The organism is Hydrogenovibrio thermophilus (assembly GCF_004028275.1).
GTDB classification, from domain to species: Bacteria; Pseudomonadota; Gammaproteobacteria; order Thiomicrospirales; family Thiomicrospiraceae; genus Hydrogenovibrio; species Hydrogenovibrio thermophilus.
The window spans coordinates 1,439,047-1,669,732 of sequence record NZ_CP035033.1; the positions used below are offsets into that span (position 1 = coordinate 1,439,047).

Consider the following 230,686-nt stretch of genomic DNA (forward strand, 5'->3'; position numbering starts at 1 on the left):
AATCCAGCAATACTTCGTTGAAAGCGACACCAACGGCAAACCGGTGCCGCGAGAGTTCCGTTCACTGATTTACCAACGCGCCAAAGGCGTGATCGACACCCGCCCCTTCGGCACCATTTTCGACACCTATCGTGTCGGCTATGAATGGATTAAACACTCCCTCAAACCGCAAAGCGTTCCGGAAGAGCAAAAACGCGAGCTGGTCGGCGAAAAGAACTGCGCCAAACCCTACGCCGCTTCGCACCTCAATATTTCCGCCATGAGTTTTGGTGCCTTGAGCAAACACGCCATTATCGCACTGAACCGAGCCGCTAAAATGGGCAACTTCTACCACAACACCGGTGAAGGCGGCTTGACCGAATACCACCAGCAGGAAGGCGGTGATTTGGTCTGGCAGATCGGCACCGGTTATTTTTCCTGCCGAACGCCTGATGGACAGTTTGATCGCGACATCTTCGCCGAAAAATCCAAAATCGACCAAGTCAAAATGATTGAAATCAAACTGTCGCAAGGGGCTAAGCCTGCGCACGGCGGCGTGCTTCCCGCCGATAAAGTCACGGCGGAGATTGCCAAAATCCGAATCGTCGAACCCGGAAAAGACGTGATTTCACCACCGACACATAGCGCATTCACCACGCCGGTCGGGTTATTGCAGTTCGTCACGGAGCTGCGTCAACTGTCCGGCGGCAAGCCGGTGGGCTTCAAGCTGTGTATCGGGGAACCTTGCGAGTTCATCGCCATCTGCAAGGCCATGATTGAAACCGGCCTGACACCGGATTTTATTACCGTGGACGGCGCCGAAGGCGGCACCGGTGCGGCGCCTATCGAATTCACCAACTCGGTGGGCACGCCGCTGCGCGAAGCCCTGCATTTCGTAAACACCACGCTGGTCGGTTTCGGTTTGCGCGACGACATCAAAATCATCGCTTCGGGCAAGTCCTTTTCCGCCGCGCATTTGTTAGGCTTGTTAGCCTTGGGCGCCGATATGGTCAATTCGGCACGCGGCATGATGTTCTCGATCGGTTGCGTGCAGTCGAGAAGCTGTCACAACAATACCTGCCCGACCGGTGTTGCGACCCAAGACCCTACGCGCTACAAGCATTTGGACATCGACGATAAAAGCCAGCGTGCGGCGCGTTATCATGAATCGGTGATTCACAACCTGATGCACTTGTCCGCGGCGGCGGGCCTGAAACGTCCCAATGACATTTCGCCCAGCCAAATCATGCGCCGCGTGAGTGAAACACAGGTCAAAAGCTATCAGGAGATTTTCCCGCCTTTGGAAAAAGGCTGTTTGTTGAGCGAAGACACGGTGCCCGCCAATCTTTTGCCGGAATGGCAAGCGGCGAACCCACATCAGTGGTAAAGCCTTCTCCATAACGCAGTATATCAATCCAACACAAAGTGTTTTAAAAGGGCCTTAAAAGCCCTTTTTTACTTTTAACACCCCCGCTCAGCGGCCAAGACTCGGCCCAAGCCCTTTTTCTTTATGGTTTTTGTAATACAATGGTGTCATCTAAAAACACCGTTTAGAGAGCTTTGCATGAGTGGGGCGCGATAGAAAAATGAGATAAAATTTTTCTGAATTAGGCGGAAAACGCAGCGAATAGCTGGCTATTCGCCAGTTTTTCAACGACATTCAGGGAAATTTTAGCCATTTTTATCCGTGCATCCATCTCCTGCAAAGCTCTCATTAAAAACAAACCAAGGAAAATCGTCTCTATGCCGGACATACGTTATCGAATCGCTCCCGCCAACCCCAATGCCCATTTATTCCACGTCGAACTGGAAATCGAGCAACCGGATGCCAGCGGGCAATCTCTCAGCTTGCCGAACTGGATTCCCGGCAGTTATTTGATTCGAGACTTTTCCAAACACCTGATCGACCTGCAAGCTGAAACGGCAAGCGGCGAACCTTTGCCCATCACGCCGGTGGAGAAATCCCACTGGCAAGTCGCGCCACATAACGGGCCAATCAAAGTGCAATACGATGTGTACGCCTGGGATTTATCCGTTCGTGGCGCGCATTTCGACCAAACCCACGCTTTTTTCAACGGCACTTCGGTGTTTTTGGCGGTGGATGGCCAACGTGACCAGGCCTGCTCGGTGGAAATCGTTCCGTCGCCTTATTCGGAAGCCGAAAACTGGCGTGTCGCCACCACCTTGCCACCGGAAAACGTCAACGAACATGGTTTCGGTTTGTACCACGCCGACGATTATTTAACACTGATCGATTATCCGGTGGAAATGGGGTGTTTCCATTTGCTGGAATTTGAAGCCTGCGGCATTCCGCACCAAATCGCCTTCACCGGCAAAATCGAATTCCATTGCATCGACAAAAAACAACTGCTGGACGATTTAACCCGCATTTGCGAAACCGAGCTGGAACTCTTCGGCCAACCCTACCCGATTGAACGCTACCTTTTCCTGGTCACCGTCACCGAAAAAGACTACGGCGGCTTGGAACACCGTGATTCCACCGCACTCATCTGTGCGCGCAGCGACCTGCCGTACTTGAACGACGAAAAACGCAGCGACGGTTACATTCAGTTTCTGGAACTCTGCTCGCACGAATATTTCCACACCTGGAATGTCAAACGCATCCAGCCGGAAATCTATCAAACCGCGTCATTGAACGAACCGGTTTACACCAACCAGCTCTGGTGGTTTGAAGGCATCACCTCTTTCTACGACGCCCAGATTCTGCACCGCGCGGGCATTCTCGAACGCGACAATTACTTGAACCAACTCGCCAAAGAGATGACCCGCGTGTATCGCATGCCGGGCCGTTTCAAACAATCTGTGGCCGAGTCCAGCTTTTTGACCTGGACCAAGTTCTACCAGCAGGACGAAAACGCCCCCAATGCGATTGTCAGTTATTACACCAAAGGCAGTTTGATTGCGCTCGGGCTGGATTTGACCATCCGCGCCGAAACCCAAAACGCCAAATCGCTGGACGACGTGTTACTGACCTTGTGGCGAGAATACGGCGCCACCGGAAAAGGCTTACAGGAAGGCGAAATCGAATCCATTTGTGAGCGTGCTTCCGGTTTGGATTTAAAAGACTTTTTCCAACGGTATCTGTTCGGCACCGAAGACCTAGCGTTTGAAAGCCTGTTCGCCAAATTCGGCATCGACTTCACCTTGCGCCCGGCCACCAATGCCAAAGACACCGGCGGCAAAACCGAGCAAAAAAGCTTCCCGCCGCAGTTGGGCGCGAACCTAGTTAATACCGAACATCAAACCGTCAAACTCACCCATGTCTGGAACGAACAGTCCGCCGGGCAAGCCGGTTTGGCCGCAGGTGATGAAATCATCGCCCTGAGCGGTTTCAAAATGGCCTCCGTTCAAGCACTGGAAAGTTATCTGGCACGTCAGGACATCGGAGACGACATCCCCTGCCACTATTTCCGCCGCGACGAACTGCATGAAACCGTCATACATCTGTACGAACCACCCTGCGACAGGGTATTATTGGAACCGGCGTTGAAAAAACCGGATGAGGCCTTAGAATGGATGAGCAAATAAATCAACAACTGATTGATTTAACCGATAAAATACATCACCTGGAAGTCAGCTCGGCTTACCAGGAAGATGTCATCGAGCATCTCAATAAAACACTGGGGAAACAACATCAGGAAATACAGCTTCTGCAAACGCAGGTAAAAGTATTGTCCGACTATATCAAGCAACTCAAATACGAAATCGGCAGCGACATCAAATTACCCAGCGAAGAAGTCCCGCCACCGCACTACTGAAACAGGAAAAAACAAGATGAAAACAAAATCCCTACTCTTCAGCGCCCTACTGACCTTAACCGCCAGTGCTCAAGTTTACGCCGTCGATTACGGCAAACTGGCCGAGTCGGTCGATAAACAAAAAGCCGTGGAATCGGTGGATCAGGAAAAGGCCAAGGAAGCCCTGTCGGCCAAAGACGGCGTGGATTATCAAAAAGCCTACGAATCCGTCGATAAAGGCAAAGCCAAAGATTCCGTGGACATGGAAAAAGCCAAATCCGCTTTCGGGTTTTAATCCCAGCCCCCACTCAAATCATAAAAACCACCAGGCCTGGTGAATTTCGGAATATGGCCAGGCCTGGGTATTTCCCTAGTTTTCCTCTAAGTCAGTTGCAGTGTTAGGACGACTTTGAAGCCTCGTCTTTTTTCTGCCAATAGGCCGCCAGCATCGACCCGGAAATATTGTGCCACACACTGAACAACGCACCCGGCAACGCACTCACCGCGCCGAAATACTTCAACGCCAGCGCCACACTCAAGCCCGAATTCTGCATCCCCACTTCAATCGCCACCGTTTTCGCCACCCGCTTATCGAATCCGAATAAACGCGACAAACCATAGCCCGACACCAGCCCAATCGCATTATGCAATACAATCACCAAAGCCAAACTCCACGCCAAGGAATGTAGTTGCGTGGTATTCAACGCCACCACAATCGCGACAATAATCACAATCGCAAACATCGAAAAAACCGGCAACACCGGTTGAATCAATTCCAGCGGCTTCGGAAAGAACTGGTTCAACACCACGCCCAACAGCACCGGCAACAAAATCAACTGCAACAAACTTACCAGCATGCCCCACACCGGCACGGAAACGGTTTCATTCAGATAAAACCACGTCAACAACGGCAACAAGACAATGGCGCACAGTGTCGAAACCAATGTCATGCTCACCGACAAGGCCACATCCCCTTTCGCCAAATACGCCATTACATTCGACGCCGTGCCGCCCGCCGTCGCACCGACCAGCATCAAGCCGACCGTCAGCTCCGGCGACAAATGAAACAGCTTGGCCAAGCCCAAGGCCGCCAGCGGCATCACAATAAACTGCACGCTCACGCCCAATAATACCGCCGCTTTATTCTGCATCACCTGGCGGAAATCCTGCCAACGTAACGTCATCCCCATGCCGAACATCACCAGCATCAACAACGGCACAATCGCGTTTTTCAACTCCACGAAAAACGTCGGCGAAAAAAACGCATACACCGAAAAAATCAGCACCCAGACCGGGAAAAGATGAATCGAAAACACCGCCATATCGTTTAATCCTGCATTGAATCAAGTGAGCTCATTTAAACAGGTTCATGCCTGAAATACCAATTGAATACCGACAAAACCACCAGGCCTGGCGGTTTCAGTCACAACGCATCAAACGGACTCGCAACCCCTTGTCCGCCCTGTTTCAACACATGCGTGTAAATCATCGTGGTTTGTAAATTAGCATGGCCAAGTAAAGATTGAATGGTGCGAATATCCGTCCCCGTCTGCAACAAGTGCGTTGCAAAGGAATGCCGAAACGTATGCGCACTCACCTTCTTTAAAATGCCACACTGCTTGACCGAACGCTTTATCGCCTTGTTCACCAACGACTGATCTACATGGTGACGGCGAGTAATGCCAGAACGCGGGTCTTCCGCCAAATTGCTGCTGGGAAAAACATATTGCCAAGCCAGCTCAAATTCCGCATTTGGATACTTCTTCGCCAGCGCATAGGGTAAATAAACGGAGCCAAACCCCTGTTCCAAATCCTGCTGATGCAGCGTTTGCACCTTTTGCAATTGCGCTTCCAACAACGGCATTAAATTATTAGCCAAAGGCGTCACCCGGTCTTTTTTGCCCTTGCCATCTCGCACCGTAATTTGCTTAAAACCAAAATCAATATCCTGCACCCGCAAACGCACCGCCTCGGTAATCCGCAAACCGCTTGCATACAATAATTTCACAATCAAGCCTGGTGCGCCATCCATCAAGGATAAAACTTGACCAACCTCCTCTTTAGTCAACACCACAGGAATGCGCGGCTCCTTACGCGAACGGCTCGCCTTAACATCTGAAAACGGCGCATTTAAAACTCGGTTATAACAATAAACCAACGCATTTAACGCCTGATTCTGCGTTGAAGGCGCTACGTTTTGTACCACTGCCAAGTCCGTCAAAAACGACTCCACCTTCTGAGACGAATCAACCAACATCGCCTCACGACTCTCAAATGCATGAAATTTCACAAACCGCCGCACCCAATCGCAATAACTGTTTTCAGTCGAATACGCATACCCCTCTCTGCGTAATTTTGCCCGCATTTCATCTAGCAACAATGTTTTCTTTGGTGTATTATTCATAAAAGTGCTTTTTCACTATGACAGGAATATCAATACAATATCGCATAACCTGTCACAATAACAGGTTTAACTCAATATAAGAGCATAAACACCTGAAAAGCACACCAATATAAAATAACAAGGCAAAAGTGCCTTATACTAAATGTTATACCCCATTAACCCTCAAGAAGGATCGAATATAAAAAGTTAAAATCAGCGGCTATCGTTGGAACCTTTGGAATTGGGGTGGTTCTTACAAACACGGCGAGCGCATTCGAGGATTTAGGCAAAGACTGTAAAGCCTATGCAAGAGCTGTTTTTGCAGTTGCGGAAGTGTCCATGCACCGGGGTGAGGCACAAGCCACGATGAATCAATGCACTGGATTTCCAGATCAAGAGAATAATCAACCAAACAGGTGGTTAAAGAAAGATGACATACTCATCAGGTAGTTTAATTAATCAAAAAAATGGATCTTACTTTTTCATTTTATTATTGGTGCAATAATAGGCGTGCTTCTATTACATCCGTTGACGACAATGGTATTCTGGTACGAATACAAGGGCTTAATCGAATTTCCGGGTAACAGCCCGATAGAGTTTTTGATTCAGCGTTTAATTACTGAATTCAAGTTTGAATTAATGCCTATGAGCTTTGTGTTTGCACTGCTTGGCGGTATTGTTGGTCTATTGTTCGGTCTGTACCATATAAGACTGTCTGGCCAAAAAAATCTTGTCCGCTCTCTGGAACACGAGCTTGCTGAAGAATTACCCTTATTGATTGCCAGAGGCGAAAGTGAGCATCTTGAATTCAAATCCACGTATCGTTGGGATGTAAGACAACAGCGAACGAATCGCGCACTTGAGTCGATTGTCATCAAAACCATCGCCGGTTTTTTAAATCGCGAAGGCGGTACACTGCTAATCGGTGTTGAGGACAACGGCAATATCATTGGAATCGACTCTGACTTCCAGACATTGAAACACAAAAATAGAGACGGCTTCGAACGCGCACTGATGGATACGGTTAAAACCAGTCTAGGAGGAAACGCTTGCGCATTACTTCATTGCCGGTTCCACGATATTGAAAATAAAACCATCTGCCGCGTCATTGTCGAGAGCGCTGTTGAACCTGTTTATTATCATGAGGACAGCGTAGCACGGCTTATGGTACGCACAGGTAATAGTACACGAGAGCTGGATGCGCGGGAAGCACATGCCTATCTTTCCAGTCGAACAACAAAATCTTTTTCTTTATAGGTACACAATGAATACGCATTCGCATAACCACGACACTGAATCAATAGGTGATCGCCGCCTGGGGTTCGCCATCGCTATCAATATGCTCTTGACATTAGCACAGGTCGTCGGTGGTATTCTATCGGGCAGCCTTTCACTTATTGCTGATGCGCTGCATAATTTCAGTGATGCCGCCTCACTGCTCATTGCCTGGGTCGCCAGAAAGATCGGGCGTCAACCGGCGGATCATTTCAGAACCTTTGGTTATAAACGCGCTGAAGTTATCGCCACATTGATTAATTTAGTCACGCTTGTCCTGGTTGGGCTGTACCTGGCCTATGAAGCGCTATGGCGAATCTATGAACCACAGATTATTGAAGGCTGGATGGTTGTGATTGTGGCGGCGATAGCACTTGTGATTGATCTGGCAACCGCGTTTCTTACCTTCACCATGTCTAAGCACAGTATGAATATCCGTGCCGCTTTTTTGCACAATGTATCGGATGCACTGGCTTCACTGGGTGTTATTGTTGCCGGCACACTGATCCTTCTTTATGAGTGGTACTGGAGTGACACCTTAATAACATTATTGATAGCCGCGTATGTTTTGTACCAGGCAGCCACGATGTTACCAAAAACCATTCATATCCTGATGCAGGGAACACCGGAGGGCATTGTTATTGATGATGTCATCACAGCCATGCAGCAGGTAACAAATGTTATCAATGTTCATCACGTACATATCTGGCAACTTGACGAGCATCAGAATGCATTAGAAGCTCATGTTCTACTTTCTGATTATTCACAACTGGATAAAGTGAAGGGTGAATTAAAAACAGCGCTTGCACAAAAATTCTCCATCGGGCATTCAACACTCGAGTTTGAGATTAAAGAATGCAAATATGATCAGTGTTAACTTTTTTATATCGAAGCAAGTTTTAAATGAGTAATTGTGGAAGTGAAGAGTCTGTAATCATTCTTCATGACAGATTGCGTTATGTTCTAGGCATCGTATTTTAATGGCCAATTGTTATCTGATTATAAGAAACAAAAACGTCAGCAGCTCTTAAGGCTGTGATTGCAAAGAAGGACAAGGCATAACAAGGCGCTGCACTCGGACAAAATAAAGCTGCGCCGCTTCGCTTTGCATCTTTATTTTTCCGGTGAGCTTGGTCGTTAGAGGATAAAAAATGGAACTACCAATAAATCTCGTCATAGCCTATGCAGTTTTTAGCCTCTTTGCGTTCTACCAAAAATTGCATTTGAAAAATTTTCAAGGTGCAAGTCAAGGGTTTGGCGCCACACTTAGTGTCTTTGCGATGGCTACTACAATATTCGGACTTGGTTTTTTGTTTTATTGGGGAATTGAAGTAAGCTGGGTGCAGGCAGTCATTCTTTTTGTTATTGCTTTTGCAATTCAAATTTTGTGGTTTCCAATCGAAGCAATGCTTAAGCTTCAAAAACTATATCCAATAATTAGTATATTAGGGTTTGTAGCCATTCCAATTTCTGGGTATTTCATGTGGCTCTCTTTGCCATGAATCCTCTAACAAAGCACTCAAGCGGACTGCGCTAACGCGCAGCTCGCTTAGTTTTATCGTTGGGCTACATACGAAATTGCATCGGAGATGATCCATGAAGCGCATTAAGGTTTCACTTTTGGCAGTACTGCTATTGCTGACTGCGTTATGGCTGGCCGCCGATACGCTGTTGCCCGAGCCGTTCACGTACTTCTCGTTTCGCACCGTGTTCATGCAGTACAGCGGGGTGATCGGCATCGGCTTGATGAGCGTGGCCATGCTGCTGGCGCTGCGCCCGAAATGGCTGGAGCCGCATCTGGACGGGCTGGACAAGATGTATCGCCTGCACAAGTGGTTGGGCATCGCCGCCCTGGTGGTCGCCATCGTTCACTGGTGGTGGGGAAAAGGCACCAAATGGATGGTGGGTTGGGGCTGGCTGGAAAAGCCCGTGCGCAAACCGGTGGCCGGAGAAACCCTCGGCAACATCGAAGGCTGGCTGCGCAGCCAGCGGGGGTTTGCCGAATCCGTCGGCGAATGGGCGTTCTACGCGGCCGCCGTGCTGATCGTTCTGGCTTTGGTCAAGCGCTTCCCCTACCACTGGTTCGTCAAAACCCACAAATGGATCGCAGTCGCCTACCTTGCCCTGGCCTATCACTCCGCCGTGCTCACTAAGGTGGAGTATTGGACGCAGCCGGTCGGCTGGCTAATGGCGGCCTTGCTGCTGGGCGGCACCGTGACCGCGCTGCTGACCCTGACGGGGCGGATCGGCACCGGCCGCAAGGTTACGGGAACCATCGCGGGTCTGATCGATTATCCCGCGCTGCGCGTGCTCGAGACCGCCGTCGTGCTAGAGGACGGCTGGCGCGGCCATGCCGCCGGGCAGTTCGCCTTCATCACCTCGGACAGGAGCGAAGGCGCACATCCCTATACCATCGCCTCGGCCTGGAATCCCGCCGACCGTCGGCTCGTCTTCATCACCAAGGCGCTGGGCGACCACACCAGCCGCTTGCGGGAAAGATTGAAGATCGGCATGCCGGTGACAGTGGAAGGTCCTTACGGCTGCTTCAACTTCGAGGATGCGCAGCCACGTCAGATTTGGGTGGGTGCGGGGATCGGCATCACGCCGTTCATCGCCCGCATGAAGCAGCGCGCCACGACGCCGGACGCAAAGACGATCGATCTCTTTCATCCGACTGCCGAGTTCGAACAGGCCGCCATCGACCGCCTCACGGCAGATGCCAAGGCCGCGGGCGTGCGGCTGCACCTGCTGGTCGATGGCAAGGATGGGCGCTTGAATGGCGAACGTATCCGTGCCGTCATTCCGGAATGGCAGTCCGCCAGCATCTGGTTCTGCGGCCCGCCGAGGTTTGGTCAGGCGCTGCGCGAGGACTTCCTCGCCCACGGCCTGCCACCAGAGCGTTTCCATCAAGAACTGTTTCAGATGCGTTGATGGCAGCCCTAATGCAGCTTATCCGATGAGGTTTATCCACTGAATGCCCAACCCATCATTCCACCGGACGCTGCGCGATAAAGCCGCGCAGCACCGGTGAATTCAAACGTTAAGTGCTCAATGAGGGCCGGAACTCAACGTGCAAGGAGTAATTGATATGTCAAAGGAAAGTCAGGTAACCCTGTGGCTTACAGAGAATACAAATTTATCATGGACGCGCACTAGTGGGGACACTCCTGCAGTTAAGCGAGATCGGCTTTTCATCAACCGGAGTGAAGGTTATGAAGTTAGAGACTTCATCCTCCAGTACTATGACGAGTGTGATCTTGCTCATAACTCGAAGAATTACTCGATTACCCTAAAAAAGATTATGGCATATCGAAAGGGCGAGAAGGTCAAAACCAAAGATTTGCTGAACCATCTGAAAAGCACACTGAAGTAGTGGAGCAGTAGCACTTAACCAATGCAGGCACGGCGACGCCCACTACATTGCGCCTTCGGCTCCATTGCGTGGGCGCGCATGCTGCAAGCGTTAAAGCACTCAAGTGTGTATTAGGGGCTAAAGTAACAGGGCATTGCAGTTGCAAAGTTGCCGCAATATTCAAAAGCTAATGAACCAACAGTTTTAACTAATAACCTAGTTTTGGTGGTGTTAAAGTAAATAAGTCACATTTTTGACCAGAGTCTAAATCTACTCTTAAGCGTGCCTGGATTCAACTATTAACTGCAACACCCAGCTTTAATTTCTCAGCTTCAAGCATCTCCAGTGGAGTCTGAAAACCGTATCTCTTTCTGGGCCGATGGTTGAGCTTGTCCTCAACCCTTTGTATTTCTTCGTCTGTCACATCTTCAAAGGCCGTGCCTTTGGGGAAGTACTGGCGAATCAGACCGTTGGTATTCTCGTTCGTGCCACGCTCCCAGCTATGATATGGGCGTGCAAAAAAGAATGAACAGCCCATGGCTTGGCTGACCTTGTGGTGATGCGAGAACTCTTTGCCGTTATCTGACGTCGTGCTCTTGACTACCATGCCCGAGAACGCATCAATCATCGCACTGGCCGTCAGCTCTGCCGTGGAGCGCATGACTTTTCGAATGCGACTCAATCCAGTTTTTCGCTCAACTAACGTGACGAGCGTGGCCAGGCGTTTTCCCTGCACTGAGTCGGCCTCCCAGTCGCCCAGACGTTGGCGAGTATCAACAACGTCAGGCCGCTGCTCAATGCCGACCCGACCGATGATCCGGCCACGCCGATCCTGACTGCCATAGCGCCGCCGGGTTTTACGAACCTTGTGGCGAAGGTGCTTGTAAAGTTCGCCACCCTGAGCCTTGTCACGCAGCAGATACTGGTAAATCCATTCATGGCTGACTGTGACCGAATGCATTCTTGCCAGGTACCCCGATATCTGCTCAGGCGACCACTGATACTGCGTCAGATAATAATGCACCTGCTCAATGAGCCAGGCGTCTGTTATTCGTTGTTTATCAGCGTTCTTGCGCCGATCGTCTGCCTTATCCTGTGCCATCGGTGCCCAGTATTTACAGGGCGATTGCCGATTGCGTCTGAGCTCTCGGCTAATGGTTGAGGCGGCTCTGTTTAAGGCTTTGGCAATCTGCCTTAAGCTCAATCCCAGTTCAAAATGAAACTGAATATGGTATCGTTCTTCAATGGTCAACTGTCTGAACCGTGTCATCTTTGGCACCTGAATGTTTTGTGTGGGAACAACCATTCTAGGGCAGTTGGCCTCCACATCATTATTTTTCAGGTGTTGCGGTTATTATCTGAATTCAGGGTGTAATTACTTCAGCTTCACGCCAGATTTTATTTGCACTGAGATTTAAAGTAATTTCCCCTGTTGAGGCTTTAAAACGAAGACTGTTTTTTTCGTTAAAATAGGGGTCTCCTTCTTTATGCCAAAATAATTGAATATTCACTTCTTGTAGTTCATTTGCACACTCTAAGTTGAATCCCACTTTTGTATAGTCTTTGGTTTTGACGGCATCCTCTAAACTGAAAACAACAAAAGGATCCCTTTTATCTGTGACAGAATAATGCCCATCTTTTTCTTCCAGATGGTTTAGCCCTGAAAATGAAGATGCTACCGAGTTAGTCATATGGTGACTTTTCAAAAAGCTAAATTGAGGAGGTTGATCTCTTAATCCAATATTCAAGGTTGCTAGTTGACGTTCAACTGCTGTAATGAATACATAATCTGGTTCAAATTTCTCAACTAGCTCTAGCATCACTTGTGTATTAACGTGGCCATAATGAATTTGCAGAACATTTGTGAATGTAGCTGACATATATGGTGAAGCCGCAGTACCAAATGAATCACGTAACCAAAGAACTTTCTTGTCATTTAAGGCTTTATCATTTATTACAAGCAATGGAGTTGTTGGTGAACCAATGCGAGGGTTCCCGCCACTACTCTTTTTCTCCCCAGTTTTGAATTCAACCTGCTCGACATTGATATCTACACCTATATCAATCTTTAAAATTGGCTCCTCATCAGCCAAATGATTTCGTAGCCTTAAAAAATTCGATAAATCTCCACCCGCACGATTATTTGTCTGAACTAATTGCACTTGAGCATCGTTTAACCATAGCCCTTCAATCATATTTTTTTCAACCAGGGAGGAAATGAATGCCTGAAAAGCAATCCAAGCACCTAAGTCATTCCAGTGTGTATCCGTTTTATAATAAACACGTTTGTCAAAATCGTGCTTTGTCAGTAGTAGAGGTATACGAGTATCAAAAATCAACCCAGAGTCACCTTTGTAAAATAACGCATCAGTTCTTGTAAGTTGAGTTGCATTAGCCCAGTTTGGCAAGTGTTCAGGATAAATCGTTGCCTTATCGGGCCCCATCATAATAAAAAAAGCTTTCACGCCTTTAGATTTTAGAAATTGATCCCACAAAACCAAACCTTCATTTAATTGTATTGCTCGTTTTTTTTCACTTTCTGTTAAGCCAGTTCTTCGAGTTGAGACTGTGGATGCGTACTGGTCACCTAAATAAATCCAACCATCTTGGCCAATATATACTTGTTTTGCATTAAGGCTTATACCTAGTGAGTAAACCATTCTCTGAAACGGCGTAATTAGCTTATCAATATTGAATAGTGTTGCTCTATCAAACTTAAAGTCTTCAGATGAATAAGACTGAGAAAGGTTATATATCGGTAATATTGCAAGCATAACCAACGCCAACACTAACCCAATTTTTACTTTAAACTTAATACTCACACGTTAACCTAAAAATTAAAGTATAAAAATACTGTGCTTGAGCTAATAAACATGGTGTAACTAGCAATCACAAACAAAAACACAGCATAAGCCAAATAGACTGCTAAACGCTTATTGATTGATTGAGACCCATCCTTCGAATTGCTTACTTTTATAAATCCTGTTAACTGCGCTGTATTCTTTAGTGCAACAATACAAAAAGCGAATACTATCGCTGCATACGCTAATAGATTCATAAATAATCCAGCCGGAACAAACTGGGATAAGAAATCAATTAAAGTTCCACCCCATGCGATGGAGCTTGTCGGCGCATGACCCAAAGTGATTTTCATTGCACCTTGAATGTCTACCATACCGCCGAGAACTTTTAATGCAGAATCCATATCTGTCGCCCTAAAGAATACCCAAGTAACGTTAATAAAATTAAACGTAATCAACCATGCCAACCATGTCCACATTTTATAGCCCAGCTGTTGCCATAAACGGTGAATAATTAAAGCTACACCATGTAATGAGCCCCAAATAACAAACATCCAGCTTGTAACCAAAGGGGTCAGACTCGATTGCTTTTTGATCTCTAAGCGTTACAATACACCGCACCACTTTAAAAGAGGGGCATTTATGGCTCGCCTTCCCCGATTTTCCATTCCGGGTCAACCACAGCATGTGATTGTTCGTGGCAATAACCGTGAACCGATTTTTTATTCGGATGCAGATTACCTTTTCTATCTTGAAAAGCTTCAACAAGCTTGTGAGAAGCATAATTGCGATTTGCATGCTTATGTTCTGATGACGAACCATGTTCACCTTATGATTACACCAAATACGGATAATGGCATATCAAAAGCAATGCAAATGATTGGGCGTTATTATGTTCAGTATTTCAATCACTCTTACAAACGCACAGGAACTTTGTGGGAAGGACGCTATAAGGCGACTTTGATTGATAGTGAGGCTTATGCGTTGAGCTGTTATCGCTATATTGAACTTAATCCTGTCCGAGCCGATATGGTGAGCCATCCCGCTGAATATCCTTGGTCGAGTTATCGTTGCAATGCACTTGGTAAAGCGTGTGACTTTATTAAGCCACATCTTCTCTATCAGCAACTTGGCCGCAATAATGTGGATAGAGCGAAAGCATATCAAGCTTTGTTTGAAGACCGAATTCCAGATAAAACATTAGATGAAATTCGGGAGGCGACGAATAAGGCTTGGGTTCTGGGAAGTGATTATTTTAAGGAAAAGATACAGGCGCAATTAAAGCGACCGGTTGCTCCAAGAAAAAGAGGCGGCGATCATAGCTCTGCTGATTTTAAAAAGAAAAGCAATCGAGTCTGACCCCATTTTGGGACAGCAGTGAGTCTGACCCCATTTTGGTAACCCCCATTGATAAACGTTAAAAACCGCCAGGCCTGGCGGTTTTTAGGAAAGCGTTCGATGAGGATTAGAGTTGCAGCAAGGCATTGGAAGCCAACCCGATCAGGCCACCGAATACACCACCCCAAACAACCAGCCAACCTAAGTGCTCTTCAATCATCTGTTGCACCATGGTTTTGACCATTTTCGGTGTGAGTTCGGCCAAACGGGCTTCGATAATGGCTTCCACTTTATGCCGAATTTCCGCCATCACATCCGGTTGATCGATTTCATTTTGCAGCAATTCCACGAACTGCTCTTTTTCGGTCATTTCAATCAACGCGCTTTTCATATTGGTGACAAAGGGTTCTTTCAGCGGATTCAACGCCTCCTTGCCACCAAACATGCCGAGCATGCTGCCGAAACTGGACGCCATAATCACATCCGCCAAACGGTCGAAGGCCGGGGTTAAATCGACTTTTTCAATCACCGGAGCTAGATGCAAACTTGGCTGGGCGCTTTGGTTAACAAAACGGTCGATGTTTTCCTGTGAGAAAAACTGCTGCATCATCAAGTCCCGAATGGCTGTCTTGAAGGCTTCAAAACGTGCTGGAATGACCCCGGAACCCACCAGGCCTGGCACTTTTTCAAATAACATATAAATGGCCAACCAGTTGGTCAATGCGCCCGACAAAGCAAACAAACCGACCATTAACAGCCAATTGTTCGGCAAGAGCAACCCGGCCATTAACAATAACAAACTAATGAGGTTGGTAATAAAACTCTTATTCATTTTGAAACAAGATTCCTATCAAATGCATTTAAATCTTTGAATTACTTGCGTTTACCTTTGTATGGGCTTTTACCGCCCGATACCGACTTATTGGCATTTGTGGGGCGAGTGCGGATATCCGGCCGGGCCTCTTCCGGCAAACCAACCGATTTCAACAGTTGATTGATTTGCTTCCAGGTTAACGCTTCCGTTTTGCCTCGGCGCAAAGTACGGGGTAAATCGAAAATGCCGTAGCGAGTGCGCACCAAGCGGCTGACTTGCACGCCTTGCGCTTCCCAAATACGGCGTACTTCGCGGTTACGACCTTCCTTGATGATGACTCGATACCACTGGTTGATGGAATCGTCTTCTTGTTGCGGAATTTTGTCAACGCGTTCAAATTTGGCCCAGCCGTCTTCCAGCTTGACGCCTTTTTTAAGCTGCTTGATGATGTCATCCGACACCTCGCCAAACACGCGCACCGAATATTCCCGCTCCATTTCATAGGACGGATGCATCATGCGGTTGGCCAGTTCGCCATTATTGGTCAAAACCAACAAGCCGGAGGTATTGATATCCAGGCGACCGACACTGACCCAGCGACTGTTGATAATACGCGGCAAATGCTCGAAGATGGTCTCTCGGCCTTTTTCGTCTTTTCGGCTACACACCTGCCCTTCCGGTTTATTGTATAAAATGACCTGAGTCGGTTGGGTGGCGAGACGCGTTTCGCGGACTTGCTGATCGCGGACTTTAATCGTATCCGTGGTAAACGCACGGTCGCCGAGTGTGGCGACTTTACCGTTGACCTTCACCAGACCTTCGGCAATCAGTTTTTCCACTTCGCGCCGCGACCCGAAGCCGCCGCGCGCCAAAATTTTCTGAAGCTTTTCACCCTGCGGCTTGGCAACGTTTGTTGTGTGTTTTGTATTCGTCATATCAGTGTAATCCCACCAGTTGCAGCAAATAGCCCTGAAGCGCTTGATAAGGCCCGGAAATAATCGGCCCCAATACGCCTAAAAACATCATGCCTAATAGAATAAATAGGCCATAAGGTTCCAGGCGGTTGTAAGTGTAAGATAAGCCGGATGGCAAAAACGCCGATACAACGCGGCTGCCGTCCAACGGTGGGATCGGAATCATGTTCAGCACGAGCAACACCAGGTTAATGGCGATGCCCGCCATACCGGAATAGGCCAGAAACTGACCGATATTGTCCGGAGAGGTGCCGCCGGCCGACAGGTCGTAACCGATTTTGGCGACAATCGCCCAACCGATGGCCATCAGCAAATTCGATAATGGCCCGGCCACCGCGACCCAAGCCATGTCTCTGGCCGGATTTTTAAAGTTACGGGCATTCACCGGAACGGCTTTGGCCCAGCCAAATACAAACCCGCCCAGCACCAATAACGCAATCGGAACAATGACGGTACCGACCAAGTCGATATGCTTTAATGGGTTTAAGGTAACGCGACCGAGCATTTCCGCGGTTTTATCGCCCAGTTTGGACGCCACCCAGCCGTGTGCCGCCTCATGCAAGGTAATGGCCAGCAACACCGGAATGGTCCAAATGGCGATTTTCTGCATTATCGAAAGTTCAATCATGATTTCCTCTCATCAGCCGAATGCGTTCGACTATTCGTTAAACTCGCCCTGCCCCTGGCGAATCAAGACCGGCACGTCTTCGGTAAAGTCGATAACGGTGGTGGGTTCATAACCGCAAAAACCACCATCCACAACCGCATCCAAAGCATGGCCGATGGTTTCCTGAATGGTCCAACCATCCGTCATCGGCAATTCTTCGCCCGGTAAAATTAACGATACCGAAATCAACGGCTTGTCAAAATAAGACAGCAGCGCATTCGTAACGGTATTGGGGGTGACGCGTAAGCCGATATATTTACGCTTCGGCGTTTGCAAACGGCGCGGAACTTCACGGCTGGCCGGTAGAATAAACGTATAAGGGCCCGGTAAATGCGATTTCAAATAACGAAATTGTACATTTCCAACTTTTGCGTAGGCCGACAAGTGGCTTAAATCGGGGCAGACCAGTGTGAAGTAATGCTTGTCGTCCAACCGGCGAATGGCACGAATGCGGTCGGCGCCCTCTTTATTATCCAGCAGACAGCCCAAGGCGTAACCCGATTCCGTCGGGTAGGCAATAACCCCGCCCGCGTTCAAAATATCCACCGCCTGCTTTAAAATTCGTTCTTGAGGATTGTCGGGGTGTACCGACAGATACTGGCACTCTCTTCGCACAATGATTTCCGTTTGATTGGTTCGCTGGCCATCGCTTAAGATGAAGGCCGGGATTTACAACGCGAAAATTATACTGCAAAACCCTTAAAAAAGCGCTAGGAATCCAATGATTACATTCGTTTAATTCAATGGTCCGAGTGTTAGCTCTCTAGGAAGACTGAGCGCCTTTCTCGATTGCCGTGCCGGAAAAGCATTCTTCAAACAATTGCCAAACCGGTTGGCAAGCCTTCGGCATGGGCGCAAGCCATCCCAAATCCCGCCAGCTCTGCTCCGGACGGTGAAAATCGGATCCCAACGACGCGTAAAGCTCATAGCGTTCGGCCCGTTGCGCCATGCCAATTTGTTCGGCACAAGGACGAGGTTGATTCACCACTTCAAGCGCCTGACCACCGGCCGCTTTAAAGTCTTCAATCATTTTGTTGAGTTTATTGGAGCTGATTTTATAGATATGCGGGTGCGCAATAACCGCTATGCCGCGGGCATCGAGAATCCAATCCACAACTTCCGTCAACTCCGGCCACTCGACCGGCGCATACATCGGCTTGCCCTTTTTCAAAAATTTATCAAAGGCTTGTTGATGGTTCTTGATATGTCCTTCTTCAATCAGCGCTTGGGCGAAGTGGTTACGGCCGATCATGCCTTCGCCCACCGCCGGCAGGATTTTTTCCAGCAAGCCATGAAAGCGACGACTTTGAAACTTGGCGTCAATTTCAAATGCACGTGTCCAGCGTTTGATACGGTTCGCTTTCAACCCGGCTTGCAGGCGCTCGTTATCGACATCAATATTCAGCCCGACCACATGAATGGTATGGCCCTGCCATTGACAGGAAATCTCCGACGCCGGAATCAAATCCAAACCGTTTTCTTGGGCATAATCTTGGATTTGTTCGTAACCGGCGGTGGTATCGTGGTCGGTAATCGCCAAGGCGGAAAGCTCCTTTTCCAGGGCTCGGTCAATCAATTCTTTGGGGGACAAAGAACCGTCCGATGCGGAGGTGTGGCAGTGAAAATCGGCTTTCATGATATTTCCTAATTGCGTTGGTTCGAAGATGTCGAGATGGCATCAATCCTGACGAAAACGGTAAAAAAACCGCTTGCGGGTTTCTTTACAGCGGAATCCCATATAAAATTGCGGTTCCAGAGTCATTCAGCGAAAACCATTGGTGTTCCCATAAATGGTTTTATTTAACGGTAAAAAGAAACGGCTCTTTTTATTCTACCAAACACAGCCAAAAGTATTGCAATGAAACTATTATTCGATTTATTCCCCGTCATTCTCTTTTTCATCGCCTTCAAACTCTACGGCATCTACGTCGCCACTGCCGTCGCCATCGTCGCCTCCATCCTGCAAGTGGCTTATGTCTACGCCAAAAACAAGCGCGTCGAAAAAATGCACATCATTACTTTAGCGCTAATTATCATTCTTGGGGGCGCCACGCTGATTTTCCAAGACGAAGCCTTCATTAAATGGAAACCGACGGTCGTTAACTGGGGCTTCGCCCTGATTTTCCTGGGCAGCCACTTCATCGGCCAGAAGCCGATTATCCGCCGCATGATGGATCAGGCCATCAGCTTGCCGGATCGTGTCTGGCTGAACTTAAGCTATATGTGGATTGTGTTTTTCATTTTCTCCGGCATCGCCAACATTTACGTGGCCTACCAATACGACACCGACACTTGGGTGAACTTCAAACTTTTCGGTTTGATGGGCTTGACGCTGGTGTTCATCATCGTACAGGGCATTTACATCAGTCGCTACATCAAAGAAACCGGTAAACAGTTCGATGAAACCGAACAACGTGTGATGGATGCGTCCATCGAAACCCTGGCCGATGCGGAACTGGATTCGGTTTCACCGGCCAAGTCGCGCAACAAGCCGTCCGACGACAGCCAATAACTTATTCGTTTTATCCGCCCGGAGGATTCCATGCTTTATTCCATCTTTGCCTATGATGTTGAAAACAGTTTGCCCTTGCGCGCCGAGGCCCGTCCGGGTCACATCGCGCGTTTGAAAGAAATGGCGGAACAAGGCCGCCTGATTCTGGCGGGCCCGAACCCGGCCGTCGATTCCGAAGAACCCGGCGACGCCGGTTTCAGCGGCAGCTTGATTGTGGCTCAGTTCGATTCACTGGAAGACGCCCAGGCCTGGGCGAATGCCGACCCTTATCTGGCCGCCGGTGTCTATGAAAAAGTCGAAGTCAAACCGTTCAAAAAGGTACTTCCATAAGTCGCCGTTTCACGTTAATATTGGACGTATCCGAAACTGACAGCGAGATGCAATCATGTCGAATGTGGCCTATCTGATTCCAAAACGTAATCAAAAACTGCAACTGGCGGAAGCCGACTCGGTCGAACTCGTCGACATCGATTTCGTACAAGTGCCGTTACTCGGTTGGACCTCAGCCGGTGAGCCCATTCAAATGGAAATGGACTACGACACCGTGGCCGTGCCGCAATCCATGGTGCGCAAGGAAACCTTTGCCCTACGCGTCAAAGGGAGTTCCATGATTGAGGAGAACATCGAAGACGGCGACATCGTCATCATCGAGCGCCGCTCCACGGCTGAAAACGGTGAATCCGTGGTGGTTCGCATCAATAACGAAGAAGTTACCATGAAAAAGTTCTACATCGAGAAAAACGGCATTCGCTTGCAACCGGCCAACTCGGAAATGGAACCGATTTACATCACCAATGAAAACATCGAAATTCTGGGCATTGTCACCGGTATTCTACGGCAGCCCGGATAACGCAGATAACGGCAAACGGAATGCACCCTAAAGACCCGAAACTCACGTTGCTTGTCACCGGCGGGACGCTGGATAAAGACTACCAAACCACCACCGGTGCTTTGGTCTTTTCCGAAACCCATTTGCCAGCCATGCTGCGCCAGGCCAACACCACTCTGGCGGTTGAGACTCGGGTATTGATGCTGAAAGACAGCCTGGAAATGACCGATTTGGATCGGGACGAAATCGCCCAGGCCTGCCAGGACGCCGACACCGAATCCATCGTCATTACCCATGGTACCGACACCATGGTCGACACCGCCTTGGCGCTATCCGAAAACGCCAACCTGTGTAATAAAACCATTGTGCTCACCGGCGCGATGCGACCTTTCCGACTGGGCGAATCCGACGCCTGTTTTAACCTCGGCGCCGCCCTCACGGCCGCCCAACTGGCTCAGAACGGTGTTTACATCGCCATGAACGGCGAACTGTTCGAAGCCTGTCGAGTGATGAAAAACCGACAAAAGGGTGTTTTCGAATTGACGGTCTAGTGGATGTAACGCAACACAACACCTTGGTTTGAAACACCCGCCCCGAAGCCTTCACTTCCATATTTTTTCGGTTTTTACACTTTGAGGATTTCTTATTTATGAACGTTTTATTGGCTTATCTGGCCGTGGTCGCCATTTGGGCAACCACGCCACTGGCAATTCAGTGGAGTGGCCAGGTTGACTGGTTTGTTGGGGTCGCCGGGCGGATTCTGATCAGCGCCACTTTGATTATTCCGATTTTGATTTGGTGGACCCGGCAGCCTTTTTCGTTGCAATGGCGGGACATCAAAATCTATTTATCCGCCAGCCTGGGCATGTTGGGCGGTATGACGCCCATGTATTACGCCGCTCAAACCATGCCCTCGGGCTGGATTTCGTTGATTTTCGGGCTGACGCCGATTGTCACCGGCGTGATGGCGTTTTTGATTTTAAAAAACCTACAGCTGACCTTCAGTAAATACCTCGGCATCGTCGTCAGCTTCAGCGGTTTGGCGGTGATTCTCGGCCCGAATCTGGATTGGACGCACGGCCAAAACCTACTGATTGGCATTGGTTTGGCGGTGATTGCCGTCACCTTTCACTCCCTGAGCACGGTTCTGGTCAAAAAGTACAACCATGGCTTGCCGAACACCCATATTGTGGCCGGGGCCGTCTGGATTACCAGTACGGTGTATCTACTCGCCCACCCGCAATTCTTGACTCAACTGCCAACCTTGCCGCCGAAAGCCCTGAACGCCATCGTGTATCTGGGCGTATTCGGCTCCTTAGTCGGGTTCATCCTCTATTATTACGTTCTGAAACGGTTGGATGCGATTCGGTTGGGGTTGATAACTTTGATTACGCCGGTCATGGCGTTATTGCTAGGGCATTTTCTGAATGACGAACCCTTGAACAGCCAAATCTGGCTGGGGGCAGGCCTGGTAATTTTAGGATTGATTTCGTTTGAGTTCGGACACCGCATCTCCAAAGAAAACTTCCGCTTGCTGACGTCTAGAATGCCTTAACGATTTAACTGCACAAAACGGGAAAGGAGCGATCTATTCCATTTATTAAAAGGGATTACCACTCCAATCCTTTCAAATACTGAAAAATCGCTCGATACGCTTTCGGCGGCTTGTTTTGCTCGGCTTCTTTTTGGGCATTGCGAATCCATTGGCGTAACTGACTGCGATCGGCATGAGTGTATTCCGCCATAAATTCATTCAGGGCGTCGTCCCCTTCTTCCACCAAGCGGTCGCGCCACTTTTCCAAACGATGAAAATGCGCCGTTTGCTGTTTGGCTTTTTGTTCGATTTCAAACAATCGTTGTTTGATGTGTACAATCAGCGGCTCGTTCTTACGCAATAATTTTCCGAGGAACAACTTCTGACGCTTTATCGCCGGGCCGTTTTTCATTTCTTTCAGTTGCATGATGGCTTTGATGACATCATCCGGCAATTCAAAGGATTTTAAGGCGGAATCGGACAGTTCGGTCAATTGCACGCCCAAATCGGTGACGGCCTGAGCGGCTTTCTTAATGTCCGTGCGGCTTTCGAACTCTTCCTGTTCCCAATCCGGGATTTCTTTTTTGGCTTTGGTTCGGTTGACATTACGTGGTCTGACCATAATCATTTCCCATATCAGATGTTAAACGCTTTTTTAAACGCGCGGCGGCATCATTGCCAGCCATTCGGACTCGTCCAGCACCGCCACGCCCAGCGATTCGGCTTTGGTCAATTTCGAGCCGGCCTTCTCGCCGGCCACGACATAATCAGTTTTGGCGGACACGCTGCCGGTGACTTTAGCACCCAGCGATTCCAGCCAGTCTTTGGCTTCCGGGCGGCTCATTTCGGTCAAAGTGCCGGTCAACACCACCACCTTTCCATCAAACGGCGAATCAACCGGTACGTCGGCGGCTTTCGGTGCCGGCCAATGCATGCCGGCATCCAGCAAACCTTGAATCACTTCTTCATTATGCGGTTCCTTGAAAAAGTTCACCAGGTGTTCGGCGACAACTTCACCGACGTCATCCACCTCAATAAATTCTTCAAGCGTGGCCTGCTGAATACTGGGCAAGTCTTTGAAATAATTCGCCAAATTCCGCGCCGTGACTTCACCGACTTCCGGAATCCCCAAGCTGTAAATGAACTTGGCCAAGGTGGTTTCGCGAGACGCTTGAATGCCGTCCACCACATTCTGTGCCGATTTTTCCGCCATGCGTTCCAACGTCGCCAATTGCTCGACCGTCAGATGATAAAAATCGTCCGGATGTTTGACCCAACCGATATCGACCAGCTGGTCAATCAGTTTATCACCCAAGCCCTGAATATCCATGGCTTTACGCGACACAAAATGATACAGCGAACGTTTGCGTTGTGCCGGGCAAACCAATCCACCCGTGCAACGGTAAACCGCTTTATCGATTTCCTTGACCACATCGGAACCGCATTCCGGACAATGGCTCGGCATTTCAAACAAACGGGTGTCGTCCGGACGTTGTGCCAACACCGGTCCCACCACTTCGGGAATCACATCACCGGCACGGCGCACGATGACGGTATCACCGATGCGGACATCCTTACGGCGAATTTCATCCATATTATGCAATGTGGCATTGGAAACGGTCACACCGCCGACGGAAACCGGTTCCAGACGCGCTACCGGCGTAATGGCGCCTGTACGCCCAACCTGCACTTCAATACCCAGGAGCTTGGTCCAGACTTCCTGCGCCGGGAATTTGCGCGCGATGGCCCAACGAGGCGCGCGAGCGGTGAACCCAAGGTGTGCTTGCAAGGCAATACGGTTGACTTTATAGACAATGCCATCGATTTCATAAGGCAATTCGTCGCGCAAGCCCAATATTTTTTCATAGTAACCCAACATTCCGTCCAGGTTGCGAACCACTTCGGAATTCGGGTTGGATGGCAAGCCCCACGCCACCAGTTGCTCAATCATGTCCGAATAACGTTCCGGTACCGGCCAGTCATCGCTGATTTCACCCCAGCCATAGAGGTAGAAACTCAACTGACGTTTGGCGACGATTTTGGCATCCAGTTGTCGTAAGGAGCCCGCGGCGGCGTTTCGAGGGTTGGCAAACACTTTGCCGTCAATGGATTGCTGATAGGCGTTCAGTTTCTCAAACGCCGGTTTGGACATGAACACTTCGCCGCGCACTTCCACCACTTCCGGCCAGGCTTGGCCGAAAAGTTTCAACGGAATGGCTTGAATGGTGCGCACATTATGGGTGACGTCCTCCCCGACCTGGCCGTCGCCACGGGTGGTGGCTTGCACCAGTTCACCGTTTTCATAACGAATATTGATGGCGAGACCGTCCATTTTCGGCTCGGCGGAAAAGTCGATTTCCGCCAGGCCTGGCTCTTTTTCCTGAATGCGTTTCAAAAACGCCGCCAGGTCTTCATCGTTAAAGGCATTGTCCAGGGAATACATGGCCAACGCGTGGCGGACGGTTTTGAATTCGGTGAGCGGCTGATCACCCACCCGCTGACTGGGCGACTCCTTGACCACCCAATCCGGATGTTCCGCTTCGAGCGTCAAGAGTTCTTGATACATCACATCGTATTGCGGGTCGCTGATCAACGGATCATCGAGAACGTAATACTGATAGCTATGCTTATTGAGGGTTTCAACCAGGTCGAGGTAGTGTTGGCGTTCGGACATAAAAGGGGTTCGGGCTTAGATGGCCGCCGATTCATAGGCCACCGCTGCATCGCGCATGGCTTGCAGGTCAGACTCTTTCAAAAGATGGCGCTCGCCGTCATACAGTCGGCCGTTCAGACGCTGGGAGATTTTGCGCGACATCATAATCATGTCATGCATGACCGCCGGTGCTTTAACGGTGGTCGGCAATTCCAGAATCAACACCACGCCGGCGGTTTTCAATTCGCTGTTGGTCGGTTGGTCCAACGGGAAAGTGCCCGGCTCCATCAAATTGGCGACACGAATGATTTCATTGCCCATCGAATCCTTCTTGACAAAAATGCCTTGCTCGGAAGGCACCAAGCCGACACCTTGCAAGGTTTGGTTGACTTTAGGCCATAGGAAATCATCGGTCCCCATCACGATGATGGCGAAAATTTGAGGGTCTTTCAGTTCGGTTTCCACTTCGGTCTCCGGCGTATTCACGCCGCCTTCCGGAATGCCAAAGCTCGGCTTGTAGTCATCGTCATCAGCGGATGCGCCGCCTTCTTCCACGCCGCCGACCGGATGAATGTCTTCCGCTTCCAAAACGATGTGGCGCGGTTTACGCTCTTCGGTTTCCGAAGGTGTTTCTTCTTCCTGCGTCGGCGCTTCCGTTTTGGGTTTTTCAAACTCTTGTCCAAACGACAAGCCCAACTGGGAGTCCGGAATCACTTCTTCTTCCTCGCCGTCCATATGCAGACGATGCTGAGTTTGTTGCGATAAGGGAATGTGCGCTTCGCCCAGTTCGTTCAAGGCCTTGTCGGCCGACGTGCGGGTGTTTTCAACAGGCGGTTCAGGCTGGGAGTCTGGTGCTGATTGATTGCGTTTTGCCTTGATTTTTTGAAGGATGTAAAGCCCGGCAATGACAATAATTGCAAATATCAGTAACACTTGTTGCAATTCGTTCATTCAGCACTTCCCTTAAATTTGTTTGAGTTGATAGAATATTGACCAATGAATGCGCAAAATTTTACTTTAATTTGGGTACAAAGAAAAGCGTATGCGCATGTTTTAATCCGTCATAAACGACGCCTTCCCCTTTAAATCAAGAAGATTGCATGTCACAAACAAAACCGGCTCCGACATTATCCTCCGAATTATTATTGGGCATCGACATTGGCACCTCCGGCATCCGGGGCGTCATTGTCGAAAAAGCGCCGAACACCAATCCTGCGCCAGCCCCGTTAGCATCGGCCTCGGTGTCAATGCCGTTCCCCCATCGTCAAGGCCCGAACAGTGAGCAAACAGCCGACCTCTGGGTTCAAACCTTAAACCAACTGTTTGACGCTCTATCCGAAACCGGTTATTTTCCCCATGTCACACGAATGGCACTGGATGCCACCTCCTCGACCGTCTTGCTTGGCAGCCGCCAACGACAGGCTTGGACACAAGCGCTGATGTACGATGATAAGCGCGCCACCGAGGCAGCCGAACGGATTCGTCAATTGGCGCCCAGCGACACAGCCGCTCACGGTGCCTCCAGCACACTGGCAAAAGTCATGTGGCTGGAAAAACATGCCTTAAACGGGCGTCAGCCGCATGAAGCCGTTATTTTTCATCAACTGGATTGGGTGAATGCCTATTTGACTGGTCGTTGTGGGATCACCGACGAAAACAACGCCTTGAAACTCGGTTATGACCCGATTCACCAGGCCTGGCCGAATTGGCTAAACGACCTGACCGGACTGCCTTTACCGGAGGTGGTTCCGCCCGGCACACCGATTGGAGGTATCTTGCCGGATGTGGCAAGTCGTTACGGTTTCAACCCGGAATTAACTGTTTACAGCGGCACGACGGACAGCATCGCCGCCTTTCTCGCGTCCGGAGCCAGTGAAATCGGCGATGCCGTGACCTCTCTCGGTTCCACCATCGCCTTGAAACTGCTGTCGGACAAACCGGTATTCGCACCCGAATACGGCATTTACAGCCACCGTTTATGGAATCAATGGCTGGTCGGCGGCGCCTCCAACGCCGGCGGGGCCGTCTTGTTAAAGCATTTTCCACTGGAAACACTGAAAACCCTGATTCCCCGTTTGCAAACCGACAAACCGACCGGGCTGGATTATTATCCGTTAGCGAGTCCTGGCGAACGTTTTCCCATCAACGACCCGACGCTCGCCCCTCAAATTGACCCACGACCGGATTCCGACGAACGGTTTTTACAAGGGTTATTGGAAGGATTGGTTGAAATTGAAGCTTTAGGCTATGCACGTTTACACGAATTGGGCGGACCGGAAGCGAAGCGCATCTTTACCACCGGCGGCGGAATCCAAAATGACGCATGGATGACATTGCGACAGCAACGTTTTGACGGGGAAATCATCCCCATGAAAAACGCCGATGCGGCCCTCGGCGTCACCCACCTATTGCAGGCGGACGACAACAAGCCGCACGGCGACTGAGTCTTGAAATCAAGACCGTAGAATCAATCAAGCGTTGGCGACTGCTTTCACCAAATCCAAATTCAAATGATTGTGGCCTTGGGCATTACCGGACAAAACCGTGAAAGCCTCTTCCGGTTCTCCCATGTGATCCAACACCAAATGCGCCGCCGAAAAATCATCGTCTTTGGTGTATTCGTTGATGGTGACGATGGTGCGGACATTTGCGGCCGAAGACGACAGAATGCCGTTAGACGAATCCTCAAAGGCAATCGCCTCTTCCGGTGTCAATGACATCTGCTCTAACGCCCAGTGGTAAATATCCGGCGCCGGTTTTTTGGCTGGCACTATGTCGCCGGCGGCAATGACTTCGAACCAGGATTCCGAATCGTCACCCAGGGTATTGGTCAACAGCGCCGTGACATTAGCCGGCGTGGTGGTGGTCACAACCGCCATGCGCATGCCCGCATCTCGAGCTTCCTGAATCAAACGTTCCACGCCGGTACGCAACGGAATCTTGCCTTCGGACAACAACTGGGTATAAAACTTGGTTTTCGCCGCATGCAGTCCCTTGACGAAATCGTCAAAATTTTCCGGCTTTTCGAATTCAGTATTGAATTTATCCAAGTAGTAACGAATACGCTCCTTACCACCGGTCACGGCCAACAAGTCGCCGTAAAGCGCTTCATCCCAATCCCAGTCCAGACCGGCTTCGTCGAAAGCCATATTGAAGGCCACTCGGTGCCCGTCGCGTTCGGTGTCCGCCAGGGTACCGTCCACATCGAACAGCAATGCTTGTAACTCTGCCATAATGTTTAATTTCCTTATTTTTTTAAGACTTTTATTTTTGAAAACTGCGCCTATTAAAGCGTATTTCGCGAAATATGCAACTCTCAAGACCTTCAAATACCGAAAAATTTTGTTGTCACCCTTTTTAAAACTTGGTATAAAACGCAGTTAGATTTTTTAAGTCTGGATCTTTTCACAAGTCAGGGACGAGAGATAAGGTCTTTCATAATAAAACGACAAAAAAGGGAAAGTGATGGAACTTTCACATGATTTTATCGAAAACTACCCTCTGTACGAGCCAAAACCCGGCGAAGAGTACATGAGTCCGGAAATGCTAGAGCATTTCAAAAACAAACTGTTGGCATGGAAAAAGCAGTTGATTTGGGAAGCCAGTAACACGGTAAACCATTTGAAATCCGATTCCTCCACTCCGGCCGATCCGAACGATCGTGCTTCGCAAGAAGAAGAATTCGCTTTGGAACTGAGAACCCGTGATCGTGAACGCAAACTGATTTCCAAAATCGATAAATCGCTGAGAGACATCGAAGACGGCGAATATGGATTCTGTCAAATGAGCGGTGAACCCATCGGCCTTGCGAGAATGGAAGCTCGACCAACCGCTACGCTGACCGTTGAAATGAAGACCAAACAGGAAATGCGCGAAAAACAAGGCATCGCCTAATTTCCATATGACTCAGATCGTTTAAAGCGCCACTCAGGCGCTTTTGACTGACTCGCTCCGCCGTCTCACGACGATGGACCAACCAACTCACGCCGCGGATTTTGTGAATTTACCCTTTTTCATCGATGAATTGTCCCGTGCCGATGTCTACCCGCATCCCACCGAAGTCATCACCACGATTGAAACCCATATTTCCGTTGTCTTCCTGACCGGCGATTACGCCTACAAACTCAAAAAGCCTGTGGATTTCGGTTTTTTGGACTTCTCACAACTGGCCGACCGTAAACGCTATTGCGAGTTGGAAATTCAGCTGAACCAACGCAGCGCGCCAGAACTGTATATCGACATCTGCCCGCTGTATTTCCACGACGGCCAAGTACAATTTGAACCGAACGGCGACCCGGTCGAATACCTCATCAAGATGAAACAGTTCGACCCCAATCGCGTGCTGGGCCGTTATCTCAAAGAGCACACGCTGGATGACCGACAAATCCAGGAGCTGTCGGAACGCATCGCTCAGTTTCACGCCTCTGCCGAAGCCACCATCGAACAGGATGATTTCGGTCACCCGGATAATCTCATCCACCCTATGCTGGAAAACTTTCCACCTTTGCTGAAAAGCTTTCCACACCCGGAACAACAATATCGTCTCAAGCAGTTGGCCGAATGGACGCACTTCACACAGAAAACGCTTTACGACGACTTATTGGCGCGTAAAGCCGATGGCTTCGTCCGTGCTTGCCACGGCGACATGCATCTCGATAACATCACCTTATTGAACGATGTTCCGACCTTGTTTGACGGCATTGAGTTCAACGAACAATTTCGTTGGATCGACGTGATGAACGACCTGGCCTTTTTGATGATCGACCTCGACAACCGGCAACAAGTGGTCCTGAAACGCAAGATTCTCAGCCAATATCTGAGTTTAACCGGTGATTATAACGGCTTGAAATTTCTTCGTTTTTACCAGATCTACCGTTCCATGGTGCGCTCCAAAATTACCGCCCTTCGTTATCATCAGTTGCCCAAAGGTTCATTTGAAGCCGAACAACATTTTGACCTGGCTCTACAGTACCTAAAGCAAGCCGAAGATGACGCCTACGCCCTGCCTGAGCCGAAATTGATTTTAATGGTCGGTGTATCCGGTTCCGGCAAATCCCATTATGCGCAAGCCTTGCTCAACCACCTGGATGCCATCGTCATCAGCTCCGACATTGAACGCAAACGCCTTTACGGTATCGACCCGACACACCGGGTACCCGAGTTGGAAAAAACACGCCTCTATGCACCGGAAATGAGTCGACAAACTTATCAACGCCTGCATCACTTGGCCAAAACGCTTTTAGCCGAAGGCTACAGCGTCATCGTCGACGCCACTTTTTTGAAAAGCGAACACCGCCAACCGTTTTTGGCCTTGGCGGCGCAAGCTAAATGCCGCGCACATCAACTCTACATCACCCCAAACAATCACCTTGAGGTGGTTCGTCGTAATCTGCATGAACGTCAAACCGCCGACACCAATCCGTCGGATGCCGACGTTGCCGTCATGCACCGGCAGCTTGAATCGCTTGAACCGCCATCGGAAACCGACATCACTCTGACCTTGACACCCGGTGCCGAAATTGACGAAGAAATGCTCAAGAATTGGCTGAACCCGCCGCTATAATTCATAACGAATTCGGTTAAACTGATGATTATGATGCGTGATTTTTTCAAACTGTCCATTTTGACGGCCTTTGCCCTTTCTCCCAGCCTTGGGTGGGCGGCGGACGAACGCCCCAAACCGATAGACCAAATCACCTTGCTGGGACTCACTGTGACCGACAGCGACTTGGACAGCGTGCGCAAACAGCTTTGGGACATCGGCGGTTTCAAACAAGCCGACTCCACCAAACGCCAGCGCAACCTGGATAAATTCTTCACCTGGTCACGAATGCGTGACAGTTACTATGTGGAATTCCGCTACGACAATGCTGGTAAAACCACTTCCGCTTACCGGCTGTTTCGCCCGCAATCGATTGAATTCGACAATCGCCTGACGCCGATCAGCACCAAAGCGGTGGCACGAACCATCGTTGAACAAATCGGTCAACCAACGCGCATTATTCGTAAAGGCTGGGGCGGCTCACCGGATTACACCGCCTACATTTGGCAAAACGATCAAATGAAAGTGGAAGTCGACCGTGAAGGCAGTGAACGCTACGGCAATGTCTTTATCCGTTATACCGTGATGAACCGCGATCCCTATTTTGTTGCGGAAAAAGGTAAATAGGATTAAGATGAAACCGGTTCGCTGATTTTTTGCGACGCTTTTTTCAGGAGTTTCTCATGGACATTTCCACTTCCGCCAATGCATACGCCTACCAAGGCATTCAAAACGGTTTCAACCAACTGGACAATACCAGCGCGAAACTGGCGGATATGAACAATCCCAGTAAAAACGAATCGTTGGTGGATTTAAAGCAATCCGAGACACAAGTCCAAAGTTCGGCCAAAGCCTTGAAAACCGGCAACGACATGCTGGGCACCATTATCGATATTATGGCTTAATCGCCCGGAACCGCCTAAAACCCAACCACCTAGAAGCGGTTCACTCACCCCTTTCGAGTCACATACTGTTCCACAAACTGTTTCATTTTCGGCCAGGCCTGGTCGAGATGCTGAAAGGCATGATTCCCGCCGTCGAACACACACACCTCGCCCGTACCATGATAAGCTTCATACGCCCATTGATACGGAATCACCTCATCGTCTTTATCCAATAGCAACAGCGACGGTTGATTGGCATCAACATGGGTATGGTAAGGTTCCAGAGCCGTGAGATACCCCTCATCCAAACAAAAACGCTCGCCCGTGGCCGGGTTATCGTGTTCTCCCAAGTAAGCACTTAAAATCGGTTTGGGGGTCAACGCCGGGTTAATCATGCCAACCGGCACACCGTAACGCTGAGCGATGTAACGGCCGTAGAAACCACCCATCGACGATCCGAAAACACACCAGGCCTGGCCGTTTTTCACATTCGGACTGTTCAAAATCGAATGCTGCACCACGGAATCAATCGCCGCCACCGACGCTTGCGGCGACACGATCGGATAAGTTGGCGTCAACACCTTGATGCCTTCGGCTTCAAATGCCCGTTTGACCCATTGGCCTTTATGACTGTTCCCCGAGCTTAAAAAACCATGTAAATACAGAATCATGCTAAAATCTCTTTATGTCAGAAACGAATCAAACGCACCCGAAACAACCGCAAATCATTGAGCGCTCACCACATCCGGATGTCCTTCAAGCCGCCCTTTCGCTGGGCTTGACGCCACTGCAATCCAAACTGGTCGCCAACCGCTTGGCTCCGTCCGATTTGACCGATGATAACATGACGGACGCGGTGCAGAAGATCGTTTTCCCAAAACTGCAACACCTGCAACACCCTAATGAACTGAAAAACGCCGACCGGGCCGCGCGTTTGATTGCCGACGCCATCGAATCCGACGGCAAAATCGTTCTCGCCACCGATTACGACACGGACGGCGTGACTTCGGCTTGGGTCGCGACGCGCGCGCTCATCGATTTTTTCGGTGTGGCACCGCAGCGCATCGAACACATCATTGGTGAACGCACCGAAGGCTATGGCATTACCGATGACGTCGTCCAACGGATTCTCGCCATTCAAGACCCCATCGATTTGGTCATTTCCGCCGACCAAGGTTCCAGCGACGAACCGCGTATCCGACAATTGGCCGATGCCGGTATTCCGGTCTGCGTCACCGACCACCACCAGATGACCGTGGCCGGCGCCCCTGCCAGTGCTGTCTGCACGGTGAACCCGCAACAAGACGGTTGCGGTTACGACAAAACCGTGGCCGGTTGTTTCGTGATTTTTCTGGTGATGGGACAAACCCGAAGCGAGTTGATCCGGCGCGGACGCTTACCTAAAGACAGCCCCAGCTTAAAGGCCTTGGCGCCGAATATCGCATTGGGCACCGTAGCCGACAGCGTCAGTTTGAAAAGCCTGAACAACCGGGCCATTGTCCAGTCCGGCCTGAGTGTCATCAATCAATTGCAACACCCGACTTGGCAAGCCCTGCATCAAATGAACGACAATCAAGGCCAGCCACTGAATGCCGAATACCTCGGCTTTCAGGTCGCAACCCGAATCAATGCCGCCAGCCGGGTCAGTGATGTGACCACCGCGTTCAAGTTTTTAAATGCCGCGAATTTACCGGAAGCCGCCCGTCATCTGGAACAACTCGACCAAGACAACCTGGACCGACGTCAGCAACAGGAAGCCATGTTGGCTCAAGCACGTGAACAGGCCAAACAACTGTACCACGATCGTAAGTTCACCCTGTGTATCCAAATGCAAGGCAATGCCGGCATTCAAGGAATTATCGCCTCCCGAATCGGTGAGGAATACGGTGTACCGACCATTGCGATGACCGACCTGCAAGACGGCAACCTTGCAGGCAGTGGCCGTGGCATCGTGTCCAATATCGATTTGCGCGAAGCCTTTCAATGGATGGCGGATACCCATGACGGGCTTTTCCAGTCAATGGGGGGCCACAAAGGCGCGGCAGGTTGCATGATTCCGATTGAAAAATTCGACGTGTTTGCCGACCTGTTTGAAGAAGCCGTCCGCCAACAACTCAACGACGAAGTGCCCGTACCCATCATTGAAACCGACGGAGGCCTGGAAGACTGGCAACTCACGCCCGCCTTGATTCAGGAATTAAATCAGCTCGAACCTTATGGCAGAGAATGGCCCAAGCCATTGTTTTACGGTGAATTTCGATTATTGGAAGCGCGCCATGTCGGCCAGACCAAAACCCATTTATCGGTCAAACTGCAAACACAAAACGGTCAGGTATTATCCGGCATTCAGTTCAATGCCAAGCCCTCGGCCGACGCGCCGGATCGTTTTTTCGGCAATGAACCTGTCCGTTGCGTTTATCAGCCGAGCTTAAATACCTTCTACGGTCGTACCAACTTACAGTTGAAAATCGTCACCCTACAACCAGCCTAAATCTTGGTGACATAAAAAAACCGACCAGGCCTGGTCGGTTTTATCATAAAGTCGCCGGACTTTGGAATGCCGTCGATTCAACGCACTCTACCCCAAGAAACTGAGAATTTCCTGTTCGATCTGCTCTTTGTCGATAACGGTCTTCTGGGCAACCTCTTTATCGAATAACGCCGCAATCTGTTCTGGGATTTTGACCTTGGCTTTCTGGGAAATCATCTCTAAAGCGTCCTTATCATGCTCGAACGATTCGCCCGTCAACGCATCCGCAATCACCGGCGAGAATTTGGTCCATTCCGCAGTCGAATAAGCGATAGTTTTGATGGACGTATCGTCACGGCAGGTGTCGTAAGCCTTGAAACAGGTTGCGGTATGCGGACACATCAAATACCCGGCTTCAAACGCCACTCGAATGTAGTCCTTCCCTTCCTGATCGGAGCAGAAGTCGGCGGCGAAAATCGCTTGAACCTGCTTCAACTCGTCGGCGGTCAACGCATAGTATTTGTCGTTATCCAACTTCAACATCAGTTCTTTAGTGCGTTCCGCGCCGAACAAGTCGAAGAGGATGCGCTCGATGTTGGACGACTTGAGAATATCCATCGCCGGAGAAGTCGTTGGAATCACCGAAGCGTCGCGTAAGTCGTACTCACCGGTTTTAATGAATTTGGTCAACACATTGTTTTGGTTAGAAGCGATGTGAATCTGTTTGACCGGCAAGCCCATCTTATAAGCGTAATAACCGCCCAACGCATTCCCGAAATTACCGCTCGGCACATTCAGATACACCAAATCACCTAATTCGATGGCGTTTTGACGCACCAATTCCAAATAACTATGGATGTGGTAAATGGTCTGGAAAATAATGCGCCCGAAGTTCACCGAGTTGGCCGCAGACAAGGAAATGTGGTTTTCGTTCAGCTTATCGCGGAACGTATCCGATACCAGCAGAGTTTTCAAAGCCGTCTGAGCATCGTCAAAATCACCGTGAATACCGATGACTTTCAAGTTCACCGCATCTTCGGTCACCATTTGTAAGCGTTGCACGTCCGAGGTACCGCCGTCCGGATACAAACACGCCACTTGCACATTGTCACGGTTCTTGAAGGTTTCCAGGGCCGCCGGGCCGGTATCGCCGCTGGTGGCAGCCAGAATCAGATATTTATCGCCATTGGCTTGCGCGACCGACGACAGCACTTTACCGAACGGTTGCAGCGCCATGTCCTTAAAGGCACGCGTTGGCCCGTGATACAGCTCACTGACATACAGATCGTCATACACCTTCACCACCGGAACCGGGTTTTTTGGGTCATCGAACGCATCGTACAACGACAGCGCTTCGTCAATCACGCTTTCAGCGATATCCACTTCAAACATCGCCAAAACCGCTTTGGCCAGGGTTTTATAATCGGAGTTCGCATGTTGCTGCAAAAAATCCAAACCAAAGTGCGGCAGACTTTCCGGCGAATAAATGCCGCCGAAGGAAGACATCGGGCTTAAGATCGCTTGAGAGAACGTGATCGATTCGGGTCTTTGACCGTCGTTACCGCGGGTTTCGATAAATTTCATACAGATTCCAATTGAATATCAGTTCGTAAATAACGGCAGATTATACAAAAAATCGGGGGCAAAATCCCGATTATGCGACGCTTATAGCCGTGCAAGCGATTTCTTACGGCGCCAGAACCGGCGCAGGTGTTTTGGTTTCAAATGATAGCGTTTCGGCAACCCGACATCGATAAACAGTGAATCGATGTCTTGATTTTTTACAGCCAGCAATAACGGTTCAAACCAGGCCTTTTCCAGCGTTTGCAAGCCGGCCAACCATTCGCTTTGGGTCTGTTGCCCTGCCGTCGGCATCGTCAAATGCAGCAGATGATGGGCGAAGCCCCCTTTCGTCGACAATGCGGATTCCGACCAGTCCTGGTAGCTTTTCGGTTGGGTGCTGTAGTCCGCTTGCGCCAAGTTTGCCAAGCCTTGCAGATACGCATCTTGGGACCAGATTTTCGCCTGTGGCCGGAACTCGACCTGATCGGCTGCCAAACGGCCTTCCCCCCAAAACCATAAGCTGTTGATTTCCGGCCAGCCACGCTCGCGACGGGCTTCGTTCACCGGATGAGTGAAAAACAGCATTTGCGTCTCATTCATCAACTGGTGCCAGTAACCGGCGGCATTGCCTTTCGGATAATGCGGATTGATGTTTTGATACGCCGCGCGAGACAAAGGCGTCGACTGTAAATCGACCGGTTGCGCGATGCGTAAATACCAGTCGGTCGCACCGGCATACTCCAACTGTACGCCATCTTCTGCAAAGTGGGCATTAAACGCTTCCAGCAGGGCTTTGGATTCGGTTTCCGTCACGGCCAAATCGCCCGGAGGAATCATCACCAGGGTATCGCGGTCGGGAATCACCTGACAGGGTTCGGCACGCAACCAGAAAGCATCCGCATCGTAGTCCGGCAATTGCACCGACGCCATAACCGAGGCCACCGGTAAGGTTTGCGTTTGATGGAACAAATAGCTGGCGGTTTCATGAAAGGTTTGCGTCTTGGCGGGAAAGGCATCCGCGCGCGACAAGAGCGTACGCAGAGCCGGCACATGCAAGGCCTTAACATCGGTTTCCGGAAGGTCCGACGACGATAACGGCACCAGCAACTCCGGCAGCCAAAGCGTCACCGATTTTGCTTGAGAGGCCATAACGGACATCCTTTACGATGAGACAGAAGTTCGAAAACCCAAACCGGCCATCTTGGCCGGTTCAAAGAATTTAATCCAGTGCGCCGACTCGAATGCGCATGATTTTGCCATCAATGGCATCCATGGCTTCCAAAGTTTGAATCGCCTGATCGACATCGGATTCTTTGACTTGGTTGGTGATAATGACCACAGTGGCATCGTCCGGATTTTGAGACGATGGTTCCTGGTGCAATAATTCGATATTGATGTGATGTTCGGCCAGCGTCGCGCTTAATTCGGCTAACACGCCTGCATTATCTTTCGCGAAACATCGCAAGTAATACGCTGAATTGATCTCGCTGATTGGCAATACCGGCGCCGACTCCAGTTGATTCAACGCGAAGCCCAAGCCTGGAACGCGATCCGCCTGTGGCTGATGCTCGGCACGAATCAAATCGATAATGTCGGCCACCACCGCGCTAGCGGTTGGTCCGGCACCGGCACCCGGCCCATAATACATGGTCGGCCCGACGTGGTCGCCGTTGACCATCACCGCATTCATCACCCCGTTCACCTGCGCCAACAAAACGGACTTTGGCACTAAGGTTGGGTGAACGCGCAGCGAAAAGCCGTCCTCGGCGCGGTTGGCAATGCCCAAGTGTTTAATTTCATACCCTAGTTGGTCGGCAAAACGGATATCTTCCGCGGTGATTTGGCTGATGCCCTCGGTATAAACGCGCTCGAACTGCAACTCGATACCGAACGCAATAGAGGCTAGAATAGTCAATTTGTGCGCCGCATCAATGCCTTCCACGTCAAACGTCGGGTCGGCTTCGGCATAACCTAACTCCTGAGCCGTTTTCAAAACCTTGGCAAAGTCCGCACCGGGCTTTTTCATTTCGGTCAAAATGTAATTGCCAGTGCCGTTAATGATGCCGGCGACCCATTCAATTTGGTTCCCGGCTAAGCCTTCACGCAAGGCCTTGATAATCGGGATACCGCCGGCCACAGCCGCCTCATAAGCGATGGAAACACCTTTTTGCGCAGCCAACTCAAACAATTCGTTGCCGTGTTCGGCAATCAACGCCTTATTGGCGGTCACAACGGATTTGCCGTTTTCGATTGCGGTTTCAATGCAAGTTTTCGCCAGGGTCGTTCCACCCATCAGTTCGACGACCATATCGACATCCGGATTATTGACCACATCCAGCGGCTGGTCGGTCATAATGGCTCCGTCGACCTCGACGGCACGTTTTCGGTTCAAATCACGCACGGCAATGTGAATGATTTGAATGGAAACATCCCCGCCCAATCGGCGTTCGATTTCAGACAAGGTGTTTTTCAAAATGGTGGCCGTACCACCGCCGACGGTACCGAATCCCAACAAACCTAACTTAACTTGCTTCACGCTCACTCCACACTTATTTTACGTTGATCAATCCGTCTTTTCGGAACATGTCCCGAATGCCACGAATCGCCTGACGGGTACGATGTTCATTCTCAATCAAGCCGAAACGGACATGATCGTCACCATAATCGCCGAAGCCAATCCCCGGCGAGACCGCCACTTTCGCGTCGGTCAACAATTTTTTGGAAAACTCCAACGAGCCCATTTCACGGTAAGCTTCCGGAATCGGGGCCCAGACGAACATGGTCGCTTTCGGTGGTTCCACTTCCCAGCCGATGCTGTTCAAGCCCTGACACAACACATCACGGCGCGAACGATACATGTCGCAGATTTCCTGCACGCAATCCTGCGGCCCTTCCAAGGCCGCGATAGCCGCAACCTGAATCGGCGTAAAGGTACCATAGTCCAAATAGGATTTCATGCGCTTGAGTGCGTGCACCAAGGTTGGGTTACCGACCATAAAGCCGACACGCCAGCCCGGCATGTTATAACTTTTCGATAAGGTATAGAATTCGACCGCAATGTCCTTCGCCCCTTCCACTTGCAGAATGGACGGTGATTGATAGCCATCGAATACGATGTCGGCATACGCCAAATCGTGAATGACCCAAATATCGTGTTCTTTGGCGATGGCCACGACTTTTTCAAAGAATTCCAAGTCCACCGTTTGCGTAGTCGGATTCCCCGGGAAGTTCAGCACCAGCATTTTCGGTGTCGGCCAGGATTCCTTAATGGCTTTTTCCAACTCTTCGAAGAAATCGACATCCGGCGTCATGCGCACATGACGAATATCGGCACCGGCAATCACAAAGCCGTAAGGGTGGATTGGATAAGCCGGATTCGGCACCAGTACCGTATCTCCTTTATCGACCGTCGCCAACGCCAAGTGCGCCAAGCCCTCTTTGGAACCGATGGTAACGACCGCTTCGGTGTCCATATCCAAATCGACATCGAACTTGGTCTTATACCAGTTACAGATGGCTTTACGTAAACGGGGAATGCCTTGAGAAACGGAATAGCGATGGGTGCCTTCGCGTTGCACCACCTCAATCAGTTTGTCGACGATGTGTTTCGGGGTGTCCTGGTCCGGATTCCCCATCCCGAAATCGATGATGTCTTCACCGCGGCGTCGGGCTTCGGCCTTTAGCTCTCCGACGATATTGAATACATAAGGAGGAAGTCGTTTGATTCTTTGAAAGTCGCCAGTCACGGAGTGTTTAACCTTTAAATTGGTTCTGCCAAACGGGGCCTTGCCTTCGGTTTTTTCAGAAACGAGATTCTCCTTGTCTAGAACAACGACAATCGTTGCTTGTATCCGTGTTTTCAGGATGTATCAGACAAAACAGACGGTTTTGAAACCTCGAAACATCAAAGCGCGCACTCACAATTTCACTGTGCGGACTTTGCGGCTCCTATAAGCAGAAAGTGTAATGAGATTTAGTCTGTTTATGATACAGAAACATTTTTTTTCGTCAATTGAAATGTGGGTATAATTCGTGGTAAAAACCGACTGAAGGAGCCTGACTATGAAATTTACCGAACACCGAGATTCCAACATTCTTTCAGTCAAAAAATATCAACCAGGCCTGGTCAAAATCAATGAAACCGATGTCCACGGCAGCTGTTTCTTGAATCAGCATGAATTGGTGACCGACTGGTCCTGCCGCACGCTGGATGAACTCAACGAAGACCACCTGCAAGAAGTCTTTTCATTGCGGCCGGAAGTCATTATCTTGGGCACCGGCGAACGTCAGACATTTCCGGCGCCGAAACTGTTCGCGTTCTGTACCCAAAATGGTATTGGCCTGGAAGTGATGGATAACGCCGCGGCCTGCCGAACCTATAATGTCTTAACAACCGAAGACCGTGAAGTGGCACTGGCGCTGATTATGGAACCTGCAGCCGATTAATGGCCGTCGCACCCGTGCAAAAAACGCTTACAAATTCTGCGCTTAAAAGAGTTTTTTAATGTCGATTTTCCGGCCACGATAACGGGCTTCGACGTACAACTCCGGCTTTTTCACACTACCGGTTTGCCCTAAGGTCGCGATAAGCTGGCCTTTCTTCACCCGCTGCCCTTCCTTAACCTGCAAGGAATCATTATGGGCGTAAACGGTTAAATGCTCGGTATCGTGTTTAATAACCACCATATTGCCGTACTGACGAATTCCGTTACCGGCATACACGACCTTACCGGCCGCCACCGCATACACTCCATCGCCGATACCACCATAAATACGCAAGCTGTTCAAACCGGATGCATCCTTCACGTATTCGTATTTGAGTTTCTTTTTGACCGGCCAACTGAAATTCGCTTTCTTATAGGCACTGGAGGAAGGTTGTGTTTTTGCAGAACGGTGGGAAACCGTGCTCCGGCTTGATGAACCGCTTGGAATGGTCAATTCCTGTTTGACATACAAGGTATAAGGCGGCACCAAATGATTTTTATCCGCCAGCGCCATCATATCAACATCGCAACGAGCGGCGATTTCACTTAAGGTATCCCCGCTCCGCACCACATACACCGAACCGCAACCGGACAGGTCATCGAAATAGGCCCTACTCCCGGCTTCACCACGGTATCTTGCCGGTGCACAGCCTGTAATCAGCCATACCACTTCTATCAGCAATAATCCGATGAGTGCCTGCTTCATGACGGGATAAAAACCTTACAACTGTTTGATTAAAAGATAAACGACCACCAATAGGATTAAACCATAACCGATCCAATCGATGTATTGACGAATCTTGGATTCATATCGCTCACCGCCGACCTTCATCAGCGCAGCTACTAAAAAGAACCGTGCGCCGCGGCCGATGAACGAGGCCAGAATAAACGGCAATAATGCCATATTAGTCGCTCCGGCGGAAATGGTAAAGAGCTTATAGGGAATCGGACTGAACCCGGCCAAGAAAACAATCCACACACCGTATTCATCGAAAAAACCTTCGATGGTTCGATATTTATCAACGTAGTTCACCGATTCTAACAGCGGCCAAATCGCTTCCAGCATCCAATAACCGATGGCGTAACCCAGCAGTCCGCCCAACAGCGAGGTAACGGTCGTGATCCAAGCAAAAAAATAGGCGCGATTCGGCTGAGACAAGCTCATCGGCATCAACATCACGTCCGGCGGAATCGGGAAAAAAGAGGCTTCGGCAAAACTCATCCCGCCTAGATACCACGGGGCTTTAGGGTGTTTCGACCACTGAAGGGTCTTATCGTACAATCGGCGGAACAATTTTTTTCCTTTTCATGACATATTATGTTTCGATGCCTGACAGCATCGGAACGAACATTACCGGCCCCAAATAGTCTTCGGTGTAACCGGTTTCGGTTTTGACAAAGCCGAACAATCCCTGCTCAGTCCCGCCGATTGGCATCACCAAACGGCCACCGACTCTCAGCTGATCCAACAGCTCCTGCGGTACCGACTCCGGTGACGCCGCGCACACAATACCGTCAAACGGCGCTTCAGAAGGAATCCCCCAAAAACCATCTGCCACATTGGCATGGACATTGTTTAACCTTAACTGCTTCAATACCTGTTGCGCGCGGAGCAATAACGGCTCAATCCGCTCCACACTGTACACTTCGTCCACCAGCAAAGCCAATATCGCGGCCTGATAGCCTGAACCGGTCCCGACATCCAACACCTTATGCAAAGGTCCGTCCGCCAGCAACCAGGACGTCATTTTCGCCACCACCCAAGGCTGGGAAATGGTCTGACCGTGACCAATCGGCAAGGCCGTGTCTTCATAGGCCCGCGAAGCCATGGCTTCATCGATGAATAAATGTCTGGGCGTCACTCGAATGGCGTTCAAAACCGCTTCATCTGTAATACCTAAAGCCATCAGGCGTTCTACCAAACGGTTACGAGTGCGTTGTGATGTCATGCCAACCCCCTGAGCGTCAGAATAGGCTTCATTTGGGTATTCAATCGGCTGGTTTAACAGACTTTTCATGGATTCTCTTCAAACCAGCCTTTTAGCAGTGCTTGCATTTCATAATGGGTTAAGTCGATTTTCAACGGCGTGACCGACGCATAACCATTTTCGACCGCATGGAAATCCGTTCCCTCGGAAGCATCCTCCGCCTCACCGGCCGGGCCGACCCAGTAAATGGGCTTACCACGCGGGTCTTTGGTACGCACCACCTGCTCCGAACAATGGCGCTTACCCTGTCGTGTAATTTGAATGCCGTTCAATTCTTCAACCGGGATATCCGGGACATTGATATTGAGAATAGTGGATTTATCCAACGGCAATTTTTGAAAATCTTTGAACAGGCGTGTCACCACCTCAGCGGCGGTCTCAAAATGGCGATCCCCACACAAAGACACCGCAATGGACGGTTTACCTAAAAAACGTCCTTCCGTGGCCGCAGCGACCGTACCGGAATAAAGGACATCGTCCCCCATATTGGCGCCGGCATTAATACCGGAAATCACCATTTCGGGTTGAAAGTCCAGAGCACCATTGATGCCCAAATGCACACAATCGGTCGGCGTGCCGTTCACACTGTAAATGGCATCTTCATGCCGGGTAATTCGAAGCGGTTCCATCAAAGTCAGAGAGTTACTGGCCGCACTGCGGTTTCGGTCCGGCGCAATAAGCCGAATATCGGAGTGTACATTCAGACGATGCATACACTGCCACAACGCCCGAATGCCTGGAGCGTCATAGCCGTCATCGTTGGATAACAAGATTTTCATAACCTGCCTTGACTAGGGTAAAATAACAGCTGTCCTTTAGACCATGTCATTATAGTATGTCTCACATTTCAGATGAAGATAAATCCCTGTTTGCGGAAGCCGTTCAAGGCACGCAAAAACTGAATCCGCGTAAAACCGTCGCAACGGTTACGCCGAAATCGCAGCCGCCCCTACGTCACAAACGCCGTTCGACTTCACCTGAACCCGGTCAATTATTTCAAGGAAACGACCAGGCCTGGCCGTCTCGCGTATCCGCGTTTGAATACATCGAGTACCAGCATCCAAACTGCTCGGCTCAGGATTTCAAGCGACTACGAAAAGGCGACTTCAAAACACGGTTCTGTCTGGACTTACACGGCCATACCGAGTTGGAAGCCGAAAAGGCCCTGGAGCACTTCATTCACGAAGCACTGCAAAGCCAAGCCCGCTATCTGATTATCGTGCACGGTAAAGGCTATCACTCGGAATCCGATTACCCCGTCCTCAAAAACTTGGTGAACTACCGTTTACCGCAAATTCCCGACTTGCTCGGTTTTTGCAGCGCGCAACCCAAAGACGGTGGCACTGGGGCCGTTTACGTGTTTTTGAAAAACCAGCGTTAGCCTTACGGCAAAGAATTCGAAGGCGTTTCAGTAGCCTCGTTACTTTCCATATCGGTTTGTTTTTCAACCGCTTTTGGTTGTGATTTCGGTAACTCGATAATCTTAATGAAAGCCTCATCCTCACCAATCATGCCCAGTTTTTGTCGGGCAATGGTTTCAATCGCTTGCGTACTGGATTGCAAATCCTTCACCTCTTTACGAAGCAAGGCGTTGTTTTGTTCCAACACATCGATTTTAGAATGCAGTTCATCGAGATTTTTTTGAAGGGATAGCAGTTCGCCCACGCCACCGTCCGATGACAGTAAGCGAACCTGTAGAATCAAAATAACAATTGCGAGTGCAATGTAGATAATTTTCAAGATTAACCCGGATTATTTCAGGTTATAAAACGCGTCTTTTCCAGGGTAAACGGCCGCGTCGCCCAATTCTTCCTCAATACGAATCAATTGATTGTACTTGGCGATACGATCCGTTCTGGACATGGAACCGGTTTTGATTTGCCCCGAACCGGTCGCCACAGCGATATCGGCAATGACTGTATCTTCGGTTTCACCGGAACGGTGAGACACCACGGCCGTGTAACCGGCATCTTTGGCCATTTGAATCGCTTGGAAAGTTTCCGTTAGCGTACCGATTTGGTTGATCTTGATCAAAATCGAGTTGGCGATGCCTTTTTCGATTCCTTCTTTCAAAATCTTAGGATTGGTCACGAACAAGTCGTCGCCCACGATCTGCAAACGCTGACCGTCTTTTTCCGTTTGATATTTGAAACCGTCCCAGTCGGACTCGTCCAAACCGTCTTCAATCGAAATAATCGGATACTTGCTGACCCAACCGGACAGCAAATCAACCATTTCATTGGAAGACAGGGTTTTGTTTTCCGAAGCCAGGTAATATTGGCCGTCTTTGTACAATTCGGAAGAGGCCGCGTCCATCGCGATCATAATGTCTTCACCCGCTTTGTAACCGGCTTTTTCGATCGCTTCCAAAATCACCTGAATCGCTTCTTCGTTGGATTTCAGATCCGGTGCAAAACCACCTTCATCACCGACGGCGGTGTTGTAACCTTTGTCATGCAATACTTTTTTCAACGCATGGAAAATCTCCGCACCGTAACGAATGGCTTCGGACATGGATGGCGCACCAACCGGCATAATCATGAATTCCTGGAAATCCACCGAGTTATCGGCATGCTCCCCACCGTTGATGATGTTCATCATCGGAACCGGCATTTTGTAATCGTCGGTTTTCAAGTAAGCATACAATGGCAAGCCCTTGGATTTTGCCGCCGCTTGCGCCACCGCAATCGAAACCGCCAAAATCGCATTAGCCCCCAAACGGGCCTTATTGTCGGTTCCGTCCAACTCGATCATTGCATTGTCAATCGCCGCTTGGTCGGTTGCGTCTTTGCCTAGCAGGCAGGCTTTGATTTCGGTGTTAATATTATTAACCGCTTTTAAAACGCCTTTACCGCCGAATTTTGACGCATCACCGTCACGCAATTCAATGGCTTCACGAGAACCCGTTGACGCACCAGACGGAGAAATACCACGACCTTTTGAGCCGTCTTCCAAGATGACATCGGCTTCCACCGTAGGGTTACCACGTGAGTCGATGACTTGACGAGCTTTGATATCTTTAATCAATGACATATGCATTTTCCTATTTTCTTTTTTTACTCAGTTTCTTCGTTTCATCCGCCCCATTCTAAAGTCAGAATATGGCAAACGAATGACAAATTCGGTTTTATCGGCTCTTAAAGCCGTCTTTATGACAGGTTTTCAATAAAGCCTTTGTCCTTGACCACATCGTCAACCGCTTTCAAGGTTTCCAATAAAGGCTTCAAGTTCCCCAGCGGCCACATATTCGGGCCGTCCGACAAGGCATTAGCGGGATCCGGATGGGTTTCCATAAAGACGCCGGACACGCCAGCCGCCACCGCGGCACGTGCCAAAACCGGAACCATTTCGCGCTGTCCACCGGAAGTGGTGCCTTGCCCACCCGGTTGTTGTACGGAATGCGTCGCATCAAACACCACCGGGCAACCGGTTTGGCGCATGGATGCCAAGCCGCGCATATCGGAAATCAAAGTGTTGTAACCAAATGAAGTGCCGCGATCACAGACCATGATCTGATCGTTTCCGACTTCACGGGCTTTCAATACCACTTGATCCATATCCCACGGCGCCTGGAACTGGCCTTTTTTGATATTGACCGGCAGGCCTTGGCGACAGACGTTTTGAATAAAATTGGTCTGGCGCACCAAGAAGGCCGGCGTTTGCATCACATCCACCACCGACGCCACTTCATCCAAAGGGGTGTCTTCATGAACATCCGTCAAAACCGGCACACCGACTTCGTCTTTCACTTTTTGCAAGATGCGCAATCCTTCTTCAATCCCCAAGCCACGGAAGCTTTTGGTGGACGAACGATTCGCTTTATCATAAGACGATTTGAAAATAAACGGAATGCCCAACGAATCGGTCAAGTCTTTCAGTTGCCCCGCCGTATCAATCGCCAATTGTTCAGATTCGATCACACACGGACCGGCAATTAAAAATAAAGGTTGGTCGATACCAACGTTAAAACCGCATAAATTCATTTCAATGCCTTCTTAATTAAGAATTTTCTTTGTATTCGTTCGCCGCTTCCACAAATGCTTTAAACAGCGGATGACCGTTTCGTGGCGTGGAGGTAAATTCAGGGTGGAACTGACATGCCACAAACCAAGGGTGATCTTCGATTTCAATGGTTTCGACCAGGTTTCCATCTTCGGAACGCCCGGAAATTTTCAAGCCGGCCGCTTCCAATCTGGCGATGTAACCGTCATTCACTTCGTAACGGTGGCGATGACGCTCGCGAATCAATTCCTGACCGTAAATCTGTTGCATTTTACTGCCTTTCGCCAGCAGACAGCCTTGGCCGCCCAAACGCATGGTGCCACCCAAATCAACGGTTTCATCACGCTCAATGACTTTACCGTCTTCATCGGTCCATTCGGTGATCAAAGCCACCACCGGTGTCGGTGTTTTCGGGTCCAGTTCGGTACTGTGTGCATTGGTCAAACCGGCAACGTGGCGAGCATATTCAACCACCGCCATTTGCATGCCCAGGCAAATCCCCAAATACGGCACTTTGTTTTCACGTGCATAGCGGATGGCTTGGATTTTCCCTTCCACACCGCGCTCGCCGAAACCGCCCGGCACCAGAATCGCGTCCATTTCTTCAATCACGCCTGTACCGGATTTTTCGATGTCTTCTGAGTCTATGTAGTGAATATTCACTTGCGTCAACGTCTGAATGCCACCGTGCACTAACGCTTCAATCAACGACTTGTAGGCTTCGGTTAAATCGACGTATTTTCCGACCATGGCAATGTCCACCGATTTTTTCGGGTTCAATTGCGCGTCAACCACTTTATCCCAGTCGGACAAATCCGCGACCGGAACATTCAAACGGAAGCGGTTGGTGACCAGCTCATCCAAGCCTTGCTCATGCAACATTCTTGGTACTTCATAAATGGTACGCGCATCCAGCGAATTGATAACCGCTTGTTCTTCCACATTGGTGAACAGCGCGATTTTGCGTTTTTCCGATTCTTCCAACGGACGCTCGGAACGACAGATCAAAATATCCGGTTGAATCCCGATGGAACGTAATTCTTTGACCGAGTGTTGGGTGGGTTTGGTTTTCACTTCACCGGCCACCGCGATGTATGGCAACAAGGTCAGATGCATGAACATGGCGCGTTCACGACCGACTTCCACGCCCAACTGACGGATGGCTTCCAAGAACGGTAAGGATTCGATGTCACCAACGGTGCCGCCGACTTCCACCAAGGCGACATCCGCACCGGCGGCGGCCAACTTGATGCGATGTTTGATTTCATCGGTAATGTGCGGAATCACCTGAACGGTGCCACCCAAATAATCACCGCGACGTTCATTGCGAATCACCTTTTCATACACCTGACCGGTGGAGAAGCTGTTTCGCTTGGTGAAGTTACGTTGTACAAAGCGCTCGTAATGCCCCAAATCCAAGTCGGTTTCCGCGCCATCGTCGGTAACGAACACTTCGCCATGTTGGAACGGACTCATGGTGCCTGGATCGACGTTGATATACGGATCCATCTTTAACATACTGACTTTGAGGCCTCTGGCTTCCAGAAGCGACCCGAGGGAGGCAGCGGCAATCCCTTTTCCTAAGGAAGAAACAACACCGCCAGTAACGAATATAAACTTTGTCATGAAATCACTTTAGTTTAGACTTTAATTCAGCAAATTGAGAGCTTTGTTTGGAATAAAGCACCCACCGGAATTGGGTAATCAGAATGGAAGCTAATTATACCGTAACCCCAAGGCTTGAGCAATCTTTGATTGCATCAATCCCGGCCGGAAAAATTCGTATAACCGCCTAGAATCGCCACCGCTTTGCCGTCGATTTCCAAAACCGGCCAACGGTTACGATCCCACGAGGGGACACCACGCGTTTGAAACCACTTTCTTAATTGTGTTTTCGGGCCAAGCGCTTCAGCTTCCAAATCGGTCATGGCTCGCACCACCCAGTCCGAGAATTCCGGTTTCGGCCAGGCCTGGTCGATTTCCAACCGCTTATCGAACGGCTCAGAAAAATACCATTGCGCCGGTTCAAACGCCGACCAAGCGACACGATAATCGACCGGCAACGTTTCCGGCAACGCATACAGGGTTTGTCGGTAAACATAAAAGTCGCATTGCGCCTGTTTCAGCTTGGGGTGCGCCTGCGGGTTAGTATTTTGCAAACTGGTTTCCAGCCAATCGTATACTTTGGCATTAAGCGTTACCTGCGATGCCTGCGTTTTGGCCCAATAACGCAAGGCGTTTTTCACGCGCGACATCCCCAAGCTGACGAGGGGCCCTAACGCCAACTGATAGTGATTCGCGGTACAATTTTGCAAATCCATTTCCGCTAAATCATCCAACAACCCCAAACTTTCCGACACTCGCTCCGCACTCTGCGACAACGATTGTTCCGGATTCGGCCAGGCCTGGTGGATTTTCGGCAATAACGCATGACGGATGAAATTGCGCTTTAAAGCCACATCTTGGTTGGATGGGTCTTCCACCCAGTTCAATTGATAATGCGCGGCATAGGCTTTTAAAGCCTGGTACGGCACCTGCAATAGCGGTCGACAATGTGAAAGGGGTTTGCGGTCATAAGAAACCGTCTTTTCAAACGGCATGGCCGCCAAACCGGCGACTCCGGCACCGCGCAAAGCGCCTAATAAAAAAGTTTCTGCCTGATCACGTTGATGATGCGCGGTTAACAAAACCGTTTTATCATCCAGCTGTGCGTAAAGCGCTTCATAGCGCACTTGCCGAGCCACAGACTCCACGCCTTGGCGCGCAGCATCCGGTACCGTCACCGAAACGGATTGATATGAAATATGCCGAGCGCTACAAAAAGCCCGGGTAAAGGCTTCCCAATGATCCGCTTCGGACTGCAATCCATGATGAACATAAACCGCCCGTAAACGCTCGGCCGGAAAACGTTTCGATAGCGCATCCAGCAAAACCGTGGAGTCAAGCCCGCCACTGAAGGCCACCAGAAAAGAATATTCGGAGGGATAAAGGTCAGCCAGCGCCGAAACCGCCGACTCAACCTTTGAAAAAGACATGCTATTCCTATTCGAAACGGCGATTACGCCACGTCGAAGTTACCGTATTGCATATAGCGCTGGTAACGGTTTTCCAACAAAGCATCCACCGGCTGTTTCGACAAGGTTTCCATTTGACTCAACAGAGCCTGCTTCAGCGCTGAGGCTGCCGCTTTCGGGTTACGGTGCGCGCCACCCAATGGCTCATCGATAATGATGTCAATCAAACCTAGCTCTTTCAGTCTTGGCGCAGTAATGCCGAGTGCCGACGCGGCATCGGCGGCATTGGCAGCGTCTTTCCACAAAATAGACGCACAACCCTCCGGCGAAATCACCGAGTAGGTGCTGTATTGCATCATCATGGTCACATCACCAACACCGATGGCCAAGGCGCCGCCGGAGCCGCCTTCACCGATGACCGTACAAATCACCGGCACCGTCAACTCGGACATTTCAATCAAGTTACGGGCAATGGCTTCGGATTGACCGCGTTCTTCGGCGTTGATGCCCGGATAAGCACCCGGCGTGTCGATAAAGGTTAAAATCGGCAAATTGAAACGCTCGGCCGTTTTCATCAGACGCAGCGCTTTACGATACCCTTCCGGACGTGGCATGCCAAAATTACGGCGGATTTTTTCTTTGGTGTCACGCCCCTTTTCCTGGCCAATCACCATGACCGGCTGACCGTCAATACGCGCCAGACCACCTACAATCGCCGCATCATCGGCAAACGCACGGTCGCCGTGCATTTCTTTAAAGTCGGTAAAGATTTCTTTCAGGTAATCCAACATATACGGACGCTGCGGGTGACGCGCCACTTGAGCGACCTGAACATCCGACAAACGACTGAAGATGGATTGCGTCAGGTTTTTACTCTTCTCTTCCAACGCCGACACTTCTTTCAACAAATCCATGTCCTGCCCGTCCAAATGACGCAACTCGTCGATCTTGGCTTCCAATTCCGCAATCGGTTGTTCAAAATCTAAAAAATCCAGTTTCATTGAGGCTTCCTATTTCAATCTCAAGCAAGCACAGGTCCCATTTGGCTTCGGGCCTTTGCGTATTCTGCGTATAAATTCGGTTCATAAAATCTGGTCGACATTTTACCAAATTCCGACTTTTTGTGTTGATTTAAAACCCCGACAAGGGTTGAAAAAACTTCAACGCCATTAATCGGCTAGCTTCCAGGCTTCGGCCTTAACCGCTCGAACGCGTTGGTACACCGACAGTAAATTTTGATGACTGCGACTGCATTCAAAGGCCGCCATTCCCATCGGCAACCCACCAAAAAATTCTTCCCCGTTAATGTTTCGCCAAACACGTTCCACCACGGCTTTGCCAAACAACTGTTGCTGAACCGGCAAAGGATAGGCCGCCAAGTCGCCCTGCATCAAGATTTCCAATGCAAACCCAAGCGCTTTGTAAAAAGTAAACATGTCGGCCTCATCGACAAAGTACAGACTGGCCTGCAGTAAATCGTAGGCGGTTTCGTACTCGCGATTGGCCAACGCCAACCACATCTGCAATTCAACGATTTTCAGTTTTTTCCAATACGAATCCGCGTCCGGTAATAATCCAATCAAATTGGCCACGCCCTGATGCTCGGAAAAACCGAGTGATTCGATGGCATCAAAAGCGGTTTCAAACCGATCCGGTGCGTCGGATTGCGCCAACGCCTCCAGCTCGTCCCGCAAAGCGCGGCCGCGGTTTTGGTTATTGTCCAACAACTCATGCAATGGAAATACTTCCGACATGCCCGGCACCACAATACGACAGGCCGGCACACCAAAGTGCGAATATTCGGCATAATAGACTTCCGCGCCCTGTTGATGGACTTTAGCCACCAAGTCGTCGAATTGAGATTGCGTGTCGCCTTCAAAATCCCAGGCAACGAATTCGAAATCGTATTGATGGGAAATAAAACGTGCGTGAATCAAGCCACTGGAGTCAATAAAGTGGTTTTCAATGTTTTCATCGTCCGCCACCAGGGCTTCATCAAACACCGGCAATTGGAAGCCGTCGAGCAAATCCAGGCTGCGGCCTTGAAGCGATTCGGTCAAGGTGCGTTCCAGCGCCACTTCAAAGATGGGGTGCGCACCAAAAGAAGCAAAACAACGCCCGGTTTTCTGTTCAAACAAAGTCACGTTCATCACCGGGAAGTGCCCACCCAATGACGCATCGCGAATCGACACCTCAATGCCTTGCTCCCGCAATGCGTCACGCGCCCGAATCACATTCGGATATTGCATCACCACCGACTCCGGCACTTCCGGCAAACAGAGGTTTTCAGTCAAAATACGACGCTTCACCCAACGTTCAAACACTTCCGACAACCCTTGCACCAACGCCTCTTTCGGCGTATTCCCCGCACTCAACCCGTTGCTTGCATACAGATTACTGAACAGGTTCATCGGAAAATAAGCCGTCTCACCGGAACCGGCGGCGACCATCGGCAAGCAACGAATGCCATCCGTCGCGTCGTTCAAGCTCAATAAATCCTCGCCTTCCATATCTCCGTCAGCGTCGTAAACGGCCCACAGCGCGTCAGGCAGTAACGATTTAAACGCCTCGCAAGGCACCACCTTTTCGTCCGGGAAGTACAGCCAATCGGGCGTTTCATCCAGGTAAAAATCGGAAAAAAAATAGTTGGTCTCCAGACGCTCGAAAAACTCACCCAAGGCACTGGCCAAAGTCGCTTTTCGGCTGGCGCCCTTGCCGTTAGTGAACAAGGCCGGGCACTGCTTATCGCGGATGTGAACGGAATAGACATTCGGCACCGGGTTCAACCAAGAAGCTTCTTCAATGTCGAACCCGGCCGATGCCAACAGCCCCTGCATCCGGGTAATGGAATCTTCCAAACAGGCATCCTTGCCTTTGATAAACGTTTGTTCAACCATGCATCATTCCTTTGTCAGGTTATTGAATCTGTCATTGCACGGCTCCTTATTTGATGCCGCGGTTCTTTGGCGCGCATTTTAATCGATGTCGCTGAAAAAAGCCCTTTTCTTTTCAGTTATTTAATACTCACCAGGCCTGGCCGAATTCAGCGTAAATCCCCCATAAAAGAATAAGCATTCTCTAATATAAATTTCATCTAATATCGAAGCAAAAACATTTATGTGGAATTGAGGCGGTTTTCAGTAGAATGAAAAGTGTGTTACGTATTTCATACCCTTTTTAACCACCCATCGTTAATGTTGGAGGCAGTACTTATGAAACAAGCGCGCAATACTCTTTTAGCCGGGATTTTGGTATCCCCGATGTTGGCCTATGCGGATGTGCATCCGGGCAAAACATTACACGACGATGCCAACTGCATGAAGTGCCATGCCGATTTGGGCTACAACCAACCCACCTTGACCAAAATGAAACCGGAAAATTATGTGGATTTACAAAAAGCCGTCGCTTACTGTGACAGCAATTTGAACGTCGGGTGGTTCGATGATGAACGGGAAGAAGTCGTCGATTACCTGAATCAAACCTACTACCACTTCCCGAAATAATGGAAAAAAATCAATAAACGTTTAAACGTCCTGCCCGAGGTAACGAAGTTGTTTCTTCAGCTTTTTCACTGCCTCGGGATCCGCTTTTTTCACATCGTCTTCCGCCAGTAGATTATCGGCGTCTTTTACCGATTTATCGATGGCATCAACCAGAAAATACGTTTTCATATTCGATTCAATTGCTGGCCAATCACGCTGTTTCGCACGCCAAAGTTGGTTGAGTTTCGGGTTCTGATCCAACACTTCGATGATGTGGTCCAGTAACTTCGTCAAGTGCGGTACCGACTCGTGTGGCCAATAAGGGCGGCCGTTTTTCGGGTCGAAATAACTGGCCCGGTCCAACTCGGCCACTTTAAACGCCGGAATAATGCCCGGAATATCGGCATAAGCCGCTTCCGCCTCGGCACTCTGCAAGCGATCGATGGACATCACCGGCACATTGGATTTCCAGCGGGAATAGGTAATGTAGACATTGTAGCGATCAATGAAGTTCAGCTTGCCTTTGGCCAGCTTCACCACCTTATCCGCCGGCACAATGTATTCGAGACCTTGGCTGGTCAATTGTTTGGTGTTGTCCCAAAGCTCCCAGCCGGACTGTCCGGTTTCGTTCCCGGCCGAATCCACGGCAATCGGCACACAGGACAAACCGTAATCATGGCCCTCGACGAAATCCCGCACCGCAATCTGATAATCCCCTTTCAGCGTGATTTTACGGACGATTCCGATAATGTAAGCATCATCTTTGATGTTATTAGACGGAAAGCCCACCAGAACTGTTTCACCGACCTTGAATTTATGCGATAGCATATCGGCGGCCATCGCCCAGGAAGATAACAACAGTGCTAAAGTCACCACTAAGGCGGATAAACGTATTTTCAAAATCGATCTCCAATCATGTTTTCGGGAAGCCCTGACATTCAATCTGTTCACTTCCATCCATCAGCCATTCTATCAAGCTTCAACCCGGTTAACTATACACAGAAATTGTGGATAATTGTGTGAGCAAACCCTCAAGAAATCGAAAAAACCGAATAATCTCTTACCGGTTACCTGCGATGATTAAAAAATAGGCACCCCGATAACAACCACACACATTACGAGGGTTCAAGCGGCCGGCGTCGGTTTTTTATCGGCTACATCGTTCCGTAAATACACCGGCTGAGGAAGCACTTCTTCGACATCAAAAGCCTGCTCGGGACGCTGTGCGGCAATTGCAGCCACCGCTTCAGCCGACGGCAGAGCCAACTCCCAATGCCCAAAAGCGGCCTGAATCGCTGGAAAAACCTGATCGATATCGCCCACACCCTGCGAGATGCCGGAATCGTTTATCATGGCCAACGCTTGAACTTCAGACACCAGCTGCGCCGAGTCGGAAGCGAGAACGCCTGACTCGATGCGACAAGACTGCACATAGAGTTCCTGCATGCGTGCATCCAGGCAGGCCCACCACTGAGCTTGCCCCGAGGCCTGATACCCCTGCCAGGCCAACGCTTCCAAAGTGGATACAGACACCACCGGTTTTTGCCAGGCAAAGGCCAAACCTTGAATCACACCGGCCGCGATTCGAATACCGGTAAAAGCCCCCGGCCCTTCACCATAGGCCAAGGCGTCGATTTCACCAGGTCTGATACCAGCCTGTTTCAGCACCGAATCCACCATCGGCAACAAACGGTCCGCGTGTTTCTGAGGCGCCAGCTCATATTCCAAATAGACATCTTCGCCGCGCTTCAAGCACGCCGAACACGCTTGTGTCGAGGTTTCCACCGCTAAAATCGTCTGCATCGTCATTCGTCTCGCTTTAATTTTTGTTTGGCTTCATCGGCATTAAACACCCACCGGAAATTGGGGAAACTGTTGGTGATAATGCGACCATAGGATTTTTGCGTCAACCGTGGATCGCACAACATCAGCACCCCATAATCCGAGGTGTCGCGAATCAGGCGCCCAATTCCCTGCTTCAAGGCAATAGTGGCTTCCGGAATTTGAAAATGGAAAAATCCACTGAGCCCTTTCTGTTTCAGTGCGTTTTCACGCGCTTGTACCACCGGATCATCCGGCGGGATAAACGGAATCCGATCAATCATTACCAACTTCAGTGCATCACCTTTTACATCCACACCTTCCCAAAAACTGCTCGTTCCCAGTAATAACGCTTTATCACTTTCCTTAAACCGCTGCAATAAAGCTGTCTTGGGGCCGTCTCCTTGAATCAGCAAGGTACCGTCCCAGTGTTCGGACAAAATCACTTTGGCTTCCTGCAAGGCCCGGTGACTGGTAAACAATAAAAACGCGCACCCCTGGCTTTCCTGCAACAAGGGCCAAGCCGCTCGAAGGCACACTTTAATGTAATCCGGTGCTTTAGGATCCGGCAACCCGATCGGGTGATAAATCACCGCTTGCTTATCGTAATCGAATGGGCTGTCCCATTGTCGGGTTTCGGCATCCCCCAACCCCAAACGGTGAGCAAAATAATCGAAACTGTGGTTCACGCTGAGCGTGGCGGACGTAAAAATCCAAGCGCCACCCAAGGCATCCCGCTGCCGACTGAACGGATCAGCAACACTTAACGGCGTCAAGTTCAACTTAAACCGCGCTTGAGAGGATTCGACCCAGCGAATTTGATTTTCCGACGAAGCCGTCAACCAACTGCCAATCTGCTTTTCAAACTCTTGAGTGCGTTTATAAAGCGCCGACAGCAGCTTCCCTTTGTCCGTCAGCGGTTTTAACACCTCAATCAGCTGGGTCAATTGATTTCGAAGCAATTCCAATGTCTTATGCGATGCTTTGGAAGCTTCAAACGCCTCCCAGGTCCAACGTTTTTCCCACTTGCCGAGTGCTTCATTAAACACCCGCACCTTATCCTCAACCGCCGAAGCCTGATCAGCCAGCTCAGACGCCTCTGGCGCCTCTTTCTTATAAGCGATACGAACATCGCGAACCAATTCGTCCAACTGATAACGACTCACACTGAACCCGAGAAATTGCGCCGCGATATCCGGCAGTTGATGCGCCTCATCAAATACATAAATATCGGCTTCCGGCAGCACTTCACCAAACCCTTGTTCCCGCAAGGCCAAGTCAGCACAGAACAAGTGGTGGTTTACAATCAGAATTTGAGCATCCTGAGCTTGCTGCTTGACCCCGGGATAAAAACAGCCATCATCGCCACTGCACTCATTGGCCTGGCAAAACTCCATACGCGCACACACTTTGCTCCAGATTGGGTCGTTTTCATCCAACGCCTGCAATTCCGACTTATCGCCATTTCGCGTTTTCAATTGCCAATCATGAATCAGGTTCAGTTTTTTCCAAACCTCTTTAGTGTTTTGCTCAGCCGTTTCGGCGATTTCCAAACGCTGAGGGCACAAATAGTTTTCACGCCCTTTCAAGACTCTGGCCGTACCGCTGATGCCGCATACGTCCATCAATAACGGAATGTCTTTGGTTAATAGCTGGTCTTGCAGGGTTTTGGTCGCCGTGGAAACGATGACTTTTTGACCGGACAACAAGGCTGGAATCAGATACGAGAAGGTCTTTCCGGTGCCAGTACCCGCCTCGGCCAATAAACTGCCGTCTTGCTCGATGATATCGGCAACGGTTTCCGCCATCTCCACTTGCGCCTGACGCACCTGATAACCGTCCACGGCTTGGGCAATACGTCCGTCGGCACCGAGATATGCATCGATTTGGGATTTTAAAGACATCAAAAACGCGCTTCTTGCTGGAAAAACCCAGGCATTTTAACAAAAAACTGGACAGGGCTTTCGAAAATACGTACAATGCGTTCTTTCAAATTTGAACGATAGGCTTCGGCCTAAAAACATATTGGATATCTAAAATGAAAATTTTATCTTCTTTGAAATCAGCTAAGACACGTCACAAGGACTGTCAAGTTGTAAGACGTCGCGGAAAAGTTTACGTTATCAACAAAACGAATCCTAGATTCAAAGCGCGTCAACGTTAATCTCTTAACCGAGATTTCAAACTAAAAAAGGCACCTGATCAGTGCCTTTTTTATTGTCTGTCGTTTACCAACTTCACAACTTAAGCGACATTTTCTTTCCGATAAAACTTCGCTTCGATTTTCTTAATGGTGTCGACAATCAACTGGGTATCGACTTTACCAACAAAGTGATCCGCACCCATCTCAATCACTTCCCGGCTGTTATTATCACTGGTCATGGACGTGTGCACGACAATCGGTACATCACGCGTTTTCGGGTTGCCGCGCAATTCTTTAATCACCGTATGGCCGGAAGCCTCCGGCATCTCCAGGTCGGTAAAAATCATGGAAATACCACTCATATCCTCCAATCCTTTCACATAATCCAGTAACAAGCGGCCATTATCAAAGCCTCGATGTTTCAAGCCCAGTTGTTCGAACACCATACCCATGTATTTCTGGATGGCTTTGCTGTCTTCAGCAAACAGAATTTCACGCGACATAACCGCATCGCAAAAGTCATATTCGGCCTTGCCGACGTCTTTCGCGGATGAAAAAATCTTTTCCGCCATGGACGGCATGGCTTCAATCAAGAGTTTCTCGATATCCAGAATAAAACACAGTGTTTCCGTGCCTTCCAAATAGGTGTGGTTCACCACCTGATTGGTATTGACGTTGACATTGTAGTTACTGGCCGGTTTGATATCGGCCCAGTCCTTCTCTTCGACACCGTGAATATGAGCGACGCGCATGCCGATGAAATTATGACTGAAGTCCGCAACGATAATAATCGACTTCTCGCGCTCTTCTTCAGTCATTTCGAACCCCATCCATTTCGGCAAGTTAATCACCGGTAAATAGACCCCTCGCAACTCAATCATGCCTTCGATCAACGGATTGGTATCCGGCATTTCCGACAGCTCGAAAGCCCGCCCCTCCAATACTTCTCGCACTTTGAATACATTCATGCCGTAGTAAGGTGGCGCATAATCTTCTCGTGGAAATTGAACCTGAAAAATCATCAGACTCATCTGGTTGTTTTTACTGAGTTGAGCGGTTTTTTCAACCTGTTCCAGCGTCGTTGTCATGGTTCTTTCCAATGTCTTCAGAGTTTTAAATAACGATTTAATCGTTTATTGACACCATTATTGCAATGGTTTTTTTAAACTTTAATCCAATTAAACGGTTTTCTCAAATTAAAATTCATTATGAATCTTTGCCAAAAACCTAATCGACCCTTAATCAAATTATTTCGGCAAGTGCACTATGAAATTGCGGACAGGTTTAAAAGAATGGCGATACCCCGGGATCAAACCATGCTCGGCTAATTTTTCCAAATGAAGCTTGGTCGGGTAGCCTTTGTGGCTGTCAAAACCATATTGCGGGTAACGTTCATGCAAGGCCAACATCTGTTCGTCACGATGCACTTTCGCCAAAATCGAAGCGGCGCTGATTTCCGCCACTTTGCCGTCCCCTTTGACAATCGCTTCACATGGATGTGGGATATCCGGGCAGCGATTACCATCCACCAAGACTTTTTCGATGGGTAGTTTTAAACCGTCCACTGCACGCTGCATCGCGAGCATGGTTGCATGTAAAATATTCAATTCATCAATTTCTTGTGGCGTCGCGCGTGCAATACAAAAATCTAAGGCTTCCGCTTTAATTTGCTTTGTCAGCCGATTACGCTTGGTGTCCGACAGTGCCTTGGAATCCTTCAGAGGCAAGGCACAGTTTTCAGGCAAAATGACGGCGGCCGCCACCACGTCGCCAACCAATGGCCCGCGCCCGACTTCATCAACCCCCACCACATAGCCTTTGCCAGCGGCAACGTCTGATGCGAAAAAATTCAACTCACCTTGCTGAACACTCATGACGGGCGTAACTCGGCCCATTCAAGAATGGCATCCGCCGCCAACTCAGAGGCATTTTGTTTTAATTGATGATATTGTGCATCAAATTCAGTCAACTGGGCATCGCGTAGTGTTTGATCGGAAATCAACTTCGCCAACCCCAACGCAATTTGCTGCGGCGAAGCATCTTCCTGAATAAATTCCGGGACAATGGTTTTTCGCGCCAAAACATTGGGCAAGCCTATCCACTTTGTGGTGGCCAGGCGACGCATAATCCAATGGGTAATCGGATGCAGCTTAATCGCCAACACCAGCGGACGTTTCATCAAAGCGGCTTCCAAGGTTGCCGTACCGGAAGTGACAATCAATTGATCCGAGGCTTCCATCGCCAATTGCGCCTGCTGATCCAGTAATCGCACCTTCAGCCCCTGACCATACGTCTCCAATGATTGCTGAATGCACTGTTTCGCTTTGTCATTCACACAAGGAATGACAAATTGCATCGTAGGATACATTTGGTGCAGAATTTTGGCCGCTTGAATGTAGACATCAATCAATAAATTGATTTCACTGCTACGAGAACCGGGAAGCAGCCCGGTAATCAAAGCATTTTCCGGTAATTTTAAGGCTTGGCGTGCAGCCTTTCGGTTAGGGGGCTCAGGCACCTGATTCGCCAACGGGTGGCCGACGAATTTGGCTGGAATCCCGTATTTTTCGTAAAACGGCAGTTCGAACGGAAACAAGACCAGCACCCCATCCACCCAACGTTTGATTTTCAACAACCGCTTTTCCCGCCAAGCCCAAACGGATGGCCCGACATAATGAATGGCTGGAATCTGAGCGGCCTTCATCGCCGCTTCAACTCGAAAATTGAAATCCGGTGCATCCACGCCAATAAAGACATCCGGTTTCAAATCCAATAAACGCTGAATCAACTCTTTGCGCAATTTGACCAGGCCTGGTAGAACCTTGAGAACTTCAAAAAGCCCCATCACCGACAAACGTTCCATCGGATACCAGCTTTCCATACCCTGCGCCAACATTTTAGGACCGCCAATGCCAACAAAACGCGCGTGGGGAAACCGTTTTTTAAGGGAGATAATCAGTTCTGAGCCCAAGGTATCGCCGGAAGCTTCGCCGGCGACCAGGGCAAAAACAGGCGGGTTGGACATCGCATCCATTACAATTGAGTTATCGGACAATGCCACGATTGGACTGTTTAAGGAAGCTGACAAGCGGTCCCAAGGTATCACGCTCATCGTTCATCGCATCGATTTCATAAATCGCTTCTTCAAGGCGATAACCCGTGCGATAGAGTGCGCGGTAAGCTTTTTTCACTAAGTTGATTTGCTCGCGGTCAAACCCTCGACGCTTCAAGCCTTCGACATTCAAGCCACGCGGACCAGCCAGATTTCCGGACACCGTGACGAAATTCGGGACATCTTGGTTGATGACGCTACCCATGCCACAAAAGGAATGTTCTCCGATGTTACAGAACTGATGCACCAATGTGTAGCCACCCAGAATCGCCCAATCATTCACAATAACATGACCGGCTAAGGCGGACGCATTCGCGAAAATAGCATGGTTTCCGACGACACAATCATGGGCGATATGCACTCCGGCCATGACCCAATTATCGTTGCCAATCGTGGTTTCGCCACGATCTTGAACCGTTCCTCGATTCACTGTCACATTTTCACGGAACGTATTGTTATCGCCAATGACCAAGGTCGTGGGTTCACCCGCATATTTCTTGTCCTGTGGCGCGGCACCGATGGAACAAAACTGATAAAAACGGTTATTTTTTCCGATGGTGGTCGGGCCCGAAATCACAACATGCGGTCCAACAACCGTGCCCTCTCCAATCGTGACCGGCCCCTCAATAATGGAATAAGGGCCAATTTCGACATCCGCCGCGACTTTCGCCTGAGAATCAACAATTGCCGTTGAATGTATCACTCAATATCCTTTTTTCTGAAGCGATTAAACACTGCGTTCCGCGCACATCATGTCACAGGAAGCAATCATTTTCCCGTCGACACTGGTCGTGCACTGAAATTTCCAGATACCTTTCTTATTATTGACCGTTTTGACTTCGAACTCCAAGCGATCACCGGGAACAGCGGGCTTTCTGAAACGGCAGTTATCCACGGCGGCCAAGTAATACATTGAAGAACCATCCGGCTTCACTTCTTGGGTTTTAAACGCTAAAATACCGGTACATTGCGCCATGGCTTCGATAATCATCACACCTGGCATAATCGGGTTATCCGGAAAGTGCCCTGTGAATTGTGGTTCGTTGTAAGTGACATTTTTATAAGCTTTTAGAGACTCACCCGCGTTGAATTCGGTTACGCGATCTACCAGCAAAAAAGGGTAACGATGCGGTAGATATTCAAAAATTTCTTTTATATCGATTAGCATTTTAATTATTTTCCAATTGTGATTTTATTTCTTCTAATTCGCTTTCCAACCGTTTCACTTTTTGAGCCATTTTCGTGAGCCCTTTCATGCGAACCATGGTTCTTTGCCATTCGGCCGTCGGCACTGCCGGAAAGCCGGAATAGCTTCCCGCCTCTCTAATATGCCCAGTCACACCGGATTTGGCGCCGAAATGACTTTGATCGGCAATCGTCACATGCCCTGTCACACCAGCTTGTCCAGCCAAAACACAGTATTGACCAATTTCCGTACTGCCTGCGATACCAGCCTGACTGGCAATGGCCGTCCCATAACCAAGCTTAACGTTGTGCCCAATCTGGACCAGACAATCAATTATACAGTTAGATTCAATCACTGTATCATTTATTGCGCCACGGTTAATCGTACTGTTATTACCGATATAGACGCGATCACCAATCACCACTCGTCCAATTTGAGGAATATGGTGCCATTCCCCCTTTTCATTGGCGAAGCCAAAGCCTTCCCCACCAATCACACAGCCTGATTCCATACGGACATCATCGCCGATTACACAATCGTGCATGACGGTCACATTCGGTGCTAAATAAGAACGGTGGCCAATCTGCGCTCCGGATTCAATGACCGTTCCGGCACCAATTGAAACCCCATCACCAATAGAAACATTCGCACCAATAACAGCATTGGGACCAATCGATACGGATTCACCAATAGTTGCACTCGGATCGATGACCGCCTTGCGGTGAATGCCCGGTTCGAGATTCAAGGGATTCAGTAATTGCGCGGTTAACGCATAAACATAATAGGGGTTTGAGACGAGTAAACGGTTGGTTGATGTGATGTCTCGATGCTCAGGTTTGAGAATGACAGCTCCAGCTTGGCTGGCTTCCAATTCACCCATACGCTTGGTATCGGATAAAAAGCTAATATGCTCAGGAGAAGCCTCAGACAATCCCGAGACTTGACTCACTTGATGGGATGAGTCACCTAGAAATTCAACGTCAATTCCTTGTTTTTCCAGGTGCTCTAAAATCGTTTGCAGCTTCAATCTTGCGCTCTAAAAAATGTTACTTATTAAAATTGGCTCGTTTTTTCTGGTACTCTTTTTCCAAGTACTCCAGAACACTTTGCGTAATATCCAAACGGTTATTGGTGTATGCAATCCCTTCATAGAGAATCAAATCGAACTTTTGCTGTTTTCCAATCTCTTTAATCGCTTGATTAACCAAACTTTGCAAAGACGCCAACTCTTCATTACGACGGATATTGACCAGTTCTTGAATATCATTACGCTTACGCTGAATATCGCGTGTCATCATGCTGATCTCACGTTCAGCCGTAACTTTTTGCGATTCGGACATCACCAACTGGTTTTTTTGGTAATCTTGTTGCTTTTGTTCCAGCTTTTTCGCCAGTTTTTTCAGCTCCGCCTGTTGCGGACCAAATTCCTTTTCCAGGTTTTGCCCTGCTGCCTGCGCTTGAGGAGCTTTTTCCAGCAGCAAAGCGACATTCACCACACCCAATTTTGCCGGTTGTGCCAAGGTCTGACCAGACAAGAAAACGAAGACGCTTCCTACTAAAATCGCGAGCCACTTTCGCATAAAAACTTCCCTTAACGCTAAAAATATTTTAAATATTGTATCCGATTTGATTCGGATTTTTAACCATATTTACACAGAGTGACAATAACCATTTTTCACGGTCAGTGCCTACATCGCAACACCTAAGTTAAACTGGAACACTTGGGTTTTATCCGTATCGGTATAGTTCAGGGCTTTCGCAAAACTGAACGATAACGGTCCAACCGGTGTAATCCATGAAACGCCTAAACCAACCGACGAACGAAATTCCGGTAGCTTCACCTCATTCCAATCGGTAAAGACATTCCCCGCATCCGCAAACAGACTCAAACGCAAATTTCCTGAATCCTCGATAAACGGCATCGGAAAAATCACCTCCGCATTGGAAATGATTCGAATCCGCCCACCCGTTGGATCATCGGAACCGTCGGTTGCTTCATCATATCGAGGACCCAGCGAGTTGGGTTCATAACCCCGTACCGTTCCGATACCGCCCGCATAAAAGTTTTCATAAAACGGAATGCCCTTGGAGCCATTATAGCCATCCCCATAAGCGAGATCGCCTTTCAAACGCAAGGTAAAAATATCCGATAACGGCTGATAGAAAGTTTCATTAAAAAAGAGCTTATAAAAAGACACATCCGAATTGGTCGGAATAACAAGTTCCCCGCTGACACTGGTGCTCTGACCGTCCGTCGGGAAATAAAAAGCGTTTTTGGTATCGTGACTCCAGCCCATGGTGTAGCGCACTGAATTAAAGTGCTTACCATATTCCGCAGTATAATTTTTACAGTAAAGGAAGTCATCCACACACTGAAGTGTTTGGTCATCGAATTTCAATCCATAATTCAGACTGCTCCATTCACTGGTCGGATATCCCAAGTTAAAACGAATACCGTAGTTATTGGTGGTGTAACTGGACACATCCAATTCGGCCGCATCGATTTCACGGTAATAAAGTCCACCGCCTAAGGAAACGCCATCGACTGTGAAATAAGGGTTGGTCACACCCACATCGGCAGATTTTGTCGATGCGCTGTAGGTTCCATTGATATTCGCACGATAGCCGGAACCGATGACATTACGCTCGGTCACACCCAGGGTGAAACTCACGCCATCCACCTGCGAATAACCCACCCCGGCGTTAAAAGAACCGGTTGATTGTTCTTCGACCTTAACCACTAAATCAACCTGATCCTTGGAAATACGGTCGGTATCGATTTTGGCCGTTTTAAAATACCCCAATCGATTCAAGCGTGTATTGGAACGACGCACCGCTTTCAAAGAATAAGGCGCGCTCTCAAACTGACGCAACTCCCGGCGAATAACGTAATCCTTGGTACGCGTATTACCTTCAATTCGGATGCGGCGAACGTACACGCGGCTTTTCGGCTCGATACGGAAATCCAATGACACCAATCGATTATCTTTATCCAGATTAGTAATCGGCTCAATTTCTGCAAAAGCATAGCCTTCTTCACTCAAGCGATCACGAATGGCATTGACCGTGGCCACGATTTTACTGCGCGAGAAATACTCACCTTCTCGGATTCTCAATAGACCACGCAATTCATCCTGAGTGATAATGGTTTCACCGGTGAACTTAATCGTGGAAATCGTATACTGCGGCCCTTCTTTCATATTAATGGTCAAGAATACCTGAGTCTTATCCAACGACAAACTTACTTGAGAAGAGATCACCTTGAACTCGGCAAACCCACGGTCCATATAATAAGAACGCAAGGTTTCGATATCCGATTGCAACTTCGGCTTGGCGTATTTGTCCGAATCGCCGATCATGGCCGACTCCGACAGGAGCATGGCGCTTTTCAGCCGATCATCTTCATAGGTTTGGTTCCCCACCAGCGTAATACGTCCGATACTGGCCGGCTTACCCTCTTCGACCTTAATCAATAAACCAACTCGATTACGCGGCAGTTCGGTCACTTCAATATCCACTTCCGCGGCATAATACCCCTGGTTTTGATAACGACGACGCAAATCAAGGATGATACGGTCCATCTGAGTATCATTGAAAATGCGCCCTTTTTTGACCCCCAGGGAATCCAAAGCCATATTCATGTCTTCGGTTTTGATCAGCTCGTTTCCTTCAATGGTGATATCCGCAATCGACGGACGCTCCAGCACACGAATCACCAGTACACCATCGCCTTGTTCAAAAAAGGCCACATCACGGAAGAAACCGGTTTTGTACAGTTTTTCGATCCCTTCCTGCACTTTGGATGGTGTCAATTCATCTCCGATATCCACCGGCAGGTAACTGCGAATGGTTTCAAAGCTGATGCGCTTATTACCTTCAACCTCAATTTTTTGAATCTTAAAATCGGCGGCCTGTGCGGTGCTCAGCACGGTAAAGACAACAACCAGTACCAAAAGAATCCGCTGAGAAAACTGTTTAACCATTCGAAATTCGTACCACATCATTAAATAAAGCAAAAAACGTCAGTCCTAAAATCAACATCAGGCCAACTTTTTGTGCACCGGCTTCAATCGATTCCTTAACCGGCGCCCCTTTAATCATTTCAATTACATAAAAGAACAAGTGCCCACCATCCAGAACCGGAATCGGCAGCAAGTTCAAAATGCCCAAACTCAAACTGAGCAGCCCCAGCAAACTTAAAAAAGCCACCCAACCGGACTGCATGGCTTTACCGGAAAACTCGGCAATGCTCACGGGGCCGGACAGGTTCGTGACCGATACACTACCGATCAACATACCTTTAATCATGTCCAGCGTCATTTCCACCAAATCAACGGTATGACGCCAACCTTTTTCCAAAGACGCCAAGGGACCGTAAGACACCGTCACACGATAAGCACTCAGAGCTTCAGCATCCATTTTTACGGCTGCGCCCAGTGTTCCGATTGGACCATTAGCCGCCTCTCTTTGCGCCAATACCCCCCGAGCAAATTCAGCCCGGCCATTCCGGTCGACCAGCAATTCTACTTCTTTACCCGGATGTTTGCGCACATATTCCACTAATTGCGACCAAGTTTCAATCGGCTGACCATCAATTCGGCGAACCCAATCACCACTCTGCAAGCCCATTTTCTCGGCCGGAGAACCCTCCACCACGCGACTGATGACCGGGCGTATTTCCGGGTATTTCGGCGCAAAACCCAGCGCCGAGAGCCAATCCTGTTTCGGCTGATTGATATCCAGTTCAGCCATCGTCAAAACCACCGTCTTGGATTCCGCACCATCCATGGATTGCAGACCGACAACAATATCCGGTTTACCTTTAACCAGTGCCTGTAACACCTGTTGATACACCGCACGCCAATCCAGCACTTCTTGGTCATCAACCGACAAAACCTGCCAGGCCTGGTCGTTTTTCGGCAAGCTTTTCGCCAACGGCGTTTGAGGCGGCACCGTTTCAAACACCGGCTTCAAACCGGTAATACCGGAAAAATAAATCAATGAAAACACCAACCAGGCAAACACCAAATTTACCAACGGGCCGGCAGCCACCACTGCAAAGCGGCGATAAACGCTTTGGCGATTAAAGGCTCTCGGCAAGTCCTCTTCCGCCACAGGACCTTCTCGTTCGTCCACAAATCGAACGTAACCACCCAGTGGCAACACGCTCAATTGAAACTGGGTTTCGCCCATTTGACGACGGTAAAAAACCTTACCGAACCCCAGCGAAAAATGGGTCACTTTGATATTGAAGGCCCGTGCGACAATATAGTGGCCCCACTCATGGATCGCGACCAGCAACCCCATCGCCACGATAAACCCCGCAATTGACCACAGTATCGTCATGCCAAAATCCACTGCCAAACGAAAAAGAACATCGGAACCGCCACCAACAAACTGTCAACCCGATCCAGTAAACCGCCATGACCAGGCAGTAATTGACTGCTGTCTTTTAAATCAGCCTGCCGTTTCAGCAGACTTTCAAATAAATCACCGAAAATCGAAAACAACGCCAACCCTGAAAAAATCAACGCCACGCTACCATAAGACAACTGCAATACCGGTTGTAGCCAATTCAAACCGATCACAGCAATGACAAAGGCAAGCAAGGCTCCGCCGTACACGCCTTCCCAGGTTTTGCCAGGACTGACATGCACCGCCAGCTTGCGTCGTCCAAAACGCCGGCCGGCAAAATAGGCCCCGGTATCAATGGCCCAGACCACAAATAGGCTCAACAACAAAATCGCAGACGACAGCACCGATAAAAATTCGATTAAGATACTGGCAAAGTTGGCCAGCACCAGCACACCCAATACCAAAATCGCCGCTTTCGATTTAACCAGATATTGCCCGGCGCTCCATTGATAAATCATGACCATGGTCGCCATCACCGCCATAATCACCAGCGTCAGCCACAACCACAGCAACGGACTGTTGATGCTAAACACCAACCCTGCGGCTGACGCCACCAATGCGCCATAAACGACTCGCGTCGCCTGAGATTGAATGCGAGCTAAACCGGCCCATTCCCAACCGCATAAAAAAGTCGCCAATAAGACAAAAAACGCCCAGGCCTGGTCGTTTCCGTAAAATAACAGGCCGCCCACCAGAAAGAACAGTAAACTGGCTGTAATCACGCGTTGCATCAACATAAAGAGGCCACCTGCTCGCTGGTTTTACCGAAACGGCGTTCACGGCTTTGAAAAGATGCGACCGCTTGATCGATGGAAGCTTCATTGAAGTCCGGCCAAAGCTCATCGGAAAAATACAGCTCGGCATATGCCATTTGCCAAATCAGGAAATTACTGACGCGCTGCTCACCGCCAGTTCGAATCAATAAATCAGGAACCGCCTGATCGGCGAGACACACATATTGCGACAGCTCGGCCTCGGTTAAATCGGCCGCCGACTGGTCAGGGTGCGCAGCCTGCCAAGCCTTTACAGCCTGAACAATATCCCAACGCCCGCCGTAATTGGCGGCGATATTCAGTGTCAGCGCCGTATTTTTGGCCGTCAATGTCTCCGCTTTTTCGATATGCGCTTGAATTTCCTCACTGAACGCTGAACGGTCGCCAATGACCCGTAACCGAACATTGTTATCGTTTAACTTCGACACTTCTTTCTGCAACGCCATCAGGAACAAGCCCATCAACTTATTCACTTCTTCTTCCGGGCGTTTCCAGTTTTCGGTACTGAAAGCAAACAGTGTCAACGACTCCACGCCAATTTCACCGCAACGCTTCACAACCCGCTTAACGGCATTGACGCCTTTTTGATGACCAACAAAACGCGGCAGAAAGCGCTGCTTCGCCCAGCGTCCATTTCCATCCATGATAATGGCGATGTGTTTCGGGATATTGGGATTCGTTTGGCGTTGACTCAAAAGCATTCCTAGCGGATTGGTTGTTTAAACAAAAACGGCCTCTCAAGGCAAATGCCAAGACAGGCCGCTGTTGACAATTAACGAGTAATTATGCCGCAAATGCGAAAGAATTTCAGCTTAAATTTCCATCAAGCTGGCTTCTTTTTCCGCCAGCATTGCATCGATTTCCGTCACATGCGCGTCCGTTGCTTTTTGGATTTGATCTTCCGCTTGACGCAACTCGTCGTCGGTGATTTCTTTATCCTTGTTCAAGGATTTGAAATCGGCATTGGCATCACGACGAATGTTACGCACCGCCACTTTAGCCTGCTCGGCTTCGGCACGCGCCATTTTGATGAATTCTTTCCGTCTCTCTTCGGTCAATGGCGGCATCGGAATACGCATCATATTACCGTTCGTCACCGGGTTAATCCCCAGGTCAGATGTCATGATCGCTTTTTCAACCACGGCCACCATCGCCTGCTCCCAAGGCTGAACCGTCAGGGTACGTGCATCTTCAACATTCACGTTCGCGACTTGACTGACAGGCACTTCCGAACCGTAATAATCAACCTTAATCGAATCCAAAATGCTCGGATGAGCACGCCCGGTGCGAATCTTGGCAAAATTGCTCTCCAGATTCTCAACCGACTTTTTCATCCTTTCATTTGCATCATCAAAAATTTCATCCAACATCTTTTATTTTCTCCTTTGAACTCAAATCTGAAGTCAGTGCACCAAAGTGCCTTCATCTTCACCTTTGACAATTCGAATCACCGCATCTTTTTTGAACATATCAAACACCCGGATCGGCATTTTATGGTCACGACACAACACAAATGCCGTCATATCCATGACTTGAAGGTTTTTTTGAATCACATCATCGTAACTCAATTCGGCCAAACGCTCAGCTGTGGGGTCTTTTGCCGGATCCGCCGTATAAATCCCGTCCACTTTCGTGGCTTTCAAAACGATGTCGGCATCAATCTCAATGCCGCGTAACGCGGCCGCCGTATCGGTCGTAAAGAAAGGACTCCCGGTCCCCGCCGCAAAAATGGCCACCTGCCCCTCGGCCAGGCCTTTTTTCACATGGTTTGCATTAAAGCCATGCGAGACCCCTTCAATGCCCATTGCGGAATAAATCACCGCCGGCATCTCCATGTCTTCAATCACGTCACGCAATGCCAAAGCATTAATGACGGTTGCCATCATGCCCATTTGGTCACCTGTGGTCCGTTGAATACCGGAACCCATAATCTGAGCACCACGAAAAATATTACCGCCACCGACCACCAGACCGACTTCCACCCCTAGCTCTCGCAAGGCTTTGACTTCCGAAACCACTTGACGCAATGTCTGTGCATCCAGACCAAACTGACCGTCGCCCATCAGAGCTTCACCGCTGAATTTCAGCAACACTCGTTCATATTTCAATGACATGACTCACCTTAAATCTTCTTGAATTTTTGCTTGCAAATCGTTTTGAAACGCATTTTGGAATGGAAGGCATTATAAAATGACTTTCAAAACAAATCGCGAAAAAAAGTTAAAAAAAAACCATGATAAACAATTTGCTTATCATGGCTTTTCTTCAAAAGGCCCTGCCGATTGGCTATCGACAGAACTTTTTCAGCTCCATGAAATCGGAAACCGAATTAGCCCTTCACCGCAGCCGCGGCCGCAGCCACTTCATCCGCGAAGTTGGTTTCTTCAATCTCGATCCCTTCACCGACTTCCAAACGCACGAAGTTGGTAACAGAAGCGTCAGAGGCTTTCAATAGCTTCTCAACAGTTTGATCTGGGTCTTTAACAAACGCCTGACCCAACAAAGTGATCTCTTGAAGATACTTACGCATACGACCTTCGATCATTTTTTCAATAATGTCGGCTGGCTTACCGGAGTCCTGAGCTTGTTCGATTTGGAACTTACGCTCTTTTTCCAATACTTCCGCATCCACGTCGTCGGCTGAAATCGCCGCTGGCTTTGCAGCCGCGATGTGCATCGCCACGTCACGCGTCAAGGCGTCATCACCACCGTTCATCGCAACCACTACACCGATTTTCTCGCCGTGCTGGTATTGACCGATGGTACCGTTTGATTCAACCAACTCGATACGACGAACCGCCATGTTTTCACCGATTTTACCGATCATTTCACGACGTTTTTCGTCGATGGTTTGACCATTGGCCATTTTTTCACCCATCAACGCATCAATATCAACCTGACCAGTTGCCAAAACGATGGCCGCAATTTCATCCGCAAAGGTTTTAAACTCATCACCTTTCGCCACGAAGTCGGTTTCACAGTTCACTTCAACGATCGCTGCTTTTTTCTGATCATCGGAAACGGCAATCGCGATAACGCCTTCCGCCGCTGTACGACCGGCTTTCTTATCCGCGCCAGCCATCCCTTTTTTACGAAGAAACTCAACCGCTTCTTCCATATTGCCGTCGGTTTCACCCAACGCTTTTTTACAATCCATCATGCCTGCGCCAGTCATTTCACGCAGTTCTTTTACCATAGATGCAGTAACAGCCATTTTTTAGACCCCTAAAAATAAGTTGTAATCAATTTAAAAGGCCTGGAAAGAATGACCAGGCCTGGTAGTTTCTTGAACGCGAAGCGTCGGTTCGGTTCGATTAAGCTTCCGCTTGCTCTTCGACGAACTCGTCGCTTTCAGAAGCGGTTGTGATAGAGCCTTTTCCTTCAATAATGGCATCCGCCACTGAAGAAAGGTACAAAGATACGGCACGAACCGCATCATCATTACCCGGAATCACATAATCCAGACCGTTTGGATCGTTATTGGTATCAACAACACCGACAACTGGAATCCCTAGGTTTTTCGCTTCTTGGATAGCGATTTTTTCATTTCCGGTATCGATCACGAAAATCGCATCCGGCATGGCACGCATATCTTTGATACCACCCAAGGACAATTCCAGCTTGTCTTTTTGACGGGAGCGCATCAACGCTTCTTTTTTAGTGATTTTTTCAAAAGTACCGTCTTGTTCCTGGGTCTCAAGGTCTTTCAGGTTTTTGATGGATTGTTTGATGGTTTTAAAGTTGGTCAACATACCACCCAACCAACGGTGGTTCACGTAAGGCATTCCGCAACGCTTCGCTTCTTCCGCAACCAAATCGCCTGCCGCACGCTTCGTACCAACGAACAATACCGTTCCTTTGTTCGCTGCGATACCGCCTAGGAAGTTCAAAGCATCGTTGAACATCGGCAAGGTTTTTTCCAGGTTGATGATGTGAATCTTGTTGCGAGCACCGAAAATGTACTCACCCATTTTAGGGTTCCAATAACGTGTTTGGTGTCCGAAGTGAACACCCGCTTCCAACATTTGGCGCATAGTGACTTTAGCCATGATTTTTCTCCATTTTGGGTTAAGCCTCCGCCAGCCCAACAAACGAACTGTTTCGATTCGGCGTCATTTACGATAAAATCGCTCAAAACTCGGAAACAGCACCCCGTTTGATGTATCGGCAGGCGTGTGGATTTTCTGTTAAAATGCCTTTATTCGAAAAGGCGGCGCATTTATACCATGTGGCCGTTTTTTTTTCAAGATTTTTCAATCAAAAACAACTTAACTCTGGAAGCTCAATGGCCATCAAAATCAAAACCGAACAGGAACTCGAAAAACTGCGCGTCGCCGGAAAACTGGCCGCCGATGTACTTGTGATGATTGAACCCTATGTCAAACCCGGTGTTTCCACCGGCGAACTCAATGACATCATGGCCAAGTACATGACCGATGTTCAAGGAACGGTTTCCGCCACTCTGGGCTACCACGGCTTCCCGTCGGAAAGCTGCATCTCCGTCAACGACGTAGTTTGCCACGGCATTCCCGACCACGACAAAAAGCTGAAAAACGGCGACATCGTCAATATCGACGTCACCGTCATCAAAGACGGTTATTACGGTGACAACAGCATGATGTACGAAGTCGGCGAGGTCAAACCGTTCGCACACCGTTTGTGTCGCGTGGCCCATGAATGCATGTGGCTCGGCATTGAAGCCGTCAAACCGGGCGCCACTCTATACGATGTGGCCGAGGCCATTGAAACCCATGCCCACAACAATCATTTTTCCGTGGTCAAAGAATACTGCGGCCACGGCATCGGTTCCGAATTCCACGAAGAGCCTCAGGTCGTGCACTATACGCAGCCCGAACTGAAAGACATTGTCTTACAACCGGGCATGGTGTTCACCATCGAACCGATGATCAACCAAGGTAAAGCCAACGTTAAAACACTGGGGCCGAACAAAAAACACCCGGGCAATACCATTTTTCCGGTCAAAACGGCCGACCGAAAACTTTCCGCACAGTGGGAACACATGCTAGCCGTCACCGACGATGGTTACGAAATTATGACATTACGTCCCGGCGAAGAACCTGTCTTGCCTTAAAACGCCAGACATCTCGCCGACTTTTCGAACCAAATTGAACGACCAGAAGGATTCCGCATGCCGAGTGACACGCCTGCCACCACGCCCGACAACAACGAAAGCTCGATTCCCAGCTTCATTTACCAGCTGACGCATGCGGAACGCAACCAATCCCTGAGTGCGGGAAAAGACTTGCTGAAAGAATTCAACGAACAGCAATTCACTAAATTTGATCAGGGCCGCTCCATCGAAGCACTGATCAAAGAACGCACGTCCTTCATCGACCAGTTACTGAAAAAAATCTGGCAGCATTTTTTTCCGAAGGACGGCGACCACCGGCTGACCTTGATTGCCGTCGGCGGCTACGGCCGTGGTGAGCTGCAACCCTACTCCGATATCGACCTGTTGATTCTCGGCGAATCTTACGAAGCCCACCAACAAACCATCATCGAATTCATCACCTATTTATGGGACTTGGGATTCGAAGTCGGCCACGCAGTACGCAACCTGGAAGAATGCATCGAATCCGGGAAGGAAAACGTCTCCACCGCCACCAATCTACTCGAAGCGCGCTGGTTATCAGGGGATTACGAACAGTTCTCAGCCCTGCAAAACCTCTTCAACCTCAAAACCTTCTGGCCCAGCCAAGAGTTTTTCGAAGCCAAACTGGAAGAGCAAGCACGCCGCCATAAACGCTATCACAACACCCTGTACCAGCTGGAACCCAACATCAAAGAAAGTCCCGGCGGCTTGCGCGACATCCAGACCATTCTCTGGGTGGCTAAACGTCACTTCGGCGCCAGCTCCCTGCAGGAACTGATGCAACACAATTTCATCACCCTGCACGAATTTCAAGAAATTCAAGCGGCTTACCTCTACCTCAACCGCATTCGCTTTGCCCTGCACCGTTTGAAAAAACGTCATGAAGACCGTTTACTGTTCGACAACCAGCAACAACTCGCGGAAAAACTGTACCCCAACCTGTCCAGCGACGACAGTGTCAAGGCGGTCGAAGCTTTCATGAAACCCTATTATCAGAACGTGCATATTGTGGCACGTCTGAATGAAATCCTGTTACAGCATTTTAAAGAAGAAATTTTCCGCACCAGCGAAGACCACATCGAACAGATCAACCCACGTTTCCGTATCGTCAACAACTACCTTGATGTCACCAAAACCAATTTGTTCGAAAAAAACCCAACGGCACTGCTGGAAATTTTCATCATCATCGAAAACTACCAACATCTGATTCAGGGAATTCGTTCGCGCACCATCCGCTTGATTCGCAACAACCTGCACTTGATCGACGACCAGTTCCGCTCCGACCCGATCAACAAGGCGTTATTCATTGAAATTTTCCGCCAACCGAAAGGCGTCAATGCCGCACTCAAACGCATGTATGCTTATGGCATTTTGAGCGCTTACTTGCCGAGTTTCAAAAAAATTTCCGGTTTAATGCAGTTTAATATCTTTCACGCCTACACTGTTGATGAACATACCATTTTAGTTATCCGAAACCTGCGGCGTTTCTTCATCAACCAGTACGCTTACGAGTTCCCGACTGCGCACCAAATCGCCAAACAATTGTGCAAACCGGAGATTCTCTTACTGGCCGGTTTATTCCACGACATTGCCAAAGGCCGTAACGGCGCACACGAAAAACTCGGTGCCATTGATGCCAAGGAATTCAGCTTCAAACACAACCTGAACAAAAACGATACCGAACTCCTCAGCTGGCTGGTATTGCGCCACTTGGATTTCTCCTACGTTGCCCAGAAAAAAGATTTGTCCGACCCGGAAGTCATCGCTCAGTTCGCCGAAAAGGTCGGCACACAGGAACGCCTGGACTATCTCTACCTGCTGACGTTGGCGGATGTGCGCTCCACCTCGGATGATGTTTGGAACGACTGGAAAAACCAACTTTTCCTACAGCTTTACCACAACACCACCCAGGCATTGGACGCCACGTCGACCTTGCCGAGAGACCGTGCCAAACAAGCGATTTTCAATAAAGAAAAAGCCAGCGAATTTTTGAAGAGCAAAGGCCTGACACCACCGGAATTCCAAACCTTCTGGCAGTCGTTTGAACAAACCGATTTTTTCAACCGCCAAAGCCCCGGCGAAATCGCGCGCATCACCGAAGCGTTGCACGATGAAAGCGAAGATGAAATCAACGTACACCTGCAACCGACGACCTCTCGCGGCGCCACCGAATTGATTATTTACATGCACGACCGTGATTACCTCTTCGCGCAATTCACCCAGATTCTTGACAAACTCGGCCTGAACATCGTGGAAGCGAAAATCTACTCCGGCTCCGACAACATGACGCTGGTGATTATCTATCTGCTTAACCACGAAAGCCTGTCGATTACCGACGACATGATTCTGGCGGAAATCGAGGACACGCTGAAATACCAATTATTCCTGAAAGCGGACAGCACCCCGCAGCCGCAGCCGGAGCCCAGACGGACGCGAGCTTTCCACACGCCGACCGAAATTCAATTCCAAGAGTTGAATGAAGAGCTCACGGAACTGAGCATCACCACTAAAGACATCCCCGGCCTGCTGGCCCGCATCGGCCAAGCCTTCAAAAGCTGCCAGATTCGCGTACACGACGCCAAAATCAATACGGTAGGTGAAAAGGCGGAAGACGTCTTTATGATCAGTTCAACCAGCAACCACTCGATTCATTCCCATCATACGCAGGAAGCGTTAAAGGCCGCCCTGCTGGATAATATCGAACCTTAGAATATTCGGCATCCTTATTTCCGGCCAGGCCTGGCGAATTTCCATATTGACCAGGCCTGGTGCCTTTACACACTCGAACTGACTTCAAACAATTCAAACGCGTTATCATCCAAATCTTTGATAAACAAGGCTTTTCGACCGGAACGACTCCGTGTATAGGTCAAACCATGTTGTTGCAAGTGCGTTTCATAATCGACAATCGAATCCACTCGGAGTGCAAAGTGAAAATCCCGCCCACCATGTTCAGGCCGTTCAGACCCACTACTCGGGTTCGGTAATTGCATAATATGCAGACTTTGGCCATTGAATAAATCCAACCAGTAGCCCGGAAAGCCCAAATCCGGCCTTTCCAGAACCGACAAACCCAACAACCCCTGGTAAAAATGTAAACTGGCCTCCGCATCCGAAACCAGGATACTGACGTGATCCAACCCAATGACTCTGGCCATCTTTTTCTCCTATCTTTTTTTCAAAGGCCCATAAAAAACCCAGCGCAAAGGCTGGGTTCATTGTATTCAAACAACTGAAGGCGTTGTTATGAATTTGTCATCAGTCGTTACTGTGAAGCGCTTCGTTCAAACCGCCCCAAACCGTACCGTCCGTCATAATTGCCTGCACCTGACCGGTTTGACTATGACGACGGAACAACAGCTTGGATTGACCGGACAAATCACGGGCCGATACAATCGAACCGTCCGGCATCTTAACCTTGGTGCCAGCCGTCAAGTACAAACCGGATTCAATAATGCAATCATCGCCCAAAGAAATCCCCAAACCGGCATTCGCACCCAGCAGGTTACGTTGGCCCATGGAAATGACTTGTTTACCACCTCCGGACAAGGTACCCATAATTGAAGCGCCACCACCGATATCGGTGTTTTCACCCACAATCACTCCGGCACTGATACGGCCTTCCACCATGGAGTTACCCAGAGTGCCGGCATTAAAGTTACAGAAGCCTTCATGCATAATGGTGGTACCCGGTGCCAAATGCGCACCCAAACGAACACGGTCCGCATCCCCGATACGTACCCCTTCCGGAATCACGTAATCCACCATACGCGGGAACTTGTCAATCGAAGTGATCGTCAATTGAATCGGCTCGTCGGCAATCGCTTCACGTAGATTCTCCACCTCAGAAGGCAACACCGGCCCGGCACTGGTCCAAGCCACATTGGTCAACAGGCCGAAGACGCCGTCCAAATTGATGTCATGCGGCTTATAAGCGCATTCCGACAACAAATGCAGACGCAAATACGCGTCTTCCGCTGACGTCGGTGCATCGTCCACCGAAGCGATCTCGACCGTCACAAAATCGCTTTTAATGATGCCGGCCTTCAACGCCAGACAATTACGCGCGATTTCTTTGTTTGAACGTGGAAACCATACATCTAAAGTTGCACCCGTTTTCGCATCGCTATAACGATGGCCGATTCGTTTGATAGTCATAACACTCTTCTCTTAACATTCAAAATCAAAAACGCAAAGTATACCTTTTCTGACCAAAACAGAGAAGCCGTTCTGTCCGAGAAAGGCATCATCTTCCCCTTCAAACCTCCTTAAAATGCTTTAAAATAACGGATTGACTCAAATCGAACCTTGGAAAGAGCAGAATGAACCCCATCACGTTATACGGCATTCCCAATTGCGACACGGTACGAAAAGCCCGTAAATTTCTCGACACGCAACAGGTGGATTATCAATTTCACGACTTCCGTAAGAACCCTCTCACGCTGGAGACCCTTCAACATTGGCTGGCACAACAACCGATTGATGTTATCGTCAATAAACGCAGCACCGGTTGGAAACAGCTGAGCGACCAACAAAAACAACAGTTGATGGCCGGCGACAACCTGGAATTGCTCGCCGAGATTCCAACACTGATCAAACGCCCGGTGCTGCAAACCGAAACCGCTCTGTTGTTTGGTTTTAAAGAAGCCGACTATCAACAAGCGCTGTAAGCGTTGATTGTCAGAACAATCAACGCTTCTAAAACCACTGCCGAACACCTAAAATGAACGGTAAAAAAACCGATAATAACCAAACTTGCGACCGATAATATGACCGAAACCATTCAACTCGCCCGACAATTGATTCAAATCGAATCCGTCACCCCGGACGATAACGGCTGCCAACACGTGATTGCCGATTACCTTCGTCCTCTGGGATTCCAGATCGAACCCATGCCGTTTGGCGACGTGAGTAATTTGTGGGCCAGACGCGGTGAAACCGGCCCTTTCATCGTATTTGCCGGCCACACCGATGTCGTCCCCACCGGCCCAGCCGACCAATGGCAATATCCGCCATTTTCTGCGCACATCGATGACAAAGGTCAGTTATACGGGCGTGGTTCGGCCGACATGAAAAGCAGCATCGCCTGCTTTATGGTCGCCACCAAGCGTTTTGTGGCAAAACATCCCGATCCCAAGGGCTCCATTGGTTTCCTGATTACCAGTGATGAAGAAGGTCCGGCGGTGGACGGCACCGTTAAAGTTGTGGAAGCACTGGAAGCACGTGGCGAAAAATACGATTACTGCCTGGTGGGCGAGCCATCCAGTAGCCAGCAACTGGGCGATTCCATCAAAAACGGCCGTCGGGGATCGCTCAGCGGTCGCTTGACGGTGAAAGGCATTCAAGGTCACATTGCCTATCCTGAATTGGCTGAAAACCCGATTCATACGCTGGCCCCTGCGCTGAAAACCCTCACCGAAACGGTTTGGGACACCGGTAACGAATATTTTCCGCCGACCTCTTTTCAAGTCTCCAACATCCATGCCGGTACCGGTGCCACTAATGTCATTCCCGGCGACTGCGTGGTGGATTTCAACTTCCGCTTCTCCACCGAACAGACACCGAACAGCTTAAAACAAGCCGTGCACGCAATTTTGGATGGCTGCGAATTTCATTATGATTTACAATGGAATTTATCCGGACTGCCGTTTATTACACCGGCGGAAGGTAAGTTGATTCAAGCCGTTTCCAAGGCCATCAAGCAGAAAACCGGTTTGCAAACCCAACTTTCCACTGGCGGCGGAACATCGGATGGTCGGTTCATTGCCCAAACCGGCGCACAAGTCATCGAACTGGGCCCATTGAACGCCACCATCCACAAAATTGATGAACACGTGAGTGTGGACGACTTGAATCAATTGACGGATATTTACGAACAAACCTTGATTAACCTATTGGTGGACTGATGTTATCGATACTGCTGCAAATCCTGGCTCTGGTCATTTTCATCGCACTGATCTGGCCCTATGCCAAGCAGGAAAACTGGAAAGAAAAATTCATCGACAACAAACAAGCCCGTTCGATTCTCATCGTCTTTGTACTGATACTCTTGTTCACATTCGGACTGTCACTACTCTTCGAGAACTTTTACCCGATTGAACGACTTGACCGATAATGTTAAAAAGTAAAACAACAACAAGAAAAACGTTTAGGAGCCAAACCATGCCGAAACCAGCCGAAACCCAATTGATTGCCGAATCTGTACTCGGTGCCGACTTGACCCAAGCGGACTGCGAAGCCTTGTCCGAAATCGTGAAGCAACGCGTCCTGTCCAAAGGCGAAATCCTGTTTGAACCGGAGACACTGGACGGCAATCTATATATTCTGGTGGACGGTAAGCTGGAAATCCAAAAAGTCATCAGCCCGGAAAAGACCATTCACATCAATACCTTGAAAAAAGGAGCCTTGATTGGCGAGCTAAGCTTCTTGGATGGCATTGCCCACACCATGCGTCTGCAAGCTCAGAACGACGTTACGGTATTGATTCTACACCGTGATGAATTTGAAGCATTGGTCGAAAAAAATCCAAAGCTGATGTTCAATGTCATGCGCTCCATTCTGCGCTTTTCCCATCACCTGCAACGCCGGATGCTACAGGAAAATCTGGAAATGCAAAAACACATTCAAAGCAGTTACATGGCGCAATACTGAACCGCATTCCAACGGTTTTAAATAGCATCCACAAAAAAGCGGGCTTTTGCCCGCTTTTTTATATTCATTTTTATATTCAATAGTCGTCCATCACGAACAAATTACGTCACACTCTCAACGAATACAACAAACACCAGAACCGGTGCCACGAATTTCACCAGAACACCGTAAAGATTCGACCATTTCGGCGGCATCCCGGACTCCCCGTCACGCTGTTGCTGTGTCCAGACCCAGCCGACAAACAAGGCCGTGAACATTCCGCCCAACGGCAGCATGACATTCGACGTCAGGAAATCCATGGTGCCGAAGAAGGTCTTGTCCTGCAAAAAGTGGACGTTTTTCCAAAGGTTGAACGACAACACACTGCCCAATCCTAACGTCCAGGAAAATAACCCCAGCGTCCAGGCCGCTTTTCGACGCGTAAAGCCCCAGTTCTGTTCCAACCAACTGATGGCCGGTTCAATCATGGAAATCGCCGAACTCAAGGCGGCAAAAACCACCATACCGAAAAATAAAGTCCCGAAAAACCAGCCACCGGTCATTTGCCCGAACGCAATCGGCAAGGTCTGAAACAACAACCCCGGGCCGGAACCCGCTTCCAGGCCATTTCCGAATACAATTGAAAAAATCACCAGGCCTGCAATCAAGGCAATAATCGTATCCGCCGCCACGATCCACAAACTGGCGCGCACAATGGAGTAATCTTTCGGCATATAGGAGCCATAAACCATCATGGTTCCGAAGCCTAGACTCAGCGTGAAAAACGCATGCCCCAAGGCAATCAACACCGAATCGGTCGTCAAAGCGGAAAAGTTGGGTTTGAACAGGAATTCAAAACTCTGCCCCAAAGCACCGGTGGTGGTGGCATAGCCGAGCAAGACCAGCAAAATAATCAACAGCCCCGGCATCATGATATTGATAGCGCGTTCAATCCCGCTGCGCACCCCTTTCACCACGATGAGAATCGTCAGCAGCATCACCACCGAATGCCAAAAGGTCAAGCCGGATGGGCTGGCGACAAAATCATCAAAGTGCTGCTGAGCCTGATCCGCGTTCATGCCGCTGAAGACACCGAACAGACTGTCCACGAAATAAGCGATGCCCCAACCGGCAATGACCGAATAAAACGTCAGAATCAATAAACCGCCCATCACCGCATTGAACCCCAGCAGCACCCACAGTTTGCTGGAACCGGTTTCACGTACGATATTGGCGATGGCTTGCGGCGGACTGGCCTTACCGGCACGCCCCAGTGTGATTTCAGCGATGAGAATCGGCAGACCGATGAGCAGAATACAGAGCAGATAAACAATGACAAACGCGCCACCACCGTTTTCGCCGGTGATGTAAGGAAACTTCCAAAGATTCCCGAGGCCAACTGCCGAACCGATTGCCGCTAAAATGAAAATCGTTTGGGACGTCCAAGCCTGAGTTGAAAGTTTCAACTGCGCCATAAATATTCCTTTATAATAACCACACTCTTTGTTACAAAATTATAGCAGATATGCATATTCACGCGAATTATTCCCTAAAAAACCGGAATACGTTCAAAATCGACATCAAAACGCAGTATTTTGTCGAAATAAGCAAACAGTCTGACATCCCGATTTTGCGCTCCGACATGAAACTGTCGGCCATTCCGTGGGTGATCATGGGCGGTGGCAGCAATATCCTGTTTACGCAGGATTTGGAGAAGGTCATCGTCACCTGTCAGTACGATAAAATTCGCGTCATGAAAGAAGACGAAGACAGCATTTGGCTGTCGGTCGGTGCCGGCATGCCTTGGCACGATTTTGTAAAATACACGGTCGAACACGGTTATTGGGGCTTGGAGAACCTCGCCTTGATTCCGGGAACCGTCGGGGCCGCACCGGTTCAGAACATCGGCGCTTACGGTGCCGAAGCGCGCGATACCATCACCCGAGTGCAAACCCTCAACCTCTTCACCGGCGAACGTCGCGAATTCCGTAACAGTGATTGCCGCTTCGGTTACCGCACCAGCATTTTCAAGGAAGAACACGAAAACCGTTTGCTGGTCCACCGCGTGACGTTCCGTTTGAAAAAGCTCGAATCCGGCCAACCCAACCTGGTGTACGAACCGCTCAAGGAAGCCATCTTGTCGCATTATCCCGGTAAAGAAGGCTTAACCCCGCAGGATATTTTCGATGCCGTCGTCACCATCCGCCAGCAAAAGATTCCCGACCCACGCATTTACGGCAATGCCGGCAGCTTTTTCAAGAACCCCTTGATCACCGAAGAATACTACAACGAACTCACCGCCACCCATGGCGACATTCCACACCACAAAACCATTACCAATGAATATAAAATCCCGGCGGCTTGGCTGATTGAGCAATCCGGCTGGAAAGGTCGTAAACTGCGAAATGCAGCGGTTTCGGAAAAACATGCTTTGGTTCTGGTAAACCTGGGCGATGCCAGAGGTTGCGACATCGTCCGCTTGGCGGAATGCATTCAAGAAGACATTGACCACAAATTCGGTATCCACCTGGAAAAAGAAGTCATTGTCATGAAATAAGGGCGCTGTTGCGCCCTTATTTTGTCTAGCCCGTCGGCCTGAAACCAAACGTTATTTGTTTGTCGGGATTTCCGCCAGGCCTGGCGGTTCCAGCTTCACGCTGTCTTCCACATACAAAGTACGGGTCGGGAAGGCCATTTCCGCGCCATGACTGGCCACCACATCGGCAACCTTCAATAATACATCTTCCTGGATCTCTTGATAACGCACCCATACAGTCGTTTTCGTAAAGGTGTAAATCATAATATCCAGAGTGGAATTGTTGTAGGCCACAAAGTTCACAAAAGTGGTCTGATTCTGATCAATTTCCGGGTGATTTTTCAGCATTTCTTTAATACCTGACGTCACCGCGGCCATTTTGTCAATATCGCAATACCGCAACCCAATGACCTGTTTGATTCGGCGATTCGTCATACGCGACGGATTTTCGATGGAAATAGTCGAAAAAATACCATTGGGAATGTACAGCGGGCGCTTGTCGAACGTTCGCACCACAGTCAAACGCCAGCCGATGCTTTCCACCGTACCTTCGATTTCTTTATCCGGTGAACGAATCCAATCTCCGGTACTGAAAGGTTTATCCCAATACAGCATCAAGCCACCCAATACATTACCAATGACGTCTTTGGCGGCAAAACCGACCGCCATGGCACCCACACCACCGAAGGCGATCAAACCGGCCAGGTTCACACCCATCTCACTCAACACAAACAGCCCCGTCACCACGAACACCGTGAGTTTGAACACCTTGGCACCCGCTTCGACCGTCACCGAATCCCAGCGTGAGTCCTTCCGCTCCAAGCGTTTGAGGTGAATTTCAATGTGCCGCACCCAGCGCACCGAGAACCAAGCCACGGCAATCACACCGAGGGTGGACTTAAATTCTGTAATATAAGGCTTGAGTTCGAGCAACACCCTGAAATGGTTCATCATGGTGATGATGGCCAGCGTCAAACCGGACAACCAGATATAAAATGAAACCGGTGCTTTCAAAGACTTGGTAATGCTGCCCACAAAACGTTTTTTGTGCTTGTCTAAATAATAATCCACCCCACCGATGGCAATTCTAAACACCACATCCACCACCAAGGTGATGGCAAAGACAATCAGTAACAACAGCAACCAGATTTGCCCGCCGAACAATTCGGCCAGATAACGCCAAGCTTCCGGAAAAACGTCGATTGTACTGGTGAAAGTGTTTTTCGCGAAGTCCTCGAACAGCGTCTCTTCATCTTGATTCAGCGCTTTTTCGATTCCCGAATTCACAAAAGGGCCGCCAAGCGACAGCAACGTTTCGTTCAAAAAACCGATAATGGACATGAGGATATTCATACTGTAAAGGCCTGCTGATTTTCTTCATTCATAAAATGCTCGATACGTGCCGACGCCGATTGCCATAACGGATTTGTCAGCAACTGATGCTGCTGCAGTTTACCTTTGCCGTGCAAACGAATCAAACGGGCATGGGAAACCGGACCGGTATCCCAAGCCACCTCCGTCAAAACCTGATCGGCCGAGACCGGGTCATTACACACCAACACCAAATCACAGCCCGCTTCCAAAGCCGCTCGCACTCGGGTAGGCGCATCACCGAATTCGGTGGCGGCATGCATCGACATGTCATCACTGATAATGGCGCCTTCAAAGTGGCACTGGCGTCGCAGCACATCTTGTAACCAGGTTTTGGAAAACCCGGCCGGTAAATCATCGACTTTCGGGTAACGCACATGCGCCGGCATCACTGCATCCACACCATATTCAATCAGTTTTAAGAACGGCTGAATATCGGTTTGCAGAATGGTATTGAAATCGCGTTCGTCGACTGCGACTTCCAAATGGGTATCGGCTTGAATGTAACCGTGCCCGGGGAAATGTTTGGCCACCGAGGCCATCCCGGCTTTTTTCATACCGGAAACCAGATGCTGCGCCAGCTTCCCCACCACCAAAGGATCGGCATCAAAGGCTCGGTCACCGATGACGCGACTGTCACCGTAATCCAAATCCACCACCGGCGCAAAACTGAAATCGATACCCACGGCCAGTAATTCCGCTGCCATCAGCCAACCGACACTCTCGGCCAACTCCTGTGCCTGCTTTGGATGTTGATGATACAAGTCTCCAATCAATCCCATCGGTGGCAACCGTGTAAAACCATCTCGAAAGCGCTGAACGCGTCCACCTTCATGATCGACACCAATCAACAGTTTCGGGTGACGTAACTGATGAATCTCCCGAGTCAGAGCCATCAATTGTTCCACCGATTCAAAGTTTCGGCTGAACAGAATCACCCCACCGACCAACGGGTCCATCAAGCGTTCACGCTCGTGCGGCTGCATCTGCGTGCCTTCCAAGTCGACCATTACACAGCCCAACGGCATGGACTCACCAAACAATTTTTCCATATGCTTCCGTGTTTACCTTAAATACCTGCCACGATTATAACCGTTTCACGTCAAAATGCAGTCTCCCAGCCATTGAAAATCCTGGACGAAACTTGAACGCCGGTACCGAACCATAAATTTTGGTTATTCTTGATTTAAAACAGCCTTTGTGACATTCGCTTCACATTTCCATATAAAGTTTATGCAAACTTCGTTATAATTTTCTGAAAAGCACTGCGAGCCGGTCACGTCAAATGCATAAGAAAAAAGTAAAGACGTTATAACAACAAAAACGACCAGGCCTGGACAATTTTCCTGATGTATCGACCCGGAACAGTCGAAAACCCTGCAAGGTGTTTGAAAGGATTCAAACCGAACGTTTATGCCCCAGAAGAACCTGATTATCCCCACCCTGTTTTCCTTACTGATTCTATCGCTTTTGCTGGTGAGCATTCACTTCTATACCGAAAAGCGCACAGAAGAAGTCACCCGAGAAAAATACGAAAACAAAGCCCTGGAAGTCCAAAACCTAGTGGATACGCTGATTCAAGGCCAAAAGGACAAGATGACGTTCATCGCACTTTCCTTAGCGCAGGACTCCCAACTCAAAGACGCCTTATTGAATCAAAACACGCAGCTTTCTTATCAAGATTACTTGAAAACACTTTCGCAACACTCTGATTTAAAAAACCTTTGGCTGCATATCGTCGACAATACCGGCCACAGTTTCTACCGTAGCTGGACGGATAAACGCGGCGATAACATTCTGGAAAAGCGCCGTGATTTGCAAAAAATGCTACAGGAACCGACGGTTATTGAAACCATCAGCACCGGCATTTTCGATATGACCTTCAAATCCAGCGTACCGATTTACGACAATGACCGTTTTATCGGTGTTTTCGAAGTCATCGGCAAATTCAATTCCATTGTCGAAAAGCTCAAAAGCCGTCACATCGAAAGCGTTTTGCTGGCCGATAAACACTACCGGGACCAAATCAAATTTCCGTTTTCCAAACGCTTCCTCAATGACTACTACTTGGTTAACGGCCAAGCACAGACGGCTCACCTTCAAGAAATCCTCGACCATAATCTACTGACGTACAGCCAATCCCACCATTACTACATCGACACCGCCGACCAGCAGCTAATCAGTTTCTTTAAGTTGCCTAATATCGACGGCGAACCAATGGGACATTTCTTCTTTTTCTACCCGCTGGATTTGATTGATGTCAGCTCACAGCAGCTGAAGCCGTTCAACCTTTATATCTATACGATTCTGGTTTACCTGTTCCTGCTCGGCGGCTATTTCTACTGGGCCAATAAAAACCGTACCCGTGAAATATTCGAATTCAACCGCCACCTGTCGAAAACGGTAGACCAAAAAACGCAACAACTGTCCACCCAGAAATACTTCCTGCAAAACGTTATCGATGGTGTGTCCGACGCCGTCACAGTGTACGATAGAACCCTTTCGACCTCCCTGATGAACCATGCGGCTCGTGCCCTCCCCGAACTGAAACTCAGTCAACATCTGCTGAATAACCGTGACACCGTTACCATTCAAGACAACGAGCCGCCCGCTTTAAAACTGGCGGCCCAAAGCTTTGAATCCGGCCGCTCGCAAAAAACGGTTTTGCATTATCTTGACCCTCAACTGAAAAAACATTATGTCGAACTGACCACCACGCCCATTAAAAACAGTCGACACGAGGTGACCTCCGTCATTCAATTGGGGCACGAAATCACCAACTACCTGGACATTCAGGAGCAATTACAGCAACAGAAAAACGACCTGGATTTCATCGCCTACCACGACCCTTTGACCGACTTGCCGAACCGCATTTTGTTCTTGGACCGATTGAATCAAGCCATCAACCAGGCACAGCGCAATAACGAAAAAATCGCCTTGTTGTTCATTGACCTGGACCGTTTCAAGGAAATCAATGATTCGTTCGGCCACAACAGCGGTGATGAAGTATTGATTGTCTGCGCCGAACGCCTGCAAAGCTGTATTCGCAAAATCGATACCGTGGCCCGCCTCGGTGGCGACGAATTCACCATCCTGCTCGATGCTCTAAAGAGCAATAACGTCATCATTAACATCGTCGAGAAAATCATCAACCACTTGTCGGCCCCGATTTACCTTGGTGACGACGTCTTCCACGTCACCGCCAGTATCGGTATCAGCCTCTTCCCGAACGATGGTCAAAACGCCGAACAGTTGCTCAAAAATGCCGACGCCGCCATGTATAAAGCCAAAGACGATGGAAAGAACACCTATCACTTCTACACCAAAGAAATGACCGAACAGGCTTTCGAACGTATCTTCATGGAAAACAATCTTCGTGAAGCCCTCAACCGTAACGAATTCGAAATGTATTATCAGCCGCAATACGACTCCAACACCAACGAAATCGTCGGATTCGAAGCCCTGGTACGCTGGAACCACCCGGAACGAGGCCTGATTCCGCCGCAACAATTCATTCCTGTGGCCGAAGAAACCGGCCTGATTGTGCCACTCGGCCGTCAAATCATCGACATGGCCACAACGGCCATTGCCGAATGGCAACGCAGCGGCTTGACGAAAGCCAGAATGGCCATCAACGTGTCCGCCAAACAATTGCGAGACGCCAGCTTTACCCAAACGCTCAGCGCCATTTTGGATAAGAACCAATGTCTGCCCGAATGGCTGGAATTGGAAATCACCGAAAGTTCGGTCATGAAGAACACGGAACACACCATCAAGCTGTTGCATCAAATCCGCCGCCGCGGCATCACCATTTCCATCGATGATTTCGGCACCGGCTATTCCTCCTTGGCCTACCTGAAAAAGCTACCGATCAATAAGGTGAAAATCGACCGTTCTTTCATCTGCAACCTGCCGGAAGACAAGGATGATGCGGAAATCACCAAGGCCATCATCTCCATGAGCCAGAGCTTGAATTTGGATATTATTGCGGAAGGAATTGAAACCGACGAACAGCGAGCATTCGTCAATTCGGAAGGCTGCTATATGATTCAGGGCTACTTATACAGCAAACCCGTCACTTACGATGACATGACCGCCAAATTGAAAGGCGAGGCTTAAGGAACACTTTCGGCTCCCAGAGCCAGATAAAATATTTAAACGGTGCGCGGGCGGGCTTTGACGTCCAGACGATCCCGCCACTGATCCCCCAGCAGATTCACGCCCAGTACCACCAACATCAACGCAATGCCCGGCGCCCACACCAAGTGCGGCGCCACCAGTAAATAACGCGTGCCTTCCCGTATCATACTGCCCCAGGAAGCATCCGGTGCCTGAACCCCCAACCCTAGGAAAGACAACCCGGCTTCGGAAATGACCGCTCCGGCAATGCCAAAGGTCGCTTCCACCCCAAGCGGTGCCAGCATCAAGGGAATCAAGTGCCGAAACAAAATACGATGCGTCGGCACGGCCATCGCCTTGGCGGCCAGAATATGCTCGCGCTGCCGCAAACTCAACGTTTGAGCGCGTGCCAAACGCGCATAACCGACCCAACCGACCGTCACCAGCGCGAATACGACATTTTCAATGCCCGGCCCTAAAATCGCCGCCAATGCAATCGCCAACAACAACCCCGGAAACGCCAAAAACACATCAATGATTTTCAAGACCACTTTATCGGTCCAACCGCCGACATAAGCGCTGTAGACACCGATGGTCGTGCCGATTAATGCGGAGAATACCACCACCGACACCGCAACCAATAACGACGTCTGCGCGCCCATCAGCAGCCTGTCCCACACGGGGCGTCCCAACTCATCATAGCCCAGCCAGCTTCCCGCATCGCTCAAGGCCAATAATTTGTCGAGTTGAACCTCGATGGCGGCATGACCGACGGCATAACCACCCAACGCCATCAATAACCAGGCGAGGACAATGCCATAAGGTAACCATTTGAATGTCGGAAACGTCATGTGATTTTAATTTGCCTCATCGCTACTTCGCCAAACGGATTCGGGGGTCCAGCCAGGCATAGACCACTTCAGTCAGCCCGTTCACCGTAATATAGGCCACACTGATAATCAAAATACACGCTTGCACCACCGGATAATCGCGACGTTGAATCGAGTCCACCAACAATTGTCCCAGGCCTGGCCAATCGAAGACCACTTCGGTAATCACCGCGCCACCCAATAATGTACCAAGCTGCAACCCCAGAATCGTCACCACCGGCAACAACGCATTGCGCAAGGCGTGTTTTCCGAAAACCGTCCGGGGCGGCAAGCCTTTCGCCTGCGCGGTTCGAATAAAGTCTTCATGAAAGACTTCCAATAAAGAAGCCCGGAGCATTCGGGCCAAAATCGCCGCCAAGGCCGTGCCCAAAGTCACCGCCGGCAACACCCAAGACCAAGGCTGCTCCGCCCCGCTGACCGGTAACCAAGCCAAACCGATGGCGAAAATCAAAATCAACATCGGTCCCAACCAAAAATTAGGAATGGACACACCCAGCAACGACACGGTCATCGACACATAATCCGGCCAGTGGCCCGCACGACGTGCCGCCCAAAACCCTAAAGGGAAGGCAATCAACACGGCAATCAACAGCGCCATCACGGTCAGTTTCAGCGTATAGGGAAATCGTTCGGCAATGAGATTGGAAACCGGCTGCTGGTAAAACAACGACTGTCCGAGGTCGCCGTGCAATAACCCGCCCATATAATGCAGATACTGCTGCCAAATCGGCAAATCCAGTCCCAGCTGTTTGCGCAACAACGCTTCGTCCGCCGGACTGGCCCAATCGCCCAACATGACCGCGACCGGGTCGCCAGGCACCAAGTGAATCAATAAGAACACCAGCGAACTGACCACCCAGGTAATCAACACCACCGACCCGACCAGCCGTATCAAATACTGAATCATGCCTCAATCACCATTTCCGTTCCTGCCGGAATGCGGTCAAACAAATCCAGAATATCGGTGTTGCGCATACGGACACAGCCATGAGAAAAAGGTTGGCCCATTGGTTCGGAATCCGGCGTGCCATGCAAGTAAATATAACGTTGCATGGTGTCCACCTGACCGAGACGATTCACGCCCTTCTCCAAGCCGGACAGCCATAAAATCCGTGTCAAAATCCAATCACGCTGCGGATGCGCTTCCGCCAGTGCTGCATCATAGACTTCCCCGGTGGGTCGTCGCCCCACGAATACCGTATTGATGGGTTGACCTTCGCCGATTTTGGCACGAATGATGTGACGCCCCAGCGGGGTTTTTCCGGAGCCTTTATCCGCACCGATACCGTTTAAAGCCGTGCTTATGGAATAGGTTTTCATCGGTTTGGAATCACCTTCCTCCGAATATAACGCCAACTGCTGTTTGGAAATCGACAAATGCAAAAACAAACGGAACGCTCTGCTGTTCTAAAAAACACTTATTTTAACGTGTCCGTGCAGGCTTTGCTTGGAAAGAAACAAAATGACCAGGCCTGGTCGAAAATGCGAGTAGAAGATGGACTTTAACCGAACAAACGTCAGGGAGTAGATTAGCTGGCCGCGCGGGCGTCCTGCAAGGCTTGCGGTTCGAAAATAGCTGATTGATAGGCATCCCACAACAGGTTCTCCAGATTCGAATCGCTTTCCCAACCACGTTGTCGCATACGAAAAGCCGATTTCATCATGCCTTCCAGCAAGGCATTCGCCCATTTGGCATTGACACCGGGCTTCACAACCCCCTGGGCAATCAAGTTATCGAAGAAGGCCGCAAACTTTTCTTCAAAGAAAGTAAATCGCTCCACCAAGTCGTCCGGGCGTCCTTTTTGCTCGAACAAATCGAATAGAAAATTATAATCTTCACCCAGCAGGTGGGTATTCTTGACCAAATACTCCATCTGCTGAACCGGCTGTTGTGCTTCATTCATGGCGTCGTCCAACACCTTGACGATTCGCTCGACAAACTCATCGGTAATCGCCAGCAAGATCGCGTCGCGACCACAGAAATGGCGATGCAATGTCATGCGACTGATGCCGGCGTCACGCGCGATGTACTTCAACGGGGCGCCGTAGTCTTCATTCCAGACAGAAACGGCCGCACTGATGATTTTTTCACGCGTATTTTTCAAAACAACATCCTTATTTTTTACTTAATTCTTACTGACGGTCTGGATTAGAATCGAAAAGAATGCGCTAATAATGAACTCAGCGCCCTTCCGAAGCCTAATATGATACACCATCTGTCAAGTCCACGGGGATTCAAAGCGCTTATCTCAGGGCTCGAATCTGCTTATCCTGCCAGCCCGACAGGAGACTGACCGCGACAAAGGCTCCCAACAAAGCAAAGCCCATATCGGACTGAGTATCCCAAACATATCCTTGCGTTCCCAGGAATGCTTCAGCGGCCTGTTCACTCAACAACGCCACCCACCATTCGATCAATTCGTAAAACGCGCTCAACGCCAACGCAAAACACACTACCAGGAAATTCAACCAGGCCTGGCCGTTCACAATCGCTTTTCGCAGCAAAATTTCACGTGCAATCAACGCCGGCACCAGGCCTTGCATAAAATGCCCCAACTTGTCGAAATTATTGCGTTCTTGCCCTAACGCCTGCGCCACCCAATCGAATAACGGCACCTCCGCATAAGTGTAATGGGCACCGACAAACAACACCACCATATGCGCCAAAATCAATGCATACAGCATTGGCGTCAAACGGAACACCTGGTAAGTGACTGCCAGCACCAAGGCGCCGACCAACGACGGCAGCGCTTCCAACCACCAGATGACGGTATCCTTTGCACCGATGGCCGACCACAGCATCACGCCAATAAAAATCAGCCCCCATAAGGTTTTCCACATGGTCGAACTCCTCTTTAGAAAACCGCCGCAGGCACCTAGCCGCGGGGCGCTTTCGTCACATTCAATAAGCCGTCGAAACGACCGTCGGCGTACATTTTATAACCACGAATCGTCTCCGCGGTCACCGCATACTGATCTTCATACCACAACGGAATCACCGCCAGCGTTTCCTGCAAATGCACTTGCAAAGCACGATACAGTTCGGCCTGCTTGGCCAACGACTGTGTCTCACCCGCTTCACGAATCAAACGGTCCGCTTCGGCATCACGGTAACGACCGCGGTTCGCCCCTTTCGGCGGAATCGCATCGCTGTCAAACACATACTGGAAAATATCCGGACTTTTCACGCCAACCCAGGCCAGGCTGTACAGCTGAAAACGGCCCTGTTTGATATCATTGTAAAAGGTACCCCAATCATAGCTTTGCACTTTCAAGTGAATGCCGACTTCCCGCAACTGTGATTGGTAAATGGTCGCCAGACGAATGCGCGTCGGATCCGACGAGGTTTTATAACTGAACTCCAACAGGCCATCTGAATTGACCAGGCCTGGGTGTTTTTGTTTCACCGCCGCAACCAAGGCCCGTGCTTTCTCCGGACGATAGTCGAAGCCATGCAACCCGGGCACGCCGCACCAATGTTCCGGCACCAACAAACCACCCGCCAAACGAGCGTGTCCACTGAAAACACTGTCGATAATCGCCTGACGGTCAATACCGTAAGCCAACGCTTGGCGCACCTCCAATTGGGACAACAATGGGTCTTCAAAGTTGAAGCCGATATAACCAAAACTGGTGCCACTGTGCCATAACGCCTTCAAATCCTGACGTTCATCACAATAATGCACCAACTCCGGCGACAAGTCGTTCTGAATGATGTCCAACTCGCCTTTCCGAAGCTTCAGCACCCGCACGGTGGCGTCTTTCACCGGCATAAAAACGAGCTGCGTTTCGTCCGGACGTTGTAACACCAGTTTCTGTTCGGTCATGGATACAAAGCGGCAAGGCCCGCAACCGACCGGAGAGAGCTGAAACGGATGATCGGCGTCCACCAGCGATTTCGGCAGAATACCGATGACCAATCGCCCGACAAACAGCGCATCCGGTCGGGACAACTTGAAATCAACTTGCGATTCGCTCACCACCTCAATGGCCGTGATGTGTTTCAGGGACCCACGATGCGGCGAACCGAAACTTTCCTTCAAAACGGAACCATAGGTCGCGGCCACATCTTCCGATGTCAGTTTTTCGCCATTGTGAAATGGTGGAAACTCATTCAAAGTAAAACGGTAATGGGTTGGCGAAATGACCTGCCAGGAAGCCAATTCCGGTACAGGTTCAAAAGATTGGTTGAAATCGATTAATTGGCGGTAAATCAATCGATTCACACGGCTTGATAAGGCATCGGTCGCCTTACGGGGGTCCAGCATGCGCGGTCGGCTGGTGACGCCGACACGAATGGTATCCGACTTCGTCTCAGACGACGAACAGGCTGTCAAAAACGGTGCGCTCGCCGATACGGCGGCCCATTGAAACAGTTGGCGACGGCTAAGCATTCCGTTGCTCGCCCATCGCACCAAAGAAGTCGGACGTCATGTTCACCTTTTATGGATCAAGTGGATCCAGTTTCGGCATTTTCTCATCGGTCGGATCGGACAACACCTGGTCGTATTTTTCAAGCTTATCCGGGGTCAAAGTGCCTGCCGCCGCTTCCAGCTTCAAGCGGCTCAACACCACATTATGTAAAGATTCCGCCAGGTTGCGTCGCGCCTGGAACATATTGGTCCGTGCGGTCAAGACTTCCAGCAGGTTTCTCAAACCAACTTTATAACCTTCTTCCGCCGCCTCCAGGAAGGCGTCGTTCGACTGTACGGCGGCGCGGTTGGCGGTCACCAGCTCTTGACCACGTTGTACATTTCGAACCTGGATACGGGCATCCAGGCGAGCGGTTTCGCGGGCATCACGCAAACCGGCATTCGCGGCTTTGTAATTGGAACGCGCTTGCGCCACTTGGGCACTGGTGCCACCGCCGGAATACAGCGGCATGCTAGCATAGACGCCGACCGTCAGGTTATTACGGTCCGAGTATTGGGAAGCGTACCCGGAAGCCGTATCGGTATAACTCATATCGTTATAACCGGCTTGTAAGTTCACATTGAACCAGTAACCGGACTTCTGCACTTCGATTTCTTCAGATGCCACATTGGCGGCTTCTTCTTGTTGCAGTACCGTCAGATTCTGATCCTGAGCTTTCATTTCCCAATCATCGATGTTCAGAGTCTGCGCCGGTAACTTCGTGTTCAATGAAATGACTTTCAATTCATGGACTTCTTTACCGGTCAATTTCATCAATTCATCATAGGCCACATCCAGATTATTCTGGGCGGTGATTCGGTCGGATTTCGACAAGTCGTAACTCGACTTGGCCTGCAACACATCGGTCTTACTCGCCAAACCAACTTCCGCCGAGGCTTTGGCTCTTTCCCACTGGGTTTTATCGGCTTCTTCTTTCGCTTCGGCCAGCGTCAAATCTTCCTGCGCCAACACCACCTTAAAGTAGGAATCGGCCACACGAACAATGATGTCCTGCTCGGCGAATTTCATTTGATATTCGGATTGTTGCAATTGGTACTTGGCCTGCGAGTACTTGGCCCAGTTATCGTGCTGATACAACGATTGCGTCAGATTCACGCCCAGTTCCTGCGTGGTGACGTCATAGGCTTTTTTGTTACTGTCGTTCTTGACGTAGCTGCCGTCGGCCGTCAATTGAGGCAACAAAGGCGCACGCGCGATGTCGACCACTTTCTGATTGGCTTCATAGGTAGCACGTGCCTGCGCCAATTGCGCATCGTGCAACACCGCCATCTGGTAAATATCCACCAGGCCTGGTGCGGACCAAGCTGTGGAAGACGCCATCAACAAGGCCGCCGCCAAAGGCTTTAATAATACGTTTTTTTGCATTTTCCGAGCATGCGGTTCAGATGTTCTTTTCATTATCACTCCAGTTGCAATAAGGCCGTTGGCTTAAACTAATATTGTAATATCGGGGGATTTCGGTGACTTCCCGTCCGACCCATTCCGGCAATTCAAGTGCCTCATCTTCCGACGACAACTCGACTTCTGCCACAATCAAACCGTTATTATCGCCTAAAAAGCGATCGATTTCCCAAATATGTGACTTAAATGTAACATAATATCGAATTTTTTCAATCACCGGACCGACACATAGTGTTTTCAACATCTTTTTCGCGTCGTCCACATCAATGGGATACTCGTATTCATCACGACTGAGGCCGATTTCCAAACTTTTGATGTTGATATTGGCTTCCTGCCCTTCCAAACGGATACGCACCGAACTTTTACTGCCCGTCTGCTGAATATCGTTCAAATACCCTTGTGCAAAATGCACTTCCTTATCGGCTTGCGCCATCCAGGCTTCGCCCTTGACCAAAAACTTACGTTCTATCTCTCTTGCCATGCTGTTTTATTCTGATTCTTTTTTTAAGCGCTCGGCGCGTCATGATACGTGACTTTCCCTTCGGAAAACACATTGGTGGATAAATAACGATCACCGCGATCACACACAATCGTCACGATGGTGGCATTCTCGGTTTCGCGGGCAATTTGCAACGCCGCCGCCATAGCCCCCCCCGAAGACACGCCGGCAAAAATCCCTTCCTGCACCGCCATGGCACGCATGGTCTCTTCCGCCAATGTCTGCGACATATCGATCACCCGGTCGATGCGACGGTCGTCGTAAATGTCCGGCAAATATTCTTTCGGCCAACGACGAATCCCCGGAATGGATGAACCTTCGGTAGGTTGAACACCAACAATCTGCACCGCTTCGGACTGCTCTTTCAAATACATGGACGTCCCCATAATGGTCCCGGTGGTGCCCATTGCACTGACGAAATGAGTGATTTCACCACTGGTGCCATGCCAGATTTCCGGACCGGTGGACTGGTAATGCGCCATTGGGTTGTCCGGATTTGCAAACTGGTCCAGCACAAACCCTTCGCCCGACGCTTGCATACTCTGAGCCAAATCCCGCGCGCCTTCCATGCCGGTCTCTTTCGACACCAGAATCAACTCCGCCCCGTAAGCCGCCATCGAAGCGCGGCGTTCCATCGACATATTATCCGGCATAATCAATTTCAAGCGGTAGCCCATCAAGGCGGAGGCCATGGCCAGCGCAATACCAGTATTGCCACTGGTGGCTTCAATCAACGTATCGCCGGGCCGAATCTCACCACGTTTTTCCGCTTGGCGAATCATATTGACGGCCGGACGATCCTTGACCGACCCCGCCGGATTGTTCCCTTCCAGCTTCGCCAAAACCACACTGTTGGTGTCCGGATGCACCATGCGCTGCACTCGAACCAAAGGCGTATTGCCCACTGTATCCATTAAGGTCTTATACATTGTTTTTTCCTTAAGACAAGCCTTGATAAAGGCCAACCGCAATCAAAACCGGCATCGTCAACACCACCGCCACATTGATTCCCAATGCAGGCATCAATTGTATTAAATCCGGAGCGGGTGTGCGCAATTTCTGCCACAAAGGCACCACCAAAAGCAGCGACAAAAAGCCGAAGGCGGCTTGATACGGCAACCAACCGTCAATAATCAGATATGCCAGCGCCAGATAACTCAGCACCAGAAAGCTTTTAAAGACCCGTAAACCGCCTTCCCGCCCCAGTCGCATGATGATATTGAAACGCCCAAGGCGCCGGTCCGCCGCTTCATCCGGAAATTGGTTCAACAATAACAGATTATTGACCAACAAAAATGGAATCCACGACACCCAAAACGCCAGCCAACTGAATTCACCGGTCAGCACCATAAAACCGCCCACCACCATAAACGGGCCAAACGCCAGGCCTGGCGCAATCAAACACAACCAGGGATACCGCGTGATATGCGATGTATAGGTTACAATCAAGACCACGCCCAGCAGCCCCAGCGGCAAAATCGACCAATCACGCAAATACACAAAAAAACCGCCGAGACTGATGACCATTCCCAGAAAAAAGTACCCAGCCGCCGCCACCGATTCCGCGACGGCGGGGTTCGCCGGAAGCCCGCCGCTGCCGCCGCTGAACGGCGTTTTATCGGTCTGAAAATCCAAACCGGACTCAAAATCCTCAAATTCGTTGAGCAGGTTGACGCTCAAATGTGCGGCCAGCGCCGCCACACAAATCAAGAAAAACAACGGCAAAGACCACTCGAACCCTTCGTAGGTCGCAATGGCCGACACCAACAGCATCATCGCCAGAGTCAACAGCAAAAACGGCAGGCGCATGGCTTGCAAAACGGTCCCCGCCTGCTTGAACATTGATGTCACGGAACAGTTGGCCTCATATTGTTTAAGAGAGAGTCAGATAACGATTCAAACGTTTTTCCCAACCGGGCAGCCAGCGCTTTTCACTTTTGTCCAGCGGCGACAATTTCACCCGCAGTTGCAATCGCGCTTTGGCCGATGCCACAAAGTCCGGTAACGCCGTGGTTTCGGTGGTTTCCGGCATGGCGAGCAACACATCCACCAGCCCCCAGCCTTCGCCCAGATAACGTTCTTTGGCATTATGACCGATGCCTTTGAAGTTAGCGTAATCAATCATCGCAAAAACGCCCTGCGGCGTTTGCGTTAATTGATTCACATTATACGACAAATGCTGCTGCTGGGCGGGTGTTAAGGTTGGCCACAGCCTGTCCAATTCGGCCACCAGCCGCTGGAAAATAAACTCGGCTTGCTCGGATTTGGTGGCCGCCAGCCATTGGCGCAGTTCGGTCAGTTTCGGTTTTGACCAGGCCTGGTCAAAAGCGGCACGATTCGGCCAGGGCGGCTCGAACGGTGTCAGGCTTTGCAACCATTCCGGCGCCGGCCGGCGAGCGGAAACAAACGCCACCATTTGCGGAAAGGTTTGCTCAAACGGAACCGAAACGTTTTTCGGAATCCAAATAAAATGGCCGATGCCGAACGAGGGAAACGGCTCGTTTCGGCTCCAGTAAGCCAGATACTTGGCATGACCGCCGGTTTCGTTTTGCTCAATGTGCTTGGCGACCCATTGATAGTCGATGCTTTGATTAGACAGCGGCAAACCGGCGGCCTGCGCGGCCGCCAACCAAAACAATGCAACGCCCGCACTCAACAACGGAATGATGTTTTTCATAAATCGTTTCACGGCATTACGGCCATCGGCTTTGGCATCTCATTTGTGGGCGTTCGACACTGGATTTTATGCGATTGACGCCAAATAACCGTCTTCAACATTGCGAATCATATTCTGGTACATGCTCGACAACTCCGGCACCACCGATTCGGTCACACAATCCTGCGATAACAACGCTTTCGACCAGGCCTGCATCTTTGGAAAACCGTCTAGAAAATCAATGGAACAGACATTTTTCATCAACGATAATCGCATAAAGAAAGGCGCATAAGCGGCATCAATCAAACAGAAATCTTCACCATTAAAAAACGACTGGCCACTGTGAACACTTTCCAGACGCGCCAACTTTCCATTGATTTCATCCCGGAAAGACTCAAACGCCGCTTGGTCGGTGGCATGCGCCATTTTGAATTGCAGAATATTCAGGTCGTCGCCAAATGTCATCCAGGCCCGGTTCATGGCTTTTTTCAGCGGATCTTTCGGGTGCAAGGACGGCGGCGTGACTTCGTCGACATATTCCTGAATCACCATGGATTCGAACAAGACTTCCTTACCGACCTTGAGCACCGGCACCTTCCCGAGCGGTGACAGACTTTCAAACCACTCCGGCGGGTTGCTCAGATCGATAAACGTCAAATCGAAATCGACCTGTTTTTTCTTCAAAACAATCACCGCTCTTTGTACGAAAGGACACAATTTGAAACTGATTAATTCCATCTTTTCCGTTGTCGTGCTCGCCATGTTGCCTCCTTTGAAGAAAATAATGATTTCCCATCATACAATTTCATCGCCGCAGGTCAAGCCAGGGAATCGGAATCGAAACGGGATTCGACCGCGAGCAGCCGAAAAAGAGCGCTCAAGTATCACCTTAAGCGCCTATCCTAAATGGAGGAGGATAAAAATCGGTACGTGCTCATGGCCTGAGCGCGTTATGGTTGAATGAATTTTTCCGGCGTGTCGAACAAAGCTTTGCGATCCGAATCGGACAATTGCCGGATGATGACCACTTGATAGCCAAGCGCCTTGTAATCATTGAGTTGTGCCATGCCGGATTCGGAATAGCTGACGAAATCCGGGAAATCTTCCCGTGAAAGTCCTTTCAAACCGCCGACAGCACCACAGACATGGATGGAAACGCCATCGGATTGGGAGAGTTGGCTGAAGGTATCATGCAAAGCCGCATTGTCGGATTGCGCTTGTTTTTGTAAGGCAAATTCTTCCGCGCCGTGGCTCACCACCGCAATATCGACATCCGGGAACCGCTCACGAATCAAATGGATTTGCTTACGAACATAAGGGGCCAAGGTGTTCAAGGCATTGGCATCCAAGGTTTCAATATCAAACACCACACCGTCGGGAGCGGCCGCTTCAGATAGGATAACGTCAACCTGCGGATGTACATCGGGCAGCGTCTCGGCTTTTGCCGACATTGAACACAGAGCAAAAATCAGGAGCAAAAATCGATTTCGGAGCCGGGTGACGGTTGGATTCAGCATTGAATAACCTACCTTTAGAGTCAAGTTTTACTCGCATTCTACTCCGGTACCCAATCAAACACCAGCCTTATTAAACTCTACTAATATAGAAGCTTTTTTATCTGTTATTTCATAAGCTTATAACGACCAGGCCTGACTGTTTTTTAGGCAATAGAGACATGCGTAGAAACCGCACATCAAAGACTAGATTTTGTCGGCCAATACCAACTCTTCGAACTTTTTCAGTAAGGTATCCTGATCTTCCACTCGCTCGGGATCGGTAATGATGCAATCCACCGGGCAGACGCTGACGCAGGTCGGGGTATCGTAATACCCGACACACTCCGTACACAAGTCAGGATTGATTTCGTAGATTTTTTCGCCGTAATAAATCGCTTGGTTCGGACACTCCGGCTCGCACATATCGCAATTGGTGCACCCTTCCAGTATTTTCAAGGCCATAATCGTTCCTTCAATACCCTGACCAGCACGCCTTTAAACCGAAGCGTCGGCCGCATCTTTTGCCGCCTTCGCTTCACGTGCCGCCGCATCCCGCTTCAAGTCGCCGCCCCAGGCTTCGTTCCGCATAATCAAACCGAAGCGCAAGGTTTCCACGTCCAGATTTTTAAACGGATTCGGAATGCGTACGCGCCAGCCGGAGCCCAACGCACATTCAACCGGTTTATCGTGATGGTCCTGCATGTCCGCCAGGTTCAATGTCACGTTGCCGGCCGGCGTCATGATTTCCAGCGAATCGCCCAGACAGAATTTGTTCTTCACGTCAATTTCCAGCAAGCTCTTACCGTCACGCTCAACGACATCGACCACTTCCCCGACAAAACGCTGACGGTCGGATTTGGACACCCCGTATTCGTAGTTTTGATATTCGGAGTGCACATGACGGCGTAAGAAACCTTCGGTATACCCACGGCTTGCCAGGCTTTCCAGGTCGCTCAACAAATTTTGGTCAAAGGGTTTACCGGCCGCCGCATCGTCGATGGCTTTACGATAAACCTGCGCGGTGCGCGCCACATAATAATGCGACTTAGTACGCCCTTCAATTTTCAAGGAATCCACGCCCATATCGACCAACTCCGGAATCAATTCCACCGCACGCAGGTCCTTGGAATTCATGATATAAGTGCCGTGTTCGTCCTCGTACGCCGGCATGTATTCGCCCGGGCGCCCTTCCTCTTCCAACAACATCATTTGGTCAGTCGGCTTCCCGGCCCCAATGGTCACATCCGGCATCTTTATCTCCGCTCCGGTCAGATCGGTGATATTCGCCACCTGTTCAACGGGAACCCCCACCACATCGCCTGTTTCATCTTCCTGACCTTCGTAGGTATTGTAGTTCCAACGGCAGGCGTTGGTGCAAGTGCCCTGGTTGGCATCACGCTTGTTGATATAACCGGACAGCAAACAACGCCCGGAATAAGCGATGCACAAAGCGCCATGCACGAACACTTCCAACTCCATGCCCGGCACCGCTTCGCCGATTTCACGGATTTCCTGAATCGACAATTCACGCGACAAGACCACTCGGCTGATGCCTTGGTCGTGCCAAAACTTCACCGTGGCCCAGTTAACCGCATTGGACTGCACCGACAAATGGATTTCCTGTTCCGGATATTCCGCCCGCACCATCGCAATCAAACCTGGATCGGACATAATCAAGGCGTCCGGCTTCATGGCGATGATCGGAGCGATGTCGCGCATATAGGTTTTGATTTTGGCGTTATGCGCCGCGATATTACTGACCACATAGAATTTTTTACCCAATTCGTGTGCGCGTTTGATGCCCTTATCCAGGGTCTCTTCGTCGAATTCGTTATTGCGCACGCGCAGGCTGTAACGCGGCTGACCGGCGTAAACCGCGTCCGCGCCATAAGCAAAGGCGTATTCCATGTTTTTAAAGGTCCCGGCGGGCGAGAGTAATTCCGGTTTAAAGTTGTCTGCTTTCAAGGCAAATCCTTTATCGTTCATTTCCGAGTTGTGAACCGGGTATTTTACTCTATTTCACTCCGGTTTGTTCAAGTGTTTGATGCCATAAAACCCTTTTGTTTTCAAAGGATAATTGCGCATTGGCCGGACTGGTGGAGGGAAGCGAATGAAACACCAGATCGTCCGGTAAGGTTTGCGTTTTCATCACCTGCTTTTCAAACAGATTCTGGGCGGCTTTGCCGTTAAACAACACCGTTTTCAAATCGGGAAAGCGCTTAAAAAGCGATTCGAAATCATTGGCTTCCGGTTGCTTGATGGCCGAATCCAAACTGCCGGACCGCTCGCAAAACGCCAACACATCCCAAAGCAAAATCGCGTGCTGTCGACACAAAGCGATTTTCTGCTCAACCGTTTCAATCGGTTGCTGAAAGGCTTTCGCCAGAATCGGCCAGAAGGTATTGCGCGGATGGGCGTAATAAAACGCTTCTTCCAAGGACGCCACACTGGGCATGGTGCCGAGAATCATGATTGTCGGGTTTTCAGGCAGAATGGGCGCAAAGCCGGAACAACTGGACATAAATGCGAGTAACCGTTTACAAAGGTAGGGACGTTTATATTAAACGTATGAGCGTATGAATACCAAAAAACCGCCAGGCCTGGCGGTTTTGTCATGTGTTAACGCCGCATCAAACTTCATTGAATCGACTTTAAGAAGGCTTGCAAATCGGCTTGATTTGAAAAGTATTCCACGTCTTTAATCACCAGATTATACAGCTTATAAACCGAAACCGTTTCCGGCTGTTGCGGCCAGGTCGCCGTCATTTGCTCGTCATAAGACAGCGCAATCGGAAAAGCATAATCTTTCATTTTTGGGATCGCAAACAAACTGGTAATCAGGCTCGGCATTTGCGACACATCCGCGACATATAACCACTGATGCGCTTTCGGGTCAGTGATTTTCAAATTATCGAAACTCTCTTTCACCCATTGACCGCCGTCTTTGTGGTGCGAAAAAATCACCCATTCAGTCCCCGCCGTCAAACGAATCGGCTTATCCCATTGGTCTTTGAATTCATGTGCGGGCAATGCCTGCAATTTGGCCGGGGCCTGTGCATACGCGGCGAACTGAACACCAACCAACAACATCATGGTCATCATGATTTTCTTTAACATTTTTGAGCTCCAAAATCGTTGTTAAAACAGAGAGCTTGGCACGAGTAGGACGCGAAGAAAAAATGAGAGAAAATTTGGCTGATTAAGGCGGAAAACGCAGCTAATAGCCCGCTATTAGCCAGTTTTTCAACAAAAATCAGACGGATTTTAGCCATTTTTACTCGTGCATCTATCTCATGCCGAGCTCTCAACAAACCTTCAGATACAAAAACTGCCTGTAAAAACAGGCAGTTCTCGCTTTTTATTCTACGTTTTTGTATCTAAATCCAATTAGATGGATTTTTTACAGAAGTAGAAATCGACACACTCGTACTCACCAGAGGCCATGCGCTCTTTCGCTTCTTCCGTTGTGGAAGGCGGTGGAACGATGACTTTATCGCCTGGCTGCCAAGCTTCCGGCGTCGCACAAGCATTCGCGTCAGAGGTTTGCATGGCTTTCACGATGCGCACGAATTCGTCCATAGAACGACCGTTGCTCATCGGATAATACATCATAGCACGCAAAACTCCTTCCGGATCGATGATGAAGGTAGCACGTACAGCAGACGTATCAGCCGCACCCGGGTGAATCATCCCGTAAGATGTCGCGACTTTCATATCCAGGTCAGCGATGATCGGGAATTCGATGTCCACACCGAATTTTTCTTTGATGTTCAACACCCAAGCGTTATGCGAATGGTGTGAGTCAATGGAAAGACCCAAAAGTTCGCAGTTCAATTCGTCAAACTGTGGCTTACGCGCTTGGAACGCCATAAACTCAGTGGTACAAACCGGCGTGAAATCCGCTGGGTGAGAGAAAAGGATCAACCACTTCCCTTTGTAATCTTCAAGCGTCTTACGGCCAGCCGTTGTCACCGCATCAAAAGCCGGAGCCGGTTCATTCAAACGAGGTAGAGAAATAACTTGTGCTTCTTGGTTTTCCATTTTGGAATCTCCTATAGTTGTTATTTATACCTAGGTATAAAATATATTTTTACATCCACAAGCATATTTAATGCTTGGAACAAACTATAGCAATGCGATCCCGTTCAATCCAATTAATTATTCATTAAATTTTAATAGCAAAAAACTATTAACTTGTTTTTCTCATTAAAAATCAATAAACAGGACGCTTTTATCCCAACTCGACGTAAGAGGTTTCCTGAGGCGTAAACTCACCCACCGGGTTGCCCCACAAGTCATATTCATCCGCTGCAAAAATCTCCACCTCGACAAAATCACCGGGATTCAAGTGATGCCCTTCCGGAATAAACACCAGACCGTCGATTTCCGGCGCATCCGCTTGCGAACGTGCAATCGCACCCTCTTCGTCTACCTCGTCCACCAACACCTGCATAGTCCGGCCGATTTTGGCTTGCATCTTCTCGGCACTGATTTGTTGCTGCAACTGCATGAAACGATCGAATCGCTCCTGCTTGATGTCGTCCGACACCGGCTCGGCCAGGTCATTGGCCACGGCGCCTTCCACCGGCGAATACTGGAAACAGCCGACTCGATCCAGGCGAGCTTCAGTAATGAAGTCCAGTAGATTCTGGAACTGCTCCTCGGTTTCCCCTGGAAATCCGACAATAAAGGTCGAACGAATGGTCAGGTCCGGCACCTGTTCGCGCCATTTCTGAATACGCTCCAAGGTTTTATCGACATTCCCAGGACGCTTCATGGCTTTCAGGATATCCGGATCGGCATGCTGCAACGGCATATCCAGATACGGTAAGATTTTGCCCTGAGCCATCAGCGGAATCACCTCTTCGACATTCGGGTAGGGATAAACATAATGCAAACGCACCCAGAAGTCGTCCTGATTCCCCAACTCACCCAGTGCTTCGGCCAAACCAAGCATGGAGGTTTTGGTCGGGCGGCCGTCGGCGAAATCGGTTTTATATTTGACGTCCACGCCATAAGCGGCCGTGTCTTGCGACACTACCAACAATTCCTTGACGCCGGCTTCTTTCAAACGTTTGGCTTCCGCCACCACATCCGACGCGGGACGGCTGACCAAATCACCGCGCATTGACGGGATAATGCAAAAGGTACAACGGTGATTACAGCCTTCGGAAATCTTCAGGTAAGCAAAATGTTTCGGCGTCAACTTGATGCCCTGCGGCGGCACCAAATCCACAAACGGATCGTGTACTGGTGGCGCAATCACGTCATGCACCGCCGTCAAAACTTCTTCATAAGCTGCCGGGCCGGAAACCGCCAAAACTTTCGGGTGAATCTCCTTGATTTGGTTATCGTCTTTCCCACCCAAACAGCCGGTAACGATGACTTTACCGTTTTCCTCCAAGGCTTCCCCAATGGTATCCAACGATTCCTGCACCGCGCTGTCGATAAATCCGCAAGTGTTGACAATAACCGTATCCGCCTCTTCATAGGAATTGGTTAAATGATAGCCCTCGGCTTTGAGCTGGGTGAGAATCCGCTCCGAATCGACGGTAGCTTTCGGACACCCCAAACTCACGATTCCAACGGTCGGGTTCTGTTGCGACATAATAATTTCCTTTGCGTTCCTGGCCCGCATGCCTTGCTTTAAACTGCGGGTATTTTATTCGATTCCACCGTAAAGAAACACACAAAGAGGACATTCTTATTCAAAGAATTGAGAGAATAGAAACGTTTAAACGAGGGTTAAAGCAGGTCTTTTTCCAAAAACGATATTTTCAAATGACTTTGCATGGTCGTCAGCCAAATCTCGCCAGGCCTGGCTTCAAACAGATAACAATAAGACAGCCAGGCGCCATCGCACTGCGCAAGCACTTTCGGTTTTGACCAGGTCAGGCCGTCATCGTCCGACCAAATCAAACACAATTCGGCTCGGTACCAGGAAGCCGCGACTTCGGAATACAAGCCATTCACTCGCGGGGCCGAGCCATCTTTCGTATTAGTCAGGGGATTATAGGCCAACAACAGCCGACCACTTTGCAAACGGCACAACATACCCGGCGAACTGCTGGCTTCCATACCGGGCGACAGCTGCGTCCAGGTGCGGCCTTTATCCTCGGAATAGGCATTCCAAAACCAGTCGAGATTGGTGCGAATCAAGAACCAAATTCGTCCGTCTTGCAACTCCGTTAAGGTGCCTTCGAAACAACCACCGTGATGACCTCGGCCGCCAATATCCAGCTTATTGCTCGCTTGCCAACTTTGCCCTTCATCGGTTGATTGAAAAGTCAGGCTGTAGTGACGTGCCGCATCATAATCAAGATTTTGCGCCGACATTAAAAGCTCACCGCTTTTCAGTTGAATCAAGGTAGTGGTGACCGCCGCGTAACCGCCCTGAACCCAAACGGGCTCTTCCCACGAATAACCGCCGTCAAAGCTACGCATACTCCATAAGGAGACGCCTGTGTTTTTAGTGGGTTTGTTGGCTTTACGATGCCAATTAAAATGACGTTTGGCTACATTTAAAAAACCGAGCACCAACACGCCGGATTCGGTCACGCACAAGCTGTGCGAGTCGTGCGCTTCAAAGCCATCCACGGAAAACAACGAAACCGACTGCCAGCTTCGCCCTTCGTCGCTGGAAATCAAGGCCTGCTTTCCTTGAACACAAACAATTTCGCCTTGTTCATTACGAACGAATGGACCCGTTTGCTCAATCTCCAGCGGTTGCACACAATCATTCAAATAAACGTCCGCTTCGGTTTTCGGGGCCAGTTTGAAGTCTAGCTGAATGTCTGGATAAGCTTTCATCGCATCAATCCGATTCGGTGATTAAAACGGTTTGACCACAACAAGAATCAAAATCACGATGGTCAGTACCAGCGGGATTTCATTCGCCCAACGGTAATAAACCCCGCTATGGTCCAAATGGCCTTGTTGCATTTCATCGGTACGCTTTTTCGTCCAGTAGTGATACGCCAGCATCAAAACCACAAAGACGATTTTGGCGTGTAGCCATCCCATGCCCTGCGCCAGCGGCCAATACGCCAACCACAACCAGATGCCCGTCCCGATTGCCAACACCATCATAATGGTCATAAAACGATAGAGTTTTTTCGCCATGATGGCCAAACGATCCACCTGCTGCCCGGCCGCCTGACCTTCGACAAAATGCACGAAAATACGGGGTAAATAAAAGATTCCCGCCATCCAGGACATCACAAACAGAATATGAAAAGTTTTTAACCACAACACGTCTATTTTCTCCAATACGGCTTTTAGAATCTGTATGATACAGGTTCTAATGATTCAAAACACGAACAAACAGGATTTAAGATGAAAATTGAACAAAATAAAGTTGGCATGATCAACTACTCTTTGACGGATTCCGAAGGCAACTTAATCGATTCTTCAAACGGTCAGGCGCTGGCTTATTTACACGGTCATTCCAATCTTATTCCTGGTTTGGAAAAAGAGCTTGAAGGCAAAGGCACCGGCGATAAATTCAATGCGAATATCCCGGCCAGCGAAGCCTATGGTGAAGTGGAACCGAACCTAATTCAGGAAGGCGTTCCGAAAAGCATGTTCCAAGGTGTCGATAACCTGGAAGTTGGCATGCGTTTCGAAGCCCAATCGGAACAAGGCGTTCACTCGGTTGAAATCACCGACATTCAAGACGAAACGGTCACCGTGGACGGTAACCACCCGTTGGCGGGCAAAGATTTGAACTTCGACATCGAAGTCATGGGCGTGCGTGATGCCACCGAAGAAGAGCTAGAGCACGGCCACGCACACGGAGACGGCGGTCACCAGCACTAAGCGATAAACGACTTCAATAAAAAGGCGCTGCGAATCACGCGATTCCAGCGCCTTTTTTGTATCCGTTCAACGGCTTTTCCATCCATCACAGCTTTAAGTCTTAAGGCTTTTCCATTAAATACTCTTCATAATCCAGTCCCGGTCTGTCCACCACGACCGGAATCGCCAACAACCCGACCCCTGCCTTTTGAACCGAGTCTTTATGACCCGACACCAAAGGATGCCAGTCTGGTAAAGGATCGCCACGCAATAACACTCGATAACCGCAGGTGTCCGGCAACCAATCGAACTCCGCCACCCGTTCCACCGTCAAGTTCACACAGGTCGGTACATTCACCGAACGATTGGCATAATCGGAACACGCCGCCGTTTGGGTATCCGAGTACGGACAGACCACGCGAGTGTAGACAATTTCGTCAGTCTCATCGTCCTGTAATTTGGTCAAACAGCACAAACCACAGCCATCGCAAACCGCCTCCCACTCGTCCGGCGTCATTTCCGCCAAAGTTTTGATTTCCCAAAAAGGTTTTTCAGGGGTTTTATCGGTCATCTTGCTTCTCTTTCATCTTAAAAAATCGCCAAGGCGCTTGCCATTCAATCAGGCAAGCGTCGGCGGCGTCACTTAAAAAGCGCTCGCCCTGCTCCGGTTTCAGAACAAACTCATAGTCTTCACCCTCGTACTCAAAGCGCAGCGCATAGGCATGTAAATAACCTCGGTCCTCATGTTGCGCTTTTTCCACCGCATCATAGCGACGGTCACCCGCAATCGGTGCGCCAAGGCTTTTCAAGGCCACCCGTAGCTGATGGGTTTTGCCGGTATGCGGCTTCAATAAAAACCAACGTTCATTGGGCCGACAACTTTGGGAAATAAATTGCGTCACGGCCGGGTTGGTTTGTGTGGTGGCCAATTTCCAACTGCCCCGCCGCGCCGGAAGCATATCGCCTTTCACCCAGCCTTGCTTTTTCTTCGGCTTGTGCGTGGAAATCGCCAGATAATATTTCTCCACGTCGCGCTGTTCAAACAGCATTTGAAAACGCTGAGCCGCCAACAAGTTAAGGGCAAAAACCACCAGGCCTGACGTCATCTTATCCAAACGGTGCACTGGATACAGTTCGGGCAATTCATACTGCTGTTGTAGCAAAACGGCCAGGCCTGGCTGTTTTTCGCCCGCCTCATCCGCTTCGCTGTGAAAGTCCAAACCGGACGGCTTATTCACCACCCAGAAGTCCTGCCCCTGAAATACCGCTGAAATCCGTTGTGCCATTTGCAATCGTCATGGTCTAAAAAAGCGAAAGTTTACCGAATTCAAGGCCTTAAATGTCATTTAATTCAACACATCATTTCAAAAAACAACAATTAAATGACACTGAAAACTTAATAAAAAAATTTTAATTTCAACAACTTAACTAACTTTTAATTCTGGCACGCTTCTTGTAATAGTTCTGTTTGAATAAAACCAACAGGCGTTAAAACGTCAACAAATTGACAATCAAACACTGGGGAACATCATTATGGCGAGTAAAATGAATACATCACAAAAAGTCAGCACCTGTTTGGATTACATTGATCGACGCTTGGAAACCACGTCCGAACAGACCATCCAGATTGCAGAAATGATTATTAACGACATCAAAGAATTGACCGCCGCTTATCCAGAAGCCTTGAAGAACAATCGTTTAAGAGAGCACGCCGAGCGCGTCCGCACCACGCAGATGAAATGGGTTAATCAATTGCACGACATTATTTTGGAACAAACCAATCGAGATTTGAACGGTCAAGTGATTCAGGCGTTACAAAACTTCATCAACACCATGAATAAAAAACAGTTGAAGCACCTGGATTTCGACATGCCCAGCGCCGTCAAGCGTGAACAGCCTGAACACGAACATGAATATCTAACACAAGAACAGATCGAAGCCTTAATGGCCTCCGACATCAAACAACTGCCGGTGTCGTCCACGCACCATTAAGCTCAATCGGTTCCATGTCGTTCGCTGAACGGCAGATATAAAAAAAGACCAGGCCTGGTCTTTTTTTATATTTCCAATTTGCTGTTTTGAAATTGGATTATTTTTTGCGCTTGCTCTGCTTGGCCGCATCGCGTGCTTCACGTTCCGCTTCCTGCTCCAGGAAAATACGGTTCAACTCTTCTTCCTGTGCCGTGGCATCCGCACCTTCTTTTACCGGCTTCATCAAATCTTCCTTTGATACGCCCAATGCCAAGGCAATGGAGCTGGCAACGAAGGTGGATGAATAGGTCCCGACCACGACGCCAACAATCAAGGCCAATGCGAAGTTGTGAATGATTTCCCCACCTAAAACAAACAAGGCAATCAGCACCAGCAAGGTGGTCAAGGAGGTCATCAGGGTTCGCGCCAGCATCTGGTTCACGGCCAAATTCGTGACCTCCTCCGGCGTGCCGTCTCGCACGGTTCGGAAGTTTTCCCGCACCCGGTCGAAGACCACGATGGTATCGTTCAGGGAATAACCGATGACCGCCAGTAACGCCGCCAGCACCGTTAAATCGAACTGGGCCTGCGTCCAGGCAAACACGCCCAGCGTGATGACCACATCATGCACCAAGGCCGCCACGGAACCGATGGAGAAGCGGAACTCGAAACGTAACGCTACGTAAATCAAAATCCCGATCAAGGCATAAATCACCGACAAAGCACCGTCTTCAGTCAATTCATCCCCAACCTGCGGACCGACGAATTCGACACGACGCAACTCAAAGCCGTCGGAATGGTTATCCCGCAATCCGTCCATCGCCATATTGCTGATTTGCGCGGAATTCACGCCGTCGCGCGGCGCAATGCGAATCAAAACGTCTTCCGCCGAACCGAAGTTCTGAACCACCGCTTCGTCAAAGCCGCTGACCTGTAAGGCGTCACGAATGTTATCGACATCGGCCGGTTCTTGATACGACAATTCGATAATCGTCCCGCCGGTGAAGTCAATCCCCAGGTTCAGCCCTTTCACAAACAAACCGACGACAGACAAAATGACGAAAGCCAATGAAACCCCCATCGCCAAGCGGCGATGGCCCATAAAGTTATACTGTTTTTCTACTTGTGCGCTCATTGTGTTTCCTCTGACTAAACCGATAATTTTTCTACCGGCTTATTGCCGTATAGCGCGTTCACCAACGCTCTTGTACCCAAGATGGCGGTAAACATGGAGGTAATGATCCCGATGGACAGTGTAATCGCAAAGCCTTTAATCGGCCCGGTACCGAAACTGAACAGGACAACCGCCGCCAACAAGGTGGTGATATTGGCATCGGCAATGGTCACGAAGGCTTTTTCATAACCGGCGTGAATGGCCGACTGCACCGACGAATTACGCAACTCTTCGCGAATCCGCTCGAAAATCAACACATTGGCATCCACCGCCATCCCGACGGTCAAGACGATGCCCGCAATCCCCGGCAACGTCAAAGTCGCCTGCAACAACGATAGCACCGCGACAATCAGAACCAAATTCAAGGTCAGAGCCACATTGGCGATCATGCCGAACACTTTATAACGCCAGACCATCACCACCAATACCAGCAAGAAGCCGACAACCACGGACATCATGCCCTGATCGATATTGTCTTGCCCCAGGCTCGGTCCGACAGTACGTTCTTCAACGATTTCCATCGGTGCCGCCAAAGCCCCGGCACGCAACAGCAACGCCAAATCCTGCGCTTCTTGCGGACTGTCCAAACCGGTGATTTGGAAACGATTGGCGAACTGGCCGCGAATCACTGCGGCGTTGATGACATCTTTGGTCGTCACACGTTTTTTAATGGTTTCATCGCCTTTTTCGATGGTGTCGATACGGTTTTCAATGAACACCACCGCCATGCGGTTACCGATATTCTCTTTGGTGGTCGCCAGCATCTTACGTCCGCCGACCCCATCCAAGGTCACCGTCACTTCCGGCGAACCGGATTCCGGATCGATACCGGACTGCGCATTGATAACATTGTCACCGGTCACAATCACACTGCGTTTCAGCAAAATCGGGCGACCGTTTCGGAAATGGTACAAACGCGAACCGTTCGGCGCATAACCGGTTTTTTCAGCACGTGCCGCATCGCCTTTTTCTTCCACTAGACGGAACTCCAACGTAGCTGTCGCGCCTAGGATTTCCTTCGCTTTAGCCGTGTCTTGAACGCCCGGCAATTGCACAACGATACGGCGATCACCTTGCTGCTGAATGACCGGCTCAGCGACCCCCAGCTCGTTGATACGGTTACGCAAGGTGGTGATGTTTTGTTTCAAGGCATAGGTGCGCGCCTCTTCCAACGTTTTCGGGAGCAAACGGATTTCCAACGCATGCTCATCCGGTTTTTGAATCAAATTGAACTGAGCCGGATAAGCTTCCTGAAGCGCCTTGTCGGCCGCTTCCACACTGGCGGCATCGCGGAATTTTGCCATCAAATGGTCTTGCTGGTATTCCACGCCTAGGTAACGAATGCGTTCTTTTCGGAAGGTGGCTTTAATTTCATCCACATAACGGTTGTAGTTTTTCTCGATGGCCGCTTCCATGTCGACGTCCATCAAGAAATGCACCCCGCCACGCAAATCCAAACCGAGATACATCGGCTGCGCGCCCATGGCTCTCAAAAACTCCGGCGTAGCCGGTGCCAAATTCAAGGCCACGACAGCTTGACGGCCCAAAACGTCTTTCAGCACACTTTTGGCTTTCAGCTGGTCGTCCGCATTATGAAAACGAATCAGGAACTGACCGTTTTGATATTTTAAGGATTTCGGGTCCAGGTCGGCTTTTGCCAAAGTGGACTCAATGGTTTTTTCGGTGCTGGCATCAAACTGCACCGACTTGGCCGGCGATACCTGTACCGCCGGATCGTCGCCAAACAGGTTCGGAGCTGCATAAATCAGCCCGAGCACAATGACAACGAGTAATAACAGATATTTCCAGGCAGGATACTGGTTACTGATGACTTTTTGTCTTGATTCAAACATGGTCGTATTTTTCCAAAAAACGGCTAAGGTGCTAGCCTAGAGAACACGCACCGTGGATTTCGATACGTGCAAGTGCTTCCCTTAAAACAACAAAAGGGGCCAATCAGCCCCTTGTCGTTTTGGTGCCTGCTTATTCAGCAGTCCCTTTCAATGTTCCTTTCGGCAACTCACGTGCAACGTTTTGACGCTCAACTTTCACGGTCACGTTGTCGGCGATTTCCAAATCGACGAAGTTTTCATCCAATTCGCGGATTTTACCGGCCAAACCGCCGTAAGTGACGACTTCCGCGCCTTTCCCCAGAGCTTGAACCAACTTCTTATGCTCTTTGACTTTCTTTTGCTGTGGACGAATCAACAAGAAGTAAAACACCACAAACAATAGAACCAACGGAAGCAACGCTTCAAAACCACTTCCTTGTGCGGCCGCGCCGCCTTCTGCCATGGCATCCGAAATCAAAATCATATTTTTCTCCTTAAAATTAACTGCGTTATTGTTGCATAAAAAATTTGAAAATTCTATTAACAAAATCTGACATCATCGGATTGTCACAACGGCGGTACCGCCTCGTCTCGTTCAGCATAAAAATCCGCTACAAAAGCGTCCAATGAATTCGATGCGATGGCGTTCCGCAACCCTTTCATCAATAGCTGGTAATAATGCAGATTATGAATGGTGTTCAGGCGTGCCCCCTGGATTTCACCACACTTATCTAAATGATGCAGATAAGCTCGAGTGTAATTGCGACAGGTATAGCAGTCACACTTGACATCCAACGGTTCCAAACTGGTCTTGTGCACCGCGTTCCGAATCTTGACGACACCGGTGTGCGTAAACAGGAAGCCATTTCGAGCATTGCGGGTCGGAATCACACAGTCGAACATATCAATGCCGCGACGGACCGCTTCGACAATGTCCTCCGGCTTACCGACGCCCATCATATAACGCGGCTTGTCGGTCGGCATATGCGGTTCGGTGAAATCCAATGTCGCCATCATTTCTTCTTTCGGCTCGCCCACCGACAAGCCACCGATGGCGTAGCCGTCGAAACCGATTTCCATCAACGCCTGAATGGACTCTTCACGCAAATCTTCATACATACCGCCCTGCACAATACCAAACAAAGCCGAAGGGTTCCCTTCGTGGGCTTTTTTGGAACGCTCCGCCCAACGCAATGACAAACGCATCGACTCGGCCGCCACCTCGTGCGACGCCGGATACGGCGTGCATTCGTCGAAAATCATCACGATGTCGGAACCCAATTTGCGCTGGATTTCCATCGATTCTTCCGGCCCCATAAACAAACGCGATCCATTGACCGGGTTACGGAAATGCACCCCCTCTTCCACAATCTTGCGCATTTTGCCGAGACTGAACACCTGAAACCCGCCGGAGTCGGTCAGAATCGGACCCGGCCAGTTAATGAAATCGTGCAGATCGCCATGCTGCTCGATAATATCGGTCCCCGGACGAATCGCCAAATGGAAAGTATTGCCCAAAATAATCTGGGCACCGGTGTCGGCCACTTCTTCCGGCATCATCCCTTTGACCGAACCGTAGGTGCCGACCGGCATAAAGGCCGGCGTTTCCACCACGCCGCGGTCAAAAATCAATCGGCCGCGACGCGCGCGCCCATCTTGTTTATCCAATTCAAATTTCATTCAATTGTGTCCATTCGTTATGTGTTTGGCGTCATTCAGCCTTCGCAGCCGTTTTCTGAGCCGGATGCACCAGCATGGCATCGCCGTAACTGAAAAAGCGGTAACCTTGCGCCACGGCGTGAGCATAGGCTTGCATGGTGCGTTTATACCCCGCCAGCGCCGACACCAGCATGATCAAGGTGGATTCCGGCAGGTGAAAATTGGTCAAAAGCACATCCACCACTTGGAATTCGTACCCCGGGGTGATGAAAATATCGGTTTCACCCTGATAGGGTTGCAATGGCCCGTCACCGGAAAAACGCGCGGCGCTTTCCAAACAACGAACCGATGTGGTGCCCACGGCAATCACCCGCCCGCCTTTGCGTTTGGTTTCTTCAATCAACGCCACAGTTTCCGGCAAGACTTCAATGACTTCAGAATGCATAACGTGCTCGGCAATGTCATCCACCTGCACCGGCTTAAAGGTCCCGGCGCCAACGTGCAGCGTTACAAACCCGGTCGATACGCCTTTGGCACGAATGCGTTCCAACAGGGCCTCATCAAAATGCAGTCCCGCCGTCGGTGCGGCAACCGCCCCCGGTTTGGCGGAGTACACCGTTTGATAGCGTTCTTTATCTTCCAGTTCGTCTTCGCGCTCGATATACGGCGGCAACGGCATATGACCATGCGCTTCAATCAATTCCAACGCCGACAAATCCGACTCTTTTTGTGAAAGCTTCAATTCGAACAAGGCGCCTTCACGCCCCAATACTTCGGCCTCGAACGCATCGGCGATGTGCAGAACGGCACCGGCCTTCGGGGCGCGACTGGAACGCACATGCGATAAGACCCGTTCATTATCCAGCACCCGTTCAATCAACAGTTCCACCTGACCACCAGTCGATTTTTGCCCGAACAGTCTGGCCGGAATCACTTTAGTGTCGTTGAAAATCAAACAATCGTTTTCATTCAGATACGACAGTAAGTCCGGAAAATGTTGATCGGATACGCCACCGTCCGCTTCCATCACCAGCAGTCGGCTTTGGGTACGCTCTTCCGTCGGTTGCTGCGCAATCAGTTCTTCAGGCAGGTCAAAGTAAAAATCTTGTCGTCGCATAGTTTCGCTGACCGGACGCTGAGCGCCGGTTCGGTTTTGGACTCTGTTCTTGAGTAATGTTTTTCGGTAACGGCTTAAAAACGCAAGATTATACCGTGATTTCATTCCCCCGTCAGATGGAAAATCAAAATTCGCCAGGCCTGGTCATTTCCGAAAAATCGATGGGTTTAACTCGCAACCCTGTAACGGTCATGCTAAGATTTTGCCATTATCAGAATCGCGCCCGACTTATCGGGAATCTCACTGAGGAATTGGTTATGTTCGAAATCAAAGACATCGACCCGGCGTTTTATCGCAAGCAAACCCGTAATGCGACCTTGAAAATCATGGCGATTTTCATTGTCATCGGCATGATTACCGCCACCAGTTTCGTGGAATACCTCGGCCCCTACAGCTCGAACCACATCGTCTTAAATTTGTTGGGGGCGTTTGTCGGGCTGGTGATTACCGGCTTGATTGTGCGCTTTTTCTTTAAGGACAGTGCCTGGATGAACGAAGCCATGTACGGCTGGCGCCTGAAACGCAGCCTCATGCACATCACCAATGTCATCGACAAGGTTAAAGCCAAAGCCAATCATGACGACGAAAAGGCGTTGAAAATCTTGCGTTTTTATCATTTAGGGCTCACCCAAATGTATCAGTTGGAAGAAAACAGCCACGAACTGATTGAGATCAAGTCCGAAAAAGAACAACTGGTACAGCGTCTGGTCAATCTTGGCATCGACATCAACCAAACCCGTTTCGACCCCAGTATGGTCGAAGAATACAAGGACCATGAGGCGTCATAACCCTAAAACGAAAAACCACCAGGCCTGGTGGTTTTTGATATTAGAGATAACGTTAACGATTACGGCTCTTGTAACCAATCCAACGCCGCTTGCTCGTCTTCAAAGTATTGGATATCACCGGATACAAACCATTTACCCACTTTCGCCGAATACTCCTGCCACTTTTTATTGCCTAAAATGGCGATTTTTTCAAACTGATTGCGGTGCTTCATGCCCAGCCGAAAATCGTCCCAGGCAGCACGCATTTCCCAGCCTTCCATTTCGGTTAAATCGGCTAAGGCATGAATCTTCGCTTCCTTAACCCCTTCCAGAGCCGAATCAATCATAGGGGTCATCATTCCATAATCTTCGTGCGTCAGTTTTCCTACTGCGGTCAACGCCAGAAAAAACTGCGCGCCGACCCGTTGGATGCCCAACGAAATACCGTGTTTTTGAACTGCCATCTTTGCCTCCTAAACACTGCTTTGAAATGCCTCCGAAGAGACGTCTGAACAACCCTTCAAATCATACGCTTAATCACGCAAAATGGAAATCCCGTTTCACACCAAATTTGCCATCCCGGAAACGGTTTGTTAGGATGAATGGCAATTTAAATACCCTGGAAAAGGCCTTATTATCGACAGCTTAATGGCTTCGCACGATCGGACGGCGACTCTCGCCCAGTCCTATTCGTTCCGCTCAACTCTCTTCACCGGCCCCCTGGTCGATCAGCCTTTTTCCAACAACACTCCTTTTTACTTTTGCCACCCCTTCGGATGTCTATGATTTTATATACCTTTCTGTTTTTTCTGTCCCTATTCTTTTTCATCGGTGTCGCCAGTTACTTCTTCTCGCGAAAAACCACCGAAGACTACCTTGTAGCCGGCAAGAGCGTCCACCCGGCTTTAGTGGGGCTGTCCGCGGTGGCCACCAATAACAGCGGTTTCATGTTCATCGGTATGATCGGCGCCACCTACTTTATGGGATTATCATCCATCTGGCTGATGGTCGGCTGGATTTTCGGTGACTGGCTGGTGCAGCGCCAAGCCGTCAAAGCCATTCAAACCCAGGCGCAAAACGATGAAGTCCATTCGTTCGGCGGGCTGATTCTGCATTGGATGAAAGCCCCCAGCGCACACCGGCTTCGTCAATTGATTGGCCTATTGACCATTCTGTTCCTCACCATCTACGCGGCAGCGCAATTAAAAGCCGGCACCAAAGCCACCGAAGCCTTATTGGACTGGCCAAGGGAAACCGGCATCTTGTTGGCGGCGGTCATTATCTTTGTCTACAGTCTGGTTGGCGGCTTGCGCGCCTCAATTTTGGACCGACGTGGCGCAATCCATTGTGATGCTGGGCGGGATGCTGATGATGGTGTATTTCGGCGTGGTGTCACTGGGCAGTTTTGGCGACATTAATCATTTATTGCATGAGGTATCCAGCGACTATATGTTCTGGTTTCCATCCGATTTGAACGCCTTTTCCGCTATCTTGTTCATTATCGGCTGGGTGTTCGGCGGCATGGGCGTCATCGGTCAACCGCATGTGGTCATCCGCTTTATGACGCTGCACCCGGATCGCACGCCCAGAGAAATGCAGTTTTATTACTACGGCTGGTTTACGGTGTTTTATGGCCTAACCATCATTGTCGGCTTGCTGAGCCGACTGCTGATTCCTTCCACCGATAACTTCGATGCCGAGATGGCCCTGCCGTTATTGGCGGATCAATTGATGCCGGACATGTTCGCCGGCCTGATGTTGGCCGCGCTGTTTGCCGCGACGATGTCAACGGTGGACTCCCTGATTCTATCCTGCTCTGCCTCTTTGACACGGGATTTGCGTAACACCCCGACCAACAGTCTGATGTTGACCAAGCTCGCCACCTTCACCATCCTGGTTGTCGCCGTTTCCATCGCTTTATCCAACAACCAAACCGTATTCAGCTTGGTCTTGGATGCTTGGGGGCTACTCGGCTCAGCGTTCGGTCCATTGATTATCTGGCTGGCGTTAAAACAGCGAATCAACCAGGCCTGGGCGATTTTAACCATTCTGGTCGGTATGCTGAGCTTTACGCTCATCAGTTATTTCGGCTGGTTGTCGTTTGTATACACCATCACCTTCGGCTTCCTGTTCGGGCTTGGAACCGCCTTCTTGGGATCACGTTTTATTCCGGTGGCCGCAAACAAAAACCCCGGCTAAAGCCGGGATTTAATCAGGTCAATAAGAGCGTCACCCTTTAGAAGGTGGACCACTCACCTTCATTTTCCAACCCTTTTTCCGAGTTAGAGGCCGGTTTGGTGAGAGCCGGCTTCTCGGAATTATTCGCCGGTTTACTTTCCAAAGCGGCCGGGTTAGAAGCTTTGGATGCATTCAATGCCGTTTCCGCTTCAAGAGCCTTAGGCGTATAGCCCCCGACCACTTTAAAGAAGGCCACCGCTTCGCGCATTTCATTCGCCTGCTCGTTCAACTCTTCCGAAGCCGAAGCCGACTCTTCCACCAACGCCGCATTCTGCTGCGTCATTTGGTCGATATCCGTCACCACACGGTTCACTTGTTCGACACCGGTGGTTTGTTCCTGTGACGCTTTGGAGATTTCATTAATCATGCCATTCACTTGGCGAATCACTTCGGTAATCGATTCCAGGGATTGCCCGGAATCTTCCGCCAGACGGCTACCGTTTTCGACACGGCTAACGCTTTCTTCGATCAAGTCTTTAATTTCCTTAGCCGCTTCCGCCGACTTTTGCGCCAAGGCACGCACTTCACCGGCGACTACCGCAAAACCACGCCCGTGGTCACCGGCACGCGCCGCTTCCACCGCCGCATTCAAGGCCAGCAAGTTGGTCTGGAAAGCGATACCGTCAATCAAGGTCACGATGTCGGCAATACGATGACTGGAATCCTTAATGCCATTCATGGCTTCAATGGTTTGCTTCATCACCGTCATGCCTTGCCCCGCTTCTTCACTGGCTTGCTGCGACATGTCCGCGACCTGAATGGCATTGTCGGTGTTTTGTTTCACGGTCGAAGCCATTTGGTCCATGGTGGCCGAAGTTTCTTCCAACGCGGCGGCTTGCTGCTGAACACGCGACGACAAATCACTCGAACCTTGTGCCAACTCATTCGCGGCCGACGCCACCACTTCATTACTGTGACTGATTTGGGCAATGACTTCGCTGATTTTGGTTGAGGAGAAATGAATGGCGTCTTTCAATTCCTTCAACTGACCGTGGCATTCCGTGGTGATTTCTTTGGTGAAATCGCCCTGTGCCTGCGCTTGCAGTACTTCACCGATATTGCGCATCACACTTTCCAGGTTATTCAGTGTTTCATTAATGGACGTTTTCAACTTAGCCAAATCCCCTTCCGCATCGGCCTTAACACGCCCCGAGAACTGTCCATCGACCACTTGCGCCATCACGCCGTTGATTTCGGAAATCACACGATCCAGTCCCTTCACCGTGGCCATTGCACTGCTGGCGATTTCAGCAAATTCGCCTTTTACATCGACATCGAAACTGGCTTTAAAATCACCACCCGCCATGGCTTGCATCAATTGATTCAGTTCCGCCATTGTGCTCGAAACCTGCTCCACCGAAGTATTAACGCCCTGCTTGACGTCATTCAAGCTGCCGACAAATTCGCCGGTAATGCGCTTGGAGAAATCCCCTTGCGACAGCGCCATCACGACCACACCGGTTTGTTCGATGGCTTCATCCAAGTTTTTCAACAACTGGTTAAACGCTACCAACGCCAAGCCGATTTCATCTTCGTTATTGACCGGCACCTGACGTTTGAAATTACCGTCCTGCGCAACGGCTTGCATCACGTTTTGCATTTCCTTAATCGGCTTGACCGCACTTCTTAGAATGTACATCACCATCAAGACACCGAAAATCAACCCGGCGACCAAAATCGCCGTCACTACAATTCGGGTTTCATTGGCAATTCGCATGCCTTCATCACCGCTTTGACGCGCTTGCGCATCCTGATGCTCTGCAATGGCCCGCAACGCCTCTCTCAAAGCAACTCGTTTTTCGCGAGAGGATGAATCCAGCAATGTCTGTTTAGCTTGCTCTTCATAACCGTTTTTCACCCATTCGACCACCAGATTATTGACGTCAATCATATCCGTGTTTTTCGCTTCCAAATCCGCCAGCAAACGCTTCCCTTTCTCGGAATGTGTATTTTGTTTCAAATACTCGAACTGCTTAGCAACATCTTGACGGTAATTCGAAATACGCTTCATTAAAACATCACGAGACGCTTCGTCCGTAACCAATAAATACTCCCGAAAGTCCCGCTGTATACGAGGGTTAAGTGCTTGAATAGTATTCACCGCAGCCAGTTTCGGCAATCGGTCACTGACGATTAAGTCTTGAGAAGTGGAAAGCCGTTGCGTTTCCCATAAGGTTGTCAGCCCGAGAATGGCTGTGAGAAGCAGCATGGCTGCGAAAGACAAAATTAATTTTGTTCGAATGGTCATAGTATCCTCAGCCTCAAAACGAGGTCAAAACATTGAAAACAAGACATTCAGAGTGACGTTGGCACAGTGTGACACCACTGTTGCATTATGTTTGGCCAAGGATTATATAAGAAATTAATAATAAATTAATGGCGATTCATAAAAAATATAAATAAAAATGCTTAAAAACTTGCTTTGTTCTCAAAGGTCAACAAAGACCGACGCAAAAACCTTTAAAACAGGGGCTTTCAGGTAGATTTCGACCTGAAAAACATCCATTAAAAAAGCGCCGATAACAGCGCTTTTTTAAACGAATTTCGATTAAGTGTTTCAGTAACCGATATTTTTATGATGCGATTGCGGAATCGCTTCGGCACCCGGCAACAAATACCACATGAGATAATCCACCACCATCGGCACAACCACACTGTGTTGATTACCGCTATCGACCAGCTTCTGACGAATTGCCTGCTTCAGTTCGGGCCGGTTCGAGGTATCCATAATAATATCGATTCCCTCACCGAAACGCTCAATGGCTTCTTCAAACTGCGGATAATTGGGAATCCCTCTTTTTTCGGCATCGTCCACCAAAGGGTTTTCAAAATTCGGCTCGCTAATCGCAATGATTTCCACTTGCTCCGGATTCATCTCGCTGAATTGCTCATAAAACTTACCACCGATACGGCCAAGACCGATCATTAATATCGTGATTTTTCTCACTGAATACGCTCCTCCATGCTTTATTAAAACAGGCAACGACACATTCCATTATTCCTTACAAAAAGAAAGGTTAGTTACCATCCATAAAGTATACGACATCCTACTTATCCAATCTATGCCATAACAAGGGTTTCTGGATATGGATTTTTTATAACAAAACCTTTAGGACTTATCAGAAAAGTAAAAACAGAAGCTTAACGAGAATAAATAATTTAATCTGCAGAATTAAAATCAAGAAATTTGGTACGACCGAGTGGATTCGAACCACCGACCCCCACCATGTCAAGGTGGTGCTCTAACCAGCTGAGCTACGGTCGTATATAGAGAATATACGAAAAGTAAATGGTACCAGTGGGCGGACTCGAACCGCCACGGTGTTGCCACCAACGGATTTTGAATCCGTCATGTCTACCAATTTCATCACACTGGCGCTGTGAAAAGATGTGCGAATTATAGAGAGATTCCCTGGGCAAGTCAAACGTTTTTCCACGAAAAATCGCTTAAAAAGCGCCTTTTTTCGCGCATCAATCGAGTTTGTTGCTTAAGTCTTTGATTTTACGTACCCAAGGCGAAATGCCGAAATTTTGCTTGTAACGCTTAGCAGCTTTATCGGCTTCCGTGCGGGAGGCATAACTGCCGGTCAACAAAACGTAATAGGCTTCGCCTTTTCGTTCCAATGGAATGATTTTGGCCCCGTCCAGACCTTTTTCACGAATCATTTTTTCAACCGAGCTGCGCTCTTGCATACTGGCCAACTGCAAGGTGTAATTAAAAGCGGGTTCTTCCAACAACCATTTCACGTCAGCGGTGTAGTTTTTCACTGGGGTTTCAATGGTTGGTTCCGTTGGCTTTTCAACCTTTTTCACCAAACGCACCACCGGTTGATCCAACGGTTTCACTTTCGGTTGAGCCGGTTCCGCTACGGAAGGTTCATCAACGGTTTCTTCCTTAATAGACACATTCGCGGCTCCCTGCTCCTGAGCCCCCGCTTCCATCTCAGCCGGATTAATATGTAAGTGCTTCAGAATCACTTCAAGCTTTTTATCAATCCCTTGGGTGTACTCTTGAAGCTTCTGTTCCAAAATATCGGTGGTCACCACATTCGGCGCCAAGGTATCGGCAGATTGAACCGTTTCGGTAACGGTTTGGCTTTCTACTGTTTCAGCTGCGGCTACCGGTTGTTTTTTCAAGGCCGCCAACTCGTTTTCCAAGGCAGTGACACGTTTTTGAAGCTGGTCGAACAACTCGCTTTTACCACCGGTTGCCACGGATTTCTGCAACTCCGCCACCGATTCTTTCAACAAAGTGACTTCGCGCATCGAATCCTCTTTGACCGCCAAGACTTTTTGCAGCTCATTATGAATACTGGTGTAAGCGATGTACACCACCCCGAGAATCGTCAATAGCAGTGACAACATAATCACTACGCCGAAAAAAGAGGCTTTGTTTTTGGATTTAGGTGCTTGGGTACTATTGGATGACGTCGGTCTTTTCGGGGTACTGGGCATAACTTCCTCTGCGGCATTGAGCCAATCATTCAAAGTATGTTCGGAGGTGTGGGTATCGCGGCTTTGGCGCGATGAAGACATTTGCTGAGCCTGGCTTTCGATTGCTTTCAGCAACTCGGCTCTTTCTTTTTCCAATTCTGAGATGGTTTGGGCCATTCGACAAACACTTCGTAACGGATTAATGGGAGCGATTTAAATTTCACTATCAATCGCTTCTGTATTGTAGAATGTTACATGACCTTTGCAAAGGGAAATTTTACGGATTCCTGCTGACGCTGGCGGGAACGAACGAGGATAGAAAAAAGTCTATGCACAGTATCGGTTTGGATGATGTCGGTTCCGCTCTTTTGATTACCCTGATAATGCTGATTGTCAGCCTGACCGTGGTCGGTTTGGCCATGTGGTGGCTGTACCGAGTCTTCAAAAACAAGGATGACAAAACCGCTCAGACCGACCAAAATACGGGTTCGAAGGGGCAGACCTCCGATCACTGAATTAAAAAGCCTTAGGACACATCGCCACTGACATACACCCAGTGTCCCTCATCGTCACGCCGGAATTGGCTTTTTTCGGTCATCACGCCTTTTTCAACACCGGATTCGGTATCTAATTCATATTCGGCACGAAACGCAACCATGCCCTTCCCGTCTTGCGCACCGCCTTGCTTGGTTTTCACGATTCGCAACTTACGCCATTTAAGGCCGGATTCAAATGAAAAATCACCAGGCCTGGTCGTTTTATCCCAAGTTTGCAATAAATAATCTTTCAGGTGTAATGCATAAGCACTATAACGCGAGCGCATCAATTGCTCAGCGGTAGCCGGAAACGCTTCGCCTTGGTGAAACGGTTGGCAGCACTCGGCATAAGGTTTTTTCGAACCACATGGACAAAGCGACTCACTCATTGCAACTCCCCGGTTGTCACCAAATAACGAACCCGCTGACGCAGATTAAGCGATAACAGCACTGCGGCCAACATCAAGCCCAGCAAAATACCAATCCAGAAACCCATTACCCCTTGCGGCGCCCAAAACCAATCGCTGAATGCTAGCGCATAGCCTAACCCGAGGCCGATAACCCAATAACTGATGAAAGTAACCACCATGATGATTCGGGTACTGTGTAACCCGCGTAAGGCACCGGCGCACCCGACCTGAATCGCATCAAAAAGCTGATACATCGCCGCCAGCCATAATAAACTGCCGGCCAGTGCAATCACGTCCGCATCCGGCGAATAAAGCGCGGCAATCGGATAAGCCAACCAATACGTCAGCCCGGCCGTCACCAAACTGACCAGGCCTGAAAAGCCGATTCCCGTTGCCAACGATTGTTTCACAGCCTGTAAACGCCCTTGCCCGTAGGCCAACCCCGTGCGGACGGTAATCGCCATCGCCATGCTCAACGGAATCATAAAGACCATGGAGGTATAACTGATGGCAACCTGGTGCGCGGCAATCACCACCGCTCCGAGCTGGGCGATGAACAGCGCGATAAAGCTGAATAGACTGACCTCAAACAGCAACGCCAGCGTATTGGGTACTCCCAGCACCAACAGGTCACGAATGCCGTTTCGCCAACTGGGCAAGCCGAACCGGCTCCAATGTAAGGAGACCAAATGCGAAGTATGACGCGATGCCAGTACATACAGCACTGCCATCAATAACATCGTCCACATCACAATGGCAGAGGCGATGCCGCACCCCGCAGCGCCATAAGCTTCGATTGGCCCCCAGCCATAAATAAACACCGCATTCAACGGAATATTCATCACCAACGCCAATCCGCTGATAATCATGGTTGGAACGGTCAGCCCCAGCCCTTCCCAGAAAAAACGAAACGCCTGATAGAGCGCAATGCCGGGCAAGCCAAAAGCAATGTAAAACAGATAATCGTCGGTCAGACGGTACACCGCTTGCGGTAAAGCGAGCCAGTCCAAGACCCATTGCAGATGCATTAGAACGAATAAAGACACCAGCCCCAGCGGCAGAGCCAACCAAATCGCCTGATGAAGGAATTGCGTGACATCGCCCCAAGCTTCACGCCCTTTTTGGCGAGCCACAATCGGCGTCAACGCCAAGAGAACACCAGTGGAAATCATGAACACCGGCAATAACAAACTTGAACCCAAACCGATGGCCGCCAAATCATCGGTGCCGACTTGGCCGGACATCACCGTATCCACTACACCCAGCCCGGTCAACGCCAACTGTGCCAGCAAAATCGGAATCGCCAATCGAACCAGCTGCTTCAGTTCCAACCAATAATCGGCTCCGGCCGGAGCGTTGGCGTTACTTGTCATGCGACGTCGGTTTGTCGGAATCGGATGCCGATTTTAGCTCATCGGAAGCCACATCGGCAGGAGCATTTTTTTGAGGACCATTCGACTCGGACGCTTCCTGTTCCCAATAACCGTCTTCCAAAGCCGGATCCAACTCATCACTCAATTCGGAGGCATCACTTGGCAACTGAATGATTTTATCCGACCAGAACAAAATGATTAAAACCTTCAGCCCCCAGAAAATCATGGCATACACCACCAGTGCAAACACCAGCACCACCGGTAGACCCAGCAACAAATCGACAAACAAAGCCTGTCCGGCAAAGACTTTCTGCAAAAAAGCTTTTTCAATGAAGGCGAAGTACAGCCAATAAAGAGTTCCGCCCAAACTGGCCAACCACACCAGCCAGTTCAGAGGATAAGCGATACGGGAATTTTTAAATAAACAAAACATCAGACAACGTTATCCTCAGAGCGTTTAGAGCTTTTGAAAAAACAGCCATTGTAAGGCAATAATAGTGCTGGCAACATTGAATTCCGCGTGCATCAATTTGCCTTTTGCGGTTTCGAAATCCATTTTCACCAAACGGATATCCTCCACCTCATGAGCTTGCCCGGCATGATCGGGCAAGGCCACGGAATCAACTTCTGCGGCATACAAATGCAAAATCTCATCACTGCCGCCGGGACTGGGGTAAAACTCGCAGATAAACTCAAATTCGGCGTCGGCAACACCGGCTTCTTCATAGGCTTCCCGCGCACAAGCCTCAAGTTTGGTTTCGCCTTCATCGATCATACCCGCGACCGGCTCAATCAGCCAGGCCTGGTGGTTTTGTACCATCGCATGCGTCAAAGCGCCCGCTCGACATTGTTCGACCAGCACCACTTTTTCCGCCGCCAAATCGTACAACAGCACCACCACCGCTTGGCCACGGCCAAACAATTCCCGATCAATCCAAGGTGTCCAGCCACCCCGAAACAGGGTATGGCGAAAAGTCAGACGGTCGATTTTGAAAAAGCCATCGTACCCTCGCTGTTTCTGCTTAAGTTCAATGCGCTTATCGTCGGCCATCAGTCCTTCACCTCAACTCTCGGTACGCGTTGAGTCACATCACACAACAATTCATAACCAATGGTGCCGCACGCCTGAGCAATCACGTCCACCGGTAAACCTTGCCCCCAGAGGATCACTTCATCGCCCAGCGCGACATGGTCGGCCATATCGGTCACATCCACCGTCAGCATATCCATCGACACCCGCCCCGCCATCGGTAAACGCTGCCCATGAATCAGTACGGGGGTGCCGGCCGGGGCACATCGCGGATAACCATCGCCATAACCGGCCGCCACCACCGCAACCAGACTGCGACGTTCCGCCCGCCAGGTTTGACCGTATCCGACGGTTTCGCCCGCTTCAATCCATTTTAAACTGGTGATTTCCGATGCCAACGTCATGGCCGGTTGTAAGCCCGGCACCATTTCGTCGGTTGCGCAAGCGCCATACAGCATAATGCCGGGACGCACCCAGTCGAAATGGCTTTGTGGGTAACGCTGAACACCGGCCGAATTGGCCAGGCTTTTCGGACAGTTCAGTGTTTGGGCCACGCGATTGAAAATACTCAATTGCTTTTGGGTAAAGTCGTCGGACGTATCCGCGGAGGCGAAATGCGACATCAGATTCAAATGAATCGACATCGGCAAACGATCGATGGCAGTCAACACCCGTTCCATATCTCGCTCGTCAAAACCCAAACGATGCATGCCGGTATCCAGCTTCAACCAGATCGTTAACGGAGTGGTTACATGGCTGGTTTTCAGCCAATTCAATTGCTCCCAATTGTGCACGGCGAATTCCAACCGATGCTGAATCGCTAAGTCCAGTTCCGCTTCGGAAAACAGCCCTTCCAAAATCACAATCGGGTGTAAAAAACCTTTTTGGCGCAAAAAAATCGCTTCATCAATCGAGGCCACGCCATAACCATCTGCCTCGGCCAACTCGCGTGCTACACGTTCGGCGCCATGTCCATAACCGTTGGATTTGATGATGGCCAGCACCTTGGATTTCGGTGCAAAGGTTTTTACCACTTTCAGATTATTGCGAAGCGCATTTAAGTGAATTCGGGCTTGAATCGGACGGTACGCGGTCATGGCATCGTCACCCGGCGTATCGAGAAAGGTTGTTGAGACATCCTGTGATTACCTTTTTGCAGGCGATTTACGGTTACGTTAATAAGGGTCGTCGGGCACATCGAAGCCGGCATGATTTTCGAATTTGGTGTATTGTCCCATAAAGGTCAGGCGAATATTGGCCAAGGCACCGTTACGGTGTTTGCCGAGAATGATTTCCGCCGTACCTTTGTCATCGGTATCCGGATTATACACTTCGTCACGATAGATGAAGATAATCAAATCGGCATCCTGCTCAATCGCCCCGGATTCACGCAAATCCGCCATTTTCGGACGCTTATCCGGACGTTGTTCCAGGTTACGACTCAACTGAGACAACGCAATGACCGGCACATTCAATTCCTTGGCAATCGCTTTCAAGCCACGGGAAATTTCCGAGATTTCATTGACCCGGTTATCGGTATTGGTGGAACCCCGCATCAACTGCAGATAATCGATCACAATCAACCCGAGCCCCGTGACCTTTTCTTCGGGACTTTCTTCTCCGGCTTCCACTGCTTTTTTGTATTGGGCGTCACGAATGTCTTTGTCGATACGGCGTGCCCTGGCACGCAGATCCGTAATCATCAATGCCGGTGTATCATCAATGAAAAACTGGGTTTGTGACAGCATACTGACGGCTTTGTTCAGGCTTGGCCAGTCTTCCTGTTGCAGTTTACCGGTTCGAATGCGCTCGGCATCGATTTTGCCGATGGAACTGATCATTCTCAAGACCAGCTGCTCACCTGGCATTTCCATACTGAAAACCGCCACCGGACTGCCTTGCATGGCGACATTCTCCGCCAGGTTCATCGAAAAGGTAGTTTTCCCCATCGACGGTCGCCCGGCCACGATAATCAGGTCGCCGTTCTGCAACCCGGATGTCACCTCATCGAATTCCGTCAGCTTGGTCGCCAAACCGGTAATGGAACCATCGGAATTAAAACGCTCGTCGATGGTGCTAACCGCACGGTTCAACAAGGTTTCCATGGTTTCGTATTCGCGTTGTTTACCGGAGCCGTGTTCGGCAATGCCCATGACACGCGATTCCGCCAAATCCAATACTTCGCGAATGTCTTTGCCCTGCGGGAAATAGCTCGCTTCGGAAATTTCATTGGACACCGCTATCAGCGATCGTAAAATCGACTTTTCACGAACGGTTTCGGCGTAGAACTCGATATTCACCGAACCCGGTGTATTGGAGACCAGGTCAATCAAATACTGTTTGTCACCGACATCTTCCAACTTTCCGGTGGATTCCAACATTTCAATGACTGTGACCAGATCGAACGGCTTATTGCGTTCACTGAGCTGGCTGATCGCCCCGTAAATCAATTGATGTTGATGGGTATAGAAATCCTCTACTTTCAGCACCACGGAAATGTCGGAAAATTTTTCATTGTCCAACAGCAAGCCACCGATAACGGACTGTTCGGATTCGATTGAGTGCGGCGGAGTTTTGAATAAGGCTTCTTGAGTCATTCGGCGGTCAAACCATTCCATCATTATCGTGTCGGAAGAAGGTTACTATTATACGGGGAATTACCCGATTTTGGACTCAATTTCATATTGGATTCGAAGCCGGACAAACAGTGCGGCTTGCAGCGCGTTTTCATGAAAAAACACAAAAAAAAGCGAGGATAAACCTCGCTTTCAAGCTGACAAAACGTCAGAAATTTCAGGACAATTTATTATTGCTCTGTTGGTTTAACATCCACCGTAATGGATGCAACGACATCAGAGTGCAACTCAACGTCGAATTCAAATGTACCAACGAAACGGATTGCCCCTTCTGGCATGCGAACGTTTTTACGCTCGACTTCAAAACCGGCATTTGACAAAGCGTCTGCAATGTCCGCCGTACCGATGGAACCGAACAGTTTCCCTTCGTCACCGGCAACGGATTCAATCGTGACAACAACGCCGTTCATTTGTTCATAAACCGCTTGAGCCGCTGCCAATGCTTCGGCCGCTTGTTTTTCCAACTCGGCACGACGTGCTTCAAACTCAGCGATGTTTTCTTTGGTCGCTGGCTTGGCTTTTCCTTGCGGAATCAAGAAATTACGTGCAAAACCTGATTTAACAGTAACCTGATCACCCAAGGATCCTAGGTTCTGTACTTTTTCAAGTAAAATAACATTCATGGCTAAAACCTCTAAAGTTAAATTCTTTAAGACCTTACTCGGTCTCTGTCCATCGGTTTCGGATATCCACCCAAATGTCTATCAAACCGATGGTTGCTAAAATTAAAACTGCCTGCGGAAACAGAAACAAAAGCACATACAAGCCACCCAACCACATTGAGCTCATCTGCCGCTTGTTGACAGTGTGATGCGCCACGGCCAAGCCTTGGAACATCAACCCCGCCATCAATACGCCGGACAAATCCTGAATCAAACCGTTTTGGGTAAACAACCCGACCAGCGCCACAAAGACGGCCAGCGCGGCGATTCCTTTCGGCAACCGAATTTCATAAAAATCGGTGCGGAATTGTCCCGGCACATACAAGGCACTTTGCCACCAACGCCCCAACAACACGATTGAGAACCACAGTACCACCACAAACATGGCGAGCAACATGGTTGCGACCTGAGTCAGGTCTTCAAACATTGCTTGTGGGAACGGTGTTCCGGTTTGCTCAAAAACCGGTTGCACAAATTCCTTGAACACTTGCTGCCACCAAGCCGCGGTATCCCCGACGGCCAGGTGAAAGGCGATAACACCCGCTCCGACAATCAACATGTTCAGGCTCAAACTCAACGCCATGGAACTGGTGTTGCGTAAGACCCAGCTTAACAGCCAAATCGGGAGCATATACTCGATGACGCCGACTACGCCCGGCCAAATCGAACCGGACATAAACAGCGTCAGCCCCAGTGTCGTCGCCACCGCAGCGGCTAAAACTTTCAATCCTTCAATTTCACCGATTCTGAGCGTCACCAGTGAAATAATCGCGCCCACCAGAATTCCCAGCGGTGCGATCCAGACAGTCAGTGCGGATAACAACAGTATTGCGATAAAGGCCTGCATCGGTCCTTTCATCACATAGTTGGCAACACCTAGCATTGTCTGTCCTTTGCTTGCTTCCTAATACAAATACGAATTACTTATGCTGATCCGTATAAGGCAATAGCGCCAAGTAACGAGCGCGCTTGATAGCCGTAGCTAGCTGACGCTGGTATTTAGCACTGGTTCCAGTGATACGACTCGGAACGATTTTACCTGTTTCAGTAATGTAGCTTTTCAAGGTATCCAGATCTTTGTAATCGATCTCTTTAACACCCTCTACCGTGAAACGACAGAATTTTTTTCTTCCAAAACCTCTAGCCATGATTACTCTCCTCTACGCTTATCTTCTTTCTGAGAAGCCATAACGGACGGCTCAGTAACAGCTTCTTTACGCTTGATGAACATGTTGCGCAAAACCGCGTCGTTGTAGTAGAACAAATTATCCAACTCGTCCAGTGTTTCCTGGTCGCATTCGATGTTCATCAAAACATAGTGTGCTTTGTGGACTTTGTTGATTAGATAAGCCAGTTGACGACGACCCCAGTCTTCAAGACGGTGAACGGCTCCACCTTTCTCTTCGATCAGACCACGGTAACGTTCAATCATTGCAGGAACCTGTTCGCTTTGATCAGGGTGCACTAAAAATACGACTTCATAATGACGCATTTATTGATCTCCTTATGGATTAAAACTAAGCTTCCCAAGCCCGATTCGGACCGGTGAAGCAAGGAAATTCAGAATTTAAACAAACTGAAAGCGCAGTATTATAAACACTTTTCTGCCGTTTTCAAACAGAAAATCATTCACTTATGTGAAAAAACAACGGCTTTTTGAAAGTTTGATGGCAGGCTAAATGCAAAAAACCACCAGGCCTGGTGGTTTTGATGGAAAACTCAAATTCGGAAACCCCGTTCAAACCGGGGTTTCCTCTCAAAAAAATGGCTTACAGCCCCATTTCTTCTTTGACTTGATCAACCCACTGATCAACGCGTTCGGCCGTCATTTCCGGTTGTTGATCTTCGTCGATAGCCAAACCGACGAAGAAGTCACCGTCTTCGGTCACGGCTTTGGATTCGTCGAATTCATAACCGTCCGTGGACCAATAACCAGCCGGTGTCGCACCGTTTTCCAAGGCGATGTCATGCATCATGCCCATCGCATCCAAAAAATACTCCGCATAATCCGCCTGGTCACCCAAGCCAAAACACGCCACGGTTTTGCCGGTGAAATCAATGGCTTTGAAGTCTTCCCAGAAATCATCCCAACTGCTTTGCAGCTCGCCGTAATACCAAGTCGGTTGCCCCAGAATGATCTTATCGTATTTGGCAAAATCTTCCGGACTGGCCGTGGCGACATCATGAACATCCACCAGATCGCTTCCGATCTTGTCTTTAATCATATCCGCAACACGCTCGGTGTTTCCTGTATCCGTTCCATAGAATAGGCCGACTTGACTCATGTTTAAACCCTTTTTAAAAGTTATCCATTTCTTGTAAAATGCGTGATTAGGCGTTGAATCCCGCGCCTCACAAGACCGACGATGTGAATTTAAGTATACGAAAAACCACCCGGGGAAACCACCCGTCACGCGAGTTATTTCGTGTCGGGCATCATAGCATAAATTTTAACTATCGCATTTCAAAAAAAACTTATTGCCAACAATGAAGAAAACTAATTCCGACAACCCGCACATCGACTGCTTTCAATGCGAACATTTCTTTGTGACCTGGGATGCCAACCAACCGCGCGGTTGCAAAGCCTTTGGCTTCAAAACCAAACAGTTGCCGAGTGTCGTCGTTTTCGAATCGTCCGGTCAGCCCTGTATGAAATTCAAGCCCAAACGCCGCCCGCCGCCATCCGGTTCCGGAGGCAACGGTTGGATTGCATAATCCGATTCCCTAACCCGACTTCAGCGACTCGATAAATTCCCACATAAAATAAGGTCCCGGATCGGTCTTGCGACCTGGTGCAATATCACTGTGGCCGCGAATGCGATCCAACGAAAGAGACGGATAGGTTTCCGTCATCGCTTGAATCACCTGTTTCAAAGTTTCATATTGCGATGCGGTATAAGGCGTTTCATCCGTGCCTTCCAACTCGATACCGATGGAAAAGTCGTTACACGCCGTGCGACCTTCAAACTGCGACACCCCGGCGTGCCACGCCCGCTTGTTGAGCGGCACGAATTGAAACAACTCGCCTGCGCGGTTGATAAACAAATGCGACGACACTTTAAGTGATTGAATTTGCTTATAGTAATCATCTTCGTCAGGATTCAGTGAATTGGTAAATAACTGTTCCACGCCCTTCCCCCCGAAACGACCGGGCGGTAAGCTGATGCCGTGAATCACAATCAATTGCAAATCGGACTCTTCCGGACGGTCGTCGGCATTCGGGCTTGGGATGTAGCGTGCGCCTTGAAAAAGATGGCTATTCGGGTCAAGTGTTAATGGGCTTTTCATATGCCAGATAGTATAATCCAAAAGAATCGGCCATGAGAACTCACATGGATAAGAATCGAACCGTTTAGACTAAATACACCGAACATCAGGCCTATGTCAGAAATAAACTATTTTAATGATTTGCACACCAACGTCGAAAACGCGCTGAACGAAGACATCGGCGACGGCGACCTCAGCGCCAGCTTCCTGCCCGAACACCAAATGGCGAAAGCCAGCGTCATTGCGAAAGAAGACGCAATCGTCTGCGGGCGCCCCTGGTTTGACGAGGTCATGCGACAGGTTGATGAACGCATTAAAATCCACTGGCATTGCAATGAAGGCCAAGCCGCCACCAACGGCACGCTTGTGTGTGAGCTCACAGGTCCGGCCGCGGCTATTTTATCCGGTGAACGCAGTGCTTTGAATTTTCTGCAAACCTTATCGGCCACCGCCACCATCACCCGTCAATACGTCGAACAACTCCAGGGCACTCAAACGCGCTTGCTGGACACCCGAAAAACTCTACCGGGCTTACGCTTAGCGCAAAAATACGCGGTTCACTGCGGCGGTGGCACCAATCATCGCATCGGCCTGTACGACGCTATTTTACTGAAAGAAAACCACATCATGGCCGCAGGCGGCATTGACGCCGCTGTTCAGCAAGCGCGCCAGCATCACCCAGGAAAAACCGTTGAAGTGGAAACCGAAAACCTCAACGAGGTCAAGCAAGCACTCGAAGCCGGCGCGGACATTATTATGCTGGATAATTTTTCGCTGACGGACATGCATGAAGCGGTTAGAATGGTAAATCATCAGGCAAAGCTGGAAGTCTCCGGCAATGTCGAACTGCCCCATTTGGCGGAGTTGGCAACAACGGGCGTTGACTTTATCTCCACAGGCGCGATCACCAAACACATTCGAGCGATTGATTACTCCATGCGCTTTAATTTAGAGACAGGTTAACCCGGACACTATGTTTGATCACATCCTTTTAAATATCGTCTTACTGCTCATCATCACTGTCGGCCTGGTTTCGATTTCCCGACGGCTGCATTTGCCGGCCATCCTGAACTACATTCTGGTCGGGGTCATTGTCGGGCCTTTCGGTTTTGGCCTCATCCAAAGCGAAAAGAGCATCAGTTTCCTCGCCGAATTCGGCATCGTGTTTCTGCTGTTCTCAATCGGTTTGGAGTTCTCGCTGACGCAAATGATGTCCATGCGCCGGATGGTATTCGGCTTCGGCGGGTTACAGGTTCTCATGACAGGCCTGGTCGTTTTCGGCGTCTCTTATCTGTTGGGCTTTGGCGTGGAAACCAGCGTCGTGATCGCCAGTGCTTTCGCTTTGTCCTCAACCGCCATCGTCATCAAACAATTGACGGAACAGTCCGAAATCCAAACCCGGCATGGCCGCGCCACCGTCGGCATCCTGATTTTCCAGGATATCATGGCCATTCCATTATTGATTTTGATCCCCGCACTCGGCACGGCCGCCGGTCAATCGCTGCCGACCGAACTGGGCATGGCCTTTTTAAAAGGGGCCATCGTGGTTGTGGTCATGTTGTTTGCCGGGCGCTATATCCTGCGACCTTTATTCCATGAAGTCGCCTCATCAAAATCCCAAGAGCTGTTCACCTTAACGGTTCTCACCGTCGTACTGAGCGCGGCCGCCTTTACCGAAGAAATGGAAATTTCCATGACATTGGGTGCCTTCCTGGCCGGGATGATGCTCGGCGAAACCGAATACCGTCATCAGATCGAAGCCGACATCCGCCCCTTCCAGGACATTTTGCTGGGGCTGTTTTTCATCACCGTCGGAATGATGATTTCACCGGAGCTGATTCAAACCCACTTTTTAACCATTATGGCCATTACCCTTAGCATTATGCTGGTCAAAACCGTTGTTATTTTCGGTATTATGCGCCTGTTTCAAAAACCGGATGGCGTCAGCCTGCGCACGGCCGTTTCCCTGTCTCAAGTCGGCGAATTCGGTTTGGTCTTAATCACCCTGGCGCTCACTTACGAATTGCTGCCACACCAACTCGGCCAAATCTTGTTAACATCCGCCGTCTTCAGCATGGTCGCCACGCCTTTCCTCATTAAATACAACGGCCGCATCGCCAACCGTTTTTGCCGTAAAAGTTATCAAAACGACTTTGCCGAAATGGAAAGTGTCATCAAAGAAGACACCAAATTCCTGTCCGACCACGTGGTTCTGCTCGGCTTCGGTCGTGTCGGACAAATCACCGCCAAATTCCTCGAACAAGCGCATGTACCGTTTGTGGCATTGGACATGGACATCAAGCGGGTTCACGAAGCACAACAAAGTGGTGAACCGGTTTATTTCGGTGATTCCGCCAAACACAGCATCATTCACGCTACCAATATCAGCAAGGCGAAGGTCGCCATCATTACGTTCCACGACTACCACGCGGCCATCAAGACATTGAAAACCTTGCAGGATGTGGCACCGGAATTGCCGGTTTTGGTCCGTTCCCTTGACGACAGCCACATCAACGAGCTCACCCAAGCCGGTGCGACGGAAGTCATCCCGGACACCTTCGAGTCCAGCATCATGCTGGCGTCGCACCTGTTGTTGATGATTGGTCACCCGCCTAGCCAGGTTTTAAAACAAACCCGTGCCGCCCGTCGCGGTCGCTACAATCTGCTGAACGGTCTTTACCCGGGTGAATCCGATCATGTGCCGTTTGATCATGCGCAAATGGGGCAAATCATCCAACCGATTACCATCAACGAATCCGCATTTGCCGTTGGAAAGCGCCTGGAAGCCTTCCCGATGGAAACATTGGATCTTTACATCAAGTCGGTACGCCGTGGCTCGGTGCGTGGCGACAACCCGGATTTGAAGACCCGAATCCGCGTCAATGACATTTTGATTGTGCAAGGGCTGCCGGAAAACATCGACAAATTCGAACACTATTTAAATACCGGAAAAACTTAACCGGCGGTGGGGTTCCGGAACGGTTGGCCGCGTTTAAAAGGATCGCCGGATTACGGCGCCAACCAGATCATCGTCGCCATCCGACCGGTTTGCCCGTCGCGACGGTAAGAATAGAACAAGTCTTCGTCCTGGTAACTGCACAGTCCGCTTTGCGTTACTTCCGCCACGCCCAAACGCCGTAACTCAAATTCCGCCAGGCCTGGTAAATCGGCATACCACTTTCCATGCGACGCCGCTGCGATAAAATACGGCGCATGATCGACATTTTGCTCGACAAACCCGTCATATACATCCGCCCCGACTTCAAAGTAAGCCGAACTGATGGCTGGCCCAATCCAAGCCAGTAGATTTTTCGGATCATCGGGCAATTGTTGTATGGCATTCGCCACCACTCCGTTCAACAGCCCCCGCCAACCGGCGTGAACCGCTGCCGCCACTGAACCGCTTCGATTGGTGACCAACACCGGCAAACAGTCTGCCGTCATCACACAACACACCTGCCCCGATTGATTTGTCCAACTGGCATCGGCCACGGGCGGCCGAGGATACGTTTGACCCTGCCAATGAATCGCATCCACCGTGTGTTCCTGTGCCAACCAAAGCGGTTCGTTCGGCAAATTTAAAGCCGTTCCCAGCGCTTGTCGATTGGCCGCCACTTGGTTCGGATTGTCACCGACATGCCCTGCCAAATTGAATGCATCATAAGGCGGTTGACTGCCCCCACCCATCCGCGTGGTGACAAAAGCCCGAACCTTCTCAGGTGCCGGCCATTGCGGTCGGACAAACTGCAAATTATTCTTGAGGAATATCTGCATCGGTGACCCATTCCACTTCGACGCCGTCATCATAATCGTAGTCGTCGTAACCCAAATCGTCCTGCATGGCGTGGAAATCATCCATATCGTCACGCAATACATCAATCAACGCCAACATGTCGTCCGGCATCGGTGCCTTCCATTTCATGACTTTTCCGCTGACAGGGTGCGTCAGACTCAATTGACCGGCATGCAACGCCTGACGTTTAAAACCGCGCAAGAAGTCGGCAAATTCCGGCAACATCTGCTGTGGAATCCGTAAACGCCCGCCATAGACCGGGTCGCCAACCAGCGGGAACCCAAGGTACGACATATGCACCCGAATCTGATGCGTCCGACCGGTTTCAAGTTGCACCCGCACATGCGTATGCTCCCGGAACCGCTCCAAAACCCGATAATGCGATACGGCCGGTTTACCACCGCCGGTGGCAATCACCGCCATACGCTTACGGTCGGTCGGGTGACGCCCAATCGGTTTATTAATGGTGCCGCCGGAAATCATGCGTCCGACCACAATGGCATCGTAGACACGCTCCACCGCATGACGCTGCAACTGTTCGACCAAATGGGTCTGTGCCGGCACCGTTTTCGCCACCACCATCAAACCGGTGGTTTCTTTGTCCAAGCGGTGCACAATCCCCGCGCGGGGTACTTCACGCAAACGCTCGTCGTGGTACAGCAACGCATTCAGCAAGGTTCCGTCCGGGTTCCCGGCCCCCGGATGCACAACCAAACCGGCCGGTTTGTTGATGACCAGAATGTCCGCATCCTCATAGACAATGTCCAGTGGAATGTCTTGCGCCTGATACTCGATTTCTTCTTCGATTTCCGCCTGAAGAACAACCTTTTCGCCGCCCAGCACCTTCATATTGGGCTTGCTTTGGAGCTGACCGTCCAGTGCGACCTTCCCCGCCTTGATCCAGTCCTGAATGCGACTGCGTGAATAATCCGAAAACAACTCGGCCAAAACCGCATCGAGGCGTTGCCCCAACTTGTCGGCCGGAATGCGTGCTTCCAATTGTTGACTGCTCAAAACCGCTCCTAATAACCTGATGGCCGACGGATTTTAAGTATCCATTTCTTATACTCACGTCGGCACATATGGTATGATTAATTTTTTATACGAAACGCTATTTTACCAAAATATGAAGCACTCGCTGTTATCCCTGATTGTTTTATTGACCCTCGCGCTCCAAGCCTGCTCACTGGTCGAAAAAGACGAGTCCGAGTGGACGGTCAAAGATTTTTACGAACACGCAAAAGACGCCTACAACAGCGAACAATGGGAATCCGCCATCGAGTATTACGAAAAACTCAAGGCCTATTACCCTTACGGCAAATACGCTGAACAATCCTACCTGGAGCTGGCTTACTCTTATTATCGCTATGACGAGCCCGAATCGGCCCAGCGTGAACTGGAAGAGTTCATCCGCCTTTACCCGAAACACAGCGCTTTGCCTTATGCCTATTACCTGCGGGCCTTATCGGCGGATTCCATCAACAAAAGCTGGTTCGACAGCTGGTTGACCGACCCGGCCTCGCGGGACATGGACTCCACCCAGGAAGCTTACAACGCCTATTTAGAGCTCTTGAGCCGCTTTCCGACTTCAAAATATTCGGCCAAAGCGCGTGAACGCTTGATTGTATTGCGCAACCGTATGGCGCGTCACGAATACCAGGTGGCCGAATACTATTTCAAACGTAAAGCCTACCTGGCGTCGGCCAACCGCGCCAAGTTCATTGTCGAAACTTACCCGCGTTCCATGGTCAATATTTACGCATTGCAGTTAATGCGCGATGCCTATCAAAAACTGGGCATGACACAAAATGCCGAAGATGCACAAGCGGTCATCGACCTCAACCTGGCGCGTATTGAGGCGCAAGAAAAAGAAGACGAAAACTGATTGATCGAAGACGGTTAATAAAAAAAGCAGATATAAAAAAACCGCCAGGCCTGGCGGTTTTTTATTTGGAGCGCGGTACAACTCAAAACATCGGCTTCACTCGCTGTAACGGCTGGTAATCGGATAACGTCGGTCTCGACCAAAGGCGCGCGGTGAAATCTTCACTCCCGGTGCGGCCTGACGGCGCTTGTATTCGTTGCGGGTAATCATCCCCACCACACGCCGGACTTCCGCCTCGTCATAACCAAACGCTTCGACAATCTGTGCGGGGCTTTTGTCTTCTTCCACAAACGCCTGAATCACATTATCCAACACCTCGTAATCCGGTAACGAATCCTGATCCTTCTGATCCGGTCGCAGTTCGGCCGATGGCGCACGCGTAATGACGCGTTCCGGGATGACTTCGCCATCACGATTACGGTAAACCGCCAAACGATACACCCAGGTTTTCGGCACATCTTTCAACGGCGAGAAGCCACCGACCATGTCGCCATACAAGGTGGAATAGCCCACGGCCACTTCGGATTTATTACTCGTCGCCAACACCAGTTTATGGGTCTTATTGGAAATCGACATCAATAACATCCCGCGAATGCGCGCCTGCATATTCTCTTCGGTCACGTCTTCTTCATAACCTTGAAAACGATCTGCCAGAGCGGACTCACTCGCCGCATACACCGATTCAATCGGAATGGAATGGTATTTTACGCCAAGGGTATTGGCCTCTTTTTCGGCGTCTTCGATGCTGATATCCGCCGTGTAGCGGAACGGCATCATCACCGCTTCGACTTTATCCGCGCCCAGAGCATCCACTGCCAAAGCCAGCGTCAAGGCCGAGTCGATCCCGCCGGACAGCCCCAGCACCACACCACCGAAACCGTTTTTTTCAACGTAGTCCTTCACACCGGTCACGAGGGCCTGATAAATACGCGCTTCGTCCTGATACAACGGCTGTTTTTCTCCCGGTAGAATCACCACCGAATCGGCTTGTTTCAATACCTGAACCGGAATCAACTCCGAACCGAATTCGCCGCCTTGTACCTGAACATCCCCTTCGGCGCAGGTCGCAAACGAACCGCCGTCAAACACCAGTTCATCCTGGCCACCGACCTGGTTAACATAAATCACCGGCCGCTTCACTTCGCTGACACGACGATTGACCACCTGAATGCGATCCTGATGTTTTTCCTGCGAAAACGGCGAGGCATTCAGGCTCAACAGAATGTCGGCCCCGGCTTTCACCGATTGGCTGGCCGGTGACGGTTTCCAGATGTCTTCACAAATCAACAAACCGAAACGCACACCTTTGTATTCGACCACACACGGCTGCTCACTGGCGGCAAAATAACGCTTCTCGTCAAACACACTGTAATTCGGAAGGTTCTGCTTGATGTAACTGGCTTGAATCTGACCGTTTTCGATCCAGGCCGCCATATTGAAGCGTTCACCCAGCTCGTCCATCATCGGATAACCCAACACCAGCACCACGTCTTGAACCTGTTCGCAAATACTCGATAAGGCTTTTTTAACCTGCTCGTATAAGGCTTCGCGAAACAACAGATCTTCCGGCGGATAACCGGTCAGTGTCATCTCCGGAAACACCACGATATCGGCTTGCTGCTCGCTTTTCGCCCGTCGGGCCGAATCGATGATCAGATCGACGTTACCGTCGATATCCCCGACCACCGGATTGATTTGCGCCATGACGACCGTGAGTTGTTCTGACATAGTTCGATTCCGTTAGACTTTATCCGATGAGCTTGAACATGGCGTCGCCCAGCTCCGCCGGGGAACGTACTACCGTGACGCCCGCCGCTTCCAGGGCTTCAAATTTGGCTTCCGCCGTCCCCTTGCCGCCGCTGACAATCGCGCCGGCATGGCCCATGCGCTTACCGGCCGGTGCCGTGACACCGGCAATGTAGGCCACCACCGGTTTAGAGACGTTTTCCTGAATGTACTGCGCGGCGTCTTCTTCGGCTTGACCGCCGATTTCGCCGACCAGAATAATCCCTTCCGTTTGCGGATCTTGTTCAAACAACGCCAAACAATCAATGAAATTCATGCCTTGAATCGGGTCGCCGCCGATGCCGACGCACGTCGACTGCCCCAAACCGTTTTGTGTGGTTTGGTGAACCGCTTCATAGGTCAGGGTGCCGGAACGCGAGACGATGCCGATTTTGCCGGGCAAATGAATGTGCCCCGGCATAATACCGATTTTACAACCTTGCTTGTCATCGCCCGGCGTAATCAGGCCTGGGCAATTCGGCCCAATCAGGTATGCATCGGATTTATCCAATACGGCGCGAACTTTCAACATATCATTGACCGGAATGCCTTCGGTAATACAGGTAATCACCTTAATGCCCGCATCGATGGCTTCGATAATCGAATCGGCAGCAAAGGCCGGCGGCACATAAATCATCGAAGCATCCGCGCCGGTTTCGGCCACAGCTTCTTTTACGGTATTGAACACCGGCAATCCCAAGTGTTCGCTACCACCTTTGCCCGGCGTGACACCGCCGACCATTTGTGTGCCATACGCCATGGCTTGCTCGGAATGGAATGTCCCTTGTTTGCCAGTGAAGCCCTGACAAATCACTTTGGTCTGATGATTGATTAAAATGCTCATGCCTGCCCCTCCATCGCCGCTTTCACCGCTTTTTGGGCCGCATCGGCCAAGCCGTCCGCCGTAATGATACTCAAGCCACTGCTGGCGAGTTTTTCTTTCCCTAACGTCACATTGGTTCCTTCTAAACGCACCACCACCGGAATCTGTAAGCCCACTTCCTGAACCGCTTGGATAATCCCGTCGGCAATCAGGTCACAGCGCACAATTCCGCCGAAGATATTGACCAGAATCGATTTCACTTCGGAAGACGACAGAATCAATTTAAAGGCTTCTGCCACACGCTCCGGCGTGGCACCGCCGCCGACATCCAAAAAGTTAGCCGGTTCCCCACCGTTCAGTTTGATTAAATCCATGGTCGCCATCGCCAAACCGGCGCCATTGACCATACAGCCGATATTGCCGTCCAACGCGATGTAATTCAGCTGGTGATCCGCCGCTTTGGCTTCACGTTCATCTTCCTGGGTGGCATCACGCATTTCCACCAGGCCTGGCTGACGGTACAACGCATTGGAATCGATGTTCAATTTGGCATCCAACGCCACCAACTCATTTTCGGTCGTCAACACCAGTGGGTTGATTTCCAGCAGGGAAACGTCTTTGTCCAGCGCCATCTGATACAGGCCTTGCATAATGGCCGTCATTTGTTTGAAAGCCGTCCCGGTCAAGCCCAATGCAAAACCGATTTCACGGCATTGATACGGCATCAAGCCCACGGCGCCATCGACATGCACCGACAGGATTTTTTCCGGCGACGCTTCCGCCACCAGTTCGATGTCCATGCCACCGGCTTCGGAAATCACAAAAGTGTGGGTTCTGGTGACACGATCCACCAGCAAACTCAGGTAAAACTCCAGCTGAATGTCCAGCGTTTGCTCAATCAACAGCGCATTGATCGGTAACGCTTTGCCCGCGGTTTGAATCGTCGCCAAAGACCCGCCCAACAAACTACTGGCCGCCTCTTTCGCCTCATCGGAGGTTTTCACCAACTTGACCCCGCCTGCCTTGCCGCGCGCACCGGCATGGATTTGTGCTTTAACAACCCAGCCATCGGAATCGATTTGTGCCAAGGCGTCGGGTAACTGATTCAAATCATCAATCATAACGCCGCTCGGCGTCGGGATACCATACTGCTGGAACAGTGATTTTGCTTGATACTCGTGTAAGTTCATGAATTGCCTTTTAACGGATTTGCCGCACCAACCTTGATACGATGTTCGGCGGTAAATTAAATTGCAATTATTTTATGTTTTTTAGACAATAAATGCATTAAAACAACCGCTGAAATCACTGAATTCCTATGAGAGCCCTGCTTTTTTTCGTATTTATCCTAGTCGTTTACCTGGCAATCCGCTTTACGTTAAAACGTGTGCGAGAATTGCGCGCCGCTTCAGCAGAGGCTGAAACCCTTAAAAACAAACCCGAACCGGAAGAAATGGTGGCCTGCGCGACCTGCGGATTACACCTGCCAAAACACGAAGCGATTTGCGAAGTTTCCGAAGCCGGCGAACGCTGCTTTTGTTCGGACACCCACCAACAACAGGCACATAAAGAAAATTAAGCTGAAACGAAATCAGGACAGAATGTTTTCGATCTTCGCTTCAAACACAACGACCTGACCGGTCAACGGGTGATTAAAATCCACCACCACGTCATCCCCGTTCACTTCATAAATCGTGCCGGGAATTTCATCGCCGGACGGCGTATCAAAGCCGATCACATAGCCCTCTTCCAACACCATCGTATCGGGGAATTCATTGCGCGACATGGTTTTGAAGTTCTCCGGGTCCGGCAAACCGAACGCCTGTTCCGGCATTAAGGTGAATTTTCCGGTCGTTCCGACTTCAAGCCCAATCAACAACTCATCCAACCGGTTTAACAGCTGGCCGTCGCCGATTTGAAAAGCAAAGACTTCCCCGTCTTCGGTTTGGTCCACCACCGTACCATCCAAAAGGGAAAGCTTGAAGGAAATTTCAATATCGCTGTTTTCTTGTACGGTTTTAACAGTATCTTGACTCATATTTTTCGTCTTCTCATTCATCTTGTTTGTTTAAAGCGACTTTAAAGCGGTTCACACGTCATGACCGTCACGCCTTACGTTTACGACCGGCGGTTTGGCGCTTTTGGCCAGGCCTGGCGGTTTTAGATTTTGTATTGGTTCTTGTGTTCGATTTCGTTTTAGGCTTGGTCGCTTTAACCGATTCCCCGGCAATGACGATACGGTTTCGCCCGGCTTCTTTCGCCTGATACAAAGCATCGTCGGCGTATTTCATGACCTCGTGCGGCTTCTTGTGCTGGGCATCGCGTGCGGCCAAGCCGAAACTGACGGTGACGTGCGTTTCCACCTCTTGGCCATTCAGCGGCACATTCAACACTCGCGACTCAATCGCCTTGCGCACCGTTTCCAACGCCGGCATCACCTGCTCAGGCGTCTTCCCTTTAAACACTACGGTAAATTCTTCACCGCCATAACGGTACACCTGACCGGTGACAATCATGTCCAGTTCCTGTGCGACGGTTCGTAACACCAGGTCACCGACGTCATGACCGTACGTATCGTTAAAGGATTTGAAGTGGTCGATGTCCATCATGGCGATGCTGTACTTCCGTCCCAGCCCCAGGAAAGACTCCAACAAGGCGCGTCGCCCTTTCAATCCGGTCAATTGATCGGTGTAAGCGATGTGATGGGCATCGAAAATCAGCGACAACAGAATCATCACCGCGGCAAACGCGCTGGTCCACGCCAAAGCGCCGTACTGATAAAAGGCATTCAAGCCGAACGCCATTAAAATCAACACAAAGACCACCGTCTGGTCCAACACTTTGGCATGACTGAGAAGCGCATTGCGGAACATCATCAGGAACCAGACCGCCACCATCGTCAACATCGCCACAAACGGTAATCGCACCGAATCGTAACCGCTCGGCGAGGCAATCCAGCGCCAGTATTCCAGCGGTAGATTCACCATCACCCAATAGACGAAATAGGCTTGTGCCGCCAACAACACCAATTGAAACAGAACATAAAGCTTATCCTGAACCCCTCTTTCCGGAAACAGCAACCAGAACAACAGGTTCAGCGGCAGCAGCAAGGCCAGCACCGGATAAAGCGTAATGGCCGACAAACTGACGTCGGCTTGCGGCACGAAGTACTGCATGCCGGCATTGAACAATACCAGACTGGCAAGAATCAGAATCGGTTGCAGGCGGTTCAGAAAAACACTGACGAAAATCCCCAGCCCGGCAATCAGATACGGTAACCAAGGCAATAACTTTTGCAGCGCCAGCGGCCAATTCGGGATGTTCGGCATTTGCCAAATGGCGAATACCGTTAATCCCAGTAACCAAATGATGTGTTTCAATGGCCCCATTTAACGCGCCTCAAACCGCCGATCAGGTTTTACCGAAAACAGAGAAGTCCGGCTTGGCTCTTTCTTCGCAATGAATACGCCATTCAAGCACGTAATCACAGTTTTGCCCGGCGGCACAACTGAAATCGTTATATCCGAATTCGGCCGCTTTGCCGGCATTTTTGGTCAACACCAAATAGCCCAGCGGGCAGAGTTCGTCCGCTTCACTTTCAATGGTAAAACTGTCGAAATCGCGTGGCGGTTCACTGTAAAAATTCACCAGCTGATAAGTATCATCGCCGATTTCTTTGGTTTGAACACCGGAACAGCCCACCAACAAAATCGCCAGGCCTGACAATAAAAAGAGTTTGAAAGGAAATTGTTTGAACACGTAGATGTTTCTCATAACAAGGGTTCTAAAAGGGTCGGTTAAGCTTAACCGACCGGGTTTGAAAAAGATAAAAATATGGCAAACGCTTAAGGCGCTGACTCGACCGACGACTCTTCTTTAATACCGATTTCAGTCACCACATAACACATATTGGTGTGCAGTTTCTTACCGTCAACCAAAAACGAGGTGGCACCGCCGATTTTATCGTCCGGGTTCAGGCGCACACTGCCTTTATAGGTCTTCAACACCTTACCGGTGTAACAACTGTAAATCTCGATTTTCCGATCCAACCCAATCCAATCGGACTGGATATTTTTCGCCGTGTTCGAGACCTTTTCACAGGCCGTCACCGCAAACAAAACCGGCAAAATCAACAGCAATTTCAAATAAGGTTTCATAGCTTTCATCGACTCTTCCATCACGCGCCGTTTTGGCACACGTCTTATCTTGAATTGAGGGTTATTTTACACGTTTTGCCCGCCCAAAAAACAAGAAAGCCGACAATTGTCGGCTTTCCAAATCAAAACACAATGCCTCAATGGATATCAGTCCACCGGAATACCGGCTTCATCCTCTTTCGGCTTGACCGGCATGGCGCCCTGCTCTTTGATTTCTTCCTTGATTTCCTTAAGCGAAGTATCCTTACCTTCATCATAGGCTTCCTCACCGTCATCGGCCACTTTGGAGGCGTTTTCTTTCGTGCCATCCCAAGCCTTGGCGGCGTCTTCCTTGACATTGCCCCACAGCCCCGCTTGTGCACTCATGCTGGCGCCCAACAAAACGGCCAATCCAAATAATTTCACTAACTGCTTCATAAAACACTCTCCGTTTAAACGTTAATGGATTTGTTATATTTTTTTAATTATCGCCTGAGCGTTCCATTCCAGCCGGCTATTGCCGCTATTCCGTAAGGTGGATTCAAGTATACGTCAATACCCATAAGGTTGACTAGGTTAAATAAGTGTACTTTAATGAAACCTGAATTCAGATAATAACCGCAACACCTGAAAAATAATGATGTGGAGGCCAACTGCCCTAGAATGGTTGTTCCCACACAAAACATTCAGGTGCCAAAGATGACACGGTTCAGACAGTTGACCATTGAAGAACGATACCATATTCAGTTTCATTTTGAACTGGGATTGAGCTTAAGGCAGATTGCCAAAGCCTTAAACAGAGCCGCCTCAACCATTAGCCGAGAGCTCAGACGCAATCGGCAATCGCCCTGTAAATACTGGGCACCGATGGCACAGGATAAGGCAGACGATCGGCGCAAGAACGCTGATAAACAACGAATAACAGACGCCTGGCTCATTGAGCAGGTGCATTATTATCTGACGCAGTATCAGTGGTCGCCTGAGCAGATATCGGGGTACCTGGCAAGAATGCATTCGGTCACAGTCAGCCATGAATGGATTTACCAGTATCTGCTGCGTGACAAGGCTCAGGGTGGCGAACTTTACAAGCACCTTCGCCACAAGGTTCGTAAAACCCGGCGGCGCTATGGCAGTCAGGATCGGCGTGGCCGGATCATCGGTCGGGTCGGCATTGAGCAGCGGCCTGACGTTGTTGATACTCGCCAACGTCTGGGCGACTGGGAGGCCGACTCAGTGCAGGGAAAACGCCTGGCCACGCTCGTCACGTTAGTTGAGCGAAAAACTGGATTGAGTCGCATTCGAAAAGTCATGCGCTCCACGGCAGAGCTGACGGCCAGTGCGATGATTGATGCGTTCTCGGGCATGGTAGTCAAGAGCACGACGTCAGATAACGGCAAAGAGTTCTCGCATCACCACAAGGTCAGCCAAGCCATGGGCTGTTCATTCTTTTTTGCACGCCCATATCATAGCTGGGAGCGTGGCACGAACGAGAATACCAACGGTCTGATTCGCCAGTACTTCCCCAAAGGCACGGCCTTTGAAGATGTGACAGACGAAGAAATACAAAGGGTTGAGGACAAGCTCAACCATCGGCCCAGAAAGAGATACGGTTTTCAGACTCCACTGGAGATGCTTGAAGCTGAGAAATTAAAGCTGGGTGTTGCAGTTAATAGTTGAATCCAGGAAATCTTAAAACTTCAAAACTCATAACGTCACGCATTTCGCGTGCTGAAATCTGCAACACTCGGAAACATAATTATTTTTTATCACAACAGTAGATAAAATTTTATTTTACCCATATAGATTTTTTCTATACCATTTTTGTCCAACCTTAAACAAAAGGATTAAACCAAGATGAACATTACCATTCTCGGCACAGGATTTGCCGCCCTTACCGCCATCAAGAAAACACGCAAGCTGGCTCCAGACGCACGAATCACGGTGATCGCGCCGTCCAAAGAATTGGTTTATCTTCCAAGTTTAATCTGGATTCCGTCCAACCTTCGAAAAGGCGACGACCTACGCATCAACCTGACCAACTACTTCAATCGCCAAACGGTGGAATATATTCAGGCCAGCGTCACCGACGTTTCCAACAATGGTCGCACCGTACACACCGACCAAGGCGATTTTGAAAACGACGGTCTGATCATTGCCTCCGGCGGGCGCTTTATTAAAAAACTGCCGGGCATCGAACACGCCATCACCCCCTGCGAAGGCATTCCAGCGGCCGAGAAAATCAAAGAACGTTTGGATAATATGTCCGGCGGCACCATCGCCATTGGTTTCGGCGGCAATCCGAAAGAACCGTCCGCGATGCGCGGCGGCCCAATGTTCGAATTCCTGTTCGGCATCGACACCTTGCTACGCAAACAAGGCCGCCGAGACCAATTTGAGCTGATTTTCTTCAACCCGGCACCGAAGCCTGGCAAACGCTTGGGTGACAAGGTACCGGATGCCGTCATGAAGATGATGGCCAAAAAAGGCATTCAAACCCGCCTCGGCCACAAAATGAAAGCCTTCGAACCCAATAAAGTCATCACCGAAGGCGACGAATTCGAAGCGGATTTGATTTTGTTCATGCCAGGCATGACCGGACCGGCTTGGTCGCAGAATTCCGAGATTGCCAAATCCGAAGGTGGTTTGATTAAAGCCAATGAGTTCTGTCAGGTAGACGGCTTGGAAAAAACCTATGTCGCCGGAGACTCCGGCAGCTACCCTGGCCCGGACTGGCAAGCCAAACAAGCGCACATGGCCGATTTACAAGCCGAAGCGGCGGCCCACAACCTGGTGGCGGAACTGCAAGGCCAAACGAACTTCAAAACCTTTAAGCACGAACTGTTGTGCATTATCGACACCTTATCCCACGGCGTTCTCATCAAACGAACCGAAAAAGGCACCTTGATGCTGCCACCGTGTCGATTGATGCACTTGGCGAAACGCTTTTTCGAACACTTGTACCTCAGACAGTACAAGTAATTTTTCAACATGACACATTAGGAACCCACATGGAACAATCGCTTTTTCATGACAAATACCCGGTTTTCTCGAAAACCATTGCCAAGTCCGACACCCAATATCAAAGTGTCGATGCCATTTTGAATTATTTGGAAGACTGCATTAACAGCAATGAAAAAGCAGTGTACATCGCTCGTTTCGACCATGCCGCCCACACTAAAAATATCAACGGTGAAGTGGCACCGGATATTTTGGAAGCCAAGCACATCATTTTTTGCTTTGGGATGAAATTGCCGGTGCCTCAGGCCATGGCGGTTCGCCCTCGCTCCATCGGGGTGACCGACATGGGTGAGAATTTCGTGGTGAGTTTCATGGAAGCGCCGAACCCACAAGCGCAAGAATGGATGACCGAATGGGTGGAAGCGATTTAACGCTGCCTACCATTCATCACAACAAAAAAAAGGGGCTTTTATTAGCCCCTTTTTTATGTCGAATGCTTTAACTGCAATCAGTGGATTTCGTTCAATCCGACTTTCAGCAAACCGATGTGACTGGCATAGTTCACCAGTTCCGCCGAAGCCGTCATGCCGAGTTTCGTCATGATGTTCTCGCGGTGTTTGGATACCGTTCGGTCACTGATCTCCAACATTTCGGCAATGTCTTTGGTCTTATAACCTTCGGCTACCAGTTTAATGACCTGTTTTTCACGCACCGACAACTTTTTCGGGCGCTTGGGCTTATCGTCCAGCTCCACGTCGTCGGTTTGTTGTGCAGCCAATTCCGCTTTATATTCTTCCAGGCCTGGCTGAATATCGGAATGTACAAAACCCTCACCGGCAATCACATTTTTGATACCGCCAATCAGCTCTTCTTTCGACACCGATTTTAGCGCAATCCCTTCTACCCCCAAATCCAGTACTTCTTTCCAGACATTCGGCGCTTCGGCCGCCGTCAAGACGATGACTTTGGTATCGTATTTTTTCTTTTTCAGGTGCGTGATCACCGCCATGCCGCTCAACTTAGGCATCGACAGGTCAATAATCAAAATATCCGGCTGTTTTTCGTCAATCAAAGCAAGTGTGGATTCACCATCTTGAGCTTCGGCTACCACCTTGACCGTACCGTCGGAATCCAAGATGGACTTAAAACCGGCACGAACCAAATCATGATCTTCTGCCAAGAGAACTTTAGGTTTTGCTTTTGCCATGCGAAAATCCTTCTGTAGTTTTGGGAGTAAAAGTTCGTAGTAAAATTTCTTTATTTGGGGTCATTATAGACCGTTTCAAAAAAATTTCATTGAAAAATTACCCCAGTTGCCGTAATTGATTTTCCAATTGAACCAGCCGTGCTTCGACATCTTCACGGTTTTGATAGGAGGCCATCCGTTCCATCTCTCGCACCGCCTCCAGCAGTTCGCCCACATTAAACAGCATCAGATTCCCTTTCATCCGATGCAATACCTTGCGAATCGCCGCCTCATCCACTTCATATAACAGTTTACGGACCTCGGCGATTTCCTGATGTGTGCTTTCCAGTAACTGCGGTACCAAATGCTGCAAATGCTCCGGTATTTGCGAAGCCAAAGACTCCGTCTCCTGCAACCCATTTGTCGAAGCCATTTCTTTCGGCTCCGGCTCGGCCGCCGGATGCTCCTTGCAATGCAACAAATGGATGATCTTATCCTGTGAAATGGGTTTTTCCACCCATTCGTCAAACATGCTTTGGTCGATTTCAATTCCCATTTGTTCGACTTCATTGACGGTATGGGCCGCGGTCAACGCAAAAACCCCCTGCAAACCGGTTTTCGCCTCGGCCGGCAGTTCACGAATCTTCTGACAAACTTCCGCCCCGCTCATGCCCGGCATCTGGATATCCAGAAACACGAAATCATAAGGCTTTTGTTGGAATTTCGTCCAGGCCTGGTTGCCGTCATGGGCTTGGTCGACCCGGCAGCCTAGCTGCTCCAAAAAGGTTTCCAGCACTTTTTGATTGATTTTGGAATCATCGGCAATCAACACATCGAAATCACACTGAAAATTGTCGCTCAGCGCCAGCTCGGAACAGGTGTCACATTCATCGCCTCTTGCCAATTCCGTCGTCGGGCAGGATTTGACTTCCATCGGCAAGTTCACGGTAAACAAGCTGCCAACCCCTTTGGTGGATTCGACATACGTCCGACCGCCCATCAAGTCCACCAGCGTCTTCACAATCGCCAACCCCAACCCGGAACCGACATAACGCGGCCCGGCATCGGAATCCAACTGTTTAAACGGTTTGAAAATATTTTTCAGGTCCTTCTCATCCATCCCCACACCGGAATCGGATACCTGAATTTCCAACTCATTGTCCAGTTCGCGAATTTCGACAAACACCCCGCCGATGTCGGTGAACTTGATGGCATTAACAATCAGGTTCACCAGAATCTGAGACACCCGCACCAAATCCCCGTAAAAACAATTGTTACGACTGCTGATGGCGAACGAAACGAAAATGCCTTTCTCCGACGCGATGGACTTGGTCAAGTGACTGACGTACTCCCCGAGTTGGTCCAGCTCGAAAACCGTCGGCTTCAATTGAATCGAGCCGAATTCGGTCTGGGCGAACGTCAAAATATCATTGATGAGAAAATTGAGCTGCTCGATGGTCAAACGCATGGTTTTCAAGTCGTCGGAGGCGTCTTCATTGGCAAGTTGCTTTTTCTTGACCACCGACACCAAGCTGTTCATACCCATCAGCGGCGAGCGCAACTCATGGCTGAGCATCGCCAAAAACTGGGTTTGATCGTCGTATTGCTGCTGCAAAATCTGGGCTTCTTTTTTCGCCATCTCTTCTTTGGCGCGAAGCTGCTCAATCATCAGGCGACTGTGGGATTCAATCAACTGCTCTTCCAGCGCATACATTTCCGAGACTTCGACACAGGTCGAATACAGTACGCGGCAGTCACCCGGCCCTTGGTTTGCCAAATGAAGTTTATTAATCAACCAGGTGATTTTTTCACCCACTTTAAAGCCGACCAAAAAACGCTCATCCACTTCCGGCCGCGCCATAAACTCACGGGACTTATACTCCAACAAATGAGCACTTTCCGGCATCAGGTAAGATAGAAACGTGGCGTAATCCAGAATCTCCGCCCCGACCATTTCCTGCAAGGCGGGCGAGGCTTTAAATTGAACCCCGTCTCCTTCCTGGGTCAGACACCACCAAAGGGTTTTATTGAGCAGCATTTCGCCCAGAAAATTTTTATCCAAATCCATTCACGACACTTTCTATAATTTTTGAGATGAATACGATAGAATAGCAACAAATTTAACCAGATACCAGCAAAGGGCGCCAAAGCGCCCCAGCCCCCGAAAATAGGCCAAAGACGCTTCCTATGACACAAAACTATCGCATTGAAAAAGACAGTATGGGAATCTTGGAAGTTCCCGAATCCGCCCTTTACGGCGCCCAAACCCAAAGAGCCATCGACAACTTCCCGATCAGCGGCCAACCGATGCCCGCCAGCTTCATTCAAGCCCTGGCTTACGTCAAGTTCGCCTGCTCGGAAAGCAACCTCGAACTGGGCTTGATTTCAGACGAAAAAGCCAGCGCCATCCAAACCGCCGCTAAAGAAATCATTCAAGGCAAACATCTGGAACACTTCCCGATCGATGTGTTCCAGACCGGCTCCGGCACCAGCACCAACATGAACATGAACGAAGTCATCGCCACACTGGCGAAACAGCTGACCGGAGTGGACATTCACCCGAATGATGACGTCAACATGAGCCAAAGCTCCAACGACGTCATTCCGACCAGCATTCATGTCGCCGCCGCCATTGCCGTCGAAGAGCAATTATTACCAGGCCTGGAAGCATTGGTTCAAACCCTGGAAGCCAAAGAACACGAGCTGGCCGGAACCGTTAAAACCGGCCGCACCCATTTAATGGATGCCACGCCGATTCGATTCGACCAGGAAATTTCCGCCTGGCGCCACCTGATTTTGGACAACATCGAACGTTTGAAGCACACTCAAAGCCGCCTGCACCGTTTACCGCAAGGCGGCACGGCGGTCGGCACCGGCATTAACGCCGACCCGGAATTCAGCCGTTTGGTGAGCGCCAACCTGTCCACCATCACCGCCGTGCATTTCGAACCGATGGAAAATCTGTTCGTCGGCCTCAGCTCGCAAGACACCGCCGTGGAACTCAGCGGACAACTGAACGTGCTGGCCACCAGTCTGATGAAAATCGCCAATGACTTACGCTGGATGAACTCCGGCCCCTTGGCAGGCCTGGGCGAAATTCAACTGCCGGCCCTGCAACCGGGCAGCTCCATCATGCCCGGCAAGGTCAATCCGGTTATTCCGGAAGCCGTTTGCATGGTCGCGGCGCAAATCATGGGCAACCACAACGCCATCACCGTGGGCGGACAAGCCGGCAATTTCCAACTGAACGTCATGTTGCCGATGATTGCCCGCAACCTGTTGGAAAGTATTGAAATCGCCGCCAATGCCGGCAAAGTTCTGGCGGAAAAAGCCATTGCCGGCTTTACCGTCAATCCGCAAAACATTCAAGAAGCCTTGAAAGTCAATCCGATCCTGGTCACCGCTTTGAACCGCGTTGTCGGTTACGAAACCGGGGCCGCCATCGCGAAAAAAGCCTACGAAACAGGGCAACCTGTTTTGGACGTGGCCAAATCCATGACGGAGCTCGACGAAGAGACTCTGCGCAAGTACCTGAACCCCGCCCTGCTCACGCAAGGTGGCAATCCCAACCCGGATGCTTAATCCGTTCAATCAACCAGCTCAAGGAGACTAGAATGGCTGTAACCAACCTGAAAATCGAAGACTTTGAATCCACTATCGAAAACAATGACATCGTCATTCTGGACTTCTGGGCGGAATGGTGTGGCCCATGCAAGCAGTTTTCACCGATTTTCGAAGCCGTATCCGAAAAACACCCTGACATCGTTTTTGCCAAGGTCAACGTGGAAGAACAACAAGAACTGGCCGGGATGTTCCAAGTGCGTTCCATTCCAACGCTGGTGTTCATGCGTGAAAAAATCGTCGTTTTCTCCAACCCGGGCATGATTCCGGAAAGCAACCTGGAAGAAGGCATCCAACAATTGTGCGATTTGGACATGGAAAAAGTCCGTCAGGATTTGGAAAAAGCCCAGCAGGAAAATTCTTAAATTTCCATCCGCGCAATTTGTGCTAAATTAAACGAAATGTTCTGAACAACCCAAACACCTTATAAGACAAGGAGGCCTTCATGGCGGATAAGACATTTCGTTTGGTTACACGCAGTGATTTCGACGGTTTGGTGTGTGCCGTCCTACTCAAAGAACTCGATTTGATTGATGATATTTTGTTCGTCCATCCAAAGGACATGCAGGATGGTAAGATTGAAATCACCGAGAACGACATCACCACCAACCTCCCTTATGTCAAAGGCTGTCATCTGGCTTTCGATCACCATTTAAGCGAAAGCGTCCGCAACGCCCAGACCGACAATCATATCATCGACGCCAGTGCGCCTTCCGCAGCACGCGTAGTGTACGATTATTACGGTGGTAAAAAGGCCTTTCCGCGTGTCTCCGACGACATTATGGAGGCCGTCGACAAAAGCGATGCCGCGCAATTCAGCCGCGAAGAAGTTCTCAACCCGACCGGCTGGCCGCTTTTGAACTATTTAATGGATGCCCGTACCGGGCTGGGCCGTTTCCGAGATTTCCGCATTTCCAACTATCAGTTGATGATGGAATTGATCGACTACTGTCGTGACCATACCATCGAGGAAATTCTGAATTTGCCGGATGTCAAAGAGCGCGTTGACCTCTACTTTGAGCACGAATCGCAAGCCAAGGAACAGATCCAGCGTTGTTCAACCGTTCATGACAACTTGGTGGTCTTGGATTTACGCAATGAAGACATTATTCATCCCACCAACCGTTTTATGATTTACGCTCTCTATCCACAGTGTAATATTTCCATTCACATACTTTGGGGCTTTCAAAAACAAAATACGGTGTTTGCCATCGGCAAATCGATTCTGGACCGCAGTTCCAAAACCAATGTGGGAGAATTGTGTCTGAAATACAATGGCGGCGGTCACCGGGCAGCCGGCACCTGTCAGGTCGACAGCGATCAGGCCGGAATCGTATTGGATGAATTGATCAGCGCCATCAACCAGGACGGTTAAACATAAATTTCCAGCGGCGGGGATTCCGACAACCGCCGCACAATATCCGACAGTGTGACAATCCCGCGAATCGACTCGGCGTCGGACATAATGACAATACACCCTAGATTGTATTCGCTCATCACTTGTGCCACGCGTCGAATATCCGTCTCGGCCTTGGTGGTCACCACCTGCTCGGTCATGACTTCCGTCACCAATCCCTCGCCGCCAATATCCAACTGGCCATTATCGCCCACCACGGCACGCATCAAAATATCATGACTGGAGACCAGCCCGACCAATTCGCCGACTTCATCCACCACCGGCAAATGATGCACGTGCGACTCGACCATTTTTTGCCAGGCCTGCCCCAAAGAAGTCTCTTCACCAATCGTAATCACCGGTTGTGTCATGATTTCATAGACCTTCACCACCAGTTTTCGTTCGTGCTTGCTTTGAATCGACTGGTATTCCTTGACCGCCGGTTGGGTCTTTTCATGCACCTGAGCCATCGCCTCTTCGAAGTGCATCTGATCCATTTCCGATTGGCCGACCGGATTGACACGTTTGGTCTGCGCCACTTTCAACTGCGGCGCTAATTCTCCGGGTTGAATGCGGTTGCGTCCTTCGGGTGTATAGACGATAAACATAGCCGGATTTCCTTTTAAAAGACTTTAATACAGTAGTTATCGACCTTGTTTTTAAAAGGATTAAACAAATCTTACCCAAACGATTCAAAACAAGCCGAATGCCAAAACAAACGTTTCGATTGTAAAGCAGTTTTCAAGCCGTCACAAATTGACTATACTATTTGCACTTCAAAATTGAAACTTTAAAAAGGACACTCAAACATGTCAGTACTCGTTACAAAACAAGCGCCCGATTTCACAGCTGCTGCGGTTTTGGCCGACGGCACCATCGTTGACGACTTCAATCTGAAAAGTCACATCGAAGGCAAATACGCCGTGGTTTTCTTCTACCCGCTGGATTTCACTTTTGTTTGTCCATCCGAAATCCTGGCTTTCGACCACCGTGTTGAGAAGTTCAAAGAACTGGGCACGGAAGTCATCGGTGTTTCCATCGACTCGCAATTCACGCACAACGCCTGGCGTAATACGCCGGTGAACGAAGGTGGCCTAGGGCCGGTGAAATTCCCATTGGTTGCCGATGTAGGCGGTTCCATCATGGACGCTTACGGTATCGTTCACCCAGGCAATGTCGCCCTTCGCGGTGCTTTCCTGATCGACAAAGACGGCGTCGTGCGTCACCAAGTGGTCAACGACCTGCCATTGGGCCGTAACGTTGACGAAATGGTTCGTATGGTTGAAGCCCTGCAATTCCACGAAGAACACGGTGAAGTTTGCCCAGCCGGTTGGAACAAAGGTGACGATGGCATGAAAGATTCACCGGAAGGTGTGGCGGATTACCTGTCCAAGCACGGTGAAGAACTGTAATCGATTTCAATACGGAATCTGAAAAGGCTGCTTCGAGCAGCCTTTTTTCTTTCTGCCGACTGATATTCAATATTGACCAGGCCTGGGAGATCATTTGAAAACCACGCTGTTTGCCTACCAAGAACGCATCCATCAAAAACTGTCCGTTTTTCTAGAGCGGCCACGTCAGACACCACCGCGTCTGCTGGAAGCCATCCAATACGCTACCTTAAACCAAGGTAAACGTATTCGTCCGGCGTTGCTGTATGCCGTCGGCGAAAGCCTCGACACACCGATTGAACGGCTGGATGCCTGTGCCTGTGCTTTGGAACTGATTCATTGCTACTCATTGGTACACGACGACTTGCCCGCTATGGACGACGATGACCTCCGCCGTGGGAAACCGACTTGCCACATCCAGTACGATGAAGCCACCGCCATCCTGGTTGGCGATGCACAACAATCCCTCGCCTACGAAGCCATCTTGACCGACAATCACCTGCCGGCGACGGCACAAGTGGAAGCCTTACGTCTTCTCGCGCATGCCGCGGGGCCGGAAGGCATGATCGGCGGCCAGGTACTGGATATTGAATCCACCGGACACGCCATTCCACTGGAGACGTTACAGCGCCTTCACGAAATGAAAACCGGCGCGTTGATTCAAGCGGCTTTGTTGATGGGCGCCGTGGCCTCTCCACGCTATAAAGCCATTCGACCAGGCCTGGCCGATTTAGGTCAAAAGATCGGTTTGGCCTTCCAGGTACAGGATGACATTCTCGACATCGAAAGCACCACCGAACAGCTCGGAAAACCGCAAGGCAGCGACGAAGCGCAAGCCAAATCGACCTATCCCAAATTAATGGGATTGAACGAAGCCAAAGCTTTCCGGGACAGCTTGATCCAAGAAGCCCAAAACCGACTGGTGCAACTGCAAATCGACAGTCCGTTTCTGGAAAACCTGATTCGATACATCGCCGACCGCGATCATTGAATCGACTCGGAACCGGTTGCAAATTTCCTTATCTCAAACGGAAATTTGCTATAATTGTCCGCAACTTACAACACTGGATCCAATTCCCGATATGGCACAACAATTCGTACTCAAAACCCTTCTTGACTTCGCTGCGGCCCATAGTCTGAAAAACTATCCGGGGGATTGCGCGAAGCTGCACGGCCATAACTGGAAAATCGAAGTGCAGGTACAGGGGTCGAAATTGAACGAAATCGGCATGCTGGTGGATTTCAAGGAAATCAAAAAGCATGCAAAACAAGTCGTCGCCGAACTGGATCATACGTTTTTGAACGACCACCCTTACTTCAAGGAATTGAACCCGACGGCCGAAAACATCGCCGTGTTTCTATACCGCGAAATCGAATCCCGCATTCAATCCGACACGGTGACCATGCACAGCTTGACGGTCTGGGAAAACGACCGCAACTGCGTCATCTACAGCGAAAACGACTAAGCCCCCTTTTTTTGACGAAGGTCAATTCGGAAAGCTTTCAATTAAAAAATTTTTACCCTATACTGACTCTTAAAGAGAACTGAAAACTGGATACGTAAAGATGATTAACAGTAAATTGAAAGGCGATACGCTTTGGGTCTATGTCGGCGACAAGTTCACCATCGACTCTTTTGCGGAATTTCAGGCGGCTTATTGCGAAAACGAATTCAAAGACATCGTCATCGACTTCAGCCAAACGTCGCAAATCGACAGCGGTGGTCTCGGCATGTTGTTGCAGCTTCGCACCCACTTGGGAGAAGAGGCCAACCGCATCACCCTTTCCGGTTTATCAGACCATATTTTGAAAGTCTTTGAAGTTGTCAACTTCGAAAAACTTTTCAAAATGGCTTAATCCCAACGAATGCTGGCAATCCACCCGGTAGAATCTGTTGTATTTGCCACCGTCCTCGGGTTGATTGTCGGAAGCTTTCTTTCCATGCTCACGTGGCGCTGGCCGCGCATCTTGCATTTAACGGTTTCAGAACAACTCAGGCGACTTTCATTCAGCCGCTCGGCCTGCCCCAAATGCAATACCCCTTTACCCTGGTATCGCTTAATTCCCCTTTTCAGTTGGCTGTGGGGCCGCGGCAAGTGCCATCATTGTAATGCGCCCATTGCCTGGCGCTATCCCGCCATAGAACTGGTCACTGCGCTGCTTTCCGCTGTATGGGTCTATCACACCGGCGTGAGCTGGCTAGCACTTTACGGCCTAATTTTCCTATGGATGCTCTTGGCCATCGCCATTATCGACATCGAGCACCAACTGATTCTCGACGCCCTCAGCTTACCGCTTTTATGGCTGGGATTGATACTCAACACCCAACAGCTGTTCACAACACCCGAACAAGCAATTCTGGGCGCCGCCACTGGCTATCTGGTTTTATGGACGATTTTCCAAACCTTCAAATGGTTGACTGGAAAAGAAGGCATGGGCTACGGAGATTTCAAGTTATTGGCGGCGCTTGGTGCTTGGTTCGGCGTTTTGGCGATTCCGCAAATCATTCTGATTGCCTCCATCAGCAGCCTGATCGTAGGACTGTTATTGGTGGCACTGAAACAACGTCGGTTTGATAGCCCACTCCCGTTCGGGCCATTTCTGGCACTGGGCGGCTGGGTCAGCTTAATGTTTGGAAACGAGTTGATTCAACAACTCTAAACAGACGGGCAAAACAAGGAAACGGGGATTAGGACCCCAATTCGGACTCCATTGAATCACAGACTTCGGACATTTTCAGGTCGTTCGACTTCACGAAGTTCATCACATAATCGAACATCGCCGGATCTTTGGTCTGCAACTCGGTATCGATAATCAGACACTTTTGCCCTTTATACAATTCCGGATGAAGTAGCTCAGAAAATACCAGGCGATGCGAAGAACCATAGGATGCCATCATCGATGCGATGCGATCGATCCAATCACTGGGACGAAATTTTCGGCCTTCGTTGGTATAGCCTTCAATAATGTATTTACAATGCACTGCTGTCTCTTCCAAAAAGTTCCGAATATCAGGACTTGAGATGTTCAATTTATTAACGGGGAATTCTAGCATAACTCACCCGAATAACCACCCTTAAACCCATTAAATCCTGCAGAAATTCATAAAAAATAACTATCGAATCCATTGCCGTTTCCGAAGACCGATTTTTAGCCAACTTTTTCATCCCAAAAATGGCATAATATGCAGTTTTTACGGTTAATGAATTTGACACCCAGAGAAGCACGATGACACAGTATCAGACCGACGATTTACGCATAAAAACGATCACTGAAGTTCGACCACCGCAAGTTCTACACGAACTGTTTCCCCTTTCGGAAACGGCGTCGAAAACAGTGTACGAAACCCGTCAGCAGATTCACAACATTCTGACCGGTGAAGACGATCGTCTGTTGGTCATCATCGGGCCTTGTTCCATTCATGACACCAAAGCCGCGCGCGAATACGCTGAGCGTCTGAAAACACAGATTGCTCACTACGAGAAAGATTTGTTGATTGTCATGCGTGTTTACTTCGAAAAGCCGCGCACGACGGTTGGCTGGAAAGGGCTGATCAATGACCCGCATCTCAATGAATCGTTTGAGATCAACAAAGGATTGGAAGAAGCCCGATCCCTGCTAGTGGACATCAACGACATGGGCGTGCCTTGCGCGACTGAATTCCTGGACTTGATTTCACCGCAATACGTTGCCGATTTGGTGTCCTGGGGCGCCATCGGTGCTCGCACCACTGAAAGTCAGGGGCACCGTGAATTGGCTTCAGGGCTTTCCTGCCCAATCGGTTTCAAGAACGGCACCGACGGTGGCTTTAAAATTGCCGTGGACGCCATTCGCGCGGCCAACAACCCGCACATTTTCTTGTCCTTGACGAAAATGGGCCATTCCGCCATTTTCTCCACCACCGGTAACCCGGATTGTCACGTCATCCTGCGCGGCGGGAACGACGGCCCGAACTACGATGAAGACAGCGTCAACCAAGCCGTATCCGAATTGGAAAAAGCGGGTGTTCAGAAAAAGTTGATGATTGACTGCAGCCATGCCAACAGCAGCAAACAACATGAAAAACAGCTTATCGTTGCGCAATCGATTCGAGACCAGCTCAGTAAAGGAGCCGACCACATCATGGGCGCCATGGTGGAAAGTCATTTGATTGAAGGTCGCCAGGACGTGGTTTCCGGTCAACCTCTAACCTACGGTCAAAGCATCACCGATGCCTGCATCAGCTGGGAATCCAGTTTGACCCTGCTCGAAGACCTGGCCACCGGAGTACGCGCCCGCCGCGCTTCAAAATAACCCCCTTTCTCTTCTTTGCCTTCCTGCACTCAGTAAATGAGCGCAGGCATTGGCTTTTAGATTTCATCCCGCTGTCACATTCCCTTTATATACTGAAACCGTTATTTCCATAGCAGGTATTCAAGGCGATATGAAGTTTTTCAATTACATTTCCATCAATCTACGACTGTTCATCAACACGCTGTTATCCATCGGATTCATGTCCGCTATCGCCTATATCGGCTGGCAATCGCTCTCGGACGTGCAAACCAAAGCCGACGCGCTCTCCGGGTTGCAGAAAGAACAAACCAGTCGCATCGCCAATTTACAGCAATCGCTGATTCTGACCACGCAATTGTCGAACGAATACATTTTGACGCGCAGCCAAGCCTCCAACCAGAAGTTCAACCAAGCCATCGATGAACTCAAGGTGCAAACCGAACAGATGCTAAACGTACTGACGTCTCCCGAAAACCAGGAAGTGATTCATACCATTGAAACGGTGCTGCGACAATATAAGAAAGTCACCAATTCCAACGTCTTCCTGAAAAACGAAATCAACAATACCTTGGAATATGGCATTGCACCAACCGCCGAAACCATGGAAAACACACTCAAAACCCTCAGCGACAGTTCTGAGATTCAAGAGTCGGAGGCCTTGCTCTCCGCCGTCAAGAACCTGCAAAAACGCCTGGCCGACTCGCAATTGATGCTCGGCAAACTTATCTCGACCAAAGACACTAGCCTGAACCAACTGTTTGACCAAAAAGGCCTGGGAGACGACGCCGATAACGACTTGAGCGTATTAAACGATGAATTGGGTTCCAATTTTGCCTGGATGGACACCCTATCCGAATTAAGTAATGCACGAGACGGCTTTCAGGAATCCTTCGGAGACATTAAAGATTACCTGAACACGGAGACTGAAAACAACAACTCCCTGATTGCCCTGATCAACCAGGCCAATCAGCAAATTAATTTCCTTTCCACCGAATCTCAGCAAACCACTTCCGGCCTGATTCAGGAACTGAACCAACTGTCCAATGAACAAATCTACCGCTTAGGGCTGCTCAGTCTGGTTGGTTTGATTTTGATTCTCTTATTGAACCTGCTGGTCGTCAGCTCGATCACCGGCCCGTTGCATCGCATGAAGAAAACCATCGCCCGCATTGCTCAGAGCGGTGAACTGGCGCAATGGAAAACCCTCAAAGGCAAAAACGAACTGGTGGATATGAGCAACAGCATCAACGACCTGATCGGTTCTTTCCGCCACATTACCGGTGAGCTGCAACAGGTCGGCACTGCCTTGTCCCACGGCCAATTCAATCGACACGTCGAAAAAGAATACGCCGGCGACCTACTCAGTCTGAAAGAAAACTTCAACGATTCCGTCAGCCAAATTTCCCACACCATGTCCTCCATTCAAAACATGAGTGAAGCCATCCAACAAGGCAACTTGACCTTCAGCGAATCGGCCGATCAATATCAGGGCGCGTATCGTAAAGTGGTCGAAAGCCTGAACGACGCCATGACCACTCAACGCCAAGCCATCGAATCGGTCAAGGACGTCATGCTGATGATGAACAAAGGCGATTTCTCAAAACGCATCGAACTGGATATGCCGGGCGATTTAACGCAACTGAAAACCTATTTGAACAACTCCCTCGACAAGCTGGATGAGGCCATCACCCAAAAATCCCACACATTGGATCATTTCCGTCAAGGCAACTTCGCTTTTGAAATCCAAGGGGAGTTTGAAGGCAAATTGAAAGAACTGAAAAACAACATGCAAGACATGGCCGCCAACATCAGCGACATGCTGGCCGACGTGCAAAATGCCTCCTCCGATGCGGTGAGCGGCGTGCAGGAAATCAGCTTAGGCAATCAGGACCTCAACCAGCGCGTCAACCAACAAGCACAGGCGATTCAAAACACCATGAACCACATGCAACAGATGATCAATCAGGTCAATGAGTCCCTGTCCAATGCGTCGACGGTCAATAACCGAAGCTCCCAAGCCAAAGAGAACACCTTATCCGGTGTCAATATCGTCAACAGCATGGTTGAAGCCATTAGCGAAATCGAAGCGGCTAGCGAAGAAATCGCCAGCTTCACCCAAGTAATCGACGACATCGCTTTCCAAACCAACCTTTTGGCGTTGAATGCCGCGGTTGAAGCGGCCCGTGCCGGAGAACAAGGTCGTGGATTTGCCGTAGTGGCAACCGAAGTTCGTAATCTGGCGTCCAAGTCCGGTGACGCGGCACACAGCATTCAGGATGTGACCCAAAAAAGTTTGAAAAAGGTCAAGCAAGGCATCGAGCTCAGCGAACTTACCAAGAAAGCTTTTGAAGAAAACGCTCAGGCCATTGATGAAATTTCTTCAATGATGTCGGCCATGCACGATTCGCTAAATCACCAGTCTCACGGCATCGAGCAAGTGAACCACTCATTGTTGGAAATCAACGAAATCACACAACAAAACGCCTCGCTGGTGGAGGAAGTGACGCACACTTCGACCAGCATCATCGACAGCGTGAAAGGCGTGGAAGAACGTTTATTGAACTTCCGGCTCAAAGCCAGCGATTCGGTCACCAGTTTGCCACCTGCCAACGAAGTGGATGAACATGAAGTCTTTGCCGAAGAACCCGTGGCGACAGATGAAGGCGTTGACGACGAAACGTTGCTGACCGACAAGACTGCTTAAGCGTCAACGATCTAAGAATTCAAACCGGATTAAAAGTGCTGAAAGCCCAAGTGTTCCAAGGTTTGGACACCTTTCGGCGCGTTTTTCAATACCGCACCCGTTCCAGCGGTAATACGACCGATTTCCGTTATCGACAGATTTAAATGCCGGGTGCGCTCTTTCAGTAGCGCTTCTTTTTCCGCAGGCACCGTAAAGCATAATTCATAATCATCCCCGCCCGTCAGCGGTAATGCCCAGGCCTGGGCATTTTCTGCCAAATAACTTTGCATGGCTTGTGAATATGGAACCGCTGACACATCCACCTCACACCCACATTGCGACGCCTCCAATAGATGGGCAATGTCGGCCAATAAACCATCGGAAACATCGATGGCGCTGCTGGCCAGGCCGACCAATAAACCGCCCAATGCCACTCGCGGCTCAGGCCGGTTCAATTTTTGCAAAGCACCGGCATAGGCTCCGGCATCCAGAGCTTCGTTGACGGCCATCAAGCCCAAAGCGCCATCGCCGATATAGCCGGAAACGTAAAGACCGTCTCCCGGGCGCGCGCCGGAACGCCGCAAGGCCTGACCGGCAGACACCCAACCGTGCGCCGTGACCGTCACCGTTAGACGGTCCGACCGAGTGGTGTCCCCACCGATTAACGGAACCCGATGTGCTTCCGCCAAATGGCGCAACCCGCTTGAAAAGGCTTTTAACCAGGCCTGGTGGTTTTTCGATTCCGGCAAACTCAATGCCAATGAGAAAAAAGCCGGGCGGGCACCCATCGCGGCTAAGTCACTGAGGTTAACCGCCAAGGCCTTCCAGCCGATGTCTTCCGGCAAGGTATCCAATGGAAAATGCACCCCTTCCACCATGGTATCGGTCACTACCACCAGTTGCTGCCCGGACGGGCAGGACAAAACCGCTCCGTCATCGCCAATGCCAATATCCTGCGTCGCAACCTGCGACAACGGCTGGAAAAAGGTGCGGATCAAATCAAACTCATGCGTCATGCATACTCTCTCTTTAGCGTCAGACCAAACAAAAAAGCCAGAGCAAGCTCTGGCTTTTCCATTCCATTGGAACCCGTTCAGTCCATCTGCGTTTTTTCCAAGCTGCGCAATTGCAACGCCACTTTATCCAAAACACCGTTAATGTACTTGTGACTTTCCTCGGCACCAAAGCGCTTGGCCAGTTCCACCGATTCGTTAATGACGACTCGATAAGGAATCTCCGGCTTGGCTTGCAGTTCGTAAACGCCCATTCTCAGAATGTTTTTCTCCACCGGATCAATCATCGCGACCGCACGATCCAAAAACGGTGCGAAAATCGCATCCAATTCCGTTACTTGGCCGGTCACACTGTTGACCAAGTCACGAAATAAAGAGGCATCCACATCGCCCAGCAAACCGTCTTCCGAAAACTGCTTGATGATGTCAAACGGTTCGGTGTGATTCATCTGCCATTGGTACAACGCCTGCAATGCAACGCGCCGCGATTGGGTACGAGGACTCACCGGCCCTTCTTCTTCCATTACCTCGACACCGTCGCCGGGCTTAAAATCCGATCGATTCATAGTGTTCCGCAACCAATTAAAGCTGTTTCAACACATTAGCAGTTTCAATCGCCGCCAAGGTGCACTCTTCGCCTTTGTTACCGGCTTTGGTGCCGGCACGTTCAATGGCTTGCTCGATGGTATCCACGGTCAAAACGCCGAATGAAACCGGGGTGCCGCTTTTCAGCGCGACTTGTCCAATCCCTTTCACGCATTCACCCGCCACATAATCGAAATGCGGCGTACCGCCACGGATTACCGCGCCCAAAGCCACGATGGCATCGTATTTTCCGGAGTCGGCCATTTTTTGCGCCACAATCGGAATCTCAAACGCGCCCGGCACAAACACCTGTTCAATATTGTCTTCCGAACCGCCGTGACGCACGATGGTATCCACCGCCCCTTTTACCAAACTGTCGACAATGAAGCTGTTAAAACGCCCGACCAGCAGACCGATTTTCAACCCTTCCGCCGTCAAATTTCCTTCGATGATTTTCATTCTTATACCCTACTTTTCAACTCATTAAGACGCTCGATCGCCTCAATCTTTTATTTTCTCAATATTTTCGACGATTTCCAAGCCAAAGCCACCCAACGCGCTCATGCGCCAAGCCGAACCGATGACCTTCAACTGTTTCAAACCAAGGTCGGACAAAATTTGCGCACCCAAACCATAAGTTTTAGCATCGTCTTCCGATTGGGTTTCCGGTTGACTGATGCCGCGGTCTTTCATCTGGAACTGCTGAATTTTATCCAACAACTCAGCGCCTTCCTCGTGCTTACGCAAAATGACAATCACGCCCGAACCTTCCTGGGCGATTTGCTTCATGGCGAGCCGCAAAGACCAGCCGCATTCGCTCCGGTTGGAGTCAAACAGGTCGCACAGGGTATCCAACATATGCACACGAACCGCCGTCGGCTGACTGCCGTCCAACTGCCCGTAAACCAAGGCCATGTGCGCGCGATGTTCCAGAATATCTTCGTAACCTATCAACCGGAAGTCGCCGTATTCTGTTGGCATGTGACATTCTGAAACCCGCTCGATGGTCTTTTCATTCTTCAGGCGATATTGAATCAGGTCTGCCACCGTGCCCAATTTAATGCCGTGCTCTTGAGCAAACAATTCCAGATCGTCGCGACGCGCCATGGTACCGTCTTCATTCATGACTTCTACAATAACCGAAGCGGGTTCCATACCAGCCAATCGCGCCAAATCGCAGCCAGCTTCAGTGTGCCCGGCGCGTTCCAATACGCCACCCGGTTTCGCCATAATCGGAAACACGTGCCCCGGCGTAACGATGTCGGCCGGTGTGGCATCGGATTTAATCGCCGCTTGAATTGTTGCGGCACGATCTGCGGCGGAAATCCCGGTAGTCACGCCTTCGGCGGCTTCGATGGAAACCGTAAAACTGGTGCCGTGCGTATCCTGATTCGTTCGCGACATCAACGGCAAATGTAGCTGTTGGCAACGTTCCTTGGTCAGAGTCAGGCAAATCAAGCCGCGACCGTAACGCGCCATAAAATTGATGTGCTCCGCGGTAATCGCATTGGCGGCAATCATCACATCGCCTTCATTTTCCCGGTCTTCGTCATCCATCAGAATGACCATTTTACCTTGTCGATAATCTTCAATGATTTCTTCAATCGTATTTAACTGCATGTCTCTTTCCAGAATTCGTTAGATAAAACCGCGGTCGGCCAACAGCGTTTCGGTCACGCCACCGGGTGCGGTTTGTTCATCGTCTTGCGGCGCGGTCAGCATCCGTTCCAAATAGCGCGCCAGCAAATCAACTTCCAGGTTGACTTCGGTGCCGACCTGAAAATCCTTAATTGTAGTTTCCTGCCGTGTATGCGGCACAATATTAACATCAAAGCTATTACCGTCCACCTGATTCACGGTCAAACTGATGCCGTTGATACAGATGGACCCTTTCGCGGCAATATACTTGCTCAACGCCACCGGCGATTCGATCTGGTAACGCCAGGAACGTGCTTCCTGGCGAATCGAAGCCACTTTGCCGACACCATCCACGTGCCCGCTGACCAAATGGCCGCCCAATCGATCCTGCAAACGCAATGCCTTTTCCAGGTTCACCTGCGAACCAACTTTCAAGTGTCCCAGCGTTGAGACCGTCAGCGTTTCCGCCGACACATCAGCGACGTAAAAATCATGCCCGAGTTCTACAGCCGTCAAACACACACCGTTGCATGCGATACTGTCACCGATTTTGACATCGCTCATGTCCAGCTTTCCAGTGGCGATGGTCATTTTCGCATCCCCATTGACCGGCTGAATTTTTCGGATGGTGCCTTCTGCTTCGATAATGCCTGTAAACATGTCCGCTCCTAAAAAGATGTCGCCAGAGTGGCCGCGCCGGAAACCGGCTTTAAAACCAGGTGCAAGTCGTCCCCGACGGTTTGAACCGACTGATATTGAAACGGCATTTTATCACTCATTTCGACCAGGCCTGGCAAAAAGAACATCGGTTTAGCCTCATGCCCCATCAGGCAAGGCGCCATAAACACATGCAACTCGTTCACGTAACCGGACTGCAAAAAAGCACCCGCCACGATAGCGCCCGCTTCCACCAACACGTCAAAGACCTGCTCTTCCTGATAAAGGTACTCCAGCACCGACAGAATGTCCAACTTATCGCCATCGGCTTCCACCGCAACAATTTCCGCGCCGGCATTTGCCAACAATTCGACCAATTCCGGGTGATCTTCGGCGGTTTCTCGCGACGTCATCAAAATGGTTCGCCCGGGCTGAGACAGCATTTTTGCGTCGACCGGCATACTCAGGTGCGCATCCAGCACCACGCGAATCGGGTGACTTTCCGCTTCCGACAGGTTCATTGTTTGCAATTCGGCTTCCGGCAAACGCACCGTCATACTTGGATCGTCGGCCAACACCGTACCGATACCGGTGACCAAGGCACCGCTTTTGGCACGCATTCGATGCACTTCATGCCGCGCAGCGGCGCCGGTAATCCACTGACTTTCGCCATTGGCCATCGCTGTATGACCATCGAGACTATTGGCCATTTTCAAACGCACATAAGGCAAGTTACAACGCATGGCATGGGCAAATCCAGCGTTCAAAGCTTCCGCTTCCGCTTCTAACAAACCGCTTTGTACGTCAATACCCGCCGCGCCTAATCTGGCCAGACCTTGTCCAGCGACCAATGGGTTTGGATCTTCCATCGCCACCACCACGCGCCCGACCTTGGCCTCAACCAAAGCATCGGCACACGGCGGTGTTTTGCCATGATGCGAACAGGGCTCCAGCGTGACGTAAACCGTCGCGCCTTCCACCGATTCTTGAGCCGCCGCCAACGCCACTCTTTCCGCATGCGGTTCACCGGCTCGTTGATGCCAGCCTTCGGCGATAATACGATTGTCTTTTGTAATGACACACCCGACCGCCGGATTCGGCTTAGTCGAAAACTCGCCTTGACGGGCAAGCGACATCGCCCGGGTCATCATCTGGATATCGAAATCGGAAAAGGTATTGGAAGGAGAATCCATCATTACTGGGAGGTAGTGGCTTTCACCAGTTTTTCAATTTCTTCACGGAAGGCATTGACGTCTTGGAAGGAACGGTAAACGGAAGCAAAGCGAACATACGCCACTTGATCCAACTCCCGAAGCGCGTCCATCAACAATTCTCCGATTTGAGAGGAAGGAATTTCCTTCACCCCTTCGGCGGTCAATTGTTTATGAATGCGATTCACGACCTGATCGATGACTTCACTTTCCACCGGCCGTTTTTCCAAGGCCTTAATCAAACCGCGACGGATTTTATCGTCATCGAACTTTTCACGATTGCCATCGGATTTGACGACCCTCGGCAAGGTCAACTCCGCCGTTTCGTAGGTCGTGAAGCGCTCACCGCAACGCATGCATTCACGCCGACGACGCACCTGACTCCCTTCCGTCGCCAATCGGGAGTCGATTACTTTCGTATCCGGCGCATTACAAAAAGGACAATGCATAACTCGCGGTCACCGTTATTTGTTATCTGAAGGGCTTATTTGTAAACCGGTCTCGCCGCACACAAGGCTTTGACTTTCTCGCGAACGTCAGCAATGACCTGCTCGTCCCAAGACTCGCTTTCTTGCTTACAGGAATCAATGACATCACACATCCAGTTCGCCAAATTCACCGAATCTTCTTCGCTGAAGCCACGCGTTGTTGACGCCGCCGTTCCCACACGAATCCCGCTGGTCACAAATGGCGACATGGGGTCGTTTGGAACCGAGTTTTTATTGATGGTAATATGCGCTTCACCCAACGCCGCGTCGACCAATTTACCGGTCAAGCCTTGCTCAATGAAACTAACCAGGAACAGGTGATTTTCGGTGCCTTTTGAAACCACGTCATAACCACGATCCATAAACACTTTTGCCATGGCTTGAGCGTTGGTTTTAACACGCTTAGCGTAATCTTTGAATTCCGGCTCCATCGCTTCCTTAAAGGCCACCGCTTTCGCCGCGATGACGTGCATCAAAGGCCCACCTTGCGCGCCCGGGAAAATCGCCGAATTCAATTTTTTCTCGATTTCCGGATTCGCCTTAGCCAAAATCAAACCACTTCTCGGGCCACGCAAAGTCTTGTGCGTGGTGGTGGTGGTGACGTCGGCAATTTGCACCGGGTTCGGATATTCACCCGCCGCAACCAAACCGGCCACGTGCGCCATATCCACCATCAAATACGCGCCAACGGCATCGGCGATGTCACGGAAACGTTGCCAGTCAACCACTTGGGAATACGCGGAGAAACCGGCGATAATCATCTTAGGCTTATGTTCCTTAGCCAAACGCTCGACTTCTTCGTAATCGATGACACCGGTTTCCGGGTTCAAGCCATACTGAACGGCATTGTACATTTTTCCGGAGAAGCTGACGTGCGAACCGTGTGTCAAGTGCCCACCGTGCGCCAAGCTCATGCCCAGCACGGTATCGCCCGGTTCCAACAGCGCCATGTAAACCGGTGCATTGGCTTGTGAACCGGAGTGCGGTTGCACGTTGGCGTAATCGGCACCGAACAGTTCTTTGGCACGATCAATCGCCAATTGCTCGACGATGTCGACATACTCACAACCGCCATAATAACGTTTGTGCGGATAACCTTCAGCATATTTATTCGTCAACACAGAGCCTTGCGCTTCCATTACACGTGGACTGGTGTAATTCTCGGAAGCGATCAATTCGATATGATCTTCCTGGCGTTGCGCTTCCGCATTCATCGCATCCGCAAGTGCATCATCATAACCGGCAATGGTCATATTCTTATCAAACATGCTAAAGGTCTCCAAACAGAAAATAAGTATTACTGAATCAAAAAGAAAATTTTACCAAATTATTCAGGGTTTAGACGACAAAACCGGTGGTTTAACTTGAATTATTTTCACAAGCGGATGATCAAGTTTGTAAAATAGGCATTTTTATGGATTTTCCAAAAGAATCTCCTGAGAAAGCCCTGAACTTTTCGTCCACAAAAGTCAGACACTTTTGAACCAAACAACCTGAGGTAATATCGTGGCACAATTTGTTTACACCATGAATCGCGTTGGAAAAATCGTTCCGCCAAACAAGCACATCCTGAAAGACATCTCCCTATCCTTTTTTCCGGGAGCCAAAATCGGTGTATTGGGTTTGAACGGTGCCGGTAAATCCACACTGCTGAAAATCATGGCGGGCATCGACACGGATATTGTCGGCGAAGCGCGACCACAACCGGGCATTAAAATCGGTTATTTGCCTCAGGAGCCACAACTCGATCCGGAACTCGACGTTCGCGGCAATGTGGAACAAGCCGTCAAGGAAGTCAAAGACGCTCTGGCGGATCTGGATGCCATCTACGCCGCTTATGCCGAACCGGATGCCGACTTCGATGCCCTGGCCAAGAAACAGGCCGAAATCGAAGACCTGATTCAAGCCAAAGACGGGCACAATCTGGACCGCACGCTGGAAATCGCAGCCGATGCTCTTCGCCTACCGCCTTGGGAAGCCGACGTCACCAAACTCTCCGGCGGGGAACGCCGTCGTGTGGCACTGTGCAAGCTGTTACTGGAAAGACCGGACATGTTGTTACTGGATGAACCGACCAACCACTTGGACGCGGAATCCATTGCTTGGTTGGAACGCTTCCTGTTGGAATTCAGCGGCACCGTGGTCGCCATCACGCATGATCGCTACTTCCTCGACAACGCCGCCGAATGGATTTTGGAACTGGATCGCGGCGAAGGCATCCCTTACCACGGCAACTACTCTTCCTGGCTGGAACAAAAGGAAAAACGTCTGGAAATGGAAGCCAAACAGGAAGCCGCCCGCATGAAAACCATCCAACACGAACTGGAATGGGTGCGCTCTAATGCCAAGGGCCGCCACGCCAAATCCAAAGCGCGTTTGGCCCGCTTTGACGAATTGAGCAGCCAGGAAAGCCAAAAACGTAACGAAACCAAGGAAATCTTCATTCCGGTTTCCGAACGCCTGGGCGAAAAAGTCATCGAGGTGAACCACATTTCCAAAAGTTTTGGCGACCGCTTATTGATTGAAGACCTGAATTTCAAACTACCACAAGGCGGCATTGTCGGTATTATCGGGCCAAACGGCGCCGGTAAATCCACGCTATTCAAAATGCTCACCGGGCAGGAACAACCCGATTCCGGCAGCATTGAATACGGTGAAACCGTCAAACTCTCCTATGTTGACCAATCCCGCGATGCTTTGGATGACAGCAAAACCGTCTACGAAGAAATCTCCGAGGGCGATGACGTCTTCATGGTCGGCAACATCGAAATAAATGCTCGCGCCTACTGCGGTCGCTTCAACTTCAAAGGCACCGACCAACAAAAACGCATCGGCGAATTGTCGGGCGGTGAGCGTAACCGGGTACACCTGGCCAAAACGCTGCGAAGCGGCGGCAACCTGTTACTACTGGATGAACCGACCAACGACCTCGACGTTGAAACCCTGCGTGCTTTGGAAGAAGCCCTGCTCGACTTTGCCGGCTGCGCGGTGGTCATCTCGCATGACCGCTGGTTCTTGGACAGAATCGCCACACACATGCTCGCTTTTGAAGGCGAGTCTCATGTAGAATGGTTCGAGGGTAATTTCTCGGATTACGAGGAAGACCTCAAGCGCCGTAAAGGTGCGGACGCGGCCCAGCCACACCGAATCAAATACAAACCTGTTATCAAAGATTAACTTCTGCCTATTACAAACCCACTACAGAGGAAACACAGTATGGCCGAACAGTTTGAAAAAATGCACTCGCACATTGAAGCCATCGCGAATGCGATGCCCGATCCGATTTTCGTGATGGGCCAGGATGGTACCTATCTGGATGTCATCGGCGGGCAGGAACGCACGCTGTATGCGGACGGTCACAGTTTGATCGGTAAAAAATACGCCGACGTTTTGCCGGAAAAAATGGCGGAACGTTTTCTCAAGGTGGTCAATAAAGCGATTCGCTCCGGCTACCTTCAGGAAATCGAATACCAGCTGGCCGACACCGAAGTGCAAGGCATCGAGCCCTTGAGCACCACGGAAGGTCAATGGTATGAAGCGCGTGTGTATCCTCTGGAGGACGACACTTATGAGCAACCGGCCGCGATTTGGCTCGCCATCAATATTACTCATCGCAAACACATGGAAGAACAGATTGAACGTCTATCCTCCAACGATCCTCTGACGGATTTGTATAACCGGGATTACTTCCTGGGCATTGTCGATGAAGAATTGAATAAAGCACGACTCAACAAGCGCCCTTTATCCTTGGCGAAAATCAACCTGGATTGCTTTAAGCGCATCACCGATGCCTTTGGGCATGAAATGGGCGACAAGGCCATCTTGACGGCGGCACATGCCATCCGTAACGTGGTGGGTGACTTGGGGTATATTGGCCGCCTGAGCTGCGACCAATTCATGATTGTCCTGCCGGAAGTCAAAGCCGTGGACGCCTTCCGCATCACCAAACTGGCTCAGGAGACCATTTCCGCCCAAACCATCCCGCTGGATGAAAACGAGTCCACTTGCCTGACCAGCCATGCCGGCGTCACCGAATTACGGGAGCCGACCGAAGACAGCCAAGTGCTTTTCAAACGCGTCAATAAAGCCATTAAATCTCTGGAAGGCACGCGCGAAAAGACTAAAATTCTTTAAGATAATACGTTTGATACAATTCAGATAACTCAAACGTCAGACATAAAAAAACCGCCAGGCCTGGCGGTTTTTTTATTTAGTCGCTTCTAGCTTCTAAAAACGAGTTGACGCAATCTTATTCTTCGTCTTTCAAGGTACCGTAGATCACCAAGCTGTGCGCCGACAGGTTATAACCTTTGTCCTTGGCAATCTCTTGAATACGCTCTTCGATGACCGGGTCCACGAACTCTTTGACTTTACCAGTCTTTAAACAAACCAAGTGATCGTGATTATCACCGGTATCCAATTCGAATACGGAGATATTGTTTTCAAAATTCAAACGTCTGACGATACCGGCTTGCTCAAATTGAGTCAAAACACGATAAACGGTCGCCAAACCAACTTCTTCACCCTGGTCAATCAACATCTTATAGACGTCTTCCGCCGTCAAATGATGCTCGTCTCCTTCCTGCTCCAGAATTTCTAAAACTTTTAAGCGAGGCAAAGTCACTTTAAGACCTACTTTTTTCAAATCAGCGCTGCTCATCGAACTCAAGATTCCTTATTAAAAATTCAGTAGTGTGTATAATAAACCAAAAATTGATCTAAGTTAAAATTAATCTATGAATAAAGGCATTAAAAAAATATTGACAATCGCGCTGACCAGCGCCTTGATCACCCTATCCGGATGTTCGTTTTTTACGCCTTACAAGGCTACAATCACCCAGGGTACCGTCATTAATCAGGATGCTCTGGACACATTACAGCCCGGTTTAGTGATGGCACAGGTCAAAGACATTTTGGGACCGCCACTTGGGCAAGATCCTTACAACCCGTTTCATTGGGAATACGTTTTCTACACCACCGATCCGACCTTCCATCCGGATGCCGTACGACACATGTACGTCAATTTCGACCGCGAAGGCTTTTTGACGGATTGGAAGATTCTACAGCGCGAACCGCACCCAGGCGATTGAGCGCGGACCTTAAAGGCTTTTAAACCCCTCTTTTAGATCCTTTAAGCGTCCTTCCCACGCTCCGCCGCCACCTGCTTGCGGCGTCGATCGCGCGGATCCACTTTCAACGGGCGATACACCTCGATTCGATCTCCTTCTCGCAACACCTGATCCAACTTGACCACTTGCGACCAGACGCCCACCTTACTGATGTCCAGCTCCGGAAATTTTTTCAATAACATCGAGGTCTTCAAAGCCGTTTCAACCGTCGTGCCTTCCGGTACTTCCTGCTCGAACAGAAACTGTTCTTCTTCCAACGCATACGCCACTTCTATCTTCATCCGTACACCTGTTTGGCTCGATCGCAAAAAGACTGTACTAAGGTGGACGCAATCTGCTCGAAAATAGCACCAATGGCTGCGTTCAACAGACTGTTGCTGATTTCAAACTCAATGTCCAAGCTGATTTTACACGCATTTTCATCCAAGACTTTGAACAACCAGGTTCCGGTCAGAGCTTTAAAAGGCCCGTCCACCAAAGTCATATCAATTCGTTCCGGCTCGGTCAGCGTATTTCGTGTGGTGAAGGCCTGCTTGATACCGGCTTTGGAAATCAATACACTCGCCACCATTTCGTTTTCGGAAGATTCTTTGATTTCCGCCCCACCACACCAGGGCAAAAACTCAGGGTAAGCTTCGACATCATTCACCAAATCGAACACGGCTTGCGACGAATAAGGCAGCAACGCGGAGCGTGATATTTTTTTCATATTTTCCCGGTAAATTCGCTATAATCCGCCTATTATGGCAAAGAAAAAAAAGCAAAACAATCCAAACACCATCGCACAGAATAAAAAGGCGCGCTTCGACTATTTCATCGAAGACACCTTTGAAGCGGGTCTGGCGCTGGAAGGCTGGGAAGTGAAAAGCTTGCGCCAAGGAAAGATTCAACTCAACGAAAGTTATATCCTGCTGAAAAACAACGAAGCCTGGCTATTCGGCGCTCTGATTACACCACTGATCACCGCTTCATCCCACACGGCCCACGACCCGTTACGGCTGCGCAAATTACTGATGCATCGTCGCGAGATCGATCGTTTGTTGGGCTTGGTCGACCAAAAAGGCTACACCATCGTCCCGTTGGACTTGCATTGGCATCAAGGTAAGGTCAAGCTTAACATTGGCTTGGCGAAAGGGAAAAAACAGCACGATAAACGCGCCACGGAAAAAGAACGCGACTGGAACCGTGATAAACAGCGCATCATGAAATATCACGCGTAATTTCAAATTCGGGCCTTGAAAAATTCAACAAGGCCCCCATATAACTCGTATAATAAGCAACCTGATTAAATTTTGCCGAAAAATGGCCAGACCTGGCAATTTTTCGATTTCCGACAAAATCATCATACCGTTTTGGGGATGCACTGGTTTCGACGGGGAGTACAAAGTTTAGGATGCATGCCGTGCCTGAATGATGCACGTTAATCTTTATTTCAATTTGTTATAGTTGCAAACGACGATAACTACGCTCTAGCGGCTTAATCCCGCTAGCGCAGACTGGGGCCGTTGTTCGTGGCGCCCAGTTCTGTGTCGACTTACACGGAATCGTCAGCTTCATGTGTTTGGATGAAGTCTGATTAAACGTTACAAACTCGCCGAATATGATCCCTGTTGATCGGGCAGTATTCTGGTTAAAGCAATAGATCAAATAAGCATGTAGAGTTTTAAATGGAGGCTTCTCGGACGGCGGTTCGACTCCGCCCATCTCCACCAAATTCCTTATCCGTTTGCGTTGACGACTTCAAACGCACCCGGAAAAATCCACACGGCGATCAACACAATGACGCCGACAATCAGCGCGCCTTTCAGTAGCATACCGGACAATCTGACCACTAGGTACAACCCGGCCAGAATCACAACCAAGCCGGCAATCGCAGTAGCATCACCTTGCAAAATCAATGCGCTGAACTCGTTCACACAACACTCACTTGTATTAAAAAATGCTATAAAAAAAGGGCTTTCAAGCCCTTCTTTTAATAAACGCTATCCCAGTCAAAAGCTTATTTCAGCTTCTTGATACGCTCTTGCGGACTGATAACATCGGTCAAACGCACACCGAATTTATCGTTGATCACCACCACTTCACCATGCGCGATGAGTGTGCCGTTCACCAACAAATCCAACGGTTCCCCCGCGAGTCGGTCCATTTCAATCACCGACCCCTGTGTATAGGAAAGCAGGTTACGAATCGATACTTTGGCACGGCCGATTTCCAATTGCAGGGTAACCGGAATATCGAGCAATACATCCAAGTCGACTTTTTCACCGCCTTCACCACGCCCTTTTTCCAAGGCTGAGAAGGACGCGGCGTCGATTTCATCGGCGTTATTGGAGGCTTCTGCCTGCTCGGACAGCGCCGCTCCCCATGGATCGTCTTCCGCCGCCGATGGTGAAGCCTCCTGCTCCGCTTCCGCTTGTTCGTTCAGAGCATCACCCCATGCGCTCAAATCATCTTCTTCACTCATCGTACCATTCCTTTACGTTTTCGATCACTCTTTCCTGATAAGCAGGATGGTGTAAGATCTGTTCAATACGCACCGCTTTACGGTCGTTACTTTCACCGACTTTCCCTCTCACAAGACTGATTCCTTCCGCTTTCACCGTTACCAGTTCCGGCATTTCGATTGGGATAATGTCGCCTTTTTCCATCTTCATCAAATCGTCCATCTGCATCTGCAACTCGGCCAGATTGACGGACAAATCGATTTCAATATTTTTCGCTTCTTCTTTGAGCGTACGCGACCAACGGTTATCCGATTCGCCTTGCAGGTTGGACATGCCTTCTTCAAGCTTGTCGCGCACCGGCTCAAGCATGGCGTAAGGCATGACGATGTCGACGCGCCCTTCCACGCCTTCGAATCGAACATTGATCGGGCTGACCACAATCATATCGGTCGCATCGACGATACTGGCAAACTTCGGATTCATCTCCGAATGCATATAATCGATTTCAATGTCCATCACCGGCGCCCAGGCTTTTCGCAGATTTTCCGACGACATGTCAAGAATACTGCGTACCATGCTCATTTCCACCGGGGTGTATTCACGACCTTCGATCTTGAACGGCAACAAGCCGGTGCCACCAAAATACATATCCACGGCGGTGAAAATCAATTTGGAGTCCAGCGTAAACAAGGCCACCCCATTCAACGGATTAATCCGGTAAATATTCAGGCTGGTCGGGACGAACAGATTGCGGAGGTAGTCAATCATTTTAATGATTTTCACTTCCCCGGCCGTCACTTCGACACTCGACATGATCATCTCGTTGAAATGACGCTGGAATCCGCGCGCAAAACGTTCGTTGATGATATCCAAAGCCGGCAGACGCCCACGAACAATTCTTTCCTGGTTCGTGAAATCGTAAACCTTGGCAGACGTCCCTTCCGCAGAATCGTCCCCTTCGGTTTCAACGTCGCCACCGCCCATGCCTTTTAACAGGGCGTCGACTTCATCTTGGCTTAGAATATCATCCATTGACTGATTACCCGATCACAACTTATTGCATTACAAAGCGTTCGAAATACACATCTTCCAGCAGGTCTGGATAAATATTGTGCTTCTCCAGCACTTTACGCGCCTTGGCCAATACCTTTTCTCTCAGCACATCCGGCCCGTTGTCTTGGTTCAAATCCGTATAGGTTTGAATACGCAACAAACTGGTGATGTCGTTTCTCAGAATCGGACGATAATTTTCCATATCGGCAATCAACTGAGGATAATGCGACATAAACTTCATATTGACCGCTAAAAACTTCGCCTGCCCTTCGCCCTTAAAGTTCACCACAAACGGTTCCATGGCAAAGTACTGTGGCGCAGACCCTGGCTCTGGTGGATCATATTGCTTGAATTTCGGTGAATAATCTCGAACCACACCGTCATCATGTGCTGTGGCTTCATCACCATGCTCGGCTGAAGCGTGTTGTTCGGTTTCCGAAGAGTTTGCGTTATTGTCACTGCCACCACTGCTCAACAATAAAAAGGTCATCACCCCAATCCCGACGATCAATAGAATCACGACCACCAGTAAGGCAATAATCAAACCTTTTCCACCACCACTTTTTTTCTCTTCTTGAACTTCTTCAGCCATTGTTTATCCTTTATTTCTGCAACTTTTAACCATCCAAACCTAGTTCGACGTCCCGAGAGGTGAATTCACCATTTTTTGGGACAAATCTTCAATACCAGGCGCTTCACTCAAGCTTCGCAACCGTTGATCCGCTTCTTTATTCAAGACGATGATGCTAATCCGTCTATTACGTGGATTATACGGGTTTTCCTTATCAAATGGCACCGTATCCGACAGCCCAACCACCTGAGCGACTTTGTTCGATTCCACACCGCCATCCAGCAATAATCGCCGGGCGGCATTTGCACGATCCGCCGACAGTTCCCAGTTGGTATACTCGGCATTCGAGTGATACCCTGAGGAATCGGTATGACCGGCAATACTGATTCGGTTATTCGTTTGGGCCAGAACACTGCCGACCTCTTTCAAAATCTTGGCCGCATAGTCCTTCGGCAAATCCACACCACTGCCGAACATCGGCCGCTTACGATCATCCAATATCTGCACCTGCAAACCATTCGGCGTGACTTCAATCTTCAACTGATTTTTAAACTGCTCCAATACCGGGTTCTCGGAGATTTTTTTCTCGATCTGCAGTTTTAACATTTCCATCTCAGCCTTTTCCTTGGCCTTATTGGCGGCGTCATCATCACCTTGATCGCCTTTCGGTGTGTCTTTAAAACCGCCCATATCAATCATCGAATCGGAACTTTGGCCGGCTTCTTTTGATTGCACTAAATTCGCCGGAGCCGACTCGATGACCGTCGGATCACGGAAATATTCCGCCATGGCACGCATTTCTTCATCGTTTACGCCACTCAATACCCACAACATCAGGAAGAAAGCCATCGCCGCCGTCATAAAGTCGGCAAAAGCTACTTTCCAAGCGCCGCCGTGGGCGCAATGCGGACATTTTTTCAGCCGCTTGATGATTATGGACTGTTCATCGCTCATGGCGCTTCTCTATCGCTTTGGTTATTTTTGAGTTTGCAAAAACTCATCCACTTCCTGGAAGGAAGGTCTTTCCGCTCCAGGAATCGATTTACGTCCGAACTCCACCGCTATTTGCGGAGCATAGCCATTCAAGTTGGCCATCAAACAGGTTTTGATGGTACCGAAAAAGGCCCCTTCGTCATGCGCACGGTTCGCCATATCGGATGCAATCGGCCCCACAATCCCGTAGGCCACCAAGATCCCGAGGAAGGTACCAACCAAGGCCACGGACATGTGATGAGCAATTTCCAACGGCCCGGCATCCAAATAGCTCATGGTGACGATAATCCCCAATACCGCCGCGACGATACCGAAACCCGGTAAGGCCTCCGCCACTTTACCAACCGCTTCCGCCGGTGCTGCGGCTTCATGGTGGTGAATATCCATTTCTAAAATCATCAAATCTTCAATTTGATATGGATTACTCGCACCGCTGATCATCAATCTCAAATAGTCGCAAATAAAATCCACTGCATGATGGTCATTGGCAATTTTAGGTGACGCATTAAACAACTCACTGGAATGCGGTTCTTCGACATCGGCCTCTATCGCCATCAAGCCTTCACGGCGTGCTTTATTAAAGATGCGGAACATCAGCCCCAACAGTTCCATATACACTTCTTTGTTGTAAGGCGCGGGTTTTGCCAAGCCTAAGGCACCGGCAAAACTGGCTTTAACCACCCATCCCGGGTTGGCGATAATGAAGGCCCCCAAGGCGCTCCCACAGATGATGACCACTTCGAGTGGCTGAATCAAAATGCCAAAGCTACCGTGCGGGAGATACCCGCCCAGCAAACAGCCAATGACCACCAATGTTCCGACAATTGCTTTCATATTTAAACCTTATTTTCTTATTTGCACCACACTAAGCAATTAGGCTTATTAAAGGTTTTTCACGGCATTCGACAAGGCTTCTTGAGCCGTTTTAAGTTGCGTCAGATTATCTTCGATTTCATGTAAAAAATCATTCACTTTTCCAGCTTGCATCTGAGTTGTTTCCACACGCTCTTGACCATTGCCCATGACTTCCACCGCATTACGAGCACGCTGTTGCAATTCTTCGATAATGGTTTGAATCTCGGTCGTGGCTTGTTGCGTTTTCCCCGCCAAGATTCGTACTTCGTCAGCCACCACAGCAAACCCACGACCATGTTCACCGGCACGTGCCGCTTCAATCGCCGCATTCAAGGCCAACAAGTTGGTCTGCTCGGCAATATCTCGAATCAATACCAGCACCGTTCCGATATTGCTACTGTCTTCTTCCAATTTTTTGATGACCGAAGACGCATGCGTGACTTCATCGGTCAATCCGGTTACCTCAGAGATGACACTGGCAGCCGAAGTCATCCCTTCCTTCGTTCCGGAGTTCATTTGCTCAACGACATTCGACAGCTGCTCGGACACACCAATCAGCTCGGAAGAGTCGAAGACTGCCGGCAAAGCGGCATCTTCACCACCCGAAGCGTTCACTTGCTCGTACGCGGCGGCCAAAGTCGCATTCAACTCTTCGATTTGTTCTTCCAGCTCGGTCACGCGCTGTACAGCCGTATTGGCCGCAATGTCTTTTTCGTCAAGAGAATCAGAGACCTTGGCCAACAACTGATTCAACGCTTTCATGAGCTTTGGATCCACCGACTCATCTTTTAAAGGACTGGAGAAATCACCGCTTTCACTCAACTTATCCAACGCCGTGATTAACGAGGATTGCTCACACACACCTGGCTTATTACACCAAACCAGATACACGAGCGCTCCAGCGACGACCGCACCGACGGCAATGGCAATCAACGCAACACCTGTCGTTGGAATACCTTGTATTTCGGAACTGGCATTCACCCAAGGAGAAACCAACCCCGCCATCATTGCCATTGAAATTTTATGATGTAATTTCATGTCCATTCCTTTCTATTCTTTATGCTTATATTTATGCGTAGAAATCTACCAAATTGTCGGACGAAACCGTTTGAACAGCGCCTTCGGCTATGTCAGCATCATCGGCATCCGTCAACAAACCGCCGGCATGGCCGCCCGAAGATGATTGATCGCCTTGATTGGCAAAGCTTTGCTCAGAGGACGAACTCTCATCACGGACATCCAAAGAGCCGAAACCAACGCCCGCCGCTTCCAACATCTCTTTCAATCGCGGCATGGCATTTTCAATCGCGTCACGCGTTGTACCGTGCTGCGTCACCATCGAAACATGGGCATGCTGATCTTTATCCAAACTCAATTTCACCTGAATCGGCCCTAGTTTTTCTGGGTTCAAGGTAATCTTGGCTTCCTGAATTTTGTTATTGGCCATATAGGTGACTTTTTGCCCTAACGCTTGTCCCCATTGTGGAGAACGCACCGGGTGACCAATCGAAAAAGACTGTCCAGCGGTTTTCTTGGCATCCATCCCCAGTCCCAGGTTACCCAGAACTTTTTCCGCTTTCTCGGCTTTCTCCGCTTCCGCAACAGACGCTTCATTCGCGTTCTTCACCGCTTCCTGCTGAGTTTGCACCACTTGCTTTTGCACTTGGTTCATAAACTGCTGCTGTGCTTGTTGCTGTTGCCCGGAAAAGGATTGCTGCCCTTGTTGGTTGGACTGGGACGAAGCTGTATTCGACTGACCTGCGTTAGTATTGCCTGAATCCGGTTTATGGGATTTGGCCTCGGTCATTTCTTTACTGGCATTGCCATCAGTTTTCGGTTGCGCGGCATGCGTCTGCGATGTCATCGCAGCTCGGTCTTTATCTTGTGCGGCTTCTTTTACCAGTTCTTTTGAATTCGTATCAACAGCCGATTGAGAAGCCATAGGGTTGTTGGACGCCGTTTCAGACATAGTTTTTTGCGCTTGAAGGTCATTATCCCCCATGCGTGGCTGCGATGCTGTCAATCCCTCAGCTCGGGCCGACTCTTTGGTCAAACCTTCCGCCGCATCGTCCAGCTCTGTCGTAGCGGTATCCGTATCGGTTCGAAGACTGTTCAAAACCTCTGGCGCCTTGGCATTATCCGCTGCGACTTCCGTTACTTTCTCTTGCGCTTGTGTCAGGCCTGAAGCCATCTTGTCGGACGAGCGGTTTTGCCCCATAACATCATCCACAGCCTCTTTCATGTTTGGCGCATCATCGACATTCAATGAGGCGGCTTGTTTTTCATTCAGGCTAATGTTCACCAAATCCATTTCATTTTCCGACACTGTCACTGGAGTACCATCGGTCGCATCCCCCGAGGATTCACCTGCCTTTTCCAATGGGTTCATGGACGCCAAAACCGAATCGCCAGCCGTTTGCGTACCCGCTGAAGCCAGATTAACAACCTCTTCTTTGGCATCGGTTTTAGTCACCGTGGAAACATGCACCTTTTCCGCAATTCTTTCCATAGATTCATCAGCGGTCTCTACGACTTCAGAATCCATAATTTCCGCCAGGCCTGGGGCTTTTTCAGTGTTCGCATGGGTTCTGGAAGCATCCATCATGGCTTGTGCTGAGGCAATGGCTTTTGTGGCATTGGATGGCAACGTCGGCAACTTGGCATCTTGCGGCAAGTGAATCTGCTGCATGACCATGTCCAAATCGGTGCTGGCTTCCTCCGACAAAACCGCTTGAGGCAATCCCGCTTCATCGGTCGCCAATGAAGCGACCATCACACCGGCATGCTTGGCTAAATTTTCCGTATCGACCTGAATATCCGACGCAAACGCCGCACCAAGATGGGAGCGATTTTCTGAATCGACCATAGCGGTTCCTGCCGCATGGTTCAAGACTTCCGCAAAGGAACCATTCAGCTTCGGCAATAATTGCCGTTCATCCGCACTTTCAGTCGTGCCTTGAGACTGACCACCGAGGTTAAGCGCTTTTAAAACCGGATTTTGTTCAATCATAATTCTGTCCGCCAATAAGATAATTTCAACGTCAGTTTGAGTTAAGCAACTTGCAAGCCAACTTTTAACTCTTCAGCTCACGAGTCCTGTATGCCGCGTACAAAGCGCTGGGACGCCAGTTCATCCAGCAGTTTTTGCTCCTGCTTTTCCAACCTGGCATGATGGTCTTTTTCGATTTTTTGGCACAGTTTTTCCAACGATTTATGCCGGACACGTTTTTCCAACCATTCAGCATGGGCTTTTTCAACCACCTCATCAAGCTGCCGTACCTGTATGGTTTGCGAATGGATGGCGTTGGTGACTTTATCCAGAAACGCTTGCATGGTTTGAAGTTGCGTCACAGAAGTGTCGCGCGATTTGGTCAACTGCCCGACATAATCGGCATGGTATTCCAACAAGGAGTCAAGCTGCGCTTGGTGACCATCACGTTGCCCGCGAACCGCCACGAAAACATCCTGCGCCTTATCGAGCTCGTCTTTTGCCAAATCGGCTAGAACACGAAGCCTTTCAAGTTTTGACATTGCCATATCGTGACCCTAGACTCTTTGGTGTATTAAAAGAGCGCTTCCAGTTTATCGAGGCTTTCCTGTACCGAAAACGATTCATCAATTCCCTGAGACAAGAAACCGTTCAACTTCGGGAACTTGTCGATGGCTTCGTCAATGGATGCATCGGTCCCCTTACGGTAAGCCCCGATACTGATTAAATCCTGGTTCTGCTGGTAAACGGAATAGACCTGTTTGAAGCGCCGAGCCAGTCGAATCTGCTGCGGCGAAACAATATCAATCATCACCCGGCTGATAGACGACTCTATATCAATCGCCGGATAGCGACCCGAATCCGCAATTTGACGTGACAACAGAATATGGCCGTCCAGTACGCCCCGCGCCGAATCCACTACCGGATCGTTTTGGTCATCTCCCTCAGCCAATACCGTATAAATCGCGGTAATCGAACCGGAATGCGTGGCGCCATTACCGGCTCGTTCAACCAGTTGCGGCAACTTGGCAAACACCGATGGCGGATAACCTTTACTGGCCGGCGGTTCGCCGACGGCCAGCGCAATTTCACGCTGTGCCTGCGCAAAACGCGTCAGGGAATCCATCAACAACAAGACGTCCTTACCTTGATCACGGAAGTATTCGGCAATGGAAGTGGCCAACATCGCACCATGCAGTCGCATCAGAGGCGGATCGTCGGCGGGGGTCGCCACTACGACGGAGCGTTTCAACCCTTCTTCTCCCAAATTGTTTCGTACAAAGTCATTCACTTCTCGGCCACGCTCGCCGACCAGCCCCACCACGACCACTTCCGCATTGGTAAAACGGGTCATCATCCCCAGCAACACACTTTTACCGACCCCGGTGCCGGCCAACAAACCGACACGCTGACCTTTACCCAACGTCAACAACCCATTGATGGTTTTAATCCCGACATCCAACGGTTCTTCAATCGGAGCCCGGTGCAACGGGTTGATTTTTTCGCCGTTCAAAGACACGCGTTCCTCAGCATGAATCGGCCCCTCTCCATCTAAAGGGTTACCGGCGCCATCAATGACACGCCCCAGCATAGCGGGGCTGACGCCAACCTTAATCCCGCCGGACACGGGAATGACTTTGGCATTCGGCTCCAAGCCATGCACCTTACCGATTGGCATTAAGTACAACCGGTCGTTGTTAAAACCGACCACTTCCGCCTCCACGGGATCACCGTACTTGGAAATCACTTGGCAGCGCGAGCCAATCGGGGCATAGGTACCGACCACTTCTAAGGTCATCCCCACCATACGCACCAGTTTACCTTCCACTTTCAAGTCGGGTCTATCAGGTAAGTGCTCGGAAAATTCTGAAAATTTATGGTTAAGGTATTGATTGAAGAGTTGTTTCATCATAAGTACAAACCCTGTACTCAGGAAGAGGTGTGTTCACTGCCGCTTGCTGAAGCTAGCGGCTGGCTGGGTTCTTTTGCGACCTTTTCGGCTGTCGCCAAGGCGTTTTCCAACAATTCATCCAGGCGTGTTCGCCAATCGTTGATGATCAACGAAGATCCCTGTTTGATTTTACAGGTCCCCACTTCCAGACTGTCATCCGTTTGCAAACGCCATTTTTTCTGGTGAGCCTGCTGGTATTTTTGAACGATGTCGGCATCGTCCGGATTCAAAATAACTTCGAGCTGCACACTGTCATCCGGCAGTTTGCCAATGGCTTCTTGAACAACCGTCAATATCCAGTCATGTCGGGATTGAATCTCGGAAGCCACCAGCTTTTCGGCCAAATCGACGGACAATTTCGCCAGGGATTCGAACACATTCTGTGCAATTTGTTGATAAGGATCGCTCATGGCTTCCACAAGCTTTTGCAGTGACTTCACCTGCACGGACAAAGCCGCATCGGCTTCTTTTTCGGCTTTATCAAAGGCCTCTTTGCGCCCTTTTTCCAGCCCTTCTTGATAACCGGCATCATAACCTTCTTTTTGGGCGGTTTCATAGGCTTCCTTTTTCAAGACGGAAGCACGGCGAAGAATTTCAGGGCGAATCTCTTCCCGCAATTTTTCTTCGACATCGGAACGCAGCTTACGCGCTTTTTCAGCTTCTTCCTGCGCCAAATCTTGGTACTGCCAAGGCTTGATCTCCGGGGTTTTGACTTCATCGGCTCGCAGCAAAGTAGCCACCGGCAAAGCTTCCTCTTCCCCCGGCGCACTTTTGGTCAAAGGGGTATCGTCGGTGGCCATTTAGACGAACTCCTCGCCACCACCCGGCATCATGACCTTCTCTTCGTCGGCCAGACGGCGGACCGTTTGAATAATGGTTCTCTGCGCTTCTTCGACATCGCTGAGTTTGACCGGACCGGTCATTTCCAACTCTTCTCTCAACATCTCGGCCTGACGTTTGGACATGTTCTCCAAGAACAACTCCACCATTGTTTGATCGGCACCTTTAAGGGCGATTTTAAGCACATCGGTCGGAACTTCGCCCAAAATGGTTTGAATCCCTCTCGGTTCAATACCACTGATGTCTTCAAAGACAAACATTTTGTCCTGAATCGCTTTACTGATGTCTTCATGTTCAACGGCAATGTCATCCAGCACCCTCGAATCGACACCACCGCCGACCAGGTTCAAAATTTCGGCCGCGCGTTTTTCGCCGCCGATCGTGGCTAGCTTGCCGCCCTCACCATCACTGGAAGCGTGCTCCAATACTTCGTTCAAATCGAACAGGGCACGTGGCTGAATGGTCGTCAAGGTCGCAATACGGTAAATGACTTCCGACTGGAAACGTTCCGGAATGCCGGCCAGAATCTCTGCAGATAAATCCGGTTCAAAATAAGACAACACAATCGCGACCACCTGCGGATGCTCGTTACGCAGCATATTGGAAATGGTCGACGGATGCATCCACTTCAGGGCTTCCAGTCCTTTGACCTGATCCCCCAGCATCGCCGCGTCCATTAAGCCGCCGCCGCCTTCTCCCAAGGCATCGACCATCAAAGATTGAGCATACTCGGTTGGATTGATACCCAAGGCATCTTCGCCCAACTCATCCAAAAAGCTTTTCATCACCACATGGATGTCGGAATGCGACACATCGGATACGTCGGTCATGGCGGTACCGATTTGCTGCACTTCACGCGGGTTGAGGTGTGACAATACTTTGGAAGCCGTTTCCTTTCCCAAAGCCAGCAACAGAATCGAGGTTTTTTCCAAACCGGTTAAATTGTCATCCGCCACTTCTTCGATTTCTGAATTCGCCATACTACTTTTCCTTCGTCATCCATTGCTTGATGATATGCGCGGCCAGTTTCGGATCGGCAGACACAATGGCTTTGACTTTTTCCAGCATCTCTTTGTCTTTTTCAGAGGTTTCGTCATCCTCTTCGGCTTTCTGCTCGACTTCTTCATTCATCTGCTCAAGGGCACGAGAAATCTCGTCGGCGTTTTCAAGCTCTTCCTCTTCTTCCGGCACATCCTCTGGATAGTCCACGGTCATTTCTTCACGTTTCGACAAGTCTTTCAGCATTGGTCGAATCACGCCAAAGATAATGATCAAAACCGCCAGACCTGCCAAAATTTGCTTGACCAGCGTCCAGAACCAAGGTTCTTCCCAGATCTCCGGTGCCGCGAAATCCTCCTGTTTTTCCTGTACAAAAGAGGCATTCACAATACTCAAAGTATCGCCACGCGCTTCATCCAAACCAACCGCATCACTGACCAACTGACGGTAACGCGCCAGTTCGTCTTCGGTCAAGGGGGTACGCTGAGTATCACCGTTTTCATCCAAGGTCAGTTTGTCATCCAATACAACCGCCACCGACAAACGTCGGATGGTGCCAACCGAATTTTTAATGTGGCTGACGGTACGGTCCAACTCATAGTTTTTGGTGGTTTTTTCTTTGGAGTTTTTCAGGTTCGGGTCTCTTTCCGGATCATAGCCTTCTTCCGGCGCAATCCCCGCACGTGGCGGCTGATTTGTCAAAGCGCCGGGAATTCCCATTGGCCCTTCGTTTCGATTGATTTCCTTGATTTCCTGTTCGGAACGAATTGCTTCCGGATCCGGTTCATAATTCTCACGGGTTTGTTCTTGCTGGGTAAAGTCCAGTTCGGCCGTGACTTGAGCACGCACTTTATGATCGCCACCGGCGACCGGCGTCAGTAAGCGTACAATACGTCGAGACAAGGTATCTTCGACCTGACGAGTATAGCCCAGCTGCTTGAGGCTGACGTTCATAATGCCGGAATGCGAGTCACTGGTCAGCAAATTGCCTTGCTGGTCGACAACCGTTACCCCTTTCGGTTTCATATTCGGAATACTGGACGACACCAGATAAACAATGGCATTGACTTGTTCTTCACTTAAGGAACGCCCCGGATAGAGTTTGACCGTGACCGATGCGGTGGGTTCCTGCTGCTTGCGGACAAACACCGAACGTTTCGGCATGCCTAACAGCACGCGAGCCGATTTCACCGAATTGATGGTCGACACCGATTTCGCCAATTCGCCTTCCAACGCCCGTTGATATTGCGCGGTTTCCTTGAATTGCGAAATCCCAAAGCCTTGGTCAATGTCCAGTAGCTGATAACCCGTCGGCGCCTGTTTCGGATAGCCTTGTGCCGCCAGTTTCAGGCGGAGTGAATGCACCATTTCATTCGGCACCAAAATCGCGCCGGAACCTTCTTCAATCTTGTAGGGAACGTTTTCCTGATCCAGTGTTTGGATGACTTCGCTCATGTCCTTGGCATCCATACTGCCAAACAGAAGCGTGTAATTAGTCGATTGCGACCAGAGAATAATGCCGACCGCCAGAGCAACACTGGCGGCCAGAGCGATGACTAAGCTGACTTGCTTCGCAACGGATAGCGAAGTGAGATTTTTAAGGAGAGGAGAACCTTCCGACGCCTTTTGCGAACTTAAACTGGGATCAAGAGTAGGTTGTTCAGCCATCGAAAAAATAGTCTCTTGTTACAAATAGGCTTAAATCGGCATGTTTTTAATATCTTTGTAAGCTTCAACCAGTTTGTTTCGAACCTGTGTCATTGCTTGAAAAGATAAACTTGCCTTCTGCGCTTGAACCATTACTTCGGTCAAATCCACGTCTTCCCCTTTCTCGAAAGCGGTTTTCATCGCGGATGATTTATTTTGTTCTTCCGCAACCGAATTGACGGATTGCGACAGTAACTCGGCAAAATTCCCCGCCGTCTCGGCACCTTTTTCCGGTTGTTTGACCGGTTGCGACTGAGACGCGGCTTCCGCCGCCAGGGAACGCATTTGCAACATTAAACTCTGAGTGTCTACCGAATTAGTCATGATTTCGTTAAAACTCCATTAAATCGCGGACTTTCGAAGAAAATCCAACCGATATTTTCATGATTCAATTATGACACAATGAGCAATTGATATGCCAAAAATGTGTCAAATAAATAACACCGCGATGAAGGCCGGATTTTCAGTGGTTTCCACCCGATACCGTGCCCCGGTCCTAGACAGGCAAGCTTCCAGCCTGCCCCGCCAATGTAACATGTTTGGGCAGGCTATAAAACATCCAAGCCTTGTTCTTTGAACCGAGCCAATTTATAACGCAAGGTACGAGGACTGATATTCAAGGCTTCCGCGGTTTTCTGACGGTGACCATTATTAGCCTTCAACGTTTCCAAAATAATTTGGACTTCGCGCTCCTTCAAGTCCGTCGTATTGGCTTGAGCGTCAAAGCCATTCGAGACGACGGCCTCCGAAGATTCTCCAACGCCATTCGTCGTGACTTCCGACACGGTTTGCGCATCGGTTTCAAAGGTCTCATCAAAGAAGATATCTTGCTTCTGAATCGTTTCCCCTGACATCATCACCAAAGCACGTTGAATCACATTGTCCAACTCACGAATATTGCCCGGCCAGCGGAACTCGATCAAGGCTTTGAGCGCCGGAGCCGACAACATCGGTTCCACCCGACTGCCACCGCAATGGCGTTGCAAGAGGCGCTCTGCAATGGCGGCGATGTCTTTCGGGCGATTGCGCAAAGGCGGGATTCGCATTGGAAATACGTTCAAACGATAAAACAGGTCTTCCCGGAAATCGCCATTGGCAATGGCTTGTTTCATATCGATATTGGAAGCACTCAATATTCGAACATCGAGTTTAATCATTTTCGAGCTACCAATACGCTCCACTTCACGTTCCTGCAACACACGCAACAATTTTGCTTGCAAATCCGGCTTCATTTCTCCGATTTCATCCAGAAAAATAGTGCCGCCCTGCGCCAATTCGAATTTTCCCGGCATGGATTTCAAAGCCCCTGTAAACGCGCCCTTTTCATAACCGAACAAGGTGGCTTCCAGCATGTTTTCCGGAATCGCCGCACAGTTAATGGCGACAAACGGTTGTTTGCTGCGATTGGAGTGATTATGGATAAAACGGGCCAAAACTTCTTTACCGGTTCCGCTTTCACCGGTAATCAACACCGAAGCATCACTTTCCGCGACTTTTTTGGCCATGGCTTTCAGTTGAATCGTCGTCGAATCCGCGACCACAAAATCTTCTTCTGCCGACGCATCCCGATAAAAATACGCCCGGGCCTTTTCCACCAGAATATCGGCTTCAAACGGTTTGAGAATGTAGTCGACTGCACCGGACTTCATGGCGTCCACGGCCTGTTCGACCGTGCCATACGCCGTCATCAACACAATCGGCAGATAAGGCTTAATCGCGCGAATACGCTTCATTAAATCATAGCCGTCCATGCTACCGTCCATGCGAATGTCGCTGAACACCATAGCGATTTCATCATCCAGCGCGACCAGCGCTTCTTCCGCAGAACTGACAGCCACGACTTCAAAATCATTCAACTCAAGCGTATCAACCAAAGCTTCCTGTAATTTCAGGTCATCTTCCACCACAAGTATTTTCGCTAGAGTCATGCATCCTCTCCATTCTCTAATAACGGCAGTCTCAACCCGAAGACGGCTCCGCGCCCTTTAATCGATTTGACCCAGGCTTCGCCACCATGTGCTTCGGCCACAGCTCGTACCACGGCCAACCCCAGTCCTGTGCCTTGTGCCCGGCTAGTGAAAAAGGGTTCAAAAATTTTTTCATTCATTTCTTCGCTCAAGCCCGGACCATTGTCCGCTACCGTAATATCGACTTGATTGCGTTTTCCGTCCAACTCGACCGAAACATCAATTTCCGCATGCTCCGAGACGATATCAATGGCATTACTCACCAGGTTTTCCAGCGCGGTCAACAGCGCATCCTGATCGCCCAAAACCACCAGGCCTGGTGTCTTTTCATCAAATCGAATCAAACTGTGTGATTGCTGAACTTTTGGTTCCACGGAATGCTTCAAACCATCCAGCAAGGCCCCAACCTGGACCTTTTGATCCTTGGCTTTGCCACCCTTGGCGTACTGTAGCATGTCTTTCACCAACGCTTCCAGGTGTCGCAAACTGGTCAGCGTTTTGGCCACAAACTTATCGCGCTTGTCTTCCGCCAATTGAGGGGATGACATTTGCGACACATATAAAAGCGCCGAGGCTAAAGGCGTACGCACTTGATGCGCCAATGAAGCCGCCATTTCACCCATTGAGCTCAAACGTTGGTGACGACTCATATGTTGCTGCAAATCTCGCGCCGCCGTCACATCCTGAATCAGCAAAATCTTGCCATTCAAGTGTTCGCCGTGATTTTGCGACAAACTCAACGGCGATTCCGACAACTGATAATAATTTTGGTTGTGGGTAATCAGCTCACCGGCATCATTGGCGATTAAAAATACATTGCGAACCACCACTTCCCAGTTACGACCAATGGCGTCAATGCCCAAAATCGTTTCTGCCGCCGGATTCATTTCGACAATACGATCATGTTCGTCCAGTACAATCACCCCGGCCGGCAGCAAATTCAACAGCTGTTCAAGCCGTTCACCCACCCGGTGTTTTTCGCGGTTGCTCTCATCAAGCTTGTGTTGAAGGTCTTCAACCTCATGCTGCAAGGACTCGTAAGCCAGCGTCAATTGAGACGACGTCTGATTGAACAGCTCAAACGCTTCTTCCAACTCGGCTAAACGTTTTTGTTCAACCGCGTCTGCTCTGGCTTCATCCACAATCGGCCCTTTATCAGTTCAAATTGAATTTACGAATTTTTTCAACCAACGTCGTTCGGTTGGTTTGCAGCAACTTGGCCGCTTGGGAAACATTCCCGTCGGTCTGGACCAAAGCCTTCTGAATCAGCTGTACTTCCATTTCCACCAAATACGACTTCAAGTCCAGGCCTTCTTCAAGGTTCGGCGTCGGGTTTGAGGCCATAAATTCGTCCGCTTGACCTGCGGCATCAAGGGTTTCAGCTTCCATCACGATATCGGTTGACGAAGGAGGTTCACTTTGAGGTGTCGTTTCCACCGACTGCTGGGCCAATTGAGAGGCGTCGACACGAATCAAACTGGCATCTTCCGGTAGCTCAACTTGATACTTCACCGGTAAATCGCCATATTCAACAACCAAGTCAGGAAACAGAATGGATAAACGTTCAGCCAGATTGCCGAGTTCACGGACATTGCCCGGCCAGGCATATTGTTGCAAGGCAATCATGGCTTTTTCAGACAGCTTGGGAATCGCTCGACCGGAGGATTGGATTTTATCGAACATGAAATCGAACAAATCGGGAATGTCTTCCGGGCGTTCTCTTAAGGACGGCATCTCAATCGGAAAAACATTCAACCGATAGAACAAGTCTTCGCGAAAGGTTCCGTCGGAAATATTGTCTTCCAAATTGCGGTGCGTGGCGGCAATAACGCGGACATCACATTCAAAGCTTTTATTACCGCCAACACGCTCGTAAATCCGTTCCTGCAGCACTCGCAGCAATTTGACCTGCATCGGCAATGGCATGTCGCCAATTTCATCCAGAAAAATCGTCCCCCGTTCCGCCATTTCAAAACGGCCTTTACGAGCGGTGATCGCGCCGGTAAAAGCCCCTTTTTCATGCCCGAATAATTCAGACTCCAGCAGCTCGCCCGGAATAGCACCACAATTGATTGGAATAAAGGCTTGATTGGAACGACTTGAAACGGAGTGAAGGCTTTGGGCGACGACTTCTTTCCCGGTGCCCGATTCTCCGAGAATGAGGACGGTTGCATCGGTCTGGGCAACCTGTTGGATTAGTTTCTTGACTTGTTGCATGGCTGGTCCATTACCAACCAAGGAGGATAAAAGTTCTTCTTTCATCTAGCCGCCATTTTATTTGGTCATCTAGGTGCCTTTATATAAGTTTTTACCTAGGATGTCAAAATTTTGGCATTCTTTTTGTGGAAAAAGCGCTTTTACAGGTGATTCGGCTTATCGCAAGTATTGTTTGACGGCTTTTTGCTGTTGACGCCCGGAAGATACCGCGGCTTCAATTTCAACCATTCTGCGCTGAATCAAAGCACGGATTTTATCGACGTCTTCCAACAACTCAGCCAATGAAGCTTCCATGTCCGGAGAAGGGTTTTCAAGCAGTTGATTGACTTGAACCGTCCACACAGGATGACGCTCAATAAAAGCATCCCAATCGCCGTCTTCAGCACACCGTAACAGCATTTTGGACTCGTGCAGACAATTCAATAAATCATTCGTCATATGAATCACTTAATGTTTTTGACCGACTCAAGTTGCGATTGAGTCGCCATCTTAAAATTATCGGGCATCTGGCTCCAAGCATCTTTCAACTCGCGAACCAAATTAGCCACTTCGTCGATAAGAGTCTCATCATTTTGTGAACTGGCCTGTAGCAAACGACGGTTCATATAGGAATACAGAGCTTCGTAGTTGGTCGCAACATCACCACCATGCTCCATATCCAGGTTACTGCGCAAAGAACCAATGATCAAGACGGCTTTATTCAGCTTATTGGCTTTTTGCTCATAATCTTTGCGTTGCATAGCCCCTTTTGTCAACGCCAGGTTGTCTAAAATGCCATCATACAACATGGATACCAGTTTATGCGGTGTGGCATTTTCCAACCCGGTTTGCACGGATGTTTGTTGGTATTGGTCCAAGAATTTTTGTTTCATCATTGAATTCATCATTAGACGTCGCCTTTCCTTGTGTTGTTCCGATACTAAATTGATCAGTTATCGTTATTATTGTTGTTTGTTAACATTGCCGCCAACGATTGACGAGTGCTTTCCATCTCCGACAATAATGTCTGAAGTGAACCGAACTGGATGCGATATTTCAGTTCTAGGGCTTCATAACGCTCATCCACTTTTGCCTTTTCTTCTTCAATATCATCTAAACGATCCTGGAAGTTAGACATCCGGTTACCGATAATACCGGTTTCTTCATCCATCATATTGTCAAACAACATGCCCAGACGATCGGCATAACCACGGTTGAACTCAATCGTGCCTCGTGCCCCGGTTGCCGTGCCATCCACCTTGAACTCCAAACCTCTTGGCGATCCGTCCAAAATTGAATTAATGGTGACATCCTGTCCTTGACCCACAAAGGTATAAATTGTGCCATCTTCATTTTCAAGATAGCCTTGCACATCCGTACCGGTTGTTTGCGCCGTTACGCCCAGACCAGAGACACCAGATGTCAAAAAGCTACCCGACATCAACTCCAAAGAGGATGCCGAGCCGTATTTATTCGACGTCATCGTATAGGTTTGAGTGGCATCATCATATTCCACAGCCACTTTGCTTCCGGCTCCGGCAACGGTGCTATCGTTATTAATGACGCGTGAAATTTCTTTTGCTAAATCATCACGGGTATAAGTGCCTTGGGTTAATTGCAAATCCAGTGTTTGATTGCCGTCAACCGCCACTTTCAATACATTATTGGTGCCATCAATAGTAATGTCACCACCAGCGCCAATTGATGCACCGGCAACTTGAGCTTGAGATGCGACCGTATTAATATTGAGAGCGTAAGACCCTTCAATCGTCTGGTCAGTTGACCCCATGTACGTCACTTGATTGTCGGTAGCCGTCGCACTGGCGGCAAACAACTTACCAACCGCTTCCGGATTATTCGCAATCGCAGAATTCAACATACCGGTATCCAAAGAAAGTGTGCCATCCAACTCAGATCGAATACCGATATCGGCCAATGACTGAACGGAACCGGTCAAACCAGGGATCGATTCAATCATGGCTTCACGAATACGATACTTAACTTCTCTGAGAGCGGAATCCCCACTCAAAGAACCCATGGTTTCGTCTTCTTCATCCGTCTCAGAGGAACCTAAGTTCGTAAAAATCTCATCCAAAGCATTATATAAATCGACAAAATCTTGAACCGCCTGAGACAGGTCCGCCGTATCATTTTGAATTTCAAGCGTTTTTGTACTACCAATATCCGAAGATTTCAAATTCAGGGACACGCCTTCAATAACACCATCAATCGTGTTGCCAGAATTGGTAATGGTCAAACCATTTACCACAACCGTGGCATCCTGAGCGGCTACCGTTTCATCCATATTCGCGGTTGCCAAGCGGGAAAGCCCCGCCGCATCGGCATTATTTCCATCTGTATCACCGGTAATCGACACATCAATCGTATTACCGGCGCCGGATTGCGCGGATGAAAACATAAGTTTATAACCGGTTCCGACATTGACAACCGTTGCATTGACGCCAATACCGGCGTCATTCACGGCTTGCTGGATGCCGGACAGGGTATTATTGGTCGCATCAATGGTAATGTTTGAAACCGCACCGCCCACATTGAACGTCAAGGTACCTTCACCGACGACACTGTTGGTCGACGCGAATTCGGCTTGAGACGCCAGAGTATGCGAGGTGGCAAGAGACTGAACTTCTATCTGATAGGAACCATTATTCGGGCTGCCCGTCACGGTCGCATCCAACACAGACGGATCGGAGGACACAACGGTTTTTTGCTGGAAATTGGAGATATCCATCAAGGTGCTGATTTGCGACATGAAGCCGTCAAAAGCCATTCCCAGGGTATCGTACCCCGTTAATTTACTGTTGTATTTGGTTTCATTGTTTTCGATGATGGAACGGCGAGCCGAGACATCCGCTTCCGCCAAGGTTTTGGAAATCGTGCTCACATCAAAAGTATTCGCACCCATCGAATTCAGAATACTGACACCGATATCGTTTGCCATGATTTTTCTCCAGCCTGAAAAGCTAATACAAACTTATATTAACTGTATTGTTATATTTTTAGATACCTATGTTTAATAAATCGGCCACCAAAAACGTAACTTTAGCATTTTATGAAAAAAAGGTTTCGATTGGCAAAAGGAACATATCTAAAAACACTTTGTTGACCATAACAAATTTCAGGCCAACAAAGTGTTTAGATTAAAGAGATTAGTGCTGAAGGCTTACTGAAGGAGCCCCAGAACATTCTGAGTGGACTGATTTGCTTGAGAAAGCATGCTTTGCCCGGCTTGTTGTAACACTTGCGTTCTGGCAAGATTTGCACTCTCAGCGGCATAATCTGCATCTTCGATACGACTACGGGCCGCCATAATATTCTCGTTCACATTCTGCAAGTTGGAAATGGTGTATTCCATACGGTTTTGCATTGCACCGAAACCGGCTCGAGCTTTCGCAATGGATTCCAGAGCCGCGTCAACTTGTGACATCATTCCCAAAGCAGACGCTTGAGTTTGAATGGTTCCGGTCACGCCCAAAGCTGAAGCGGTCAAGCGTTTCAAAGACACTTTCAGCGTGTTCGCGATGCCTGTTTCCCAACCGGCGTGAATCGAAATAATCGTTGCACTCGCCATCAATTTAACACCGTTAAATTTTGTGGTCGAAGCGATACGGTTAATCTCACGTCTTAGCTGAGACACTTCGATGTTCATTTGTGAACGTTGAACCGAGTTGTAGGTTTCGTTCGCCGACTGAACCGCCAGCTCACGAATACGGTACAACATGTTAACGGTTTCTTCCGCCGCACCATCAACGGTTTGTACCAAACCAATCCCGTCATTGGTGTTACGCAAAGCCATGTCGGTTCCGCGAATTTGTGAAGTCATTTGCGTGACAACCGCTTTACCGGCGGCGTCATCCGCTGTTTTATTGATACGCAGACCAGAAGTCAAACGTTCCATTGAAGTCGACATTTCGCGACTGCTTTGATCCAACAAACGGACCGCATTTTCAGACGCAATATTTGTATTGATGACTAGTGCCATGACAGTTCTCCCTGTGTGTACTTGTGTGTGTTTTTAATATCTTTATTTTTATGTTTGAGGCATTCTTTGCTGCCTTCAATTTCTTTATCGGGACGCTTTCAAATTCCTTTAGAAATTTTTAACGTTTAAAACGAAAAAAACATTAAAAACAACCAATAAACCGCTTTTCACCAGGCCTGGTCATTTTTCATATCACTTAAAAAACACAAAAAAAAACGGCGAATCCGAAACCTCGGACCGCCGTTAACACACAAGGGAACTGTAAATTATCACTACGATAATCCAGCACACTTAATTTTACCCGAAAAGCCGAAATGTAACCAGCGTTTCCGAATCTTAAAGTCGATGCCTATCGAAGCAAAGACAAGACGTTAGACGTCATTTGATTCGCCTGAGACAACATGGACATTCCCGCTTGTTGCAAAACCTGTGTTCTTGCCAGGTTCGCACTTTCCGCAGCATAATCCGCATCCATGATACGGCTACGTGCGGCCATAATATTCTCATTCACATTCTGTAAATTGGAAATGGTGTATTCCATACGATTTTGCATCGCACCAAATCCCGCTCGGGTTTTCGCCACCGATTTCAACGCCGCATCCACTTGCGACATCACACCTAAAGCAGAGGCTTGGGTTTGAATGGTTCCCACCACCCCTAAAGCGCTCGCATTCATCGCTTTTAAAGACACTTTCAAGGTATTGGCAGCGGCCGTTTCCCAACCGGCATGAATCGAAATAATGTTCGTGCTCGCCATCAACTTCACACCATTAAACTTCGTGGTCGACGCAATACGGTTGATTTCTCGTCTTAACTGAGACACTTCTATGTTCATTTGTGAACGTTGCGCAGAATTGTAGGTTTCGTTCGCCGACTGAACCGCCAGCTCACGAATACGGTACAGCATATTGACAGTTTCTTCCGCCGCACCATCAACGGTTTGCACCAATGAAATACCATCATTGACGTTACGAATTGCCATGTCCGTACCGCGAATTTGCGCGGTCATCGCCGTCACAACGGCTTTACCGGCCGCATCATCCGCTGTTCGATTGATGCGCAACCCGGAGGTCAAACGCTCCATCGAAACCGCCATTTCCCGACTCGACTGATCCAACAACCGAACGGCATTCACCGACGCTATATTTGTATTGATAAACATGCCCATAATCGTTTTCCCGGCAAGTTATGAAATAAAAAAAACGGCATGCCAAAATGACGATGCCGTTAACACACAAGGGAAACCCTTTAACTGTTTCGTTGCTTAAAAACAACGTTTATTACTATTCATTTTTTAAATAAAACATGAACTTAATTTCGGCACGACACCTTACCGTAACAACCCTAAAAGGCTTTGTCGTTTCGGATTGGCTTGCAATCCCAACAACTCCACCCCATTTAAAGCCGCCTGTAGTCTAAAACGCGATGCTAAACACCGCATGGCTTGTAAATCCTGCTCAGCCTGCTTCGATACCTCATCAGTCCCTCTTTCACCACATAAAAAACGCTTAGATAAAACCAGCTCATTTTTCACCGCTTTGGCATAAACGGTTCCGTACGAGTTCAGTAAACGTTTTTCAATTACCTGTGACATGAGAAACCACTCCTTTGCAACCTGTATCAAACCAGGACATTAAATTTTGATTTATAGAGTGGTGGTGTTCGAACAACACTCCACAAATCAAAACATAATGAAGAAAAAGCCAGGGAGAAAGCTCTCCCCGGCATTATTTAGATTACTGAAGTAATCCAAGCACGTTTTGAGTTGACTGATTCGCTTGAGAAAGCATGCTTTGCCCAGCTTGTTGTAGAACCTGAGTTCTCGCCAAGTTAGCACTTTCAGAAGCATAATCCGCATCTTCAATACGGCTACGAGCTGCCATGATGTTTTCGTTTACGTTCTGCAAGTTGGAAATGGTGTATTCCATACGGTTTTGCATCGCACCGAAACCAGCACGGGTTTTTGCAACCGATTCCAACGCCGCGTCCACCTGAGACATGACTGTCAAAGCGTTCGCTTGTGTATCGATGGTACCTGTTACACCCAAAGTTGCCGCATCCATTGCTTTCAGAGACACTTTCAATGTGTTGGCCACACCTGTTTCCCAACCCGCGTGGATGGAAATAATGTTTTGACTCGCCATCAACTTCACACCATTAAATTTTGTGGTAGAAGCGATACGGTTGATCTCCTGTCTCAATTGAGACACTTCGATGTTCATTTGTGAACGTTGTGCAGAGTTGTAAGTTTCGTTAGCCGACTGAACCGCTAGCTCACGAATACGGTACAACATGTTTACAGTTTCCTCAGCGGCACCATCAACAGTCTGTACCAGACCAATCCCGTCATTCGCATTACGAATCGCCATATCCGTACCACGGACCTGAGACGTCATTTGTGTCACAACCGCTTTACCAGCCGCGTCATCCGCGGTTTTATTGATACGCAAACCAGAAGTCAAACGTTCCATTGAGGTTGTCATTTCGCGACTGCTTTGATCCAACAAACGGACCGCATTTTCAGAAGCGATATTTGTATTAATTACCATAGCCATAATATTTACTCCCAAGTGTAAAGAAGCTAATTTTAAGGCTTCACCCCTATTCCATTTTGGTCTAAGTCATGAAACCTCTCGCCTTTCAATTACGTTATCGGGACACCGCTAGAAAACTTGATAACTTTTTACTTAAAAAACTTAAAAATACTTTATTTTCAATAGGTTAAATTGTTTTTAAAAATCTAAAGCTCAATAAAAAAATGGCTATAAAAGGAGGGCAGAAAAACTTTTGAAACGTCGATCAAGGAAGGCCAGAAAATAAAAAAAGCGAGTGCCAGGTAAACCCAACACTCGCTTTCAGATAACCATAAAATCAAACAATATTACTGACAATATTCCCAATTTTATCGTCACTGCTTACCTCTTTAGAAAGCTCTGCTTCTAAATACTCGACCAGACGTCGGGAGACGCTTAAAAACTCATCCGAAGGAAATTGCTTAATGACCTCTTTAGAGTCTTTATCTATTAAAGAATAGATGTTTCTCCCCGTTACATCGTCTTTTTCAAACATCATATAGTTGTCCAAATTGTCCAACATGGCATTAATGTTTTCCATCATACGATCCGTTTCCGCTTCGGAAACTGTAACGCTGCTCGAATTTTGAGGAGCATCAATCGAAGGCTTCTTGTTCAGAGCATCTATGCTGGAAGAAGCCTTCTGCTTGTCTAAAGGAGGCGTGGAACCCACTGTTGTTGATTCATTCGCTACTTTTGACGTTGATGCCGTGGCAGGCACGTACACTTTGGTCTCCAGTAACTCATCACCAAGAGTATTCATAATAATACCCCCCTCCTTTCAAGCTCAGCTTTAGTATCTAATTTATACTAAATTAACTCAGTAATGCCAATACATTTTGCTGAGACTGGTTTGCTTGAGACAGCATGCTCATACCAGCTTGTTGAAGAACTTGTGTTCTCGCCAAGTTAGCACTTTCAGAAGCATAATCCGCATCTTCGATACGGCTACGAGCTGCCATGATGTTTTCGTTTACGTTCTGCAAGTTGGAAATGGTGTATTCCATACGGTTTTGCATCGCACCGAAACCAGCACGGGTTTTTGCAACCGATTCCAACGCCGCGTCCACCTGAGACATGACTGTCAAAGCGTTCGCTTGCGTGTCGATGGTACCAGTCACACCCAAATCCGCCGCGCCCATCGCTTTCAAAGACACTTTCAACGTATTGGCACCGGCCGTTTCCCAACCCGCGTGGATGGAGATGATATTGGCACTTGCCATCAACTGCACACCGTTAAATTTTGTGGTGGAAGCGATACGGTTAATTTCTTGTCTCAACTGAGACACTTCTATGTTCATTTGCGAACGTTGTGCAGAGTTGTAAGTTTCGTTAGCCGACTGAACCGCTAGCTCACGAATACGGTACAACATGTTAACGGTTTCTTCCGCCGCACCATCAACGGTCTGTACCAATGAAATACCGTCATTGGCATTACGAATCGCCATGTCCGTACCACGAACCTGAGCGGTCATGGAAGAAACAACGGCTTTACCTGCAGCATCATCTGCTGTTTTGTTAATACGTAGACCAGAAGTCAAACGTTCCATTGAAGTTGCCATTTCACGGTTAGAACCGTCCAATAGGCGTACTGCGTTTTCGGAAGCAATATTTGTATTGATTACCATTGCCATGATCTTATCTCCTTTTTAAAAAAAATACGCGATTGTTATTATGTTTTTTACTATTCAATCAATCGTCTAATCTTTCCCTTCACTGTTGGTAACGGCTGACTTTTATAAAGCTTTAGGAAAAAAATCGATTTTTTTTAAAATTTTTTTTGGCATACTTTCTGTTAGTCTGTAAAAAGCTTTAAAAACAAGCCTTTTCAACGGGTTTAAAAAACACAAAAACAGGTCTTATGAAAACAATTAATATCGAAAATCTCTACACCAACTCCTTCGGTGACCAATATTTTCAAGAAATCAACCACACGGCTTTTGATAACGTCGGCGCGACCGCAACGTTCAATAAAGTCTTCAATGATGTTTTGAATCAGGAAAACAGGCTGTTTATCATTGTCGGTTCCGATTCCGGACTGCTGATTCCCTACCTGCAGAAATATCATGCCGATCAAGGGCGCCATTACATCATCATTGAAAAGCCGGAACTGATTTCGCATATCGATAAGACCTTCGAACGCAATGAAGACCTCATAGACCTGGAACCAGAGGACCTCAACTTCGGCGACCTACCGGAACGCTATTCCGATTACATCGCGCACGGACGCTACACTCTGTTACGTTCGCTGGCAGTCATCGACTCCAAAAATGACGTCTACCGTCACTTATGGGATCAAATTCTGGATAAATACAATATCTTTTCCGCTTCTGAAAGTGGCTATGCCATCAACAATGTGTTTATCGACAGCCAATTGAACAACCTCGCCGCCAATAGCTTGCCGGTTGCCAAAGTGGAAAATGCATTGGCCGGTAAGACCGCCATCATTATGGGGGGCGGCCCGTCACTCGATAAATCCATCAACTGGATCAAAGCCAACCAACACAAACTGGTCATTTTTGCCGCGGCACGTATCGCCAACCGCTTGAAAAAAGAACAGATTCAGCCCGATTTCTTTGTCACTGTCGATCCGCATGATGTCAGTTACGACAACAGTAAATCCATGCTGCAGTTCGGTGATACCGCCGTCCTCGTGCATTCCAATAACGCCAACAATAAACTGGTCGCGGAATGGTCCGGCATTCATGCTTACCTAGGACTTATGTACCCATGGGTGGATGACCATCACCCGCAACCGGAGAACCTCGGCATCGTCGGCCCAACCGTCACCAATACCATGACTTCCGTCGCCGCGTTTCTTGGCGCAGAACAGGTTTTGTTTTCAGGTGTCGACTTCTGCTATGGTGAAAATGGCCAAAGTTATGAATCGGAAAGTGTCGAATCCAAAACCGGTAAATACCTCGGACAGGCCACCAACCGGGTCGAGACCTACTCCGGTCGTATTGCCGAAACAACCCCCAGCTTTGCCAACGCCCGCCAAGGCATGGAAGAATTCGTCGCCTACTCGCTCAAAACGTTTCGAAGCCGCTTCTACACCTTGAGCGAAGACACGGCTCTAATGAAAAATGTCGAATACCGCAATCCAAACGACATTGAATTGCCGAACGCTGACAAAGACGCGGCCTTAATGCAGATTAAAGAAAACCTGACGTTTGATTTAAAACCGTATAAAACCCATTTAAAAAATGCCAAACGTTACTGCCAGGAAATGCGTGATTTATGCCGGACCGTCATCAAAGAAGCCAAGCAGGGGAAAAAACTGGCCAAACGACTCTTCAAAGATTTAGCCGAAACGGACAAACTGACCCAACAAATTGTCTCACTACAAAAAAATCTCAACGACGAAATGGGACCGCATGCCGAATTCATTTTCAACTATTCCATTAAAGCCTATAAAGATTTCATGAACCCCAGTGTCGGCAAAGACGATATGACCCGCGACCAGATCAAGGATTCGTTTATTCACTACTTCTCAGGCCTGGTCGATTCGGCTGATCCGCTCAAGCAATCCATTGAAGGCGCCATCACACGCTTGAACCATCGCTTAAAGGAAGCGGAAGGCACCAAACACTTCGACAAACTGGTCGAACAATGGCATGAGTTACATGAAGAAGGTCGCCCATTGGTCTGGCTGAAAATGAATGGTCTGTCACTCGACCGGCTTGACTCGGCCCAACGCGAAGCCATTGAAGCTCTCCTAGAGACCTATCAAGAAGAGCTGAAAGCAACGGAAACCAAACTCAGCCGCCAGTTGAAATCCAAGGGTGAAAGCATCACCAATCTCTTTGAACGCATTCGACGTTATTTTGTCGAAAACCGTCCCTATGACTTGGAAGCACTCGTCAATTACATCGCCGAACGCGAGGATGAACAAGCCAAAGACCTGTGTCATCTGGGCGCCGGCTTTATCTATGAGTTGAGAGACATGCCGGACGATGCGCTTAATGAATTCGTCCAAATCAAAGACGAAAAACTCTTGATGGAAGGCTTAAAACGTGTCGTTAACATCACATTGGATAAAAAAGATTACCAAACGGCCTTGAATGCACTGGAAGTGTTGACGCACTATTCCGATGAATTTTTCATCGCTTACGCGGATATTCTGGCCGCCACCGGTGACGGCCCTGGTGCGGCTGAAATTTACGTGCATTACCTCAACCGTAACGAAGAGGATGTCGCCACCTGGATCAAACTGGTCAAGCTGCTGATTCACCTCGGTCTAACGGAAGACGCCATGCAAGCCATCCAAAACATCAAAAAAATCGACCCCGACAACATCGTCGCCGATGAATTGATGAACTTGGCCACACAGCCGAAAAGCTAGCGAAAAACGCTCCCAATAAAAAAGCCGACAAATTTGTCGGCTTTTTTATTTTTTGATTTTGGGCTTCCGCTTGAAGCTCATCCACCTTACTTGAAATACACTTCATAGTCCGCTTGTGCCTGTTCGTAATCCGGGATATGCCCAATGTCCATCCAATATTCCGTCAATGGAAAACCACCGGTTTTACGGTCTTCTTCAATCAAGGCGTCCACTAAAGTCGGCATATCATAAAAACTGTCCTGCGGAATACTCGACAACACCTCCGGCGACAAACAATAGATGCCGGCGTTCACGAAATAACGATAAACCGGCTTTTCCACCAGTTGATTGATGTATGGCCCTTCCATTTCAATCACACCATAAGGCACTTGATGCGAATATTCACGCACACAGGTCGTCACACAGTTTTGGTGTTCGGCATGAAAGTCCAGCAAGGAACGAAAATCGATTTTCGTCAGCAAATCCCCATTCATCACAATAAGCGGCAGGCCTGGTAGTTCTGGCAATAAGCTTAGAGCTCCGGCCGTCCCCATCGGTTTGCTTTCTTCAATGTAAGTGATGTGAATACCCCATTTCTCGCCGTCACCGAAATACTGGCGAATCTTATCGCCAAGGTAGTTGATGCAGAAATAAAATTCGGTAAACCCTTGGTCGGCAATGTGTTTGACGATGGTTTCCAAAATCGGTTGATTGCCGACCGGCAACATCGGCTTGGGGATGGTCTCGGTCAAGGGACGTAAACGCATTCCCAAACCACCCAACATCAACACCACTGGGTTTTGGCGACGCGGCGTCACCTGCGTTTTGCGGTAATACAGGCCGACCACTTGTTTTCGATCATTCAAAATCGGTAGATGCCGCAGCGAACGCCGTTTCATGTGCTGATGCCAAACCATCTCGGTTTCCGAATCGAGCCCGACAGTAGGCGTTGCATTCGCCACCAACTTGATGGAACTGTCCAGAGTCTCCCCTCGCAGCAAGCCACGACGGATATCCCCATCGGTCACCGTGCCGAGCAAACAACGCTCTTCGGACACCACCAAGACGATTTGCATGGCTTGTTGGTCCAATACCGTTAAGGCATCACGAATCGTCGCATTTTCTTCTATCGAAATGGCTGGCCAATCAAATAAATCCATCACCTTTCCCCAACTTCACCTTTAGCATTATTCCATTTGCGCCTGACGCATCTTCAAGAGGGCTTCCACTTGGTAGACATCCGCCAAATCATCGACATCCACACCGGAAACCGCATCCATCATAAACAAATCCGACAAACCGGCCACCGCCAAACGACGATGCTCTCTCAAAAACTGAGGTGTGGCAATATAAATGGCACCGTTAATCACATAATAGTCGTCATCAAAGGCCTGGCGTTGCGAGACATAGGTGTCCGGTTGGGCCAAATAGCGCCAATCATCCCCCTGCACTTGCAAACATTTATAGGGATGCTCCCGCATCGGCTGCACGCTGATTAACGAATCCCGCTCACTTTCTAGGAATTGTAAAATCGCGGCATCAATCTCTTCGACGGTTCGTAACGGCGTGGTCGGTTGCAATAACACCACCGCATCCGGCAAACGATCACGCGCTTCCAACCAGTCCAAAGCATGCATAAGCACTTCCACATTGGTCACGGAATCCGCCGCCAACTCCACCGGTCGAACATAATCCCCCGTCAAACCGCATTTTTGGGCGAATGCATTGATTTCCGCATCCTCGCTGGAGAGCATCAAGTCATTGAGATACTGGCTTTTTTGTACTTCGTCCAATGTGTACTGCAACAGAGGCTTATCCAAAATCGGATAAAGATTCTTTCCGATCAATCCTTTGGAACCGCCACGGGCAGGAATAAACCCTAAAATTGTTTCTTGTTCAACCATGTCCCTGTTTTCCTTCTGGTTGTACGCCGTCAAAATCCGTTAACAGCTTAGAAATGAGCAACTCGGTAGACGCTTGCGGACACGGCAAATGCCGCTTGGCTCTTTCCCATAACGCATGACGAGTTTCTTCGAGCAATCCCTGTTCCAAAACCGCCAGTAACCTTTCTTCTGTATCGACCGATAACAACAACTCTTCAGTCACCAGCGGCAATTCCGCCAACTGATTATACCCCCGCCACCACTCAATCAACGCCGGTTCGAACCACAAATAAACGCTGACATTAAACGGCTCCCGAGCAATTTCATTCAAATAAAGGTTATCAAAACCAGAGCTTGAAAAAGCACTTAAAACCAAGTCGCACACGACAAGGCTGTCCTTAATGCCTCTCATGGGGTTCATCATCGCTCGGTCGCCGAGCGCGTCTTGGAACAACGCAAATGTCTTATCCCGCTGGTGACGACTTTCTTTTGGGTGGGGACGATACAGCAACTTGAAAGGCCGAGGCCATTTTGATAATTGCCGCACCAAACCTTCAAGTGTTTCAAAGTACCCGGGGATGTCCAAAATCGGCTGACCGAAAAAACCGACCAGCACCGTGCCCGGTGCAGAATCGGCCAGGCCTGGGCGTTTTTGTTGCCGCGCGGCCAAAGGGTTATAAAACCGATAACCGGCGTGTTTGATGGAGCCAATTGGAATATTTTCAATTTGAGGGTAGCGCTCGTGAGTCAAACGCGCGGCTTCGTCATCAATGACGAAAGCGGTATTCGGTAACGCGCCGGAGGCTTGGTTAACACCGCCCCAGAAACTTTGCAATGCGTAAGAATGGATATGCTGCTCAGCGGCATAGTGCAAAACGGCTTCGTCCAATCCGGTATCCGGGCCGGAAATGCCGGTCAGAACCGCATCCGGTTGAAACGTATCAAACGTTTCACGCAAAATGGCGCTTTGTAACACGGCATCACAATCTCCTGGCGGAATTATCTGCAACTCGTCATGAGGCACAAACGGCTCCAGTAACCGGTACGCCGGTTCCTGACACAAGACCTTTAGATGAAAGCGGCCATTGGCGTAAAGCTCGGGAACCAAACGTTCAAAAGAAACAGCCGTTGCGGGGTCTCTGGCAGTAATCAATAATTTCATCATCAAATCAAACGGTCGGTGAAAACCCCTTTTTCCTTTTTTAATTTGACCCAATCGGTTCCAAGGTTAAGGTTATATAAAAATACGAAATTTCGCCACCCTAAATTCAACCGGTTTTGACAAACCGAAACCTTTTCAGAACAGTTCCAAGAGCTTATTTGTACCGGTTTTTCGCTTGATAAACCAACGCCACGAACTTATCCCACTCGCTTTGCGGCACGCGCCATTGCTTGAAAAGCATATTCTCCAACAAAATCGCCATGGACCGAATTGACAAGGCGATCATGGGCGATGTCAAATCGCCTTTCAAGCCGTAGGCTTTGCACAAACAGTTTTCCAAGCGTTCGGCTTCTTCGGGAGCACGCCCCCATAATAATCGCTGTGAAGCCATCGCCAAATCAAACCCGACCGGAAAAAAGCTGTAACGAGCATTTTCATAATCGATTACGCAAGGTTGCCCGTTAAGCGACAGAACATTTCCGACATTCAAATCCCCGTGCACCATCTGCGCCCTGTCCAAATCGAAATCCAATAACGGATAATGCTCGACAAACAGGTGCAATTCGTTTGGCGAAATCGTCAAGTCATCAAGCATCCAATCCGAATCGGGAAACGCTTTGAGCCGATCCGTGACTTTCTGCAAAACCCGATTAAAACCGGCTTTGCGTTCAAGCCAATTATCACGGCACTTGACCTGTAACGGATGCTGTTTCAAAACACGGTGTAATCGGGCCAGATATTGACCGAAAACGATAACTTGAGATTCGTCCAAAGACAAGGGAGAAAAGTTCAGAAAATCGCCACGGATTAAACAGACGGTATCATCCTGAAAGGTGGCGACAGAAATATCCAAAGATCGCGCCAGCACGCCGGCATGATTTAAATCGGCTTCCAACTGAACGGAAAATGCTTCCAAATCGTAAAAAGCCTCGGGAAGCAGTTTAAAAAACTGGCTGGGTGTCTCAAACTTATCAGCATCGAAACGATAAAAACCGAACGGATAATCATAGGCCGTGCCTTCCATGCGAGACAGGCGACCGTTTTCCACCCCCAAAAAGTGGCGCAAAGCTCTTTCTTCGGAAGACGACAGGCGTGCATAACACACCTGCTCCGGCGCGTGGTAAGGAAACGCCGGTGGTTTATGCATTCCCTTCAAGATGGCTCCAATGAATCACCTGCCCGCGAGTGAGCGGTTTCGTCAACACAGCCTTATCGACTTCCGACCAGGCCTGGGCACCGATTCCCAACGCCGGAAAGGCAAAATCCACAACATCCAAACTTAACACTGCCCCCACCGGCAAGTCTTGTTTGGCAACCAACCCCATCCGGGCACGATGCGGCTTGGCTTCCAACGGTGCTCGCCCGTCACCCAGGGCTGCATGAATTTGTCGAATCTGATTCAACGTATCCGCTACCTCTGACACCGGCATAGAGTGATACACGCCTTGGTCCATGGCCGCACCGTCCATATAAACACCTTTTTCCAACACCGCCACATCCATCACCGTTGCCGCCAATAGCATTTCCGTACCGACATGGTGGTCGGATAATCCGGTCAGACAACCAAACGTCTGCTGTAAGGTTTGCATAAACCGCAAATTATGATCGCCCACCGGTGCCGGAGGAGCTTTCGGGCTTTGTTGCACAATCAATTGCCGGGCACCGGCCTTTTCGGCCCAACCGACAGCCCGCGAAATTTCGCTCAAATCCGCCCGGCCGGTATCCATGATCATCGGTAAACCAAGATGCGCGATGTACTCTATCAACGGTTGGTGGGTAATATTCGACGAAGCGACTTTTAACGCTACACAGCCCTCGTCCACAGCAAATTGCGCCCCTTCAAAGTCGTAAACCGAAACCGCCACCTGCATCCCCAGACGGCGACACAGCGCGAATAATCGTTGATAATCCGCGAGGCTAACCACTTTTCGCTCAATCAATCGACGATAATTTTCTTTTTGAATCCGGTTACCATCGACTAAATACTCGTCGTCATAATCCGTATCCAATGCAATATCCGGTCGATGCAGGATTTCCCCTTTCACCACCTTGACGCCGGCCTCCGCCAATTGACGAATCATCTGCTCGGCTTGCTCAATATCTTGATTGAAAAAGGTACCGATGTCCGGCAGGAAAAGCGGTTCTTCGCCCAACCCGACCGGATGCCCACCGATTTCAAACTCCAATGCAAAATGCTTGGTCATCGTCTCACCCATTACTTCCATTGCTTATTCGTTTAATGGTTCCACTCTCGTGCGAGTTACGCGCTTGATGACGTTTATTTCAAGCCGTTTGTTGCAACACATACTGCATCCGATAACGTCGTTGATCCTGTCCGAACAAGTCCGGATACTCCAGCACCGGCAACAGCAGTTCGGTAAAGACTTCCACCCACTCCTGTTTAATCTCCATGCGGTTGTCGGCCGACAAATTGGCGGCCATCTTATTCAACATCGGAAAAATCGGGCGCATCCCCAAATTCCAAATGTGCGCCAAGCTGGCGGGCAGAATGTCGCGAGACTCCACGACTTCCAACCCGCAATCCGCAAACAACATCTCCCAGCCACTTTCATCACGTAACCCCGGATTCGTGGCCTGACGTCCGCGATTCAGCATCTGCTGCCACAAATCAGGCGTACCCGGCATCAACTTGCCCCAGTCCAGTTCTTTCTTCTCCGTAGTGAAAACATCAATCACCATCACACCGGATGGCTTTAATTTCCGCTTCATCGCTTGCAGTGCCACATCGGTTTCCGCCACCCAATACAGGCTATTGCAATACACCTTATCCAGACTGCCATCCTCAATTCCGGTCACTTCATCACGTAAATCAGCCAGGTGCAGACTTTGATAAAAGTCCAATGTCTCAGCCTTTTTCAGCAGATTTTCCTTGTGATCGGTACCATAGGTAAACCCTCTTGTTGGGGTCTGTTCAATGACCGGTCGGTAGGCTTGATCGTAATAATCGAAAACATCAATGTCTTTCGCGGCGACGTCCGTGGTCTTTTGTTGACCGGCACCGGCAATAAACAAGTCAAAGTCTTCGGTGAAGCGCCCACCGCACTTAAAGAAGGTATTCACCCCGTCACCGCAGGCAAAATCGGCGGTTTTTTCACCGTCTTTCGGGGTTAAATCAACACCATTGATGACATAGGACGCTAGTGCCAAAGCATTTTCCGGCCGCAACCACCATAAATTCAAAGCGTGTTTTAAAACTTCCTGCGATTGAAACTGACTCATGCAAAATCCTCTTGATGTATGTTATTTTCTAAAACGGCCTGGGCAAAAACCAAATCCACTTGATTATCGATATCGATCGAACGGGCTTCCGGCATGCTGTAAATTTTCATGTTATCTGTGTAAAAACGTTGCTCAGAAAGAAACGCATCAGTGTGTGCAAAATAAATGGCGCCGTTCGGGTAAAAGTATTCAGGATTGGCTTGCAAACGTGTCGCGGCAAAGTCCGTGGAACAGAATTGCTCAGGCACTTTGGCCAAACCGTCCTCCGATTGACGAAACATGAACTGCGGCAATTGAGCGGTTTGCTTCATCGACACCACCGATTTGACTTCATCCGTCAATAGCGCAAAAGCGCGTTGAATATCTTGGGCGTCTCGGAACGGACAAGTCGGCAACAGCAAACTGCAGGCCTGGTAGTTTTTGCCATCGGCGGCGCGCCGGGCAATCACATCCGAAAGCACTTGAACCGCCGTGGCATCGTCCGTGGCCAAATGTGGCGATCGTAACTCGTATGTCAATCCGGCGTCCTGATAACCGGACACGGTTTGCAGAATTTCATCACTGTCGGAAGACAGAACCACTTCGTCAAAAACGCCACTTTCCAGCGCGGCTTCAATCGTCCAGGCGAGTAAGGGCTTATCGCCCAACATCGCTAAATTCTTGCGCGGAAAACGCTTGGAATTGGCTCTGGCCGGAATCAATGCAATGGCCGAAGACATCAGACCTCCACCTCTTTCACACTCATGAAAGCTTCGGCCGCTTCTGTCTGAATCTGCGCGCCGCGCAAAACAGCCAAGGCGCGCAAAGACGCTTCCGAACGCGGAAACGGGTGGTTGGCCATTTCCGATTCAAAATACGCCATCAGCTCGATTTTTCGCGACAGAAAATCCGTCACATCCACCCATAGGTTAGGATGAAACCCGGTGTCTTGGGTATTCAATCCAAAGCCGGTTTCCGACAAGGTTTCATATACCCGAACCGAACGGACACTCGGATATCGAAAGTTTTTGGTACAAGCGGACACGGCATCATATACATAAGCATGATCCGAGTGTGCATCCCCACGATAAGGCAAATACAAGACATTTGCTTGCGTCTGCTGAATCACCTCAGAACAAGCACCGACCAAATCCTTCATCGCGACCCGGTCCAGTTCCGCGACCGGAAACCCTAACTCAAATACGTGATGGAAACCGTAGGCTTCAGCCACCTGTTCAATTTCGGCTTGCCGTTTGGCTTGGCGCTCGGCATCAAACCCCATTTGTTCAGTCATGCGGGTCACAATCACCCAGCTGACCTGGTCACCTTTCGCCAGGTGCTTTAATAAAGTGGCTCCGCAGCCCAGCGTTTCGTCATCCGGGTGCGGTGCAAAAACAACAACATTTGCCATGTTCAATCCATATACGTATCGGGAGTAAAATCCAACTCCGGTTCTATCTGTTTCAATTTCAGCACGCCATCATAGGTTTTGACAATCGGCTTCCCGTCCCGCAGAGCTAAAATTTTGCCCGGTTCGTGGTACTCGATTTCATATTCGGCGTCGGGCCAATCGACGTTTTCCACTTGCCAAACGACAAATTCCGTTTGACCATAACTTGCCGTCGCGCCCGGGTAAGGTCGATGCAACGCTCTTACCAGATTATGAATCGCCTTTGTCGACATGCGCCAATCGATTTGCCCATCGACTTTAGAGCGTTTCCGCCAATGATTTCCGCACGATGCCGCTTGTGGAAGCGGTTGCACCCGCCCTTCGGCTAAGGCCTGAAAAAGTTCTGTCAATAGTGGCACGGCCGTGACCTTAACCTTTTCATACAAATCCTCGGCATTATCGTCTGCACCAATCGGAATTTCGCTCTGAGCCAAGATGTCCCCGGTGTCCGCGCCTTCGTTCATTTGAAAAAAACTCAAACCGGTTTTCTCCAACCCGAGCACTAACGCCCAAATTAACGGATGTCGCCCTCGATTGTGCGGCAGAAGACTGGGGTGCGCGCCAATCACGCCTAACGGCGGTTGTGCCAATAATGACGTTTTAATCAACTGTGACCAACCAAGACAAAAAATGACATCCGGTTGACGTTGCCCTATCCAATCCAAAGTCACAGGTGAATTGATGTCCGTCACACGTTGAAACGGCCAACCGTGCTGACAGCAAAGCGGTTCCATATCCGCATAATCCGAATAACGCTCCGGCTGTTCGGTGGAAACCACACCGACGATGTCGGCCCCAGCTTGATTCAAAATATTCAAACAGTGCAAACTAAAATCCACCGCACCGATCACCAACACTTTCATGAACAGGCCTCCGCGCAATCGTGAAACCCTTTTTTCAATAAAGCACTTCGATCTTGCAATGATAATGTTTTCAGGTGTCCTACTATTTTTTCGGCCGTATGCCCGTTTCCATAAGGATTTTTTACACCGGCCAACAAACACACAAAGGCATCCGATAAAGCGGTTTCAATCGCTTGCAATATCGCTTCCGTTTGGCAATCGACATGCAGAACATTCGCGCCCGTCACCCGTCCCAACTGGCGTTCGCCAATATTGACCACCGGTTTTTGAAACGAAGCCGCTTCAATGATGCCACTGGAAGAATTCCCCAACACCATTGCGCAGTGCTGCATGGCACTCAAATAGCGCAATTGTCCCAGCGATTTCACCAGGTGCAGCTGTTCGGGATGGGCTTGCTGGGCGGCGACAATCACTTGATACATAGCCTCACCGCCCGCATCGATATTCGGCATGGTAATCACCGTTTGCAAACCGCTTGCAATCACCGCATCCAAAACCACTTCCATTTCCTGTGCGGCCGCGGACGCATCATTCAAAGTCACCGGATGATAGGTCATGAGCACCGTTGAAATCGTCCAGTCCACCCCGGTTTCGTCTTGCAACGCGGTGGAGGACAGCAATGGCAGTTCCACAATATTATCCAAACCAATGGCACCGACATTGAACACTCGGCTTGGTTGCTCCCCCATTTGAATCACACGTCGCGCATAATCGTCGTGCGAGACGAAATGCAGTGCCGACATTTTCGTCAGGCTGTGTCGAACGGCATCGTCAATTAACCCAAACGTGGCTTCACCACCATGTAAATGCGCAATAGGCAACCGATTCAACATCGCGGCCATGGCCACGGCCAGCATTTCGAAACGATCACCCAGAATCACCACCAAATCAAAGTCATGCTGTTCGAATAAACGCCCGAACCTAGCCAACGCCTGACCACTGGCTTCAGCCAGTTGCGACGGTTGATCGCCCTGCAAAGCCATATCCACTTCAAGCAAAGGCTCTATGCCATCGGCTTTCAACACCGAGATGGTCTCTCCCTGTTCCGCGACCAAATGTGACCCGGTGGCAATCATGGTCGGTGCAAACAGGGCATCCGCTTGTAGTTTTTGCCACAACGGCTTCAACAAACCGTAATCGGCTCGGCCGCTGGTGACCAGTGCGATTCGATTGATGTCAGACATAATCATCCTCTTCAATCGCCGCGTTGACACCTAAATCACGAGCCGCCGCACAGCCGATGACATCGTCCCAGAAAAAGCCCGTGACGCCCGTATCCGAACGCTTCATCGTGACATTTTGGTCGGTAAAAATCTCGCCTTTCGCAATCGGTTTCGCCGCCACCAAACGTTTTCGGACCACCGCCAAGTTACCGGATTCGGAATTCGATGGTCGTTTCTCGGCATCGCCCAAAGCCGCTTCCACGTGCCGGATAGCTGTTACCATGTTTTTCAATTCATACGGTTCCAAGCTGGCTTTATGATCCGGCCCCGGTAAGCTTTTATCCAAGGTAAAATGCTTTTCAACCATCTCCGCGCCCATCGCCACGGCGGCAATCGGTACTTCAATGCCCAGCGAATGATCCGACAACCCCACCGCCACTTGAAAGGTTTCCGCCAAAGTCTGCATGGCCCGCAAGTTCACGTCTTCATACGGCGTCGGATAGGCCGTATTGGCATGCAAAATCGTTAAGTTATTTTTCGCCAGGCCTGCTTTGAGCAGCGTTTCGACCGCCAATACCACCTCGTCCAAACGTCCCATGCCGGTGGACAAAATGGTCGGTTGATTCAACCCGCCAATCTTACGTAGGTAAGGAATTGACAATAATTCACCCGACGGGATTTTCCAGCGTTTGACACCAAGCCGATGCAGGAAATCAACGCTCGGTAAATCAAACGCCGTGGACATGAACTCGATATGATGTTTTTGGCAATAGGTTAACAACTCAAAGTGAGCTTGCTCCGACAATTCCAGCCGTTTCAGCATCGCAAACTGGCTTTCTTTCACACCGGTATTATCGGTCTGATACGCGGCTTGTTCGGCCGTTTGCGTCACCAATTCTTCGGTTTTGAACGTTTGGAACTTCACCGCATCCGCGCCCGCCGCAACGGCGGCATCGACCAAGGCCAACGCGGTTTGCAAGTCACCATTATGATTAACTCCAGCTTCGGCAATAATGAAAGTATGCTTCTGAACCGACATTAGTCCTCCGCCTCCATTTTCAGGTGCCGAGCCGCCGGCTGTCCAATATAAACACCTGATTCGACAATATCCTTCACCACCACCGAGCCCGCGCCCACGATAGTTTTTCCGATAATACGCGTTGATTGCACCACCATCGAGCCACTGCCGATCAAGCAATCATCCCCCACGGTCACACCCCCATTCAATAACGCCCCAGTGGCAATATGACAATGCGCACCGATTCGGACATCATGCTCAACCAGCGCTTTGGAATTGATAATACTATTGGCGCCGATTTCCGCCAACGGATTCACCAAGGCATGATGCATCACCACGGTGCCATCGCCGATAATGGCCGACGCCGCCACCTTGGCGAACGGCGAAATCACGCTGGGCAAATGTCCGCCCAAATCAAGCACCTGTTGAAATAATCGACGACGCACCGCCGAAGATTTAAGCTGACCGACCGTTATCAGGCAAGCCGGTACTTTTTGAACCCAATAAGGCAAATCGTCGTCGGTACCGATGACCGGGTACCCCAACACACATTCGGTTTGCGATTCGGGCGACTCGATAATGCCGACAATCTCATAAGCATCTGTGGCTTCAATCACATCAATGACGGCAGCGCAATGGCCTCCCCCTCCCAATAACAACAAAGGCGTTCGGTTCATGACGTCACGCCCCCTTTTGCCGCACCTTGGCAAGGAATCCCGCTCGGTAAATTCACAACCCGATCGGCCAACCATTCGGTATTCGGCAGTTCCGTTTGCAAGCAGGCCTGGTAGATTTCCAGTTTGTGCATCGGTGTCCACAATGGGCGGGTTTGAATATTCTGTTCATTGGTAAAAGCCAAAAACGCCTCGCGATGAGCGGCACCGTCGCACAAAACCGCATTCAACCAATAATTGGAAGCCGCGGCATGGTCATTATTGGCATCATCAAAAAACGCCAGGCCTGGTGTTTTTTCAATAATGGTCCGGTAGCGCTCAGCCAAAGCGCGTTTCTGCTGGCGAAACGCCGGCAGCTTTTGCATTTGCGCCACGCCCAATGCGGCATTCAAATTCGGCATCCGCAGGTTATACGCCACTTCGTCATGCTCAAAATGCCACGCATGCGGCACCTTGGCGGTGGTGCTGAGGTGTTTGGCGTGTGCGGCCAATTCCGTATCGTCGGTCACCAACATGCCACCACCGCCGGTGGTGAGAATTTTATTGCCATTAAAACTGAACACGCCGACCTCGCCAAACGTACCGGTATGACGCCCTCGATATTCGGAGCCGAGGCTTTCCGCGGCATCTTCCACCAACTTAATATGATGTTCTCGACAAATGTCGACCAAACGGTCGATTTCGCACGGAAACCCTAAGGTATGCATCGGCACACAGGCCGCAATGCGTCGACCGGTTTCGGTGTGCAGGCATTGCCCGTTTTCCAAATGCGTTTGTTCGGCGAGAAAATTGGCTAAACTGTCCGGGCATAAGCCCATGGTTTTACGAGATACATCCAAAAGCACCGGCTCCGCGCCACACAGTTTGATGGCATTCGGTGTTGCCACAAAGGTCAAAGATTGCGTCAAGACCAAATCGCCCGGCTGCACGCCGACCACTTTCATCGCCAGAAACAGGCCCATTGTGCCATTCACCACCGCGACCGCATGCTTGGCGCCCGTAAAGTCGGCCATAGCCTCTTCGAAACGATTGACATATTGGCCGACCGACGACACAAAGGTGCTGTCGATGCAGTCCGACACCATGTGTTTTTCAGTGTCGTCAAAACAAGGGGCATGCAATGGAATCAAACCGGCTTCGGCACTTGGCACGGCATAGGTATCCCGGATAAAATCAATCAGTGTTTGCGTGTCGGCCAAGCGGTCAGACATTGTAAATTCCCGCTTTGTATTGTTTGAGGTTGTCCACATTGCGGAACCAACGAATGGTTTCTTCCAAGCCGGTACGCAAATCGTACTGAGGTTCGAAACCGGTTAGCGATTGAATCAAGGTGTTGTCACACCACAGACGGAAGACTTCCGAGTCTTTCGGACGAATGCGCGCCTCGTCGGTCACGAACACCACGTCGGACTGCATGATGTCTTTAATCATTTCCAACGTATCCTGCACGGAAATTTCAAAGTTGGAACCGATATTAATGGTTTCACCGATGGCGTGTTCGGATTGGGCGATCGCCATCATGCCACGGCAGGTATCGGTGACGAAATTGAAGTCGCGTGTCGGGCTGGTATCCCCCAGTTTGATTTCTTTCATGCCGTTGGCGATTTGAGTAATGATGGTCGGAATCACCGCTCTGGCCGATTGTCTCGGCCCGTAAGTGTTGAACGGACGCGCAATGGAAACCGGCAGTTCGAAGGCGTTGAAATATGACATAGCCATGGCGTCGGCCCCAATTTTACTGGCACTGTAAGGCGACTGCGGTTGCGCCGGGTGCTTTTCGTCAATCGGTACATATTGCGCGGTGCCGTAGATTTCCGATGTGGAGGTATGCATCAATCGTTGAACGCCGTTATCCAGGCAGGCCTGGGCAATATTCAAAGTGCCGTTGACATTGGTTTCTACATACGAATTCGGTGCGATATAGGAATACGGAATCGCGATCAAAGCGGCGAGATGAAAGACAGTGTGACAGTCTTGGGTGATTTTTCGGCACAGGAACGGATCCCGAACGTCGCCGGCTACCACTTCAATGTCATCCAAATACGGGGATTGGTCCAGCCAGCCCCAGGAATTGAAGGAGTTATATAACGCCAGGGCGCGGACTTTGGCTCCGGCTTTCACGAGTTGCTCGGTTAAGTGCGACCCGATAAATCCGTCCGCTCCCGTGACCAACACCTGTTTTCCCTGCCAATACGCTTCCGTCATTCCTCTCTCACTTTTTTATTATGTTCGTCTTGAAGCGGTTTGATATTCAATCAGAAACTCCTTAGGTTTCCTGCAACAACTCCCGATATTTGGTTTCGGCTTTCATGACCTTATCCAAATAACGACGCGTTTCGTCCGAATGATGATCGTAACGCAATTTGCGATACACTTGATTCGGTTTCATATGATTCAAACGTTTAATCGCCGCTTCCGGTGTTTTTCCAAACAACCCCAAAACCGTTTTGATGCCACCATTATAAGAAGAAATGGTCACCATTTGCTTGATTTTATCATCCAGAATATCCGACAGATAATCATGCTTCAACAGGCCCAGATAAGCCGTTCCCATGCGAATGTTCTTTTCGGAATCGAACAGTTCGTCCAAGCTGGGTTGCCCCGGCTTGGCATCAATGTACTGATAAACATCCTTACCGGCCGCTTCCGCTTTCACCTGCATCAAACCAATCGCATTGGAACGACTAACGGCTTTCGGGTTAAAAGCGCTTTCCGTTTCCATCACCGCGTAAATCAAAGATTCCGGCACACCAAATTCGCTCGCATAGGTTTTCACCCAGGCCTGGTAGTTTTTGGCCGGGCCCGACAAACCGCTTTCATGCAATGGAATGTGCAGAGCGATAAAGTCGCCTTCTTCATCGGACAACTCTTCCACTTCGTGCTCCATCAGGTAATCGGCGTAATCGAAAGCTTGTTTCGGGTAACGGACTGGATTTTGATTCTGATCCAACACTCGACGATAAAAATATGGACGTTTGCGCAAATTCATTTTTTCACGGGACAACAGTTCGTGCCCGGCTGTCGGGCGATCCAGCAACAACACACGACTGACGGCGTTTTTGATATTTTGCGTGGAAGCGATGGCTTTCGGAAACTCCAGCACCAGCTCGTTTTCATACACCACCAACACCGGGCTGGCTTTAGCCGACGAGGTTTCGGCCGCTTTTTCCAACGATTCTGAAGATGGGCTGGGCGTGGTTTTAACAAATGCCGGCTGTGGTCGCTCGGACGAAAAAGCCGGTTTCGAGTCGTCCGGTTGGATTTCAAACTTAGGGGCCGAAGTATTTTCGGCATCCTCGAATCTATCTTCCGGTTCAAATGATGTCGGCAACGCTTTGGGGTTAGACGAAATCATATGACGAATACCGGACTCCACAATAACCGGCGTTTTCGCCGGAACAGATGCCTGGGATTGCGACAACACCCAGTGCTGAAAAGCCGTCATCACTCCGCTGCTTACGACACCCAGCATCATAATGGCAAACATCAAATGAAAGAAAATTTTAGGTAATGACACGTCGACCCTCTGTCAAAAATCCGTAAACCGTATTGTATCCTTCAGAGACTCTAGCAATTACGACGCCAATTTTATTGTCCTTCCGAAAAAACAAAAAGCCTCTAAAAAGAGGCTTTCAAATACGGCATACGCATCCAATTTATCTTAAATAATCGAACAACGTCATACCCTGAACTTGACTGAACACCTGTTGTGCCATCTGTAAGGCATTTTGTTTCATGGTGAATTCGGAAATGCCTTCTACCACATCCTGATCTTGTAGTTTGGAGCGTCGTTCATCCAAAGCGATGCGGAATTCTTGCCCGGCATCATATTGGTTTTCGATACGGTTCTGACGACTCCCCACTTGGGATAGTGCATTGGACATTTCAATAACACTTTGCTGCAAATCGTCCCCTATTTCAGCCGGTGGCTGCAAACCTTGATCCAAATAATCCTTTAACTGAACCATCACATTCAACAAATTACGATCAACCCCAGCCGGCAAAGATGTCGCCCCAGGAATGTCAAATACCTCAGAACCGTTATCGGTCACTCGCACGCGACTAGGGTCACCATTGTCATCCGGATTCAACTTGTCATCACTGTCAAAGCCAATTTGAACGAATCGCCCACCATAATTGGCTTCTTCATTGTATTCGGCCCCGGCATTGGTGCTGCCAATATAGGCATAGTAGCTCAAGCCGGTGGCTGTAGCCGGATTGACTGTGTCCTCAACAAAAGCGGCATCCGCACTCACGACATTACCGCCAAACAGTAACTCGCCTTCTGAGCTGGTGCTGTTCATCAAATTGGCTAAATGATCGACCAGCTGGCCAATTTCTTCCCCGGTCGCCTGCCGTTGCTCTGGTGTGTAGGTTTCGTTCATCATTTGAATGGCTAGTTCACGTGCCCGTTGAACAGCGTCCACCCCGGAATCGATTTGCGTTTCTTCATACGACAACATCGATTTAGCATACTCACCATTTTTTTCAAACTGGTCTAAGGTTTTCATTGTCGTATTCAATGCGTTAATCTGACTGGTCGCGATCGGATCATCACTCGGACGGTTTACCCGCTGGCCGGTCGTTAACTTCTCTTGAATCGCTAATACGGAGTTCTGATGTTTTTCAATCGATGCAAACGACTGCATGTGAAATAAGTTGGTTGAAATTCTCATTTGATATTCCCTCTAAGCCGATTAACCGATGGCATTCATCAAGGTTTGAAAAATGGACTGAGCCGTTTGTAAAATTTGAGCAGAAGCCTGATAAGCTTGCTGAAAACGCAATAAATTGGCGGCTTCTTCATCCAAGTTCACGCCGGATAATGACTCTCTACGGCTCACCATCTGATCGTACACATTCGATTGTGCCGTCGCCTGGATTTCAGTGCTGCTGACATAGGTACCCACGTTCGTCGCCATCATGGAATACCCGCCCAATAAAGTTTCAGAGGGGGTGCCCGTCACATCAGAATACAGTAAATTTTTATTTTGCAAGCTCGCCATATTGGCCATATTGGTGTTGTCACCTTCCGCGGCCGGTGCCGGTACTTCGTCATCCAGTCCCGCCGCACCTGTATCGATAGGCGACTGACCCCGTGTTGCTAGCTGACCGGAATCGGTTAGAACTGTTTCAAAATTTTCCAACATGGCTTGATGCGGTTTGACAATAAACTTGTCTCCTTCGGTTACCGTACCGGCACCCACACCTGAGAAATCAAAATTCAAACCATCAATTTCAGTATTGGTTCCGAAAGGAACCGTCGCAAGCGGTCCACTTCCAACGTCACTTGCATCATAGACGTCAAAATCACCCGCTCCATTGACCCGAACTTCGTATTCTCTCGCCTTAAACTCGCCAATTGCCGTGAAAGCCGTGTCCAAAAAGGTTTCTTTATCACCGTAGGTAGCCGGTTGAGTACCCGGATTATAAGGGGGCTGGCCGTTATAACCCGGCAAAGCTGCAATATCCGGCGTAAAATTCACCAAGATATTGGTTCCATCTTCCGTTCCGGTGTTTTTGCTGCTCGCCAATGCATTCGTATCCAACGGTGCATAAAGATTACCGCCGGCATTACCATCTTCATCGTAGCCTTGGTAATGCTGCCAATTAAGTGAGGCCGTCATACCATTCAATACGACGCCCAACTCATTCATGGATTTATCCAGCATATTTTCCCGGAAATCCAACACGGCGCCCAATTCACCGCCATTAATATTATCGGAAATCACGCGACGTTCACCGTTGATATTCATATAGACTTCAAAACGGTTATCGTGCGTATATTCGGACAAACCAGCATCCAACTTAGTCAGCGTTCGATCACTGATTAACGGTAAACGGCCATCGCCAGTCGACACATTGATTTTGCCATCGTCTTGAGGGTAGGTCTTGATGTCCATATATTGACTCAATTCCAAGATGGCCTGATCACGTTGATCCAGTAGGTCATTGGGTGGTTGAGCATTGGTATTAATCAAATTAGCCACTTGCTCGTTGATTTTGTGAATCGCTTCTAAACGAGTGTTCACCTCATTTACCGTATTCGAAAGCTGTTTATTGACCTGTTCGTTTGTCTCGTTCAATACATTAGTCATATTGCCCAACAAGCTTTCCATGTTGACCGATTCGTCCAACACCACTTGTTGAGTGGTCGAGGAAGTCGGATTATCCGCCAGCTCCTGAAATGAATCAAAAATGCGCTGCATGAAATCTTGAACACCTTCATCGTTACTGGCGATAACCCCCTCAACCTGCTGTGCAAGAGAAAGCTGCTCATCATAACGGGATTTCAGACTATTGCTGTTAACGAGTTGCGTCTGGATGTAGCTGGCATAGATACGTTCAATGGTATCAACAGACGAACCGCCGCCATTGAAAGCCGTCGTCAGAGAATTGGTCGCATTACTGGAGATTTCGGCACGTTGACGACTGTAACCTTCCGTCGACACATTCGCGACGTTATGGCTGGTGACATCAATTGCATTTTTAAAGGTATTGGCCGCGCTTGCACCAATGGATAATAGGTCAGCCATTATATTTTCCTCTTTCTGGTCGCTTCACCTGGGCAACGGCTTATCGTAAGCGTCGTAATGCCAAGCTATCTTCTGTCGTTTGCGCCGGTGTTGTTTCTTGTTGTTTTTGCGTGTCATCCGCTTGTGTGTTTTCTTGTTTAGCGCCTTGATTTAACATGGCTTTATAATCTGATTTTGACACAGTCGGCAACTTGGGCGCAAGCTCTTCAACTATTTTATCGGCTAAACCCAACGAACCTTTAGAGGATAAAACCTGACCGAGCTGTTGATCGTACCAATCCCGGTAAAAATCGCCTTGGTCGCCATCCAGCCAACCATCATCGAATTTCACCTTACGGGCTTCTTTCAGAATTTGCGACAAGAATAACGCCTCAAACTGTTCCGCCACCGGACGCAACGCTTCGCGTTGATCCTGCTTCGCGATTTGCTTCAGGTCATTAAAGCTGCCGCCATTGCCGTAAATTTGTTGATAGGCCTCCAGTTTCGGGACCTGTAAATCCACTCCCGACATCGCTGCCTCCTTAAATCACCATCAAATCGGCTTGCAAAGCACCGGATTGTTTCAGTGCTTCCAAAATCGCCACCAAGTCACCTGGTGCCGCGCCGACTTTATTGACCGCCTGCACGATATCATCCAATGTCACCCCTTTCGGGAATTTGAACATTCGGCCCTTGCCTTCGTTTTGCACACTGATTTCGGATTCTGGCGTCACGACCGTATCCCCACCGGCAAACGGATTTGGTTGAGAGACATTATTGAACTCGCTCACTTTCACAACCAGGTTGCCATGCGTCACCGCCGCCGCGGAAACGCGCACGTTATTACCAATCACAACCGTACCGGTGCGTGAATTGATAATCACCCTGGCGGCTTCCGCTCCGGGTTGTACTTCAATGTTTTCAACAATCGATAAAAATGCCACGCGCTGGTTTGGAATACGCGGCGCCATCACTTCAACCGATTCGCCGTCCAAGGCATAAGCGGTGCCGTCACCCAGTTTTTCATTGATGGCTTTCACCAAATTCGATGCCGTCGTGAAGTCGGCATTTTTCAAATTCAATGTAATGGTATTGCCCAAATCAAACCCGCTGTTGACCGTTTTTTCCACTGACGCACCGCCCGGTACTCGGCCGACACTCGGCACGTTTACCGTAATACGGGAACCATCGGCACCGGAAGCGTCCAACCCGCCCACAATCAGGTTCCCTTGCGCCAAGGCGTACACATTACCGTCCACCCCTTTTAACGGGGTCAAGAGTAAAGTACCGCCTCGCAAACTTTTCGCATTCCCCAGCGAGGAAACCGTCACATCGATTCGTTGCCCGGGCTTAGAAAATGCCGGCAAATCGGCATGAACCGCAACGGCTGCGACGTTTTTGGAATTGGTCTTGGTGCCCGGCGGCAGATTGATGCCGAACTTGTTCAGCATACTGAGCAAACTCTGGTCGGCATAATCGGTCTTGTCACCGGTTCCATTCAACCCCACGACCAAACCGTAACCAATCAATTGGTTGGAACGCACGCCTGCGACATTCGCCAAATCCTTGACTCTTTCGGCATAGGACACCGCACTCCAAACGAGTAAGACCGCCATTAAAATGACATTTCTTCTGGTAAACATGGTTTTCTCCTATTCTTTAGGACAATTTTATTGTTATTTTAATAGAACCGTAGCATCAGTTATGCCATAACGAATAAAAACACTGAAAATAATTCAATAAATTCAAGTACAGGCCGATAACTAAGGGTTATGAAAAAAAGATAAAAAAATGGGGCGCCGAACGCCCCCAAAGACCAGAAAAAAACGGTTATCACAAAACAGCCAGGCCTGGCCGTTTTGAAAAGAATAAAAAACCGACTTGCAAAAAGGAGATTATAAAAAACAAGCCGGAAAAACTTGGCCGCGTTTTCGGTGCGCGGCTCACCCAACTCATACCAAGATTATAGAGGCCAGTACTTATGCAAGAACTGAGTGCCCGCGCTTGGTCGGTTCATGTCACCGGAAATACCGGTATCTTTATAAATCAATCGCACATCCGCCACTTTGGCCGAGTCGATGGTGTTATCGGGGCTGATGTCCTGCGGCCGGATAATGCCGGCAAAACGAATCACTTCTTCCCCTTCGTGAATCGTGATCCATTTCTCGCCACGAATCACCAGATTACCATTCGGAATCACTTCAACGACCGTCACCGCAATCGACCCACTCAAACTGGAGTTCTGTTTGACGTCTGACTTACCGTTAAAAGTGCCGTCAGACCCATAACCGATGCCAATCCCCGTGCCCAATCCAGGCACGGAAATATTGCCGCCAAACGCCGTCGCATTGGAACCAATCGCAGCCTGTCCGTTTAGACCAAAGTTCTGCTGATTGGTTTTGTTGTACTTCGCTTCGTCTTTTTTCTTAGCATCGAACTTCTCGGCCAAGTTAATGGTGATGATATCCCCGACCTTATGCGCTCTTGAGTCATCGAACAGGCTTAAATTATCGCCGGCTTGATACAAAGAACCGTCTTTCGGCTCGGTCTTCGCTGGAATATTCATCGGGTAGTTCGGTTCGTATGAAAACTTCTCCATTCGCTCGGGCACCGTTGAGCAACCCGATAACAACACGGAAGACACCGCCGCGGCAATGGCTACTTTAGCCAAAGACGACGATACGGTAGATGTTTGTTGTTTTTTTCCAGTCATTTCTCACTCCTTAGGCTGAAGCTTGCCAGCCGCCAGATGGTTAAACGTTATTATTTAGGTATTGCATCATGCCGTCTGCGGCACTGATGGCTTTGGAGTTCATTTCATAAGTCCGTTGGGCTTCAATCATGCCCACCAATTCTTCAACCGTATTCACGTTTGAAGATTCCAATGCGCCCTGCAGAATGCTCCCGGCTTCTTCCACTTCGGGGTTTTTCACATTCGGTGGCCCACTGGCCAAGGTTTCCAGATAGAAGTTCTTACCGATGGACTCCAAACCGGATGGATTGATAAACGTGGCCAACTCCAACTGCCCAAGCTGAACCGGTTGCGGATTGCCCGGTTCTTTGGCCGAAACAATACCGTCAGCGGTGATGAACACTTCGGTCGAGTTCAGTGGAATATTGATGTTCGGCTCAACCAAATAACCGGATGATGTCACCAGATCACCATTCTGATTGACTTCAAACGACCCATCACGGGTGTACATCAGGTTTCCATCTTGGTCAAGCGCCTGGAAAAAACCTTTCCCTTCAATCATCAAATCCAATTCGTTATCAGTGATGATGGCATTCCCTTCGGTATGGATTTTTTGAACGCCAATAGCGCGCACCCCGGTTCCCAACTGCAAGCCGGACGGCAAAGTATTCTCTTCATTCTGTGTGGCTTGAGCCCCCGGCTGACGAACATTTTGATACATCAAGTCCGCAAACTCGGCTCGGCCGGTTTTATAGCCGTAAGTATTCGCGTTGGCCAGGTTATTCGAAATCGCGGCCAGCCTAAAGTCCTGAGCTTCAAGACCTGTTTTCGCTACATAGAGTGTTCGATTCATTTTAAACTCCTATTTCCCTAGCTTAACTTCACAAGACTGTCGGATTTCTGAGCATGTGTTTTCGACGTACTCATCATCTTGATCTGCATCTCATATTTCCGAGACAGCTCAATCATGTTCGTCAAGGCTTCAACCGTATTGACGTTACTGCTTTCCAAAGCACCACTGACCAGCTGCACCGGCGCTTGCGGCAACTCACCGTCTTCGGTGCTACGAATATAGCCATCCAACCCTTTTTCTAGGTTCTTGACATCCGGGCTGACCATTCGAACCTGGTCCAGTACCACCATTAAATTATTCGGGGCATCGGCCGGTAAAAATGAAATGGTGCCGTCGTCACCGATTTCGATGGCCTTCGCAGGTGGGATGTTGATTGGCGCTCCCCCTTCATTCAGAATCGGGTCGCCGTTCACATTCACCAAATCCCCTTCCTGAGTCACGTGCATGGAAGCGGAACGAACCAAGGCCTCGGTGCCATCCGGCGCCTGAATACCGATGAACCCGTTTTCTTTGGTCATCATATCCAAATCCCGTCCGGTCACTTTGACCGCACCTGGTGTAAAATCCGTCGCCGGGCGTTCATCCAATGCATAAGTACGCGTGTGCCAGCCCGGCCCTTCCATATGCTGCGCACGGAATTGGTTAAAGTCCTGCTTAAACCCGTCCGTATTGGCATTGGCCAAATTGTTAGCATTATTCGCTTGGGAGAGCATCACTTCTTTGGCGCCACTCATTGCGATGTATAACATACGATCCATCAGCGAAATCCTTACTTTAATCCAGTCTTGAAAGAACGGGAGCCGCCTAAAAAAGAGGCCCCCACAGAAACACTTTTATTTGTATAACTCTAACGGTCGGTGTTTCGATTCCCTTGTGTGTTAACGTTATTCGTCAAATTTCCGACATTTCGAAAATCCGTTACTGAACTAGTAGCACTTGCCGTGCCAAATTTAGGTAAAAAAGAACTAAAGCCTTTAGAATTCGGCCGATAAACTTATATAGGAAGGACTGAAATAAAAAACCGGCAAGAAATGCCGGTTTTTTTATGGTTTAAGAAGCTCTTACAGGTTCAAGATCGTTTGTGTCAATGTCTGAGACGTTGAAATAACCTGAGCACTGGCTTGATAGGTTCGTTGAGTTTGGATCATATGAACCAACTCACCCGTCGTATCCACATTCGAATACTCAAGAGCACCGGCCGCAATAGACCCATACCCATTTCTTTCAGGCGAGCCAATCTGAACCGTACCGGAAGCAAATGTTTCCGCATACGTTTGGCCACCCAGTTTCTCAAGCGCATTTTTATCGGAAAAGTTCGCCAATGCCAATTGTGCTACCGGCACCGAACGGCCGTTAGAGTAACGTGCTTCAATCGTCCCGTCAGAGCCAGTCGTCAAGCCAACCAAATCACCCACCTGATAACCGTTTTGAGACACACCACCTAAATCATAAGAACCGGAATACTGGGTCATCTCCGTGAAATCCAATTCGATTTGGAAGTTATCCGGTGTTCCGGCAATTTCGCCACCCAACGGATCGGTTGCACCAGTCAAAGGATTGTCGACCACAAAATTCAATGTCGGAGTTCCGTCCACTTGCGCCCAGGTCCCGGTTGGTGCCGTGGACAAGTTATTTGCCGTCGCACCTACCGCCGCATCGGTATCGGCCACACCACCTGACGTTGGGTTGATTTGGGTCGGATCATAGTTCCCGGCACCATCATCCGGTTGATAGATTCCCAACAGGTTACCGTCTGTGTCATAACGCATTTCATAGACTTGACCCTCATAAGGGTTCGTCCCGTCATCCAATACGTTACCGGCTGTATCCGCCAAGTGTCCCGTATAATTACCATCCCCATCGGTAATGGTGTATTGAACTAACCAGGAGGTATATTTCACGCCAGGATCACCGGATGTCGCGGTCGGAATACCATTCGCATCAATATCAGATGTCCCTGCATCGACCACATCACGTTTGTAGTAGCTGATGTTCAGCTGATGCTCGCCCCCCAAACTATCGTAAATGGTCTTTTTCGTCGCATAATCGGATGCCCCTTGATAAGTCCCTTGCGCCGGTTGCATCAAAGTGGTTAGGTTTTCCGAAGACCCAATAGAGTTGTCCGTATTATCATTCGCAGACGAAGTCCCCGCCGGATCCACGTTATTGACTTCCTGACCATCCAAGTTGATGTCATAAGTCATCTCATCCGTTGCTTGTGGTTTTTTATTCAATTCGTCCAAATCGATGGAGCTCAGTGTCGTTTCAAAAACCGGTTCATTTTCCGTCGAAATGGCTTCATTCAACAAATACCCTTGTACTTTATTACCACTTTGATCTGTGATGTAACCATCTTTATCCAGCTTGAAAGAACCGTTACGCGTATACACGTTTTCGTATTTACCAGTCTTGTCTTCCAGGATGAAAAAGCCTTCGCCATCAACCGCCATATCCAGTTCACGGCCCGTATCATTGATACTCCCACCAGTAAAATCTTGCGTGATCGCGCCAACTCGAACCCCGTTCCCTGGCGAGCTTTGAGAGCCGGTAAACAAATCGGAAAATTCCGCTCTGGAAGATTTGAAGCCGACCGTTTCGGCGTTGGCCAAGTTGTTGGAAATAACCGCCAAACCGTTTGAAGCCGCATTAATACCACTTACCGCATTTAAATCATAATTAGCCATGTTCCTAGCCCTCTTTTACTCACTGATTTCTCTTACTGCCGACATATCGACCGATTCCCCGGTTGCCAGCGTTAATGTCATGGTTCCGTCCGAGTTAATCGACACGCTGTTCACTTTGGTCGAAACCACTGTATTAATTGATTGAAGTTCACCATCTGCATCGGTTCCGTAGGCCACCAGGTTATAAACACCGGAAGCTTTCGAATTACCGTCTTCATCGACACCATCCCATGAGATGATTTCTTCACCGGATTCCATATCGCCCAGCGACATTTCTTTCACCATGCCGTCATCGTCGGATACGATCACGGTGACATCGGTCAACGCCTGCCCTAGATCCAACTTGATATTGGAATCTTGATCTTTGGTATGGCTGAACTCAACGCCTTCAGCTTGCACAGATTTGCCAATCAATGACGAAGCCTGCATAGTCTGAAGGTTTTGGAAGCCTTGCGTCATCGCCACCACCGATTCATTCAAGGCGCTGGTCGCCTCCAGCTGACTCATTTGCGTCAAATCGGTTACGAAACTGGTCGGGTCCATCGGTTTGGTCGGGTCTTGGTTTTGCAACTGTGTGGTTAACAGCATCAAAAAATCCGTTTGATCCATTGCCTGACTCGGTGCAAACGCTGAAGGATTCGAAGATTCCTGCAACGAAGCGATGTAATCCGATGAGTTATTTGATACGGATGTTGCCATCGTTCACTCCTATTGACCCAACTGGATCGTTTTCAACAATAATTGTTTGGTAGTGTTCATCACCTCGATGTTAGTCTCATAGGTCCGAGACGCATCCATCATATTGGCCATTTCTTCCACCACATTCACATTCGGGCGATAAATATAGCCGTCTTCATTCGCCATCGGATGATTCGGGCTGTATTCCATGATGGCCGGCGCCTCACTTTCAACAATGTCGTCAATCATGACACCGCCTTGCGGACGACCGGTTTCTTCATTCATAATGGTCTTGAAAACCGGTTGCTTGGAACGGTACGTCTCATCCGAATTGGAACTGATACTGTCGACATTCGCCATATTCGAAGCAATGGTATTCAATCGAACCGTTTGAACATGCATCCCGGTTGCGGAAATATCAAGGGTTGGAAACATACTCATGATTATTCTCCTCTCAAGGCCCCGCGAATACTGCTGATTTTGCTATTCACAAATTCCAGCGTCGCTTGATATTGCATGGCGTTTTCCATAAATTGCGCTTTTTCAATATGCGTTTCGACCGTGTTGCCATCCAAAGACGGTTGAGTCGGCATGCGATATTTCAAAAAATCGTCGGTCGAAGCCTCGGCAAACCCTTCGATATGACGACTATTCGTCACTTTCAAATCCGGTTTATAACGGCTGGTTTGCATATCTTCTTCCGCCGTTTGCAGCTCTTTACGCCAATCCAGATCACGCGCCTTGAAGTTCGGCGTATCGGCATTGGCCAGGTTGTTGGCCAAAATGCCTTGGCGCTCTTTGCGAACCGCTAAGGCTTGCTCATGTATGCCAAAAACAGATTCCATATATTTTTCCTTTCTGATCTTTTTCGGTCGTGGCAGAGGTTCTGTCAAACAACCGTCAAAATACTATTGTTTTTATTTTTCTATCGAAACGTAGCAATAGGAGTGCCAAATATTCAAAAAAAGCTAAAGGACAGGAAAAACGGCCGTATATCGGCCGGATTTAGAAAAACTTTAGGAAAAAATGGCAATTTTTTTCCCAATTCGGCAAAAGTTGCCGAATAGAAACATAACCGTTTGTTTTTAAAATAGTTTTAATTATAGAAAGATTGATATCAGAAATAAATCAGGCAAAAACGGCCAGGTCTGGCCGTTTTTGAAGTGGAAAGATTATTCCGAATTTTACCAGGAGCGTACTTTATCGCCAATCTGGATGAGGCCGTCTTTCGCCAAGACTTCGCCCACCGCGAAACGGGATTGAATCCGCTTGATTTTAAGAAATCCGGTCGGCTCGGAATCCAGCCCCAAGTCATTGCCTTGATAGCGAACCGGTCGCCCGACATTGTGATAAACCGCCAACTCATCCCCGACTTGAGCGCCGGACTCGTTGGAAAGGTAAATCACATAATCGTTACCGCGAATATCGATAATACGGGTCTCAACCGGCTTGCAACGCATATAACCGTACACTTGCTGGGTCGAATTATTCAACAACGCATGAAAGACCATCCCCGTATTGGTGGCGAAAAATGCATTGGTGCCAAATGGACGCTCCCGCCCAACCGTCACGTCACCTTTAATATCAAAACCGTTACGCTTCTCCAATACGATATCGTAATTGTATAAATCGACAATATACGTATCGGTTTCAATAAAACGGGTATTAGGGTGAACCTCACGACTGTAAAAACGCTTGAAGTCGTTCCACAATTTCGGGTCATCGTTATGCCTTGAAACCGAACGAATCACTGTCAACAACAGATATTGTGCGCCAGTCCCTTCACGAATCGGTTCCAAGACATCCGGCGATAAATTCGGTGCCACCGCCTGAGTGGTATCCAATAACGAGCTATCTTCGATCATCACCATATTACGGTAACCATCCTCATACAGTCGACGTTGCAACTCGGTCTGAAACCCGCCCAACAAGTTGGAAATATCCGTCGCACCTCGGCTGTCGGTGGTGATGGGACGAGCAATGGCCAATTTCGGCTGATAATGGTTTCCCGGCACGTTATTACAAGCTTGCGGGTCTTCCGTCAGGCAGACTTCCATTTTGACCTGATAGGTCTCCATTTTTTTGAGTTTCTGCTCATCCAGAATTTCAATGCCTTTATCGTCGAAACGGTCATTGAAGTCCGCCTCTTGCACACCTTCTTCAACAATCAGAAACTGGGAAACCTTGCTGTTTGAGGTAAAACGCGTCGCGTCCTTGGACAACATAAAGTCTTTCACGACCTGGTCGGAAGAAATTTTCAGGTTACTTTGCATACTGGCTTGCTTCAAACCGTTACGAATGGCCATTTGTCGGGCGAATTCCTTGGAAACACCATCCATGGACGCCACCCCGGTCACGACCACGCAACGAGTTGGGTATTCTTTTTTCGGCCCACTGACAGAGGTTTCGGCCCAAACGGCAGAACTCGACAATTGAGCCAAGGTGAACAAAACGAAAATAAGCCCCGTAGCCAAGTTTTTCATAACGGAATCAGTCTCTCAATCTCTATTCAGGACGCTTGCGCTTGTTGCTTTTCGGCGGTGACAACATCAATTCGGTCAATAATGGCCTGCGCCAATTCTTCCGGATGCCATTTCGACATGAACTTATTGGCACCGACCTTTTCGGTCAACGTCGCATTGAAACCACCACTCAAGGAAGAACTGAGCACCACATACAAATCGCTTAAACGGGGATCTTTACGAATATTGGTCGTCAAGGTATAACCGTCCATTTCCGGCATCTCAATATCGGAGATGACCATCAATACCCGATCTTTGACCGGAGGACTGATGTCTTTGTCGGCATCGTCCGCCCATTTTTTCAGGAAGTCCAGTGCCAAACGACCGTTGGTGACGATCTTGTTGGTAATTCCCAGCTTATCCAAAGTGGTTTTCAATTGGTTACGCGCCACAGCGGAATCGTCCGCAGCCAAAACAAAGAAGTCATGGCCTTCTGTTTTGGATTGATTGTGATGTAAAAACTCATCCGACATTTGCTCTTGCATGCCCGATACTTCGGCCAGCACTTTTTCCACGTCGACGATTTCAACGATTTGGTCCTGGGCCCGGGTAATCCCCGTCAAGTAATTGACATTCTGTAACGAATCCGGCGGCGGCAAAATATCTTCCCAGCGCAAATGGACAATTCGATCGACATCTTCAACCAGGAAGCCCTGAACCGAACTGTTAAACTCGGTCACAATGGTCAGCGAGTCGTTATATTTATCGGCCGGAACAGCCGGCAAATCCAGAGACTTCGCCAAATCGATCATCGGCATGGTTTGTCCGCGTATATCGGACACACCCACCACTCGCGAATCCGCTTTCGGGACCGGTGAAATAAATGGTGTACGAATCACTTCACGAACCTTGAAGACATTGATTCCAAACAACTGGTTACCGTGAATCTTAAACAGCAACAATTCCATGCGGTTCATGCCCGCAAGTGATGTTCGTTGGTCAACCCCTTTTAGAAAACTTGACATGGATGCCACCTTCCTCATTTGATCATTGTAGTCTGTTAATCAACGCCTTCCTCTAGCCGACAACAAACACAACAATGATAATTCAATCAATATCAGTTAATATAACTGAATTCGTTAACGCAAGCAAAACACAAGCCGGTAAGCAAAGTCACCTATGCATTCACTCATAAAATGGACAATTAAACACTTGCCTCTATTCGGGCTAGCGCTAATCGCAAGCCTCTTCTTCACATCGCTAACGCAAGCCTCCCAAAACGGTTCTAAGGCTGAACATCAATCGATGCAAGCACTCTATGACATGGTGCTGAATCACCTAAAGCAAAAAACCGACCAAAAAGTACATAACGCGACTTTTGACATTATGGAATTCAGTGACCGGTTACGACTTTCACGTTGCCAAGAGCCACTTGAACTGGAAGACAAAGCCCCCGGAAAAATTTATGGCCGCATGACCTTCAAACTGCAATGCCCGAACCCGGAATGGAAAATTTTCGTCACCGCCACGGTAGAGGGCGATTTACCCGTCGTCATTTCCACTAAAGGAATCCTGAAACAGGCCGTTATCCAACCTGGCGACGTCAAACGGGTTTTCATGCCTTACCAGAAAGTTCGACGTGGCGCCCTGATTGATGCCGAGCGAGCCGTTGGAATGCGTGCGAAACGCGCTATTCCACCCAATACGATCTTGACGGTTCGTCAACTTCAACCGCCCTATTTGGTGTTTGAAGACAATAACGTGACCATCATCACCCGCGTCGGCCACATCAAGGTTAAGTCCATTGGAGTGGCTTTGAAAAATGGCGTGAAGAACCAACAAATCCCAGTCAGAAACCTTTCTTCAAAGAAAGTCGTAAAAGGCATAGTTATTGCTCCAAATACCGTCGAAGTACCATAAGACAAAAAATACGTAAAAAAAAAATTAAAGTATCGAAACAATCAGCCGTTAAAAGTACTAGAACAAATATCACAAGTTGTTAAAATACATTAAAGGTTTGGGGATACCGTTATGGATATTAAAAGTGTTAATCAAAATCTGGTGAACAACCGATTGAACGATTCGGGGAATGGTTCACCCAAAAACGCCGGCGCGCAAAACGCATCGCAATCAAATGTCAGTGCGGATAAAGTCACGTTGACAGACGTTTCAACGCAAGTACAAACGCTTGAAAAGCAAGCGGCCGCCAGCACCGTTGACAATTCAGCGAAAATTGAAGAGCTGAAAGCCGCCATCAAAGATGGGACTTATCAAGTCGATGCTGAAAAAGTCGCCAATAAACTGATTCAAACTGAAGCCCTGTTCGCAGGCAATTAAGTGCAACAATGAGTCAAGTAGCCGACACACAAACTTTATCCCCACTCTTGTCCGAGCTACTTGACCTACTGTCCAAATTTGAAACGGCTTTGGAAGACGAGGCCGCGGTTTTAAAGTCTCCAGAT

240 protein-coding genes, 2 tRNA genes and 1 other RNA gene (2 of these 243 running past the window's edge) are annotated in these 230,686 nt (G+C 49.4%); 65 read left to right on the forward strand and 178 right to left on the reverse strand.

Going from position 1 to position 230,686, the window contains the following annotated elements; genetic code table 11:
• The 4 genes from EPV75_RS06720 to EPV75_RS06735 form a co-directional block, all read left to right on the forward strand.
• A protein-coding gene (locus EPV75_RS06720; protein WP_128384881.1) for an FMN-binding glutamate synthase family protein crosses the window boundary here: on the forward strand, nt 1–1,366 show its 3' portion. 221 nt of this gene lie to the left of the window's left edge; 1,366 of the gene's 1,587 nt are visible here — the last part of the coding sequence; the start codon falls outside the window, past its left edge; the stop codon is at nt 1,364–1,366.
• A gap of 356 nt (nt 1,367–1,722) precedes the next feature.
• Nucleotides 1,723–3,528, forward strand: a complete 1,806-nt coding sequence (locus tag EPV75_RS06725; protein ID WP_128384882.1) for a M61 family metallopeptidase — start codon at nt 1,723–1,725, stop codon at nt 3,526–3,528.
• Nucleotides 3,513–3,758 (forward strand): SlyX family protein, encoded by a 246-nt coding sequence (locus tag EPV75_RS06730; RefSeq protein WP_029938126.1) that lies wholly within the window; start codon nt 3,513–3,515, stop codon nt 3,756–3,758. Before EPV75_RS06725 ends, EPV75_RS06730 begins: the two co-directional genes overlap by 16 nt.
• A 16-nt stretch (nt 3,759–3,774) precedes the next feature.
• Entirely contained in the window at nt 3,775–4,032 is a 258-nt protein-coding gene (locus tag EPV75_RS06735) for a hypothetical protein (protein ID WP_128384883.1), read from the forward strand.
• A gap of 103 nt (nt 4,033–4,135) precedes the next feature.
• Here EPV75_RS06735 and EPV75_RS06740 read toward each other — a convergent pair whose 3' ends face one another.
• Together EPV75_RS06740 and EPV75_RS06745 are read right to left on the reverse strand one after the other, a co-directional pair.
• Entirely contained in the window at nt 4,136–5,059 is a 924-nt protein-coding gene (locus EPV75_RS06740; RefSeq protein WP_128384884.1) for a bile acid:sodium symporter family protein, read from the reverse strand.
• 101 nt (nt 5,060–5,160) lie between these two features.
• Nucleotides 5,161–6,141, reverse strand: a complete 981-nt coding sequence (locus EPV75_RS06745; RefSeq protein ID WP_128384885.1) for an integron integrase — start codon at nt 6,139–6,141, stop codon at nt 5,161–5,163.
• Between the two features lie 489 nt (nt 6,142–6,630).
• Here EPV75_RS06745 and EPV75_RS06750 point away from each other — a divergent pair, with 489 nt between their 5' ends.
• The 4 genes from EPV75_RS06750 to EPV75_RS06765 all read left to right on the forward strand — a co-directional run bounded on the left by EPV75_RS06750 (nt 6,631) and on the right by EPV75_RS06765 (nt 10,326).
• On the forward strand, nt 6,631–7,377 hold the full coding sequence (locus tag EPV75_RS06750; protein ID WP_225972271.1) for an AlbA family DNA-binding domain-containing protein: 747 nt from the start codon (nt 6,631–6,633) through the stop codon (nt 7,375–7,377).
• Nucleotides 7,378–7,384: 7 nt separating this feature from the next.
• Nucleotides 7,385–8,272, forward strand: a complete 888-nt coding sequence (locus tag EPV75_RS06755) for a cation diffusion facilitator family transporter (RefSeq protein ID WP_020931833.1) — start codon at nt 7,385–7,387, stop codon at nt 8,270–8,272.
• A gap of 274 nt (nt 8,273–8,546) precedes the next feature.
• The gene (locus EPV75_RS06760; protein WP_128384886.1) at nt 8,547–8,897 is read left to right on the forward strand and encodes a hypothetical protein; all 351 of its coding nucleotides are present in this window, start codon (nt 8,547–8,549) and stop codon (nt 8,895–8,897) included.
• Between the two features lie 94 nt (nt 8,898–8,991).
• Entirely contained in the window at nt 8,992–10,326 is a 1,335-nt protein-coding gene (locus EPV75_RS06765) for a ferredoxin reductase family protein (protein WP_128384887.1), read from the forward strand.
• Nucleotides 10,327–11,039: 713 nt separating this feature from the next.
• On the opposite strand, the gene EPV75_RS06775 is transcribed toward EPV75_RS06765, so the two are convergent.
• The 3 genes from EPV75_RS06775 to EPV75_RS06785 all read right to left on the reverse strand — a co-directional run bounded on the left by EPV75_RS06775 (nt 11,040) and on the right by EPV75_RS06785 (nt 14,102).
• Nucleotides 11,040–12,017, reverse strand: a complete 978-nt coding sequence (locus tag EPV75_RS06775) for an IS30 family transposase (RefSeq protein WP_128384889.1) — start codon at nt 12,015–12,017, stop codon at nt 11,040–11,042.
• A 94-nt stretch (nt 12,018–12,111) separates the two neighbouring features.
• Nucleotides 12,112–13,569 carry an alginate O-acetyltransferase AlgX-related protein gene (locus tag EPV75_RS06780; protein ID WP_128384890.1) on the reverse strand — a complete coding sequence of 486 codons (1,458 nt, stop codon included), beginning with the start codon at nt 13,567–13,569 and terminating at the stop codon, nt 12,112–12,114.
• A gap of 8 nt (nt 13,570–13,577) precedes the next feature.
• Nucleotides 13,578–14,102, reverse strand: a complete 525-nt coding sequence (locus EPV75_RS06785) for an MBOAT family O-acyltransferase (RefSeq protein WP_128384891.1) — start codon at nt 14,100–14,102, stop codon at nt 13,578–13,580.
• 88 nt (nt 14,103–14,190) lie between these two features.
• Here EPV75_RS06785 and EPV75_RS06790 point away from each other — a divergent pair, with 88 nt between their 5' ends.
• Complete coding sequence (locus tag EPV75_RS06790; protein ID WP_128384892.1) at nt 14,191–14,907, forward strand: REP-associated tyrosine transposase; 717 nt, start codon at nt 14,191–14,193, stop codon at nt 14,905–14,907.
• A 106-nt stretch (nt 14,908–15,013) separates the two neighbouring features.
• Here the strand turns inward: EPV75_RS06790 and EPV75_RS06795 are convergent, their stop codons facing one another.
• From EPV75_RS06795 to EPV75_RS06815, 5 genes are all read right to left on the reverse strand, one after another.
• Nucleotides 15,014–15,718, reverse strand: coding sequence for a DUF445 domain-containing protein (locus EPV75_RS06795; protein WP_128384893.1), 705 nt, complete (start codon nt 15,716–15,718; stop codon nt 15,014–15,016).
• 41 nt (nt 15,719–15,759) lie between these two features.
• Nucleotides 15,760–16,635: a 23S rRNA pseudouridine(2605) synthase RluB gene (gene rluB / locus EPV75_RS06800; RefSeq protein WP_128384894.1), complete on the reverse strand. Its 876-nt coding sequence runs from the start codon at nt 16,633–16,635 to the stop codon at nt 15,760–15,762.
• A 1-nt stretch (nt 16,636) separates the two neighbouring features.
• The gene (locus tag EPV75_RS06805; protein WP_128384895.1) at nt 16,637–17,302 is read right to left on the reverse strand and encodes a site-2 protease family protein; all 666 of its coding nucleotides are present in this window, start codon (nt 17,300–17,302) and stop codon (nt 16,637–16,639) included.
• Nucleotides 17,303–17,332: 30 nt separating this feature from the next.
• Nucleotides 17,333–17,956, reverse strand: coding sequence for an L-threonylcarbamoyladenylate synthase (locus EPV75_RS06810; RefSeq protein ID WP_128384896.1), 624 nt, complete (start codon nt 17,954–17,956; stop codon nt 17,333–17,335).
• A 148-nt stretch (nt 17,957–18,104) separates the two neighbouring features.
• A complete protein-coding gene (locus EPV75_RS06815) occupies nt 18,105–18,977 on the reverse strand; it encodes a PHP domain-containing protein (RefSeq protein ID WP_029938141.1) in 873 nt (290 codons plus the stop codon).
• A 222-nt stretch (nt 18,978–19,199) separates the two neighbouring features.
• Between EPV75_RS06815 and EPV75_RS06820 the strand changes: the two genes are divergently transcribed.
• The 5 genes from EPV75_RS06820 (at nt 19,200) to EPV75_RS06840 (ending at nt 22,237) form a co-directional block, all read left to right on the forward strand.
• Nucleotides 19,200–19,853: a septation protein A gene (locus EPV75_RS06820; RefSeq protein WP_128384897.1), complete on the forward strand. Its 654-nt coding sequence runs from the start codon at nt 19,200–19,202 to the stop codon at nt 19,851–19,853.
• 30 nt (nt 19,854–19,883) lie between these two features.
• Nucleotides 19,884–20,183: a YciI family protein gene (locus EPV75_RS06825; protein ID WP_128384898.1), complete on the forward strand. Its 300-nt coding sequence runs from the start codon at nt 19,884–19,886 to the stop codon at nt 20,181–20,183.
• A gap of 55 nt (nt 20,184–20,238) precedes the next feature.
• Complete coding sequence (gene lexA, locus EPV75_RS06830) at nt 20,239–20,703, forward strand: transcriptional repressor LexA (protein WP_128384899.1); 465 nt, start codon at nt 20,239–20,241, stop codon at nt 20,701–20,703.
• Between the two features lie 20 nt (nt 20,704–20,723).
• The gene (locus EPV75_RS06835; protein WP_127119705.1) at nt 20,724–21,233 is read left to right on the forward strand and encodes an asparaginase domain-containing protein; all 510 of its coding nucleotides are present in this window, start codon (nt 20,724–20,726) and stop codon (nt 21,231–21,233) included.
• A gap of 98 nt (nt 21,234–21,331) precedes the next feature.
• Nucleotides 21,332–22,237 (forward strand): DMT family transporter, encoded by a 906-nt coding sequence (locus tag EPV75_RS06840; protein ID WP_128384900.1) that lies wholly within the window; start codon nt 21,332–21,334, stop codon nt 22,235–22,237.
• A 55-nt stretch (nt 22,238–22,292) separates the two neighbouring features.
• Here EPV75_RS06840 and yjgA read toward each other — a convergent pair whose 3' ends face one another.
• From yjgA to EPV75_RS06855, 3 genes are read right to left on the reverse strand one after another with little or no spacing between them, the layout of a single operon-like run.
• Entirely contained in the window at nt 22,293–22,838 is a 546-nt protein-coding gene (gene yjgA / locus EPV75_RS06845) for a ribosome biogenesis factor YjgA (protein WP_029938147.1), read from the reverse strand.
• A 33-nt stretch (nt 22,839–22,871) separates the two neighbouring features.
• Nucleotides 22,872–24,890, reverse strand: a complete 2,019-nt coding sequence (ligA, locus tag EPV75_RS06850; protein ID WP_128384901.1) for an NAD-dependent DNA ligase LigA — start codon at nt 24,888–24,890, stop codon at nt 22,872–22,874.
• 15 nt (nt 24,891–24,905) lie between these two features.
• The gene (locus EPV75_RS06855; RefSeq protein ID WP_029938149.1) at nt 24,906–25,820 is read right to left on the reverse strand and encodes a cell division protein ZipA; all 915 of its coding nucleotides are present in this window, start codon (nt 25,818–25,820) and stop codon (nt 24,906–24,908) included.
• Nucleotides 25,821–25,969: 149 nt separating this feature from the next.
• On the opposite strand from EPV75_RS06855, the gene EPV75_RS06860 reads away from it, so the two are divergent.
• Nucleotides 25,970–27,313: an FGGY-family carbohydrate kinase gene (locus EPV75_RS06860; RefSeq protein WP_128384902.1), complete on the forward strand. Its 1,344-nt coding sequence runs from the start codon at nt 25,970–25,972 to the stop codon at nt 27,311–27,313.
• A gap of 27 nt (nt 27,314–27,340) precedes the next feature.
• Here EPV75_RS06860 and EPV75_RS06865 read toward each other — a convergent pair whose 3' ends face one another.
• Nucleotides 27,341–28,102: an HAD family hydrolase gene (locus tag EPV75_RS06865; RefSeq protein WP_029938151.1), complete on the reverse strand. Its 762-nt coding sequence runs from the start codon at nt 28,100–28,102 to the stop codon at nt 27,341–27,343.
• 232 nt (nt 28,103–28,334) lie between these two features.
• Between EPV75_RS06865 and dksA the strand changes: the two genes are divergently transcribed.
• The 4 genes from dksA to EPV75_RS06885 all read left to right on the forward strand — a co-directional run bounded on the left by dksA (nt 28,335) and on the right by EPV75_RS06885 (nt 31,316).
• A complete protein-coding gene (gene dksA, locus EPV75_RS06870; RefSeq protein ID WP_029938152.1) occupies nt 28,335–28,763 on the forward strand; it encodes an RNA polymerase-binding protein DksA in 429 nt (142 codons plus the stop codon).
• A 73-nt stretch (nt 28,764–28,836) separates the two neighbouring features.
• A complete protein-coding gene (locus tag EPV75_RS06875; protein WP_225972272.1) occupies nt 28,837–30,432 on the forward strand; it encodes a bifunctional aminoglycoside phosphotransferase/ATP-binding protein in 1,596 nt (531 codons plus the stop codon).
• A gap of 24 nt (nt 30,433–30,456) precedes the next feature.
• A complete protein-coding gene (locus EPV75_RS06880) occupies nt 30,457–31,038 on the forward strand; it encodes a hypothetical protein (protein WP_225972273.1) in 582 nt (193 codons plus the stop codon).
• Nucleotides 31,039–31,094: 56 nt separating this feature from the next.
• Complete coding sequence (locus tag EPV75_RS06885; protein ID WP_029938155.1) at nt 31,095–31,316, forward strand: hypothetical protein; 222 nt, start codon at nt 31,095–31,097, stop codon at nt 31,314–31,316.
• Between the two features lie 44 nt (nt 31,317–31,360).
• On the opposite strand, the gene EPV75_RS06890 is transcribed toward EPV75_RS06885, so the two are convergent.
• Nucleotides 31,361–31,966: a YqiA/YcfP family alpha/beta fold hydrolase gene (locus EPV75_RS06890; protein ID WP_128384903.1), complete on the reverse strand. Its 606-nt coding sequence runs from the start codon at nt 31,964–31,966 to the stop codon at nt 31,361–31,363.
• Nucleotides 31,967–31,980: 14 nt separating this feature from the next.
• On the opposite strand from EPV75_RS06890, the gene EPV75_RS06895 reads away from it, so the two are divergent.
• A complete protein-coding gene (locus tag EPV75_RS06895; RefSeq protein ID WP_128384904.1) occupies nt 31,981–33,786 on the forward strand; it encodes a single-stranded-DNA-specific exonuclease RecJ in 1,806 nt (601 codons plus the stop codon).
• Nucleotides 33,787–33,873: 87 nt separating this feature from the next.
• On the opposite strand, the gene thrC is transcribed toward EPV75_RS06895, so the two are convergent.
• From thrC to alaC, 4 genes are all read right to left on the reverse strand, one after another.
• Nucleotides 33,874–35,349 carry a threonine synthase gene (thrC, locus tag EPV75_RS06900; protein ID WP_128384905.1) on the reverse strand — a complete coding sequence of 492 codons (1,476 nt, stop codon included), beginning with the start codon at nt 35,347–35,349 and terminating at the stop codon, nt 33,874–33,876.
• An 81-nt stretch (nt 35,350–35,430) separates the two neighbouring features.
• Nucleotides 35,431–36,477, reverse strand: a complete 1,047-nt coding sequence (locus tag EPV75_RS06905; RefSeq protein ID WP_225972274.1) for a hypothetical protein — start codon at nt 36,475–36,477, stop codon at nt 35,431–35,433.
• A gap of 70 nt (nt 36,478–36,547) precedes the next feature.
• Complete coding sequence (locus EPV75_RS06910; protein WP_128384907.1) at nt 36,548–37,864, reverse strand: homoserine dehydrogenase; 1,317 nt, start codon at nt 37,862–37,864, stop codon at nt 36,548–36,550.
• Nucleotides 37,865–37,877: 13 nt separating this feature from the next.
• A complete protein-coding gene (gene alaC, locus EPV75_RS06915) occupies nt 37,878–39,074 on the reverse strand; it encodes an alanine transaminase (RefSeq protein WP_127119693.1) in 1,197 nt (398 codons plus the stop codon).
• Between the two features lie 316 nt (nt 39,075–39,390).
• On the opposite strand from alaC, the gene EPV75_RS06920 reads away from it, so the two are divergent.
• Complete coding sequence (locus tag EPV75_RS06920) at nt 39,391–39,774, forward strand: Mth938-like domain-containing protein (protein ID WP_128384908.1); 384 nt, start codon at nt 39,391–39,393, stop codon at nt 39,772–39,774.
• 42 nt (nt 39,775–39,816) lie between these two features.
• Here EPV75_RS06920 and EPV75_RS06925 read toward each other — a convergent pair whose 3' ends face one another.
• From EPV75_RS06925 to surE, 4 genes are read right to left on the reverse strand one after another with little or no spacing between them, the layout of a single operon-like run.
• Complete coding sequence (locus EPV75_RS06925; RefSeq protein ID WP_051673365.1) at nt 39,817–40,518, reverse strand: peptidoglycan DD-metalloendopeptidase family protein; 702 nt, start codon at nt 40,516–40,518, stop codon at nt 39,817–39,819.
• A 15-nt stretch (nt 40,519–40,533) separates the two neighbouring features.
• Nucleotides 40,534–41,106: a YqaA family protein gene (locus EPV75_RS06930; protein WP_225972275.1), complete on the reverse strand. Its 573-nt coding sequence runs from the start codon at nt 41,104–41,106 to the stop codon at nt 40,534–40,536.
• A 22-nt stretch (nt 41,107–41,128) separates the two neighbouring features.
• Complete coding sequence (locus tag EPV75_RS06935; protein ID WP_051673366.1) at nt 41,129–41,830, reverse strand: protein-L-isoaspartate(D-aspartate) O-methyltransferase; 702 nt, start codon at nt 41,828–41,830, stop codon at nt 41,129–41,131.
• On the reverse strand, nt 41,827–42,579 hold the full coding sequence (gene surE / locus EPV75_RS06940) for a 5'/3'-nucleotidase SurE (protein ID WP_127119690.1): 753 nt from the start codon (nt 42,577–42,579) through the stop codon (nt 41,827–41,829). The genes EPV75_RS06935 and surE overlap by 4 nt, the downstream gene beginning before the upstream one ends.
• A 56-nt stretch (nt 42,580–42,635) precedes the next feature.
• Here surE and EPV75_RS06945 point away from each other — a divergent pair, with 56 nt between their 5' ends.
• Nucleotides 42,636–43,181, forward strand: coding sequence for a Smr/MutS family protein (locus EPV75_RS06945; protein ID WP_128384909.1), 546 nt, complete (start codon nt 42,636–42,638; stop codon nt 43,179–43,181).
• Nucleotides 43,182–43,183: 2 nt separating this feature from the next.
• Here EPV75_RS06945 and EPV75_RS06950 read toward each other — a convergent pair whose 3' ends face one another.
• The 7 genes from EPV75_RS06950 to ycaO all read right to left on the reverse strand — a co-directional run bounded on the left by EPV75_RS06950 (nt 43,184) and on the right by ycaO (nt 51,713).
• Nucleotides 43,184–43,540: an FtsB family cell division protein gene (locus tag EPV75_RS06950; RefSeq protein ID WP_038151605.1), complete on the reverse strand. Its 357-nt coding sequence runs from the start codon at nt 43,538–43,540 to the stop codon at nt 43,184–43,186.
• A gap of 12 nt (nt 43,541–43,552) precedes the next feature.
• A complete protein-coding gene (gene eno, locus EPV75_RS06955) occupies nt 43,553–44,833 on the reverse strand; it encodes a phosphopyruvate hydratase (RefSeq protein WP_127119688.1) in 1,281 nt (426 codons plus the stop codon).
• A 116-nt stretch (nt 44,834–44,949) separates the two neighbouring features.
• Nucleotides 44,950–45,783: a 3-deoxy-8-phosphooctulonate synthase gene (gene kdsA, locus EPV75_RS06960; RefSeq protein ID WP_128384910.1), complete on the reverse strand. Its 834-nt coding sequence runs from the start codon at nt 45,781–45,783 to the stop codon at nt 44,950–44,952.
• 16 nt (nt 45,784–45,799) lie between these two features.
• Nucleotides 45,800–47,428, reverse strand: coding sequence for a CTP synthase (locus EPV75_RS06965; protein ID WP_029938171.1), 1,629 nt, complete (start codon nt 47,426–47,428; stop codon nt 45,800–45,802).
• A gap of 134 nt (nt 47,429–47,562) precedes the next feature.
• Nucleotides 47,563–48,837: a tRNA lysidine(34) synthetase TilS gene (tilS, locus tag EPV75_RS06970; protein WP_128384911.1), complete on the reverse strand. Its 1,275-nt coding sequence runs from the start codon at nt 48,835–48,837 to the stop codon at nt 47,563–47,565.
• Nucleotides 48,838–48,860: 23 nt separating this feature from the next.
• Entirely contained in the window at nt 48,861–49,817 is a 957-nt protein-coding gene (gene accA / locus EPV75_RS06975) for an acetyl-CoA carboxylase carboxyl transferase subunit alpha (RefSeq protein ID WP_128384912.1), read from the reverse strand.
• Nucleotides 49,818–49,985: 168 nt separating this feature from the next.
• On the reverse strand, nt 49,986–51,713 hold the full coding sequence (gene ycaO, locus EPV75_RS06980; RefSeq protein ID WP_128384913.1) for a 30S ribosomal protein S12 methylthiotransferase accessory factor YcaO: 1,728 nt from the start codon (nt 51,711–51,713) through the stop codon (nt 49,986–49,988).
• A gap of 315 nt (nt 51,714–52,028) precedes the next feature.
• Between ycaO and EPV75_RS06985 the strand changes: the two genes are divergently transcribed.
• Complete coding sequence (locus tag EPV75_RS06985) at nt 52,029–52,319, forward strand: hypothetical protein (protein WP_225972276.1); 291 nt, start codon at nt 52,029–52,031, stop codon at nt 52,317–52,319.
• 21 nt (nt 52,320–52,340) lie between these two features.
• Here the strand turns inward: EPV75_RS06985 and EPV75_RS06990 are convergent, their stop codons facing one another.
• The 3 genes from EPV75_RS06990 to EPV75_RS07000 all read right to left on the reverse strand — a co-directional run bounded on the left by EPV75_RS06990 (nt 52,341) and on the right by EPV75_RS07000 (nt 56,023).
• Nucleotides 52,341–53,198 carry a hypothetical protein gene (locus EPV75_RS06990; protein ID WP_128384915.1) on the reverse strand — a complete coding sequence of 286 codons (858 nt, stop codon included), beginning with the start codon at nt 53,196–53,198 and terminating at the stop codon, nt 52,341–52,343.
• Between the two features lie 225 nt (nt 53,199–53,423).
• Complete coding sequence (gene tsaB, locus EPV75_RS06995) at nt 53,424–54,107, reverse strand: tRNA (adenosine(37)-N6)-threonylcarbamoyltransferase complex dimerization subunit type 1 TsaB (RefSeq protein ID WP_128384916.1); 684 nt, start codon at nt 54,105–54,107, stop codon at nt 53,424–53,426.
• A complete protein-coding gene (locus EPV75_RS07000; RefSeq protein ID WP_128384917.1) occupies nt 54,104–56,023 on the reverse strand; it encodes an ATP-dependent DNA helicase in 1,920 nt (639 codons plus the stop codon). Before EPV75_RS07000 ends, tsaB begins: the two co-directional genes overlap by 4 nt.
• A 134-nt stretch (nt 56,024–56,157) precedes the next feature.
• On the opposite strand from EPV75_RS07000, the gene ykgO reads away from it, so the two are divergent.
• Complete coding sequence (gene ykgO / locus EPV75_RS07005; protein WP_011370693.1) at nt 56,158–56,283, forward strand: type B 50S ribosomal protein L36; 126 nt, start codon at nt 56,158–56,160, stop codon at nt 56,281–56,283.
• Between the two features lie 80 nt (nt 56,284–56,363).
• Here ykgO and EPV75_RS07010 read toward each other — a convergent pair whose 3' ends face one another.
• The 15 genes from EPV75_RS07010 to rpsB all read right to left on the reverse strand — a co-directional run bounded on the left by EPV75_RS07010 (nt 56,364) and on the right by rpsB (nt 70,797).
• Nucleotides 56,364–57,350 carry a chemotaxis protein gene (locus EPV75_RS07010; protein ID WP_029938179.1) on the reverse strand — a complete coding sequence of 329 codons (987 nt, stop codon included), beginning with the start codon at nt 57,348–57,350 and terminating at the stop codon, nt 56,364–56,366.
• Nucleotides 57,351–57,509: 159 nt separating this feature from the next.
• On the reverse strand, nt 57,510–58,136 hold the full coding sequence (gene rnhB / locus EPV75_RS07015; protein WP_127119678.1) for a ribonuclease HII: 627 nt from the start codon (nt 58,134–58,136) through the stop codon (nt 57,510–57,512).
• On the reverse strand, nt 58,133–59,323 hold the full coding sequence (gene lpxB / locus EPV75_RS07020) for a lipid-A-disaccharide synthase (RefSeq protein WP_225972277.1): 1,191 nt from the start codon (nt 59,321–59,323) through the stop codon (nt 58,133–58,135). The genes rnhB and lpxB overlap by 4 nt, the downstream gene beginning before the upstream one ends.
• Entirely contained in the window at nt 59,307–60,077 is a 771-nt protein-coding gene (gene lpxA / locus EPV75_RS07025) for an acyl-ACP--UDP-N-acetylglucosamine O-acyltransferase (protein WP_029938182.1), read from the reverse strand. Before lpxA ends, lpxB begins: the two co-directional genes overlap by 17 nt.
• Nucleotides 60,078–60,101: 24 nt before the next feature.
• On the reverse strand, nt 60,102–60,542 hold the full coding sequence (gene fabZ, locus EPV75_RS07030) for a 3-hydroxyacyl-ACP dehydratase FabZ (RefSeq protein ID WP_029938183.1): 441 nt from the start codon (nt 60,540–60,542) through the stop codon (nt 60,102–60,104).
• 1 nt (nt 60,543) lies between these two features.
• Nucleotides 60,544–61,587: a UDP-3-O-(3-hydroxymyristoyl)glucosamine N-acyltransferase gene (lpxD, locus tag EPV75_RS07035; RefSeq protein WP_128384918.1), complete on the reverse strand. Its 1,044-nt coding sequence runs from the start codon at nt 61,585–61,587 to the stop codon at nt 60,544–60,546.
• Nucleotides 61,588–61,606: 19 nt separating this feature from the next.
• Nucleotides 61,607–62,140 carry an OmpH family outer membrane protein gene (locus EPV75_RS07040; RefSeq protein ID WP_029938185.1) on the reverse strand — a complete coding sequence of 178 codons (534 nt, stop codon included), beginning with the start codon at nt 62,138–62,140 and terminating at the stop codon, nt 61,607–61,609.
• A gap of 108 nt (nt 62,141–62,248) precedes the next feature.
• A complete protein-coding gene (bamA, locus tag EPV75_RS07045; protein ID WP_128384919.1) occupies nt 62,249–64,543 on the reverse strand; it encodes an outer membrane protein assembly factor BamA in 2,295 nt (764 codons plus the stop codon).
• Nucleotides 64,536–65,906, reverse strand: a complete 1,371-nt coding sequence (gene rseP / locus EPV75_RS07050; protein WP_128384920.1) for an RIP metalloprotease RseP — start codon at nt 65,904–65,906, stop codon at nt 64,536–64,538. The genes bamA and rseP overlap by 8 nt, the downstream gene beginning before the upstream one ends.
• Nucleotides 65,903–66,712 (reverse strand): phosphatidate cytidylyltransferase, encoded by an 810-nt coding sequence (locus tag EPV75_RS07055; RefSeq protein WP_029938188.1) that lies wholly within the window; start codon nt 66,710–66,712, stop codon nt 65,903–65,905. Before EPV75_RS07055 ends, rseP begins: the two co-directional genes overlap by 4 nt.
• Complete coding sequence (locus EPV75_RS07060; protein WP_128384921.1) at nt 66,706–67,449, reverse strand: isoprenyl transferase; 744 nt, start codon at nt 67,447–67,449, stop codon at nt 66,706–66,708. Before EPV75_RS07060 ends, EPV75_RS07055 begins: the two co-directional genes overlap by 7 nt.
• 111 nt (nt 67,450–67,560) lie before the next feature.
• Nucleotides 67,561–68,118 carry a ribosome recycling factor gene (gene frr / locus EPV75_RS07065; RefSeq protein WP_029938190.1) on the reverse strand — a complete coding sequence of 186 codons (558 nt, stop codon included), beginning with the start codon at nt 68,116–68,118 and terminating at the stop codon, nt 67,561–67,563.
• A 33-nt stretch (nt 68,119–68,151) separates the two neighbouring features.
• The gene (pyrH, locus tag EPV75_RS07070) at nt 68,152–68,862 is read right to left on the reverse strand and encodes a UMP kinase (RefSeq protein ID WP_128384922.1); all 711 of its coding nucleotides are present in this window, start codon (nt 68,860–68,862) and stop codon (nt 68,152–68,154) included.
• Nucleotides 68,863–69,077: 215 nt separating this feature from the next.
• Nucleotides 69,078–69,962 (reverse strand): translation elongation factor Ts, encoded by an 885-nt coding sequence (gene tsf, locus EPV75_RS07075; protein WP_128384923.1) that lies wholly within the window; start codon nt 69,960–69,962, stop codon nt 69,078–69,080.
• Nucleotides 69,963–70,062: 100 nt separating this feature from the next.
• Entirely contained in the window at nt 70,063–70,797 is a 735-nt protein-coding gene (rpsB, locus tag EPV75_RS07080) for a 30S ribosomal protein S2 (protein WP_127119671.1), read from the reverse strand.
• 236 nt (nt 70,798–71,033) lie between these two features.
• On the opposite strand from rpsB, the gene map reads away from it, so the two are divergent.
• Together map and glnD are read left to right on the forward strand one after the other, a co-directional pair.
• On the forward strand, nt 71,034–71,840 hold the full coding sequence (gene map / locus EPV75_RS07085) for a type I methionyl aminopeptidase (protein WP_029938194.1): 807 nt from the start codon (nt 71,034–71,036) through the stop codon (nt 71,838–71,840).
• Nucleotides 71,841–71,897: 57 nt separating this feature from the next.
• Complete coding sequence (glnD, locus tag EPV75_RS07090; protein WP_029938195.1) at nt 71,898–74,570, forward strand: [protein-PII] uridylyltransferase; 2,673 nt, start codon at nt 71,898–71,900, stop codon at nt 74,568–74,570.
• A gap of 65 nt (nt 74,571–74,635) precedes the next feature.
• Here the strand turns inward: glnD and EPV75_RS07095 are convergent, their stop codons facing one another.
• Nucleotides 74,636–75,019, reverse strand: coding sequence for a VOC family protein (locus EPV75_RS07095; protein WP_128384924.1), 384 nt, complete (start codon nt 75,017–75,019; stop codon nt 74,636–74,638).
• Between the two features lie 100 nt (nt 75,020–75,119).
• Nucleotides 75,120–76,019: a DapH/DapD/GlmU-related protein gene (locus EPV75_RS07100; RefSeq protein ID WP_029938197.1), complete on the reverse strand. Its 900-nt coding sequence runs from the start codon at nt 76,017–76,019 to the stop codon at nt 75,120–75,122.
• A gap of 164 nt (nt 76,020–76,183) precedes the next feature.
• On the opposite strand from EPV75_RS07100, the gene EPV75_RS07105 reads away from it, so the two are divergent.
• The 4 genes from EPV75_RS07105 (at nt 76,184) to EPV75_RS07120 (ending at nt 78,512) form a co-directional block, all read left to right on the forward strand.
• Nucleotides 76,184–76,531 carry an arsenate reductase gene (locus tag EPV75_RS07105; protein ID WP_128384925.1) on the forward strand — a complete coding sequence of 116 codons (348 nt, stop codon included), beginning with the start codon at nt 76,184–76,186 and terminating at the stop codon, nt 76,529–76,531.
• Between the two features lie 99 nt (nt 76,532–76,630).
• Nucleotides 76,631–77,767 carry a succinyl-diaminopimelate desuccinylase gene (gene dapE / locus EPV75_RS07110; protein WP_128384926.1) on the forward strand — a complete coding sequence of 379 codons (1,137 nt, stop codon included), beginning with the start codon at nt 76,631–76,633 and terminating at the stop codon, nt 77,765–77,767.
• Nucleotides 77,767–77,976 carry a hypothetical protein gene (locus EPV75_RS07115; RefSeq protein ID WP_029938200.1) on the forward strand — a complete coding sequence of 70 codons (210 nt, stop codon included), beginning with the start codon at nt 77,767–77,769 and terminating at the stop codon, nt 77,974–77,976. The genes dapE and EPV75_RS07115 overlap by 1 nt, the downstream gene beginning before the upstream one ends.
• Nucleotides 77,977–78,023: 47 nt before the next feature.
• Complete coding sequence (locus EPV75_RS07120) at nt 78,024–78,512, forward strand: Crp/Fnr family transcriptional regulator (RefSeq protein WP_029938201.1); 489 nt, start codon at nt 78,024–78,026, stop codon at nt 78,510–78,512.
• 101 nt (nt 78,513–78,613) lie between these two features.
• On the opposite strand, the gene EPV75_RS07125 is transcribed toward EPV75_RS07120, so the two are convergent.
• The gene (locus EPV75_RS07125) at nt 78,614–79,966 is read right to left on the reverse strand and encodes a sodium-dependent transporter (protein WP_029938202.1); all 1,353 of its coding nucleotides are present in this window, start codon (nt 79,964–79,966) and stop codon (nt 78,614–78,616) included.
• A gap of 50 nt (nt 79,967–80,016) precedes the next feature.
• On the opposite strand from EPV75_RS07125, the gene murB reads away from it, so the two are divergent.
• Entirely contained in the window at nt 80,017–81,048 is a 1,032-nt protein-coding gene (gene murB / locus EPV75_RS07130) for a UDP-N-acetylmuramate dehydrogenase (RefSeq protein ID WP_029938203.1), read from the forward strand.
• A gap of 51 nt (nt 81,049–81,099) precedes the next feature.
• On the opposite strand, the gene EPV75_RS07135 is transcribed toward murB, so the two are convergent.
• Nucleotides 81,100–82,380, reverse strand: a complete 1,281-nt coding sequence (locus EPV75_RS07135) for a mechanosensitive ion channel family protein (RefSeq protein WP_225972278.1) — start codon at nt 82,378–82,380, stop codon at nt 81,100–81,102.
• The gene (nagZ, locus tag EPV75_RS07140; protein WP_128384927.1) at nt 82,377–83,450 is read right to left on the reverse strand and encodes a beta-N-acetylhexosaminidase; all 1,074 of its coding nucleotides are present in this window, start codon (nt 83,448–83,450) and stop codon (nt 82,377–82,379) included. Before nagZ ends, EPV75_RS07135 begins: the two co-directional genes overlap by 4 nt.
• A 361-nt stretch (nt 83,451–83,811) precedes the next feature.
• Between nagZ and EPV75_RS07145 the strand changes: the two genes are divergently transcribed.
• Nucleotides 83,812–86,517: an EAL domain-containing protein gene (locus EPV75_RS07145; RefSeq protein ID WP_128384928.1), complete on the forward strand. Its 2,706-nt coding sequence runs from the start codon at nt 83,812–83,814 to the stop codon at nt 86,515–86,517.
• Between the two features lie 35 nt (nt 86,518–86,552).
• Here EPV75_RS07145 and EPV75_RS07150 read toward each other — a convergent pair whose 3' ends face one another.
• From EPV75_RS07150 to EPV75_RS07250, 21 genes are all read right to left on the reverse strand, one after another.
• Entirely contained in the window at nt 86,553–87,368 is an 816-nt protein-coding gene (locus tag EPV75_RS07150; RefSeq protein ID WP_029938207.1) for an ABC transporter permease, read from the reverse strand.
• A 22-nt stretch (nt 87,369–87,390) separates the two neighbouring features.
• Entirely contained in the window at nt 87,391–88,314 is a 924-nt protein-coding gene (nikB, locus tag EPV75_RS07155) for a nickel ABC transporter permease (protein WP_128384929.1), read from the reverse strand.
• The gene (locus tag EPV75_RS07160) at nt 88,311–88,796 is read right to left on the reverse strand and encodes a L,D-transpeptidase (RefSeq protein ID WP_128384930.1); all 486 of its coding nucleotides are present in this window, start codon (nt 88,794–88,796) and stop codon (nt 88,311–88,313) included. Before EPV75_RS07160 ends, nikB begins: the two co-directional genes overlap by 4 nt.
• 140 nt (nt 88,797–88,936) lie before the next feature.
• The gene (locus EPV75_RS07165; protein ID WP_128384931.1) at nt 88,937–89,512 is read right to left on the reverse strand and encodes a TetR/AcrR family transcriptional regulator; all 576 of its coding nucleotides are present in this window, start codon (nt 89,510–89,512) and stop codon (nt 88,937–88,939) included.
• 139 nt (nt 89,513–89,651) lie between these two features.
• Entirely contained in the window at nt 89,652–90,248 is a 597-nt protein-coding gene (locus tag EPV75_RS07170) for a DUF2238 domain-containing protein (RefSeq protein WP_128384932.1), read from the reverse strand.
• 35 nt (nt 90,249–90,283) lie between these two features.
• Nucleotides 90,284–91,801: an ABC transporter substrate-binding protein gene (locus EPV75_RS07175; RefSeq protein ID WP_128384933.1), complete on the reverse strand. Its 1,518-nt coding sequence runs from the start codon at nt 91,799–91,801 to the stop codon at nt 90,284–90,286.
• A gap of 49 nt (nt 91,802–91,850) precedes the next feature.
• Nucleotides 91,851–93,239: a TolC family outer membrane protein gene (locus EPV75_RS07180; protein WP_225972279.1), complete on the reverse strand. Its 1,389-nt coding sequence runs from the start codon at nt 93,237–93,239 to the stop codon at nt 91,851–91,853.
• Nucleotides 93,223–93,723 carry a CYTH domain-containing protein gene (locus EPV75_RS07185; protein ID WP_127119659.1) on the reverse strand — a complete coding sequence of 167 codons (501 nt, stop codon included), beginning with the start codon at nt 93,721–93,723 and terminating at the stop codon, nt 93,223–93,225. Before EPV75_RS07185 ends, EPV75_RS07180 begins: the two co-directional genes overlap by 17 nt.
• A gap of 23 nt (nt 93,724–93,746) precedes the next feature.
• On the reverse strand, nt 93,747–94,670 hold the full coding sequence (gene cysM, locus EPV75_RS07190) for a cysteine synthase CysM (RefSeq protein WP_128384934.1): 924 nt from the start codon (nt 94,668–94,670) through the stop codon (nt 93,747–93,749).
• 10 nt (nt 94,671–94,680) lie between these two features.
• The gene (locus EPV75_RS07195; protein ID WP_225972428.1) at nt 94,681–95,583 is read right to left on the reverse strand and encodes a prenyltransferase; all 903 of its coding nucleotides are present in this window, start codon (nt 95,581–95,583) and stop codon (nt 94,681–94,683) included.
• A gap of 31 nt (nt 95,584–95,614) precedes the next feature.
• Nucleotides 95,615–96,418, reverse strand: a complete 804-nt coding sequence (locus EPV75_RS07200) for a hypothetical protein (protein WP_128384936.1) — start codon at nt 96,416–96,418, stop codon at nt 95,615–95,617.
• Between the two features lie 66 nt (nt 96,419–96,484).
• Nucleotides 96,485–97,159 carry a glutathione S-transferase family protein gene (locus EPV75_RS07205; RefSeq protein WP_128384937.1) on the reverse strand — a complete coding sequence of 225 codons (675 nt, stop codon included), beginning with the start codon at nt 97,157–97,159 and terminating at the stop codon, nt 96,485–96,487.
• Between the two features lie 188 nt (nt 97,160–97,347).
• Nucleotides 97,348–97,848 carry a DsrE family protein gene (locus EPV75_RS07210; protein WP_128384938.1) on the reverse strand — a complete coding sequence of 167 codons (501 nt, stop codon included), beginning with the start codon at nt 97,846–97,848 and terminating at the stop codon, nt 97,348–97,350.
• A gap of 249 nt (nt 97,849–98,097) precedes the next feature.
• Nucleotides 98,098–98,355, reverse strand: coding sequence for a YfhL family 4Fe-4S dicluster ferredoxin (locus EPV75_RS07215; RefSeq protein WP_127119654.1), 258 nt, complete (start codon nt 98,353–98,355; stop codon nt 98,098–98,100).
• A 33-nt stretch (nt 98,356–98,388) separates the two neighbouring features.
• Nucleotides 98,389–99,858: a prephenate-dependent tRNA uridine(34) hydroxylase TrhP gene (gene trhP / locus EPV75_RS07220; protein ID WP_225972280.1), complete on the reverse strand. Its 1,470-nt coding sequence runs from the start codon at nt 99,856–99,858 to the stop codon at nt 98,389–98,391.
• A gap of 49 nt (nt 99,859–99,907) precedes the next feature.
• Entirely contained in the window at nt 99,908–100,414 is a 507-nt protein-coding gene (locus tag EPV75_RS07225) for a DNA-deoxyinosine glycosylase (protein WP_128384940.1), read from the reverse strand.
• Nucleotides 100,415–100,530: 116 nt separating this feature from the next.
• Nucleotides 100,531–101,010 (reverse strand): hypothetical protein, encoded by a 480-nt coding sequence (locus EPV75_RS07230; RefSeq protein WP_127119651.1) that lies wholly within the window; start codon nt 101,008–101,010, stop codon nt 100,531–100,533.
• Nucleotides 101,011–101,280: 270 nt separating this feature from the next.
• Nucleotides 101,281–101,934, reverse strand: coding sequence for a peroxiredoxin (locus EPV75_RS07235; RefSeq protein WP_029938224.1), 654 nt, complete (start codon nt 101,932–101,934; stop codon nt 101,281–101,283).
• A 190-nt stretch (nt 101,935–102,124) separates the two neighbouring features.
• Nucleotides 102,125–103,501, reverse strand: coding sequence for a 30S ribosomal protein S12 methylthiotransferase RimO (gene rimO, locus EPV75_RS07240; protein WP_128384941.1), 1,377 nt, complete (start codon nt 103,499–103,501; stop codon nt 102,125–102,127).
• A 137-nt stretch (nt 103,502–103,638) separates the two neighbouring features.
• On the reverse strand, nt 103,639–104,703 hold the full coding sequence (locus EPV75_RS07245) for a sialidase family protein (protein WP_128384942.1): 1,065 nt from the start codon (nt 104,701–104,703) through the stop codon (nt 103,639–103,641).
• A gap of 21 nt (nt 104,704–104,724) precedes the next feature.
• Entirely contained in the window at nt 104,725–105,147 is a 423-nt protein-coding gene (locus EPV75_RS07250) for a CopD family protein (protein ID WP_128384943.1), read from the reverse strand.
• Between the two features lie 81 nt (nt 105,148–105,228).
• On the opposite strand from EPV75_RS07250, the gene slyD reads away from it, so the two are divergent.
• Entirely contained in the window at nt 105,229–105,711 is a 483-nt protein-coding gene (gene slyD, locus EPV75_RS07255) for a peptidylprolyl isomerase (protein ID WP_029938229.1), read from the forward strand.
• Nucleotides 105,712–105,811: 100 nt separating this feature from the next.
• On the opposite strand, the gene EPV75_RS07260 is transcribed toward slyD, so the two are convergent.
• On the reverse strand, nt 105,812–106,261 hold the full coding sequence (locus EPV75_RS07260; RefSeq protein WP_128384944.1) for a YcgN family cysteine cluster protein: 450 nt from the start codon (nt 106,259–106,261) through the stop codon (nt 105,812–105,814).
• Nucleotides 106,251–106,976 (reverse strand): TIGR01621 family pseudouridine synthase, encoded by a 726-nt coding sequence (locus EPV75_RS07265; protein ID WP_128384945.1) that lies wholly within the window; start codon nt 106,974–106,976, stop codon nt 106,251–106,253. Before EPV75_RS07265 ends, EPV75_RS07260 begins: the two co-directional genes overlap by 11 nt.
• A 259-nt stretch (nt 106,977–107,235) precedes the next feature.
• On the opposite strand from EPV75_RS07265, the gene EPV75_RS07270 reads away from it, so the two are divergent.
• Complete coding sequence (locus tag EPV75_RS07270; protein WP_225972281.1) at nt 107,236–107,682, forward strand: hypothetical protein; 447 nt, start codon at nt 107,236–107,238, stop codon at nt 107,680–107,682.
• Nucleotides 107,683–107,779: 97 nt separating this feature from the next.
• Here the strand turns inward: EPV75_RS07270 and secF are convergent, their stop codons facing one another.
• From secF to queA, 5 genes are all read right to left on the reverse strand, one after another.
• Nucleotides 107,780–108,796, reverse strand: a complete 1,017-nt coding sequence (gene secF, locus EPV75_RS07275) for a protein translocase subunit SecF (RefSeq protein ID WP_128384946.1) — start codon at nt 108,794–108,796, stop codon at nt 107,780–107,782.
• Nucleotides 108,797–108,810: 14 nt separating this feature from the next.
• A complete protein-coding gene (gene secD, locus EPV75_RS07280) occupies nt 108,811–110,688 on the reverse strand; it encodes a protein translocase subunit SecD (protein ID WP_029938234.1) in 1,878 nt (625 codons plus the stop codon).
• A gap of 130 nt (nt 110,689–110,818) precedes the next feature.
• Complete coding sequence (gene yajC, locus EPV75_RS07285) at nt 110,819–111,151, reverse strand: preprotein translocase subunit YajC (RefSeq protein ID WP_029938235.1); 333 nt, start codon at nt 111,149–111,151, stop codon at nt 110,819–110,821.
• 83 nt (nt 111,152–111,234) lie between these two features.
• A complete protein-coding gene (gene tgt / locus EPV75_RS07290; protein ID WP_128384947.1) occupies nt 111,235–112,347 on the reverse strand; it encodes a tRNA guanosine(34) transglycosylase Tgt in 1,113 nt (370 codons plus the stop codon).
• A gap of 31 nt (nt 112,348–112,378) precedes the next feature.
• Entirely contained in the window at nt 112,379–113,443 is a 1,065-nt protein-coding gene (queA, locus tag EPV75_RS07295; protein ID WP_128384948.1) for a tRNA preQ1(34) S-adenosylmethionine ribosyltransferase-isomerase QueA, read from the reverse strand.
• Nucleotides 113,444–113,700: 257 nt separating this feature from the next.
• Between queA and EPV75_RS07300 the strand changes: the two genes are divergently transcribed.
• Entirely contained in the window at nt 113,701–114,231 is a 531-nt protein-coding gene (locus tag EPV75_RS07300; RefSeq protein WP_068650281.1) for a DUF3087 domain-containing protein, read from the forward strand.
• A gap of 59 nt (nt 114,232–114,290) precedes the next feature.
• On the opposite strand, the gene EPV75_RS07305 is transcribed toward EPV75_RS07300, so the two are convergent.
• Nucleotides 114,291–114,674, reverse strand: coding sequence for a SpoIIAA family protein (locus EPV75_RS07305; protein ID WP_128384949.1), 384 nt, complete (start codon nt 114,672–114,674; stop codon nt 114,291–114,293).
• Nucleotides 114,675–114,992: 318 nt separating this feature from the next.
• Between EPV75_RS07305 and EPV75_RS12385 the strand changes: the two genes are divergently transcribed.
• Both EPV75_RS12385 and EPV75_RS12390 read left to right on the forward strand, forming a co-directional pair.
• Nucleotides 114,993–115,628 carry a sodium:solute symporter family transporter gene (locus EPV75_RS12385; protein WP_192893966.1) on the forward strand — a complete coding sequence of 212 codons (636 nt, stop codon included), beginning with the start codon at nt 114,993–114,995 and terminating at the stop codon, nt 115,626–115,628.
• A complete protein-coding gene (locus tag EPV75_RS12390; RefSeq protein WP_128384951.1) occupies nt 115,543–116,409 on the forward strand; it encodes a sodium:solute symporter family transporter in 867 nt (288 codons plus the stop codon). The genes EPV75_RS12385 and EPV75_RS12390 overlap by 86 nt, the downstream gene beginning before the upstream one ends.
• Nucleotides 116,410–116,446: 37 nt before the next feature.
• Here EPV75_RS12390 and EPV75_RS07320 read toward each other — a convergent pair whose 3' ends face one another.
• The 5 genes from EPV75_RS07320 to EPV75_RS07340 form a co-directional block, all read right to left on the reverse strand.
• Nucleotides 116,447–118,696, reverse strand: coding sequence for a methyl-accepting chemotaxis protein (locus tag EPV75_RS07320; RefSeq protein ID WP_128384952.1), 2,250 nt, complete (start codon nt 118,694–118,696; stop codon nt 116,447–116,449).
• A gap of 309 nt (nt 118,697–119,005) precedes the next feature.
• Nucleotides 119,006–119,395 carry a Gfo/Idh/MocA family oxidoreductase gene (locus EPV75_RS07325; RefSeq protein ID WP_128384953.1) on the reverse strand — a complete coding sequence of 130 codons (390 nt, stop codon included), beginning with the start codon at nt 119,393–119,395 and terminating at the stop codon, nt 119,006–119,008.
• Nucleotides 119,396–119,636: 241 nt separating this feature from the next.
• Nucleotides 119,637–119,713, reverse strand: a tRNA-Val gene (locus tag EPV75_RS07330).
• 25 nt (nt 119,714–119,738) lie between these two features.
• A tRNA-Leu gene (locus EPV75_RS07335) sits at nt 119,739–119,825 on the reverse strand.
• A gap of 94 nt (nt 119,826–119,919) precedes the next feature.
• Nucleotides 119,920–121,059, reverse strand: coding sequence for an SPOR domain-containing protein (locus tag EPV75_RS07340; RefSeq protein WP_128384954.1), 1,140 nt, complete (start codon nt 121,057–121,059; stop codon nt 119,920–119,922).
• 152 nt (nt 121,060–121,211) lie between these two features.
• Here EPV75_RS07340 and EPV75_RS07345 point away from each other — a divergent pair, with 152 nt between their 5' ends.
• The gene (locus EPV75_RS07345) at nt 121,212–121,397 is read left to right on the forward strand and encodes a hypothetical protein (RefSeq protein ID WP_128384955.1); all 186 of its coding nucleotides are present in this window, start codon (nt 121,212–121,214) and stop codon (nt 121,395–121,397) included.
• Nucleotides 121,398–121,408: 11 nt separating this feature from the next.
• Here EPV75_RS07345 and EPV75_RS07350 read toward each other — a convergent pair whose 3' ends face one another.
• From EPV75_RS07350 to fldA, 11 genes are all read right to left on the reverse strand, one after another.
• Nucleotides 121,409–121,807, reverse strand: coding sequence for a YchJ family protein (locus EPV75_RS07350; RefSeq protein ID WP_128384956.1), 399 nt, complete (start codon nt 121,805–121,807; stop codon nt 121,409–121,411).
• Nucleotides 121,804–123,201 carry an MATE family efflux transporter gene (locus EPV75_RS07355; RefSeq protein ID WP_128384957.1) on the reverse strand — a complete coding sequence of 466 codons (1,398 nt, stop codon included), beginning with the start codon at nt 123,199–123,201 and terminating at the stop codon, nt 121,804–121,806. The genes EPV75_RS07350 and EPV75_RS07355 overlap by 4 nt, the downstream gene beginning before the upstream one ends.
• Entirely contained in the window at nt 123,191–123,634 is a 444-nt protein-coding gene (locus tag EPV75_RS07360) for a hypothetical protein (RefSeq protein WP_128384958.1), read from the reverse strand. The genes EPV75_RS07355 and EPV75_RS07360 overlap by 11 nt, the downstream gene beginning before the upstream one ends.
• A gap of 24 nt (nt 123,635–123,658) precedes the next feature.
• Nucleotides 123,659–124,252, reverse strand: a complete 594-nt coding sequence (locus tag EPV75_RS07365) for an NUDIX domain-containing protein (protein WP_128384959.1) — start codon at nt 124,250–124,252, stop codon at nt 123,659–123,661.
• Nucleotides 124,252–125,328 carry an alanine racemase gene (gene alr / locus EPV75_RS07370; RefSeq protein ID WP_128384960.1) on the reverse strand — a complete coding sequence of 359 codons (1,077 nt, stop codon included), beginning with the start codon at nt 125,326–125,328 and terminating at the stop codon, nt 124,252–124,254. The genes EPV75_RS07365 and alr overlap by 1 nt, the downstream gene beginning before the upstream one ends.
• Before the next feature lie 78 nt (nt 125,329–125,406).
• A complete protein-coding gene (gene dnaB, locus EPV75_RS07375) occupies nt 125,407–126,828 on the reverse strand; it encodes a replicative DNA helicase (protein WP_128384961.1) in 1,422 nt (473 codons plus the stop codon).
• Nucleotides 126,829–127,037: 209 nt separating this feature from the next.
• A complete protein-coding gene (gene rplI, locus EPV75_RS07380) occupies nt 127,038–127,490 on the reverse strand; it encodes a 50S ribosomal protein L9 (RefSeq protein WP_029938250.1) in 453 nt (150 codons plus the stop codon).
• A gap of 34 nt (nt 127,491–127,524) precedes the next feature.
• On the reverse strand, nt 127,525–128,412 hold the full coding sequence (locus EPV75_RS07385; RefSeq protein WP_029938251.1) for a YybS family protein: 888 nt from the start codon (nt 128,410–128,412) through the stop codon (nt 127,525–127,527).
• Nucleotides 128,413–128,449: 37 nt separating this feature from the next.
• Nucleotides 128,450–128,677 carry a 30S ribosomal protein S18 gene (gene rpsR, locus EPV75_RS07390; RefSeq protein WP_029938252.1) on the reverse strand — a complete coding sequence of 76 codons (228 nt, stop codon included), beginning with the start codon at nt 128,675–128,677 and terminating at the stop codon, nt 128,450–128,452.
• 2 nt (nt 128,678–128,679) lie between these two features.
• Nucleotides 128,680–129,021: a 30S ribosomal protein S6 gene (gene rpsF / locus EPV75_RS07395; RefSeq protein WP_029938253.1), complete on the reverse strand. Its 342-nt coding sequence runs from the start codon at nt 129,019–129,021 to the stop codon at nt 128,680–128,682.
• A 277-nt stretch (nt 129,022–129,298) separates the two neighbouring features.
• A complete protein-coding gene (gene fldA, locus EPV75_RS07400) occupies nt 129,299–129,814 on the reverse strand; it encodes a flavodoxin FldA (RefSeq protein WP_029938254.1) in 516 nt (171 codons plus the stop codon).
• A gap of 202 nt (nt 129,815–130,016) precedes the next feature.
• Here fldA and EPV75_RS07405 point away from each other — a divergent pair, with 202 nt between their 5' ends.
• Nucleotides 130,017–130,244, forward strand: a complete 228-nt coding sequence (locus EPV75_RS07405) for a uracil-DNA glycosylase (RefSeq protein WP_128384962.1) — start codon at nt 130,017–130,019, stop codon at nt 130,242–130,244.
• Between the two features lie 9 nt (nt 130,245–130,253).
• Here the strand turns inward: EPV75_RS07405 and ampD are convergent, their stop codons facing one another.
• Nucleotides 130,254–130,817, reverse strand: coding sequence for a 1,6-anhydro-N-acetylmuramyl-L-alanine amidase AmpD (ampD, locus tag EPV75_RS07410; RefSeq protein ID WP_128384963.1), 564 nt, complete (start codon nt 130,815–130,817; stop codon nt 130,254–130,256).
• 93 nt (nt 130,818–130,910) lie between these two features.
• On the opposite strand from ampD, the gene nadC reads away from it, so the two are divergent.
• Both nadC and EPV75_RS07420 read left to right on the forward strand, forming a co-directional pair.
• The gene (nadC, locus tag EPV75_RS07415; RefSeq protein ID WP_127119628.1) at nt 130,911–131,759 is read left to right on the forward strand and encodes a carboxylating nicotinate-nucleotide diphosphorylase; all 849 of its coding nucleotides are present in this window, start codon (nt 130,911–130,913) and stop codon (nt 131,757–131,759) included.
• Nucleotides 131,760–131,769: 10 nt separating this feature from the next.
• The gene (locus EPV75_RS07420) at nt 131,770–133,755 is read left to right on the forward strand and encodes a monovalent cation:proton antiporter-2 (CPA2) family protein (protein WP_128384964.1); all 1,986 of its coding nucleotides are present in this window, start codon (nt 131,770–131,772) and stop codon (nt 133,753–133,755) included.
• A gap of 50 nt (nt 133,756–133,805) precedes the next feature.
• On the opposite strand, the gene pgeF is transcribed toward EPV75_RS07420, so the two are convergent.
• Both pgeF and rluD read right to left on the reverse strand, forming a co-directional pair.
• Entirely contained in the window at nt 133,806–134,570 is a 765-nt protein-coding gene (gene pgeF, locus EPV75_RS07425; protein ID WP_128384965.1) for a peptidoglycan editing factor PgeF, read from the reverse strand.
• The gene (gene rluD / locus EPV75_RS07430) at nt 134,548–135,603 is read right to left on the reverse strand and encodes a 23S rRNA pseudouridine(1911/1915/1917) synthase RluD (RefSeq protein WP_029938260.1); all 1,056 of its coding nucleotides are present in this window, start codon (nt 135,601–135,603) and stop codon (nt 134,548–134,550) included. Before rluD ends, pgeF begins: the two co-directional genes overlap by 23 nt.
• A 112-nt stretch (nt 135,604–135,715) precedes the next feature.
• Here rluD and EPV75_RS07435 point away from each other — a divergent pair, with 112 nt between their 5' ends.
• Nucleotides 135,716–136,474 carry an outer membrane protein assembly factor BamD gene (locus EPV75_RS07435; RefSeq protein WP_128384966.1) on the forward strand — a complete coding sequence of 253 codons (759 nt, stop codon included), beginning with the start codon at nt 135,716–135,718 and terminating at the stop codon, nt 136,472–136,474.
• A 96-nt stretch (nt 136,475–136,570) separates the two neighbouring features.
• On the opposite strand, the gene EPV75_RS07440 is transcribed toward EPV75_RS07435, so the two are convergent.
• The 3 genes from EPV75_RS07440 to sucC are packed head-to-tail and all read right to left on the reverse strand — an operon-like array spanning nt 136,571 to nt 140,272.
• Nucleotides 136,571–138,202 (reverse strand): NAD+ synthase, encoded by a 1,632-nt coding sequence (locus EPV75_RS07440; RefSeq protein ID WP_128384967.1) that lies wholly within the window; start codon nt 138,200–138,202, stop codon nt 136,571–136,573.
• 19 nt (nt 138,203–138,221) lie between these two features.
• Nucleotides 138,222–139,103, reverse strand: a complete 882-nt coding sequence (sucD, locus tag EPV75_RS07445; RefSeq protein ID WP_029938263.1) for a succinate--CoA ligase subunit alpha — start codon at nt 139,101–139,103, stop codon at nt 138,222–138,224.
• A complete protein-coding gene (gene sucC, locus EPV75_RS07450; RefSeq protein WP_128384968.1) occupies nt 139,100–140,272 on the reverse strand; it encodes an ADP-forming succinate--CoA ligase subunit beta in 1,173 nt (390 codons plus the stop codon). Before sucC ends, sucD begins: the two co-directional genes overlap by 4 nt.
• Before the next feature lie 128 nt (nt 140,273–140,400).
• Here sucC and EPV75_RS07455 point away from each other — a divergent pair, with 128 nt between their 5' ends.
• On the forward strand, nt 140,401–140,661 hold the full coding sequence (locus tag EPV75_RS07455; protein ID WP_128384969.1) for a PP0621 family protein: 261 nt from the start codon (nt 140,401–140,403) through the stop codon (nt 140,659–140,661).
• 12 nt (nt 140,662–140,673) lie between these two features.
• Here the strand turns inward: EPV75_RS07455 and EPV75_RS07460 are convergent, their stop codons facing one another.
• The 5 genes from EPV75_RS07460 to EPV75_RS07480 form a co-directional block, all read right to left on the reverse strand.
• Nucleotides 140,674–141,120 (reverse strand): FKBP-type peptidyl-prolyl cis-trans isomerase, encoded by a 447-nt coding sequence (locus tag EPV75_RS07460; protein WP_128384970.1) that lies wholly within the window; start codon nt 141,118–141,120, stop codon nt 140,674–140,676.
• A 67-nt stretch (nt 141,121–141,187) separates the two neighbouring features.
• Nucleotides 141,188–142,471 carry a GGDEF domain-containing protein gene (locus EPV75_RS07465; protein ID WP_128384971.1) on the reverse strand — a complete coding sequence of 428 codons (1,284 nt, stop codon included), beginning with the start codon at nt 142,469–142,471 and terminating at the stop codon, nt 141,188–141,190.
• A gap of 22 nt (nt 142,472–142,493) precedes the next feature.
• Complete coding sequence (locus EPV75_RS07470; RefSeq protein ID WP_029938268.1) at nt 142,494–142,856, reverse strand: hypothetical protein; 363 nt, start codon at nt 142,854–142,856, stop codon at nt 142,494–142,496.
• Nucleotides 142,857–142,927: 71 nt separating this feature from the next.
• The gene (locus EPV75_RS07475) at nt 142,928–143,248 is read right to left on the reverse strand and encodes a hypothetical protein (protein WP_225972282.1); all 321 of its coding nucleotides are present in this window, start codon (nt 143,246–143,248) and stop codon (nt 142,928–142,930) included.
• 138 nt (nt 143,249–143,386) lie between these two features.
• A complete protein-coding gene (locus EPV75_RS07480; RefSeq protein WP_029938270.1) occupies nt 143,387–143,656 on the reverse strand; it encodes a hypothetical protein in 270 nt (89 codons plus the stop codon).
• A 261-nt stretch (nt 143,657–143,917) separates the two neighbouring features.
• On the opposite strand from EPV75_RS07480, the gene EPV75_RS07485 reads away from it, so the two are divergent.
• The 3 genes from EPV75_RS07485 to EPV75_RS07495 all read left to right on the forward strand — a co-directional run bounded on the left by EPV75_RS07485 (nt 143,918) and on the right by EPV75_RS07495 (nt 146,607).
• Nucleotides 143,918–144,895, forward strand: coding sequence for an IS30 family transposase (locus tag EPV75_RS07485; protein ID WP_128384889.1), 978 nt, complete (start codon nt 143,918–143,920; stop codon nt 144,893–144,895).
• A gap of 177 nt (nt 144,896–145,072) precedes the next feature.
• The gene (locus EPV75_RS07490) at nt 145,073–146,197 is read left to right on the forward strand and encodes an NAD(P)/FAD-dependent oxidoreductase (RefSeq protein ID WP_127119621.1); all 1,125 of its coding nucleotides are present in this window, start codon (nt 145,073–145,075) and stop codon (nt 146,195–146,197) included.
• A 29-nt stretch (nt 146,198–146,226) separates the two neighbouring features.
• A complete protein-coding gene (locus EPV75_RS07495) occupies nt 146,227–146,607 on the forward strand; it encodes a DUF6858 family protein (RefSeq protein ID WP_128384972.1) in 381 nt (126 codons plus the stop codon).
• Nucleotides 146,608–146,684: 77 nt separating this feature from the next.
• Here the strand turns inward: EPV75_RS07495 and EPV75_RS07500 are convergent, their stop codons facing one another.
• Together EPV75_RS07500 and EPV75_RS07505 are read right to left on the reverse strand one after the other, a co-directional pair.
• Nucleotides 146,685–147,383 carry a response regulator gene (locus EPV75_RS07500; protein WP_128384973.1) on the reverse strand — a complete coding sequence of 233 codons (699 nt, stop codon included), beginning with the start codon at nt 147,381–147,383 and terminating at the stop codon, nt 146,685–146,687.
• A gap of 97 nt (nt 147,384–147,480) precedes the next feature.
• Nucleotides 147,481–149,430: a hybrid sensor histidine kinase/response regulator gene (locus EPV75_RS07505; protein WP_128384974.1), complete on the reverse strand. Its 1,950-nt coding sequence runs from the start codon at nt 149,428–149,430 to the stop codon at nt 147,481–147,483.
• Between the two features lie 119 nt (nt 149,431–149,549).
• Between EPV75_RS07505 and EPV75_RS07510 the strand changes: the two genes are divergently transcribed.
• From EPV75_RS07510 to EPV75_RS07520, 3 genes are all read left to right on the forward strand, one after another.
• Nucleotides 149,550–150,944: a class II fumarate hydratase gene (locus tag EPV75_RS07510; protein ID WP_128384975.1), complete on the forward strand. Its 1,395-nt coding sequence runs from the start codon at nt 149,550–149,552 to the stop codon at nt 150,942–150,944.
• A gap of 32 nt (nt 150,945–150,976) precedes the next feature.
• On the forward strand, nt 150,977–151,348 hold the full coding sequence (trxA, locus tag EPV75_RS07515) for a thioredoxin (RefSeq protein ID WP_029938276.1): 372 nt from the start codon (nt 150,977–150,979) through the stop codon (nt 151,346–151,348).
• 80 nt (nt 151,349–151,428) lie between these two features.
• Nucleotides 151,429–152,358: an exopolyphosphatase gene (locus tag EPV75_RS07520; RefSeq protein ID WP_029938277.1), complete on the forward strand. Its 930-nt coding sequence runs from the start codon at nt 151,429–151,431 to the stop codon at nt 152,356–152,358.
• Here EPV75_RS07520 and EPV75_RS07525 read toward each other — a convergent pair.
• The gene (locus tag EPV75_RS07525) at nt 152,355–152,987 is read right to left on the reverse strand and encodes a CBS domain-containing protein (protein ID WP_127119617.1); all 633 of its coding nucleotides are present in this window, start codon (nt 152,985–152,987) and stop codon (nt 152,355–152,357) included. The genes EPV75_RS07520 and EPV75_RS07525 overlap by 4 nt on opposite strands.
• 201 nt (nt 152,988–153,188) lie before the next feature.
• Between EPV75_RS07525 and EPV75_RS07530 the strand changes: the two genes are divergently transcribed.
• From EPV75_RS07530 to EPV75_RS07550, 5 genes are all read left to right on the forward strand, one after another.
• Nucleotides 153,189–153,791, forward strand: coding sequence for a peroxiredoxin (locus EPV75_RS07530; RefSeq protein ID WP_029938279.1), 603 nt, complete (start codon nt 153,189–153,191; stop codon nt 153,789–153,791).
• A gap of 94 nt (nt 153,792–153,885) precedes the next feature.
• The gene (locus tag EPV75_RS07535; RefSeq protein ID WP_128384976.1) at nt 153,886–154,761 is read left to right on the forward strand and encodes a polyprenyl synthetase family protein; all 876 of its coding nucleotides are present in this window, start codon (nt 153,886–153,888) and stop codon (nt 154,759–154,761) included.
• A gap of 91 nt (nt 154,762–154,852) precedes the next feature.
• Nucleotides 154,853–155,236 carry a 6-carboxytetrahydropterin synthase QueD gene (gene queD, locus EPV75_RS07540; protein ID WP_127119615.1) on the forward strand — a complete coding sequence of 128 codons (384 nt, stop codon included), beginning with the start codon at nt 154,853–154,855 and terminating at the stop codon, nt 155,234–155,236.
• Nucleotides 155,237–155,336: 100 nt separating this feature from the next.
• A complete protein-coding gene (locus tag EPV75_RS07545; protein ID WP_029938282.1) occupies nt 155,337–155,627 on the forward strand; it encodes an STAS domain-containing protein in 291 nt (96 codons plus the stop codon).
• Nucleotides 155,628–155,636: 9 nt separating this feature from the next.
• Nucleotides 155,637–156,431, forward strand: a complete 795-nt coding sequence (locus EPV75_RS07550; RefSeq protein ID WP_128384977.1) for a prepilin peptidase — start codon at nt 155,637–155,639, stop codon at nt 156,429–156,431.
• Between the two features lie 28 nt (nt 156,432–156,459).
• Here EPV75_RS07550 and EPV75_RS07555 read toward each other — a convergent pair whose 3' ends face one another.
• A complete protein-coding gene (locus EPV75_RS07555; protein ID WP_225972283.1) occupies nt 156,460–156,768 on the reverse strand; it encodes a DUF3579 domain-containing protein in 309 nt (102 codons plus the stop codon).
• Between the two features lie 230 nt (nt 156,769–156,998).
• Here EPV75_RS07555 and aroG point away from each other — a divergent pair, with 230 nt between their 5' ends.
• The gene (gene aroG / locus EPV75_RS07560) at nt 156,999–158,063 is read left to right on the forward strand and encodes a 3-deoxy-7-phosphoheptulonate synthase AroG (protein WP_128384978.1); all 1,065 of its coding nucleotides are present in this window, start codon (nt 156,999–157,001) and stop codon (nt 158,061–158,063) included.
• Nucleotides 158,064–158,193: 130 nt separating this feature from the next.
• Nucleotides 158,194–160,746, forward strand: coding sequence for a methyl-accepting chemotaxis protein (locus EPV75_RS07565; RefSeq protein WP_128384979.1), 2,553 nt, complete (start codon nt 158,194–158,196; stop codon nt 160,744–160,746).
• A gap of 29 nt (nt 160,747–160,775) precedes the next feature.
• Here EPV75_RS07565 and thiL read toward each other — a convergent pair whose 3' ends face one another.
• The 8 genes from thiL to glyA form a co-directional block, all read right to left on the reverse strand.
• Nucleotides 160,776–161,741, reverse strand: a complete 966-nt coding sequence (gene thiL / locus EPV75_RS07570; protein WP_128384980.1) for a thiamine-phosphate kinase — start codon at nt 161,739–161,741, stop codon at nt 160,776–160,778.
• A 77-nt stretch (nt 161,742–161,818) separates the two neighbouring features.
• The gene (gene nusB / locus EPV75_RS07575) at nt 161,819–162,304 is read right to left on the reverse strand and encodes a transcription antitermination factor NusB (RefSeq protein ID WP_029938288.1); all 486 of its coding nucleotides are present in this window, start codon (nt 162,302–162,304) and stop codon (nt 161,819–161,821) included.
• Between the two features lie 16 nt (nt 162,305–162,320).
• Nucleotides 162,321–162,782: a 6,7-dimethyl-8-ribityllumazine synthase gene (gene ribH, locus EPV75_RS07580; protein ID WP_029938289.1), complete on the reverse strand. Its 462-nt coding sequence runs from the start codon at nt 162,780–162,782 to the stop codon at nt 162,321–162,323.
• A 42-nt stretch (nt 162,783–162,824) separates the two neighbouring features.
• A complete protein-coding gene (ribBA, locus tag EPV75_RS07585; RefSeq protein WP_128384981.1) occupies nt 162,825–163,943 on the reverse strand; it encodes a bifunctional 3,4-dihydroxy-2-butanone-4-phosphate synthase/GTP cyclohydrolase II in 1,119 nt (372 codons plus the stop codon).
• Between the two features lie 18 nt (nt 163,944–163,961).
• Nucleotides 163,962–164,621, reverse strand: a complete 660-nt coding sequence (locus EPV75_RS07590; protein WP_128384982.1) for a riboflavin synthase — start codon at nt 164,619–164,621, stop codon at nt 163,962–163,964.
• Between the two features lie 8 nt (nt 164,622–164,629).
• The gene (gene ribD, locus EPV75_RS07595) at nt 164,630–165,814 is read right to left on the reverse strand and encodes a bifunctional diaminohydroxyphosphoribosylaminopyrimidine deaminase/5-amino-6-(5-phosphoribosylamino)uracil reductase RibD (RefSeq protein WP_225972284.1); all 1,185 of its coding nucleotides are present in this window, start codon (nt 165,812–165,814) and stop codon (nt 164,630–164,632) included.
• Nucleotides 165,814–166,278 carry a transcriptional regulator NrdR gene (nrdR, locus tag EPV75_RS07600; protein WP_128384983.1) on the reverse strand — a complete coding sequence of 155 codons (465 nt, stop codon included), beginning with the start codon at nt 166,276–166,278 and terminating at the stop codon, nt 165,814–165,816. The genes ribD and nrdR overlap by 1 nt, the downstream gene beginning before the upstream one ends.
• A 35-nt stretch (nt 166,279–166,313) precedes the next feature.
• The gene (gene glyA, locus EPV75_RS07605) at nt 166,314–167,585 is read right to left on the reverse strand and encodes a serine hydroxymethyltransferase (protein WP_128384984.1); all 1,272 of its coding nucleotides are present in this window, start codon (nt 167,583–167,585) and stop codon (nt 166,314–166,316) included.
• Nucleotides 167,586–167,823: 238 nt separating this feature from the next.
• Here glyA and ettA point away from each other — a divergent pair, with 238 nt between their 5' ends.
• Nucleotides 167,824–169,494 (forward strand): energy-dependent translational throttle protein EttA, encoded by a 1,671-nt coding sequence (gene ettA / locus EPV75_RS07610; RefSeq protein WP_029938295.1) that lies wholly within the window; start codon nt 167,824–167,826, stop codon nt 169,492–169,494.
• Between the two features lie 39 nt (nt 169,495–169,533).
• Nucleotides 169,534–170,451 carry a sensor domain-containing diguanylate cyclase gene (locus tag EPV75_RS07615; RefSeq protein ID WP_029938296.1) on the forward strand — a complete coding sequence of 306 codons (918 nt, stop codon included), beginning with the start codon at nt 169,534–169,536 and terminating at the stop codon, nt 170,449–170,451.
• Between the two features lie 115 nt (nt 170,452–170,566).
• Here the strand turns inward: EPV75_RS07615 and fur are convergent, their stop codons facing one another.
• Nucleotides 170,567–170,977: a ferric iron uptake transcriptional regulator gene (gene fur, locus EPV75_RS07620; protein ID WP_029938297.1), complete on the reverse strand. Its 411-nt coding sequence runs from the start codon at nt 170,975–170,977 to the stop codon at nt 170,567–170,569.
• Nucleotides 170,978–171,077: 100 nt separating this feature from the next.
• Between fur and EPV75_RS07625 the strand changes: the two genes are divergently transcribed.
• Nucleotides 171,078–171,407, forward strand: coding sequence for an outer membrane protein assembly factor BamE (locus EPV75_RS07625; RefSeq protein ID WP_225972285.1), 330 nt, complete (start codon nt 171,078–171,080; stop codon nt 171,405–171,407).
• 41 nt (nt 171,408–171,448) lie between these two features.
• Here EPV75_RS07625 and EPV75_RS07630 read toward each other — a convergent pair whose 3' ends face one another.
• Complete coding sequence (locus EPV75_RS07630) at nt 171,449–171,727, reverse strand: RnfH family protein (protein ID WP_128384985.1); 279 nt, start codon at nt 171,725–171,727, stop codon at nt 171,449–171,451.
• On the reverse strand, nt 171,724–172,155 hold the full coding sequence (locus tag EPV75_RS07635; RefSeq protein WP_128384986.1) for a type II toxin-antitoxin system RatA family toxin: 432 nt from the start codon (nt 172,153–172,155) through the stop codon (nt 171,724–171,726). Before EPV75_RS07635 ends, EPV75_RS07630 begins: the two co-directional genes overlap by 4 nt.
• 34 nt (nt 172,156–172,189) lie before the next feature.
• Here EPV75_RS07635 and smpB point away from each other — a divergent pair, with 34 nt between their 5' ends.
• Together smpB and ssrA are read left to right on the forward strand one after the other, a co-directional pair.
• On the forward strand, nt 172,190–172,666 hold the full coding sequence (gene smpB / locus EPV75_RS07640) for an SsrA-binding protein SmpB (RefSeq protein ID WP_128384987.1): 477 nt from the start codon (nt 172,190–172,192) through the stop codon (nt 172,664–172,666).
• Between the two features lie 134 nt (nt 172,667–172,800).
• Nucleotides 172,801–173,158, forward strand: a transfer-messenger RNA (tmRNA) gene (ssrA, locus tag EPV75_RS07645).
• A 6-nt stretch (nt 173,159–173,164) separates the two neighbouring features.
• Here ssrA and EPV75_RS07650 read toward each other — a convergent pair.
• The 26 genes from EPV75_RS07650 to EPV75_RS07775 form a co-directional block, all read right to left on the reverse strand.
• Entirely contained in the window at nt 173,165–173,362 is a 198-nt protein-coding gene (locus tag EPV75_RS07650) for a hypothetical protein (protein WP_029938307.1), read from the reverse strand.
• 83 nt (nt 173,363–173,445) lie between these two features.
• Complete coding sequence (gene fliN, locus EPV75_RS07655; RefSeq protein WP_029938308.1) at nt 173,446–173,910, reverse strand: flagellar motor switch protein FliN; 465 nt, start codon at nt 173,908–173,910, stop codon at nt 173,446–173,448.
• Nucleotides 173,903–174,922 (reverse strand): flagellar motor switch protein FliM, encoded by a 1,020-nt coding sequence (fliM, locus tag EPV75_RS07660; RefSeq protein ID WP_029938309.1) that lies wholly within the window; start codon nt 174,920–174,922, stop codon nt 173,903–173,905. The genes fliN and fliM overlap by 8 nt, the downstream gene beginning before the upstream one ends.
• Before the next feature lie 22 nt (nt 174,923–174,944).
• A complete protein-coding gene (locus EPV75_RS07665; RefSeq protein ID WP_128384988.1) occupies nt 174,945–175,535 on the reverse strand; it encodes a flagellar basal body-associated FliL family protein in 591 nt (196 codons plus the stop codon).
• Nucleotides 175,536–175,574: 39 nt separating this feature from the next.
• Nucleotides 175,575–176,468, reverse strand: a complete 894-nt coding sequence (motB, locus tag EPV75_RS07670; RefSeq protein WP_029938311.1) for a flagellar motor protein MotB — start codon at nt 176,466–176,468, stop codon at nt 175,575–175,577.
• Nucleotides 176,469–176,489: 21 nt separating this feature from the next.
• A complete protein-coding gene (gene motA / locus EPV75_RS07675; RefSeq protein ID WP_029938312.1) occupies nt 176,490–177,341 on the reverse strand; it encodes a flagellar motor stator protein MotA in 852 nt (283 codons plus the stop codon).
• A 48-nt stretch (nt 177,342–177,389) separates the two neighbouring features.
• Complete coding sequence (locus tag EPV75_RS12415; protein ID WP_128384989.1) at nt 177,390–178,400, reverse strand: methyl-accepting chemotaxis protein; 1,011 nt, start codon at nt 178,398–178,400, stop codon at nt 177,390–177,392.
• Between the two features lie 31 nt (nt 178,401–178,431).
• Nucleotides 178,432–180,372 carry a flagellar hook-length control protein FliK gene (locus EPV75_RS07685; protein WP_128384990.1) on the reverse strand — a complete coding sequence of 647 codons (1,941 nt, stop codon included), beginning with the start codon at nt 180,370–180,372 and terminating at the stop codon, nt 178,432–178,434.
• A gap of 77 nt (nt 180,373–180,449) precedes the next feature.
• Nucleotides 180,450–180,893 (reverse strand): flagellar export protein FliJ, encoded by a 444-nt coding sequence (fliJ, locus tag EPV75_RS07690; RefSeq protein ID WP_192893967.1) that lies wholly within the window; start codon nt 180,891–180,893, stop codon nt 180,450–180,452.
• 32 nt (nt 180,894–180,925) lie between these two features.
• Complete coding sequence (fliI, locus tag EPV75_RS07695; protein WP_128384992.1) at nt 180,926–182,263, reverse strand: flagellar protein export ATPase FliI; 1,338 nt, start codon at nt 182,261–182,263, stop codon at nt 180,926–180,928.
• A 17-nt stretch (nt 182,264–182,280) separates the two neighbouring features.
• On the reverse strand, nt 182,281–183,102 hold the full coding sequence (locus tag EPV75_RS07700) for a FliH/SctL family protein (RefSeq protein ID WP_127119598.1): 822 nt from the start codon (nt 183,100–183,102) through the stop codon (nt 182,281–182,283).
• Nucleotides 183,103–184,122: a flagellar motor switch protein FliG gene (gene fliG / locus EPV75_RS07705; RefSeq protein WP_029938318.1), complete on the reverse strand. Its 1,020-nt coding sequence runs from the start codon at nt 184,120–184,122 to the stop codon at nt 183,103–183,105.
• Nucleotide 184,123: 1 nt separating this feature from the next.
• Entirely contained in the window at nt 184,124–185,809 is a 1,686-nt protein-coding gene (gene fliF / locus EPV75_RS07710; protein ID WP_128384993.1) for a flagellar basal-body MS-ring/collar protein FliF, read from the reverse strand.
• A gap of 30 nt (nt 185,810–185,839) precedes the next feature.
• Nucleotides 185,840–186,172, reverse strand: a complete 333-nt coding sequence (fliE, locus tag EPV75_RS07715; protein WP_029938320.1) for a flagellar hook-basal body complex protein FliE — start codon at nt 186,170–186,172, stop codon at nt 185,840–185,842.
• Between the two features lie 224 nt (nt 186,173–186,396).
• Complete coding sequence (locus tag EPV75_RS07720; protein ID WP_128384994.1) at nt 186,397–187,776, reverse strand: sigma-54-dependent transcriptional regulator; 1,380 nt, start codon at nt 187,774–187,776, stop codon at nt 186,397–186,399.
• Nucleotides 187,773–188,957, reverse strand: coding sequence for a sensor histidine kinase (locus EPV75_RS07725; protein WP_127119595.1), 1,185 nt, complete (start codon nt 188,955–188,957; stop codon nt 187,773–187,775). The genes EPV75_RS07720 and EPV75_RS07725 overlap by 4 nt, the downstream gene beginning before the upstream one ends.
• Before the next feature lie 13 nt (nt 188,958–188,970).
• Complete coding sequence (locus EPV75_RS07730; protein WP_128384995.1) at nt 188,971–190,077, reverse strand: sigma-54 interaction domain-containing protein; 1,107 nt, start codon at nt 190,075–190,077, stop codon at nt 188,971–188,973.
• Between the two features lie 111 nt (nt 190,078–190,188).
• Complete coding sequence (locus EPV75_RS07735) at nt 190,189–190,470, reverse strand: flagellar protein FliT (protein ID WP_029938324.1); 282 nt, start codon at nt 190,468–190,470, stop codon at nt 190,189–190,191.
• A gap of 5 nt (nt 190,471–190,475) precedes the next feature.
• Nucleotides 190,476–190,919, reverse strand: coding sequence for a flagellar export chaperone FliS (gene fliS / locus EPV75_RS07740; protein ID WP_225972286.1), 444 nt, complete (start codon nt 190,917–190,919; stop codon nt 190,476–190,478).
• Nucleotides 190,920–190,960: 41 nt separating this feature from the next.
• A complete protein-coding gene (gene fliD, locus EPV75_RS07745; protein WP_128384996.1) occupies nt 190,961–192,970 on the reverse strand; it encodes a flagellar filament capping protein FliD in 2,010 nt (669 codons plus the stop codon).
• 222 nt (nt 192,971–193,192) lie between these two features.
• Nucleotides 193,193–194,011 (reverse strand): flagellin N-terminal helical domain-containing protein, encoded by an 819-nt coding sequence (locus tag EPV75_RS07750; RefSeq protein WP_128384997.1) that lies wholly within the window; start codon nt 194,009–194,011, stop codon nt 193,193–193,195.
• 349 nt (nt 194,012–194,360) lie between these two features.
• Complete coding sequence (locus tag EPV75_RS07755) at nt 194,361–195,173, reverse strand: flagellin N-terminal helical domain-containing protein (protein ID WP_318779040.1); 813 nt, start codon at nt 195,171–195,173, stop codon at nt 194,361–194,363.
• A gap of 168 nt (nt 195,174–195,341) precedes the next feature.
• The gene (locus EPV75_RS07760; protein ID WP_128384999.1) at nt 195,342–195,605 is read right to left on the reverse strand and encodes a hypothetical protein; all 264 of its coding nucleotides are present in this window, start codon (nt 195,603–195,605) and stop codon (nt 195,342–195,344) included.
• A 142-nt stretch (nt 195,606–195,747) separates the two neighbouring features.
• Nucleotides 195,748–196,560, reverse strand: coding sequence for a flagellin N-terminal helical domain-containing protein (locus EPV75_RS07765; protein ID WP_318779041.1), 813 nt, complete (start codon nt 196,558–196,560; stop codon nt 195,748–195,750).
• A 322-nt stretch (nt 196,561–196,882) separates the two neighbouring features.
• Entirely contained in the window at nt 196,883–197,347 is a 465-nt protein-coding gene (locus EPV75_RS07770) for a flagellar protein FlaG (protein WP_128385001.1), read from the reverse strand.
• A 52-nt stretch (nt 197,348–197,399) separates the two neighbouring features.
• On the reverse strand, nt 197,400–198,218 hold the full coding sequence (locus EPV75_RS07775) for a flagellin N-terminal helical domain-containing protein (protein WP_128385002.1): 819 nt from the start codon (nt 198,216–198,218) through the stop codon (nt 197,400–197,402).
• A gap of 227 nt (nt 198,219–198,445) precedes the next feature.
• Here EPV75_RS07775 and EPV75_RS07780 point away from each other — a divergent pair, with 227 nt between their 5' ends.
• On the forward strand, nt 198,446–200,929 hold the full coding sequence (locus tag EPV75_RS07780; protein ID WP_128385003.1) for a 6-hydroxymethylpterin diphosphokinase MptE-like protein: 2,484 nt from the start codon (nt 198,446–198,448) through the stop codon (nt 200,927–200,929).
• A gap of 86 nt (nt 200,930–201,015) precedes the next feature.
• Here the strand turns inward: EPV75_RS07780 and EPV75_RS07785 are convergent, their stop codons facing one another.
• The 28 genes from EPV75_RS07785 to EPV75_RS07920 all read right to left on the reverse strand — a co-directional run bounded on the left by EPV75_RS07785 (nt 201,016) and on the right by EPV75_RS07920 (nt 229,249).
• Nucleotides 201,016–202,068 (reverse strand): nucleotidyltransferase family protein, encoded by a 1,053-nt coding sequence (locus EPV75_RS07785; RefSeq protein ID WP_128385004.1) that lies wholly within the window; start codon nt 202,066–202,068, stop codon nt 201,016–201,018.
• Between the two features lie 27 nt (nt 202,069–202,095).
• Entirely contained in the window at nt 202,096–202,812 is a 717-nt protein-coding gene (locus EPV75_RS07790; protein ID WP_128385005.1) for an acylneuraminate cytidylyltransferase family protein, read from the reverse strand.
• Nucleotides 202,805–203,956 (reverse strand): hypothetical protein, encoded by a 1,152-nt coding sequence (locus tag EPV75_RS07795; protein ID WP_128385006.1) that lies wholly within the window; start codon nt 203,954–203,956, stop codon nt 202,805–202,807. Before EPV75_RS07795 ends, EPV75_RS07790 begins: the two co-directional genes overlap by 8 nt.
• A 151-nt stretch (nt 203,957–204,107) precedes the next feature.
• Nucleotides 204,108–205,100, reverse strand: a complete 993-nt coding sequence (locus EPV75_RS07800; RefSeq protein WP_128385007.1) for a phosphotransferase — start codon at nt 205,098–205,100, stop codon at nt 204,108–204,110.
• Entirely contained in the window at nt 205,093–206,178 is a 1,086-nt protein-coding gene (locus tag EPV75_RS07805; RefSeq protein ID WP_128385008.1) for an N-acetylneuraminate synthase family protein, read from the reverse strand. Before EPV75_RS07805 ends, EPV75_RS07800 begins: the two co-directional genes overlap by 8 nt.
• A gap of 58 nt (nt 206,179–206,236) precedes the next feature.
• Nucleotides 206,237–207,193, reverse strand: a complete 957-nt coding sequence (locus EPV75_RS07810) for a methyltransferase domain-containing protein (protein ID WP_128385009.1) — start codon at nt 207,191–207,193, stop codon at nt 206,237–206,239.
• Nucleotides 207,190–207,912 (reverse strand): acylneuraminate cytidylyltransferase family protein, encoded by a 723-nt coding sequence (locus EPV75_RS07815; protein WP_128385010.1) that lies wholly within the window; start codon nt 207,910–207,912, stop codon nt 207,190–207,192. Before EPV75_RS07815 ends, EPV75_RS07810 begins: the two co-directional genes overlap by 4 nt.
• Nucleotides 207,912–208,583 (reverse strand): PIG-L deacetylase family protein, encoded by a 672-nt coding sequence (locus tag EPV75_RS07820; RefSeq protein WP_128385011.1) that lies wholly within the window; start codon nt 208,581–208,583, stop codon nt 207,912–207,914. Before EPV75_RS07820 ends, EPV75_RS07815 begins: the two co-directional genes overlap by 1 nt.
• Nucleotides 208,584–208,585: 2 nt before the next feature.
• Entirely contained in the window at nt 208,586–209,485 is a 900-nt protein-coding gene (locus tag EPV75_RS07825; protein ID WP_128385012.1) for a methionyl-tRNA formyltransferase, read from the reverse strand.
• Nucleotides 209,482–210,669, reverse strand: coding sequence for a UDP-N-acetylglucosamine 2-epimerase (gene neuC, locus EPV75_RS07830; protein ID WP_192893968.1), 1,188 nt, complete (start codon nt 210,667–210,669; stop codon nt 209,482–209,484). The genes EPV75_RS07825 and neuC overlap by 4 nt, the downstream gene beginning before the upstream one ends.
• Nucleotides 210,662–211,687, reverse strand: a complete 1,026-nt coding sequence (gene neuB / locus EPV75_RS07835) for an N-acetylneuraminate synthase (RefSeq protein WP_128385014.1) — start codon at nt 211,685–211,687, stop codon at nt 210,662–210,664. The genes neuC and neuB overlap by 8 nt, the downstream gene beginning before the upstream one ends.
• Nucleotides 211,687–212,343 carry an acetyltransferase gene (locus tag EPV75_RS07840; protein ID WP_128385015.1) on the reverse strand — a complete coding sequence of 219 codons (657 nt, stop codon included), beginning with the start codon at nt 212,341–212,343 and terminating at the stop codon, nt 211,687–211,689. Before EPV75_RS07840 ends, neuB begins: the two co-directional genes overlap by 1 nt.
• The gene (locus tag EPV75_RS07845) at nt 212,340–213,551 is read right to left on the reverse strand and encodes a LegC family aminotransferase (protein ID WP_128385016.1); all 1,212 of its coding nucleotides are present in this window, start codon (nt 213,549–213,551) and stop codon (nt 212,340–212,342) included. Before EPV75_RS07845 ends, EPV75_RS07840 begins: the two co-directional genes overlap by 4 nt.
• The gene (locus EPV75_RS07850) at nt 213,544–214,545 is read right to left on the reverse strand and encodes an NAD-dependent 4,6-dehydratase LegB (RefSeq protein WP_128385017.1); all 1,002 of its coding nucleotides are present in this window, start codon (nt 214,543–214,545) and stop codon (nt 213,544–213,546) included. The genes EPV75_RS07845 and EPV75_RS07850 overlap by 8 nt, the downstream gene beginning before the upstream one ends.
• A gap of 61 nt (nt 214,546–214,606) precedes the next feature.
• Nucleotides 214,607–215,857 carry a murein transglycosylase domain-containing protein gene (locus tag EPV75_RS07855; RefSeq protein ID WP_128385018.1) on the reverse strand — a complete coding sequence of 417 codons (1,251 nt, stop codon included), beginning with the start codon at nt 215,855–215,857 and terminating at the stop codon, nt 214,607–214,609.
• 139 nt (nt 215,858–215,996) lie between these two features.
• A complete protein-coding gene (gene flgL, locus EPV75_RS07860; RefSeq protein ID WP_128385019.1) occupies nt 215,997–217,016 on the reverse strand; it encodes a flagellar hook-associated protein FlgL in 1,020 nt (339 codons plus the stop codon).
• Between the two features lie 21 nt (nt 217,017–217,037).
• Nucleotides 217,038–218,876 carry a flagellar hook-associated protein FlgK gene (gene flgK / locus EPV75_RS07865; protein ID WP_128385020.1) on the reverse strand — a complete coding sequence of 613 codons (1,839 nt, stop codon included), beginning with the start codon at nt 218,874–218,876 and terminating at the stop codon, nt 217,038–217,040.
• A 40-nt stretch (nt 218,877–218,916) separates the two neighbouring features.
• A complete protein-coding gene (locus EPV75_RS07870; RefSeq protein ID WP_128385021.1) occupies nt 218,917–219,387 on the reverse strand; it encodes a rod-binding protein in 471 nt (156 codons plus the stop codon).
• A 10-nt stretch (nt 219,388–219,397) separates the two neighbouring features.
• Entirely contained in the window at nt 219,398–220,498 is a 1,101-nt protein-coding gene (locus EPV75_RS07875; protein ID WP_029938353.1) for a flagellar basal body P-ring protein FlgI, read from the reverse strand.
• A gap of 320 nt (nt 220,499–220,818) precedes the next feature.
• Nucleotides 220,819–221,568, reverse strand: coding sequence for a flagellar basal body L-ring protein FlgH (locus EPV75_RS07880; RefSeq protein WP_128385022.1), 750 nt, complete (start codon nt 221,566–221,568; stop codon nt 220,819–220,821).
• 40 nt (nt 221,569–221,608) lie between these two features.
• Entirely contained in the window at nt 221,609–222,400 is a 792-nt protein-coding gene (gene flgG / locus EPV75_RS07885) for a flagellar basal-body rod protein FlgG (RefSeq protein ID WP_029938355.1), read from the reverse strand.
• Nucleotides 222,401–222,417: 17 nt separating this feature from the next.
• Nucleotides 222,418–223,158 carry a flagellar basal body rod protein FlgF gene (locus EPV75_RS07890; RefSeq protein WP_127119568.1) on the reverse strand — a complete coding sequence of 247 codons (741 nt, stop codon included), beginning with the start codon at nt 223,156–223,158 and terminating at the stop codon, nt 222,418–222,420.
• 303 nt (nt 223,159–223,461) lie between these two features.
• Nucleotides 223,462–225,084: a flagellar hook protein FlgE gene (locus EPV75_RS07895; RefSeq protein WP_128385023.1), complete on the reverse strand. Its 1,623-nt coding sequence runs from the start codon at nt 225,082–225,084 to the stop codon at nt 223,462–223,464.
• 15 nt (nt 225,085–225,099) lie between these two features.
• On the reverse strand, nt 225,100–225,783 hold the full coding sequence (locus tag EPV75_RS07900; RefSeq protein ID WP_128385024.1) for a flagellar hook assembly protein FlgD: 684 nt from the start codon (nt 225,781–225,783) through the stop codon (nt 225,100–225,102).
• A gap of 9 nt (nt 225,784–225,792) precedes the next feature.
• Nucleotides 225,793–226,203: a flagellar basal body rod protein FlgC gene (flgC, locus tag EPV75_RS07905; RefSeq protein ID WP_128385025.1), complete on the reverse strand. Its 411-nt coding sequence runs from the start codon at nt 226,201–226,203 to the stop codon at nt 225,793–225,795.
• Between the two features lie 2 nt (nt 226,204–226,205).
• A complete protein-coding gene (gene flgB, locus EPV75_RS07910) occupies nt 226,206–226,607 on the reverse strand; it encodes a flagellar basal body rod protein FlgB (RefSeq protein ID WP_029938360.1) in 402 nt (133 codons plus the stop codon).
• Nucleotides 226,608–226,946: 339 nt separating this feature from the next.
• Complete coding sequence (locus tag EPV75_RS07915) at nt 226,947–228,245, reverse strand: hypothetical protein (protein WP_128385026.1); 1,299 nt, start codon at nt 228,243–228,245, stop codon at nt 226,947–226,949.
• Nucleotides 228,246–228,271: 26 nt separating this feature from the next.
• Nucleotides 228,272–229,249, reverse strand: a complete 978-nt coding sequence (locus tag EPV75_RS07920; protein ID WP_127119564.1) for a chemotaxis protein — start codon at nt 229,247–229,249, stop codon at nt 228,272–228,274.
• A gap of 280 nt (nt 229,250–229,529) precedes the next feature.
• Between EPV75_RS07920 and flgA the strand changes: the two genes are divergently transcribed.
• From flgA to flgN, 3 genes are all read left to right on the forward strand, one after another.
• Nucleotides 229,530–230,144 carry a flagellar basal body P-ring formation chaperone FlgA gene (flgA, locus tag EPV75_RS07925; RefSeq protein ID WP_264080561.1) on the forward strand — a complete coding sequence of 205 codons (615 nt, stop codon included), beginning with the start codon at nt 229,530–229,532 and terminating at the stop codon, nt 230,142–230,144.
• 111 nt (nt 230,145–230,255) lie between these two features.
• Entirely contained in the window at nt 230,256–230,561 is a 306-nt protein-coding gene (gene flgM, locus EPV75_RS07930; RefSeq protein WP_029938364.1) for a flagellar biosynthesis anti-sigma factor FlgM, read from the forward strand.
• 8 nt (nt 230,562–230,569) lie between these two features.
• Nucleotides 230,570–230,686: the start of a flagellar protein FlgN gene (flgN, locus tag EPV75_RS07935; protein WP_128385027.1), read on the forward strand. Its footprint extends 372 nt past the window's final position; 117 of the gene's 489 nt are visible here — the first part of the coding sequence; it begins with the start codon at nt 230,570–230,572; its stop codon lies beyond the right edge, outside the window.

Coding starts and splice junctions, on each gene's coding strand:
- EPV75_RS06725 (WP_128384882.1), top strand. CDS start 1,723: ATGCCGGACATACGTTATCGAATCGCTCCCGCCAACCCCAATGCCCAT.
- EPV75_RS06730 (WP_029938126.1), top strand. CDS start 3,513: ATGGATGAGCAAATAAATCAACAACTGATTGATTTAACCGATAAAATA.
- EPV75_RS06735 (WP_128384883.1), top strand. CDS start 3,775: ATGAAAACAAAATCCCTACTCTTCAGCGCCCTACTGACCTTAACCGCC.
- EPV75_RS06740 (WP_128384884.1), bottom strand. CDS start 5,059: ATGGCGGTGTTTTCGATTCATCTTTTCCCGGTCTGGGTGCTGATTTTT.
- EPV75_RS06745 (WP_128384885.1), bottom strand. CDS start 6,141: ATGAATAATACACCAAAGAAAACATTGTTGCTAGATGAAATGCGGGCA.
- EPV75_RS06755 (WP_020931833.1), top strand. CDS start 7,385: ATGAATACGCATTCGCATAACCACGACACTGAATCAATAGGTGATCGC.
- EPV75_RS06760 (WP_128384886.1), top strand. CDS start 8,547: ATGGAACTACCAATAAATCTCGTCATAGCCTATGCAGTTTTTAGCCTC.
- EPV75_RS06765 (WP_128384887.1), top strand. CDS start 8,992: ATGAAGCGCATTAAGGTTTCACTTTTGGCAGTACTGCTATTGCTGACT.
- EPV75_RS06775 (WP_128384889.1), bottom strand. CDS start 12,017: ATGACACGGTTCAGACAGTTGACCATTGAAGAACGATACCATATTCAG.
- EPV75_RS06785 (WP_128384891.1), bottom strand. CDS start 14,102: ATGTTTGTTATTTGGGGCTCATTACATGGTGTAGCTTTAATTATTCAC.
- EPV75_RS06790 (WP_128384892.1), top strand. CDS start 14,191: ATGGCTCGCCTTCCCCGATTTTCCATTCCGGGTCAACCACAGCATGTG.
- EPV75_RS06795 (WP_128384893.1), bottom strand. CDS start 15,718: ATGAATAAGAGTTTTATTACCAACCTCATTAGTTTGTTATTGTTAATG.
- rluB (WP_128384894.1), bottom strand. CDS start 16,635: ATGACGAATACAAAACACACAACAAACGTTGCCAAGCCGCAGGGTGAA.
- EPV75_RS06805 (WP_128384895.1), bottom strand. CDS start 17,302: ATGATTGAACTTTCGATAATGCAGAAAATCGCCATTTGGACCATTCCG.
- EPV75_RS06815 (WP_029938141.1), bottom strand. CDS start 18,977: ATGAAAGCCGATTTTCACTGCCACACCTCCGCATCGGACGGTTCTTTG.
- EPV75_RS06820 (WP_128384897.1), top strand. CDS start 19,200: ATGAAACTATTATTCGATTTATTCCCCGTCATTCTCTTTTTCATCGCC.
- EPV75_RS06825 (WP_128384898.1), top strand. CDS start 19,884: ATGCTTTATTCCATCTTTGCCTATGATGTTGAAAACAGTTTGCCCTTG.
- lexA (WP_128384899.1), top strand. CDS start 20,239: ATGTCGAATGTGGCCTATCTGATTCCAAAACGTAATCAAAAACTGCAA.
- EPV75_RS06835 (WP_127119705.1), top strand. CDS start 20,724: ATGCACCCTAAAGACCCGAAACTCACGTTGCTTGTCACCGGCGGGACG.
- EPV75_RS06840 (WP_128384900.1), top strand. CDS start 21,332: ATGAACGTTTTATTGGCTTATCTGGCCGTGGTCGCCATTTGGGCAACC.
- yjgA (WP_029938147.1), bottom strand. CDS start 22,838: ATGGTCAGACCACGTAATGTCAACCGAACCAAAGCCAAAAAAGAAATC.
- ligA (WP_128384901.1), bottom strand. CDS start 24,890: ATGTCCGAACGCCAACACTACCTCGACCTGGTTGAAACCCTCAATAAG.
- EPV75_RS06855 (WP_029938149.1), bottom strand. CDS start 25,820: ATGAACGAATTGCAACAAGTGTTACTGATATTTGCAATTATTGTCATT.
- EPV75_RS06860 (WP_128384902.1), top strand. CDS start 25,970: ATGTCACAAACAAAACCGGCTCCGACATTATCCTCCGAATTATTATTG.
- EPV75_RS06865 (WP_029938151.1), bottom strand. CDS start 28,102: ATGGCAGAGTTACAAGCATTGCTGTTCGATGTGGACGGTACCCTGGCG.
- dksA (WP_029938152.1), top strand. CDS start 28,335: ATGGAACTTTCACATGATTTTATCGAAAACTACCCTCTGTACGAGCCA.
- EPV75_RS06875 (WP_225972272.1), top strand. CDS start 28,837: ATGGACCAACCAACTCACGCCGCGGATTTTGTGAATTTACCCTTTTTC.
- EPV75_RS06880 (WP_225972273.1), top strand. CDS start 30,457: ATGATTATGATGCGTGATTTTTTCAAACTGTCCATTTTGACGGCCTTT.
- EPV75_RS06885 (WP_029938155.1), top strand. CDS start 31,095: ATGGACATTTCCACTTCCGCCAATGCATACGCCTACCAAGGCATTCAA.
- EPV75_RS06890 (WP_128384903.1), bottom strand. CDS start 31,966: ATGATTCTGTATTTACATGGTTTTTTAAGCTCGGGGAACAGTCATAAA.
- EPV75_RS06895 (WP_128384904.1), top strand. CDS start 31,981: ATGTCAGAAACGAATCAAACGCACCCGAAACAACCGCAAATCATTGAG.
- thrC (WP_128384905.1), bottom strand. CDS start 35,349: ATGAAATTTATCGAAACCCGCGGTAACGACGGTCAAAGACCCGAATCG.
- EPV75_RS06905 (WP_225972274.1), bottom strand. CDS start 36,477: ATGGCCTCTCAAGCAAAATCGGTGACGCTTTGGCTGCCGGAGTTGCTG.
- EPV75_RS06920 (WP_128384908.1), top strand. CDS start 39,391: ATGAAATTTACCGAACACCGAGATTCCAACATTCTTTCAGTCAAAAAA.
- EPV75_RS06925 (WP_051673365.1), bottom strand. CDS start 40,518: ATGAAGCAGGCACTCATCGGATTATTGCTGATAGAAGTGGTATGGCTG.
- EPV75_RS06935 (WP_051673366.1), bottom strand. CDS start 41,830: ATGAAAAGTCTGTTAAACCAGCCGATTGAATACCCAAATGAAGCCTAT.
- surE (WP_127119690.1), bottom strand. CDS start 42,579: ATGAAAATCTTGTTATCCAACGATGACGGCTATGACGCTCCAGGCATT.
- EPV75_RS06945 (WP_128384909.1), top strand. CDS start 42,636: ATGTCTCACATTTCAGATGAAGATAAATCCCTGTTTGCGGAAGCCGTT.
- eno (WP_127119688.1), bottom strand. CDS start 44,833: ATGTCATTGATTAAAGATATCAAAGCTCGTCAAGTCATCGACTCACGT.
- kdsA (WP_128384910.1), bottom strand. CDS start 45,783: ATGAATTTATGCGGTTTTAACGTTGGTATCGACCAACCTTTATTTTTA.
- EPV75_RS06965 (WP_029938171.1), bottom strand. CDS start 47,428: ATGACAAAGTTTATATTCGTTACTGGCGGTGTTGTTTCTTCCTTAGGA.
- tilS (WP_128384911.1), bottom strand. CDS start 48,837: ATGTCTTTTTCAAAGGTTGAGTCGGCGGTTTCGGCGCTGGCTGACCTT.
- accA (WP_128384912.1), bottom strand. CDS start 49,817: ATGAAACTGGATTTTTTAGATTTTGAACAACCGATTGCGGAATTGGAA.
- ycaO (WP_128384913.1), bottom strand. CDS start 51,713: ATGGTTGAACAAACGTTTATCAAAGGCAAGGATGCCTGTTTGGAAGAT.
- EPV75_RS06985 (WP_225972276.1), top strand. CDS start 52,029: ATGAAACAAGCGCGCAATACTCTTTTAGCCGGGATTTTGGTATCCCCG.
- tsaB (WP_128384916.1), bottom strand. CDS start 54,107: ATGACGATGCAGACGATTTTAGCGGTGGAAACCTCGACACAAGCGTGT.
- EPV75_RS07000 (WP_128384917.1), bottom strand. CDS start 56,023: ATGTCTTTAAAATCCCAAATCGATGCATATCTCGGTGCCGACGGACGT.
- ykgO (WP_011370693.1), top strand. CDS start 56,158: ATGAAAATTTTATCTTCTTTGAAATCAGCTAAGACACGTCACAAGGAC.
- EPV75_RS07010 (WP_029938179.1), bottom strand. CDS start 57,350: ATGACAACGACGCTGGAACAGGTTGAAAAAACCGCTCAACTCAGTAAA.
- rnhB (WP_127119678.1), bottom strand. CDS start 58,136: ATGAGTGTTCAGCAAGGTGAGTTGAATTTTTTCGCATCAGACGTTGCC.
- fabZ (WP_029938183.1), bottom strand. CDS start 60,542: ATGCTAATCGATATAAAAGAAATTTTTGAATATCTACCGCATCGTTAC.
- EPV75_RS07040 (WP_029938185.1), bottom strand. CDS start 62,140: ATGCGAAAGTGGCTCGCGATTTTAGTAGGAAGCGTCTTCGTTTTCTTG.
- bamA (WP_128384919.1), bottom strand. CDS start 64,543: ATGGTTAAACAGTTTTCTCAGCGGATTCTTTTGGTACTGGTTGTTGTC.
- rseP (WP_128384920.1), bottom strand. CDS start 65,906: ATGACGATACTGTGGTCAATTGCGGGGTTTATCGTGGCGATGGGGTTG.
- EPV75_RS07055 (WP_029938188.1), bottom strand. CDS start 66,712: ATGTTGATGCAACGCGTGATTACAGCCAGTTTACTGTTCTTTCTGGTG.
- EPV75_RS07060 (WP_128384921.1), bottom strand. CDS start 67,449: ATGCTTTTGAGTCAACGCCAAACGAATCCCAATATCCCGAAACACATC.
- frr (WP_029938190.1), bottom strand. CDS start 68,118: ATGTTGGATGAAATTTTTGATGATGCAAATGAAAGGATGAAAAAGTCG.
- pyrH (WP_128384922.1), bottom strand. CDS start 68,862: ATGTCATTGAAATATGAACGAGTGTTGCTGAAATTCAGCGGTGAAGCT.
- tsf (WP_128384923.1), bottom strand. CDS start 69,962: ATGGCTGTTACTGCATCTATGGTAAAAGAACTGCGTGAAATGACTGGC.
- rpsB (WP_127119671.1), bottom strand. CDS start 70,797: ATGGCTAAAGTCACTATGCGCCAAATGTTGGAAGCGGGTGTTCACTTC.
- map (WP_029938194.1), top strand. CDS start 71,034: ATGGCCATCAAAATCAAAACCGAACAGGAACTCGAAAAACTGCGCGTC.
- glnD (WP_029938195.1), top strand. CDS start 71,898: ATGCCGAGTGACACGCCTGCCACCACGCCCGACAACAACGAAAGCTCG.
- EPV75_RS07095 (WP_128384924.1), bottom strand. CDS start 75,019: ATGGCCAGAGTCATTGGGTTGGATCACGTCAGTATCCTGGTTTCGGAT.
- EPV75_RS07100 (WP_029938197.1), bottom strand. CDS start 76,019: ATGACTATCAAACGAATCGGCCATCGTTATAGCGATGCGAAAACGGGT.
- EPV75_RS07105 (WP_128384925.1), top strand. CDS start 76,184: ATGAACCCCATCACGTTATACGGCATTCCCAATTGCGACACGGTACGA.
- dapE (WP_128384926.1), top strand. CDS start 76,631: ATGACCGAAACCATTCAACTCGCCCGACAATTGATTCAAATCGAATCC.
- EPV75_RS07115 (WP_029938200.1), top strand. CDS start 77,767: ATGTTATCGATACTGCTGCAAATCCTGGCTCTGGTCATTTTCATCGCA.
- EPV75_RS07120 (WP_029938201.1), top strand. CDS start 78,024: ATGCCGAAACCAGCCGAAACCCAATTGATTGCCGAATCTGTACTCGGT.
- EPV75_RS07125 (WP_029938202.1), bottom strand. CDS start 79,966: ATGGCGCAGTTGAAACTTTCAACTCAGGCTTGGACGTCCCAAACGATT.
- murB (WP_029938203.1), top strand. CDS start 80,017: ATGCATATTCACGCGAATTATTCCCTAAAAAACCGGAATACGTTCAAA.
- EPV75_RS07135 (WP_225972278.1), bottom strand. CDS start 82,380: ATGAATATCCTCATGTCCATTATCGGTTTTTTGAACGAAACGTTGCTG.
- nagZ (WP_128384927.1), bottom strand. CDS start 83,450: ATGGAAAAATTGTTTGGTGAGTCCATGCCGTTGGGCTGTGTAATGGTC.
- EPV75_RS07145 (WP_128384928.1), top strand. CDS start 83,812: ATGCCCCAGAAGAACCTGATTATCCCCACCCTGTTTTCCTTACTGATT.
- EPV75_RS07150 (WP_029938207.1), bottom strand. CDS start 87,368: ATGACGTTTCCGACATTCAAATGGTTACCTTATGGCATTGTCCTCGCC.
- nikB (WP_128384929.1), bottom strand. CDS start 88,314: ATGATTCAGTATTTGATACGGCTGGTCGGGTCGGTGGTGTTGATTACC.
- EPV75_RS07170 (WP_128384932.1), bottom strand. CDS start 90,248: ATGTGGAAAACCTTATGGGGGCTGATTTTTATTGGCGTGATGCTGTGG.
- EPV75_RS07175 (WP_128384933.1), bottom strand. CDS start 91,801: ATGCTTAGCCGTCGCCAACTGTTTCAATGGGCCGCCGTATCGGCGAGC.
- EPV75_RS07180 (WP_225972279.1), bottom strand. CDS start 93,239: ATGAAAAGAACATCTGAACCGCATGCTCGGAAAATGCAAAAAAACGTA.
- EPV75_RS07185 (WP_127119659.1), bottom strand. CDS start 93,723: ATGGCAAGAGAGATAGAACGTAAGTTTTTGGTCAAGGGCGAAGCCTGG.
- cysM (WP_128384934.1), bottom strand. CDS start 94,670: ATGTATAAGACCTTAATGGATACAGTGGGCAATACGCCTTTGGTTCGA.
- EPV75_RS07195 (WP_225972428.1), bottom strand. CDS start 95,583: ATGTTCAAGCAGGCGGGGACCGTTTTGCAAGCCATGCGCCTGCCGTTT.
- EPV75_RS07200 (WP_128384936.1), bottom strand. CDS start 96,418: ATGAAAAACATCATTCCGTTGTTGAGTGCGGGCGTTGCATTGTTTTGG.
- EPV75_RS07205 (WP_128384937.1), bottom strand. CDS start 97,159: ATGGCGAGCACGACAACGGAAAAGATGGAATTAATCAGTTTCAAATTG.
- EPV75_RS07210 (WP_128384938.1), bottom strand. CDS start 97,848: ATGTCGGCAAAAGCCGAGACGCTGCCCGATGTACATCCGCAGGTTGAC.
- EPV75_RS07215 (WP_127119654.1), bottom strand. CDS start 98,355: ATGGCCTTGAAAATACTGGAAGGGTGCACCAATTGCGATATGTGCGAG.
- EPV75_RS07225 (WP_128384940.1), bottom strand. CDS start 100,414: ATGTCCAGTTGTTCCGGCTTTGCGCCCATTCTGCCTGAAAACCCGACA.
- EPV75_RS07230 (WP_127119651.1), bottom strand. CDS start 101,010: ATGTTAAAGAAAATCATGATGACCATGATGTTGTTGGTTGGTGTTCAG.
- EPV75_RS07235 (WP_029938224.1), bottom strand. CDS start 101,934: ATGGAAAACCAAGAAGCACAAGTTATTTCTCTACCTCGTTTGAATGAA.
- rimO (WP_128384941.1), bottom strand. CDS start 103,501: ATGTCGCAACAGAACCCGACCGTTGGAATCGTGAGTTTGGGGTGTCCG.
- EPV75_RS07245 (WP_128384942.1), bottom strand. CDS start 104,703: ATGAAAGCTTATCCAGACATTCAGCTAGACTTCAAACTGGCCCCGAAA.
- slyD (WP_029938229.1), top strand. CDS start 105,229: ATGAAAATTGAACAAAATAAAGTTGGCATGATCAACTACTCTTTGACG.
- EPV75_RS07260 (WP_128384944.1), bottom strand. CDS start 106,261: ATGACCGATAAAACCCCTGAAAAACCTTTTTGGGAAATCAAAACTTTG.
- EPV75_RS07265 (WP_128384945.1), bottom strand. CDS start 106,976: ATGGCACAACGGATTTCAGCGGTATTTCAGGGGCAGGACTTCTGGGTG.
- EPV75_RS07270 (WP_225972281.1), top strand. CDS start 107,236: ATGAATACATCACAAAAAGTCAGCACCTGTTTGGATTACATTGATCGA.
- secF (WP_128384946.1), bottom strand. CDS start 108,796: ATGAGCGCACAAGTAGAAAAACAGTATAACTTTATGGGCCATCGCCGC.
- secD (WP_029938234.1), bottom strand. CDS start 110,688: ATGTTTGAATCAAGACAAAAAGTCATCAGTAACCAGTATCCTGCCTGG.
- yajC (WP_029938235.1), bottom strand. CDS start 111,151: ATGATTTTGATTTCGGATGCCATGGCAGAAGGCGGCGCGGCCGCACAA.
- tgt (WP_128384947.1), bottom strand. CDS start 112,347: ATGAAATTTGAATTGGATAAACAAGATGGGCGCGCGCGTCGCGGCCGA.
- queA (WP_128384948.1), bottom strand. CDS start 113,443: ATGCGACGACAAGATTTTTACTTTGACCTGCCTGAAGAACTGATTGCG.
- EPV75_RS07300 (WP_068650281.1), top strand. CDS start 113,701: ATGTTCGAAATCAAAGACATCGACCCGGCGTTTTATCGCAAGCAAACC.
- EPV75_RS07305 (WP_128384949.1), bottom strand. CDS start 114,674: ATGGCAGTTCAAAAACACGGTATTTCGTTGGGCATCCAACGGGTCGGC.
- EPV75_RS12385 (WP_192893966.1), top strand. CDS start 114,993: ATGATTTTATATACCTTTCTGTTTTTTCTGTCCCTATTCTTTTTCATC.
- EPV75_RS07320 (WP_128384952.1), bottom strand. CDS start 118,696: ATGACCATTCGAACAAAATTAATTTTGTCTTTCGCAGCCATGCTGCTT.
- EPV75_RS07340 (WP_128384954.1), bottom strand. CDS start 121,059: ATGGCCCAAACCATCTCAGAATTGGAAAAAGAAAGAGCCGAGTTGCTG.
- EPV75_RS07345 (WP_128384955.1), top strand. CDS start 121,212: ATGCACAGTATCGGTTTGGATGATGTCGGTTCCGCTCTTTTGATTACC.
- EPV75_RS07350 (WP_128384956.1), bottom strand. CDS start 121,807: ATGAGTGAGTCGCTTTGTCCATGTGGTTCGAAAAAACCTTATGCCGAG.
- EPV75_RS07355 (WP_128384957.1), bottom strand. CDS start 123,201: ATGACAAGTAACGCCAACGCTCCGGCCGGAGCCGATTATTGGTTGGAA.
- EPV75_RS07360 (WP_128384958.1), bottom strand. CDS start 123,634: ATGTTTTGTTTATTTAAAAATTCCCGTATCGCTTATCCTCTGAACTGG.
- EPV75_RS07365 (WP_128384959.1), bottom strand. CDS start 124,252: ATGGCCGACGATAAGCGCATTGAACTTAAGCAGAAACAGCGAGGGTAC.
- alr (WP_128384960.1), bottom strand. CDS start 125,328: ATGACCGCGTACCGTCCGATTCAAGCCCGAATTCACTTAAATGCGCTT.
- dnaB (WP_128384961.1), bottom strand. CDS start 126,828: ATGACTCAAGAAGCCTTATTCAAAACTCCGCCGCACTCAATCGAATCC.
- rplI (WP_029938250.1), bottom strand. CDS start 127,490: ATGAATGTTATTTTACTTGAAAAAGTACAGAACCTAGGATCCTTGGGT.
- EPV75_RS07385 (WP_029938251.1), bottom strand. CDS start 128,412: ATGCTAGGTGTTGCCAACTATGTGATGAAAGGACCGATGCAGGCCTTT.
- rpsR (WP_029938252.1), bottom strand. CDS start 128,677: ATGGCTAGAGGTTTTGGAAGAAAAAAATTCTGTCGTTTCACGGTAGAG.
- rpsF (WP_029938253.1), bottom strand. CDS start 129,021: ATGCGTCATTATGAAGTCGTATTTTTAGTGCACCCTGATCAAAGCGAA.
- fldA (WP_029938254.1), bottom strand. CDS start 129,814: ATGAGTCAAGTCGGCCTATTCTATGGAACGGATACAGGAAACACCGAG.
- EPV75_RS07405 (WP_128384962.1), top strand. CDS start 130,017: ATGAAGAAAACTAATTCCGACAACCCGCACATCGACTGCTTTCAATGC.
- ampD (WP_128384963.1), bottom strand. CDS start 130,817: ATGAAAAGCCCATTAACACTTGACCCGAATAGCCATCTTTTTCAAGGC.
- nadC (WP_127119628.1), top strand. CDS start 130,911: ATGTCAGAAATAAACTATTTTAATGATTTGCACACCAACGTCGAAAAC.
- EPV75_RS07420 (WP_128384964.1), top strand. CDS start 131,770: ATGTTTGATCACATCCTTTTAAATATCGTCTTACTGCTCATCATCACT.
- pgeF (WP_128384965.1), bottom strand. CDS start 134,570: ATGCAGATATTCCTCAAGAATAATTTGCAGTTTGTCCGACCGCAATGG.
- EPV75_RS07435 (WP_128384966.1), top strand. CDS start 135,716: ATGAAGCACTCGCTGTTATCCCTGATTGTTTTATTGACCCTCGCGCTC.
- EPV75_RS07440 (WP_128384967.1), bottom strand. CDS start 138,202: ATGTCAGAACAACTCACGGTCGTCATGGCGCAAATCAATCCGGTGGTC.
- sucD (WP_029938263.1), bottom strand. CDS start 139,103: ATGAGCATTTTAATCAATCATCAGACCAAAGTGATTTGTCAGGGCTTC.
- sucC (WP_128384968.1), bottom strand. CDS start 140,272: ATGAACTTACACGAGTATCAAGCAAAATCACTGTTCCAGCAGTATGGT.
- EPV75_RS07455 (WP_128384969.1), top strand. CDS start 140,401: ATGAGAGCCCTGCTTTTTTTCGTATTTATCCTAGTCGTTTACCTGGCA.
- EPV75_RS07460 (WP_128384970.1), bottom strand. CDS start 141,120: ATGAGTCAAGATACTGTTAAAACCGTACAAGAAAACAGCGATATTGAA.
- EPV75_RS07465 (WP_128384971.1), bottom strand. CDS start 142,471: ATGGGGCCATTGAAACACATCATTTGGTTACTGGGATTAACGGTATTC.
- EPV75_RS07470 (WP_029938268.1), bottom strand. CDS start 142,856: ATGAGAAACATCTACGTGTTCAAACAATTTCCTTTCAAACTCTTTTTA.
- EPV75_RS07475 (WP_225972282.1), bottom strand. CDS start 143,248: ATGAAAGCTATGAAACCTTATTTGAAATTGCTGTTGATTTTGCCGGTT.
- EPV75_RS07480 (WP_029938270.1), bottom strand. CDS start 143,656: ATGAAGCAGTTAGTGAAATTATTTGGATTGGCCGTTTTGTTGGGCGCC.
- EPV75_RS07485 (WP_128384889.1), top strand. CDS start 143,918: ATGACACGGTTCAGACAGTTGACCATTGAAGAACGATACCATATTCAG.
- EPV75_RS07490 (WP_127119621.1), top strand. CDS start 145,073: ATGAACATTACCATTCTCGGCACAGGATTTGCCGCCCTTACCGCCATC.
- EPV75_RS07495 (WP_128384972.1), top strand. CDS start 146,227: ATGGAACAATCGCTTTTTCATGACAAATACCCGGTTTTCTCGAAAACC.
- EPV75_RS07500 (WP_128384973.1), bottom strand. CDS start 147,383: ATGGCAAAAGCAAAACCTAAAGTTCTCTTGGCAGAAGATCATGATTTG.
- EPV75_RS07505 (WP_128384974.1), bottom strand. CDS start 149,430: ATGGATTTGGATAAAAATTTTCTGGGCGAAATGCTGCTCAATAAAACC.
- EPV75_RS07510 (WP_128384975.1), top strand. CDS start 149,550: ATGACACAAAACTATCGCATTGAAAAAGACAGTATGGGAATCTTGGAA.
- trxA (WP_029938276.1), top strand. CDS start 150,977: ATGGCTGTAACCAACCTGAAAATCGAAGACTTTGAATCCACTATCGAA.
- EPV75_RS07520 (WP_029938277.1), top strand. CDS start 151,429: ATGGCGGATAAGACATTTCGTTTGGTTACACGCAGTGATTTCGACGGT.
- EPV75_RS07525 (WP_127119617.1), bottom strand. CDS start 152,987: ATGTTTATCGTCTATACACCCGAAGGACGCAACCGCATTCAACCCGGA.
- EPV75_RS07530 (WP_029938279.1), top strand. CDS start 153,189: ATGTCAGTACTCGTTACAAAACAAGCGCCCGATTTCACAGCTGCTGCG.
- queD (WP_127119615.1), top strand. CDS start 154,853: ATGGCACAACAATTCGTACTCAAAACCCTTCTTGACTTCGCTGCGGCC.
- EPV75_RS07545 (WP_029938282.1), top strand. CDS start 155,337: ATGATTAACAGTAAATTGAAAGGCGATACGCTTTGGGTCTATGTCGGC.
- EPV75_RS07550 (WP_128384977.1), top strand. CDS start 155,637: ATGCTGGCAATCCACCCGGTAGAATCTGTTGTATTTGCCACCGTCCTC.
- aroG (WP_128384978.1), top strand. CDS start 156,999: ATGACACAGTATCAGACCGACGATTTACGCATAAAAACGATCACTGAA.
- EPV75_RS07565 (WP_128384979.1), top strand. CDS start 158,194: ATGAAGTTTTTCAATTACATTTCCATCAATCTACGACTGTTCATCAAC.
- thiL (WP_128384980.1), bottom strand. CDS start 161,741: ATGACGCATGAGTTTGATTTGATCCGCACCTTTTTCCAGCCGTTGTCG.
- nusB (WP_029938288.1), bottom strand. CDS start 162,304: ATGAATCGATCGGATTTTAAGCCCGGCGACGGTGTCGAGGTAATGGAA.
- ribH (WP_029938289.1), bottom strand. CDS start 162,782: ATGAAAATCATCGAAGGAAATTTGACGGCGGAAGGGTTGAAAATCGGT.
- ribBA (WP_128384981.1), bottom strand. CDS start 163,943: ATGCAGTTAAATACGATTGAAGAAATCATTGAAGATTATCGACAAGGT.
- EPV75_RS07590 (WP_128384982.1), bottom strand. CDS start 164,621: ATGTTTACAGGCATTATCGAAGCAGAAGGCACCATCCGAAAAATTCAG.
- ribD (WP_225972284.1), bottom strand. CDS start 165,814: ATGATGGATTCTCCTTCCAATACCTTTTCCGATTTCGATATCCAGATG.
- nrdR (WP_128384983.1), bottom strand. CDS start 166,278: ATGCATTGTCCTTTTTGTAATGCGCCGGATACGAAAGTAATCGACTCC.
- glyA (WP_128384984.1), bottom strand. CDS start 167,585: ATGTTTGATAAGAATATGACCATTGCCGGTTATGATGATGCACTTGCG.
- EPV75_RS07615 (WP_029938296.1), top strand. CDS start 169,534: ATGGCCGAACAGTTTGAAAAAATGCACTCGCACATTGAAGCCATCGCG.
- fur (WP_029938297.1), bottom strand. CDS start 170,977: ATGAGCAGCGCTGATTTGAAAAAAGTAGGTCTTAAAGTGACTTTGCCT.
- EPV75_RS07630 (WP_128384985.1), bottom strand. CDS start 171,727: ATGAAGATAGAAGTGGCGTATGCGTTGGAAGAAGAACAGTTTCTGTTC.
- EPV75_RS07635 (WP_128384986.1), bottom strand. CDS start 172,155: ATGAAAAAAATATCACGCTCCGCGTTGCTGCCTTATTCGTCGCAAGCC.
- smpB (WP_128384987.1), top strand. CDS start 172,190: ATGGCAAAGAAAAAAAAGCAAAACAATCCAAACACCATCGCACAGAAT.
- fliN (WP_029938308.1), bottom strand. CDS start 173,910: ATGAGTGAAGAAGATGATTTGAGCGCATGGGGTGATGCTCTGAACGAA.
- fliM (WP_029938309.1), bottom strand. CDS start 174,922: ATGGATGATATTCTAAGCCAAGATGAAGTCGACGCCCTGTTAAAAGGC.
- EPV75_RS07665 (WP_128384988.1), bottom strand. CDS start 175,535: ATGGCTGAAGAAGTTCAAGAAGAGAAAAAAAGTGGTGGTGGAAAAGGT.
- motB (WP_029938311.1), bottom strand. CDS start 176,468: ATGAGCGATGAACAGTCCATAATCATCAAGCGGCTGAAAAAATGTCCG.
- motA (WP_029938312.1), bottom strand. CDS start 177,341: ATGAAAGCAATTGTCGGAACATTGGTGGTCATTGGCTGTTTGCTGGGC.
- EPV75_RS12415 (WP_128384989.1), bottom strand. CDS start 178,400: ATGAAATTACATCATAAAATTTCAATGGCAATGATGGCGGGGTTGGTT.
- EPV75_RS07685 (WP_128384990.1), bottom strand. CDS start 180,372: ATGATTGAACAAAATCCGGTTTTAAAAGCGCTTAACCTCGGTGGTCAG.
- fliJ (WP_192893967.1), bottom strand. CDS start 180,893: ATGTCAAAACTTGAAAGGCTTCGTGTTCTAGCCGATTTGGCAAAAGAC.
- fliI (WP_128384992.1), bottom strand. CDS start 182,263: ATGATGAAACAACTCTTCAATCAATACCTTAACCATAAATTTTCAGAA.
- EPV75_RS07700 (WP_127119598.1), bottom strand. CDS start 183,102: ATGGCCACCGACGATACCCCTTTGACCAAAAGTGCGCCGGGGGAAGAG.
- fliG (WP_029938318.1), bottom strand. CDS start 184,122: ATGGCGAATTCAGAAATCGAAGAAGTGGCGGATGACAATTTAACCGGT.
- fliF (WP_128384993.1), bottom strand. CDS start 185,809: ATGGCTGAACAACCTACTCTTGATCCCAGTTTAAGTTCGCAAAAGGCG.
- fliE (WP_029938320.1), bottom strand. CDS start 186,172: ATGACTAATTCGGTAGACACTCAGAGTTTAATGTTGCAAATGCGTTCC.
- EPV75_RS07720 (WP_128384994.1), bottom strand. CDS start 187,776: ATGACTCTAGCGAAAATACTTGTGGTGGAAGATGACCTGAAATTACAG.
- EPV75_RS07730 (WP_128384995.1), bottom strand. CDS start 190,077: ATGAAAGAAGAACTTTTATCCTCCTTGGTTGGTAATGGACCAGCCATG.
- EPV75_RS07735 (WP_029938324.1), bottom strand. CDS start 190,470: ATGACGAATGATTTATTGAATTGTCTGCACGAGTCCAAAATGCTGTTA.
- fliS (WP_225972286.1), bottom strand. CDS start 190,919: ATGATGAATTCAATGATGAAACAAAAATTCTTGGACCAATACCAACAA.
- fliD (WP_128384996.1), bottom strand. CDS start 192,970: ATGGCAAACGATATCGGTGTCAGTATTCTGAATTCGATGGGTGCGAAT.
- EPV75_RS07750 (WP_128384997.1), bottom strand. CDS start 194,011: ATGGCACTAGTCATCAATACAAATATTGCGTCTGAAAATGCGGTCCGT.
- EPV75_RS07755 (WP_318779040.1), bottom strand. CDS start 195,173: ATGTTTATCAATACAAATATAGCGTCGGTGAATGCCGTTCGGTTGTTG.
- EPV75_RS07760 (WP_128384999.1), bottom strand. CDS start 195,605: ATGTCACAGGTAATTGAAAAACGTTTACTGAACTCGTACGGAACCGTT.
- EPV75_RS07765 (WP_318779041.1), bottom strand. CDS start 196,560: ATGGTAATTAATACAAATATCGCTTCTGAAAATGCGGTCCGTTTGTTG.
- EPV75_RS07770 (WP_128385001.1), bottom strand. CDS start 197,347: ATGAATACTCTTGGTGATGAGTTACTGGAGACCAAAGTGTACGTGCCT.
- EPV75_RS07775 (WP_128385002.1), bottom strand. CDS start 198,218: ATGGCAATGGTAATCAATACAAATATTGCTTCCGAAAACGCAGTACGC.
- EPV75_RS07780 (WP_128385003.1), top strand. CDS start 198,446: ATGAAAACAATTAATATCGAAAATCTCTACACCAACTCCTTCGGTGAC.
- EPV75_RS07785 (WP_128385004.1), bottom strand. CDS start 202,068: ATGGATTTATTTGATTGGCCAGCCATTTCGATAGAAGAAAATGCGACG.
- EPV75_RS07790 (WP_128385005.1), bottom strand. CDS start 202,812: ATGGTTGAACAAGAAACAATTTTAGGGTTTATTCCTGCCCGTGGCGGT.
- EPV75_RS07795 (WP_128385006.1), bottom strand. CDS start 203,956: ATGATGAAATTATTGATTACTGCCAGAGACCCCGCAACGGCTGTTTCT.
- EPV75_RS07800 (WP_128385007.1), bottom strand. CDS start 205,100: ATGCATAAACCACCGGCGTTTCCTTACCACGCGCCGGAGCAGGTGTGT.
- EPV75_RS07805 (WP_128385008.1), bottom strand. CDS start 206,178: ATGGAAGTAATGGGTGAGACGATGACCAAGCATTTTGCATTGGAGTTT.
- EPV75_RS07810 (WP_128385009.1), bottom strand. CDS start 207,193: ATGAGTCAGTTTCAATCGCAGGAAGTTTTAAAACACGCTTTGAATTTA.
- EPV75_RS07815 (WP_128385010.1), bottom strand. CDS start 207,912: ATGTCTTCGGCCATTGCATTGATTCCGGCCAGAGCCAATTCCAAGCGT.
- EPV75_RS07820 (WP_128385011.1), bottom strand. CDS start 208,583: ATGGCAAATGTTGTTGTTTTTGCACCGCACCCGGATGACGAAACGCTG.
- EPV75_RS07825 (WP_128385012.1), bottom strand. CDS start 209,485: ATGAAAGTGTTGGTGATCGGTGCGGTGGATTTTAGTTTGCACTGTTTG.
- neuC (WP_192893968.1), bottom strand. CDS start 210,669: ATGTCTGACATCAATCGAATCGCACTGGTCACCAGCGGCCGAGCCGAT.
- neuB (WP_128385014.1), bottom strand. CDS start 211,687: ATGTCGGTTCAGAAGCATACTTTCATTATTGCCGAAGCTGGAGTTAAT.
- EPV75_RS07840 (WP_128385015.1), bottom strand. CDS start 212,343: ATGAACCGAACGCCTTTGTTGTTATTGGGAGGGGGAGGCCATTGCGCT.
- EPV75_RS07845 (WP_128385016.1), bottom strand. CDS start 213,551: ATGTCTGACCGCTTGGCCGACACGCAAACACTGATTGATTTTATCCGG.
- EPV75_RS07850 (WP_128385017.1), bottom strand. CDS start 214,545: ATGACGGAAGCGTATTGGCAGGGAAAACAGGTGTTGGTCACGGGAGCG.
- flgL (WP_128385019.1), bottom strand. CDS start 217,016: ATGAGAATTTCAACCAACTTATTTCACATGCAGTCGTTTGCATCGATT.
- flgK (WP_128385020.1), bottom strand. CDS start 218,876: ATGGCTGACCTATTATCCATTGGTGCAAGCGCGGCCAATACCTTTAAA.
- EPV75_RS07870 (WP_128385021.1), bottom strand. CDS start 219,387: ATGTCGGGAGTGGATTTACAGGTCCCGAAACTGGAGGCCTATCAACAA.
- EPV75_RS07875 (WP_029938353.1), bottom strand. CDS start 220,498: ATGTTTACCAGAAGAAATGTCATTTTAATGGCGGTCTTACTCGTTTGG.
- EPV75_RS07880 (WP_128385022.1), bottom strand. CDS start 221,568: ATGACTGGAAAAAAACAACAAACATCTACCGTATCGTCGTCTTTGGCT.
- flgG (WP_029938355.1), bottom strand. CDS start 222,400: ATGAATCGAACACTCTATGTAGCGAAAACAGGTCTTGAAGCTCAGGAC.
- EPV75_RS07890 (WP_127119568.1), bottom strand. CDS start 223,158: ATGGATCGTATGTTATACATCGCAATGAGTGGCGCCAAAGAAGTGATG.
- EPV75_RS07895 (WP_128385023.1), bottom strand. CDS start 225,084: ATGGCTAATTATGATTTAAATGCGGTAAGTGGTATTAATGCGGCTTCA.
- EPV75_RS07900 (WP_128385024.1), bottom strand. CDS start 225,783: ATGGCAACATCCGTATCAAATAACTCATCGGATTACATCGCTTCGTTG.
- flgC (WP_128385025.1), bottom strand. CDS start 226,203: ATGAGTATGTTTCCAACCCTTGATATTTCCGCAACCGGGATGCATGTT.
- flgB (WP_029938360.1), bottom strand. CDS start 226,607: ATGGAATCTGTTTTTGGCATACATGAGCAAGCCTTAGCGGTTCGCAAA.
- EPV75_RS07915 (WP_128385026.1), bottom strand. CDS start 228,245: ATGAAAAACTTGGCTACGGGGCTTATTTTCGTTTTGTTCACCTTGGCT.
- EPV75_RS07920 (WP_127119564.1), bottom strand. CDS start 229,249: ATGTCAAGTTTTCTAAAAGGGGTTGACCAACGAACATCACTTGCGGGC.
- flgA (WP_264080561.1), top strand. CDS start 229,530: ATGCAAGCACTCTATGACATGGTGCTGAATCACCTAAAGCAAAAAACC.
- flgM (WP_029938364.1), top strand. CDS start 230,256: ATGGATATTAAAAGTGTTAATCAAAATCTGGTGAACAACCGATTGAAC.